Genomic DNA, 230,686 nt, shown 5'->3' with positions numbered 1-230,686 from the left:
GCCCGCCCCACACCGCGGCAGGCCAGCAGTTCTTCCTCGCCGGCCCGCAAAAACCCTACCAGGCCGCCGAATTCATGCAGGATATCCCGGGCCAGCTCCAGTGCATTGTGGTTGCGATATCCGGTCGCCAGTAATACCGCCAGTAGCTCGGCGTCCGACAGGCTCGCCTCGCCCCTCCCCAACAACTTGTCTCTGGGGCCTTCGCCCGATGGCCAGCATAGGTTTGTCACGTCGCTCCTCCCTGAGCTGCAGTGTCAAATAGGGCCCCGCAGTGGTATCTTTCGGTTCCTTTTCAGTGCAGGGACAATTGTCGCAATTCGGGCCAGGCAATGGGACATCTTTTCAATCGCAATATTCTGCTCGGCGTCAGCGGTGGTATCGCCGCCTACAAATCCGCCGAACTGGTGCGCCAACTCCAGGAAATGGGGGCGAATGTCCGGGTCGTCATGACCCGTGGCGCCCAAGAATTCATCACGCCACTGACGCTGCAGGCACTGTCCGGCAATCCGGTGCACACCGAACTGCTGGATACAGAAGCGGAACAGGGCATGGGCCATATTGAGCTGGCCCGCTGGGCAGACCTGCTGCTCGTTGCGCCTGCCACCGCAGACTTGATCGCGCGTCTGGCCGCCGGTCGAGCCGATGACCTGCTGACCACCGCCGCCCTCGCCACGCCGGCGCCGCTGTTAATGGCACCAGCCATGAACCAGCAGATGTGGAAGGATGCGGCTACCCAGGAAAATATTGCCCAGCTGCAATCGCGCGGCATCCAGATGGTGGGCCCGGCCTCCGGCGAACAGGCCTGCGGCGATGTGGGCCCGGGGCGCATGGAACAACCCGAGGTCATCGCCCGGGCTGCGGCCGACATGTTTGAAACAGGCGCACTGCAGGGCAAACGCGTGGTGATTACCGCCGGCCCCACCCGCGAGGCACTGGATCCCGTGCGCTATATCTCCAACCACAGCTCCGGCAAGATGGGCTACGCGCTGGCCGAGGCTGCCGCGGCCGCAGGCGCTCAGACCACCGTTATCAGCGGGCCCGTGAATCTGCCCGCACCTGAACGGGTCAGCGTGGTGCCTGTGACCAGCGCCCGGGACATGCTCGAGGCCTGCGAGCAAGCGCTGCCTGAATGCGACATATTCATTGCCTGTGCCGCCGTGGCAGACTACCGCCCGGCCGACGTCCAGACACAGAAGATCAAGAAGGGCCCGGATGAGGTGCACCTGGCCCTGGTCAAAAATCCGGATATCGTCGCCGCTGTGGCCGCCAGCGATCACCCGGTATTCACCGTGGGTTTCGCCGCAGAAACCCAACAGGTGATCGAATACGCCCGGGGCAAACTGGAACGCAAGGGCCTGGATATGATTGTGGCCAACGACGTGTCCGACCAGGGCATTGGCTTCAACAGCGAAGAGAATGAAGTCACTGTGCTGTGGGCCGATGGCGAAATTGCCCTGCCAAGGGCCGGAAAATCCACCGTGGCGGCCGGCATCATCGCCCAGATCGCCCTGCGCCTGAGCCCGTAAATAGTACAGATGCCCGTTCACGGCGCCGCGCCGCCGTACTATGATTGTCAGTTCAGCAAGGGACTGTTCAGGCAATGCTTAAACTGATCAAGAAAAATAAAGATAAAGGCGGGAAGGAAGCGCGCTCCAGGACAACCGGGAAGTCTCAGGGCATTTCGTCTCCTGGTAACGCCTTGTACAAGACAATCGCAGCGGCGCTGGGAGGCCTGGCGCTGGTGCTGTTAATCGTGTTTGCCTATTTAATGCTGCTGCGTGAACCCGGCCTGACCAGCAAGCAGACCGAGCTCATCGCCAATGCCTACGCCCACCAACAGGCAACCAACGTCCATCGCACCATCGATTTACTGCGCTCACGCATGGTCAAGGCCGCCAGCACGCCCCTGGCCCAGACAGCGATTACCAACCAGAACCCGGAACAGCTGAAAGCAGCCGAGGATGCGCTGATGGCGTACTTCCCCGACGTGCTCAGCCTGCGCCTGCTGCCCGTTGGAGAAATGGGCACGGCTGCCTTCGAAGGGGGCAACCAGGGCCTGCGCAACCATATTGAAGTCGATCTGGTGGGGCGCACCAGCAATCGCGAAGCGACCCTGCCGGAGGCTTACCAGAGCGACGGCGCGTGGTTGACCTCGCTGGCGCAACTGGTCGAGAAGCCTGGCGTAGACAGTCACAACGCGGTCATTTTGGCCACCCTGCCAAACACCAGCATCAACACCCTGCTGGAAAGCCTCGACAGAAATGCCGGCGAGTTCGCCGTGGAGCAGGCCTACATCAGCCCCTCTGGAGTCGAGAAGACCAACGTTATCGCCAGTACCGGCAGTGCCGGCGACAAAAAGTACACCCGCCGCGCCGATATCCCGGGCACCGCCTGGCGTATAGCTTTCACCCCGTCAGACAAGATGATTAGTGAGTTGTCCGGTTCCAGCGGCGGAATTCTGGTGTTGTTTGCTCTGTGTCTTGTCGCCGCGATCGGCGCATTCGCGCTAATCGCCATTCGCGTACCGCGCACTATTGGCAACGACGTGAATCGCATGATTGCCGCCGCTGACCGTAAATCGGAGCTGATATTGGACACACCCGAACTGGTACCGGCAGCCCGCCAGCTCAGGCGCGCCACATTGCGCGCCATCCGCACAGGTAACGGCGTTGCAGACCCGCAGACAGATCAGCCGGAGGCTGAACTCGATCTGGATGCCGATTCCCTTGAGCTGGACCTCAGCCTGGATACACCGGACATTCCCGACAGCTTCCCGGCGCATATTTTCCGCGCCTACGATATCCGTGGCGACGCCCGCTCCGAGCTCACCGAAGAGCTGGTCAGCCAGATAGGCCGGGCGATAGGCACCATGGCCGGTGAACTGGGCGAGCAGTCGCTGCTGGTGGGTTGCGATGGCCGCAACTCATCTCCGGCCCTGAAGGCCGCCCTGATTCGGGCGCTGATGGAATCGGGTCGCGATGTAATCGATATCGGGCTGGTACCCACGCCGGTACTCTATTTCGCCACCCATCACCTCGATTGCCGCTCCGGCATCATGGTAACCGGTAGCCACAACCCCAAGACAGACAATGGCCTGAAAGTCGTTCTCAACCGCCAGACCATTGCTGCCGGCGGCATCGAGGAAATTCGCGACCGCACCCTCGAGGGTGACTTCAGCCACGGCAGCGGCCGCATGATTAAAGAGGATGTGATACCCGCTTACGTTGAGGAAATTGCCAACGATGTGGCTGTTTCGGTACCCCTTAAGATTGTGGTCGACGCCGGCAATGGCGCCACCAGTGATATCGCCCCGGAACTGATGGCCGAACTGGGCTGCGAGGTCGTACCGCTGTACTGTGAAGTCGACGGCAACTTCCCGCACCACGCCCCCGACACCAGTAACGAAGACAATCTCACCGACCTGATCGCCGCCGTACAGCGCGAAGAAGCCGATTTCGGCGTCGCCTTTGACGGCGACGGCGATCGCCTCGCCGTGGTCACCAGCAGCGGTCGCATCGTGCGTTCCGATGTACTGCTGATGATCTTCGCCGAGGATGTGGTATCGCGGAATCCAGGCGCTGACGTGGTGTTCGACGTCAAATGCAGCCGCAACCTGACCAAACTGATTACCCAGCACGGCGGCCGGCCAGTGCTGTGGAAAACCGGTCACGCCTTCATGAAAGAGAAGATGGCTGAGACCGGCGCGCTGCTCGGCGGCGAATTTTCCGGCCATATGTTCTTTGGCGAACGCTGGTTCGGCTTCGATGACGGCATGTATGCCGCCAGCCGCCTGGCGGAGATTCTGGGTACCCACGGCGAGACCCTGGATCAGGTCATCGACCGATTCCCCGCCACGGTGAACACACCCGAAATTCTCATTCCGGTAGACGACCGCGGCAAGCACGCTCTGGTGGAGCGGATTGTAGCCGGCGCCGACTTTAATGAAGGCCGGGTGAACACCATGGACGGCCTGCGTGTGGATTTTGCAGAAGGCTGGGGCCTGGTGCGCGCATCCAACACCACCGCCGCCCTGACCGCGCGTTTTGAAGCCGACTCGACCGAGTCCCTGGAAAACATCAAAAACGAATTCCGCGAGCAAATCTCACTGGCGGCGCCGTCGCTGGAAGTTAATTTCTGAGCCCGTTACGGGCTCACTCTCTGTACAAGGTTCAAGCATGTCTCTCAATCGCGATGCAGCACTTAATATCGCTCAGGTACTCACCGAGGCCCTGCCCTACATCCAGCGCTTTACCGGCAAGACCATCGTGGTCAAATTCGGTGGCAATGCCATGGTCGATCCCGCCCTCCACGAGAGCTTTGCCAGAGACATCGTATTGATGAAGCTGGTGGGCATGAACCCGGTGGTGGTCCACGGCGGCGGGCCCCAGATAGGCTCATTGCTGGACAAGCTCAATATCAAAAGCGAGTTTGTCGAGGGCATGCGGGTCACCGACAGCCAGACCATGGACGTGGTGGAAATGGTGCTCGGCGGCAGCGTGAACAAGGAAATTGTGTCGTCGCTGAACCGCAATGGCGGCAAGGCGATTGGCGTCACCGGCAAAGACGGCCAGTTGATTCGGGCCCGCAAGCTGCAGGTCACCCGTCACAGCCCGGAGCTTGACGCCTCGGAGATCATAGATATCGGCCACGTGGGCGAGGTCGAACAAATCGATACCGGCGTGCTCAAGGTGATTCTGGACAGTGACTTTATTCCGGTAATTGCCCCGATCGGTGTTGATCGCGATGGCAACAGCTACAACATCAATGCCGACCTGGTGGCGGGCAAGCTGGCGGAAGTCATGCAGGCTGAGAAACTGATGCTGCTCACCAATGTCGCCGGACTACTCGACAAGAATGGCGACACCCTCACCGGCCTGAGCACCAGTGAAGTCGACGCCCTGATTGCCGATGGCACCATATCCGGTGGCATGCTCCCCAAGATTGGCTGCGCACTCGATGCCGTGAAGTCCGGCGTGGCCAGCTCGCACATTATCGATGGCCGGGTGCCACACGCTGTGCTGCTTGAGATTTTCACCAATGAAGGAATCGGCACCCTCATTACCAATCGCCGCGACTGAGCAGAGGTCATTTCAGCCTTAAAAAAACGCTATTTGCGCCGAATTCGCCCTGCGCTTATTGCAGGGCGGTCAGGTAGCGGCTAGCATTGCACTGTACCTGACAAATAGTAGTGCCCATGCCCCCTAAGAAATCCCAACGGCGTCAGCAAATCCTGGAAGCACTGGCCCAAATGCTGGAAGCTAATCCGGGCAACCGCATTACCACAGCCGGGCTGGCAAAAGAGGTGGGCGTGTCTGAAGCGGCGCTCTATCGTCACTTCCCGAGCAAATCAAAAATGTTCGAGGGACTCATCGAGTTTATTGAAGAGACCCTGTTCAGCCGTATCAACCTTATTCTCAATGAAGAATCCAGCGCCGCGGTTCGCTGCGAGAAGATGATTGTCTTACTGCTCGCGTTCACCGAACGCAACCCGGGCATTACTCGGATACTCACCGGTGACGCACTGGCGGGTGAAACTGAGCGCCTGCATGTGCGCGTAGCTCAACTGTTCGATCGGTTTGAAACGCAGCTACGCCAGGTGATTCGCGAGGCTGAAATGCGCGAGGGCCTGCGCCCGCAAATTCCGCTGCCCGCCGCAGCCAACCTGCTGATGGCCGCCGCCGAAGGGCGTATCTCGCAATACGTTCGCTCCGGCTTCAAGCGCACCCCCACCGAAGGCTGGAAGGCCCAGTGGGATCTGTTGATCGATGGTTTCTTCCGCGAGGCTGTCAGCCAGCCAGCACCCGGACCGAGCAGCAGCTACGCCCACTCCTGAGTTCAGCCAGCCGCCAATGGGGCTAGTAGGGATCGTCTTTCTTGAGGGATTGCTGGCGGCGGAATTCCACCATATCCAGCAGCATGGTGAAGCGTTCAATATCGGCCGCGTAGCCGGCGTTCACTGACTGAATCTCCCGCTCACGCTCGGCAATAGCCTTGTCTGTGGCCGCGACTTCACGCTGCAGATCGTCAATCGCCTGGAGGCGCTTGTCATCGACCTTCTGGCCCAGACGTTCCATCTCTGCGGCCTGGGTCTGGTAGTTCTCAATTTGCTGTTTGAGTGAGCGCTTATTGCCTTTCAGAATCGATACGCGGATGCGCAGGTCCATCAGAGCGCGCTCCTGGGCGGCCTCGATGTCCTCAATCGTGGAGTATCGCAGCAACAGGGACTCATCCCATTCCCGCAGGCGCTGCTCTTCCGCCTTGGCCCGGGCCGCGCGGCGCTCTTCGGCATCCGCCATTTTCTGCTCTTCGGGGGTCAATTCACGCGGTACGACGCCAACCACCACACCCTTGGAGTTGAGAATCTCATAGCCTTTCTTGACGTGCTCCGGTGGGACGTGATCGTCCACAACGGTGTTGCCCTGGTCGTTCTTGTAGCGATAGAGGTTCGCTGCCTGGGCTGTAGAGCCAAACAGTAGCGCAGCCACAAAGGCCCCAAGTGTGAGATATTCCGTTATCTTCATGGGGCCAATATAAGGCTTAAGGAACGCAGCCGACAAGCTCAAACGCCATATTGGCTGCGGTATTCCTTCATAGCGGCCAGGGCTAGCGCCCGATCGCCACGCGCCTCGAGGTAATCGATGATGTGGCCCATCTGAATAATGCCCATCACCGGGATGCCGTAAGCCTGCTCCAGTTCCTGGATGGCAGACTGCTCGCCCTTGCCGCGCTCCTGTCGATCCAGCCCGATGGCCACACCCGCGAGGGTGGCACCGGCGGACTCAATCATGGTGATGACTTCGCGCACTGCGGTGCCGGCTGTAATCACATCATCAATCACCAGCACCCGCCCTTCCAGGGGCGCCCCAACGAGCACGCCACCTTCACCATGATCCTTGGCCTCCTTGCGGTTATAGGCAAAGGGCACATCCATGCCGTGTTCATCGGCAAGCGCCACAGCCGTCACAGCCGCCAGGGGAATCCCCTTGTAAGCGGGGCCCAGCAAAACATCAAACTCGATACCGGATTCAACAATGCGCCGAGCATAACAGCGGCCCAACGCAGCCAGAGCGCGGCCGCTGGCAAAAGCACCAGCATTGAAAAAGTAGGGGCTGATGCGGCCCGACTTCAGGGTGAACTCGCCGAATTTCAGTACTTCGTAGTCCTGCGCGAGCTCGATAAATTCTTTCTGGTAGGCCTCCATGGGTCTACAAACTCCTCTGATTAGCTTGGGTCCGACCCCGGTCCGGGCATCATCCCACTTTGTATTCGTCTGATTCCCAGCTAAAATGCTGATTTAGGTCATGACCACGAGCCGGCCCTGTGAGCCAGAATAGTAATAATTAATGGTGGTCATAACGATAGTCTGTTGCAATCGAAAATTGCATAATGAATAGTTCGCGCTCATCACAGCATGCTGTGACGGCACCGGCTGGGTATCATACACCCTCATATATAAAGGGACCACGTAAGCAATGAGGATCATCAGTTTCAGCGCTGACGGCGTTAAAAACGCCGCCGACAAAGGTTTTTACGACTGGCTGAAAGAGCAGGACGCAGATTTTATCTGCATCCAGGATTTGCGGTGCTCGGAATACGACCTGCAGGACAACCTCTACTTCCCTGAAGAGTACAACCCCTATTTCTTTGACGACGTCGACGGCAAGGCCAATGGCGTGGCCATTTACTGCCGCCAGCTGCCCAAGGCCATCATGACGGGCCTGGGCTTCGCCGACTTCGACATGGAAGGCCGCTATATCCAGGCGGACTATGAAAACATCAGCGTGGGCTGCCTGCTGGCACCCTATGCCGAACCGGGCAATGCGGACCAGCTGGCCCGCAAGAACGAGTTCTTCGAGCTGCTGGGCAATCACCTGCAGAAAGTGCGCAACAAGCGCCGAGAATTCATCATCTGCGGCAACTGGAACATCGTCCACACGCCGGGCGACCTCCAGGACACCGAGCGCAACAGCACGGTGCCGGGTTTCCTCGCCGAGGAGCGCCAGTGGATTAACTCTCTGCTGGAAGAAGGCTATGTCGACGCCTTCCGCGAAATCAACTCAGACCAGGACGAGTTCAGCTGGTGGCCGGAAGGTGACCGCAGCTCCAACGGCTGGCGCACAGACTTCCACGTGATTTCCAAAGGTCTGCAGTACGCGGTGGACTACGGCGCGATCTATAAGAGCCGTGAGTTCTCTAATCACGCGCCGATCATCATGGATTACGATATCGAGCTGTAAGGCTCGGGAGTTCATAGGTCATAGAATTAACAGTGCGGAAGCTGTTAAGGGCTTCCGAGACCGCTGCAAGGCCATCCGTGGCGCGCTTCGGCGTCCGCCATCCATGGCTCCCGACGATCTCGAAAGCCCTTAACAACTTCCACACCCCGATCGTTCTCCCCGCGATTTCGTTGGAGGGTCAGTTCCAAGCATTCCATGGCGCGCTTCGACGCCCAGGATCGCCGGCCGCGCCCTCCCTGGCTCTCGACGGTCTCAGAAGAAGTCTTCAGCCTCTACACCTCTCAGCTATCGCCTTCGTAGACCCCGGAACTGAGGTTCGGGGTCGCCGTGTCATCCTGCGGAATCGTCGGGAGGCATGGATGCCGGACACCGAAGCGACCCCATCGATGGGCTCGTAGCGGTTCCGCAGGGTGGCATGGCGATTCCGAACTGGCTTCACCCCACGAAGCCCATGAGTATCAGCCAGCGAGAGCCGCCTTCTGCTTGGCCACCAACCCATCAATACCAGACGCGGCCAAATCCAACATGGCATTAAGCTCTTCACGGGCAAACGGCGCACCTTCGGCAGTACCCTGGACTTCGATAAAACCGCCGTCCTCGCCCATGATGACATTCATGTCGGTATCGGCTGCTGAATCTTCCGGATAGTCGAGGTCGAGGACCGGGACACCCTGATATACACCGACAGACACCGAGGCAATCATCTGCAGCAGAGGATCGGTAGTAATGATTTTCTCGCGCTGGAGGTAGTTGATGGCGTCCACCAGAGCCACACAGGCGCCAGTAATGGAAGCTGTACGGGTACCGCCATCGGCCTGAATCACATCGCAGTCGATGGTAATCGTGTTCTCACCGAGCTTTTTCAGGTCTACGGCGGCGCGCAGGGAGCGGCCAATCAGGCGCTGGATTTCGACGGTGCGGCCGCCCTGCTTGCCACGGGCCGCTTCGCGTCCCATGCGTGAGCCAGTGGATCTCGGCAGCATGCCGTACTCGGCCGTAATCCAGCCCTGGCCTTCGCCGCGCAGGAAGCGGGGCACACCCTGCTCGACCGAGGCGGTACAGATGACACGGGTGTTGCCGAAGCTCACCAGGACCGAGCCTTCGGCGTGGCAGGTGAAGTTGCGGGTGATTTCGATATCGCGAAGCTGGTTGGGCTGACGGCCGCTGGGTCGCTGCATGGGAGTACTCCTAAAAATTGAGGCGCCAAGTATACGCCTGCAAGCGCCTCCAGAGCACTCTTTGATAAACAGGCCCGGGCAATGCTGCTACACTTTCCGCTTACCGCCCAATGAACAGGAAACTCCTTTTGGCCAAGATCCACAGCATGACGGCCTTTGCCCGTGAGAGCAGTGATTTCGGACACGGCATTGTCACTGTAGAGCTGCGCACGGTGAATCACCGCTACCTGGATTGCAGTTTCAAACTGCCCGATACACTCCGCGCCCTGGAACCCAAACTGCGAGAGCTTGCGGGCAAAAAACTGTCCCGCGGCAAACTGGATGTGCTGATGCGCGTACAAGCAGGGGCAGAGCAAAGCGCCACTCTGGAAATTAATCAGGAGCGTCTGGAGACCCTGGTCGCGGCAGCCGGCTCAGTGGCCAGCGCGCTCGATACCGCCGCACCCACGGCGCTGGAAATACTGCAGTTCCCGGGTGTGTGCACCGCACCGGAACAATCCGAGGAAGCACTGCACAAGTCGGCTCTCGATGGGTTTAAAGCGGCACTGGGTACGCTGGCCGACAATCGCCAGCGCGAAGGCGAGAAACTGTCGGCGATGATTGAGGAGCGAATTGCCGCCGTGTCCAGCGAAGTCACTGCCACCCGCAAGCTCGTACCCGAGCTGCAGCAGGCGCAGCGCGACAAGGTATTAGCGAAAATTGAGGACCTCGGTGTTGAGGTAGATCAGGGGCGCCTGGAACAGGAGCTCGTATATCTGGCCCAGAAATCCGATGTGGACGAAGAGCTCGATCGCCTCGACGCCCATGTGGACGAGGTGCGTCGCACCCTGAAGAAGGCCGGTCCCTGTGGCCGCCGCCTCGATTTCCTCATGCAGGAACTCAACCGCGAGGCCAACACCCTGTCGTCAAAATCGACCTCAAGCTCCACTACCCAGAATGCCGTGGAGCTTAAAGTGCTCATCGAGCAGATGCGCGAACAAATCCAGAACATCGAATAAACACCGTGACGAGCACGCAATCCATGAGCCACAAAGGCACTCTTTACACCGTTTCAGCCCCCTCCGGGGCGGGGAAAACCAGCCTGGTCGCGGCCCTGATCGAGGCGACCGTCGGCATTTGCGTCTCGGTGTCGCACACCACGCGTGAACAGCGCCCGGGCGAGACCGATGGAGTCAACTATCACTTCGTCACCGAAGAACACTTTCTGGGCATGCTGGAGCGCGCGGAATTCCTGGAACATGCGCGCGTGTTCGGCAACCTGTATGGCACCTCCCAGATCTGGGTGGAAGAGCAGTTGAACCAGGGCATTGACGTTATCCTGGAGATCGACTGGCAGGGGCCCAACAGGTGAAGCGCCTGCTCCCGGACACCCTATCGGTCTTTATCCTGCCACCCTCGCGCCTGGCCCTGTTGCAGCGTCTCACCGCCAGGGGTCAGGATGAGGCCGAGGTCATCGATGGACGCATGGCGGAGGCCGTGGAGGAGATGTCGCACTACGTTTCCAGCGATTTCATGGTGATCAATGACGATTTTCAGGTAGCACTGGAGGAATTGCGCGCCATCGTGACCTGCCAGCGCCTGACGACGGACCGCCAGCGCAGGATTCACGGGGCATTGCTCGACGAACTGCTGTCCTGAGATGGCAAAATTCCCGCTTGGGGGATTGGCCCTGGCAAGGTATAATTTCTGGTTCTTTTTTTAATCAACCTTTTATACAGGACACACTAATGGCACGCGTTACCGTTGAAGATTGCCTGAACAATGTCGCCAACCGCTTTGAACTGGTTATGGTTGCGAGCAAGCGGGCTCGCCAGATGGCCACCGGCGGCAAAGACCCCATGGTGGAAGAAGAGTCTGACAAGCCCACCGTTATCGCCCTGCGCGAAATCGCTGAAGGCCTGGTGACTCCCGACATCCTCACTCGTGAAGACGAGCTGGAAGCCGAGGAAGAGCTGGCTGAAGTGATGATGGAAGCCTCCGTAGAGCCTCAGTAACCCCACCTCTGATCGAGGGCATTCCTGCATAATCCCATGGCTACGCAGACACTGGATGCCCTCGAGAACACGCTCCACACCTACCTGACCCCGGAGCAGACCAACAACGTCATACGTTCTTACTACTTCGCCGAACAGGCCCACTTCGGGCAGATGCGGCGCAGTGGCGACCCCTATGTCACCCATCCGCTGGCGGTAGCCGGCATACTCGCCGACATGCACATGGATCATCAAAGCCTGATGGCCGCCATGCTGCACGACGTGATCGAAGACACCGGCATTCCCAAATCGGCCATTGGCGACCAGTTCGGCAACGACGTCGCTGAGCTAGTCGATGGCGTGAGCAAGCTCACCCAGATGGAGTTCGAGTCGCTGGAAGAGAAGCAGGCGGAGAATTTCCAGAAAATGGCCCTGGCCATGGCACGCGATATCCGCGTCATCCTGGTTAAGCTGGCGGACCGCCTGCACAACATGCGCACTCTCGGTGTGCTCCAGCCCGCCAAGGCCCGGCGGATTTCCCGCGAGACTCTGGAAATCTACGCCCCCATCGCCATGCGCCTGGGGATGAACAACGTGCGTATGGAGTTCGAGGACCTGGGCTTCTCCGCCATGTACCCCATGCGGGCCAGCCGTATCGATGCAGCCCTGCGCAATGCGCGCGGCAACCGCAAAGAACTGGTCGACAAGATTCGCAGCCAGATCGAGACCACCCTGACCCATGAGGGCCATGAGGCGGAAGTGATCGGCCGCGAGAAGCACTTGTACAGCATCTACAAAAAGATGAAGTCCAAGCGCAAGTCGTTCGCCGAGATCATGGACGTGTACGCCTTCCGTATCATCGTCGACTCCGTGGACACCTGCTATCGCGTGCTCGGCTGTGTGCACAGTCTGTACAAGCCTGTACCCGGTGAATTCAAGGATTACATTGCCATCCCCAAGGCCAATGGCTACCAGTCGCTGCACACGGTATTGATCGGTATGCACGGTGTGCCGATCGAGATCCAGATCCGCACCCGCGAAATGGAAGATATGGCCAACAACGGGATTGCCGCCCACTGGCTCTACAAGAGTGACACCCAGTCCGCCAATGGCAGCCACGCCCGGGCCCGCGAGTGGGTACAGGGCCTGCTTGAAATGCAGCAGCGCGCCGGCAACTCACTGGAATTTATCGAGAGCGTCAAAATCGATTTGTTCCCGGACGAGATCTACGTATTCACCCCCAAAGGCAGAATTCTCGAATTGCCCCGCGGCGCCACCGCGGTCGACTTTGCCTATGCCGTGCACACCGACGTGGGCAACAACTGCGTGGCCTGCCGTATTAACCGCCGCCTCGCCCCCCTGTCCGAACCGCTGGCCAGCGGCCAGACGGTGGAGATTCTGACGGCACCAGGGGCCAGCCCCAATCCGTCCTGGTTCAACTACGCGGTAACGGCCAAAGCGCGCACCAATATCCGCCACTACCTCAAGAACCAGACCCGGGAAGACTCCGTGTCACTGGGAAGACGCCTGCTGGAACGCGCCATGGCCGCCCTGGACAGCAGCCTGGATTCGGTTCCCGAAGATGAGTTGCAGGAGTTTTTGGGCAGCAACAACTACGCGGTGCTCGAAGACCTGCTCGAGGATATTGCCCGCGGACATCGACTGCCGGCGATTACCGCCCAGCAGATTCTCGGGGTGACCGCGCCCGAACAGGAGGCCAGCAGCGACAACGCCCAACCGGTGGCGATTCGCGGTACCGAAGGCTTCATGCTGTCCTATGCCAAGTGCTGCCACCCGATTCCGGGCGACCCGATCGAGGGTTATCTGAGCTCGGAGAAAGGCGTGGTCGTGCACCGTGAGCGGTGCAACAATCTCGCCGACATGCGCGAGAATACCGATCGCCTGGTGGCGCTGCGCTGGGACGAAAAAGTCGAGGGTGAGTACGCCGTCGAGCTGCGGATCGAAGTGGAAAACCGGCGCGGTATGATTGCCGTGATCGCCACCCGCATTAATGCCATGGGCGTGAACATCGAGAAGATCTCCACCGAAGACAAAGACCACCAGTTCACCTTCGTAGATCTGGAAGTCCTGGTCGAGAATCGCGTCCACCTCGCCAGAATCATGAAACGCCTGCGCAGCGTAAACTCCGTGCGCAAGGTAACCCGACTGAAGAACTGATCGCACAGCGACACCCACAGGAGCACACCATTGACTAATCGCGCCGTTATTTCCACGCCCGACGCCCCCGAAGCTATTGGCCCCTACTCGCAGGCGGTCAAAGTGGGCAACACTGTCTGGATCTCTGGCCAGATTCCGCTGGTTCCCGGCTCCATGGAATTGATCACCGGCGATATAGCCGCCCAGGCACGACAGGTATTCGATAACCTGGCAGCCATAGCCGAGGCCGCCGGTGGCAACCTCAACAGCGCCGTGAAAATCAATATCTCGCTCACCGACCTGGGCGACTTCGCCGCGGTCAACGAGGTCATGGCCAGCTACTTCGACGAGCCCTATCCGGCCCGAGCCTGTGTGCAGGTGGCGGCCCTGCCCAAAGCCGTTGATATCGAAGTCGAGGCCATTCTGTCGGTTTAGGTCATGACCCTCACCGAACTGCGCTACCTGGTTGCACTCGCTGAGTGCGGGCATTTTCGCAAGGCTGCCGACACGTGCAATGTCAGCCAGCCGACGCTCAGCATCGCCATCAAAAAGCTGGAAGAAGAACTGGGTATCGACCTGTTCGAGCGGGCCCGGCACAAGGTCAGCCCCACGCCCATTGGCGAGCAAGTGGTCAACCAGGCGCGCACGGTATTGCAGGAAGCCAGCAACCTGGTCCAATTGGCGGAGCAGGGCAAAGACCCCTTGGGCACGGTCTTGTCGGTCGGTGCCATTTATACCGTCGGCCCTTACCTGTTCCCGCGATTGGTCTCCAGCCTGCGCAAGCAGGTGCCGGAGATGCCACTGTATATCGAGGAAAACTTTACCGCGTCGCTGCGCGGCAAATTGAGCCGCGGCGCCCTGGATGCAATTTTCGTTGCCCTGCCCTTTACCGAACCGGACGTGGTGACCCGCTCACTCTACGACGAGCCCTTTGTGGTGCTGATGCCGGAAGATCACCCCCTGGCGAAAGAAAAAGCCATCGACCCCGCGGCCCTCGCCGCGCACAAAGTCCTGATGATGGGCGAGGGACACTGCTTTCGCGACCAGGTGCTGGAGGCCTGCCCGGGGCTGCAGGAATCGATCGTCGAACACAACGCCCGGGACCAAGCGACCGTAGAGGGCAGCTCCCTGGAAACCCTGAAGCACATGGTTGCCGGCGGCATGGGTATTACCGTGTTGCCTGACTCCGCCGCCAGCCTGGCCCTGTACGGCGACACGCCGCTGACAGTGCGGCCCTTTACTGATCCGGCACCCGCGCGGACCATCGCCCTGGCCTGGCGGGTCAGCTACCCTCGCCACCAGGCCATCGACGCACTAACGGACGCCCTGCGGGAAGCATGAGCGGCATTGCCGGCGCACCGGTACAGGAACTGCGCGGCGTGGGCCCCGCCCTCGCCAACAAGCTCGCAGACTACGGTGTTCACCGGGTAGAAGACCTCCTCTTCCACCTGCCACTGCGCTACCAGGACCGCACCCGGGTAACCCCCATAGGCGCACTCCAGGCCGGGAACGATGTCGTTGTCGAGGGCGACGTTCGCGTCGCCGATATCGCCTTTGGCAAACGCCGTTCGCTGGTGGTGCGGATTCAGGACGGCAGCGGCACGCTTACCCTGAGGTTCTTTCACTTTTCAGCGGCGCAGAAGAACAATCTCAAACCGGGCACGCGCCTGCGCTGCTTCGGCCAGGCCCGCCGCGGCGCCAGTGGCCTGGAAATGTATCACCCGGAGTATCGCCAGGTGGCCGACGATGAGGTCACCGACGAGGAAGCGCTGACACCGGTTTATCCCACTACCAATGGCATTGGCCAGAACCAGTGGCGCAAGCTCTGCGAGCAAGCGCTGTTGCGCCTGCGCCGCGATCCTCCCGCTGACCTACTGCCCCCGGGCCATCAACTGAACTACGATCTGGCGGCCGCACTGGCGTTTTTGCACACGCCGCCGCCAGAAGCCCCCCAGGCACAACTGGTCGCAGGTGAACACCCGGCACAACTGCGTCTGGCACTCGAAGAACTGGTCGCCCACAACCTCACCCTGCAAGGCCTGCGCCAGCAGCAACAGGCCGAAGGTTCACCCGCCCTCACCGGCGGCGACGCATTGCTGGAACGCTTTTTCGCGGCACTGCCCTTTACACCCACCGGTGCGCAGCGGCGCGTTATCGCCGAGATCGACGCCGATATTGCCCGTACCCACCCGATGATGCGACTGGTCCAGGGCGATGTCGGCTCCGGTAAAACCCTGGTAGCAGCCGCGGCCGCCCTGCGGGCCATTGCCAGCGGCTATCAGGTCGCCATCATGGCCCCTACCGAAATTCTCGCCGAGCAGCACCGCAATAATTTTGCGACCTGGTTCGCCGATCTCGATATCGAAATCGCCTGGTTGAGCGGTCGCAGCAAGGGTAAAACACGCAAGGCCGCCCTCGAGCAAATCGCCAGCGGCAGTGCCGGCCTGGTCGTGGGCACCCACGCCCTGTTCCAGGACGACGTCATGTTCCTCCGCCTGGGCCTGGTGGTTGTCGACGAACAACACCGCTTTGGGGTTCACCAGCGTCTGTCGCTGACCGAGAAATCCGGGCCCGATGTCGGCCGGCCGCACCAGCTGGTGATGACTGCCACACCCATTCCGCGCACGCTGTCCATGGTCGCCTACGCTGACCTGGACTGCTCAATCATCGACGAACTGCCCCCGGGCAGAAAGCCGGTGGAGACGGTACTCATTGACAACACCCGCCGCGAGCGTATCGTCGAACGCGTCGCCGCTGCCTGCGAGAGCGGACGCCAGACCTACTGGGTGTGCACGCTGGTTGAAGAAAGTGATGTTCTCCAGGCCCAGGCCGCCGAAGCCACCGCGACCGAATTGCAGGCCGCGCTGCCACAACTGCGCATCGGCCTGGTGCACGGGCGCCTGAAACCGGCGGAGAAAGACACGGTAATGGCCGCCTTCAAAGCCGGCGACCTCGACCTGCTGGTCGCCACCACTGTCATCGAAGTGGGCGTCGACGTACCCAATGCCAGCCTGATGATTATCGAGAATCCGGAGCGACTGGGCCTGGCACAGCTACACCAGTTGCGCGGCCGGGTCGGCCGCGGCGAGGCAGCCAGCCACTGCGTGCTGCTCTACCAGTCACCGTTGTCCGCCAACGGCAAACAGCGCCTCACCGCCATGCGCGAGAGCAGCGACGGGTTTTATATTGCCGAGAAAGATCTGGAATTGCGCGGGCCGGGCGAAGTGCTGGGCACCCGACAGACGGGGCTGATGGAGTTTCGCGTGGCGCAGCTTCCAGCCCACAATCACCTGCTAAACAAGGTACAGGAGATTGCGGCGGATATTCAGGCGCATCATCCGGCACTGGTGGAACCGCTGGTTCAGCGGTGGACGGGTAGTACTCGGCAGTTTGCCAAAGTTTAACCGCTCTCTTCCAGCTAGATCAGTAGAACCACAGGTCCCACATCACTGACGCAACCGAGCGCCTCCGTGGAATGATTGCTTGCTGAACCATCAGGCCACGCTTATACGCAGCCAGAGGCAGCGAAGGGCTTTCCGCGGGGAGTGTTTGAGGATTACGCAGCAATCCCACTCCGAGTTGCCCCGCGGCCGTAGCTGCCGAAGCTGCCGAAGCGGAGCATGTGGCCGTTCAGCAAGCAATCATTCCACGGAGGTGCGGCTAGCCAGCACCGTCCAAAAATCAAGATCCCTCGCGAAGCTCCCGGGTTTTCGACTTGAGTGCGGGCAACCCAATTGACGCCAGAGTCTGCATATTGCGCTGGGGAATCGGCTCGGGATCAGGGTAGTCGCCGAGCACCCGGGACAGCATGTCTTCGCGCAGGAAATGGATCGTCGGCCAGGGTGCGCGATTGCTGAAATGGCTGGTGGCAGCAGGGTCTTCGCCATCGAACAGATAGTCCGGATGAAAACTCGCCAGTTGGACCACGCCTTCCAGGCCGGACTCATGCAGGAGATCCTGGGCGTCGGCAAGAAGATCGAGATAGTCATCGAAGGACTGCAGGGCATTGGCAAACACCAGCAGCGTGGTGGCCACATCTTCTTCCGGGGTGGACTGCAGTAGATCCAGCTCCAACAAAAAAGCCCGGAGCAAGTCCGGGCCTTCTGTTTTGTCACAGACCGCGACCCGCAGGGCCGGGCTGTCGAGGACCGGGCGGGCGAAGGGGCAGAGGTTGAGGCCGACAACGAACTCTGTCAGCCATGCGCGCGTCTGCCGCTCTACCGCATCCCGGTCAGGCATTGCCTCAGGGCATGATGGGCGGCAGTTCTTTCTGCAGCGCCATCTTCTGCTTGGTAGCATCGCCAGTCAGGGCAAACCCGAGCAGGTCGCCCGCGGCATTGCGGAATTCACCCTTGACGTTATTGCCGTCGATCTCGAAGGACCATTCACCCTCAGCGCCCTGTGCCGGTGGCGCAACGGTAACCGGGCAGGCGGGCACCTTGATGGTGACGGGCATGGCCGGATAGCTCACCTCGGTCGGCTCGCCAGTGAGGGTCTTGGCTAGGGCGCGAGCCTGGGCCATCAGCGGCGCAACGTACACCAGTACGTGGCCGTTCACCTCGGCGCAATCGCCCATGGCGTACACGTTGGGAGCACTGGTTTCCAGCAGGCGGTTGGTGACGACACCGCGATTGGTATTGATACCAGAGGCCTGGGCCAGATCGACACGGGGGCGAACGCCCACGGCCGAAACCACCAGATCGGCGTCAATGGTCTCGCCGTTGTTCAGGCTGACCTTCACACCGCTATCGGCATTATTAACCGCGGTCACGAGCGGGCCGAAGTGGAACTTGGCGCCTTTTTCTTCAAGCGCGGCCTGAACAGCCTTGCCGGCAGGTTCTGGCAACAACGTCGGCAGACAGTAACCCAGGGGGTCGACAGTCTCAGTAGCAAAGCCACCGTTAATCAGGTCGTTGGTGTACTCGCAACCGATCAGGCCGCCACCAATCAGGCAGACCTTCTTGGCATCGTTCTTCTTCATGGCCGTGCGGAAATCGTCGAAGTCCAGCAGGTCGTTAATGGAGTACACCTTGTCCAGGCCATCGCCTTCAATGGGCGGGCGGATAACATCGGCGCCCAGCGCCAGTACCAGCTTGCTGTAGTGCACGGCGGTTTCGTTGTCGCCGACCTTGATCAACTGGTTGGCGGTGTCGATTTCGCCCACCTTGGTCATGGTCCATACACTGGCCTTGAGCATACGGCCCATGGAGCCGGCATCCATTTGTGCCAGATCGTCGGTGCTCATGTCCTTGGTGTAGCCTGTGGACAACATCGGCTTGGAGTAAGAGCGGCCATCGTCTGAAGTGATCAGAATCAGCGGGGTCTCGGCGTCGTGCTTGCGGAACTCCTTAGCGAGACCGTAGCCGGCGAGGCCCGTGCCCAGAATGACGACCGGGGCGTGGACCTTGTCCACCACCGGTTCCTCGTGATGCGGGGTGTCCTCAATCGGCGACTCCTCGAGCAGCTCAAAGTCTTCTTTGCCGACGCCACAGTCGGGGCAAAGCCAGTCTTCAGGCACATCTTCCCACTTGGTGCCGGGGGCGATGCCATCGTCAGGCCAGCCTTCCTTCTCGTCGTACACCAGGCCACAGACAATACATTCCCATCTACTCATTTCGAACTCGCTCAAGGGTTAATTGGGGACGGACCACTATAGGGTCGTGTGAAAAATGTGCAAGGGCAATTCGCAACCCGCGAGCTGACAATTTGAGCCACCGGCAACTTGCAAGGGAAGGCGCTATCAAGCATTCTCCCCGGGCCATGCAAGACAGCCCTGAAACCCGCAATCGAGTCCAGCACGAACCCCTGTGGCGCCCTCATCAGCGCTTCACGTCCGGGGAGTTGTCGGCGCATGTCCGCCGCTGGTTGCTGGACGACGGTTCCCTCACGGGCAGGCTGATAGAACAGCGCCGTGGGACGTTCTCGGTGCAGCGCCTGTTCCAGGGCTGGGAAGTGCCACTGCCAACCGAGCAGCGCTTGTTGGAGCTGGGACAGCGCCAACTGGCCATCATCCGCGAGGTGCTGCTCAAGCAAGGCGACCAGCGGGTGGTATTCGCCCGCAGCGTCATGCCACTTTCGAGCCTCACCGGTGATCTCACCCACCTGCGCAGATTACAGACCAAACCCCTCGGGGCCATTCTGTTCAGCGACCCCAATATGCGCCGCAGCCCATTCGAGCTCGCCAGGATTACCGGCGATAGCGAATACTTGCCGCCCCAGGTTCAGCAGCCGGACGAGGCCTGGGCGCGTCGGTCGCGCTTTGATATGGGCGGCCGCAGCGTCATGGTCAGCGAGGTCTTTCTCGAGGCGTTCGAACCCTGGCGCGCTGTGTTGCCAGTGCACCGCACCCAGCGCGGCAAAGTCAGCGCTGCAATTGTCCGCCCGAAGCATTAAGCTGGGGGCTTTCCGGCCCAGTATTCATTGATGTCACGCTCCAAAGCCCAGGCGCTGCTTGCCCTCATTCGCTTCGACAAACCCATAGGCACAACGCTGCTGCTGTGGCCGACGCTGTGGGCCCTGTGGCTGGCCGCAGGCGGGCTCCCCGACCTCAAACTGCTCATAATATTTACGCTCGGCACGTTTTTAATGCGCTCGGCGGGCTGTGTGGTCAACGACCTCGCAGACCGGCACTGGGACGGCGAAGTGACGCGCACTGAGGCACGCCCACTAGTCACCGGCGCGGTCACGGTAAAGGAAGCGCGTATCCTGTTTGTCGCGCTGCTGCTGGCGGCCTTTGTACTGGTGCTGTTTACCAATCCGCTCACCATTAAGCTTTCTTTTGCGGCCGTCGCATTGGCGTCGACCTACCCCTTTATGAAGCGCTATACCCACTTGCCCCAGGTGGTGCTCGGGGCGGCGTTTTCCTGGGGCATACCCATGGCATTCGCAGCACAGAACAATGCGCTGCCCACACCCTTGTGGCTGGTGTATTTCGCCAATCTCGCCTGGACGGTGGCTTACGACACCAAGTACGCCATGGTAGATCGAGACGATGATCTGGTGGTGGGGATTAAATCTACCGCCATATTGTTCGGTCGCTACGACAGAATTATCGTCGGCCTGTTACAGCTGCTGTTCCTGGGCCTGATGGTAGCCACGGGGCAGGCCTTTGAGCTGGGTACGTTCTATTACCTGGGCCTGGCATCCGCTGCGGGGCTGTGCGCGTACCATCAATATCTCATTCGCGAGCGCGATCCCGCAGCCTGTTTCCAGGCTTTTCTGCACAACAACTGGGTAGGCGCCGTGATATTTATCGGCCTCGCCCTGGACTATGCCCTGTAAACACGACTGACATGGAAGCAGAATTTATCACCAGCCTGGAACAGGTTGACGCGTCAGACTGGGATGGCCTGTTCGGCACCGATTATCCGTTCACCCGCCATAAGTTTCTGCTGGGGCTGGAACAGACCGACTGCACCACGGCCGAATCCGGCTGGCAGCCCTGCCACCTTGTGCTTCGCGACGCCGGGGTAGTTGTGGCGGCCCTGCCGCTATACCTGAAGTCACACTCCTACGGTGAATACGTGTTCGACTGGTCCTGGGCGCGAGCCTGGGAACGCAGCGGCCTGCAGTACTACCCCAAACTGGTGTCAGCGATTCCCTTTACCCCCGCCACCGGCCCACGCCTGGCACACACACCGGCGCTGAACGCCGCAGCCGCCATGGACGCCGCGCTCAGCGCTATCCAGCAATTCGCCGCCGGCCAGGACATTTCCAGCTGGCATTTGCTGTTTCCAGAAAAGGACGTATCGGACGGGTTTCTGGCGCGCCAATGCCACCAGCGCGCGGCGGTACAGTTCCACTGGTTTAACAACGGCTACGACAACTTCGATGCCTTTCTTGCGGAGTTTTCCAGCCGCAAACGCAAAAACCTGAGGCGGGAGCGTCGCCGCATTGACGAACAGGGACTGGAACTAAGCACCCTGGAGGGTGAACAGATCAGCGCCGAGGACTGGGAGCGCTTTCACCATTTTTACCAAATTACCTACGCCAAGCGCAGTGGCCACGGCGGCTATCTGAGCCGCGAATTCTTCACGGAGCTCCTGCCAACCCTGGGTCAGCAGGTGGTGATGGTTATCGCGCGGCGCGAACAGCGAGCGGTGGCGGCCGCGCTCTACTTCCGCTCATCCGACACCCTGTTCGGGCGCTATTGGGGCTGCCTGGAAGAATACGACTGCCTGCACTTTGAGGCCTGTTATTACCGTGGCATCGAATACTGCATAGAAAACGGTGTTGCACGGTTCGATCCCGGCGCCCAGGGTGAGCACAAAATTCAACGCGGTTTCCGGCCTACAGACACCTGGTCCAACCACTGGATTGCCGATCCGAACCTGAGCGCCGCCGTAGCTGACTTTACCCGCTCCGAATTACCACACACCGCCGAATACAAACGGGAAGCTCAAACCTTATTGCCGTTCAAGAACACCAACAGCCCGGATTAATCGGGGGCAATTGGCAGGCGAATCTAACTGGACCAGACAATCAGCCGGTTATTGGCAGGCATAGGATTGTCTTCGAGTAATTCAAAGCCGGCCTCGCTGGCAAGTTCGTTCACCCGCTCAAAGTCGCGAATCGCACTGTACTCCGACTGCTGTGCCAGCCACTGATCGAACCGGGCGTTACTGGGCGACGTGTACTCGCCGCCATAGTTAAACGGCCCGTATATCGCCAGCCGTGTATCTGCCTCAGCGCGCTCACCCAGTTCAGCAAACAAATCACACACCGATGACCACGGCATGATGTGCAGGCTATTGGCGGTAAACAAGGCACTGGGAATCCGCTCCACGGACCAGGGGCGTGTACTCACATCCAGCGCCACCGGCGCCGCAAGATTGTCACCCGCATAGGCCTGGCAGCGTGGTCTTACCGCGTCCAGATGCGAGGGCTGGTCGGTGGGCAACCAGTGCAGGTGCGGCATGTGCTCGGCAAACCAGGTCGCATGTTGGCCTGTACCTGAAGCTATCTCCAGCACCTCGCTGCGATCGGCAAAGACCCGGCGCAACACCGCCAGAATCGGGTCCTTATTATTTTCGCAGGCCTGAGAGTAAGGCAGATCGCTCAAGGCTAGGCCCCGGGCGGCACATCGCGAGTGAACACCAGGTCGCGGGCACTGGATTCGGCGCGGTTATACTTGTAGCCATCTACTTTGTACTTCTTCAGCGCTTCGGGATCATTCAGTTCATTGTCAATGATATAGCGCGCCATCTGGCCACGGGCCTTCTTGGCGTAGAAGCTGATGACCTTGTATTTGCCGCCTTTGAGGTCCTTGAAGACCGGCGTAACAATATCGGCCTCCAGTTCTCGCGACTTCACGGACTTGAAGTACTCATTGGACGCCAGGTTAACCAGCACCGCTGAGCCGGACTTCTTCAAATGCTTCTGCAACAGACCGGTAATGTCTGTTCCCCAGAATTCGTAAAGGTTTTTGCCGCCGGAATTTGCGAACTTCAGACCCATCTCCAGCCGGTAAGGCTGCATCAGGTCCAGGGGACGGAGCAGGCCATACAAGCCTGACAGTATGCACAGGTGCTTCTGGGCAAATGTCAGCTGTGACGCGGTCAACGTCTCTGCCTCGAGACCGGTATACACGTCGCCCTTAAACGCCAGCACCGCCTGCTTGGCATTGTCGAGCGTGAAGGGTGTGCCCCAATTCATGAAACGGGCGTGGTTCAGCTCGGCAATGTTTTCGCTCACCCCCATCAGGCTGCGAATATCGTCAGGGCTCAACTGCCGTGCGTCTTCAACCAGCTGCTCGGCCTGCGCCAGGAACTGGGGCTGAGTGGACTTGCGAGTGGTCGGTGGGGTGTCGTAATCCAGTGTTTTGGCCGGGGAAATTACTGTGAGCATAATGCCTGCCTTGTGATGAATTGAGCGGGCGGCGCCGAGGCGCGCCCATTGCTGCGGTTGCTATGATACTCTGCGCCCCAATAATCAAAAACCCCCGGGATAAGTTCTGTTCATGCCCAGCCCTCACGCTGTCGTTCACGTCATTGATCGGATTACCGAGCTCAGCGGCCGCCTGCTGGCATGGCTGGCACTGGCCATGGGCCTGGTCACTGCCGTCATTGTCGTCATGCGCTACGGTTTTAACACCAACTCGATTTTCGCCCAGGAAATGGTCACCTATATGCACGGCTGCCTGTTCATGCTCGGTGCGGCCTATGCCCTGAAAGCCGGCGCTCATGTGCGCGTCGATATTTTTTATCGGGATTTCAGCGAGCGCGGCAAAGCATGGGTGAACGCCCTGGGAGGTATCGTGTTTCTGCTGCCGTTTTGCGTCTTTGTCATCGTCGTGAGCTGGCAATTTGTGACCGAATCCTGGGCGATCCGCGAGATATCCTCAGAACCAGGGGGCATTCCCGCCGTCTTCCTGCTCAAGAGCCTGATTCCCGCCATGGCGATCAATCTGCTGCTTCAGGGCATTGCAGAGACCCTGCGCAGCGCCCTGGTGCTGGTGGAGGACTGACATGGAGTACTTGTCCCTCTACCTGTTTGCCGCCGTATGTCTGCTGCTTATGCTCGGCTACCCTGTGGCCCTCACCCTCGCCGGCACCGCCCTGGCCTTTGCCGCCGGCGGTGTACTGACGGGTGTATTTGACGTAGGTTTTCTCAACGCTCTGCCCGGCCGCATTTTCGGCACCATTAACAACATCACGCTGATCGCGGTGCCGCTGTTCATTCTTATGGGCAACATCCTCGAGAAATCCAAAATAGCCGAGGAGTTACTGGACAGCATGGCCAAGGCCTTCGGCGGCCTGCGCGGCGGCCTGGGTATCTCAGTGGTGGTGGTCGGCATGCTGCTGGCCGCCAGCACCGGTATTGTCGGCGCCACCGTGGTCACCATGGGGCTGCTGTCACTGCCTACCATGCTGCGCAATAACTACAGTCCCTCCCTGGCTGCGGGCACGATTTGCGCGACCGGCACCCTGGGCCAGATTATTCCGCCTTCGATTGCGCTGGTACTGCTGGGCGACGTGCTGGCCAATGCCTATCAACAGGCACAACTGTCCATGAACGTATACCAACCCAAAACCGTGTCAGTGGGCGACTTGTTTGTCGGCGCCCTGATACCGGGGCTGGTACTGGTGGGCCTCTATATTCTCTACATTCTGGTGTACTCGTTCCTCAAGCCTGAGGCAGCGCCCGCGGCCAAAAGTACCCGCATCGGCCCGGCGCAGTTGCTGAAAGGACTATTGCCACCGCTGGCGCTTATCGTGGTGGTACTTGGCTCGATTCTCGCGGGCGCCGCCACACCCACCGAAGCTGCCGGCATCGGTGCCGTAGGCGCACTTATCCTCGCCTACGCAAAAGGCCAGATGGACTGCCAGCGCCTGCGCGAAGTCGTGGTGAGCACCATGGAAGTCACCTGCATGGTCTTCCTCATCCTGCTCGGCGCAGCCCTGTTCTCGCTGGTGTTCCGCGGCTTTGGCGGCGAGGAATTGATCCACGGCTTCTTCCAGGACATCCCCGGCGGTGTCATGGGCGCCACCATGGTAGTGATGGTCGCCATCTTCCTGCTCGGCTTTATTCTCGATTTTATCGAGATTACCTACGTGGTTGTGCCCATTGTCGGCCCGATCCTGCTGGCCATGGGGCTGGACCCGATCTGGCTGGGTGTGGTGATAGCGCTGAACCTGCAAACCTCCTTCCTGACGCCGCCCTTTGGCTTTGCGCTGTTCTACCTGCGCGGGGTCGCCCCGGCCAGCCTACCCACAAGTGCTATTTACCGTGGCGTGGTTCCCTTTATAATTATCCAGCTGCTACTGATTTCAGCCCTTTGGGTCTGGCCGGAAATGGCCACCTGGCTACCGGGCCAGCTCAAGCAGTGACCAAGATAACTATTCGAGACTGATCATGAATGATATCGATTCCACCCCGGTTCCTCACGGGGAACTGGCTCTGCAGACCGTGGCCATGCCCGCCGACACCAACCCCTCCGGGGATATTTTCGGTGGCTGGTTAATGTCGCAAATGGATATTGCCGGCATGGTCACCGCCGGTGACGTGGCCGGCGGCCGCGTAGCTACCGTTGCCATTAACGGCATGGTTTTCCTGACTCCGGTACATGTGGGAGCGGTGGTGTCCTGCTACTGCGACGTGCTCGAGATTGGCCGTAGCTCAATCCGCATCGTGGTAGAAGTGTGGATCAACTCCAAACACGACGGCGAACCCATTAAAGTGACCGAAGGTGAATTCGTGTTCGTGGCCATCGACGAGAATGGCCGCACCCGGGCTATCGAGAACCCTTAATAATCCCCATCACCCATCACTTCATCGCGCAGATTGTAGTACGCCTGCTCTGAAATGTGGTGGTAGTTGCGCACCCCTTTGTAAAATTCGCTGTACGAGGCATACACCTTGGCCGCCATGGGGTCGCGCGCAACGAGCTCATCCATCGCCTGACGCGTACCCTGCCACAGCGCCCGCAGCACGTCGTCCGGCAGGCGACGCAGCTGTACATCATGTTCATCTACCAGAGACTGTAGCGCCTGGTTGTTGCGGCCGGTGTATTCATCGAGCATATCCTGACTGGCCGCGCGCGCGGCGTGCTCAACAATTGCGCGCAAATCCTCCGGCAGCGCATTCAGTGAATCTTCATTGACGATGAATTCCAGTACTGAACCGGGTTCGTGCCAGCCCGGGTAGTAGTAGTATCTGGCCACCTCGTGGAAACCCAGAATACGATCGTTATAGGGCCCCACCCATTCGAGTGCATCGATAACGCCGGTTTGCAGTGAGGTGTAAAGCTCACCCCCCGGTATAGTGACTGCGGTCCCGCCGGCGGCGGCAAATACCTCGCCGGCCAGGCCGGGAATACGCATTTTCAGGCCGCGCAGGTCATCCGCGGTGTTCAGCTCTTTGTTAAACCAGCCGGCCATCTGCACACCTGTGCTACCCCCGGCAAACGGGACCAGGTTAAAAGGCGCATAGGCTTCGCGCCACAATTCGAGGCCGCCGCCGTAGTGCAGCCAGCCATAGGTTTCCTGGGCGTTAAGGCCAAACGGCACGGCGGTAAAGAATACCGATGAGGGCACCTTGCCCTTCCAGTAGTATGCGGCGCCGTGGCCGGCATCGGCCACCCCCTGGCTCACGGCATCAAACACCCCCAGGGCCGGCACAATCTCTCCTGCGCCATAAACGTGAATCTTGAGGCGCCCACCGCTCATCGCTTCGACGTTGCGGCTGAGGTTAACGGCGGCAGAACCAAGGCCGGGAAAGTTCTTCGGCCAGGTGGTGACCAGTTTCCACTCGATCACCTCGGCATTGCTGACACCACCTCCGGCGTAAACCGGGCCGCTATTGCGTGACGTATCCGTTGCCCATAGGGCAATAACAGCCACCAACGCGGCGACCAGTACCAGAATAATCAGGGGGCTTAAGCGCTTTTCCATATCGCCAGTGGCCATGCCTTGGTTTCCTCAATATTGTTGTTATTCAATCGAACGATGGGGCGCCTGGGTCAGACCAGCTGCAGGTTCGCGTACTGCAATACCAGCCACTTGCTGCCCTCGGTGTCGAAGTTGACTTCAACCCGGGCGGTGTTGCCTCGGCCTTCAAAGTTTAACACGGTGCCCTCACCAAAAATCTGGTGGTAAACACGCTGGCCGAGGCTCAGGCCCGTGTCTGGCACCTCTGCCTGGGAAAGCGTACTCACTGGCCGAGCCACGGTGGTATTGAGCCGCACTTCCTGCAGCAACTCCGCGGGGATCTCACGCACAAAGCGCGATGGTGCGTTAAAAGTTTCGCTGCCGTGCAGGCGTCGCGACTCGGCATAAGTCAGCACCAGCTTTTCCATGGCGCGGGTAATACCCACATAGCAGAGACGACGCTCTTCCTCCATGCGCCCGGGCTCCTCGGCAGACATACGGTGGGGAAACAGGTTTTCCTCCATGCCGGCGAGAAACACCAGGGGGAATTCAAGCCCCTTGGCGGAGTGCAGGGTCATCAATTGCACACTGTCCTCGTGCTCATCCGCCTGGGCATCGCCGGCATCCAGCGCGGCGTTATCCAGAAACTGCTGCAATGGCGACGCATCGTCGCCCTCTTCTGCCACGAACTGCTTGGCAGCGCTGACCAGTTCCTCGAGGTTTTCGATACGCGCCTGCCCCTTCTCACCTTTTTCTTTCTGGTGAAATTCAATGAGTCCAGAGGCGTGAATCACATGCTCGACCAGCTCTTCGAGGGATAGCTCATCCGTGCCCGTGTCGAGTTCATTGATCAACACCGCAAAGCCCTCGAGAGCACCCAGCGCCCGGGCGGGCAGCAGTTTCTCCTCAATCGCTGCGGCAATGGCCTGCCACAGGGAAACGGTACGGCTGCGAGCGACCTCGCGAACCACCTCGAGCGTTTTCGAACCAATGCCACGCGGCGGTGTATTGATGACACGCTCGATAGCAGCGTCGTCGCCGCGACTCTGGATCAGGCGCAGGTATGCCAGTGCGTTGCGAATCTCGAGCCGCTCATAGAACCGCTGGCCGCCGTAAATGCGATAGGGCAAGCCAGCCCTGATCAATCCCTCTTCCAACACCCGGGACTGGGCATTGGAGCGATACAGCACGGCCACTGACGACCGGTTCTGGCCACCGTCAATCCAGTCCTGGGCCTGTTCGACGATGAAGCGGGCTTCGTCGTGTTCATTGAAACCAGCGTAGAGCGTAATGGGATCACCGGACTCACCCGCAGTCCATAGCTCTTTACCCAGCCTGCCAAAGTTAAAGCCAATCACCCCATTGGCAGCCTGCAATATGGTCTGAGTGGAACGGTAGTTCTGCTCCAGGCGCACCGTGCGCGTGCCTTCGAAGTCATCCGCAAAGCGCTGGATATTCTCGATCTTGGCGCCGCGCCAACCGTAGATAGACTGGTCGTCATCGCCGACGGCTATGACCGGAATATGCTTCCCCGCCAGCACCCGCAGCCATGCGTACTGAATCGTATTGGTGTCCTGAAACTCGTCCACCAGAATTTGCTTGAAGCGTCCCTGGTAGTGCGCCAGGACTTCCGGCGCTTTGAGCCAGAGCTCATGAGCGCGCAATAGCAGCTCGGCAAAGTCCACCATGCCGCCGCGCTCACAGGCTTCCTCATAGGCGCGGTATACCTGCAACATAGTCTGGCCAAACAGGTCGCTATGGGGCACATCGATATGCCGCGACCGCAGCCCCTCATCCTTTTGCGAGTTGATGTACCACATGGCCTGCTTGGGCGGCCAGCGGCCCTCGTCCAGTTCGAGTTCGCGGCAAACGCGCTTCACCAGGCGCAGCTGGTCATCGCTGTCGAGAATCTGAAAATTCTGCGGAAGCCCCGCCTCTTTCCAATGCGCTTTCAACAGGCGGTGGGCGAGACCGTGGAAAGTACCCACCCACATGCCATGGGACGGCACCTGGAGCATTTCCTCGATACGCGAGCGCATTTCACGCGCCGCTTTATTGGTAAAGGTCACGGCGAGAATCGACCAGGGCGACAGCCCTTCGGCGCGAATCAGCCACGCAATGCGGTGCACGAGCACCCGGGTTTTGCCACTGCCGGCACCGGCCAGCACCAACAGGTTACCGCTGTCGGCAGCGACGGCTTCTCGCTGGGCTTCGTTAAGGGGGGAGAGAATATCTGATACATCCATGCCCGCATTCTACCCGACAGCCAAGGTCTGCGGTTCACATTTTTTCCATCCGCCACGGGCGCTATACTCACGCGGCACTGCACAGGAATTTCTCGCCATGGCGGCCACCGACAGACCCATACTTCCCGAGATTGAATCTCGCCTGCACAGCCTGCGCCGCTCGGAACGAAAGGTGGCGGAGCTGGTACTCGCCCAGCCTGACCAGGTCATGCACATGCGCGTTGTGGACCTGGCTGCAGCCGCCGGTGTCAGTGAGCCCACCGTTGTGCGCTTCTGCCGCGCCATTGGCTGCGAGGGCTTTGGCAACTTCAAATTGGCACTGGCCCGCAATGCAATGCCAACCTCTTCCGAACCGTTCTCGCTCAACGAGCGGGATACCGCGCGCGACTATACCTACAAGGTGTTTGACGCCACACTGGAAACCCTTACCCAGGTGCGCGACTCACTCGACCTGGATGCGATTGAAGCCGCTGTCGAGGCACTTGCCAACGCCAATAGGGCAGAGTTTTACGGCTTTGGCGCATCCGCTCCGGTTGCCATTGATGCCCAGCACAAGTTTTTTCGTCTGCAGATACCCAGCGCCGCCCATTCAGACCCGCACATTCAGGCCATGGTGGCCATGTCCCTGACCCCGCGCGATGTCGTGGTGGCAATATCCCAGTCAGGTCGCAGCACCGCGCTGCTGGAGGCGCTCGATCGCGTCAGCGAATCAGGCGCTGTCACCATCGGCCTCGCGCCCGGCGGTACGCCGGTGATAGAACGCTGCAGTATCGCCATCCCCATCGACGTCCAGGACCAGGCCGGCGCCCGCTATACACCACTGCCATCGCGTATCGCGCATCTCACGGTCATCGATATTCTCGCGGCGGGCGTGTCCAAGTCCAAGGGCGCCGTCGTCAGTCGCCATCTCGGTCGATTAAGTCGGGGCCTGCAGGACTTGCGCAGCTGAGTTTTGGCAGCATTGGCGGTAGAGGTCTGGTACTATCCCGACAAAGGGGATGGGGTGAGCTGAACATGAATAACGATAAGGATCGCCAGGAAGAACAACTGGATCTCGACGTCGGCAATGAGCAGGGCTGGACGCCCGGCGAACGACTGTTTGACGACTTCGACGATAGCGACGCACCCGACGATGATCGCGACACCGACCACACCGCCATGTTTGACAGCGCGGCCGCCGAAGACGACCTCGAAGAAGACGAACCCGACTACTTCGATGACCTGCCCGAGGATCAGCATGATGCACCCCAGGTAGAAGATAGCTGGGAGAACGCTGCCTCCGAGGAGGAGACCTGGGACGCCGAGTCCACTGAAGAGGATGACCCCTGGGATGAAGAAGATCGCCTGCAGACTGTCGAGCAAACAACAGCAGAAGCCCCCGTCGCCGAGCCCGTGACCAAACCACTGCCCCCTGTAACCAGGTTGGAATCTGAGCAACCCGAATGGGATCCCCGCGATGACGAGCTGGATGAGGGCACCGAATATTACGAAGAGGAAGAACGCGAAATCACCCTGCCGCTAGGCCTGATCCTGGTGGGCCTGGTGGCACTCGTACTGCTAGGTGCCGGCGGCTATGGCGTTATGCAGCAACGCGCCGAAATGCAGGAAGAGATTCGCCGCCTGCAGTCCAACCTGGCCACTGCTGCCAATCCCAACGAAGTTGCCGAAACGCGCGCCAACAACGAGGCGCTGGTGGCACTTAACGCGGACCTCGAAGCCGAGCTGGATCTTGTGAACGCTGAAAACCGCAGCCTGCAGGCGATTGTCACCGGCCTGGAAAAGCAATTGGCAGCGCAACAGGACGCGATGACCAAACCGGAGCCTGCCCCGCCCGCCAAGCCCGTTGCGGCCACCAAGCCTGCACCCAAGCCCGTGGCCCGCAATACGTCACCAAGCCCGAAACCTGCGGCACCAACACCGACCCTCGCCGTGGAAAGCGGCACCTGGTTCGTGAACTTTGGCTCCTATAGCCAGGAGCAAACCGCTCAGGGTTGGGCGCGGCGCCTGCAGCCCGGCGCAGGCAAGGTCGTCGTGGTCACCGGCGAAAAGTCCGGCCGCACCTTCTACCGCGTCCGGGTAATTAACCTGTCTGACAAGGCTCAGGCAGATGCGACTGCACGCACACTGGAAGCCCGCTACGACCTGCCCAAACTCTGGGTGGGGCAATCGAGCTGACTTGGCAGGCTCGATAAGGCCTGCTAAGGTTTTCCTCCCCAAAAGGAGACTACAACAATGAAACTGATCAAGTATTCCGCCCTGGCACTGGCACTGGGCAGCACCTCTACTATCGCAGCCGATTGTACTGCGCCAGACGCCCCCGAACTGCCCGATGGAGCCACCGCTTCCATGGAGCAAATGCTCGCTGGCCAGAAAGCGGTGAAGGCATTTCAGGCCGCCAACCTGGATTACATGAAGTGCCTCGAACCCGCCCTGAATGCTGCACAGGCACAGGTTACCGAAGGTGCTGAGGGTGCCGCAGACGCACTGAAAGCCGCCGAGGAAACCTACAACGCCGCGGTGTCTGCCGAAGAAGCGGTTGCCGGCCAGTTCAATACTGAGGTTCGCGAATACAAAGCGGCCAACCCCCAGTAAACCTCACAGGTCGTCGGCCCGCGCGCCGCTCTGGGACGCGGGCCACCACGGCCTGGACACAACACCTACAAAGCTTCCGCATTCGTCATATTTTCGCATGCAGCAAGGTGCCGTTCGGCACTGGCGCTGATAGACTCACGGCATCGAGTAACAGCACATGCCCTCGCTTACAGCGCAGGGGATTAAGTCCGGAGATACTTACATGCACACTGTGGCAACCCTGCTGTCTAGCCTCAATAAAACCAGTTTACGCCTGTTAGGCCTGTCGTTTCTGGTACTCCTGTCGGCCTGCCGTATGCCGGTCGCCATCCAGGGCCAGGGCTTTGTGTTTGGGGAACAGGCCAACACGGTGTATCGCGACGGGTACGTGTTCGAGATTAACGAGGATTTCCAGGAAACGTTCTGGCCAGTACCTGCACCGGGGCACTCATTCAGCGCCTGGAATGAAATCTGTAGTGTTGGCCAGGTCCTCGAGTGCTCCCTGACTCTCACAGAAGACGCCTGGGGCAGGGATGACGAGATCCCGCTGGACGCGACATTTACCGCCGGCTACCAGGGCCCGATGGTGTTGAACGACTACCAGTTCTTCTGGGATGCAGGCACGCGCACGCTGACTATTCCCGCCGCCTCTATCGTTCTGGAAGGCAGTGACCCCGCCGCCCCTATGCGCACCTTCGTCGCCCCTCCCGGCATGCCCATGATCATCCCGGGGACGCGAGTAGGACCGAACTATGAATTCACTCTGCCCACCGCGGATTACATTCCCGATGATTATTGGCTAATGATCTCGACCCTCGATGAAGCGGGTACGCTGGCAACCGTGAGCTACGATTTCGGCATTGCAGAGTCCCTCAACCCGATCGCTGAGTTGAAGCCATACAGCCAATCCTCTCCCTGGAAAGATGTCCTGGTGAACTGTGCTGCCGCCAGCAACCCGCACAGCGTGTGCTCCATGCAGACCCTGCCATACATTGGCGCAGTGACCAGCAACCCATCGGTCAGCGACATTATGCAACGCGTCGTGGTCAGCCATGGCTGGATGGGTAACCGTTATTCCCAGGTGCTCCAGAACCTGCCACCGGAAATGCTCAAAATGTTCCGCGGTGTTACCGCCATCGTCATTGGCTCAGACATTCGCCCCGCGTTCTTCACTGCGTTAACCGGCGCCATTTATATCGACCCGCAGGATTTGTGGCTGACCCCGAGAGAACGTGAAAGCATCGACTGGACCCCAGATTTCCGTTCCGACTTTGGCAACGCGCTGCAATTTATTCCCGCAGGGACTTACCTGTCCGGGCGCAACCTCGCCTGGGGTTTCAGCGGTGACTATCCCGAAGGCGTCACGCGAAGTCTTGTGGAGATCATTCTGCCGCTGGGCTATGTCATTGCCCACGAACTGGCCCACGCCAACGATTTCATTCACCCCGCCATCATGCCACCCGCGAACAGCACGCTGACGCCGCTGGACTTTTACTTCCGACTGTGGGGGCTTGAGGCCAGCGCCGGCTTGGGCAACACCTATCCACTCTCTTCACAATTGCTGTACCAGGTCGCCGACGTGCTGTACCGGGGAGTGGAGGCCAATAACACCATACTCAACCTGACCGCAGCCGATGTCGGCCAGGCCTTTGCCTCCGACACAGCCAACAGCATGTACTCCTACTCCACCATTTACGAAGACACCGCTACCCTGGTCGAGGAAGTGTTGATGTCGTACTTCTTCGGCGTCGACAAGCTTCAGTCATTCCTGGATGAGCCCGCACAGGAACCCCAGGACTGTACCGATTACATCTTGCAGTGGGGCAGCCTCAACCGTGCGTCGGTCCCTCAGATCAAGGAACGCGCGCGACTGGTACTGAGCACCATTCTAGATGAAGCCGATGTCTCTAAATACCTCAACGCCGTACCCGCGCAGCGAACACTGCAGCCAGGGCTAAGCCTGTGTGAAAACCTCGATGCGCTGTTCTCAGTCGCGCCTCAAAGTGTCAATGGTCAAGCCAAGGCCACTCGCACTCTGCCGCGATTGCACGCGCTGCAGCCCGCGCATGAACATAAACACCCGGTCATGCGCAAAGTCGACGAGCGCCGTGAGAAACAGACTACCAGGGGCCTTCGCTGAGACATGTATGCCCCAGCGCTCGCGCATCAGCACGGCGCCAGAGCCAGCGGTTACTCCACCGTAACCGACTTGGCGAGGTTACGCGGCTTATCGACATCAGTGCCTTTCTGTACCGCCACATGATAGGACAGCAGCTGTAACGCCACTGTATAGATGATGGGCTTGGCCACTTCCGGGCAGTGCGGCATGGCCAACACCCTGACCCGGGGCTCGCTGGTAAAGCCCGCCTGGCGATCGGCAAACACAAACAGTTCACCCCCGCGCGAGCGCACTTCCTCGAGGTTGGACTTCAGCTTCTCCAGCAATTCATCACCGGGAGCAACTGCCACCACCGGCATGTCGTCATCGACCAGCGCCAGTGGGCCGTGCTTGAGCTCTCCCGCGGGATAAGCCTCGGCATGGATATAGGAAATCTCCTTGAGCTTGAGTGAACCCTCCATCGCCACCGGATAGTGAATTCCACGGCCGAGGAACAATGCATGGTGCTTGGGAATAAAGGCTTCGGACAATGCCTTGATGGCGGTATCGAGTGCCAGGGTCTGCTGCACATAATCAGGCAGTGCATGCAGAGCATTGACCAATTCCTGCTCACGCCCTTGCGGCAATCCGTTGCGACGCCCCAGTGCGATGGTGAGCATTAGCAGGCCTACCAACTGGGTGGTGAAAGCCTTGGTAGAGGCCACACCAATTTCAGCACCGGCACGGGTCAGGAATACCAGATCGCTTTCGCGCACCAATGAGCTGTTGTCGACATTGGCAATCACCAGGCTACCGACAAAATCATCGGTGCCCGCATCGCGCAAGGCTGCCAGTGTGTCAGCAGTTTCACCTGACTGGGATATGGTCAGCAACAAAGTGCCGGGAATCTGCACCCGCTTGCGGTAGCGAAACTCAGACGCTACCTCTACCTCACAGGGAATACCCGCCAGCTCCTCCAGCCAGTAACGCGCCACCATACCGGCGTGGAAACTGGTGCCGCAGGCGACAATCTGCACCGCTTTTACCCGATCGAAAATCTCGGCAGCGCACTCGCCAAATGCGCTGTCGGCAACTTCATGGCCGCCGGCTGCACTAAACGTCGCTGCCAGAGCGCGGGGTTGTTCGTAGATTTCCTTGAGCATGTAGTGATCGTAGTCACCCAGCTCTACGGTCTCTTCGGCCTCAGCGATACGGGTGGTTTCGCGCTCTACCGCATCACCCTGGGCATCGAATACCGCGATGCTGGCGGGTGTGATGCGTACCATGTCACCCTCCTCGAGGTAGATGAAACGGTCCGTGACCTGGCGCAAAGCCATCTGGTCGGAGGCCATAAAGTTCTCGCCAATGCCCACACCGATCACCAGCGGGCTACCCTGGCGGGCTCCGACAATCTGGCCGGGGTTCTCCCGATCAATCGCTGCCAGGGCATAGGCGCCCTCAAGCTGATCAACCACGGTAGCCATTGCTTTGAGTATATCGTCGCAGCCGTTCATGGCCCGATGGAGCAAATGAACAATGACCTCGGTATCAGTCGCGGAGGTAAACACATAACCTTCCGCTTCCAACTGCTGACGCAGTACGCTGTGGTTTTCGATAATGCCGTTGTGGACCAACGCAATGCGATCGCCTGAGGTGTGCGGGTGTGCGTTGGCTGCGGAAGGTTCGCCATGGGTCGCCCAGCGAGTATGCGCAATACCCGTGGGCCCGTAATAGGGCTGCGCGTGCTGGGCTTTCTCCAGCTCCGCGACTTTGCCCAGGCGTTTGTGCACCAGCAGTCTGGCGTCGTCATCCAGAACAGCCAGGCCGGCAGAATCGTAGCCGCGATACTCAAGACGGCGCAGCCCCTCAAGCAGAATCTCACTGACTTCACGCCGCGCGGCGGCGGCTACAATGCCACACATATTACTGCTCCCCGTCGGGTTTGCCGGGGCGATTCCAGCCCTGGATATTACGTTGCTTGGCGCGGCTGACCGCTAGCTCATCCTCGCCCACCGCCTTGGTCACGGTGGAGCCCGCGCCGACAAAGCCGCCGTCGGCAATCTCAATAGGCGCCACCAATGTGCTGTTGGACCCCACGAAGACGCCGTCGCCCATGGTGGTCTTGTGTTTGTTCACACCGTCGTAGTTACAGGTGATGGTGCCGGCACCGATATTTACACCTGCGCCCATCTCGCAATCGCCCACATAGGAGAGGTGGTTAATCTTGCTGCCGACACCAATCCGCGCCTTTTTGGTCTCCACGAAATTACCGACGCGGGCACCGGCCGCCAGCTCGGTACCGGGACGCAAGCGCGCATAGGGCCCGACGTTCGCATCGGGGCCTATCGTCGCTTCTTCAATGTGGCTCATTGCGTGTATCTGGGCTCCGGCACCGACAACAGCGTTTTTGAGCACGCAGTTGGGGCCGATCCTGGCGCCATCTTCGAGCTGCACGACACCCTCGATCACGACGTTCACGTCGATAAATACATCGCTGCCACAGGTCAGCTCGCCGCGAATATCCAAACGGCTCACGTCAGCCACGGCCACACCCTGCAGCAACAGATCTTCGGCGCGGCGCCGCTGGAACTCACGCTCCACCCGATTGAGCTGCACCCGGTCGTTAACCCCGAGTACTTCAACCTCGGAGGTGGCCATGCAACTGGCGACCGCCCTGCCGTCAGCAACCGCCAGCGACAGAACGTCCGGCAGGTAGTATTCACCCTGGGCATTTTCATTCCCGACCCGGGGCAGGTAGGAGCACAGATCGGCGGCAGGCACCGCCATCACGCCGGTATTGATTTCGTCGATGGCCAGCTCAGCCTGGCTGGCATCCTTGTGCTCAACAACGCCCAGCAACTTACCGGTGTTGTCGCGCAAAATACGTCCCAGCCCGGCCGGGTTGGAGACACGCGCCGTCAGCACCGCCGGTGCGGACGCCGCTGCGGCAACAAGTTCAGTCAGGGTTTCGGTGCGAATCAGGGGCACATCGCCGTAGAGCACCAACACCACGCTGTCTTCGCCAATCACAGGCAGCGCCTGAAGCACGGCGTGACCTGTGCCTTTCTGCTCGGCCTGTGTGACCCAGTTCACCGCAGCATCGCCCATGGCCTGTTTGACGTCATCTGCCCCATGACCCACCACCACATGGATGGCACGGGGTGCCAGGGTTTGCGCCGTGTCGACCACGCGCTGCAGCATCGGGCTACCGGCCACAGGGTGCAGTACTTTTGGCAACGGGGATTTCATGCGCGAGCCCTTGCCCGCGGCGAGAATAATAATTTCAAGATTCATTTAAATGTGTCCAGCAAGCCCTGATCAGGCATCACCTGTCAGATATTTTTTGACATAAATTGCTTTATAAGCGCATATTAGTCTTAGCTTTATTCATTACAACGCTTTTTGTCACAAATAAAATGACAACAAATGAAAAACGATAGCCTGTACCAGATCGGTCTCGACGATCGCGAAATCAATATCTATAAAGCCCTGCTGCGCCTGGGCCCTGCCTCTATTCGCGATGTTGCTGCCGAGGCCGGCGTCAATCGCGGCACCACCTACGAAACCCTCAAACAATTGGCCACCAAAGGCGTGGTGAACTACCTGCCCCGCGGCAAGCGGCGGGTATTCCAGGCGGAAGAACCGGAGCAACTACTGCAACTGGCCGAACGCCGCCAACAGGCACTGACGGTTGCGATGGAACAGCTGCGCGCCGAGGTCATTCCCGAGCTCAAACAGTCCCAGGGGCAATTCAGCCCTGGCAATGTGCGCTTCTACGAGGGCGACGACGGCGTCGAGCTTGTCCTGCGCGATATTCTCGACAGTACCGCCAGTGACCCGGAGCGCGGATACTCGGTCATCTCCACTAAGACCCTGCGCGAACACCTGTACCGGCCTTTCCCCAATTTCACCCGCCAGCGCGAGGCCCGCGGTATTCGCGTGCGCGCCCTGGCTGTAGGCGAAGGGGGTGACGAAGCCGAGTACGCGGAGCGCAAATGGCTGCCTGCATCGCAAACCACCGACGCGTCCTATATTGCTATTTACCCACCCAAGGTGGCCATGATTACCCTGGCGGACAAAAATTACCCCGTGGTGGTCATCATCGATTCAGCCGCCATCGCCTCTACCCAGCAAATTCTGTTCGATACTTTATGGGAGCTGCTGTAACCCACCGAGTGGTTAACCCCTTGGTGGTAATCCAGCCAAGTCCATTTTCTTCTATGCTTGTAGGGATATTTTCGTTCACTGGAAGACCTTATGAGCCGCACTGTTACCTTCGCCGCCACACAACTGACCATTGGCTGGGATATCGACGCCAATATGGCCAAGGCCGAGCAGGCCATTCGCGACGCCCATGCCGGCGGCGCTCAGGTTATTCTGCTGCAGGAGCTGTTCGAGGCGCCCTACTTCTGTAAGACCCAGCAGTATCGCTATCTTGACCTGGCGAAACCCCTGGCTGGCAATCCGCTGATCGAGCGTTTCTCCCACCTGGCTGCTGAGCTCGAGGTGGTGTTGCCCATCAGCTACTACGAGCGAGACACCAACACGTTTTTCAATTCCCTGGTGATGATCGACGCCGACGGCACAGTCATGGAGAACTATCGCAAGAGCCACATTCCCGACGGCCCAGGGTATTGCGAGAAGTTTTATTTCACGCCCGGCGATACTGGCTTCAAAGTGTGGAAAACACGCTACGGCACGTTCGGCGCCGGCATTTGCTGGGATCAGTGGTTCCCGGAAACCGCCCGCTGCTGCGCGTTAATGGGCGCCGAAGCCATGTTTTACCCAACCGCTATCGGTTCCGAACCCCAGGACCCCACCCTCGATTCCAGCGCTCACTGGCAGCGGGTGATGCAGGGCCATGCCGCCGCCAATGTTCTGCCTGTTATCGCTTCCAATCGCACCGGCGTGGAAGAAGACGATGGCATTACCACCACATTCTATGGCTCGTCATTCATCACCGACCACACCGGCGAGAAGATCGCCGAAGCCGGCAGAGACGAAGAGAAAATCCTGATCGCAGAAATCGATCTGGAGGCAGCGGCTGAATACCGCCGTGCCTGGGGCTTATTCCGGGATCGTCGCCCTGAACTCTACAGCCCGATCGCCAACCTGGCCTGCGGCGACAACACATGAGCGATACCCTGGCCTCTACACCGAGGGCCGACGGCTTTCAGATGCCCGGCGAACATGAACCGCAACAGGCAGTAGTGATGGCCTGGCCGGAGCGCGGTGATAACTGGCGCAACAATGCCGGACCCGCCCAGGCGGCTTTTGCTGCAATCGCCAGTGCCATCGCCGCTGAAACACCCGTCATCATGTGTACCTCTGCAGAGGGGGCCGCAGGCGCTCGGGCCATGTTGCCCACGGACGTTTCCGTACTCGAAATACCCTGCAACGATAGCTGGATGCGCGACATCGGCCCCACCTATGTGCGCGACGATACGGGTCAGGTACGCGGTGTAGACTGGCAGTTCAATGCCTGGGGCGGCGAGGTCAACGGCTTGTACGAAGACTGGTCACTGGACGCTGCGCTGGCAGCTGAGCTCCTCAGCGTCAGGGGCGAGGCACGCTACAGTGCACCGCTGGTTTTGGAAGGTGGCTCCATTCACGTCGACGGTGATGGTACCTGTATCACCACGGCCGAGTGCCTGCTCCATCCGGGGCGCAACCCGCACCTCGATCAAGCCGACATAGAAAACCTGTTGCGTGAATACCTGAACGTAGAGACTTTCTTCTGGCTACCACGGGGGGTTGTTAATGACGAAACCGACGGTCATGTAGACAATATTCTGCACATCGCGCGCCCCGGCGAAGTCCTGTTGAGCTGGTGCGACGATCCTCAGGATCCGGTGTACGACATCTGCCGCGAAGCACTGGCTGTGCTCGAGGCCAAGCCCGATGCGCGCGGCCGCAAAATCAAGGTGCACAAGCTGCCATTACCTGGCCCGCTGTACATGACCGACGAAGAGGCCGCAGGCATTCAGCCCTCGTCCAATATGGTGCGCGAACCAGGCGAACGACTGGCCGGCTCCTATGCCAATTTTCTCATCACCAACCAGCGGGTCGTCTTCCCCTTGCTGGATTCCGCCACCGACGAAGCCGCGAGGCAGCTACTGCAACGCGTGTTCCCAGCACATACGCTAATTGGTGTGCCGGGCCGGGAAATTCTGCTCGGCGGCGGCAACATCCACTGCATTACCCAGCAGATTCCTGCGAGCTGAGGCACACTAAACCGCGGTGTCTAGCGCCCTCCGGTAGCGCACTAACCCCTGAATTTACGCTGCTTTTTCCTGATCAGGAATAAATCAGAAATTGATCGACTGATTCAAGGGCGCTCCAATACCCAGCAACTATAGTCTGCGGAACCCGCAGGCGAGTTCTCGCCCGGGTGACATTGAGGAAAGTCAAAATGGATCTACTAAAAACGCTTTTTATCACCCTTTTAATTTCCCTGCCTGGCAATAGCCGATGAACGAACGCGTGACGAGCACGTGTGTACGCTTGCTGTCACCAACTATGATTTCTACCCAGACCCTGCAGTGGGTAGCGAATGGGCGGCGCCCTCTCTGCATGCAGAGCCCGGTGAACCCATAGGCGGGTTGACCAGCTCCTATCTGCAAATGTCGTTGTCTGCCGCCACACTCTGGAGCTATCCCCAACGCAGGCGACTTTGTCGAGCAACTGCGTGACGCACTCGATGATGCGCAAGACACGCTGGTGTTCTTTGAGCTACCCGATGTACTACGTGTTCTTCGTGAAGGCGCTTTCTGGGGCATTTACTACGAGCACTGTTCCTATTTCAGCGAAACATCGCTGCGGCGAATTTTTGAACGTTGTGATTTCGAGGTACTCGATAGCCGGCTTGAGTACGATGACCAGTACATCATGTTGGTAGCCAAGCCTTGTGCACGAACGTCTTCGACAATAAGTGACCCACATGAGGAACTGGCAGCGGCTGCGCATTATCTCCAGCACTAGCAGCAACAAAGCACACGCTGGCAAAACCTGTTGGACAGCAGGGAAAACGCGTGGTGCTGTGGGGCGGAGGCTCAAAAGCGGTATCGTTTCTCACCCGGATCGAAGGTAGCGATAGCATCGAGCAGATGGTCGACATCAATCCTCACAAGCAAGGTGCATTTATGCCGGGTACAGGTCAGATGGTTATTGCGACAGCTGATTTGCGTGCAGCGCCGCCTGACACCGTAATCGTCGTTAACCCTGTCTATGAAGCTGAGATCGGTTCCAGGCTGGGTTCGTTAGGCCTGAGCCCGGAGCTGCTCTGCCTGGATGGCTGAAGCTAGGCGATAAACGCTCTATCACAACAACCGCCCATAACTGACAGACAAAAAAAACCCCGGTAATACCGGGGTTTCTTCAAACCGGAACAAGAGCTGCGTTTAACCGCGGCCAGCCCGATTCTTCATCTTACGCAGGGTAGCGAGCTGGGCGGCTGCCTCGGCCAACTGTGCGGAAGCGCGACCGTAGTCGAACTCACCGGACTGGTTGGTCAGGGCCTGCTCTGCTTCGCGACGCGCCTCTTCAGCGGCTGCTTCGTCGACATCGTCGGCACGCAGGGCAGTATCGGCCAGGATAGAAACCACGCCAGGCTGAACTTCCAGGAAGCCGCCAGAAACGTAGTACACCTCTTCGTCACCGCTCTGGGTAACGACGCGAACCGGGCCGGGCACCAGCGAGGTCAGCAACGGCGCGTGACCGTAGCTGACGCCGAGCTCACCTTCGCTGCCGGTGGCTACCAGCAGCTCCACCAGGCCGGAGAAAATTTCTTCTTCGGCGCTGGCGATATCGCAGTGAATGGTCATTGCCATGGTATGGCCTCTCTAAATGACAGCTGGATTACATGTTGTTGGCTTTTTCGACGGCTTCGTCGATGCTGCCAACCATGTAGAAAGCTTGTTCGGGCAGGTGGTCATACTCACCGGCCAGAATGCCTTTAAAGCCTGAAATGGTGTCCTTCAGGGAAACGTACTTACCAGGAGAGCCGGTGAATACTTCCGCCACGTGGAAGGGCTGAGACAGGAAACGCTCGATCTTACGCGCGCGGTCAACAGTCTGCTTGTCTTCCTCGGACAGTTCGTCCATACCCAGGATCGCAATAATGTCCTTCAGCTCTTTGTAGCGCTGCAGTACGTTCTGTACACCGCGGGCAGTGTCGTAGTGCTCGCTACCGATGAGCAGCGGATCCAGCTGACGAGAGCTTGAATCCAGCGGGTCGATCGCAGGATAAATACCTTTCGCCGCAATGTCGCGAGACAGTACAACGGTCGCGTCCAGGTGAGCAAAGGTGGTTGCAGGTGAGGGGTCGGTCAAGTCATCCGCCGGTACGTATACCGCCTGGATAGAAGTAATAGAGCCAACCTTGGTTGAGGTAATACGCTCCTGCAGTACACCCATCTCTTCCGCCAGGGTGGGCTGGTAGCCTACCGCGGAGGGCATACGACCCAGCAGTGCCGATACTTCGGTTCCCGCCAGTGTGTAACGGTAGATGTTGTCGACGAACAGCAGAACGTCACGGCCTTCGTCACGGAACTTCTCGGCCATGGTCAGGCCGGTCAGTGCTACGCGCAGACGGTTGCCGGGGGGCTCATTCATCTGGCCGTATACCATGGCTACCTTGGATTCGGTGAAGTTCTCAACGTTAACAACGCCGGACTCCTGCATCTCGTAGTAGAAGTCGTTACCTTCACGAGTACGCTCACCTACACCGGCAAATACTGACAGACCGGAGTGCTGCAGTGCGATGTTGTTGATGAGCTCCATCATGTTTACGGTCTTACCAACACCGGCGCCACCGAACAGGCCGATCTTGCCACCCTTGGCGAAGGGGCAGACCAGGTCGATAACTTTAATACCGGTTTCGAGCAGCTCTTCAGCAGCAGCCAGCTCGTCGTAAGCGGGGGCTTCACGGTGAATGGGAGCACGCTCCTGTTCGCCGATGGGGCCACACTCATCGATGGGGTTACCCAGTACGTCCATAATGCGACCGAGAGTCTCAGGGCCAACAGGCACAGAGATGGGTGCATTGGTGTTTTCTACGGTCAGGCCACGAGACAGACCTTCGGAAGAACCCAGCGCAATCGCGCGAACCACACCGTCGCCCAGCTGCTGCTGAACTTCCAGGGTAGTGTCCTTCTCGGTGATCTTCAGTGCATCGTATACCTGCGGCACAGCATCGCGTGGGAATTCCACGTCGATTACCGCGCCGATGATTTGTACGACTCGTCCGCTACTCATGTTCGGATCCTCTCTAATAAAATTCTTTCAAACCGGGAACAGAGCCTATTTTCTGGTCGCGAAAATAGTGGTCTGCCGCCTATTGTTTCTAATCGCTTAGCCGATCGCCGCAGCGCCGCTGACAATCTCAGACAGCTCCTGGGTAATCGCCGCCTGGCGCGCCTTGTTGTAAACCAACTGCAGATCTTCGATCAGCTCACCAGCGTTGTCGGTGGCGTTCTTCATCGCCAACATACGCGCGGCCTGCTCACAGGCACCGTTTTCAACAACCGCCTGGTATACCTGAGACTCGATGTAACGAGTCAGCAGTGCTTCCAGCAGTTCTTTTGCGTCGGGCTCGTAGATGTAGTCCCAGTGGTGCTTCATCTCGTCAGACTCTTTGGGCTCCAGGGGCAGCAACTGCTCCACCTGTGGGTCCTGAGTCATGGTGTTGACGAACTCGTTGCTCACCAGGAACAGGCGATCAATCTTGCCTTCTGCATAAGCATCCAGCATGGCTTTTACGCCACCGATAAGGTCGGCAACCGAGGGCTCTTCGCCCAGGTCGCGAACGGCTGCAGTGACATTGCCGCCATAGCTGTTAAAGAAGGCGATGGCCTTGGCACCTACCAGGGACAAATCGATATCGATGCCCTGGTCGTTCCAGGTTTTCATGTCCTTGACGGTCTTCTTGAACAGGTTGACGTTCAAGCCACCGCAAAGGCCGCGATCGGTAGAGACAACAATGTAGCCCACACGCTTAACTTCACGCTGCTCCATGTACATGTGCTTGTACTCGGGGGCGGCGTTAGCGATGTGACTGACCACAGCGCGCATGCGGCGGGCATAAGGCTTGCCCAGCTGCATGCGGTCCTGAGCTTTACGCATTTTGGAAGCAGCAACCATTTCCATGGCGCTGGTGATCTTCTGCGTGCTCTGGATGCTCGAGATCTTGGTCCGGATTTCTTTTCCGACTGCCATTTACTGGTCCTCGGGGTTTACCAGGTCTGGGTAGACTTGAAGTTTTCGAGCAGGGCCTTAAAGGCACCTTCAATCTCGTCGTTCCAGTCACCGGTTGCGACGATGTTGTTCATCAGCTCACCCTGTTCGGCGTGGGCGTAGGACAACAGTGCATCTTCAAAGTCCAGGATCTTGGCAACTTCAACGTCGTTCAGGAAACCGTTGTCCGCAGCGTAAATCACCAGGCCCATCTCAGCGATGGAACGGGGTGAGTACTGCTTCTGCTTCATCAGCTCGGTTACGCGCTCACCGTGATCCAGCTGGGCCTTGGTAGCATCGTCGAGGTCAGAAGCAAACTGCGAGAACGCCGCCAGTTCGCGATACTGTGCCAGTGCGGTACGAATGCCACCGGACAGCTTCTTCATGATCTTGGTCTGGGCCGAACCACCTACACGGGATACGGAGATACCGGCGTTCATCGCAGGACGGATGCCCGCGTTAAACATGTCAGCTTCCAGGAAGATCTGACCGTCGGTAATAGAAATCACGTTGGTCGGTACGAACGCAGAAACGTCACCTGCCTGAGTCTCAATGACAGGCAGTGCTGTCAGAGAACCGGTCTGGCCTTTCACTTCGCCGTTGGTGAACTTCTCAACGTAGTCGGCGTTAACGCGCGCGGCGCGTTCGAGCAGACGCGAGTGGAGGTAGAACACGTCACCAGGGTAGGCTTCACGGCCCGGAGGACGACGCAGCAGCAGGGAGATCTGGCGGTAAGCCCAGGCCTGCTTGGTCAGGTCATCGTAAATAATCAGGGCGTCTTCACCGCGGTCGCGGTAGTACTCACCCATGGTGCAACCGGCGAAAGGTGCCAGGTACTGCATAGCAGCAGGGTCAGAAGCAGTCGCAGCAACCACAATAGTGTGGTCCATGGCGCCGTGCTCTTCCAGCTTGCGCACTACAGCAGCAACAGAGGAGGCCTTCTGACCAACCGCTACGTAGATACACTTAATGCCGGAGCCTTTCTGGTTGATGATGGCGTCAACCGCAATCGCAGTCTTACCAATCTGGCGGTCGCCAATAATCAGCTCACGCTGGCCACGGCCGATGGGTACCATCGCGTCAACCGCTTTCAGACCAATCTGAACGGGCTCATCAACTGACTGACGGGCGATTACGCCGGGAGCAACTTTTTCAAGTGCGTCAGTCATGGCCGCGTTCACGGGCCTTTACCGTCAATCGGGTTACCCAGCGCGTCTACTACGCGGCCCTGCAGTTCAGGACCAACGGGCACTTCCAGAATACGGCCTGTGCAACGACAGCTCTGGCCTTCTTTCAGGCCTTTGTAGTCGCCCAGTACTACCGCACCAACGGAGTCGCGCTCAAGGTTCAGCGCCATACCGTAGATGCCGCCTTCAAATTCAATCATCTCACCGTACATAACTTCGGCGAGACCGTGGATACGAATAATACCGTCGGTTACGGAAACCACGGTACCTTCGTTGCGAGCTTCAGACGACACATCGAGTGAATCGATGCGCGACTTGATAATCTCGCTAATCTCAGATGGATTCAGTTGCTGCATGCTGTTTGTTCCTCAATCCTATTGCTATCTATAAAAGCTCAGGAATTCATTGCTTCGGCGAGCTTGTTCAGCCTGCCGCGCACGGAGCCATCGATCACCAGATCACCGGCCCGAATTAATACGCCACCCAGAAGGCCAGCATCGGTAGATGTGCTGACCTTCACTTCGCGCTCGAGTTTCTTGCCCAATACACCCGCCAGTTTTTCGGCGGTGGCGTCATCCAGGTCAAAGGCAGAGACAACTTCTACGTCTACTGACTTCTCCAGATTTGCCTTGAACAGTTCGAACTGGGCAGAAATTTCCGGCAGCAGCGACAGCCGCTTGTTGTCGGAAAGAATGTTGACGAAGTTCTTAACTTCAGCGCCGGTAGCATCACCGCAAACCTCGTTGAGGGTTGCTGCCTGCTGCGCGTCAGTCATGGACGGATTGTCCAGAACCTTATCCATGCCCTCAGCCGCGGAAACCGCTGCGGCGGTGGCCAGCTGCTCTGACCACTGCGCAAGTGCGTCTTTCTCGCGTGCGTATTCAAACGCTGCCTTGGCGTAGGGGCGTGCCAGTGTGCTTAGTTCAGCCATAGCTCCCTCGCGATTACAGCTCTGTGGCCAGCTTGTCGACCAGCTCCTTATGAGCTTCCTGGTCGATGGCTGCACCCAGAACCTTTTCAGCGCCGGCCAGAGACAGAGCTGCAACCTCGCCACGCAGTGTTTCACGTGCGCGGTTGGATTCCTGCTCGATCTCAGCCTGGGCAGAAGCTTTAACGCGGTCTGCCTCTACGACAGCGGCGTCCTTGGCTTCTTCAACCAGCTGATTGGCGCGCTTGTTGGCGGCGTCGACAATACCTGCGGCCTCTTCCTTGGCTTCTTTCAGGCGTTCTACCGCCTTCTCTTGAGCCAGTTCGAGGTCATGGCTGGCGCGGTCTGCGGCTGCCAGGCCGTCGGCGATCTTCTGCTCGCGCTCCTGCATGGCGGCCAGGATAGGCGGCCATACGAACTTCATGCAGAACCACACGAAGCACACGAAGGCGATCATTTGTCCGATAAGCGTAAGATTAATGTTCACGCTGTTTTCCTCACCGGTTGTCAGGACCCGAAAGGTCCCTAGTTAGACTATGCCTTATGCAACAACGCCGGGGGCTACTACGAAGATCAGGTACATAGCGATACCAACACCGATAATGGGGATCGCGTCTACCAGGCCAGCGCCCAGGAAGAAGGTAGTCTGCAGCTTGGGAGCCAGTTCAGGCTGACGAGCAGAGCCTTCAATCAGCTTTCCGCCCAGCAGGCCTACACCGATAGCGGCACCAAGACCACCCAGACCCATCATGATGGCGGCAGCAATAATTACGAGTTCCATGCGTTTCTCCTAGAGTGTGTAAATAACCAAAAGGTTAAAGTTAAAGTTAATCAGTGATCTTCATGAGCCATGCTGAGATACACGATCGTCAGCACCATGAAGATGAATGCTTGCAGGGTGATTACCAGGATGTGGAAAATCGCCCAACCCATTTGCATCAAGCCCGCCGGAACCATCCAGAACAGTCCAGCACTGAACAGGGCGGCAATCAGGATAAAGATCATCTCGCCGGCGTACATGTTTCCGAACAGACGCAGGCCGAGAGAGAAGGGCTTGGCCAGGAAACCAACCACTTCCATAAAGAGGTTTACCGGAATAAAGATCGGGTGGTTGAAGGGGTTCAGCGTCAGCTCTTTCACAAAGCCGAAGCCCTTCACCTTAATCGAGTAGTAGAGCATCAGGATGAAGATGCCCAACGCCATACCCATGGTGATGTTGGGATCGGTGGATGGCACGATTTTTTGGTATTCAACTCCCAGCAGCATCAGGGTGTGCGGGATCAGGTCAACCGGAATAAGGTCCATCAGGTTCATCAGGAACACCCAGACAAAAATGGTCAGCGCAAGGGGCGCAACCAAGGCGTTCCTACCATGGAAGGTATCTTTTACGGTGTTGTCGACGAACTCGACAACCATCTCGGCGAAGTTCACAAAACCGGAGGGCACGCCGGCTTCGGCTTTCTTGGCGACCGAGCGGAACAACAGACAGAACACGATGCCGAGGCCGATAGACCAGAGCATGGAGTCAATGTGGATTGCCATAAAGCCCATTGCGGAGGCTTCCGCGCCGCCGTGAGCCATGGTCCAGACACCGCCGTCGGGGACGATGGAACCATCGTAGCGTTCGAAACCGCCAGGCAATTTGCCGTAGGTGAGGTTGGTCAGGTGGTGGACAATATATTCGGAAACTGTCTGTGTTTCGCCTGAAGCTGCCATCTATAAGAACTCTTGCGTCTGTTCTCTGTTCACTGGCTGCGCGTGAGCAGCAGCCAGCTACCAATAATCTGTATCGTAAGCATCGCCAGATATCCGGCGAACACTGCCAGGCCGTCAATCGGCCGTATTGCGGCAAAAACTACCGCAAAGCCCGCCACGCTGAGCATGAACTTGCCGATTTCACCGGCATAGCTGGCGCGAGCCATGTCCCTGGCGGATTTTGCCCCCCGCCAACGAAAGGCGAGATGGGCAAAATATGCCTGAGGAATAACAGCCACCAGGCCTCCCGCGGCCAATGACCAGGCGACCACCTCGTTGTACACCAGCAGAGCCAGGCACAGTAATGTGAGTACCGCCAGTTGAGTCAGAGTGATGCGATGGACAGGAGGGCGTGCAATTTTAGCACCGGGCATGAAGCCTCACCTTACTCCCCAAACCAATAGCCACACGGGTTTCATCCTCTATAAGGGCGCGCGCATTATAGGTGCTATAGAAGACCGGAGCAACCGGCCAATAGTCGGTATTTGAACATGAAATAGCCGCTTTTAGCTGCACGATCCCTACAATATATAGGGGTTTTCACAGCGGATATGCAACAAATCCCCTATCTAGTGCCTGATTATTTTTTATTCACTATATACGGTAGATTTAAGCATCTATATCAGTTCCCAGTAAGCCGTTGCTAAGTGGCCATTGGACCTGCCATGGTTCAAAAATATCAGTGCGAATGCTCATGCAAGGCATGGCGCGGTGGTGGCAACTCGAATGGTGCAGACGCACCCATGCCAATCATCGATTAATATACCCAGATCCCGAAGGCGACGGGCTCAATGCCAGGGCGTTTCAGTGATGAGAAATCGCTACTTGATATGGGCGAGGATACCGTCCAGTTCATCCAGAGAGCTGTAGTTTAGTACCAGCTTGCCCTTGCCTTTGGCTGAGTGCTGTATTTGGACTTTTGTACCCAGGCGCTGGGACAGGTCGTCCTGCAAATGGCGAATGTTGGGGTCCAGGGCCTTGGGCTCGGCAGCGGGTTTGTCCTTGGCGGCCAGCAGGCTGCGCACCAGTGCTTCGGTCTGACGCACGCTCATGCCATTGCCAACCACTTGTGCCGCGGCGTGGGACTGGTCCCCGCCATTCAGCGCCAGCAGCGTACGGGCATGGCCCATCTCCAGGTCGCCGTGCTCCACCAGGCGGCGCACATCTTCCTGCAGACTCATCAGGCGCAATAGATTGGTGACCGTGGAGCGGGACTTACCCACTGCATCGGCCACCTCCTGCTGGGTCAGCTCAAATTCCTGCTGCAGGCGCTGCAGGGCAACCGCTTCTTCTATAGGGTTGAGATCTTCCCGCTGAATGTTCTCAATCAGCGCCATGGCGATGGCCGCTTCGTCGGGCACTTCGCGGATAACCGCGGGAATGACATCCAGACCCGCCAACTGAGTGGCGCGCCAGCGGCGCTCACCGGCAATAATTTCGTATTTCTTATCGGAGATCGGCCGCACCACAATAGGCTGCATCACACCCTGGGCCTTGATACTGTCGGCCAGTTCCTGCAGCGATTCAGGCTCCATGTCACGACGGGGCTGGTATTTACCGCGCTGCACCAGATCGACGGGCAGCTCTTTAAGGGTTTTGTCAGCAACAGAACCAGCGCCGGGCGAGGCATCACCGGTGGCTGCGGGCTGCTGCTGGGCAGCAGCGCCGAGCAGGGCATCCAAACCACGCCCGAGGTGTCGTTTCTTGCCTGACATTATGGTCTCCTCAGGTCAGCAGGTTGGGGCTAATTGCAGATGCGGCGGCAGCGACGGATTTTTCCTCGCGACGAATCATTTCGCCGGCCAGCGCCATGTAGGCCTTGGAGCCGCGGGAATACTTGTCATAGTACATGGTCGGCACGCCGTGGCTAGGTGCCTCGGCGAGGCGAATATTGCGCGGTACAACAGTTCGGTACACCTTGTCGCCAAAGTACTCGTGCAGCTGGCTGGAGACCTCTGTGGTCAGGCTGTTGCGAGGGTCGTACATGGTGCGCAGAATGCCTTCGATCATCAGGTCCGGATTCACCGAACCGGCGATGCCGTTAATGGTTTCCACCAGGGAAGAGAGCCCCTCGAGCGCAAAATACTCACACTGCATGGTAATGACGACACCGTCGGCGGCGATCAACGCATTGAGCGTCAGCATATTCAGTGAGGGTGGACAGTCGATCAGTACGTAATCGTAGTGGGCGTCAACTTCCATCAGCGCCGCTCGCAGCCGCGCCTCTTTGTTTTCCACTTCAAGCAGCTCAACTTCAGCTGCGGTCAGATCGCCATTGGCCGGCAGCACATCATAGCCAGCGGCAGCAGCCGTCTGGCGCACCTGCATAACCGGTGCCCGCTGTACGAGCACATCGTAGATCGTTTTTTCGGCGGAATATTTGTCGATGCCGCTGCCCATGGTGGCATTGCCCTGGGGGTCGAGATCAACGAGGAGAACCTGCTTTTTCATGGCAGCCAGGGAAGCAGCGAGATTGACACAGGTGGTGGTCTTGCCCACGCCGCCTTTCTGGTTCGCTATTGCGAGAACTCTTGCCACTATTAACCCCTGTTACCCCTGGTCTGTTATTGCTTTGCGCTGCTAACGCGGTGTCATATCCACCAGGTGACGTTGTTCGTCCAAACCGGGAACATGCAGTTCGTGCACGGCTTCCAGCCTGCAACTTTCGGCAACGACGGCGATTTCCTCCTCCGGGTAGACACCCTTCATGGCGAGAAAGTGGCCATCCGGGCCAAGCAGGTGGCGGCAACCGCCCACCATGTCCCCTATCGTGGCGAACGCCCGTGACAGCACAGTGTCGTAAGGGGCTTCTGGCGCAAATGATTCCACGCGCGCCTGGTGAACTGTCATATTATCCAAGCGCAGCGCAGTTTTCACCTGAAACAGGAAGCGGGTCTTCTTGCCATTGCTATCAAGCAGGTGAAATTCGCGTTCAGGGAATAGAATCGCCATGGGCACGCCGGGCAATCCGCCACCGGTGCCCACATCGATCAGCCGCTGGCCGCGCAGGTGCGGCGCGATGGCCAGGCTGTCGAGCAAATGCTTGGTAACCATCTGCGCTGGGTCGCGAACCGCCGTTAGGTTATAGGCCTTGTTCCACTTGATCAGCAGTTCAAGGTAAGCCAGTAATTGCGGCTGGTCCTGGGGTTGCTGGGCGACGTTGAGTATCCGGCAGCCCTCTTCGAGCTGTGAAGTAAGTGCGCTGTCCAAACTGGATCAGGCCAACTGGCGGGTGTCATCCGCCGCCGCAGCCAGGGCCCCGCGCTTCTTGAGGTAAATCAGCAGCAGCGATACCGCCGCCGGAGTGACTCCTGGAATACGGCTGGCACGGGCCAGGGTCGCGGGCCGCGCTTCACCCAACTTCTGCTTCATCTCGTTGGACAAACCATCAATCTGCTCATAATCGAGATCTTCAGGCAGCGCAGTGTTCTCATAGCGACGCAGTCGCTCGATCTCATCTTTCTGACGGTCGATGTAACCGGCGTACTTGGCCTGGATTGCCACTTGTTCGGCAGCCTGGGTATCTGGGGTGGGTTCACCCTTAACCGCAGCGATGTCGGCGTACTCAAGTTCCGGGCGTTTGAGCAGGTCGGCCAGGGAATACTCCCTGGTCAGTGGGCTGGAAAGCTTGTCGGCCAACTGGTCGGCCTCGGCGGTTCCCGGCTGGATCCAGGTACTAGCCAGGCGCTGGCTCTCGCGCTCCATGGCTTCCTGTTTTGCCTCAAATCGCTGCCAGCGCGCGTCATCCACCAGACCAAACTTACGGCCCGCTGGAGTCAGGCGCAGATCTGCGTTGTCCTCGCGCAACAACAACCGATGCTCGGCGCGGGAGGTAAACATGCGATAGGGCTCGATTGTGCCCATGGTGATCAAGTCATCTACCAGCACACCGAGATAGGCTTCATCGCGACGCGGGCACCATGGCGCTTCGCTACGCGCGGCGAGGGCCGCGTTCATGCCGGCCAACAATCCCTGGGCAGCTGCCTCTTCGTAACCGGTAGTGCCATTGATCTGGCCAGCGAAGTACAGTCCTGGCAGCGCTTTGGTTTCCAGCGAATACTGCAGATCACGTGGATCGAAAAAATCGTACTCGATCGCATACCCGGGCCGGGTGATGTGGGCGTTTTCAAAGCCCTTGATCGAATGCACCAGTTCAATCTGCACATCAAAGGGCAGGCTGGTGGAAATGCCATTAGGGTACAGCTCAGGCGTCGACAAACCCTCGGGCTCGATAAACACCTGGTGAGAATTTTTGTCAGCGAAGCGGTGAATTTTGTCTTCGACACTGGGGCAATAACGCGGGCCCACCCCTTCAATCACACCGGAAAACATCGGCGAGCGATCGAGGCTCGCGCGGATAATGTCATGGGTGCGTTCATTGGTATGGGTAATCCAGCAACAGCGCTGCTCGGGATGTTCATCGACAGAACCCATAAAAGACATTACCGGCAGGGGTTCTTCACCCCACTGCTCTTCGAGCCCGGAGAAGTCCACGCTGCGAGCATCGATACGTGGCGGTGTGCCGGTCTTCAGTCGCTCCACCCGGAACGGCAGTTCGCGCAGCCGGTTGGCAAGGGCAATCGACGGTGGATCTCCCGCCCGGCCGCCGGCGGAATTTTCCAAACCAATATGCAGCTTGCCACCGAGAAAAGTACCGGTGGTGAGCACCACGCGAGGCGCCCGGAAGATCACGCCCATCTGGGTAATGGCACCGGCCACCACACCGTTCTCGATCAGCAGGTCATCCACCGGTTGCTGGAAGATCGACAGGTTTTCCTGGGCTTCGAGAATTTCGCGAATAGCGTTGCGGTAAAGCACCCGGTCGGCCTGGGCGCGGGTAGCCCGCACCGCGGGTCCCTTGCGGGAATTGAGAATCCGGAATTGAATACCGGCACGATCGGTAGCCCGGCCCATCGCGCCGCCCAGCGCGTCCACTTCTTTCACCAGATGGCTCTTGCCAATACCGCCAATCGCGGGGTTGCAGGACATCTGGCCCAGCGTGTCGACACTGTGGGTCAACAACAGGGTGCGACAGCCCATACGGGCGGCCGCCAGGCACGCCTCGGTCCCGGCATGTCCGCCGCCAACCACTATCACATCGTAGGTCTGTTTGAATTCCACCGCTGGCCTCGTCCGCCACCTGAATCAGGGGGCGAGATTATACGCAGAGGACCGGCATTGTTCAAAAAGCGAGCAAGGTGAATATTGCTGCGAAACCACCCATCCCGCCTGCTACAACCGGGCTTGCATCCAGCTGACGAGGTCTTCGAGAACCTCGCCCTGCTCAGGCTCGTTCAGAATCTCGTGATACAGCTCGGGATAGAGCTTCACCGTCTTGTCCTCAGAGCGAATCCGGCCATTGAGCATCCGGGTTCCCTCGGGTGAGGTTAGCGTGTCAGCCTCACCGTGCATCATTAACAACGGCAGCGTGATTTTATTGGCCTCAGCCTGAATCCGGGTCATGGCCCCGAACAACTCAGCCACATAGCGGGCAGACATTTTGCCGTGGAAAACCAGGGGGTCCTCATTGTACGCCTTGACCACGGCCGGATCGCGGCTGACACCTGCGGCATCCAGCTGCAACACACCCAGGGACGGCGTAGTTTTCGAGAGCAGCTTAATGGATAACAACTGCCCCTTACTCGGCTCAAGATCGGGCTTGATCGCCGGCCCTGACAGAGCCGCACCGGCAAATTCATCCTGAAAGTCCAACAGATAGAGCGCGGAAATCAAGCCGCCCATACTATGGCCAAACAGGAACATGGGGACTTTGTCGAAATCCCAGCTGACCTGGCGATGGAAAATTTCCAAGGTGTCCAGATAGTGCTGAAATTTCTCCATATGGCCATACTGGCCATCGGATTTGCCATGCCCAATGTGGTCAATTGCCGCTACCGCAAAGCCCCTGGCAGTCAGAAACTCGGCCACATGGACGTAGCGATTACTGTGTTCACCGGAACCATGCACCAGCAGAACCACCGCGCGGGGCGGTTCTTCTGGTGTCCAGTACTGGTAGTAAATGGTATGACCTGCGGCGCCCTGGAAGCGGCCATCACGCTGTTGCATGGGTAAACCCCCTAGCCCAGTTCGGCTATAAATTTGCGGATTTCTTCCCAGGCCTCCCTGGCCTCAGTTAGATCGGGATAAAACATGTGCCACACGTGTACCACGGCAGGCCAGGTTTGCAGCCTGGCCGGTGAGCCCTGTGATACAGTGCGGTTCACATAACGCCTGCCGTCATCGCGCAACATCTCCGATTCACTGGCATGCACCAGTGTTGGCGGCAAGTTGCTCAGATCACCAAATACCGGTGATATCACCGGATTGGCGGGCGTAGTCCGGCCCTGGAACCAGCTCATCCAGAGCAGGAGCGGGCGCGGTATTTTCGCCAGCCCGGCAAACATGGGGCCGAGCATAGCGTCAGTTTCGATATTATCTTTCATGCTCGGTGAACCCAGCGTGAGGTCGGTCACCGGCGACAGTGCAACAACCCCATCAACCTTGCGCGAAGCATGATCGCGACTCCAGGCGCTAATCATTAACGACAAATTACCGCCGGCAGAATCACCTGCGACCAGTATCAGCGAGGGCGCGCAACTGCCCTCGGGCCCATTTTCCAGGAGCCACTGGTACGCCAGCTGACAGTCTTCTACCCCCGCCAGCCGCGGATGCTCGGGCATTAGCCGGTAATCAACCGACAACACCGACACGCCGCACAGCTTGGCAAAATGGGCTGTGATATTGCGGTGACTGCGGGGGCTGCCCATGACAAATCCACCGCCATGGATATACAGCAAGCGTCGATCTGGGTCTGACTCTGGCGCAATCACCCATTCTGCGGGCACACCGCCGGCGTCTACCGGGGTAAATGTGGCAGGCAGGTCGAGTCCCGTCGACATGTTGTCGAGGTATTCCCGCAGCAGCTTCAATTGCTCGCGTCTGGGCTGTTCGCGGATCGCACCGCTACCGACTTTGAGGGACGCTTCCACGTGATCGCGCTCGTCACTGAAGTCCGTACCGGGAAATTGCTCACCTGCAGGGGCATCGTACTGGCGCAAATCGGCACCGCTGAGATGCAAGCGGCCTATCAACCAGACCACAGCTATCACAACGGCCAGAAACCACAACCAGGTCATGTGTTCACCTATTCTTTTAACTTATGCCTGCATTCTCGCGGCCCCAACGCCGTGATACAAGCCCGGATGTCTGATCTTGTCACCCCCGTCACACATTAGGTAGCATGCAGGTGCAAGATCAAATAATAGTCAACATGGAGTCAGCTTATGTCTGAATATCATGTGGTACCCCCCTTGCTCGGTCTGGCCGGTCTGGCCATCGCCTTCATTATTTATCACATCATGGTTCGCCATAATCACGGCGAAGGTCAGGTTAAGAAAATCGGTGACCAGATCCACCTGGGCGCCATGGTCTTTATGCAGCGCGAATACAAAATGCTGGGGCTGTTCGGCCTGGTATTGCTGGTCGCGATATTTGTCTCACCTCTGGGCGCCAATACCGCGATTTCATTCCTGGTCGGCGCACTTTCATCCGCAATCGCCGGTTTCCTCGGCATGTTTGCCGCGACCAAGGCCAATGTTCGTACCGCCGTCGCAGCACACACCCACGGCCAGGATGCCGCGCTCTCGATCTCTTTTTACGGGGGCTCGATTATGGGCCTGTGTGTCGCTTCACTGGGCTTGATTGGCCTGGGCAGCCTCTACTGGTACTTCGGTGGCGATCCGGAGACGGCCCACGCTATTCACGGTTTTGGTATGGGCGCCTCGGTCGTTGCACTGTTTTCACGGGTCGGCGGCGGTATTTTCACCAAAAGTGCCGATGTCGGGGCCGACCTGGTCGGTAAGGTTGAAGCCGGGATTCCAGAGGACGACCCCCGCAATCCGGGTGTCATCGCGGACAACGTGGGTGACAACGTCGGCGATATCGCCGGTATGGGCTCGGATATTTTTGAATCCTACTGCGGTTCCATGATCGCCTGTATCGCCATTGCCTCCACCATGGCGATCTCCTCGGAACAAATGGCGGCGATGATGTTTTTACCGCTCTCGCTGGCAACCATTGGCCTGATCGCCTCATTGTGCGGCATCCTGATTGTGCGGGCGCGCAGTAAAGCAGCCCCGGAAGTGGCCTTGCGCACCGGCACCCTGGCCGCGCCGGTCATTTTTGCGGCCATGGCCTGGTTTCTCATTGCCGCACTGGGGCTGAAAACTGACATCTTCTGGTCCGTAGTGGCAGGCGCAGTCGGTGGTGTCGCCATTGGCCTTATCACCGAGTACTACACCGGCTCTTCGCCGGTCGAGAAAATTGCCAAATCCGGCGAGACCGGGCCAGCCACCGTCATGATTACGGGACTGGCTGTCGGTATGCAGTCGGTTGTGCTGCCGATTCTCTTTCTGGCCGCGATTATCTGGGTATCGACCTCACTGTCAGGTCTCTACGGGGTAGGGATTTCGGCGGTCGGCATGCTGGCCACGGTGGGTATTACCATGGCTATTGATGCCTATGGACCTGTCGCCGATAACGCCGGTGGTATCGCTGAAATGGCTGGCATGGGCGAAGAAACCCGCAAAATCACCGATGGTCTCGATGAAGTCGGCAATACCACCGCAGCGATTGGCAAGGGCTTCGCCATTGGCGCGGCGGCGCTCGCGGCACTGGCGATTATTGCCGCGTTCGTGGAAACCGTCGAAGCCAATAACCCCGGGTTCTCGCTGGAACTGTCTGACCCCACCGTTCTGGTGGGTATGTTTATCGGCGGAGCAGTACCGTTCCTGATTGCCTCGATCACCATGACAGCCGTGGGCGAAGCCGCTTTCGATATGATTACCGAGATCCGTCGCCAGTTTCGCGAGATTCCCGGGCTGCTGGAGGGCAAGGCTGAACCGGATACCGCGCGCTGTGTCGACATTGCCACATCCGCGGCCCTGCGCAGAATGATTGGCCCTGGCGCTATCGCTGTCGCAACACCGGTGTTGGTTGGGTTTGCCCTGGGCGCCCAGGCACTGGGCGGCATGCTCGGCGGGGCTCTTCTGGGCTGCGTGCTGATGGCGCTGATGATGGCGAATGCCGGTGGCGCCTGGGACAACGCCAAGAAGTTTGTCGAGAAGGGCAACCTCGGCGGCAAAGGGTCAGAGACTCACTCAGCGACCGTGGTCGGCGACACTGTGGGCGACCCCTTCAAGGATACATCTGGCCCATCGATGAATATTCTTATCAATGTGATGGCTATCGTCAGCCTGGTCATCGCCCCCTTGCTGTAATTTCGGCGCAGAATCACGGGGCTAAAGGAGGCCCCGTGAATTGTCTCTACCGAACATCAGTACACCACGTTGCGCCGGATATGCGAATTTGTGGTGCATTCCCAACTCAAGGGCATCGACGTTGTCAGTATTGATAACAGCGAAATCACCCTCCGTTTGCCCTACGACCCCTCCATGGTGGGCAATCCGGATACCGGCGCTCTGCACGGCGGAGTGATCACCATGCTGCTTGACCAGACGCTAGGGCTTTCCGGGATCGCCCACGACCAAGTCGGAACGCACATTACGCCCACTCTGGATTTGCGTATCGATCACATAGGGTTGCCAAAGGGGGACATGACCTAGTTGCCGCAGGCCGGGCCTGTCGGGCTGCGGAACGGGTCGCCTTTATGGAAGGTATCGCCTGGACAACATCGCGCCACCGGCTCCTTTGTCATCATGCGCGATGTCGATCTCACTGAGGAAATGGCCCAATGATCCTCGACGAGTTGCTCAACAAGTCACCCAGTGCCGCAACGTTATCTGCATGGCTGGTGAAAATCCCATGGTGCCCGCAATGCATGGCGGTGTCATAGGCGGATTTATGGAGTAATGTGCGTCCCAGTTCCTCATCGCGCGTATAGACCAACCCGTGGTGCCCAAAATCATCAACTTCTCGCTGGATTACCTGCGTGTCTGCCGGCTCCGTGACACCTACGCGCGCTGCGTGGTGACGCAAAAGGGGCTCCAGGTAGCCAAAGTGGCCATCTCGGCCTGGCAGGAAAACGAGAACACGCCCTGCACACTCGGCAGAGCACTTTCCGATTCCAGGGTAGAAATAATCCCCGCCTTCAGCTAGCCGCTCAGGTTAAGGGGTGTGGATGGATGTCGATAGAGGAAAAGAGTGCAGGAAGAGTGAACGTCCGTGTTCGCATGTTGGTGCTCCCCTGCACCTGATCTACTCTCGCGAAAAATGATTATCCGCTCAATTACACCCCATTACACGACTGAGGTCGCAGGCTGTTATTTCGTTCTACTGGGGTATTCATCCATAACCTGGAGTTGCCAAACACTATGAACCTATTCCGACTGGCGCTGCCCGCCATCGCCACAGCCACGCTGGCTTCAGCCACGCTGGCTAACCCCAACAAGACCGCGGAAGCATTCTTCGAACAAGCCGGGGCCACCGCCTCTGAAATTGCCCTGCGCGATGCCCGCGCGCAGTGGATATTCAATACGCATATCACTTACGACACCCAGCAGCTGGTTATCGAAACCGGCCGGGAACGCAGCCTGATCTTTCTCGAGCTCGCCCGCCAGGCGAATGAACTTCTGGCCCAGGATGGTTTGAGTAACGTTAATCGCCGCAACCTGAATCGGGTGCGCCAAGGGGTCAATCTGCCCGCACCCGCCAGCGAGGCCGCCACCGCCGAGCTGGTAGAGATCGGGGCCCACCTGAAGAACCTGTATTCAACGGGCAAATATTGCCCTGAAGAAGGAAACTGCCTGTCACTGCGCGACATGGAGCTGACCCTGAGTACATCGCGGGACGCCAGCGAGCAAGCTGAGTTGTGGGAGGGCTGGCGCACGATCGCACCACCCATGCGCGCGCCCTTTAGCCGTCAGGTAGAGCTGTCCAACCAGGGAGCAAGAGACCTTGGGTTTGCTGATATGGGCGACTATTGGCGGAGCCGTTACGACATGTCGGGCGACGAATTCTCCGCCAGCATGGAGCGCTACTGGGATGAAGCCAAGCCGCTGTACGAATCTCTGCAGTGCCATGTCCAAGCCAAGTTAACCGAGTTCTATGGTGCCGATGTCATGCCTGGCAACGGCATGATTCCCGCACACCTCACGGGCAACATGTGGGCCCAGGCCTGGTCTGGCATAGAAAATGTGGTCATGGGCAGTAATGCCAAAGCACCCTACAACCTCACCCAGATCCTCGAAGACAAGGAAATGGACGAGATCGCCATGGTCGAAATGGCAGAGATGTTCTTTGTCTCCCTGGGGCTGGATCCGCTGCCAGACACGTTCTGGGCCCGCTCCCAGTTCACCAAGCCTCGCGATCGCGAGGTGGTCTGCCACGCCAGTGCCTGGGATGTGGATTCCCAGGATGACCTGCGCATCAAGATGTGCATCCAGCGCACCGAAGACGAAGTGAAAGTCATCCATCACGAGTTGGGTCACAACTACTACCAGCGCGCCTACAAATCGCAGAACTATTTTCATCAGGGCAGTGCCAATCCCGGCTTCCACGAGGCGCTGGGCGACGTGATTGCGCTGTCGGTCAATGGCAACTACCTGCATCAGATCGGTTTGCTGGACGCTGCACCCAAGGCAGACCCGGAGACAGAAATTGCGGGGCTGATGAAACTGGCACTCGACAAAGTGGCATTCCTGCCCTTTGCGCTGGTCATGGACAAGTGGCGCTGGCAGGTATTTGCCGGTGAAGTCGGTCCAGAAGACTACAACGCCGCCTGGTGGAAGCTCCGTGAGCAGTACCAGGGCGTAACGCCACCGGTAGCGCGCGACGAATCCAACTTTGATCCGGGCGCCAAGTACCACATCCCGGGCAATGTGTCCTACACACGCTACTTCCTGGCCCACCTACTGCAATTCCAACTGCACGAGCGGATGTGTGAGCTTGCCGGACACAAAGGACCACTGCACCGCTGTACGATTTACAACAGCAAGGAAGCGGGAGCAGCCCTGAACGAGTTGATGGTGGCGGGTGCCTCACAGCCCTGGCAAGACACTCTGGAAGCGTTCAGCGGCGAGCGCGATGTAAATCCCAGCGCTATGTTGAATTACTTTGCCCCGCTGCAGACCTGGCTGGACGAGCAGAATAAAAATCGCCAGTGCGGCTGGTAACGCACTTCACTCAGGTAGGCCACATCCTGTGGCTTACCTGCGACCCCCAGCGCTAGTACGAGCGCTGCATGCCCAAACCGTGCTGGGCAATATAGTTCAGCACCATTTCATTGTTAATCGGCGCAATGCGCATAGCTCGCGTGGTGCGCCACAGGCTTAACATGCCGGTGTCTTCATCGAGGCCGCCTACCACACCGCCATATTTATCATCGACCTCCAGGCCCATCAGCCCTGCGTCGTACACCGATTGCGCAACAGTTGGCCGTAGTGATGTGTCTCAGCAATATGGAGTCCTTGGACTGGCATGATGTTGGACTCGCCTGGTTCGACACTCACCTCGTTCGAGTGCCCATCGATCAGCAACCGTTACTTGAAAGTTTTCAGGCGCTGGCAGAACGGCGCCGGGAAATCGTCAGGCTATACGGGCACTTACCTGTTAGAAACCAGGCTCTGGGAAGAGCAAGCACGCCTGCAGAGGCATACATGATGGTCGGGAACGGTTATGAATTTGAGTAAAACGTGCCCTGTCTGAATATAAGAATATAAAGATATATATGTATTGATATGTATATATAGGATTGTTGTTGTTGTAATTATTAGGGGCGTCCAGACCTGTGATTAACTCCTTTATATTTATATAAATCAATAATTTACAGAGATGATAAGCCTAACGATAAACGCTGTGTTAACTGGTGAGCAGGCGTTGAAAGCCCGGTGATGAGTTCTGGGTAAAAATCGACGCGACAGCGTCAACAGAAAAAGCCGCGTTGTTATTCACCTTTCCTCCCACAGTCATCAAAGTTTTATTCACTGCCGTTGTTCATGCTCGTCGAGCACCTTAAGAACGCGTTGCAGATATGTGCGTAGTTTGTGGGTAAAACGCTGTTCATTCATAGCTTGTGGGCAGGGAGGGGAAGATGTGTGGATAAACGCTGGATCATTTGCCAATACAGAAGCTGGAAAAAATCTCACCGAGTAACTGGTCGGAGGTGACTTTGCCGGTAATTTCGCCCAGGGCGTCCTGACATAGGCGCAGGTCTTCAGCCAATAACTCTCCGGCGCCAGCGTTTTCCAGTTGATAGCGGCCTGTGGCCAGTGCGTCTGCCGCTTGGTCCAGGGCCGCCAGGTGACGTCTGCGTGCGCTGAAGCTGCCTTCGTTGACGGCGCTGTAGCCCATACAGTCTTTGAGGTGTTCTCTCAGCAGAGACATCCCATCGCCGGTGCGGGCGGAGAGCTCGATGACAGTGCGACCCTGGCTTTCGCTAATGCCTATCGGCCGATTGCTGAGATCACACTTATTGTGAATCACCGTCACCGGGATAGTGCGGGTCAAGTGCTCGCTGATCTCAGGCCATATGACTCCCGGGTCATCGTTGTTGTGGCCAGAGTCGGCGCCGTCAACCACCAGCAGGATCCGGTCGGCGCTTTCCATTTCTGACCAGGCCCTGCGTATGCCTTCCTGCTCAACGGCGTCGCCACTGTCGCGCAGCCCTGCGGTGTCGACGATGTGTAGCGGCAGTCCATCTACCTGAATCCGTTCGCGTAGCACGTCGCGGGTAGTTCCCTCGATAGGCGTTACAATCGCAGTGTCCTGCCCTGACAACGCATTCAGCAGGCTGGATTTGCCGGCATTGGGTTTGCCCGCAATAACCAGCTTCATGCCTTCCTGGATCAAGGTGCCCTGACGGGCAGCAGCGCGGACTTTGTCCAATTGTTTAATAATGCCAAGCAATTGTTCGCGGACCTGGCCGTCGCCGATGAAATCGATCTCCTCTTCGGGAAAGTCGATAGCCGCTTCCACGTACACTCTCAGGGCAGTGACTTTCTGCACCAGGGCGTCGATCTGTGCGGAGAACTCGCCCTGCAGTGAGCGTGTCGCATTGAGCGCTGCGTGTTCGGTGGTGCTATTGATGAGGTCGGCGATGGCTTCAGCCTGGGCGAGGTCCATCTTGTCATTGAGGAAGGCGCGCTCAGAGAATTCCCCAGGCCTTGCCTGTCTCGCCCCGTGGGCGATGCAAGTGCCGACGAGTAAATCGAGGATAACCGGACCACCGTGTCCCTGTAGTTCCACAACGGTCTCACCGGTAAAGGAGTTCGGCCCGGGAAAATACAGGGCAACGCCGGTATCGAGCACTTGGCCTTCGCGGCTGCGAAACTGACAGAAATGGGCGTGACGAGGGGAGAGTTTAAGCTGCGTTATCGCCTGGGCAATGTCGAGTGCCTTGCCGCCGGATAGCCGAATAATGCCTACGCCTCCGCGTCCGGGGCGGTGGCAATAGCAACAATGGTGTCTCCGTCGAGCTGTGAGCTGGCGTTCATTCGGCAGAGTATAGCGCCCCGGCGAGGACCGGGGCGAAAGGAATCAGGCGATGTCGCCTTTTTCGATCTGGCGTGTAATCACGTACTGCTGTGCCATAGACAGAAGGTTGTTCACTACCCAGTACAGTACCAGGCCTGCGGGGAACCACAGGAAGAAGAATGTGAAAACAATCGGCAGCCACTGCATGATCTTGGCTTGCATGGGATCCGTGGGCGGTGGGTTCAGCTTCTGCATAAACCACATGCTGGCGCCCATGAGAATGGGCAGCACAAAGTACGGGTCCATCACTGACAGGTCGTTAATCCAGAGGGCAAATGGCGCATGGCGCAATTCAACGCTCTCCATTAACACCCAATACAAGGCGATAAACACCGGCATCTGAACCAGAATGGGCAGACAGCCGCCCATGGGATTGACCTTTTCCTTGCGGTACAGGTCCATCATGGCCTGGGATTGCTTTTGTTTGTCGTCGGCATACATCTCGCGGATTTCGAGCATCTTGGGCTGTACTTTGCGCATGCGTGCCATGGACTTGTAACTGGTAGCAGACAGCTTGAAGAAGGCGGCTTTCACCAACAGGGTCAGAAGAATAATGGCGCCGCCCCAGTTGCCCACCAGTGCGTACATCTTGGTCAGTAGCCAGAACAGCGGCTGGGCAATCCACCACAGCCAGCCATAGTCGACCACCAGATCAAGGTAGGGAGAGATCTCCTTGAGTCGGTACTGATCTTTCGGACCGGCCCAGAAACCCGCACCTACCTGACCGTTCTGGCCGGGGTCCAGGGTGATAGCCGGGCTGGTAAAGCCGGCGATATTGAAACCGGAACGGGTCACACGCGTGCTGTAGGTATGTGACTGCTCCTGGTTGGGCACCCAGGCGCTGAGGAAATAATGCTGCAGCATGGCAATCCAACCCGCGGGAAGCTGAGCCTTGAAGGGCTCTTCTGCCATGTCCTCAAAGGTGAACTTGGTAAAGCGTTCTTCGGGTTGGGTCAGCGCTGCACCTAGGAACGGTTGCATGCCCATACCTGAAGCGCTGGCTGAGGGAGCGACAGTGCTGTCGCGCTTGATCTGGCCGAACAGGTTAGCCTGCCAGCGCGTGTCGGAACCGTTTTCAATCAGGTAGTCCACGTTAACGAGGTAGTCACCGCGGGTGAATGTGAAGCGTTTGGTGACTTTTACACCATTATCGCCTTGCCACACCAGGTCGACAGCGAGCTTGTCATCGCTGTCGGTCATTTCGAAGCGTTCAGCACTGGCGGTAAACAGTGCGCGGCCGTTGCTGTCGATACCATCCTGCCCAATCAGACCACTTTGGGCGACGTAAATGCGGCGCTCGTTTTGTTCGAGCAGGACGAAAGCGCTGTTGGGATCGTCGATATCGGCCAGGTGGCGTGGCAGCGCCAGCTCGATGATGTCGCCACCGTTGAGATCAATGGCTACCTGCAGGCTGTCGGTGTGAACCTGGATGATATTACCGGAGTCAGTAGTCGTAGCCGGGACGTCTTTCGAAGCCTGATCGAGTGCCGGCGCAGTGGGAATATCGTCTTCACCCGCGGCCTCGCTCAGTGCGGGCGCTGTAGGCATTTCCTGGTCAGATGAGGCATCGCTGTTGAGAATGCGTGTGGTATCTGGGAGTCGGCTGCTTTCTCTCTCGTCTTTGAAAGCCACCCACTCAGTGAGAAGCATGAAAGAAAGTACGGCGATAGCGCCTATAAGTAGTGAGCGTTGCAGATCCATGTTGATCTCTGGGTTAGTGACTGTGGTGACAGCAGGGTTGTTTGGAATCCCGCGGCGGGACCGGGTCAATACCGCCTTCGTGCCAGGGGTGGCATTTACCGAGTCGGCGAAGCGCCAGGTAGCAGCCCTTCAGAACCCCGTATTCAGCGATTGCCTCCTGGGCATAGCTGGAACAGGTCGGGTAAAAACGACAGTGATGGCCAAGAAACGGGCTCAGCAGCAGCTTGTAACAGGAGATGAGCTGTATAAAGAGGCGGCGCATTAGGAATCTCGGCGGTCGGAAGTACGGCGAATGAGTTTCTGCCATTGCTGCTGCAATATAGAGGATAGCTCTGCGTTATCCAACTGATCCAGGCCTCGCCTGGCGAGTAGCACTACATCGAGGTGCTGTTCAGCGTCGGGGAGTTGGCGGAACACTTCTCTGGCAATGCGCTTGATTCTATTGCGCTGTACAGCAAGACGTACATTTTTTTTAGCTATAACTAAACCCAGGCGATGCCCGGGTTCGTTATTGCTTTTTGCCAGGAGCAGTAAATGCTTGTGTGAGGCTCTGGCCTCAGCGCCGTCAAATACTCGGCTATAGTCCCTGGCATTGAGTAGGCGCTTGGCTTTGCCGAAACTGGCGCTGGCCGTTTGACTGCCCACTCAGGGCCAAATCCTTAAGCGGACAGGACCTTGCGGCCCTTGGCACGGCGACGGTTCAAAACCGCGCGACCACCTTTGGTCGCCATGCGGGAGCGGAAACCGTGAGTACGCTTGCGCTTGAGTACGCTGGGCTGGAATGTTCTTTTCATGACTGCAATCCAATATCTATATATATGAAAGAAGATTAGGCCGGACCGACTTGCTTTGGTCTGGCCGAAAAAAGGTGGGGTATTCTATTGAAATGGCGTGGTTAATTCAATCTATTGCTTGGTAATTTTCCGGGTGTCGCGAGCGCGCTAAAAAGCTTGCAGAGCGCCGAAACCTGGATTGATTGGCAATCCCGCGCCAGTACTGGGGTAGCGCCATCAGCTCACACTTTTTGCATAATAAATAGACAGGTTATCCACAGAAAAACTTATAAAAACTATTTCCAACCACCTTGGTTAAAAAATAATCTAACCATTAATAAGTGATTGAAATATATACATTTTTAAAAAATTTATCCTCTAAAAATTGTTGTGGATAAGTGGCGCACGTGGCGCTATTATTCTTTGACCGCCAGGCGGCTCTGATGCTTGGCTAAAATAACGTTTTTATATACTTCTGATGATAGAAAGGCGCGGCATTGGGCCTCGCTTTAAGGGGATAGCTTTGCCTGGAGTAGTTTGGCAACAGTGTATCGACCGGCTGCAAGACGAATTGCCTTCGCAGCAGTTTAATACCTGGATTCGGCCTTTAGAGGCCTCAACGGACGGACAGAGTCTCACCCTGTTTGCGCCCAATCGTTTTATTAAAGATTTCGTATCCGATAAATTCGCAACTCGGATCGCCGAGTTGGTAAGTGAGTTAGAGCCGAGCAACCAGCTGGACGTGGTGCTTGAGATCGGCGCGGGTCGGCCAGTGCCTGAACGGGTAGCAGTGGAACAGCCTCGTGTGGCGCGGGCGTCTATGAGCATGTCTGCAGACCCAGTTGTGCCGGCAAGTCGACCACAACCGATTCAAGAGACGCCAGCGCCAGCCACACCTGCAGCATTTACGCCCCCGCCCAGTAGCGACATGGCCCCCGCTGTGTCTGGCTTTGCGGTTTCGCGTAACCCTGACGGCGTCAAAGCGGCTGTAAGCGAACCGGCTCAGAATCCGGCACGGCAATCCGAAATAGCCGGATCACTGCAGCATCAAAATGGTCTGGTGGAAAATTACACTTTCACCAACTTTGTGGAGGGTAAATCAAACCAGCTGGCATTGGCTGCGGCGCGTCAGGTGGCGGAAAATCCCGGCGATTCTTACAACCCGCTGTTTCTTTATGGCGGTGTCGGTCTCGGCAAGACGCACCTGATGCACGCGGTAGGCAATGCGCTGCGTCAGCAAAAGCCGGATGCCAAAATTGTCTATCTGCACTCCGAGCGTTTTGTCGCCGATATGGTCAAGGCACTGCAGTTGAATGCAATCAGTGATTTCAAGCGCTATTACCGGTCGGTGGATGCCTTGCTCATCGATGACATTCAGTTTTTCGCCAAGAAAGATCGTTCTCAGGAAGAATTTTTCCACACCTTTAATGCCTTGTTGGAAGGCGGCCAGCAGATGATTCTCACCTGCGATCGTTATCCCAAGGAGATCGATGGACTTGAGGAGCGTTTGAAGTCGCGCTTTGGTTGGGGGCTTACGGTAGCCGTTGAACCACCGGAGCTGGAAACGCGGGTGGCGATTCTGATGAAAAAGGCCAATCAGGCGCGGGTTGATCTGTCGCCTGATGCCGCATTCTTCATTGCCCAGCGTGTCAGATCCAATGTACGGGAGCTCGAAGGTGCGCTGAAAAGGGTGATAGCAAGTGCTCACTTCACAGGTCGGGACATCGATATTGACCTGATCAAGGACAGTCTCAAGGATTTGCTCGCACTGCAGGACAAGCAAGTGAGCCTGGATAATATTCAGCGCACCGTCGCTGAGTATTACAAGATTAAAGTGGCCGATCTGATGTCGCGTCGCCGCAGTCGTTCCGTTGCCCGGCCGCGTCAGGTCGCCATGGCGCTGGCCAAGGAGCTGACAAATCACAGCCTTCCTGAGATTGGTGACAGCTTTGGTGGCAGAGATCACACGACAGTTCTTCACGCATGTCGTAAAATCAAAGAACTTCGTGAAACTAACTCTGATATTCGCGAAGATTATAAGAACCTGCTGAGATCTCTCACCACCTGAGGGTGAGAGAGATGGGAAGTTTTGTTTTTTAATAGCGCGAATGCATTGTTCGCCGATTGGGCCAAGGAATAACGAATCATATGAAATTCACGATTTCACGGGATGCATTGATCAAGCCGTTGAATCTTGTGGCGGGCGTGGTAGAACGCCGTCAAACTCTCCCTATTCTCGCCAATGTGTTATTGGAGCTCGAAGGTGACCGGCTGTCTCTGACAGGTACTGACCTAGAGGTAGAGCTTGTTGGTCGTGTGCAGCTGCCGGCGGCAGGCGAACCCGGTGAAGTTACCGTGCCTGCCCGTAAACTGGTGGATATCTGCAAATCACTTCCGGAAGGCAGTGACATCAGTTTCACCGCTGAAGATTGCAAGGTCACTGTTAAATCGGGCCGCAGCCGATTTACTCTGTCTACCCTGCCGGCCCGGGAGTTTCCTAACGTCGAAGACAGTATGGGAACTCACCAGTTCACGATTAAGCAGGGCCAGCTCAAGCGCCTGATCGACCGCACCGGTTTTGCCATGGCGCAGCAGGACGTTCGCTACTACCTGAACGGGATGTTGTGGGAGCTCAAGGAGCAGAGCCTGCGTGTTGTGGCCACCGATGGACACCGCCTGGCACTGTGCACCCTACCAGAGCCGGTGCAGGTCAATGACGACACCCAGGTGATTCTGCCACGCAAGGGTGTGTTGGAAATGGCGCGCCTGTTAATGGAAGACGATGAAGATATCGCTATCGTGATTGGCAGCAATCATATTCGCGCTACTACCAATGAGTTTACCTTTACCTCCAAGCTGGTAGACGGCAAATTTCCGGATTATCAGCGGGTATTGCCCCGCAACCCGAACAAGATAGTGCTCGGATCTCGTCTGGAACTGCGCCAGGCCTTTACCCGTACAGCGATTCTGTCCAACGAAAAGTATCGTGGCGTCAGGCTGAAACTGACTGACAATAGCCTGGATATTGTGGCTAACAACCCCGAGCAGGAAGAAGCAGAAGAGGCCGTGCCCGTGGATTACCAGGGTGAATCCCTGGAGATTGGCTTTAACGTCAGTTATTTGCTGGACGTGTTGTCTGTATTGAGCGGCGAGCAGATCAAAATGTCACTGTCTGATGCCAACAGCAGCGCATTGCTGGAGGAATCGGACGAAGGTGACTCAGTTTACGTGGTAATGCCTATGAGGCTGTAGCGGGCGCAAGTCTATCCAGCCCCATCGCGGGTCTAGAATTGATATTCAAGGCCCGTGGCCCTCAGGGTCCGAAAGATGCGTCGCTGATTTCGCACCGCAGTGCCTTTCATACCACCCGCTTCTATAACCTGTCGCCGCATTTCCAGCCATTCGGGTGAACCCCACAGGTAGGATTCGTTCTTCAAGCGCTCAAACTCGTCGATCAGGTCCTGGCGAAGGCCTTCGCTCTCGAACAAGAAACCCATTTCGTTGTTGAATAATCGAGACCGGTGATCGAAGTTGGCTGTTCCGATAAAACCGTATTTGTCGCCTATCAGGTACTTGGCGTGCAGTTTTCCGTAATGTTTGTCACCACCGAGCGCTACATCATCAAGCTTGCCGGTTTCATAGATCTGTAGCTGGGGGTGATTGACGAGCTTCAGCCAGGTGTCACTGCCCACTAGCTCGTGACTTGTTTCATCTGCGCCCACTTCGCGCTGCCAGACGTGTTTGTAGTCTTTTCCCAAAAGCATGCGCGGTGCCATGTCCATATCCACAATGGCTTGCGCGGCCGCGTTGTCTGAGGTGAGCACAGAATTGGTAATCATTTCGTATCGGTGTTCTGGAGCCTCTGCAAGCCAGTCAAGTATCCGCTGGGCTTCGTCTAGGAATAGATTGCCTTGCTTGTCGTAGTATTTAGCGAGAAACAGATAGGGTGAGACAACTCGAATGTGGGTGCGGTCATCAAGCTCACGCACCTGTTCGAGCTGGTAGATGATGGAGTTCGGGTTATTGGCGAGATTGTTGGCGGCATCGGTAATCACTTTCCGATTGGTCAGATTGGCGAACTCGTGGGCTATCTGTACGTCCGCGTCTCGCCAGTCTTCGGATAGGTAGACTTCCATGTCTGCGAAGTATGGTTGGATGCGCGATAGTGACTTCAGCTGATTGAGTGATTCTTTAAATCGCTCGCGTCGTTTGGTATAGAGGTCTAATCCTGTAATGAACTGTCGGGAGCGGATCCTCCGATTGGTTTCATGGAGTGACAGTAGGCTGAAGTAGATTTCAGAGATCGCCCCAACGGTTTCGCGGTGCTCTGTCATATCCCTGGCGCGTAGTAAAATCTCAGCGTCGTTGTACGTGTCAGGGTTGGGCGACCCATCTTCTTTAATACCGTAGTAAGACAGCGACACATTGCGTCCGCCAGTAATGACTTTGGCGATCTCTGGTACGAAACCATCGACAACCATCAATTTGTCGTGGGAGCGACGGTTGACTGTAAATGGTGACTTTGAAGGCGCATTGAATAGGAAGACCTGTATGCGCGCGCGCCGGGTCGTCATTTCTCCCGCCTTGTTGCGAATAAAGCCGGCTTCCCGTTCACAACTGTGTAGCGCCCGCAGCCAGCGCTTGCTCAGAGTCATTGAGCCGATCGCGTCGACCATCAGGCGGATATCGACGCCGCGCTTGACCGCGTCGCACATGGCGCCCATGATCGCCAACCCGGCTAGGTCAGCTTTGAAGATGTAGTACACCGCATCTACGCTGTACAGCGCCTCTTCAATCAGGTGCACTTTGGTGACTAGCGAGCGGATGGCATCCTGTTCGCGACTGCCGAGCAGTTTTACCTGGCTGCCCTTGACTGGGATACTCGCATCGATACCGATTTGGAGTGGATCCTTGCCCAACTCCTCATTGGTGAGGCTGCTGCGGATCCTGTACCACTCGTTGATATTGGGGTCATCGATAGCGCCGGTTGGCGGGCAGTTCTCCAGTGCTTGTCGGTCCGCAGGGCACTGGTCAGCGGGAATGTTGGTCGTGGCGCAGGCGGAAACCAGTAATAGCAATAATGCCGTGGCCAGGCAGCGAGTCATCTGGAGTCCTCTTCAGTGCGGCGCCATCGCAGTGCGGCCATCACCATCTGGTGGTCAGATATGAGTTCGGGCGATACCTTGTACTCCACAAACTCTAGCTCAGGTGAGATGAGAATCCAGTCCAATCGTTTTGTTTTGTAGGTCGCTAAATTGGCAGCGTCAGGTTTAAAGGCCACCAGCCCTGCCTCGTCGACCAGGCGACGGATAACGGAATCTTTGCTGTTCCAGGTTTCGTTGAAGTCTCCCATGATAATCATCGGGAGTGGCGTCGCGTGGACCGCGGCGATAATTTTCTCTATTTGCCGCTGACGGGCATTCTTGCGCGAAAAGTCCAGGTGGACCGATGCGATTCGTACTGCGCGCTCCGAATGACCATCGTCCCATCGCAGGGTAGCTGCAATGAGTCCTTTCGTTGTGGTCGGTGGAGTCGGTTCAAATACGGTGGCTACCGGCTCGGAGAGGCGCATGGTTGTCAGCAATCCTGTACCGAACTGGTGCAGCCAATTCTGGGCGTGCAGCCCCAGCGTGCTGCACGCCACGTTGGAGGACTCGAGCAGATAAGTTGCATGATCAAAGTTGCCAGCCCAGCGAGAATTGACGTCCAGCTCCTGGAGTGCCACCACGGCCGCACGGCTTCGGTTAACGGTTGCAGCGACCCTATCCAGGTTTTCCTTGATCGAGGCTTGTCGGAGCAACAGCTGGTTCAATTTGGTGCCGCGTCCATGGGCGATGTTGAGTGTCGCCACATCAAGGGTCGAACCGCGGAAAACGTTAGCCGGGTCGGTGCCGAGCTCGCAGTAGGACTCTGCTGAGTAAGCGCTTGTTGAAGCCAGAAGCAGTAAGCAGCAGAGGTGGATGCGGCGGATCATATCATCATTACAGCAGTGTATCGGTAACCCGTCAAAACGAGCGCCAAGTCGTTTGCAGCATCCAGATGGTAGGTCTCGGGGGCAGTGACAAAGTACGGTAAACTAGAGCACGGTCGTTTGTGTGCCGAAGCGGTGAAAATCAAGCAAAAAACCCAAGACGCATAAAACCTAAAATATTGATATTAAAGGATAAATTCAAACTTTCAGGTGATTTTTTCGATCACTTGCCGGAGAATCTATTGCTGTGATGAACATTGCTTCGCTGTCGCGAATACACATTGATAATGTGCGAAATCTTCAGCAGGTGAAGATCGATACTTTGCGCAAGGTGAATGTATTTTATGGGCCAAATGGCAGCGGAAAAACCAGCATCCTGGAGGCGATACATTTACTGGGTATGGCGCGTTCCTTTCGCGGAAGCATCAAGTCCCTGATTACACACGGCCAGAGTCAGACGACGGTGTTTGGTGAACTGCAGCCCGGCAGTCTGCCTCTGGGCATACAGCGCGAGCTGACCGGAGATGTAACTCTTAAGCTCGGTGGTCGGCCGGTGCGAACTGTTGCCGCTATGGCAGAGCAGTTGCCCATACAAGTCATTAATGCCGACAGCTTTGACCTTTTAACTGGGTCACCTTCAGCTCGTCGGCAGTATCTCGACTGGGGTGTGTTCCACGTGGAACATCGTTTCTTTGACCAGTGGCAGCGCTTTCAGCGGGGTATAAAACAGCGCAATATGCTGCTCCGCCGTGGTAAACTATCCCCTGAGGAACTCGCCGTATGGACCCGTGAACTGGCGGCCTGCGGCGAGATAATAACGACCTATCGCAGAGCCTATTTCGAACTGCTTGAGCCGCGGTTTCAGGCCATTATTGCGCAGTTGGCCCCTTCCTTGGCAGGGCTGGAATTGCGCTTTCGACAGGGTTGGGACAAGCAGCTGTCATATATCCGGGCGCTGGAAAACAGTGAACCCTCTGACCGTGAGCAGTGCTACACCCACGTGGGCCCTCAGCGTGCGGATATCAGAGTATTGATCGGTGGACACTTGGCTGCAGATACCTTGTCCAGGGGCCAGCAAAAGCTGGTGGTTTGTGGTCTGAAGCTTGCCCAGGGGCAGTTGTTAACTGAGAAAGGACGAGGGCGTTGTACTTACCTCGTGGACGACCTGCCCTCAGAGCTGGATCAACAACATTGTCGCCTCGTGTGTGAGCAGTTGGCGGGAATGAAAGCCCAGGTATTTATCACCTGTGTGGACAGCGAAGATGTCGCCGCGGTTTGGCCCGTGGCAGACGGGGACGAATTTACCATGTTCCACGTGGAACATGGTGGAGTATCAGCCGTTGAAGCGCGGTGATCTCGTTATAAATAGAAGCAATCTTGAGAGTGATTCATGAGCGAAGAACAAAATTACGATTCCTCCAGTATTAAGGTACTGAAAGGCCTTGATGCGGTGCGCAAGCGCCCCGGAATGTACATCGGTGATACTGATGACGGTACCGGCCTGCACCACATGGTGTTTGAGATCGTGGATAACTCCATTGATGAGGCCCTTGCTGGCCACTGCAGCAAGATTGAAATCGTTATTCACCCGGATGAATCGGTGACCGTTAGCGATGATGGACGCGGTATTCCCACCGAGATGCACGATGAAGGCGTCTCTGCGGCGGAAGTTATCATGACCGTACTGCATGCCGGGGGTAAGTTCGACGACAATACCTATAAGGTATCCGGTGGTCTGCACGGTGTTGGTGTGTCTGTGGTTAACGCCCTCTCCTCCAAATTGACCCTGACAATTCGTCGCGAAGGCAAGCTCTACGAGCAGGTATACCGCCATGGTGTGCCCGATGAGCCTCTGGCCGTGATTGGCGACACCGATACATCCGGTACCGCCATTCGTTTCCACCCCTCTTCTGAGACGTTCACCAACATCGAGTTCCACTTTGACCAGCTCGCCAAGCGTTTGCGGGAACTGGCTTTCCTGAACTCCGGTGTTTGCATTGTGCTGAAAGACGAGCGCAGTGGTAATGAAGAAACATATAACTACGAAGGCGGCCTGAACGCCTTTGTCGATTACCTGAATCAGAACAAAACCCCCATCAACAAGGCCTTTTACTTCCAGGTCGATATGGATGAAGGCATTGGTGTTGAGGTGGCGTTGCAGTGGAACGATTCGTTCCAGGAAAGCATTCTCTGCTACACCAACAATATTCCCCAGCGTGATGGCGGTACCCATTTGGCGGGCTTCCGTGCAGCACTGACCCGAAACCTCAATGCTTATATCGAGAAAGAAGGCCTGGCCAAAAAAGCCACGGTATCCACAACCGGTGACGATGCCCGGGAAGGCCTGACCGCTGTGATCTCGGTGAAAGTTCCGGATCCCAAGTTTTCCAGCCAGACTAAGGACAAACTGGTTTCTTCCGAGGTTAAAACGGCGGTTGAGCAGGCGATGAACGCCCGCTTTGCCGAGTATCTGCTGGAAAACCCCCAGGAAGCTAAAGCGGTTGTCGGTAAGATGCTGGATGCGGCCCGTGCCCGTGAAGCGGCGCGTAAAGCGCGCGAGATGACCCGGCGTAAGGGTGCGCTGGATATTGCGGGGCTGCCGGGCAAGCTGGCTGACTGTCAGGAGAAGGACCCTGCCCTGTCGGAACTCTACCTGGTAGAGGGTGACTCGGCGGGTGGTTCAGCCAAACAGGGCCGGAACCGTAAGTACCAGGCGATTCTGCCCTTGAAAGGTAAGATTCTGAACGTCGAGAAGGCCCGTTTTGACAAGATGCTGGGCTCGGCAGAAGTTGGCACGATTGTCACCGCTCTGGGTTGCGGTATTGGCAAGGAAGAATTTGATCCTGACAAGCTGCGTTACCACAGTATCATCATCATGACCGACGCTGATGTTGACGGATCTCACATCCGTACGCTGCTCCTGACCTTCTTCTTCCGTCAGATGCGTGAATTGATTGAGCGCGGCCACGTGTATATTGCCCAGCCACCGCTGTACAAAATCGCTCGTGGCAAGCAGCACCAGTATCTCAAGGACGACGAAGCACTTAATCAGTACCTGACCCAGTCAGCCCTGGAGAGCGCATCGATCTTTGTTAATCCCGATGCCCCGGCCATTTCCGGTGAAGGCCTGCAGGCGCTGGTAGACCAATACCGTGACGTCGCTGCGACCATTGATCGTTTGAGCCGTCTGTATGCCCCGGATGTTCTGTGGCAAACGGTTTACGGTGATTCTCTCACCCAGGAAGAGATGCGCGAAGAAGCCAAGGTCACTGCTTTCGCAGAGACTTTGAGTGAGCGCTTACTCACCGTTGCACCCAAGGGTAGCAGCTACTCTGTAGTAGTGCGCAAGGACACCGAGCGCAGCCTGTTCTTCCCCGTTGTGAAGCTGTTGGCTCACGGCGTGGAATCTGAAACCGAGTATCACCACGAGTTTTTTGGTTCCGGCGAGTATCGCAGCATGGTGGAACTGGGTAACACCCTGAATAACTTGATCGAAGAAGAGGGTTACTTCCAGCGCGGTGAAAAAGTGTTTAACACCCAGAGCTTTGCCGAAGGCCTGGACTGGCTGATGAACGAGGCGCGTCGCGGCTACAGCATTCAGCGCTATAAGGGCCTGGGTGAGATGAACCCGGAGCAGCTGTGGGAAACCACAATGGATCCAGAGGTGCGCCGGATGCTGCAGGTGTCCATTGAGGACGCGATTGCCGCCGACCAGATCTTCACCACCCTAATGGGTGATCAGGTAGAGCCGCGACGCGATTTCATCGAAGAGAATGCCCTGTCGGTAGCTAACCTGGACGTATAATGTTGCGCTCTATTATCAAGCCGAAACGCGGCTCACTATTGTTGCGTTGTCAGTTAAACTCCGGGTGGAAACAGACATAGCAGCACTGCTATATCAACTGCATGGAAGGCAGCGCCTTGTCTCAAAGAACAGAATAGCAAACAGGGGCAATACCATGAGCATCAAGCACGCATGGGCGGCGATTTCATCGCTGACCCTCTCTTCAGTCGCATTCGCGCAAACAAGCGGTACCCTGACATATGGGCCTGCGTCAGTGACCGCTGCGCCGACTCCCGTTGATTCGGTTGCACCGGCAGTGCCCGTGCCGATTCCTTCGCTGCTGTTGATACCGCTTGGCGTCTTGATGGCGGTGATAGGTTATCGCGTATTGCGCGGCCCGCAGGGGCGTAAATTATTGAGTGTAATGTTACTGGGGGCGGGTCTAACCCTGAGTGCACTGGGCAGCCTGAACATTCCCCAGGCATTGGCGAGTATGCTTGAACTGGACAACCCTGAAGGCGGAGTCATTGAGCTACCCGACGATCCGGTGGAAATCAGTAATACCTCAGGTGTGGCACTGAAGCTAGATGCCATTAGCATTGAATCCAGTTGTATTTCTCAGGACCCAGTTAATGAGTGTTCGTCGGGCCAGATACTTGAAGCTGGTGATAGCTGCATGATCGAAAACGCCTGTGTCTCGGAGTTTCAAAAAGTGGTATTTGTGACGAGCGAGACTTACACGGGCGACTTGCGGGAAAATGGTCAGGGAACAGGTCTCGAAGGAGCGGACGCGAAGTGCAACGCCCTTGCCGTTGAGGCCAATCTCCCAGGCGAGTTCAAAGCGTGGTTATCTGATAGCACCGTTGACGTCAGGGATCGTTTTATACAGAGCTCGGTCCCTTACGTCGACATTCCCGGTAGTATCTTCGCTGATGACTTCCAAAGTTTAGTATCTGGTTCGTTTCGTGTCCCAATCCGATACACGGAGATAAGTACTAGAGTCTCTACCGTGCCCCTTGTCTGGACTGGCTCTACAACCATCGGCACCGTCACTGTCGGCGCCACTTGCGACGGTTGGGAGACGCCGTTAGATGTTTCTTCCGGTATGCTAGGTGGCACAGGCCTACTCACAGCCGAATGGACAGTTGCCCGCGAGAACCCATGTTCAGGTAGCGCCCGCTTATACTGTTTCGAGCAATGAAGGATAGCGCCACACGGCACGTCACGTCACGGTGCGGGTGACGGTCTGCTCGTGGCCCCGGTGAGGGCTTTCTGTTCGACCAGCACCTGCGTCCCGGGTAAACCCGCACACACCCAACGCCACCAGCGTGTTGCGTAGGCCCCAATGCGGGCTTGGCCCGCACCTTGCTCATAAAGCTGGGTGATTCGCTCACGAAAGCGCGCGATGGTGTCCTTGGCTGGCGTCACGCCAGCACGGGTGTGGTGGTAGCCCAGAAACGTAAAGCCCCGGTCTATCTTGCCCACCCAGGTTTTGTCTGGATGGGTGCTGAGTTTGAGCTGCTGCAAGGTCTGCTGGATTAGGCGAATACCCCGCCTGAGTTGGTGACGGCGAGGCGTCATGATGACCCAGTCATCCATGTAACGCACATAGGCAATGCCAGCGCGGTCCATCACATCATCCAATGGCTTGAGATAGATGGCCGCTAACAGCGGACTCAGTTGGTTACAGTCGGTCCCCGCAAAGCCGCTGCGCTTGGTAAGCGGTCACTAAACGAACCCAGTCAAAGCGCAAACCGCTTGTAAGTAATGCGTTGAAATCTTTGGGAAGTTAAGTCGGGGCTCAGAACTGAGCCCAACTTGAAAGATGGTGCCCGGAGACAGAATCGAACTGCCGACACGGGGATTTTCAATTTGGCTGACAATTTTAAATACTATTTAGAATCAGCCAGTTACGCCGCTTGCCCATTTCTAACTGTGACTTGGTAGCACTGAATAATTGATTGTGTGACATGATGTAGTCACAATTTGGGAACGTCCGCTTTCGTCCACAAAGCGGACGTGAAGTGTGTATCAGACAAACATCCTCTCCGCTCAAAAATGAGCGCCCCGTGCTTCTAAAATCCGCGTGTAACGGCCATAATTTAAAAGAAAGCTTTGGTTGGTTAATATTATTGGGCAGAATCGCGGCTCAGTATTAATGCGTTGTCAGTTAAACTCAGGGTTCAAACAGATATAGAAGCACTACAACATTAGGCGCATTGAAGGCAGAGCTTTCTCCAAAGAAAAAGACTGTAAACAGGGGCAATAGCATGAGCATCAAACATGCATGGGCGGCGATTTCATCGCTGACACTTTCTTCAGTCGCATTCGCGCAAACAAGCGGTACCCTGACATATGGACCTGCGCCAGTGAGCTCTGCACCGGCAGTGCCCGTGCCGATTCCATCGTTGCTGTTGATACCGCTTGCCGTCTTGATGGCGGTGATAGGTTATCGCACATTGCGCGGCCCGCAGGGGCGTAAATTATTGAGTGTGATGTTATTGGGGGCGGGTCTAACCCTGAGCGCACTTGGCAGTCTGAACATTCCCCAGGCATTGGCGAGTATGCTTGAGCTGGACAACCCTGAAGGCGGAGTCATTAATCTACCTATCGTCCCGGCGGAAATCAGTAATACCTCAGGTGTAGCGCTGAAGCTGGGTACTTTGAGCATTGATCGCAGCTGTACTTCTAAGGCCCCATCCACCACACAATGCGAGAGTGACCTCATCCTTGAATCGGGTGAGAGTTGCGCCGTCGATTACGACTGTAAGAAGGTTGTTTTCCTTACGAGTACCCTTCAAGACGGTAATTTGGGAGGCTTAGCCGGTGCAGACGCGATTTGCCAAAATCGTGCGGCAGACGCCGGTTTACAAAACCCCGACAATTACAAAGCATGGTTGTCTGATAGCGCCGTTTCCGTTGCGGATCGATTTGCTCAGAGTGAGTACCCGTACGTCCGTACAGACGGAACGGTCCATGCCAACGACTGGGACGACCTCTTAAATTGCGAGGTTGATCTATCCCAAATTGTCCTCGCCCCTAATTGTCCTGAGATCGAGTATGATGAATATGGAGAATTCGTGCCCGCTCTTGGCACTTTCCTTAATCAAGATTCAGCGGGCAACAGCTTCACTGTGAAGGTTGGCTACTGGGACTATACAGCGCCTAACGGTGAGAGCGAGTTCAATACACTAAATTGCAACGACTGGACACGCCCACAAGATTTCACCGACGCACAGTGGGATGCCCAAGATGGATCCATCGGTGATTTCGGCAGAGCCCGCGCTTTGTCTGTGATCAGGGCGTCTTGTAGCGCTGAAGCCCCACTTTTGTGTTTCGAACAATAATGCTGTCCCAAACCCGATCGTCATAGTGCGGGTGATAGTCTGTCCGTAGCCCCGGTGAGGGCTTTCTGTTCGACCAGCACCTGCGTCCCGGGTAAACCTGCGCACACCCAACGCCACCAGCGTGTTGCGTAGGCCCCAATGCGGGCTTGGCCCGCACCTTGCTCATAAAGCTGGGTGATTCGCTCACGAAAACGCGCGATGGTGTCTTTGGCTGGCGTCACGCCAGCACGGGTGTGGTGGTGGCTCAAAAACGCGAACCCCCGGTTTTATAACGCTGAGCCGGAGCGATATGATCTATGAGACTATAAAGCCGTCGAGAAAACAATTTGGTCAACGTCCGGTTTTGGCCCCAAAGCTGACACTGGATTCCCGCCTTCGCGGGAATGACGGGAAGTGGCCCCTTAGCTGCCCCTGGGGAATGTGGTAAGTTTGAGGGCAAATAACGTCCACAAAGCTGCCATTCACGTTGAAAAGGATTTTCGATGCACGTAACACAGTTTTCTTTCCTCACCCGGATGGCAGGCTTAGATGAACCCTGCCATTGAGAAGCTAGAAGACTATCTGGCCGAGCTTCAATCCACTGAAGCATCTGGCTCGATAGCCGACAGGGCTGACCACATAGGGTTAATCAATAGAATTGACACCGCAATTCAGCAATTAGAACTATGCGAGAGTTACGGCATAACGGGTGGTTCCAAGTTCTTTTCGCTGCCAGGTACTGGTGATCCAAACTATGACAATTATGTCGTTGCACATGATTGTGAGTCACATAGGCCTGAGAATTGGGAGGAAGTTCTCTTTGATGGAAGATCAATCAGACTTCAACAGGGCGACCTGGTCATCCAGAAATGACAGCTTTTGGCCCCAAAGCTGCCTTTCAATGGGAGATATTCTTGTAGTGCAAGAGAGTATGTGTCAGCTCCCGTTGGCCTCATATAGATCATGAGTCCAATGTTGCTTATTCTGGGGGTCGTGTATTTTGCCAGTTACTTCCCTGGTTCCATTGGCATACTCGCTATTGCGGGTGTTGAAGAAAGGCGTGTCACCCGTGCCGCCAACTTCGGGTGCATGATTGCAGCTCTACAGATTGCGCCTCCAGCACTCCTGGCGATGATGATGGGAGATATTGGGTTCGTTCTGGGCACTACTGTTAGCTTGGTGGGATCGTATTTCTATGTTGCGAGTGTGCTCAACATAACCTGGTACAAGAACATTGGAATCGTCATATTATTGCCAATGCTGTCCACGATTATTGCGGGGGCCGTGTACTTGATGATTTTTCGACTAGTGGGTTGACCAGTTGTGCTGTTGTCCAAAGATGTAGCGGAACCAACATCGACGAATGTCTGCTTCTGGCCCCAAAGCTGCCCTCGGCAATAGACTAACCTTCTGGAATTCATGATTTCAGCTGTCGTTGACGTTCTCTTGTTTTGCATCATCGCCTATGGTCTTTTTCAATGGTGCCTGGTCTTCTATCACATGGTTGCTCTCACTAAGCACTACAAAGACGATATTGATCCATGGAGCTGGCGTACAGGCTTCAATCCATTCAATGGGTTAGTCTCATTCGGTTGGCTGAAGCCAGAAGGGAGGATACATGCGAAGAAGTGCTGGTTTGCGATTGGAAAATTCGTTCTTATAGTTAGTGTTCCTTGGCTGTTAGCCATACTCTTGAGAGCATTGACCGGTGTTGATCTGTTGGAAATGGCGTAATTCTAATGCCTGCTCTTGGCCCCAAAGCAGACACTGGATTCCCGCATTCGCGGGAATGACGGGAACTGGCCCCAAAGCGGACGTTCGACTATCAGCGATCAATGTCCCCTTTGAGGTGAAAGCGGGCATTCATCGCTACTAGTAACACTAATTTTTTGGCAAATATCGTGCGAAACTTGGATGCACTCCTTCTCGCTAATATTTGGAAAAGAAGCAATAAAAACACCGCCTTGGCGATTTCACCGTGTCCACTTAGATGGCGATCCAACATCTTGTAGTAAAATTTACTTTTTGGATGGATGCAGACTCGTCTCTTCAGATGATGACGGAGTCTTTAGGTGTCGAACTTAAGCCAGGGTTCGCCGGCTAACTAATACCCCTCAGTGTCATGCTGTTTCTAAGAATTCTCAGCCGGCGTGATTGACGCCACGGACTCCATTTGATGAACGCGCACTTGGCCAGATTGACTATCGTATACGATGACGTACAGGCTGGTAGTGCCAAGCAATATCACACTACGACTATCGGCTTTCTCAGACAGCGTCAAAAAAACTTCGTAACCGTTGCCTTCGAGCACGTCCTCCGCTTCTGCATAAGCGAAAAAAGCGATATAGAAACACAGAAAACCAAAGAAGGAGGCTACGGTCAGTCTGTAGTGTCCTTGTGCAGTAGCTGGGAAGAAAAAGAATACGCGTTCATAAAACCTTATGTACCAGGGTTTCTTTTTCCCCACATAGCCTTGGCTAAGTCGCGCGTTGTATCGCGCTAACGCATCATTTATCGAGACAGCTATGGTGATGGCGACGATGGCAACGATGATATCCGGCCTTCTGATCGGCGTTACCAGTATGTCTTCCAGCGACACAAGCTTTAGGATATCAACATTGAATCGCCCGTAGAAAATGCCGAGGTACGCCATGCTGGAGATGATCAAAATCAGATAGGCAAACGTAATGGCCAGCCCCGTCGATTCTTTCACAAACTTGATGACGTGACCCAGGGTATTTCTTTCCTGCAACTTATTGCCCTCAGTTTTTGCTCAGCAGGATAGATCGCCAGCATAAGTAACCTTTCTGTTCTTCCACCGCTATCTCACCAATCCTATGACACTACCGCGCACCAAATTAATAAACTGATATCGCCGCCAGCAATGGGGCGCGCTTTGTAGGTAACAGCCTGAAATGCGGCTGCGCGCACTATTATAGAGCACAATTAGGCGCATGGGGCTTTCTGCATGTCAGCTGCTAATACTGACTCCAGCTAACAGCCGCTTTCCCAAAGAACAGAACCTGGGGGCAGCATATGGAAGACATTGTTAGCGATTTGCGTCATCGGCAATTGCACAACTTCTTGCTGCGCTCGGCTGCGTTGAAACCTGAGGCGCTCTATTTGCTGTCCCCTACAGAGCTGGCAGGTAGAAGGCACAAAGTACTGCCATTACAAGACTGAGTGGCTGTAGGTACACAAGAGGTATCTAAAACTCGCCGCAAAAAAACTCGGATGGCAACAGGATTAGTCTATGTTAGAGGACACTAAATTCCGCAGCCTGCATGGCGATCCTAATTTGCTTCAGCTGCTATTTGATACGATCCCTACGCTAGTGTTCGTCAAGGACAGACAAGGGCGCTTCGTTTTTGCCAATATTGAATCGCCTCGGGTAGCTGTTGCCGCTTGGCAGGCTGAATAACTTTTTAAGCCCGCGGCGATTCCTTTTACTCAATCCGCTCCTTCTCGATAGCAAGTGCGGCCTGACAGGCTACCCACGTCGAAAGTCAGGTCTCCCCCTGAACAATTGTGTAGCGTGAGACCACGAGTTTACAGGCGAGCTCCGCTGGCTGACAGTCGCTTCTGAAGATCTCCCTACGTTTTGTGCCGGCCGATATGGTGTGTGCCCAACAGGCCGCAGAATACTAACAATGCAAAAAGTGACCCAATGGAGTTGACGGGAACCGGTACGGCGGCCTCGCTAATGGCCACTTCTATGTGCTCGAAGTTCGCCCAACGGTAGGTCTGACCATCAATGTCAACACTGCCGGCGGCCGGGTTAGCTGCGCTCAAAGCCTGGCGCGCGAGATCGGCCTGCAGACGGGGCAGCCTGAGGGAAAAACGCAGTATATCGGTTCCGCCATCGTCCCCGCTTTCTTCGTCACCATTAATGATACTGTTTAATGCTATAGGTCCGGCGATGTCCACTCGGTCGCTGCCATTGCCGCCACTAACAGCAGCGCCGCTGGTGGCTGGTACGGTAATAGAACCGCCGCTAAGGATGATGCTGTCGTTACCGCCTTCCGCCGCAATGCCGTAGTCGCGGAATCGAGTCCCCGTTACCGTAATAGAGCCTGCGCTCATGATGATGGTGTCATCGCCTCCGTTGGCGTCGATACCATCGCCGCCGCTTACGATAGTAACGCCACGAAGTTCGATCTGGTTGCCGCCGGCCACTGTGCTGGCGTCACCGGCGTCGACGCCATCATCACCGCATTGTAACGTGCCTTCTTGTAGCACTGCCGTATCTGCGTCATCGCCCAGACCTATGCAGTCATCATCAAGACTGGAAACCTCTCCGCCTGCCATGGTCAGGCTGTCATTTCCTGCACCCAGGACAATCGTATCTTCCGCAATGGCGCGGTTGATGGACGCGCCAGGCAAAATGGTAAGCGTGTCACGAAACAGTGTACCGTCAAAGCCGTTGGGTTCCGCGCCGTCGCAGGCGACGACTTGACCGCCTTCCGGGGTCGCACCAGTCACATCGCAGGTGGCTGCGGCGCTAATTGGGCAGAGCGTGAGAGCCAGAACGGCGACGTGTTTAAGTGTAATCTGCATGGATTGATCTTCTTGGTATTTGTCCCTTGGTGAGTGAATTATTACCTGGGAGTTCAGCTCTGGCAAATCGCTCAATGCAACATCCCTTAGCTCCGTTAACAGCGCTGGGGAATCTTATTTCTAGATGGCGTAGACGTCTATTGCGGTCGCAGGCCCCTCGATTCCATCGCGTCAAAGCACAGGATAAAAACGAGCTGGAGGACTTGGTTCAGCTGATCAGTCAGCGCGTAGGTCTCTGCCTAGAGCGACAGGCCTTGCTGGAACAGAACACCGAAGGTGGTGGGCGTAGGCGGGAAGAAAGCGTATGGCCAAGCCTCGCTATTACTATCCGGGTTAGAAGCCCTATCGCGTGATCTACATGGAAGATCCCTTTGGGAGTATTCTGGAGATCTAAAACCACAGCTACGAGCTTATCTACAGCGCCGAGTCTTATTGAATCGCCCCGAGTAGCTATTGCCACTTGGCGGGCTGAATAACTTTTTAAGCCAGCGGCGATTCCTTTTACTCAATCCGCTACATCTCGATAGCAAACGCGGCCTGAACGGCTACGCTGTTTGCTGTGCGTTGCAAAAACCACCCAGCAGCAATCTGCCGGGAGCATTTGCTGCGTACTCGCTTCAATACCCACAAGGAACGCAACATAATGAAAACACGCGTTGTTGTCTGGGGCACCGGTAATGTCGGCCGCCCCGCTATTCGTGCAGTACACAGTCATGCCAATCTCGACCTGGTGGGCGTAGTTGTCGCCAGTGAAAGCAAGGTCGGGCAAGATGCGGGCACCATTGCCGGTATCGAAACTGTCGGCGTGCTGGCGACCAATGACTGGCCGGCCCTTCGCGACGCTGGTGTAGACGCGGTCGTCTATACCGCTACCGCTGATATTCGCCCTGAGGCTGCGCTTGCGGACTTACTTGACTGCCTTGGCAACGGCATTGATGTAGTAAGTACTTCGTTCCATCCCCTGCTCTATCCGCCGGCGGCCCCGGCTGAATTGGTGGACATGATTGAGCAGGCCTGTCAGGCGGGTAATAGCTCGCTGTTTGTGTCGGGCATTGATCCGGGTTGGGTGATGGACGCCCTGCCCTTGTTTGCCAGTGCCATGTCGTCAGATATTGAAGAGATTCGCACCCGGGAAATCTTCAATTACGCGCTCTACGACCAGCCTGAAGTGGTCCGGGATGTGATTGGTTTTGGTACCTCCATGGATGAGACACCGCCCATGCTGCTGGATTTCTCGCTGCGGCTGGTTTGGGAGGGCATGGTCCGTGTGGTTGCCGAGGGTCTTGGCCAGACGGTCGATGAAGTTGTTACCCACGTGGAACGGCGTCCGCTGGAAAAAGATGTTCATGTTGAACAAATGGGTCTGTTTGAAGCCGGCACTCAGGGGGCGTTCCGTTTTGAAGTGGCAGCGCTGTGCGGGGGGCAACAACGGTTTGTGGTGGAGCATGTTACCCGTATAGATGAAGACTGCGCGCCAGACTGGCCCTACCCGCCCGAGGGCCAGGGTGTGCACCAGGTCATTATCAAGGGCTCGCCCTGCGTGACCCTGTCGGTGCATGGTGAGGATCCGGTAGAGCCCGGCGCTGCGGGTGGCGGCAATGCCACGGCGGCATGCCGGGTCGTTAACGCCATCGAGGCGGTGCGAGCGGCGCGCACAGGTGTGCTGTCCACCCTGGACCTGCCGTCCATGGACGGCGCGGCCCAGATGCGCGCCTGATCAGAACGAGTAAGCGAACTCCAGCCCGTACATGCGCGGCGGGCTGTATACCACCCCGGCGGTCTGGGTGACATCTACCAACGGTACACCACCGACGATATAGCGCTCATCCGTGAGGTTGGTACCGAAGGCGGTGAGGCGCATGTTCTCATCGTTGGAGAGCCAGGTGAGGCGTGCGGAAAAGTCTTCCTGGTCGTTGAGGTAAAGCCCTGACAGGCAGCTGCTGCGGTCGAAGCAGTTATCCACATCCTGCCGATAAGACCAGGCGCCCATAGCGACAATGTCGCCGATGCTGGTATCCCAGGTGTACTGGGCAGCGAGATAGTAGATCGCCTCTGGCAGGCGCGGCAGGTTTTCGTCGGAGCGGTCGACCGGGCAGGTCATTACATCACCGGTACCCACGGTGACCACATCGCATTCAGCCGGTGCCCCGCCCTCCGGGATCGAGAGAATCCGGTCATCGTTGTACTCCTTGATTTCGCCGTCATTGAAAGTAATGTTGGCCATGATCTGCAGATTTTCGGTGGGCAGGTACATGGTTTCGAATTCAACGCCCGCGATGCGAGACGACTCAGCGTTAATCAGGGACCCGGCAATGCGTCCATCAACAGGGTTAATCTTTACCGTGGTGAGCTGGCGGTCCTCATAGTCGGTGTAGAACAGCGCCATATTGATGCGCAGCTGACGGTCCAGTGTGTCGATCTTCAGGCCCAGCTCATAGTTCCATACTTCCTCGGGGTCGTATCGTTCCATCAGTCCGGTCTCAATATCCAGGGTGTCGCTGATGCCGCCTGACAGGAAGCCATTGGTTGCCGACAGGTACGCCGACCCCCCGGAGATGAAGCCAGATTCACCAAAGCTATATTGCAGGCTGGCCATTGGGGTAACGGCCGAGTCGTCGACCTTATCCTCCTGATCTGCCAGCGGGTCGTCCGGAACAACGTAACCGTGATTGGGGTTAAAGGTTTCGGGGCCGCTGGGGAACAGCACAAACTGCTCGGACACAATGTTGCTGGCGTCTCCGGTCGTAGCGATCTGAGAGATATCCGCTACCCGGAAAGAACGGGTAAGCTCCCTCTCCTCTTCGGTATATCGCAGGCCCAGCGTGAGGCGCCAGTCATCGTGAAAACTCCAGTCCGCCTGGCCAAAGGCCGACCACGCCGTGTTCTTGGAGGTCAGGCTGGTGTGCGATGCCGTGTAGTAGGCCACATTGGGAATAAACAGTGCACCGAAGAACGGGCCCGAGGGCTCTACCCGCGGACCCGAGTCGGAATCTTCCCAGAACCCGTACAAACCCACCACGTACTCAAGCGAGTCGTCAAAGACTGAGCCGGAGAATTGGAACTCCTGGCTGTAGGCGTCGGTGATGTAGTCGTCGGCAAACGGCTCGTCGTAGTTGGTGCGCACCAGCACCGGTATGCCAATGGCATCGATCTCCTGGGAGAACCCGGATTCGGTTTTCCGCCAGGCGGTGATGCTCTTGAAACTGTGATCTTCGAACTCCCAGTCGACGGTCAGGCCCAGAGTATTGGTCTCCGCGCGATAACCGGGACGGTCCAGGTCGGCCTGGACGTTATCAATGCCCAGGCTGTTGTTCTCTGCACACCACTCCTGAATGGTCTGGCCGGTGGAGGGGACGATGATGAAGGAGTTTTGCAGGTCCGCCTGCCAGCCCGACCCGGGAACAGAATCCACCACCTCGCAGTCCATGCCGCGGGCAGACTGGTCAGTTTCCGAGTACATGTAGTTGAGGTCAAAGACGAGGTTGTCGCTGGCGTTGTAGCGCAGCTGGGCCTGGGCACCTTTGCGATCAATATCGTTGAATTCCTGGCCGTCGGTAATGTCGGGGTTGCCGTTGGCGCGATTGGTGACGTAGCCGTCCCGGCTATTGCTGTAAATCGAGAATCGCGATAGCAGGGTGTCGCCGATTAACGGCAGGTTGCCGGTAAGCTTGGCAGTGAACTGATCATAGTTGCCTGCCATCAGTTCTGCGTGGCCAGACAACTCCTCCGTGGGCTTATTGGTGGTATAGAGCACAGCGCCACCCGTCGTGTTTTTTCCAAATAGAGTTCCTTGTGGTCCGCGTAATACTTGCACCGATTGCAGGTCAACATTGTCCAGCACCGCGCCGGAGGTCCGCGAGACATAGATTCCATCCAGGTAAATTCCCACCCCGGAATCAAAATTCACCCCTTCATTGCGCGCGCCAATGCCGCGGATGTAGATGCTGCCGGTGCCCGTTGATCCATTGCCGTCATAGACATCGACATTTGGCGCGACCTTACGCAGATCGGAAATATCGCGCACACCGAGTTCTTCCATGGCCCTGGCGGACAAGGCAGTGACGGCGATTGGTGTTTCCTGCAGCGATTCTTCCCGTTTTCGGGCGGTGACAATCACTTCTTCGAGGACCATTTGCGCCTGGGCGCTAAGGGGAATGACGGCGGCGGTGCTAGCAGCCACGGCCAGTGAGACGGTTGTAGCAGTTGAGCGAACCTTATGCATTACAGAACCCTTTATTCGTATTTTTGGGGTGCGTGTATATGACTATCTTAACTAAGACATGCCTGTTTTATACATTACACTTTTATTAAGTAGATCCCCCGTCGCTTTCGTCGCTGCAATTCATCTCAGCCAGCCTGCAACTCGTCCTGTAACCCCCGCGGTTCGGCGAAACACGGTTTTTCTCTCCGGCTTTTCCTCCTAACTTAGTTCCCAACACCAACGCAGAACGGGTCTGGGTTGGTTCAAGAAGAAAGGCCATTGGGCCTGTAGGGAGAAACGCCATGAACCGTATCGTTACTAAAAACATTCTGTCCGCTGCCGCCATTGCCGTGACTGCGGGCCTGTCATTCAACGTCGCCGCCGAGAACATCGACGAGACTCTGGTCGAGGCATCCCAGGTGCCCAGCAAGAGCGTATCCTTCACCCGCGCCGAACTCGCTACTGAAGAAGGTCGCCTGGCGGTTGAGAACCGTATTCGCGAAGCGGCCGAAGATGTGTGTGGCCCCATGGATTACCACCGCGCCGGCGGCCTGGCTGGCGTCGCGGACAGCCGTGAGTGTCTCGACAATGCCGTCGATGCAGCGATGAGCCAGATCGGTGCTGACCAGGTTGCTGCTATCGACTAATACCAGTCCTGACCCCTGCTACCCCTGGTGGGGGTCACCAGGGGCGCTGTTGCGGAGCGGCGCCCCTTTTCTAGTTACAGGAAGTAGGTGGTGCGGCGGCTGTGTCTGCCACAGGAGTGCGACAGTTTGCCGAGGCCAGGGATGGTCATCTATTGACAAGCTGATATCCCGACTCCGGTCTAATCCGACCTTCAGCGCATAATCTCTATAACGTCCCTGGTGAACTTTTTACGCTGTTTTGGTCGCAAATGGTCTCAAAATGGGCGCGATGCTTGGGCAAGTAGTAGAGCCAGACGGCGTAGGAGAGCAGTCAGGAGGGAATCGGTGACGCCTATAGGTGTTCATCAGCCGATTCTATCAATTGTAGGTAGTTAACTTGGCAATATCGTCAAAGGTAATTGGTAGAAGGATGGAGCGATCAGCGTTGATCTGCGGCCATCTGCTTTCGAAATGTCGCTAACATGCGGTTCCGAGCGGTGTCTTCGTGTCGGCAGTTCTGCGCGTAGCCTGGCGAGGTGGATCAAGTAGCGGAAAGTCGTACCGGACTAAGCACTGAGTAGTCGCGATCATCCCTGCACATCGGCCTCGGCAATAGTTTTTCCTATCGTGCACGCTGGATTGAGCGGATGCCTGTCAACGTTCTAAAAATGGCATATCAGTGATTCCTGCGACGCGGTGTCGGGACATGGTGCGCGTCGATAGGGAAGTGCTGGCGTATAAAAAGTTGACGTCTGATCGGCGCTGTCGGTGCCGATTGCAATCTCTGGGGGAGGTAATGCCGATGTCTGGGAAAAACTGCTTTTACACTTCAGTACTGATGCCGCTGGCAGTGATGCTTTCGCTGACCACGCAGGTCGTCTCTGCTGCGGATGGTCAATGGACCGTGCCTATTTGTGGCGCGCCCAATAGTATCAAACCAGGTTGGGTGCCCCATGGTGATCCGCTGGCGAATGGCACGGCGACCATCACGAGTCAGAACAGCCTGATTACTGTAGATATTGATCTGGGTGAGCAGCGCTACTATGCGCACCATGCACACCTATACTCCACGAGCAACGGCTATCTTGAGGGTAGCGTTGATGTCGGTCACTCAACTGTATGCTGGGCTTATGATAACGAAACGCCCAATAACCCACTGACCGCGCCCTATAACGAAAAGTCACTATCGATAGCCAATTGGCCGGGCCGGGCAGCTACGCTGCGGACTGGTACAAAGGCTACATCGACATGATTCCTGAGGATGGTGGCGACTGGTACATCATGGTGCATATGCTTGGTGGCCATTTTGCTGTTGACGAAGATGGCCACCTCATCCCATGGGACGCCTCAGTACACGAGGTCATGGGACGTGATTCGGTCGCCGGCAACTGGGATGGCGAAAATGATGTGAGCGTGGGTTGCAATGCACGTATGGGCCGTCGCCTTGGCGACACCAGCGTGGAGACCGGATCCTGCCTTGCTGGAACCAATGGAAGTTATACGCATGTAGACGCTCCATTTCTCGACCAGAACGGGGTGGCCTGGCTAGATGAGAACGGCGAACTGACTCAGGCAGCCATTGATCATGGTTACGATTTGGACACTGAGTATCTTTACTTCGCATTTGCAGACGAAGGTATATCCGCACAGTACGGCGGCCCTGAGGGCGGTGCTGGCGGATTCTTGAACCCAGAAAATCAGGATCCAAATCGCTGCTTACAGTGGCCGCCGGCCGGGTGGGGAGCCCCGCATGGTCATGGTCCCGATGAAGTGCCACCAACGCTTGTGCTCAACGGGCCTGCAAGTATCGGGGTCATGCAGTTCTCGATCTACGACGATCCTGGCGCTGCGGCTTTTGACGATCGGGACGGTGATATTTCCGATTCGATACAAGTGATGAGTGGCGTAGATACGTCAGTGCTTGGCACGTACACGGTGTCTTACCTGGTCAGCGACGAGGCAGGCAATTCCGCCACTGCTTCCCGCACAGTTACCGTGAGTGAATACGTCGATCTAGTGCCGCCCTCGATCAACCTGATCGGAGCGGCGGATCTGGAAATTGACTTTGGTGCTACTTTTGAAGATCCCGGCGCCACCGCTTTTGATAACGATGATGGCGATCTGACGGGCCAGATTCAGGTAGAGGGCGTTGTTGATAGCGACGTATCTGGGAATTATTTCCTGGTGTACTCTGTCAACGATGCTGCGGGTAACACTGCAACAGTCAGTCGTCTGGTGACCGTGCTACCTGAGCCGGGACTGACATTGATCCCGGCTTCGCCTGTTTTTGCTCCGGGCGAGGAAATCGTCATTGCCTACACAGAAGGTACTGGCAGCAACCGCGACTGGATCGGCATTTACGAGGCAGGTGAGGAGCCTGAAAGCGGCAGTTCACATAACAACTATCTCGCTTGGGCCTACACAAACGGCAGTGAAGGTAGTGAGTCCTTTGATTCGTTGCCCGAAGGCGACTATACGGCGATTTTGTTTTCAGATGATAGCTGGGATTTCTACGGCGATTCTGCCAGCTTCTCCGTAGGGCAGGCGCCTGATGTGACGCCGCCGGTTATTGTTCTTAACGGCCCTAGTGCCATGACACTGGATTATGGAGCCGCTTACAGCGAGCCAGGAGCATCAGCAACTGATGACGTAGACGGTAATCTAACCGACGCGATCACGATAGCTGGTGCAGTGGACACCAGTCTCGCGGGTGAATACGTTTTGACCTACAGTGTGGTTGATAGCGCCGGTAATTCATCCAGCACGGCACGTGTTGTTACAGTCAGTGCAGCACCTGAGGTGGATACTGTAACAGGTAACTGGGTGAAATATATCGTCAACAAAGACAAGCTGACGATTATTGCGTCGAGTTCCGCTGGTAATCCCGCAGATGGCATTACGCTGAGCGTCGATGGTTACGGTGATATGGGTCCGCACGGCAACAAGGAGAACCGCTGGAAGTTGGTGATTAGAAATATAGGTGCAAGTAATGTACCGGAGACAGTGACGATCAGATCATCTCTGGGCGGCGTGGCAACCGTAGAAGTAACAGAGAAACTCTGAGCGAAGCATTGAAGGTGTTGGCGGGCCTGTTCGTAGGCAGTAGCAGGCCCGCTCTCCTCTCAGTGAATTCCTTAACAGCATAGGGTCCGGGGTGATTCTTAGGAACAGGTGGCACCTCGTCACACCGCCAGCACCAGGCGTGGTTGGTCTTGCCAAGTATTTACAGAGGAAAAGTCGCAGCTATCTATCGGTCCTTGTTGCGAGAGACCTTCTTGCAACGTTGCTTGTCCTGGCGCTGCTATCGACGATGGGTGGCGCGAACGCGTTGCCAGAGGTGATTGGGCAGGGCGTTGATGGTCCGGGCCTTGATGACTCTCCCGCTGAATATGCGATTCTGAATGGGCCGGCCGGAATGGCGTTCGATGGGCGTGGAAACCTTTTCTTTGCCGACCACTTTAACCACAGGGTTTGTCGAGTTGATGCGATAACCGGGACTGTGTCGACAGTCGCTGGTGATGGGCAGCAGGGATTTTCCGGGGATGGTGGCAGCGCGCTCGAGGCTAGATTGAATGGGCCTTTCGATGTGGCCATTGGCGGAAATTACCTATTCATCTCGGATAGCTATAATCATCGCGTCAGGGCCGTTAATTTACTCGATGGCACTATCAGCACGGTGGCTGGGTCTGGCGAAACAGCTTCAGATCGGCGTGCGGGAGCAGGTCTGGAGGTTAGCCTTAAGCATCCCAAGTCAATCGCATATATGCCTGGCGGCAGACTGATTATCGGCGACTCAATCCGTGGTTCCCTGCTAGCTTTGCAGATCAATGCTGGTATGGTGCGCCCGGTGTTACTGCCTTCTCCCGCGGCGTCCTTATCGCCCATGACAAGAGCCAGGCGCCTCAGCCACTATTCATCGTATGAGCTAGCGGCAGCGCCAGGTGGAGCGCTGTATGTAAGTGATTACGACGCCTCCGTGGTTTATCGATTGGGGGTTTCCGAAAGTGACAGTGTTATTTGGCTGGATGCCAGCCGACGCTTTGAAGGCCGGCCGATACGAGGGCCCATGGGGGTTGCTGTTGGGCCAGATGGTGAAGTGCATGTTGTAGATTCAGGTAACTCTAGGCTTCTAACTTTTGACCAGAGCAGTCGCGAACCGCTCGCCGTCATGGCCTATGCTGACGCTGCAACCAATAGCCTGGAAACGAAATCCAGTCCGTCTCATTTAGCCGTCTCTGGTGACGGTGATCTCTGGCAGGCTCACTTCCTGAATGGGCGTCTTGATAGGATGGGCACGACCAGGCACATGCCATCGCCAGCAAAACGACAATCTGACGTTCAAGCGCTCGCCAGTTTGATCTTCTCTCCACTGGAATTGCCAGTATCACAAGATGCGGGTAAAAAAAGCCGAATAAGGCTCGGGCAAAGGCTTTTCCATGATCCAAGGCTATCTGCGTCTAATCAGGTGTCCTGCGCTACCTGCCATGATGTGACAGGGCGTTATGGTGTGGACAACAAGACGCTGCCGGTTGGTAATAATGGTGAGATTGGTGTCTTCAATACTCCTACGGTGTTTAATGCTGCACTTAGTGATCATTTGATGTTTGACGGCAGCGCAGTATCCCTGAAGTCGCAGGCAAAAAGGGTGTTGGTCAATTTTCGCGAGATGGGAAATTCAGATGGTGATGCAATTGCGGCTGAATTGAGGCAGATCGCAGGCTACTTGGAGTTGTTCGCGAAAGCTTTTTCTGAAGGTGAAGAAGAGACTTTAACGTTCGACAACATAGCGGTAGCACTAGCTGAGTATCAGGAAACGCTGATAACCCCTTCGCCTTTCGATAGATTCCTTAAGGGTGACTCTTCGGCGCTGTCTGCCGAAGCGACTGCTGGGCTGCTACTGTTCATGGAGCAAGGATGTGCAGGGTGCCACTCCGGAGCTGTGCTGGGCGGCAGACTGTTGAGTACCAAAAATCCGATGCTTCGGCTTCGACGAAATCTGGCAAACAACCTTGGTAGAACAGCGCGGGTGAGGGTGCCGCAGCTGCGAAATGTAACGCGTACGCAGCCATACTTGCACCGGGGTTCAGCAGAGACTATCGAGGCGGCCATACAGCAGCAACATCGTCTCTACACTATCGACTACTATGCATACGCCAGATCACCTAGTATGGGTGACGAGAACATGAGGCAGCTGATTGCCTTTCTTCAGAGTTTGCAGGGGCGTCCCTCGGATTCGCGCACCACAGTGCCGCCTCTGATTCATGCGGCTGCGAATTGAATGATGGAAAGTGAGCGCATGGAGCGCCGGTCCGCTGAACCTCTCGCGCCCCCCACCTTCTCGGTTTAACCAAGGGCCCATAGGTAGGTAGTATATACGATGGCCACAGAAAACGAACTCAGAAGTATCGTGCACCGATATTTCGATTGCTGGAATCGCCACGCGGCAACAGACGCTGCTGAATTCTTCTGCGAGGATGGCATCCTATATGACGGCTATCTCAAGGAGTCCTTCCGGGGCGCAGTCATTAAAGAATATATTGAGAGCACACTGGATGAAGTGCCTAACCTCAAGTTTGAAATTGTCGATGAACTCTACAGCCCGGCAGAGAATCGCTGTGTGCTTCAGGTGCTGTCAACTTGGATCAACGCCGGTGACAGCGCTACATGTGCTGTCGAAAGCGCAGAGTTTTTTGAGATAGAGAATGGTCGAATAAAGTCTGAGAAGTCTTTCTACCAGTGGCGGTCAGCTGACTCACTGACTGATCAAGACCGAGCGCTGATTACGAGATATATACAATCCTGGAATGACTATGACGCAGCGGAGGTTAGTGACTGCTTTACTGAGAATGGAATCTATGAAGATGCCGTTACAAAGCAGCGTTATTTTGGCAAGGAACTACCGGTCTATATTCAATCCTGTTTAAGGGAAGGCACCGATTTGCGCTATGAGCTACTCGATGATGCCTCCAGGATCTCAGACAGGCGCGTGCTAATTCAAACGCTCACCAGCGGCTTTGATAAGCCAGATGGACGATACTTCGAGCAAGAGAGTATTGAGATCCTTGACATCGAAGACGGGAGAATATTATCCACCAAGGTCTTTTACGAAGACATTGTGCTGGACGCATACACTGCCGATCAGGTCGATCTTGCGGCTAGTTATATCCAGTGTTGGAGCCAGCGTGACACGAGCGCTTTGCTTGCCAAGCTTACAGACAATGCAGTGTTTGAAGACGCCGTCTCGGGCGAAAAGATGGGTTTTGATGCCCTGGCTGGGTACTGCGATAAGGTGTATGCGCGTGTGCCCGATTTAGTGGTCGAACATGTTAGCGATATTTCGCTTACGGCAGCCGACAGCATCGTGTTTAGAGTTGTAAGTCGAGGTCACTGTGGGATAGAAAGACCTTTTTCAGTCGACTGCATGATTGTCCTCAAGATCACCGGCGAGAAAATAAATGCCGTGCAGGTTTTTTATGAGAACGTTGATGAGCAGGAGGTCAGAGAAAAGCAGGCGCCTGCGGTAAGAGTTGGCGTCGATGTCTCGTCGGCGATGAGACGTAAGTACCAGAGGTCGGGCTTGTCTGATGCTGACAAAAATCTTTACAAAGTTCGACTTTCTTCAGTAATGCACGACCAGAAGATTTTTAAGGATAATGATCTGTCTCTGCCTAAGCTGGCCTCATTTATCGGCATCTCGAGTAATCATTTGTCTCAGTTGATAAATAGTGAATTCGGCGTCAACTTCTTTGACTTTGTTAATCGTATGAGAATCGAAGAGTCAAAAGTTTTGCTTAGAGACGAACAATGCAAAGACACCATACTCAAGATCGCGATAGAAGTGGGTTTCAATTCCACATCAACTTTCTACTCTGCGTTCAAGAAGTTTACGGGGGAAAGCCCGATCAAATATCGAAAGCACGCGTCGCAGGGCCTCAAGGCGGTGTTACCTATTGATCGGCAAAAGCCAATTAGAGAATCTGGAACGCGCTGACGGTAAATGCCTCGCCAGGTAGCGCTCAGTTATCGCCACATAGAAGGAGAATGATTTTTGCTAATGCGCTCATCGGCGTAGACGCAGACCCGGGTAAGCAGTGAATTTTCCCGAAGCGCGGGAAGTCTGAGCCGATTGGGAAGGCGTATACATCGTATATTTTCTAGCCCGATCAGTAGCCAGGGGAACAGCATGTCCAGAAACGTTATCTCTGCCGCCGTTATCGCGGGCCTTGTAGGTCTGTGGATGGCCGCTGGCACTTTTACGGTGGAAGAGACAGCGACTGCGCAGGCGTCCAACCCCACATTGGCGGGTAGCACAGTGCCGGCGGGCGGACTCAGCCGCGTTCGAGTCAATGTCATTGCCGCCGAGTTCCGCGCGCGCAATGTGATATTGCGCGGCAAAACCGAGGCCAAGCGCATGGTTGATGTGAAGGCAGAAGTTGCCGGTGGTGTCGTGGCGCGGCCGGTGGAACGGGGTATGAAGGTGGCGGCGGGTGATCTGCTTTGCGAACTGGCCCTCGATGATCGAGGCGTCGCCGTTCAGGAGGCACAAGCCGCTCTGGAGACGGCGCGTATCGAGCTCCAGGGCAGTCGCAAGCTGCGCGATGATGGGCTGTTGTCAGAGGTCGCGACAGCGGATGCCCAGGCGCGCAAGGAGAGTGCCCTCGCGCACCTCCATCGACAGAAGCTCAATCTGGCGAGGACTCGGATCACGGCGCCCTTTGACGGATTGGTCGAAGATCTGCACCTGAACGTGGGCGACTATGCCGTGCCCGGGGAAACCTGTGTGCGGCTTATCGAGCTTGACCCGATGCTGGTCCGCGCCGATGTCACAGAGAGTGAGGTCGAGAATCTGGCCGTGGGACAGGATGTGACAGGGATAAGCCTGGCCGGTCGGCGCATCGCTGGCCAATTATCGTTCGTTGGCACGCAGAGCGACTCTGTGACCCGGACGTATCCGGTGGAAGTTACCGTCGACAACAGGGACTACAGCATCCGCTCTGGCCTGACAGTGACGATGAGCATCGGCGTCGAGAAAGTACCGGCCCACCTGGTGGCTTCTTCGCTCCTCAGTCTGGACGACACGGGAGCGCTGGGGTTGCGTACCATTGACGATTCCAACCGAGTTGTCTTCAGCCCGGTGGATATTCTGGAGGACGGCTTTGGCGGCGTCTGGGTCACTGGCCTGCCGGACAAGGTGAACTTGATTACCGTGGGCCAGGAGTACGTGGCGCCGGGAGATATTGTAGACCCCGTCTTCGTCAGCAAGTCCGGTGACCAGGTCGCGCTTCGATGAGAGGCTTCATCGCAACTGCTTTCAGCAGGACGCGAACCACACTGTCCCTGTTGGCAGTTCTGATAGTTGCCGGAGTTCTGGCACGGGCAGCGTTGCCGATTGCTAATGACCCGCATGTGGAGTTGCCATTTTTCTACGTCGGCGTAATCCACGAGGGGATTTCTCCCGAGGATGCCGAACGCTTGCTGGTTCAGCCGATGGAGGCGGAGTTGCGCAAACTCGAAGGTGTTGTGGAGCTGCAATCCACCGCCGCCGAGGGAATGGCCTCTTTCTTTGTTGAGTTCGATGTATCCTACGACCTCGATATCGCTGTGGCGGACGTCCGGGAAGCCGTAGATCGGGCAAAAGCCGAGCTGCCTACAACCGCAGAAGAACCCTTTGTGGAGGAGCTCACTGCGGACGATTTCCCGATGCTGACGATCAACCTGTTGGGAGACAGGTCGGCAGAGCGCGTCGTTTACGCTGCGGCCCTGACGCTGCAGGATGATATCGAGTCAATTCCTTCGGTGCTGAGTGCAGACATGCTGGGCCACCGCGAGGAAGTGCTCGAGGTGGTGATCAATCCCGACGCGCTTCATGCCTACCAAATATCCGCCGAAAGCCTGCTGGCCACGCTGCAGCGCAACAACCGATTGATCCCCGCGGGCAATGTTGACATGGATGCTGGTCGCTTTGCTGTGAAGGTGCCGGCCGTCGTGGAGCGCGCGGAGGACCTGCGCGACCTGCCGGTGCTGGCAGCGGACGACACCGTGGTCACCCTACGGGACGTGGCCACGATCAGCCGAACGTTCAAGGACCGTGAGGGTTATGCCCGGTACAACGGACAGGACACGATATCGATTGCGGTAACCAAGCGCGCCAACGCCAATGTTATCGACAGCGTCGATCAGGTCCTGCAGGTGGTGAAGGCTGCGCGGTCAAGACTGCCCGCCGGGATCGAGTTGGTGGTATCACAGAACCAGGCAGAGTTCGCCTCGCTGCAAGTGCGCGAGCTCGAGGGCAACATCCTTACAGCACTGGTCCTTGTCATGGTGTTGGTGGTGGCCGTCATGGGCCTGCGCGGCGGGCTCGTCGTGGGCCTTGGCATCCCGTTTTCACTGCTCTTCTCGGTGACAGTTATCTACCTTTTGGGCTACACGTTCAACTTCATGGTCATGTTCGGCATGTTGTTAGGGCTGGGGATGCTAATCGATGGCGGTATCGTGGTCACTGAATACGCCAATCGGAAAATGCATGAGGGCATGGAACACAAGGCTGCCTACGCAGAATCTGTGAAACGCATGTTCTGGCCGGTCACGGCGTCAACCGCTACGACTCTGGCTGCATTTCTTCCTATGCTGTTCTGGCCCGGGGTGTCCGGTCAGTTTATGGGTTACCTGCCGACGACTGTATTCTCTGTCCTGGTCGGGTCCCTGCTTTATGCGCTGTTGTTCGGCCCGGTCCTGGGCTCGCTACTTGGCGGTTCGAAGTCAACCTATAACAGTGGGGCGGCGACCCAGGCGTTGCTGGAGAACGGCGACCCGGCGACCTTGGATGGCCTGACCGGTAAATTCGCGCGGTTGCTGAAGTTCGTTTGCAATCGTCCCATCGCAACACTGGCGGTATCGTTCAGCCTGCTGGGTAGCGTTTTCTGGGCGTATGGCAAATTCGGTGTCGGCACGATCTTTTTCTCCGACTCTGATCCACAGTTTATCAACGTGGCAGTTCTCGGCCGTGGCAACTTGTCTGCCAGCGAGGTGAACCAACTGGTGTTGGAGGCGGAGCAGGAGATCCTCCAGGTGCCGGGTATCCGCTTTGTAAATACGCAGACAATGCTGCCCGGCTCTGGCGTCCGCGAGTACGGCGCCACGTCGGACAGGATCGGATCGATATTTCTCGAGCTGTTCCCCGAATCCCAGCGCGCGATCAAGGGCAACGAGGTGATGCGCCAGATCCGGGAGAGGACATCGCACCTCGCCGGTATCCATATCGAGATCAGGCCGTTGGAGAAAGGACCACCCGTCGGCAAACCTATCCAGATTGAGTTCACTTCAAGAGAACGAGAATTACTCGAGCCCGCCATGGCGCGTGTGCGTGCCCACCTCGACACTATGCCTGGACTGGTCGATATCGATGATAGTGCGGCATTGCCTTCCATCGAGTGGCGGGTCGAGGTCGATCGAACCCGCGCCGCCTTGTACGGTGCTGACGTCTCCTCCGCAGGTCTTGCGGTGCAACTGGTCACGAATGGCGTCAAGATCGGTGAATATCGGCCGGACGATGCGGATGACGCGGTCGATATTAGGGTGCGCTATCCCGGCGCCGAGCGCGGAATCAGTGCGATGGAGACCCTCCGAGTCAGTACCGACAGTGGGATGGTGCCGTTGAGCAACTTCGTGTCTGTGCAGCCGGGTCCGGGAGTGGATTCCCTGAAACGCATCGACGGCGTTCCGATGGAGCTTATCCGGGCTGACGTCAATGATGGCGTGATGGCGGATGCGATGGTGCGTGAGATTGATCAGTGGTTGCAGCAGCAGGATTTCGATGCCGGGCTGGTAATTCGATTCCGCGGCGCCAACGAGGAACAGGCGGATTCCATGGCGTTCGTGGCCACCGCGTTCAGTCTGGCGCTGGCACTGATGTTTATCCTGCTTGTTACCCAGTTCAACAGCTTCTATCAGAGCACGTTGATACTGCTCGCGGTTGTCATGTCGACCGCTGGTGTTCTGCTTGGGTTACTTGTTCTTGCCAAGCCTTTCAGTGCGCTGCTGACCGGCGTTGGCATCCTCGCTCTCGCGGGTATTGTGGTGAACAACAACATTATCCTGATTGATACCTTTAACCACCTGCGTCACCAAAACCCGGAGTTGGACCCTCGCAGTGTCATCGTTAGAGCGACGGCACAGCGCATGCGCCCCGTGCTCCTGACCACAGTGACAACGGTGTGTGGACTCCTGCCCCTGGCCTTTGGTCTTTCTATCGATCTGGTATCGCAGACCGTGACCCACAATGGCGAGCTGGCAATGTTCTGGTCGCCGCTGTCGCAGGCGATCGTGTTTGGATTGTCATTTGCTACAGCCCTGACCCTGGTTGCTACACCTGCCATGCTCGCACTTCCTTACGCGCTGAGGGAAAGCTGGGGCAGTGTGCGCAGGCGGTGGTCGCGGGGCGACGTGTTGGTAGAAAGCTTGGTACGAAAGCGCGCACAAACGTGACCCTTTGACCGGGAGAGAGTGGCAGCGGATTTCGCCAGTCCTGGCTTTATACCCTATAGTTATTAATGCTGGGTCATCCGGGGGTGCATCGAATGAATCGAATATTATGCGGGCTGGCGATGTTGCTGACTGTGGCGGCCTGCAGTGTGAGCAGTATCAATGTGCCCGCTATCAGTAGCGGCAGTGAACGCCTTGCGGGGAAGGTGATCTGGCACGAGTTGTTAACCGATACGCCAGTGGATACCGAGCGCTTCTATGCGGAACTACTCGGGTGGGAATTTCGTTCATTGCCGCACGCCAACCTCAACTACCGCATGATTTACAATGAAGGGCGGCCTGTAGGCGGCCTTATCGATCAAACACAATTGCCCACCTCGGCAGATATTTCCCAGTGGGTGTCCCTGCTCTCCGTCTATGACATTGCAGCCGCCACGGACGCTGTGACCAGCGGCGGAGGCACCGTCTACACGCCACCTACTTCGTTGGGCGACCGCGGTGAGATTGCAGTTGTCGCCGACAACCAGGGTGTGCTGTTTGCGTTATTGCAAACGCAATCCGGTGATCCGGCCGATGGTGAAGATATACGCCCCGGTGATTTCCTGTGGGATGAGCTATGGGCCGAAGATGCCAGTGCGGCTGCAGCATTCTACAAGCGGCTCGCTACCCTGAGCGTAAGCTCGACCGAGCTGGACCCCGAGGGTGCCCGCGTCGACTATAAGGTACTTTCCAGCCAGGGCCAGCGCCGTTTCGGCATCCGTACCAACCCCGTGGCTGAACTGCCCTCGCTATGGCTGCAGTATCTTCGAATTACCGACAAGGCGAAGCTAGAGGAGGTAGTCGCGAGAGTGGATTCACTGGGGGGCAAGGTGCTGTTGCCAGTCACCGAGCGCCCTTCACAGGGACATATGGCTATTATTGCCGGGCCGTCGGGGGCGGGGATTGGACTGCAGACCTGGGATGACAAGAATACATCGGGGGGAGGCGACGCATGAAAAAGGTACTAAACAGGTTCGGTGCTGCGGCGCTGACTAAAGCGCTGGTCGCCAGCGCACTCTTTCTCTCCATGGGGTCGTTGAGTGGGTGCTCAGATCCTCAGGTTTATGGCAGTGTAGGTATCTCCAGTGGCTATAGCTCCTGGGGAGGCCGAGGCTACGGAAGCGGTATTCACACCAGTATTTCCGTGGGCGGGCGCATTCGATAGGCGTTCCATGTGCCGTTAATCATGTAGGAGCCCCATGATCAAGAACTGGTTGCGGATACAGGACAAAGTACTGAGTGAAACACGCATCTTCACGCTGATGGAGGTGCTCGAGCGTTCTCCCTACAACTCGAGAGAGCACACGTTCTGTGTAATCGACAGTCCCGATTGGGTCAACCTGGTTCCTATAACAGATCAGGGAGAGCTCGTGATGATCAGGCAATATCGGCATGGGAGCCAGCAAGTCACCCTTGAAATCCCCGGGGGGATGATTGACGTGGGTGAAGAGCCTGTCGCTGCTGCCATACGCGAGTGTCGAGAGGAGACCGGGCACATTGTCGATCAAGTCACCTCGCTTGGCGTCCTCAATCCCAACCCAGCGCTGTTTGGCAACAAGCTCCATACGTTTTATGGTCATGTCACTGATGTCGACGACAAAGTCCATGTCAGTGAGACCGAGAGAACAGAAGTGGAATTGGTTCGCATCTCCGACGTGCGCAGATATCTGTTGGACGGAACCATTGATCACGCACTGGTCTGCGCCACCCTCTGGCGGTTTCTAGACCAGGGGAGCGGGGAATAGCGAGTCACTCGCTGTGATTCGATCAAGAGACCCATTGGCCCCATGATCCGGGCATTGATCAACGGGATGTATGGGTTGCTTGTCCTCAGAGGTCGCGCTCATCCAGCATTCATCAAAGATCGAGCAGTAGCAATAGTAAAAAGCAGCGGCGCGACTGTAGATAACTTCCTGCAATTTCAGGGCAAGCTCCTTTTCGTCTGTCTGAAGTACCGTTATCGATTCACCCGGCGCCAGGACCCGACGGCTCACGTTGAACTTGCCGTACTCAATTCCCACCCGGGGCTCGCGGCCCAATACTGTTTCGGTCAATGATTACCAGTCGGTCATGGCTTTGTCGTCGAGCGTGATGAGCATGGACTGCATGCGCGCAGGGCCGACACCGACGTTATCCATGGTCAGGGCGAATTCTGCCGCGTCTTCATTGCTGGAGTAATTAATCGTGTACTGCACTTACGGCCAGACGGAGGCGGCTGTTTGCTGGCGAACTGCCTGTGATTCGTTTAGTGCGGCGTGAAGTGCGGCGGCACCGGTAAAGAAGCCGGCCAGCGACAGGGTCGTCTGCCAGAAGGTGAGTCGTAAGAACGTCCTTTCAATCTGGGCGATCGTGCTGGTGCAGGTTTCTGGCCGTCCCGCCGAGCGCCATGCCGCCATGACCTGGGCCCAGCGCCTAAAACGCGTGTTCAGTACCGACATCGAGGTCTGTGGCCGCTGCGGTGGTTCTGTCAGGGTCATCGCCAGCATTGAGGACCAGGATGTCATCGGTCGAATACTGACTCACCTGCGCCAGTAAAGAACAGGAAACACCGACTCGGCTATTGCTGGTGCCATCGACCAGAGCGCCACCTGGGACGCTGCCTATTTCCGCTGGGAAGGATTCCAGCATCAATATCGATTCCCACTGCCGTAATTTCATCCATCGTCATGCTGTCTTCCCGGGCGTTCACCAGCACGAGGTCACCCACACTTTCACGGATCGCAACCAGCCATAGGCGCTACAAGCCGGTCACTCACCGTCGTAGACCAGCAGGATTTGTTCAGCCGCCGAGCTAGGCCTTGCACGCTTGTTGGCGGAGCTCCCTGTAGGCGAGCGCCGCGGAAAGAACTTCGCCCGGGTCCTGGGGCGGTGCCCAGGAGAGGACTTGAACCTCCACGCCCTTGCGAGCACTAGCACCTGAAGCTAGTCGTTATCTGAGCGGACAACTTCTAGCGGCATACGCTGTTCCGAGTTTTCCTCGCCGGTTTCTTCCGCGGGAGGCAGTTCAATCGCTTCCAGCTTTTCCAGTTCAATATCGGCGTGAATGGGCTCCAGGTCCACCAGCTGCTTGCTGGCTTTGCTGGACAGTTGCCGGAACCGTTCAATCTTACCGTGCAAACCCTGTTGGCCGGCCAGACCCTTAATCGTCTGGTTGTAGTGGTTGTTGGCCGACTGCAGCGTTTTGCCCAGCTTTTGCATACGTTCGGCGACCAGGCAGACCTGGTTATAGATTTCTCCTGCCTTGGTACTGATCTCTCGGGCTTCGCGGTTGCTCTGGTCGATCATCCACAGGTTGGCCACGGTGCGCAAAATCGGCATTAGCGTGGTGTGGGAGACCATGATGACCTGCTGTTGATAGCCGTAGTTGAAGAGATCGCGGTTATGTTTCATGGCCTCGATGTAGGCTGGCTCCACCGGCATGAACATCAATACAAAGTCAGGGCTGTCCAGCCCCGGAAGATTGGCGTAATCCTTCGAAGACAAATCATCGATGTGGTTGCGTACCGCCCGTGCGTGCGCTTCCAGTGCCTGGGCCCGCTCCTCCTCACTCTCGGCGGCGATGGCCCGGTCGTAATCTACCAGCGAAACCTTGCTGTCGATGACCAGGCTTTTACTGTCTGGCAGTTTGATTACAAAGTCAGGCAGGCGCCGCTTGCCCTCGCCATCGGTAAAGCTGGACTGGGTCTCGAAGTGATCGCCCTGGATGAGGCCTGCCAGTTCCAGAGTGCGTTGCAGCTGCGCCTCGCCCCAGTTGCCGGCGGTTTTCTTGTCGCCTTTTAGGGCGGTGGCCAGGTTGGTGGCCTGGGAATTCATCTCCAGACCGATTTCCAGCACCTTTTTGATCTCGGCTTCCAGAGCAGTCTGCCCTTTTACCGATTCGGTATGCACCTCGTTTACCCGGGTTTCAAACTTATTGATCTGATCGCGGAACGGTTTGAGCAACGACTCCAGGGATTCGCGATTGGTGGCGGTGAAGTTCTTGCCTTTGTCTTCGAAAATCTTCTGCGCAAGGCTTTGGAATTCCAGCTTCAGATTGTCGCGGGCGTCGTTGAGCAATTTGATCTGCTCGTCGTGTTGGCTGTCGCGCTCTTCTTGTTGGGTTTTCACTCGGGTGTAGTCGTGTTGCAGGGATTGGTAGCGCTGGTTAAGCGTTTCGAGTTCGCCCTGAGCAGACTCCCAGCGCGCGACGCGCTCGGCCAATTGGCCGCGTACCTGCTCCAGCTCGACACTTTGGCCGGTGGCGCGCTGGGTAGTTTGGCTCAGCTCTGCCTGCAGCTCATCCAGTTGCTCGCGATGGCTGTTGCGCAATCGTTCCGCGGCGCTCTGGCCCCGCAATAGTCCGATGACAAGGCCGATGGCGATGCCACCGACCGCGGAAGCCGCGGCAATAATCAGCAGCTGTTGATCAATCTGTTCCATTGTTCCCCTTCTTTATAAGTGAAGAGTGTAAAGCAAAGAAGGGTTGGGGGTTAGCGGGGCGCGGCAGTCCTGTCGCCAATTCAGGCGGACAGGATGGCGTCGATAGCGCTGGCGAGGTCGTCGTAAATCGGAATGTCGGCCGGGGCGTCAATAGCGACGTCGGGGCTGGCGAGCTGTTGGCGGGTCTTCTCGCCCTTGCCGGTGGTCACCAGTGCCGGGCGGCAACCGTGAGCGCGGCCTGCCTGCAGGTCCTTGAGGCTGTCGCCAATAAACCAGGCGCCACTGGCGCTCTGCCCAAGCTCTGCTTCCATGGCCTTGAGCAGCCCGGTACCCGGCTTGCGACAATCACAGCCTTCGTTGGGCAGGTGGGGGCAGTAGAAGATACCGGCGATGGAGCCGCCCTGTTCTTCGACAAGCTGGCACAGGTGCTGGTGAATTTCTTCCAGGGTGTCGAGGGTAAAGTAGCCACGGCTCAGTCCGGACTGGTTGGTGGCAATGGCCACCTGCAGGCCCGCCTGGCAGGCCCTGGCAATGGCCTCGATGCTGCCGGGGATGGGCTGCCAGTCCTGCAGCGACCGGATGTAGTCATCACTGTCGTGATTAACAACGCCATCGCGGTCGAGTACAAGCAGAGACATAGCGCTTACTTTGCGACAACCAGTTGCGAAATGTCGGCTACATCCAGGAACAGGTCGCGCAGCGACTTGAGCAGGTTGAGGCGGTTATTGCGCAGGGCCTCATCCTCGGCGTTCACCATGACACCGTCAAAGAAGGCGTCTACAGGTTCACGCAGTACGGCCAGGCTGGCCAGTGCTTCACTGTACTTGTCATCGCTGATCAGCTCGCGCGCAGTGCCTTCCAGCCTGCCAAGCTCGGCGGCCAGGGCCTGTTCCGGTGGCTCCGTGAGCAGGTCTTCGTCGATTGCGCCGAAGCTGTGGTCGGCATCCAGCTTACCCAGGATATTCGACACCCGTTTGTTCGCCGCCGCGAGGGCAGCAGCTTCGGGCAGCTGGCTGAACGCGTGTACGGCGTGTACCCGGCGCTGAATATCCAGTGGCTTGCTGAGGTTGCGCGCGCTAACGGCCTTGAACACTTCAACCGGAATGCTCTCTTCCTCATACCAGGCGCGGAAGCGTTCAATCATGTAATCCAGCACCTGTTCCGTGGTGCCTTCGGCAATCACACTGTCGGGATAACCGGCAGCTGCCAGGGTCAGGCATTCGCGCAGGTCCAGATCGAAATTCTTCTCGACGATAATCCGCAGCACAGCTAATGACGCGCGGCGTAGTGCAAAGGGATCCTTCGAGCCTGTGGGCGGCTGGCCGATACCAAAGATACCCACCAGGGTGTCGAGGCGGTCAGCCAGTCCGAGTGCGCAGGCCGTGGCCGTTTCGGGCAGGCGGTCGCCGGCAAACTTTGGCCAGTACTGTTGTGCCAGCGCCGAGGCTACATCGGCGGCCTCGCCATCGTGGGCCGCATAGTAGGAACCGGCGATGCCCTGCATGTCCGAGAATTCCAGAACCATTTCGGTCACCAGGTCGGTCTTGCTCAGCAGGGCCGCGCGTTCGGCCTGATCGCGGGGAGCGCCAATCTGCTCGGCGAGGGCGCCGGCCAGGGCCTGCACGCGTCGCGATTTGTCTGCCACCGTGCCCAGCTTGTTCTGGAAGACAATATTCTCGAGCTTCTCGAGGCGGCTTTCCAGTGTGTTCTTCTTATCCGTTTCGAAGAAGAAGGCAGCGTCGGCCAGGCGCGGACGAATGACTCGTTCGTTGCCTGCGATCACCTGTACCGGGTCGTTGCTCTCGATATTGGACAGGGTAATGAAGTTGGGTTTGAGCGCCCCGTCGGCGTCGACCAGATGGAAGTACTTCTGGTGCTCTTTCATGGAGGACACGAGCGCTTCGGCGGGCACTTCCAGGAAGCGTTCTTCGAAGGAGCCGGTGAGCGCCACCGGCCATTCCACCAGTCCTGTTACTTCATCCAGCAGGTCGGGGTCGATCACCGCAGTGGCGTTGAGCGCACTGGCTTCAACTTCTACCTGATCGCGAATCATTTGCTGGCGCTCGTCGAAGTTGGCGACCACGTAGGCAGCCTTCAGTGTGTCCACGTAGTCTTCCGGCCGCGCCAGGGTGATGTCGCCGCTGGAATGGAAGCGGTGGCCGCGGGTGACATTGCCTGTTGGCAAGCCCAGCACCTCGCCGTGATCGGCGTTGTCGCCCAGCATGGCGACGATCCAGTGCACAGGGCGCACGAATTCGACCCGGCTGGCGCCCCAGCGCATGCGCTTGGGAATCGGCAGGGCGGCGATGGACTCATTGATAATGTCGTTCAGACAGGATGAGGTCTCAATACCGGGCTCGGTTTTACGCAGGCCCAGGCGCACGCCTTTGGGCGTGTCGATTTCCGCCAGTGCCTCGGGTTCAACGCCCTGCTTGCGCGCAAAGCCAGCGGCCGCTGGCGTCCAGTTGCCGTCGGCGTCTTTGGCGCGGTCGGCTGGCGGTCCCAGCAGTTCGATGTCTTTGTCAGCACCCTTTGTCTGCACCCTGTCGATCAGTACCGCGAGGCGGCGGGGTGATGCAAACCACTGTACTTCGCCGTGTTCCAACTCGCGCTGGGCCAGCCCCATCACGATGCCGTCGCGAAATGCCAGCCCCAGGGATTTCAGTGCTTTAGGCGGCAGCTCTTCGGTGCCGAGCTCTATCAGCAGCGTCTCGGTAGTCATGCGCTTGCCTCCGCTTCAATACGATCGAGCACTTCCTTGCGAATGCCCTCCTCCGCCATGGGAAAGCCCAGGGCTGCACGGGCATCGAAATAGGCCTGGGCCACTTCCCGGGCGAGGGTCCGCACCCGCAGAATGAAGCGCTGGCGCTCGGTCACCGAAATGGCGTGGCGCGCATCCAGCAGGTTGAAGGTGTGGGATGCTTTCATGACCATTTCATAGGCAGGCAGCGGCAGGCTTTTCTCAACCAGCCGCAGCGCTTCTTTCTCACAGTGGTCGAAAAAGCCGAACAGTTGCTCGACGTCTGCTTCTTCGAAGTTATAGCGCGACATTTCCACTTCGTTCTGGTGGAACACATCGCCGTAAGTGACTTTGCCCGCAGGCCCGTCGGCCCACACCAGATCGTAAATGCTGTTAACGCCCTGCAGGTACATGGCGATGCGCTCAATACCGTAGGTAATTTCGCCGGTGACCGGGTAGCACTCAATACCGCCGGCCTGCTGGAAATAGGTGAACTGGGTCACTTCCATGCCGTTGAGCCAGACTTCCCAGCCAAGCCCCCAGGCGCCGAGGGTGGGCGATTCCCAGTTGTCTTCCACAAAGCGGATGTCGTGGATCGCGGTGTCGACGCCCAGGGCCGCCAGCGATTCCAGATACAGTTGCTGGAATTCGGCGGGCGATGGCTTCATGACGACCTGAAACTGGTAGTAGTGCTGCAGGCGGTTGGGGTTTTCACCGTAGCGGCCGTCGGTGGGGCGGCGGCTGGGCTGCACATAGGCGGCGTTCCAGCTTTCGGGGCCCACGGCGCGCAGGAAGGTTGCGGGGTGGAATGTACCTGCGCCAACTTCCATGTCCAGCGGCTGCAGGACGACGCAGCCCTGGTCGGCCCAGAACTGCTGCAGGTTCAAGATAATCTCTTGAAATGTAGGGATTTTTTCAGGCTGATTTGCCACGGGAATACCTGTGAGCGGGTGTCAAAAAGCCGGCTATTATACAGCCTCTTTTGTCGGCATAATACGCGCTTTGCCCGAAAGTGAAATTCTCCCATGAATGGCATTAAAGTGGCCCTGGTGAAACTGCTGCTGCACTTCTGTGCGCTGTTGCCCCTTGCCTGGGCGCGAGCTCTTGGCCGGTTGGCAGTATCGCTGTACTGGCCCTTTGGCGGCCGCAGCCGCAAAGTGACCGAGCGCAATATCGAACTCGCCTTCCCCGATCTCACCGCATCTGAACAGCAGGCGATGGCGCTGGCCAGCCTGCGCGAAACCGGTGCCCTGGCAGCGGAAATGGGCCATGTCTGGTTGCGCCCCTGGAACTATGTGCAGGGCTTGATGGTCAGTGTGGAGGGCGATGCGTTGATAACCGATGCCCAGGCACAGGGCCGCGGGGTAATTGTACTGGCCCCGCACCTGGGCAACTGGGAGATGATAGGCCTGCATGCGGGGACCCTGGGTAGCATGGTGTCGCTGTATGAACCGCCCAAATTGGAAGCGATTGGGCCGATGATTGAGAACGCCCGCCAGCGGGCCGGCGCCACGCTGGTGCCCACCGACAGTCGCGGCCTCGTGAAACTGTTGCGCAGCGTAAAGGGCGGCAAAATCTCCGGCATTCTTCCCGATCAGGCCCCGCGAGATCTGGCCTCCGGGGAGAATATTTCTTTTATGGGAATTGAGTGCTTCACGCCGACGCTCGCCAACAACATGATTCGGCGCACGGGGGCGCTGGCGGTATTTGGATTTGCCGAGCGAGTGCCAGGCGGATTTGCGCTGCGCTACTTCGCCGCAGAAGACGCCATCTACGATGAGGACAATGCCATTTCTCTGGCCGCGCTTAATCGGGGTGTCGAGAAATGCCTGCGCCACTGCGACACGCAGTACCAGTGGGAATACAAACGATTCCGGGTGCGGCCGAAGAACGGCCCCGGGGTATACGACGATTTATAGCAGCCTTCCAGGCAGCTGACAGGAACAACCATGTTTTACGGAAAACTGATTGGCGGTGTACTCGGCCTTCTGGTGCTGGGACCGCTAGGGCTGTTGATCGGCCTGTTCGTGGGCCACTTGTTCGACAAGGGCCTGTGGCAAACCCTGCGCTTTGCATCGCCTGAAAATATTGCCCGCATCAAGCAGAGCTTTTTCGAGTCCACTTTCCTGTTGTCCGGATACATGGCCAAAGCGGACGGCCATATCTCCCAGCAGGAAATCGATCACACGGAAATGGTGATCTCGCAAATGGGCCTGTCTGCGGAGCAGCGCAAGCGGGCGATTGAACTGTTTCGCGAGGGATCGGCTGCCAACTTTCAGCCCGAGCCCGTGATATCACGCTTTCTTGAAGCCACCGGTGGTCAGCAGCAGCTCAAGCAGACGCTGCTTTTCTTCCAGATTTCACTGGCCATGGCAGACCAGGCACTGGACGATGCCGAGCGCGATGCACTCAACCGCATTGCCACGCTGCTGGGGTTCACCCGCGCCCAGTTGGAGCAGATGTTGCGCATGGCCCAGGCGCAGGGTCACTTCCATGGGCACGGCGGTGCTGCGGGCCCCGAGCCCGGTACTACCCTGGAAGACGCCTACGAGGCGCTGGGTGTTAGCAAGGACGTGGACGACAAGAGCCTCAAGCGTGCCTATCGCAAACTGATGAGCGAAAACCACCCTGACAAACTGATCGCCCAGGGCGTGCCGGAAGACATGGTGAAAATGGCCACCGAAAAGTCGCAGGATATTCAGGCGGCCTACGAAATGATCAAGAAATCGCGCGGCATGAAATAAGCGCGCCAGCGCAGACTTAGACCCGCCAGAACATCGGGGTGAATAACACCAGCAGGGTAAAGACCTCAAGGCGGCCCAGCAGCATGGTAAAACACAGAATGGCTTTGGCGGTATCGGAAATCGACGAGTAGTTGGCCGCCACCTCACCCAGGCCCGGCCCCAGATTGTTTATGGCCGCTGCCACCGCTGAAAACGCGGTGGTAAAGTCCAGCCCGGTCGCCATTAACAGCAGCATGATGATAATAAAGCTCGTTGTGTATACCGCGAAGAAGCTCCATACCGCACTGACCACAGACGCTTCTACCCGACGCCTGCCGACCTTGAGCGGAATAATCGCATTGGGGTGAATCAGCTGTTTCATCTCGCGCACGCCCTGCTTGTAGATCAGCATGATGCGCATGGCCTTCATGCCACCGCCGGTTGAGCCTACACAGCCCCCCATAAACGAGAACATCAGCAGCATGACCGGCAAGAAGGAAGGCCAGTGGGCGAAGTCCTGGGTGGCGAAGCCGGTGGTGGTGGTAATGGAGATCGCCTGGAAAATGCCGTGGACAACGGCATCCGATGCAACCAGGACTTCACTGATAATCAGATAGGCGCAGGTGATTGCGACACAGATCAACAGTACGGCGGAGAAAAACCGGGTCTCGGAGTCCTTGCGGTAGGGGGCGATATTGCGGCGCCGCCAGAAGATAAAGTGCAGTCCGAAATTAATCGCTGAGATATACATAAACAGGCTGCATATCATCAGAATGGTATTACTCTCGAAGTAGCCCATGCTGGCGTCGTGGGTCGAAAAGCCACCAATGGCCACGGTGGACAGGGCGTGCGCGATGGCGTCGAACGCGGTCATACCGGCAGCCCAGTAACACACCGCGCAAACAATGGTCAGCGACACGTAAACAATGGCCAGCGCTTTGGCGGTTTCGGTAATGCGCGGCGTCAGCTTGCTGTCTTTGGAAGGCCCGGGTGTCTCAGCCTTGTAAAGCTGCATGCCACCAATGCCGAGCATCGGCAGTACTGCCACCGCCACCACGATAATCCCGATGCCGCCCATCCACTGCAGGAGCTGACGATAAATCAGAATTGACTGCGGCAGTGTATCCAGGCCGACGATAACCGTTGCACCGGTGGTGGTCAGGCCGGAAATAGATTCGAAAATCGCTTCGGTGGTACTCAGATGCAGGCTGTCGGTCAGTGCAAAGGGCAGCGCACCGAACAGGCCCAGTACGCTCCAGAACAGGGAGGTGATGAGAAAGCCATCGCGAATACGCAGCTCGTGTCGGGCGTTCATTACCGGGACCCAGATGGCGAGCCCGGCAAAAAAGGTGATCGACAGTGCCATCAGGAACCCGGTGGCAGTGTTGTCGTCGCTCAGTAGTGCCAGTAGCAATGGCACCAGCATGGTGCTCGAAAACAGCATGAGCAAAATGCCGAGAATGCGCATTGAGACCGAGAGGTGCATTCAGAAGAACCCGAAACCCACGGCAAACAATTTCTCTATCGCACTGATTTTGCGCCGGTCTACGAGGAATAGAATCACGTGGTCGTCCGTCTCGACTACCATGTGGCCATGGGCGATGAGCACTTCTTCGCCACGAACAATGGCGCCAATGGTTACGCCTTCCGGGAGCGGGATCTCGTCGAGGCGTCGACCTACCACTTTGCTCGAGTAGGCGTCGCCGTGGGCGGTGACTTCGATCGCTTCTGCGGCGCCGCGGCGCAGCGAATGCACGTTGCTGATGTCGCCGCGCCGCACATGTGTCAGCAGGCTGCCAATGGTGATCTGCTGGGGTGAAATCGCGATGTCGATTTCATCGCCCACCAGTTCGGCATAGGCGGCATTGGTAATCAGGGTGATGACTTTTTTGGCGCCCATACGCTTGGCCAGCATTGACATCATGATATTGGATTCGTCGTTGTTGGTGAGTGCGCAGAACACGTCGGTGGCTTCGATATTTTCCTGGTACAACAGCTGTGGCTCGGATGCGCTGCCGTTGAGCACAATGGTGTGCTTGAGTCGTTCCGATAACACCTTACAGCGGTCGTAGGATTGCTCGATGACCTTGACCTGATACTGGTCCTCGATGGACAGGGCCAGGGTGGCACCGATGTTGCCGCCGCCAGCAATCATCACCCGTTTGTAGGGTTTGTCGACTTTGCGCATCTCGGCCATGACTGCCCGAATATTTTCCCGGGCGGCAATGAAGAAGACTTCGTCGTCCGCCTCTACGACCGTCGTCCCCTCGGGCATGATGGCGCGGTCCTGGCGGAAGATCGCCGCCACCCGGGTGTCCACCTTGGGCATGTGGTTGCGAATTTCCTGCAACTCCTGACCGACGATTGGGCCACCGTGGTAAGCGCGCACCGCGACCAACTGCACTTTGCCCTCGGCAAAATCCAGCACCTGCAGCGCGCCGGGGTTGGCGATAAGCTGGCGAATATTCTTGGTGACCAGCTGTTCGGGGCCGATGATGACATCTACAGGGACGTGATCGCGGTTGAACAACTGGTCCTGGTGCGCGAGGTAATTGGGAGAGCGTACCCGGGAAATCTTGGTGGGCGTGTTGAACAGGGAGTGGGCGACCTGGCAGGCCATCATATTGATTTCGTCGGAGTTGGTGACGGCAATCAGCATGTCGGCATCTTCGGCGCCGGCTTTATACAGGGTGTTGGGGTGTGATGCGCCGCCGGTGACGGTGCCGATGTCAAGCCGGTCCTGCAGCGCGCGCAGTTTTCCGCTGTCAGTGTCGACGACAGTAATGTCGTTCTGTTCGTTGGCGAGGTGCTCGGCAAGCGTACCGCCAACCTGGCCTGCACCGAGAATAATAATTTTCATGTCGCGGACGGGGCCCCCCTGAATACGGGGAACAATAAAGAAAAGGGTCGCACAATGTAAGAGCCGCAAATGGCAATTTGCACATCAGGGCAGTGCGCGCCTGGTCAGCTTTTTTGCAGCAGCGTGTAGTAAAGCCCGTCGGGGCCGCCGGGGCTGGGTAGCAACTGGCGACCGTGCTGGGTGGGTTGCCCCCAGTCAACCGCAGGCGCTGCGGCGCTGGCGTCGCTGTGTCTCGCGAGAAACCGCGACACTGTGGCATCGTTTTCGCCACTCATAATGGAACAGGTGGCGTATACCAGCGTGCCCCCCTGACGCAGCAGTGGCCACAGCCCGTCCAGAATGTCTGATTGCTGTTCGCTGAAGCCGTCGATGTCCGTGGTGCGGCGCAGCGACTTCACGTCTGGGTGGCGGCGGATAACACCGGTGGCGGAACAGGGCGCGTCAACCAGAATGCGGTCAAAGGCCTGCTCGCCCAGGTTGGACGGTGGCTGGCGGCCGTCGCCCTCCAGCAGTTCGGCGCCCAGCTCTAATCGTTCGAGGTTTTCCTGAATACGCTGCAGGCGCAACGGGTCAACGTCCATGGCGGTGACGTCAGCGGCGGGCTCGAGCTCCAGCAAGTGCCCGGTTTTACCGCCCGGGCGGCACAGGCATCGAGGATGCGCTCGCCGGCGCGCGGCGCCACCAGCACTGCGGCCATTTGCGCTGCCTCGTCCTGGACACTGACATCCCCGAGTCCGAAGCCCGGCAGTTCGGCCACGTCCATGGGCTTGTCGAGGTAGACAGCGGCAGGGCTGTGTGCGCCCGCTCGGGCTGCGATGCCGGCTTTAACCAGCAAGGCGAGATAGTCCTCACGGCTGCCCCGGCTGAGGTTGATGCGCAGGGTCATGGGCGGTTGTTCGTTGTTGGCTGCGATGATGTCACCAGCCTGTTCGGGCCACTCCTGCATGAGCGCGTCGTAAAGCCACTCGGGGTGTGCGTTGGCGGCCGCGGCAGGCAGGGCTGCTACCAGGGTTTCCCGCTCGCGTTGAAAGCGGCGCAAAATAGCGTTGGTCATACCCTTGGCCCAGTTTTTCTTCAGGCCCCGTGTGGCGGCGACCGTTGCGGATACTGCCGCGTGGTCGGGGATACGGGTTTCCTCGAGCTGGTAAAGTCCGCACATCAGCAGTGCGTGCACGTCGCGATCTTTGTCGCGCAGCGGCTTGTCCAGCATCTGCGCCAGCAGGGCTTCGAGGCGGGGGCACTGCGCAGGGTGCCGTAGCAAAGCTGCTGTAACAGGCCGCGATCGCGGGCGCTGATTTTGTCGAGCATGGCGGGGAGCGCCTGGTTCAGAGAGCGCCCTTCCAGTACGTCGGCGAGCACGCGTGCTGCTCCAACCCGGGTATCCATAGCCATTAGTCGTCTGCCTTGGGCAGCTGGAACTGCTTACCCACACTGAGTATGTCGGCGCTGCCGTTCAGAGCCTGCTCTGCATCAAGCGGTTTGCCGCCGGGCAGTTGCAGGCGTTGGATGGCCAGTTGCCCGGCCCCGCAGTTCACCAGTATGCCGTCGCGGCCGGTGCGTAGAATAGTACCTGGAGGCTCAGACAGCGGTGCATTGCCGGCGGGCGTGGCGGACCAGATCTTTATCCGCTGTCCCTCGAGCATACTGAAGCACACCGGGAAGGGGTTGAAGGCGCGAATGGCGAGGTCGAGCTCCGCGGCACTGCGGGTCCAATCGATTTCGGCCTCGAGTTTGAGAATCTTGTGCGCATAATTGGCCAGGGCGTCGTCCTGTCGCTGGGCGCGCGCCTGGTGGCCGGCCAGGTCGGCCAGTACATCAATCAGCAGGGGTGCGCCGCACTCGGCCAGGGCATCGTGCAGACTGGCAGCGGTAGTCTGCGGGCCGATGTCGACGCTGGCGGTAGCCAGCATGGCCCCTGTGTCGAGGCCGGCATCCATTTGCATAATGGTGGTGCCCGTTTTTGTGTCGCCCGCCTCGATCGCCCGCTGAATCGGTGCGGCACCGCGCCAGCGCGGCAGCAGTGAGGCGTGGACGTTAATGCAGCCGAGCCGCGGCGCCTGCAATACCGCCTCGGGCAGGATCAGCCCATAGGCCACCACAACCATTGCATCGGCGCCAAGGTCGGCCAATTGTTGCTGCGCGTCGGCGTCTCTCAAACTGGCTGGCTGGTAGACGGGAATACCCGCTTCTAGCGCCAGCTTCTTGACCGGGCTGGGCTGTAGCTTCTTGCCCCGCCCTGCCGGTCGGTCAGGTTGGGTATACACCGCAATAAGTTGGTGCTCACTGTCAATAAGTGCCCTTAAATGAGCGGCAGAGAAGTCCGGCGTGCCGGCGAAAATCAGTTTCATGGTGGTGTGCTCAAGCCCGGCGGCGCTGGCTTTTCTCCAGTTTGCTGCGAATACGCTTGCGCTTCAGGGGAGACAGGTAGTCGACGAACAGCTTGCCGTCGAGATGATCAATTTCATGCTGCAGGCAGATGGCCAGCAGGCCGTCGAGCTTTTCTTCAAAGCTGTTGCCGTCGCGGTCCAGGGCGCTCACGCGGATTCGCTGTGGTCGATTGACGGTCTCGTAAAAGCCGGGCACGGAGAGGCAGCCCTCGTCGTACTGGCCTAGCTCGGGGTCGAGGACTTCTACTTCTGGGTTGATGAACACCAGCGGCTCGCTCTGGTCCTCGGACAAGTCCATGACCAGAATGCGCTCGTGCACGTTCACCTGGGTCGCGGCCAGGCCGATGCCGGGCGCGTCGTACATGGTGTCCAACATGTTGTCGATCAGCTGCCGGTGGGTATCGGTTACCTCGGCCACCGGTTCAGCGACAGTGCGCAGGCGGGGGTCGGGAAATTCCAGTATGTCGAGTACTGCCATCAAATCTGCTCTTTTCGGGAATTTTCGGATGCAGGCGGGCTGCGGGAATAATAACATTTACACTTGCCACCAACACATAGCGGCAGCACACTTGATGTAGTGATTATACTGCCTCGGGATATGGGGAGCCTAATGTCGGCTGGAAAATTGCCAATATTGGGTGACTGAGGCTCTGCAGGGATGAAAAAATGAAAACAAGGTCATTCTCGATATTGGTACTGCTGGGGACACTGTTATTCGGTGCCTGGGCGAACGCAGCGGTAGAGCTCAATGAAGATGTGCCCGAGGTTTACATCGTCAAGAAGGGCGACACACTCTGGGGTATTTCCGGCATGTATCTGCGCGAACCCTGGCTGTGGCCAGAGCTGTGGGACGTTAACCCGCAGATCGATAATCCCCACCTGATTTATCCCGGCGATGAACTGTACCTGGTCTGGGTAGACGGCAACCCACGCCTGCGCATGCGCCGGGGCCGTGACGTCAAACTGGATCCCACCATGCGGGTTTCGCCACTGGACCTGGCAATTCCCGTGATTCCGCTGGATGAAATTGGCGCTTTCCTCGCCCGCCATCGGGTTGTCAGTGCTGATGAGCTGAATCAATCTGCCTATGTCGTCTCCGGTGACCAGGGGCATTTGCTGAGCACGCCCGGCGACATCATTTATGGCCGCGGCTACTTCCCTGAAGGCGAACGCGCCTACGGAATTTATCGTGCCGGTGACACCTATCGCGACCCCTTTACCGAAGAATTGCTCGGCTATCAGGCCATGGATATTGGCGGCGCCAAGCTGCTGTCCAGCAACGACGTGCGGGTCACCGAGTTGCGCATCAATCGCGTGACCGAAGAAGTGCGCAATGGCGACCGGCTGCTGCCGCTGGAAGAAAAGGTGCTGGACGCTACGTTCCAGCCGCGCGCACCGGAAGTCGAGATCAAAGATGGTTACATGGTCGCTGTGGACGGTGGCGTCACCCAGATTGGCACTACCGACATCGTGGTGTTGAACAAGGGTGAGCGCGACGGCCTTGAAGTCGGCCACGTACTGGCGATTTACCAGACCGGCGAACTGGTATTCGATAAAGTCGCCCAGGAAAATGTCCGTCTGCCCGATTCCCGGGCGGGATTGGCGATGGTGTTTGAGGTATTTGACAAGGCCAGCTATGCCATTGTCCTCAAATCCAATCGCGTGCTGAAGGTTCTGGACAAGGTCAAGAACCCCTGAGGCAATGATTCGGGCGGCAGGAGGCCGCTCCCGGGGAGCAGCCCTCCCCCGCCATAAACCAACCGACATTACGTCAAGGACGATGTTGTGAACGTTGAAGATCCTCTGCGTGCCGCACTTCATGCGGTTCACGCTCACGTGTTGTCCATTGCCGACGACAACTATCCGCCCCTGTTGCGCGAAATTCCTGACCCGCCGCCGCTCCTCTATGTGCGCGGTGATCCGGCCGTGCTGCGGGTGCCGTTCCTGGCGGTAGTGGGTGCCCGCAATGCCACGGTCACCGGCCTCAAGCTGGCGGCGAGCATTGCCAGCGCTGCGGTGGGCGCAGGCATGCATATTTGCAGTGGCCTGGCCTGCGGCATCGACGGGGCTGCCCATCAGGGCGCGCTGGATGGCGGGGGAAAAACCGTGGCGGTAATGGGGTCGGGCATTGACCGAATCTACCCTGCCCGGCATCGCGCCCTGGCCGATGAGATCCTCGCAGCGGGCTGTCTGGTCAGCGAATATCCGCCCGGGGTCGCCCCACGACGGGAGAACTTTCCGCGCCGCAATCGCATCATTAGTGGCATGAGCCTGGGGACACTGGTGGTGGAAGCCGCCCTGCCCAGCGGCTCGCTGATTACCGCCCAAACGGCGGTTGAACAGGGGCGCGAGGTTTTTGCACTGCCCTGGTCGCCCGCCCATAGTGGTGGCGCTGGCTGCCTGAAGCTATTGCGTGACGGGGCCAAAATGGTCACCCGGGTAGACGACATACTGGAGGAGTTGGGCGCCATGCATGGGCTGCAGCTGGATTTGCTCGCAGACCGGGCTCCACCCGCCGCTGCTCAGTCCTGGTTGTTGCGCTACCTTGGCTGTGAGTCGGTGAATCTGGATGACCTGGTGACGGCCAGCGGCTATCCGGTGGCGGAGGTGGTGGCAGAACTGTCCCGGCTGGAGCTTTGCGGCGCCATTAGCCGTGCTGGTGGCGGATTTGTCCGCGGAGCGCCCGACTGACCCCTTGCCAAGCGACGGCGTGTTGGTTAGTTTCGCGGGGTTCCCACCAGATGCAAAGGCCCACCCGTGAGCAAGCCCCTATCCAAGCCTGAGCTGGCATCTGCCCTGAATGCGCTGCAGTCCGGGGCCGTCATTGCCTGTCCGACCGAAGCGGTCTGGGGGCTTTCAGCGGACCCTGGATCAGAGCCTGCGGTGCAGCAGATTCTCGACCTCAAGCAACGTCCCGTGGAAAAGGGCCTGATACTGGTGGCCGCCGCGGAGGCTCAGCTGGAGTTCCTGCTGAGTGATCTGGCCCCCGAGCAGCGCGCTCTGCTACACGCTTCATGGCCGGGGCCCAATACCTGGCTGGTGCCCCATGGGGCCGGGTGCCGAGCTGGGTCTGCGGTAGCCACGCAACCGTGGCAGTCCGGGTGAGTGATCACCCGGGCGTAGCCCAGCTCTGCGATGCCTTTAGCGGGCCGCTGGTGTCCACATCTGCCAATCCCGCGGGGGCTGATCCAGCCATGAACGCTGGACAGGTCCGCGCCTACTTTGGCGACAGCGCAGTGCACATTGTGCCGGGTGAGCTGGGCGGCAGCGGCCGGCCCAGCCAGATCCGCGACCTGGCGGGCAATATTATCCGCGCCTGATTGCCTATTGTTCGCCGGTCGCCCTGCGTATAATGCAGCACCGCAACACCGGGCAAGGAAAGCACCCCATGCAAGTAGAACAGGTCAAGGCCTACCTTCTCTCCCTTCAGGCATCCATTTGCTCCGCGCTCGCTGAGGAAGACGGCGCTGCGGACTTCATTGTCGATGAATGGGAGCGGCCCGAAGGCGGCGGTGGTCGCAGCAGGGTCCTCAGCGATGGGGCCGTGTTTGAAAAAGCGGGGGTGAACTTTTCGCATGTTATGGGAGCCGAGCTACCGGCGTCTGCCAGTGCCTCCAGGCCTGAGCTGGCTGGTCGCAGTTACCAGGCGATGGGCGTGTCGCTGGTCATACATCCGCGCAATCCCTACGTACCCACATCCCATGCCAATGTGCGCATGTTTGTGGCCGAGAAGGATGGCGAGGAGCCCGTATGGTGGTTTGGCGGCGGCTATGATCTCACACCTTACTACGGCAATGTCGACGACTGCATAGCCTGGCACCAGGTGGCCGCCGATGCCTGCGCACCCTTTGGTGAGGATGTGTATCCACGCTTTAAAAAATGGTGTGACGAGTATTTTTACCTCAAGCACCGGCGCGAACCGCGGGGCGTTGGCGGGCTGTTTTACGACGACCTCAACGAGTGGGACTTCGACACCAGCTTTGCGTTTATGCGCGCCATCGGCGATTCCTTTGTGCCAGCCTACCGGCCTATCGTAGGCCGACGCAAAGATACCCCTTATGGTGAGCGCGAGCGCGAGTTCCAGCTGTACCGCCGCGGCCGCTATGTCGAGTTTAATCTGGTCTTTGATCGCGGGACCTTATTCGGCCTGCAGTCAGACGGGCGTACGGAAGCTATCCTGATGTCACTGCCACCGCTGGTTCGCTGGGAGTACGATTACCGGCCCGAACCGGGTAGCCCTGAAGCAGAGCTCACGGAGTTTTATCTGCAGGATCGCGACTGGTTGGGGGATGTTGCCCATGGCTGATATGGATAAATACGCCGTATTCGGCAACCCCATCAAACAGAGTAAGTCACCGGCGATCCATACGGCCTTTGCTGGCCAGTGTGATCACCGCCTTCAGTACCGCGCCGTGCGAGTAGAAGAGGACGATTTCGAGCGCGCAACCCGGGCCTTCTTCAGCGAAGGTGGCCGGGCCTGAACGTCACCGTGCCCTTCAAGCAGGAAGCCTTTGCGCTCGCTGACCGGCTCAGCGACCGTGCGCGCCGTGCCGGTGCCGTCAACACCCTGTCGGTCGCTGAGGATGGCGCGATCGAGGGCGACAATACCGATGGTGTCGGTATTGTGCGCGACATGGTCGCCAATCTCGGGTGGATGGTTCAGGGCATGCGTGTCCTCATTATCGGTGCCGGCGGTGCGGTGCGTGGTGTGTTGGCGCCGCTGATGCGAGAGCGCCCCAAGTCATTGCTGGTGGTCAATCGAACGGCTGCCAGGGCGACCCAGCTTGCAGAGGAATTCAGTGATCTGGGCGCGATTGAAGGGGGTGGATACGATCTGATTGATGAGCGTCAGTTTGATCTGGTCATTAACGCCAGCAGTGCCGGCCTGTCCGGCGAGGCGCCCGATCTCCCCGCTGGCCTGCTCACAGAACACAGCTGCTGTTACGACATGGTGTACGGCAATGAACCTACCCCGTTTATGCGCTGGGCGGCGCACCACGCGGCCTGGGCAGTGGCGGATGGTTTGGGAATGTTGGTTGAGCAGGCGGCTGAGTCGTTTTACATCTGGCGCCGCGTGCGGCCTGAGACCCAGTCGGTGATTTCCGAATTGCGTCTGGCGATGGAGGCTGCCTAGCCTCGCTCCAACTCGTCAATGTGCTCGTCTTTAAGCTTGACGTAGTTATTGGCGCTGTAACTGAAATAGGTCATTTCTTTCTCGCTCAGGGCGCGCATTTCCCGGGCCGGGCTGCCTGCATACAGATAGCCTGACCTGAGGGTCTTGCCGGGAGTCACCAGCGCGCCAGCGGCGATCACTACGTCGTCCTCAACGATTGCACCATCCATGACGGTGGCACCCATGCCGACCAGCACCCGGTTGCCAATTGTGCAGCCGTGCAGTGTTGCATTGTGCCCAATGGTGACTTCTTCACCGATTAATAGCGGCCAGCCGTCCGGGTTATAGGGGCCGGCGTGGGTAATGTGTAGCACGCAGCCATCCTGAACACTTGTGCGGGCACCAATGCGAATGCGATGCATGTCGCCGCGTATCGCCACCTGGGGCCAGACTGATACATCGTCGCCCAGTACCACGTCGCCGAGGACGACCGCCGATGGGTCGATCAGTACGCGCTCGCCCACCGTAGGTGTCATGTCCTTGAAAGTACGCAGGCTTGTCGCGGTGTAATGTTGCATGGAGGGTCTCGCTGGGTCGGTGGGCTGCTACAATAGCCAGCCCCGGCCTCATTGGCCAGCATCAGAGAGCACGCATTATGTCATCCGATCATACCCGTCGACGTTTTATTGCCGGAGCGGTCTGCCCCCGCTGTGGAGCGATGGACAAAATCGTGGTCGACATGGACAGTAACCAGCGTGAATGTGTGGCCTGCGATTTCAGCGAGGCCCGCCCCGAGGCACCGCCCTCCCCGTCGGAACTGCCCACGCGCGTCAGCCGGGCTGCGGCGCGACGCGTGGAGACTCCCGCGCAGGTGGTAACCCTGGTAGATCCCGCCAAAACAGACGATTAACCGGCCAGGCGCAGGCGTATTTGCTGGGGTGAACCGGTCAGCGTCTCGCTGCTGGCTATCGGCGGTGTTGGTGCGTCCGTGCCGGGTAGCGCCTTGACCTTTTCCCAGACATGCTCCCGCTCCAGCAGTTGCGCGGCGGCGTATTGCACCAGCTGCTCCAGGCGCGTGGCGAACTCGTCTCCGAGCAGGTGGTGGACGATGAGGTTGGCTTCGGTCATGTCCAGGGGCAGCAGCGGCCGCTGTACGTGGCGGAAATGGTGATCATTCACCTCTTCCAGCAGTCGGTGCGCCAGGAAGGCTTCGTCGAGCAGCGCCTCCAGCCCGCCAGCCTGCGGTAGTTCCTCTGGCGGGCTCAGGAAGTAGTCCTCGGCAATGTGCAGAAAGGGCGCCGCGTAATCGAAAAAGCCAAATTGCTTACTCACCGCGGTCACCAGGCTCAGGCAGCCTGGCACACTCTCCACGTAATCGATAACAAAGGCGAGCAACGCCTCGGCCGGTTCTTCGGTCGGGAGCTCTAGTTTGGCGTGCAAGTCCGGAAGGCGCCGTTCCAGTGTGTGGCGCAAGTCATGAGTGCGCGATTCATGGTCCAGCGCACGGTTGATGCTCTCCCGGATATCGGTTGTGCTCATGTCGCCGTCCGATAAGGATCATCTGCCTGCGGTAACAGCAAAGGCTAGTACAAGCTGGGGGATTTGCTAATGTACGGCGGCCTGCCAGGCCTGTCGCTGTGACACCTGGCGATAGCAGGCATACAGCGTAATGCCCCGCGCCAGGTTGAAGGCGGCGAAGGACAGCCACAGGCCGTGGTTGCCCCAGCCGGTGGTCAGGTACCACAGCGGCAGGTAGACACCCAGGGTCGAGATCAGCATGGTGGTCATCATGTGGCGGGTCTGGGCGCTGCCAATAAATACCCCGTCCAACAGATAGCTGGGCGCCGCCAGCAGCGGCAGGACCACCAGCCAGGGGTAATATTGGCCTATGAGTTCTTTTACGGAATCAAGGCTGGTCAGCGCATTCAGCAGGGGAGCCTCAAACAGCACCAGGGCGACACTGACAGTGCCCGCCGACACCGCGGTCCAGAGCGTGCAGCGCGCCACAACCCGGTAGAAACCGGGCAGGTCGCCCGCCCCCAGGCGATTGCCGGTGAGCCCCTCGGCAGCATAGGCGAAGCCGTCCATCCCGTAGGCGCCAATCAGCAGCAGTTGGATCATCAGGGTGTTGGCGGCCAGGGTATCGGTGCCAAAGTTTTCGCCGGCGGCAGTGAAGAACGCGAAACTGAACAGCAGGCAAATGGTTCGGACGAACAGGTAGCGGTTACTGCTCAAAATTAGGCTGTAAGCGCTCACAATCTTCATATCTCTCATAACAGCTTGAGTATTCAGCTGGTGCCGATGTCGCCACACCGTATACAGGGCAAGGGTACAACCCAGGTATTCGGCGATTACGGTCGCCATTGCGGCCCCATCGCTGTTGAGCCCAAGCCCCATAACGAACAGGAAATCCAGGGCGATATTGGTAAGGTTGGTGGCGACCACAATAAGTAGCGGCCAGCGGGTATCCTGACGGCCAATGCACCAGCCCACCACGGTATAGGTCAGAAGTACCGCTGGTGCGCTGAGGATACGAATGTTCATGTAGCTATCGGTCAGAGGCGCCAGCTCAGGCGCGGGCGCCATCATGCCCATGCCCAGTGCAAGTAACGGGGCATGGAACAGCAGTACCCCTGCTGCTATCACCAGTGCGATGGCGCTGGAACGAAAAAGTACCAAAAAGGAATCATGATGGTTGCCGGCGCCCTCTGCCAGAGCCACGGGGCCGGTGGTGCCCATGCGCAGAAACGAGAAGCCCCAGTACAGGAAGGACAGGATCGCCGCGCCAACCGCAACGGCCCCCAGATATTGGCTGTTGTCCAGGTGACCTAGAATCGCTGAATCCACCAATCCCAACAGCGGAATGGAAATATTCGAAAGAATGGCCGGCCAGGCGATATCCCAGATTTTGCGATCCAGCGTCCGGTGTGACGTCATATCTGGTTAAACCTGCCTCAAGTTTTGGCCGCTATGCCTTTGATTTGTGGAAGTTTGCCGCTCTGGGCGGCCAGGAAAGCCTTGGGATTTGGCGACCAATATGGTTATACTCTGAGCGTTTCTGTCCTGCGTCTAATTGTCGCACCATGGGCAGAACGAAGTCAGCTGGTAATTCCGTACCCTGTCTTTGCATCGGGCAACCTCCCCAAGGTTTGCCTGGAGGCGACGTCGTTTGTGCTTAAAACGGCCCGCGAGGTGGTAGGCAATGCGAGGGGCTATTAACAAAAGCCAGTTGATGGGAAGTACTTATAAATAGATAAACTACAATGGAGACACGGGAAATGTGTTGTATCGCGAAGCGGCTGTTCAGGCTCGCGCTTGGTCCTGTGCTTGTGTTGTTTAGCTCCGCTGTCCTTGCGGCTCACGGCGACATGAATGAAGTCAACATGTCACCGGGTGTCACTGATGTGGGCGCGCAGATCTACAACCTGCATATGATCATCCTCGGTATCTGTACAATCATCGGTATCGGGGTGTTCGGGGTAATGTTTTATTCCATCTACGCCCACCGCAAATCCAGGGGCCACGAACCGGCCACCTTCCACGAGAGCACCAAGGTAGAGATCGCGTGGACCGTGATTCCGTTCTTTATCCTCATTGGTATGGCGTTCCCGGCAACGTCAACGCTGCTCGAAATCTATGACAACGATGAAGCTGAAATGGACGTCATCGTCACGGGCTACCAGTGGAAGTGGAAATACGAATACCTGAATGAAGAGGGCGAGAACGTCAGCTTCTTCTCCAACCTTCGCACCAGCCAGGGCGAGATCTACAACAGCGAAGACAAAGGCCAGCACTACCTCCTGGAAGTGGATGAGCCGCTGGTGTTGCCCACCGATACCAAGGTGCGTTTCCTGGTAACTGCCAACGACGTGATCCACTCCTGGTGGGTTCCTGAGCTTGCAGTGAAGCGCGATGCGATCCCCGGCTTTATCAACGAAGCATGGACCAAGACCTCTGTTGAAGGTGTTTACCGCGGCCAGTGTGCTGAGCTGTGTGGTAAAGACCACGGCTTTATGCCGATTGTGGTCAATGTGGTGAGCAAAGAAGAATACGCCGAGTGGCTCGGTGGCAAGCAGACCGAAGCGGCCCAGATCAAAGAGCTGATGGCCAAGACCTTTACGCTCGATGAGCTGATGGAGCAAGGCAAAGCGGTTTATGATCGCAACTGTCTGGCGTGCCACGGTGCTGCCGGTGAAGGCGGCGTGGGTACGGCGATTGCCGGCAGCCCCATTGCCACCGGTGAACTGGGTGGCCACCTCGATGTGGGCATTAACGGCGTGCCCGGCACCGCGATGCAGGCCTTTGGCCCGCAGCTGAACGATGTCGATATGGCCGCTGTTATCACTTACCAGCGCAACGCATTCGGCAACAATATGGGCGACATGGTTCAGCCCATTGATGTCTTTAACCACAAGAAAGGCTAAGCGGAGGATTTAGCGATGGGAGATCATCATCACGGCCCCGCCAAGGGCATTTCTCGGTGGCTCTTTACCACCAACCATAAAGACATTGGAACCATGTACCTGTGGTTCTCGTTCGCCATGTTCCTGCTTGGCGGCTTTTTTGCCATGGTTATTCGTGCCGAGCTGTTCCAGCCCGGCATGCAGCTGGTAGATCCGGCATTTTTTAACCAGATGACCACCATGCACGGTCTGGTCATGGTATTCGGGGCGATTATGCCCTCCTTCGTTGGCCTGGCTAACTGGATGATCCCGATGATGATCGGGGCGCCGGACATGGCTCTGCCACGGATGAATAACTGGAGTTTCTGGATCCTGCCACCCGCATTCCTGCTGCTGGCATCGACTCTGTTCATGGAAGGCGGCGCGCCCGCTTTCGGTTGGACGTTCTACGCTCCGCTGTCGACCACTTACGCGCCGCCGTCAGTGACTATCTTCATTTTCTCAGTCCACGTACTGGGTCTGTCGTCCATTATGGGCTCGATCAACATCATCGCCACGGTGATGAACATGCGCGCGCCCGGTATGACCTACATGAAGATGCCGCTATTCGTCTGGACCTGGTTGATCACCGCCTTCCTGCTGGTGGCGGTAATGCCGGTACTGGCCGGTGCGGTCACCATGATGTTGATGGATATCCACTTTGGCACCAGCTTCTTCTCGGCTGCCGGCGGCGGTGACCCGGTACTGTTCCAGCACGTGTTCTGGTTCTTCGGTCACCCTGAGGTATACATCATTATCCTGCCGGCATTCGGTGTGGTTTCGCAGATTATCCCTGCGTTCTCCCGCAAGCCGCTGTTCGGTTATGACTCCATGGTGTACGCCACAGCGTCGATTGCGTTCCTGTCCTTCATCGTATGGGCGCACCACATGTATACCGTGGGTATGCCAATCGCAGGCGAGCTGTTCTTCATGTACGCCACCATGCTGATTGCGGTACCGACGGGTGTGAAGGTCTTTAACTGGATCTCCACCATGTGGCGCGGTGCACTGACCTTTGAAACCCCGATGCTGTTCTCCATCGGCTTCCTGGTACTGTTCACCATTGGTGGCTTTACCGGACTGATGTTGTCTATTGCACCGGCGGACTTCCAGTACCACGATTCCTACTTCGTGGTCGCCCACTTCCATTATGTAATGGTTGCGGGTGCGGTATTCTCCATGACCGCTGCGGTGTACTACTGGCTGCCCAAGTGGTGCGGCAAGATGTACAACGAAACCATGGGTAAGACCCACTTCTGGATTTCCTTCATCGGCTTTAACCTGACCTTCTTCCCGCAGCACTTTGTGGGTCTGGCAGGTATGCCGCGTCGTATTCCGGACTACGCTCTGCAGTTTGCTGACTTCAACATGATGTCTTCCATTGGTGCCTTTATTTACGGTGCCTCGCAGATCCTGTTCCTGTACAACGTGATCGCTACTATTGTCTCCGGCAAGCCCACCTCTGAAGAGAAGGTATGGGACGGTGCGGAAGGCCTGGAGTGGACTGTGCCCACACCTGCGCCCTACCACACGTTCGAGACACCTCCCAAGATCGAAGCGTCTGCGCACTGATTGGTGGGAGTTAAGTGATCAAGGTAAGCGCCAATCCTGCCATCGATACCGTCATCAAGCTGGTGGCGGTAGCGGTGGCCATGTTTGCGTTTGTCTTTGTGGTGATGGTGCCGCTCTACGACGCGCTGTGTGATGCCCTAGGCATTAACGGCAAGACGTCCGCCCAGGCGTACACTTCGGTGGTTGCCGAGGTTGACGAGAGCCGCACCGTGACAATCCAGTTCATGGCGACCAATAACGAGGGCATGCCCTGGGAATTTGGTCCTGACGTGAACGCGATGAAGGTGCATCCTGGTGCTGTGAACGACACGGTGTTTCACGCCCGCAACCCGCTCTCTGAAGCCATGGTTGCCCAAGCGGTTCCCAGTGTCTCGCCGGCCCGTGCGGCCGAGTACTTTCACAAAACAGAGTGTTTCTGCTTTAACCAGCAGCCTCTGAACGGTGATACCGCGACTGAAATGCCACTGCAGTTCATTGTCGATCAGGATTTGCCGCGGGATATCCGCACTATCACCCTGTCGTACACAATATTTGATGTAACTGATATGGCGGGCGGCGTAGCCGCCCGTTGAGGCGCAGGTTGGGGAACCTGCGAGCTAACGGAGATATATAACGATGAGTAATCCGACCTCGACAGAGTACGAAAAGTACTACGTCCCAGAGCAGAGCAAGATGGCGGTACTCGCCACCATTGGCCTCATGCTCTCGATTTTTGGCGCCGCCAGCGTCATGAACGACAAGACCTTTGGTGACGGTATCACCAGTGGGTCCTGGTCTACACTGATCTTTGGCCTGTTCTGGTTTATGGCGGTACTGTTTGTGTGGTTCCGCACGGCAATTCGCGAAAACATCGCCGGCATGAACAGCGCCCAGCTCAAGAAATCCTATGTGATGGGGATGTTCTGGTTCATCTTTTCTGAGGTGATGTTCTTCTTCGCCTTCTTTGGTGCACTGTTTTACGTGCGCACCCTGGCGGGCCCCTGGCTGGCTGGTGAAGGTGAAGGCGGCCGTATGAACGGCCTGCTGTGGGAAGGCTTCCAGTATGCCTGGCCGATGATGGAAACACCTCAGGAAGCTGTGGGCGGTGCCGCGGTTCAGCCTTTGGCCAACAACGGCTCTTTCACCTCCGCTGAGACGTCCATGGCCTTTAGCGAAGTATCGGCCTGGTACAAGTGGCTACCACTGTGGAACACCATTATCTTGCTGACTTCCAGCTTCACTGTGCACATGGCGCACATGGGCATTCTTGCAGGCAACAAGCGCAAGTTTAACGCCTGGCTAGGTATTACCGTTGGCCTGGCGATTATCTTCCTGTTCGTGCAGTACTACGAATACTATGAAGCCTACGCGCACTTTGGCCTGACCCTGAATTCGGGTATCTACGGATCCACGTTCTTCATGTTGACCGGTTTCCACGGCTTCCACGTGCTCATGGGTGCGACCATGCTGGCAATCCAGCTGATTCGAAGCCTGCGTGGCCACTTTACCGCGGATGACCACTTCGGTTTCGAGGCGTCCAGCTGGTACTGGCACTTTGTTGATGTGGTCTGGGTGTTCCTGTTCCTGTTTGTTTACATTCTGTAAACGACGGCGAGCAGGTTTAGCCCAGGCAACGAGACCCCCGCCCTGATGCGGGGGTCATCGTATCCGGGGCCTGATTATTGCGATGCGGGTTCTTCGGTCAAAGGCTGAGGTCCGGCATCCCAGGGATTGCGATTACCGAGTTGGCCGGTGGCAATACCGTAGATGATGACCAATAACAGCGCGACGCCCAGAGTGAGGCGCACGCCGAGCGAATGAAAGGTGCGCTTTTTGTTTTTGTCCCCCTGATCAACCATCAGGTAGTAGAATCCACTTCCCAGGCTGGCGACCAGGGCCAGCATCAGAATGATTATTAACGCTTTTAACAATGGGGTACCTCCTAGCGTGAGCCTGCAGTATAAACCACTCCGGGAAACGGGCGCTGGCTAATGTCGGGCCCGCTGGAATTTGATTTTGAGTGGCGTATTACGCTGTTCACCCTGTTGCTGTTGCCGCTGCTGATCTCGCTGGGTTTCTGGCAAATGGACCGGGCCCAGGAAAAAGCGGCGCTGGCCCAGGCGTTTACAGCCAAACAGGCCAGCCCCCCTGCCCCACTGACCGCAATCGATGGGCAGTCAGCCCAGGCGCTGGCCTATTTGCCGGTCAGTCTTGAAGGCAAATACCGCAACGAGTATTTCCTGCTGGATAACCGCATGCAGGCAGGCAAGTACGGCAATGAGGTACTGGCGTTGTTTGAGTTGGAAAACGGTGAGCTGGCGCTGGTTAATCGCGGCTGGGTGGCGGCCGACCCGAGCCGCCAGCGATTGCCGGAAGTTCCGCCAGCCCCAGCGGCTGTGCGCCTTACCGGCCATGTTTATGTGGCGCCGGGAACGCCGTACCTGCTGGCGGATGAGGCGCTGGCAGAGGGCTGGCCCAAGCGGATACAGGCGGTGGAGATGAACAAGATTAGCGCGGCACTGGACGGGAATGTGTTCCCCTACCCGGTGCGCATCGACGCCGGCCAGCCCGGTGCGCTGAGCGTGGACTGGCAGGTGATTAATGTCAGTCCGGAGAAACACACAGGATACGCCGTACAGTGGTTCACCATGGCCGCGGTACTGGCATTGATTTACCTGCTGCGCAGTACCAATATCTGGCAGCTGTTGCGAGGCCGCAGGAGGGCCGGCGACGACCATGAGTGAAGCACAAGACGATATCCAGCTGCGCAATAACCGGCTGGTCCTACTCACTATCATCGGCATACCGGTGACGATGATTTTGACGGGCACCTGGCTCTGGTACTTTGTGATCAACGGCAAGCTCGACCTTGTCGACGCCCTTGGCACGGCCAATATGGGTACGCTGGTCCAGCCGCCGCGGCAGTTGGACGACTACCCGCTGCTGGCCCAGAACGGTGAAGCAGGGCCCTACGCGGACCTGCCGCTGAAATGGACGTTGCTGGTGGTAAATAATGATCCTGTTTGTGACGCCACCTGTGAAAACAGCTTGTATATGACCCGCCAGATTCACATCGCCATGGGTAAAGAGCTGAATCGTATCGATCGCATGTACATTTCCGAGGTGCCGGTCGCCGAGACACAGCTGGGTGTCGCCCAGCTCAGTGACGAGCGCCCTGCCCCGGCAAGCTTTGCCGAATACCTCGAGGCGGAGCAGAAGGGGCTGACGCCGCTGGTATTGGGTGATCGCGCCTTTGATCAGCTGTTCCCCGAGCTCGCAGCCGACCAGACCACCTGGTACCTGGTGGATCCCGCCGGTTGGGTGATGATGTCTTACACTGGGGACATTTCCTATAAGGATGTCATCTCCGATCTCAAATTTCTGCTGAAGAATTCCAATGGGTAGCAGCGCCATGGCAGACGTACAGACCACACAAGCGGCCAGTTGGCGCGACTACAAAGAGCTGACCAAGCCCAATGTCGTGCTGCTGATGATCCTCTGCTCAGCCATCGGCATGTTCATGGCGGTACCTGGCATGGTGCCCCTGGATGTGTTGATTCTGGGTAATCTGGGCATTGCCTTGTGCGCCGGCGCGGCGGCGGCAGTGAATCACCTGGTAGACCAGCGCATTGACCAGCAAATGGCGCGCACCCTGAACCGCCCGGTGGCCACCGGCAAGGTGGGCAACACCCAGGCGGCGATCTTCGCCCTGGTGATTGGCGGGCTCGGTATGGGCATCCTGTTTGTGTATATCAACGCCCTCACGGCCTGGCTGACCATCGCGTCGCTGCTCGGCTATGCGGTGGTATACACCATGTTCCTCAAACGGGCGACGCCCCAGAATATTGTCATCGGTGGCCTGGCGGGCGCGGCCCCTCCCCTGCTTGGCTGGACAGCCGTTACGGGTGAGATCCACGGCCACGCCCTCCTCCTGGTGCTGATTATCTTCGCCTGGACCCCGCCGCATTTCTGGGCCCTGGCGATTCACCGGCGCGAGGAATACGCCAAGGTGGAAATTCCGATGTTGCCGGTCACCCATGGCGTGGCGTTCACCAAGCTGCATATCCTCCTGTACACCATTATCATGTGTCTGATCACCCTGCTGCCCTACGCCACGCGGCTGAGCGGGCCGCTTTACCTGCTGGGCGCCGTGGTGCTCGGGGGTGGTTTTCTGTACTGGGCGATTGAACTTATCAGGGACAAGAACCCCAAAGCACCTATGGAGACCTTCAAGTACTCCATCATTTACCTGATGGCGCTATTTATCATCATGCTCATCGACCATTATCTCTTTCCGGTAAGCAGCTTATGACCGACCAGACCCAACGCCGCAACATCCGCTTCACCGTGGTTGTGGTGCTCCTGTTTATTACTGTGATTGTGGCGGGCTTTGTGTACCGCATTCAGCAACCAAGGGTGATGTCCGTCACCGAAATGAAGGTAAATGGCCTTTATTTGCATGAAAATCCGCGCAACTTCGGGGAAATATCCCTAATTGACCACCATGGCGAGGTTTTTGATCGCAGCCGTTTCGAGGGTAAATGGAGCCTGGTGTTCTTCGGCTTCACCTATTGCCCGGATGTTTGCCCGACCACCATGGCGTTCCTCGATCAGTTCATGGCCCAGCTTGAGGGCACCGAAGCCGAGGATACCCAGGTGGTTATGGTGTCCGTCGATCCGGCCCGCGATACGGTGGAACAGCTGAGCCAGTATGTGCCCTACTTCAATCCCGATTTCATCGGCGTGACTGGCGAGTTTCTCGACGTACACCGCTTTGCTACCGCGCTGAACACGCCGTTCCGCAAGGTGCCCGGGCAGGACGAGAACTATCTCGTCGACCATAGTTCCAATGTGGTACTTGTAAATCCGAAAGGCGATTACCACGGCTTCTTCAAAGCACCGCTGGATCAGGCCAAGATGAAAGTCACCTACCGCTCGGCACGAGTGCACTGGGATTACTAATAGAGAGTTCCATTATGGCTAACAAGCCCCCTATTGTTCTTGTCGACGGCTCGTCCTATGTATTCCGGGCGTTTCACGCCCTGCCCATGCTTACTACCTCTGCCGGGCTTAACACCGGCGCGGTGCGCGGCGTCATCAGCATGATGCGGCGCCTGCTGGTGGATTACCCTGACTCGCCGGTGGTCGCGATTTTTGATGCCAAGGGCAAAACTTTCCGCAGCGACATGTACCCTGAGTACAAGGCCAACCGGCCGCCCATGCCGGATGAACTGCGCGAACAGATCGAGCCTATTCACGCCGTGGTTAAAGCCATGGGCTTGCCATTCCTGTGCGTGGAGGGCGTTGAAGCCGATGATGTCATCGGCACACTGGCGCGCCAGGCCAGCGAGCAGGGCCGCGATGTGGTCATCTCTACCGGTGACAAGGACATGGCCCAGCTGGTGGACAAGCACGTCACCCTGGTCAACACCATGACCGAAACGGTAATGGACGAGTCGGGCGTAGAGAAAAAATTCGGTATTCCGCCCGAGCTGATCATCGATTTTCTGGCCCTGATGGGCGACAAGGTCGACAACATCCCCGGCGTGCCAGGTGTGGGCGAGAAAACCGCGCTGGGTTTGTTACAGGGCCTGGGCAGCCTGGAGTCGATATACGCCTCTCTGGATAAGGTCGCTGAATTGTCTTTCCGCGGGGCCAAAACCATGGGCGCCAAACTCGAGGCGGAGCGCGACAACGCTTTTATGTCCTATGAACTGGCCACCATCAAGACTGATGTTGCTATGGAGCAGGGCCCTGAAGAGCTAACCAATGGCGAGCCTGACAAGGAAGCGCTGGTGGAGTGGTTTACCAAGCTGGAATTCCGGGGCTGGCTCGATGAATTACTGGGGGAGGGCGAAGCCCCGGCGCCGGTTGTTGAGCAGATTGAGGTGGACTACGACGTCGTCACCGACCAGGCCGTGCTGGATGAGTGGCTGTCGCAATTGCGCAGCGCCGAGCTGTTTGCCTTTGATACCGAGACTACGAGCCTTGACTACATGGAGGCGCGCATCGTCGGTGTATCATTTGCGGTCGAGGCGGGCAGAGCGGCCTACGTGCCCCTGGCGCACGATTACCTCGGGGCGCCCGAGCAGTTGGATCGCGACGATGTACTCGCGCAGCTGAAGCCCCTGCTGGAAGACCCCGCGGTGGCCAAGGTCGGCCAGAACCTCAAATACGACGCCAATGTGCTCGCCAACCACGATATCGAACTGCGCGGTATTGCCTACGACACCATGCTCGAATCCTATGTGCTGGATTCCACGGCAACCCGCCACGATATGGACAGCCTGGCGCTCAAATACCTGGGCCAGAAAACCATCAAATTTGAGGACATTGCAGGGAAGGGCGCCAAGCAGCTGACCTTTAACCAGATCAAGGTGGAAGAGGCCGGTCCCTACGCCGCCGAAGACGCCGATATCACCCTGCGCCTGCACCAGGCCCTGTGGCCCAAGCTCGAAGAGCAGGCCAGCCTGTTGCCGGTATTCAAGGACATAGAACTGCCGCTGGTGCCGGTGTTGTCGCGTATTGAGCGCCAGGGAGCGCTGTTGTCATCAGACATGTTGCACCGGCAAAGCAGTGAACTTGGCGCGCGTCTGGAAGAGCTGAAAACTGAGGCCTACGGCCTGGCAGGGCAGGAATTCAATCTCGGTTCGCCCAAGCAGCTGGGTGAGATCCTGTTTGAAAAGCTCGAGTTGCCGGTCATAAAGAAAACGCCCAAGGGCGCGCCGTCTACAGCGGAGGAAGTGCTGGTCGAGCTGGCCCTGGATTACCCGCTGCCCAAGTTGCTGCTGGAATACCGTAGTCTCAGCAAGCTGAAATCCACCTACACCGACAAACTGCCGGAGATGGTCGACCCGGCCACGGGCAGGGTGCATACCTCTTACCACCAGGCAGTGGCCGCCACCGGCCGGCTGTCGTCTTCAGACCCCAACCTGCAGAACATTCCGATTCGCACGGAGGAGGGCAGGCGTATCCGCCAGGCGTTCATTGCCCCTGAAGGCTACAAGGTGGTGGCGGCGGATTACTCCCAGATTGAACTGCGCATCATGGCCCACTTGTCTGACGATCCGGGGCTGCTGAAGGCCTTCCAGGAAGGGCAGGACGTGCACCGGGCAACGGCCTCGGAGGTGTTTGAAGTTGAGCTGGACGCGGTGTCGGGCGAGCAGCGCCGCAAGGCCAAAGCGATTAACTTTGGACTGATCTACGGTATGTCCGCTTTTGGACTGGCCAAGCAACTGCACTTGGGTCGCAACGAGGCCCAGCAGTATATCGACCGCTATTTCGAGCGTTATCCGGGCGTCGCCGATTACATGGACCGCACCCGGGAAGTGGCCCGCGAGCAGGGCTACGTGGAAACCTTGTTTGGCCGCCGTCTGTACCTGCCAGAGATCAACGCCCGCAACAAAATGCGCGCCCAGGCGGCTGAACGCACCGCGATTAACGCGCCTATGCAGGGCACCGCAGCAGATATCATCAAAAAAGCGATGCTATCGGTCGACCAATGGTTGGCGCAGGGCGCCGCCGATGCGCGCATGATCATGCAGGTGCACGATGAACTGGTGCTGGAAGTAGCAGAGAGTCAGGTCGAAAGTGTCTGCACAGAGCTGTGCAGCCTCATGTCTGGCGCCGCGGAGCTCTCCGTACCGCTGCTGGTAGAGGCGGGCGTCGGCGATAACTGGGACGAAGCCCACTAATCGCATTTGTTGGGCCACGGCGTTGCGGGAGCCTGACGCGGCGGTGGCTCATACTCCCGCTCCCACCGTTTGGGATCGATCCGGTAGTAGCGCTGCAACTCGGTATAGAGATCGGGCCTGACCCGTTCCAGCGCCGACGGGCGCTCGTAGAAAGCCTCGGTGGCCACCGCAAAAAACTCAGCGGGGTTGGTAGTGCCATAGCGGTCTAGCACGGTCGGCAGCCCCTGCGCCGCCCTGGCCTGCAAATCCTCGTAGTTATCGCTGAACACCTGAGCCCAGGTCTCGTGGCCGCTGCCCCCGAGGGGCGGTGCGCCATTGGTGGCGCCGGAAAGACCGTCCAGCTGGTGGGCAAATTCGTGCAGTACCACGTTGTGGCCATCGTGAAAGTCCCGTCCGCCGGACGTCACATCATCCCAGGACAGAATCACCTTGCCGTTGGACCAGGACTCGCCCAGCAGATGGTGGTCGCCGTGGCTGACGGTGCCGTCTTCCTGTCGCTGCTCGCGCTGTGCCATAAACGCGCTGGGATACACGAGCACGGACATTAAACCGGGGTAAACCTGCCAGCCGCGGCCCACCAACAGCAGGCAGGCCTGACCGGCTATCGTCAGGCGGATCTCGTCGGTCATCTCCAGACCGCCGCAGCCGTAGAAATCCTTCTTGGCCAGAAAGAGCTGGATAAGTTCTTCCAGGCGGGTTTGCTCGCGGGGCTCAAGCGCTTGATAAACGGGCACATTCTTCACAAGAATAGCGCGCCATTCGGGCGCGAAAGGCCGTCTGCGAATGAGCTTGTCGCGCCAGAAGGTCTGGTACAGAAACAGGCCGAAACCGGCGGCGACGATGAGCAGAAAAATGGTTGTGGCCATAAAGCGAAAAATTTTCTTCCGGTGACTGAACTCCTGCCAATCTGCCCGGTCTTAGTTTCCGTAGCAAGTTCTACATCCCTACGAAGAGTTTCCCCAAGACTCTTCGCGAGCAAAGTCTCTTTCCCCAGAGACGCTAGGTGTCCCGGTCGCCTCTTCCCCTGGAGGCAACCGGGTTTTTTTTGTCCTTCAGTTTTTAGGTTGGCTATACCCGTCGGTGTGACACTCGCTTATGCCCATTGGAGACCGCTGCAAGGCCATCCGTGGCGCGCTTCGGCGTCCGCCATCCATGGCTCCCGACGATCTCCAATGGGCATAACCGAGCGCCCCCCCCTGTTTGTGTTGCAAGATATTTAAGCGGCTTGGCTCTCGTGGACCAATTGTCTGTATGCTGGGTGGGAATGTGAGCCACCAAAGCTGCTTGATCTGGGTGCCGGGACGGATTGTGGGGAAATAACTTTCGCCTGAAAATCGTCGGGAGGCATGGATGCCGGACGCCGAAGCGACCACATGGATGTGCTTGTAGCGCTTTTCAGGTGGAAGTTATTTCCCCGCAATCCTTGCTAGCCGAAACCACTACCGAAACCCAGCCTCAAACAGACTCGATCTCGTCGTTCTCAAAGATCCCCATATCGGTAAGCCAGTGATCGAGCACCGCCCGCAACTCCTCATGGCCCGTATGCTTCAGCGCCGAGAACAATTGCACGCTGACCAGCTCCTCGTGTTCCTTGAGCTGCTTACGCACCGAGAGCAGGCTGTTGTTGGCCGGACCCTTTTTGAGTTTGTCGGCTTTGGTGAGCAGAATGTGTACCGGCATCTGGGCGGCGAGGGCCCAGTCGAGCATTTGCTGGTCGAAAGGCTGCAGCGGGTGGCGGACGTCCATGAGCAAAATCATGCCGCGCAGGGACTGGCGCTTGGCCAGGTAGTTCTCCAGTTGCTTGGTCCATTCCTTCTTAACCGCGACAGGAACCTTGGCAAAACCGTAACCAGGCAGGTCGACCAGGCGCTGGTCGGGGGTGAGCTCGAAGAAATTGATTAGCTGGGTGCGGCCCGGGGTCTTGGAGGTTTTGGCGAGCTTCTTGTTGTTCGTTAAGCTATTGATTGCACTCGATTTTCCCGCATTTGAACGGCCCGCGAACGCCACTTCCCAGCCCTCGTCTTCCGGGCACTGGTGCAGTTTGGCCGCACTGGTCAGGAACTGAGCCTGGCGGTAGTCCGGGGCCTTCGGAGCGTCGATTGGGTCCGGGTCAGTCATTGTGCGGTATTGCCTTTGTCGGTGTGGGTATCTCGTATATAATGCCACAGCTTTTTTCGCTTGTTATCAAAAGCTTGCGGTGCCAGCTCAGCACCGGAACCAAATGCGAGGTATCTCATGAAGAAGTTTTTTGCCGCTGCCCTTATGGTCTGTGCCACTGGTGCTTACGCCGATGTCGATATGGACAAGTACAATAAGAGTTGTGCCGTATGCCACGCGACGGGCGCCGCGAACGCGCCCAAGACGGGTGATGCGGCGGCCTGGGAGCCCCGTTTGGCCAAGGGTATGGATGTACTGGTGGCCTCGGTTGGCACTGGCCTGAACGCAATGCCCCCCAAAGGTATGTGCTTCGACTGCTCCGATGAAGATTACAAGGCGCTGATCGAGTACATGGCCAAGCCCGCACAATAAGCAGGCACAAATAGACTCACACTGGAATGAACATGAAGAAAGTAGTAATCCTGGCCAGCCTGATCCTGGGCTGGACTCAAGTAGCCTCCGCCCAGACTGGCGATGCCGCCGCGGGTAAGGACATGACCACCATGTGCGCCGCCTGTCACGGTGCCGACGGTAACAGTGCTGCAGCGACATTCCCCAAGCTTGCGGGCTTGGGTGAGAAGTACCTGCTGAAGCAGTTGAAAGATATTCGCGATGGCGCTCGTCCGATTCCCACCATGGTGGGCCAGGTCGACGACAAGTCTGATCAGGAGCTGGCCGACATCGCCGCGTTCTACGCCAGCCAGCCCCGTTCCGGCGGCCAGGCTGATCCTGAGCTGATTGCACTGGGCGCAAAGGTTTACCGTTCCGGTGTTGCCGAACGGAATGTTGCCGCCTGTACCGCATGCCACTCGCCCAACGGCAATGGTAATGCGCCCGCGGGCTTCCCCGCGCTGGCAGGCCAGCACGCTGACTACATTGCCGCACAGCTGAAGGCGTATCGTCTTGGTTACGAAGATGATTCCGGTCGTACTAACGACGGCGAAACCAAGATCATGCGCACCACAGCCTTCGGTTTGTCCGACAAGGAAATCGAAGCGGTATCCAGCTACATTTCCGGCCTCAAGTAAGCGCCGTGAATTGAGAAAAGGTGGCAATTTGCCACCTTTTTTTGTTTTCCGGCGAACGCCCCGTCGGGATGCCTGTCATAACAGGTCAACGAATAAGGAGATCACTATGTTTAAACGCGCTGCACTGCTGCTCACACTGATGATGGCGCCGCTGCTGGCCTGTGCCCAGGAAAACTGGGAAGAGGGCAAGCACTACACCCTGATTGAGCCCGCGATTCGCACCGCCACGCCCGGCAAAATCGAAGTCGCTGAATTCTTCTGGTACGGCTGCGGTCACTGCTACACGTTCGAGCCGATGATTGGTCAGTGGAAGAAAACCATGGCCGACGACGTGGGCTTCCGCGGAATCCCCGCCCAGTGGGGTGGTTCCATGGAACTGCACGCGAAAGCTTACTACACAGCCGAAGCACTTGGCGTCGGTGAGACCATGCACCCGATGATCTTCCAGGCCATGAATGTCGATCGCAAGCGCTTGGCCAGCGAAGCTGAAATTGCCGACCTGTTTGTGGCCAACGGTGTTTCCGCCGACGACTTCAACAAGGCCTTCAGCTCCTTCGGTATTAACAGCCAGGTGCGCCAGGCTGCGTCCACTGCCCGCGGTGCCAAGGTCTCTGGCACGCCGTCAATGATGGTGGCCGGCAAATACCTGATCTCCGCTCGCACAGCCGGCAGCAATGCCAACATGCTGAAAGTGGTTGATTACCTGGTCGAGAAAGAGCGCGCCGTCAGCGGCTCCTGATCGCACTGACAGTGGTAATAAAAAACCCGGCAAGTGCCTAGGCATTAAATATCTCTGGATATGGCGTGCCTAAGCTTAGTCGGACAAAAAAGGCCCAGCATCGGAAATGATGCTGGGCCTTTTTTATATCATGAAATAATTTATAGGCAAAGAATCTAGCTGTATCACCGGCAGCTTTGGGACCAAAAGCGGACACTGATTTTCGCGCCCAACGGATTCTCAATTACACTGCTCAATAGTTTTCTGATTAACAGCTAGGTTGTTGGACAGCGTCTGGTAATGGTTGGAAATGTCTCGCTCGATTCGATCTGAATCTACCAATATATTCTTCTTTAACTGGGTAAAGCCAATTCTGAAATTCTCGAGTTCGTGGGTCTGCACTCTCATAAAGAGTTCGAAGTCATCAGTCTCGCAAGATCCCGCAAACTCAGCAAGCAAGAGATTCTGAGCACCTAGAAAATCGAGCTGATGATGGAGCAATTGGATCCGATACTGCACGTCCCTCTCTAATGATGAGTAATACGTTACCGCGCCACCGATCAATAAACCAACAACTAGTGCGACAGAAGACTTGGCCATCCTGATTTCACCGTCTAAATTCTACTCTGGGGCCAAAAGCGGACATTGGGCTAATCGCAATCAATTTCCCCTCTGAGGTGATAGCGGACCTTTCTGCTTTCCTGGGCCGATTCAGCCCCTCAACGTCCGCTTTCGCCTAGCAAGAGACAATTTGATATCGTAAATCGCGAACTGAAATGGATTTGGAGTCTTAATGACCATAGCCAAGAATTTCCGGTCAACAGATCACTATAAAGCGGCACTTAAGGAAATCATGGGCCAGGTGCGCAGCGGGAAGGACCCACATCGCATTGACTTTAAGACCGGTGATAAATACTGGGCCGCCGCGCTCCATGAGGCACGCAGGCGCTGGGATAAGCGGGAGCATGGATAACGCCCAGGCCATATAACGGTCCGGTTTCGAGTGCCAGCGGAATTAGTTGGAGACTGCCACTCAAAGATGAATCATCAGCCTCGCCATACGTCAATGCAGCCATCGTTCTTGTCATCTCTAAAAGCTTCCGCTAGTCGGGCTTTGCGCTTCCTAAATTCCCAAAGTTTAGTTTTTCTTCCTCAAGAGGAAACCTTTGCGCCTCAAAAGGTCCGTTAATCTAAAGTAATCTTGGATCGATCAAACCTTTTCGTATGTTTTTTGATCAAACATGGCCTGACACACACCAATTCAGGTCATTATTTGTACAGTTTCGCTTGATAAGCATACTGTGCAATGCCGATAAGCATACTGCGCTTTCACAAAAGCAAACTGAGCTTTCGGTGAAAGGGTTAGATTTCGATCACAAGGTTTTTCCTGAAACCCGGTACTTCTCGCCCATGATATCCCCTCGGATTTGAGATAACCCGCGTTTTTCCCATCTGCGCATCTTCATCGTTATGGGTGTGACCGAAGACCCATAGGTCTGGTTGATACGCTTCTATCAGCTCCTCGCCCTCGAAGATGTAGTATGGCCGGGCAGGCTCTCTCTCGCCGAGATTGTGTCTTGTGGTGGGACAGAAGTGGCTCACGACGACGACGGGACCTGAGGCTTCATAGAGGGCCCTGTCGAGCCATTCCCAGGATTCGGTATGTAGGTCGATCATGTCTTGCGGCGTGATGGGCTTGTCGCTTCCTAGGCGGACCTTGTAGAAATCACTTATCAGTGGCGCGACGGCCGTGCCGTCCGGTCCATCGCTTTCGAAGTCAGTCCACATCGTCGCACCCACGAAGGTAACACCATCGATGATCACAGAATCTTGCTCCAGGAAGTGCATGCCATCTGCCGTTATCTCAGATCTGAGATACGGATAGAGCTCGAGCAAGTCTTGATAGTACGCTTCGTGATTGCCAGCTATCGCCACCACCTGGGCTCCTGCGAGCTCTCTCACGCGCTTTACAAGTGCAGGCAGCTCATTGCCAGTCGTGCAGTCGCCGGCCAGCACGATCACGTCTGCCCCACTTGGGAGCATCTCCAGAAGGTTGCTATCAGTCACAATATCTTCGTGAGTCTCTAGATGTAGATCTGAGACGAGTCCTACCTTCATATCTCGATTACCAGGCGTGAATTAAAGCCACAGCCACCACCCTCGCTCGGATATCCTATTTGATTAGACACGAGCCTAGTGCTGCCAATCATCAGGACGTCACTGTAGTGGTTGTGGCCGTACAGCCATAGCGGAGGATGGTACTTTGTTATCAGATCGTCGCATGATCCAACAAAGTACGGAGTCAAGAGATCACGCTGGATGCGCCTGTGAATCGCATGCACTGAGGGAGGCCAGTGTGTAATGACCACTGTACGATCTCCTGCCGAGGCAAGCTCTCGATCAAGCCATCTATGAGCATCTTCAAAAAGCCCTCTCATTGCCATGGGCGTAAGCTCTGACCCTCGAATCCGATTAAGCCAGAAATCGTTTAGCTGAGCCGCTAACTGCCCTGAGAGAAAGGTACTCTGCGCTGCCTTGAGCGTCAAAATTGGTCCATAGTGTTGTGCCAAGGAATGTCACTCCCGCGATATCAACCCGATCTTTCTCGGTATAGTGTAGGCGAGGATGGCCTTGAAAGAGCTCTCTATAGCGCTTGTTCTGAGCATATATATCGGGATGATAAAACTCGTGATTGCCAGCCACCACAACCACCTCGCTATCAGTAAGAGTGGTAACCCGCCCACTGATATCGTACAGGGAATCTCCCTTTGCGCAGTCGCCAGCCAGAACGACCACATCGACATCAGGAAACCAAGAACGAAGCTCCTCATCTGTCAGGTCGTCGAAAAACTCTGTGTGCAGGTCAGGGGCTAGCCCAATCTTAATATCCAAATCTCCATTTAGTAATTTACGATGACTATCTAAGCCCATAAATATAGGGGTTTACATACTGTATACTAAAACCATGAAATCAATGCATGGTTATCTAGGCGAATAGTTGCACATAGAGAATCGTCAGTAATAGCCAGGAGGTCACCGATATATAACTTGCTCTTAAGACTGTAGAACCGTATGCCTGAGCGTTGAACGGTATGACAAAAGAAATACTGCCTAGCAAAATAGCTATGTATCCGATCATGAGCCACTTTGGCGCGTAAAAATGGAGTGAGGCCCCCTCACCAATGCCCGCGCTTTCTCCGACAGCTTCGCGCCAATACTTAGTTTATATCTCATACATCCACACGAAACTGGTCATATGAAGAATCAATGCAGCTAGTATCATTGGTAGTAGGCGAGATCACTTGGCTGCGTGTGCAGGGATATAGAATCCATTGAAGCCCTGTTCAATTAGAATGTCAGCTTAGGGGCCAAAACCGGACTCTCATCAACGCCACCAGCACAGGCAGGAGCACTCAGTGCAGAGGTCCAGTCCATGAAGTGAGCGATTGTGCCTGGCCTTGTCACAAGTGACTCGGACGACTATTTGAATTGACGTAACCCCAAACCCTAAATACTCCACCTTCATCGCTATATGGGACACCTACACTATCAAGCACTGCCACAACTTGAGTTGATATATTTTCTCTGCTTTTGACTTTTGAGAAATCTAGCCACTCTATAGCTTGGCACTCACCATATAGTTCATGCCACCAAACCTCACTTAATCCAAACTCTTTATCAGAAGTGATGAGCTTATATTTTACCAATGGAGAAACGGTGCTTTCCTTCTCGAACTCAGAACAAAGCTCCCTCCATTTAGTTTTATTCATCATGGAAACCAGCTGATTCTGATCAATGATCTTGCTCAAATGCTCACTCATTTTGACGTATAACAGCTAGGTCTATGGAAAAGTCAGTGTGCATCGAAAATCCTTTTCAATGTGAAGGGCAGCTTTGTGGACGTTGTCTGGCCTCAAAGTTACCACAATCCCCAATGGCAGCTAAGGGGCCAAAAGCGGACGTTCATTTTGGCGAAAAATAGTTGGATACGTTCGTTTTCCGGTAGAAGTACCAGTAAAGCAATCCTGTCCAGAGAGCCATACCTGGTATTACGTTCAAGCTCGATGATTTGACAGCAATGATTACCAGTAACACGACAAAAATTGTTACGAACCCATGTCTGGCAATTGGTACTCCCTTCCAGAAGCCTACAGCAAATGCCACCACGAACAGCCAACCAACAAATAAGCTGAGAACAATTTCCAACCTCACCTCACCGATACTTGTTTCGACCCCATTTAGTGTGACACCAGTATCCCCACTCGCAAAAGCAAAGTAGCCGATAATTAGCGGTAGCAAAACTGCCTCCCCCATTAGCAATAGGCTGAAGAAGGCGAGGAACATTGGCCTAGTCATTGGTAATACTACTCAACTAAGTATCGGAGTTGCATATGTGATCTGACGGCAGGTTTGGGGCCAGTAGCGGACATTTGTACCAACCGATTCTACCAATCGTGTAGTGCGTCACGAGATTCCAGTTCGCTGAAATTGTTGGCATAGAAAAATAGGGTTGCCTCAGTCATCGATAGCGTTGTATTTCCATTTATCCAGCTATATTTGGTATAGGTCTTCTTGGCCTCGGACTCGTGCGGCGGCCCAAGCTTTGACTCATACGCGGCTCTTATAGTGGCCATTGAAAGTAATCTATCAATTTTATCCGAACCGGAATCTACAGTCAGGATGATCTTCTCAATCCGCTTCTTGAGGATAATGAGGCTGAAAGAGCTCGCCGCATAGCCTTCGACTTCCCATTGGTGTGGGTTCTTCGCTACACACAAGAGACGTGTTTCATACGCGTGGTCGTCGCGGCATGAAAACTGGTCATTGAAATTAGGTATCTCCGATATCTTGCGGCCAATCGTGAACTCGTCGAACCCGCTAGCCTTCTGGCTAAACGCCGGAGAGGCTGCAAGTAACAGAACTAAGAACAATTTGGGTGAGAACAACGGCAACAGGAAAAACCTCATAAGGTGTAAAGTGAGAAGGTCCGCTTTCTGGACGTTATATGCCCTCAAACTTACCACATTAGCTAACGGCAGCTAAGGGGCCATAAGCGGACATCAGTCAACTCTGCCTATTAGTTGGTCTAGTGCTGCGTTCAAATCGCGCTTAGTAAAGCCGTCATTCCAGTGTTCTTCATCTGCTAGGTGAATAATGCTGAAAACCGCTGACCAATATGGCTCGCTATTCTTGTCGGGCTCGGCGGGTACACTATCAGTTAGCTCCCATGCGTATGAGCGAATAGCTTCGTGACCTACGCGCCCACTCAAGTAAGCCTCAAGGATCGCGGCCAGTTCCTCTTTCATCGGTTGTGATACGGACATGACAATCAACACTTAGTTACACGTATGGAGCCACTAGCGGATACTGACTAGCACACTCAGCCACCTACGTCGCACAAGTTCGCTTGGCAGTGATTCTTACAAACTCTCCGGCACCGGGGTGGATTCATGCGGATAAGCCACTTGAACTACAACATTGAACTCCCGATCGATAAATCCACATTGCCCGCCTTTAAGCTGATAATGTTCGCCATAACGATCATACTCTTTTGTTAACTCTCCGATACAAACCTTGGAATAACCCTTATAGAAATTGCTTGCCCAGGTATATTCCGTTGTCTTGACGACATCCATAACTTGATTGAAATAGACAACATAGCCATTTACTAAGCCTATAGCCACGCCAGCTTGATACGGAGTGCAGTCGTTATCATGACTGAAAGGTGAGCCACGACCAAGGCCATTTTGATTGATATAGAACCAGCCCTTATCTTTTGGGTAATTGATATAGATACACTGCATTCCGTACTTTGACCACATCATTTTTGTCATAAGTGATGGATCAACGGTTAATAGTCCATTGTTTATAGGGCCACAGCTATTTACCTGTTCAAGCTCGCGAGTATCGTTATCAGGATACATACAGAACATTTCATCAGCTGATGCGGGTGAGATCATAAATGCGACCAACAGGACGTAGATGAATTTCATCTATTGCTCTTTCTCATAACAGTGGGGCTTGTGAATCATGTCTGTGTGCATAGATAATCCTCTTCAGAATATGGGGCAGCTATGGGGCCAAAAGCAGACCTTTAGTCTGTTCCGCCGTCACCATCAGAGGCTCCTGAGTAATCACTTTCTGAGCCAGAACCATCACTCCCTCCAGACATTCCGGTAATAACCCCACCATCTAGGTTTGCCTGGGCATACTGCTCTTCATCTAAGAGCATCGGGTCGGGTTCGCGATTCCACTCGAAGAACGGAAAAATGACTAATGGTAGGCCGACCCCTGCGCCTATTAGGATTATTGGTACGCGCCATTGAATGATGTCGCCCTGAGTCGACTGTAAATACACGTCAGCGATCCCACCAAGCAGGCACAGTAAGCCTATCAATAGTCCCGCAAACTGAAGCTGATGTTTCAATCTACTACTCCGTATATGTAGTGGCAGCTAAGGGGCCAAAAGCTGCCCCTCAAGAGTCCGAGTCGTGGACATATCGAAGCCAGATGGGATGGTATGTGTAAAAGACCAAGCAGACCACAAATCCAACAAACAGCCCCATGACTACGCTAAAGAACTTAACAGCCCAAACCAAGAATTCCGGATCCATCTGTGGCGCGTCGGTTAGTGAAAATACTATCAATCCTGGCAGGCCATTTGCTGCTGCGAGAATTAAAGACTCCCTAGTTTTAAGCAAGCGACCACTAGATCTGACGAAGACATAGCCCGATAGCCAAGCTGCGACTATGAACGCTAACAGGGCAAGTGCATCAGAGTATATGACAAACTTCACTAGGAGCAGTAAGGCAAGCAACGAGCCGTAGTATATGAGAGCGCTAAGAGTAAGATTTTTCATATTCAGCTAAGGGGCCATTAGCTGCCATTAGAGTTCTGTCCGTCTAGCAGACTTCTCTTAATCAAGACAACCGCTCCCGATCCCACCAACAAAAGCACACCAAAAAACAGGCATTCCCGAATGTACTCATCCGGAACTGGCTGATTAAAGAACCCATCAAGGGTTTCTTTAGATAACAGCCCAGCTCCACCAACGACCAGAAGAATCAACCCACTCAAGAACCATATTGGTAAGACTAATCTATACATGCTCAGTTACCGACTTGGGGCAAAGAGCGGACGCTCACGAAGGCATTCTTAGTCATTCAACAACCTTGACGTACGCTCTACATCAATCTTATAAATTGCTTTGCCCGACAGTTGGCCTTTCTGTAATTCAAGGATCACCGGTCCTCGATAGGTAGCGGGAATTTCTCCCCAGTCACGAACAAAAACGCCCACACCGCTTGGCAGTTCAGCATAAAAAGCTGGGTCCGGTGAACTTTTTCCTGTGGACTGCCGTGAGTACGAAATTATTTCCGCTTTGACATAGCTGGCAGAACCCTCCCCAGATTCAAACTTAAGGAATCCCAGCATAGCAATAACGACCAAGATTAGTAGCAGCGCCAAAATCGGCTTTGCATACTCATCTAAACTATACATACGAAACGGCACTCAGTTCTAAATGGACGACAGCTTTGGGGCCAGAAGCGGACATCAGCTTGAATACAGAACACGCTCAATAAACTCCGCTTTTGCATCCCTGTAATCTTTGTGTGGAAGGTGTATGTGTCCGAGCTTTACCTCATTGTAAGCCTCCACAAGGGAAGGATCCGCGATTAGCCGATCCCTAAACTCTCGGAAGAAATCGTATCGGCTGCCTAGCACCACAACCTGGCAAGCCAAATCCATGTTCTTATCATCCGATTCAAGCATTCTGAGTTCATCAGTCTGAAGGGTATCCACTTTCGGGGCGAACCCATTAGAGCACAGCACATTAACAGACAGCTCGAAACTTGCCTCACTTACACCGACGAAAATATCTACGTCGCCCTTCGTTAACGCCCCGGGAATGGACGTCGCCCCAATTTCCTCAACGACTGCATCAGGCAGTAAGACAGCGATACGCTGCTGTGCCACATCGGCGGCGTCAGTAAAATCTGAGGACTGATAGAGTTGCATGTCAGTCATGGGGCCAGGAGCGGACGTTCAAGAAGCTGTCATCATGATGTAGACCGCACTAACAGAGCAACCTGTCCCACACATGAGCCACAACCTCCCAGCTGGTTTCAGCACGCCCGGAATCAAAAGGGCAAACGGCCCGCCATATTTTAGTAAGTGGACTTCCTCTAGATTAACATTCTTGACCAGTGCGATAAAAAAACCCATCGCCCCGACAATCGACGCAATAAGAATACTGAAGACAAAACTACTCATAGTCTCCTATGGGGCCAAGAGCGGACTTGGATGGTCATGAGTTCTACATAAATCTCAAATACTTTTTCCAGACCCAATAGCGAATAATCTTGCCTAGCAAAATGCCCACGACGTAAGAGGGTGCTGAATATGACATCAAGTAGTTTGACGGGTACCCAAGCCATTTGGGCGACATGGCAGCTACAACAGTAAGACCAACCATAATACTCAGTCCCAAGATGCCACCGGTCAGCATGTTTATGTATATAGGTCTCTTCTTGTAGATAGCCGTGAGGAAAGAGGAGTTAAATTGCCTGTCTGTCCCTTCAGATATTTCGTTGCTAGAGATCCCAAGGACAAAACCGATCAGCAAACCGCAAACTAGGCCAATGGTTATCGTTATTGCGGCAGCAATCAAAATTTAGACTCACAATTGTTGGCTACTATTCTCACGGGACTGAATTCGGCTGTTTCTTCAGCGACAGTTTTGGGGCCAAAAGCGGACGCTCATAAATCCCAAAGCAGCGGCACGCTTTGGCGTGTCTAGCCACGAAGTGGCGATGCTGCCTTTGCTTGTTAGCTTTTTAGGTGATTCGTAAAGGTTCATATACTATCTTTGAAAAATCTACCTCAAGCTCGTTAGTGAAAGGGGCTTCATAGGCTTTGGCATCAAAACCTAAGAACTCAACGCCTTTCTCTTTAAGTGCCGTAAAGACTCTGCACGTGGCAGATATAAATATTGGCATGACATTTATATAGACTTGCTTTGGTGGATAGCGCTCGAGTTCTGCTCTATGTTTTATATCAGAGAAATGTAACTCAGAGTTTATCTGACCAAGCAGCCGTTTTCGCTTATTGGAGCCCATTTTTGACTCTAGATACGGTGACTTAAGGCTCTCATCTATCCTTAAATAGAAATCTTCAAGTTTGTAGAAATACTTCATTTTAGCTGGTTCATATAAGACGTCGTAACCTGCTAAAAGAAACTCTGCTCCAAGATGCCTTTTATAGCCTTCATCTAGAGCCATGCTGTGATTCCAGCTTTGGAAAAGCAGGTGGTCTCGATGGTGAATAGCGTTTCGTAGCAAGATTAACGAAGCTGTATCAGCATGTGAAAAATAATCTAAGTCCTGTTTCGCAACATCATAGAGGCTATGAAAAGCTTCTAGTTTAGCCTCGAACGCACGATCGAGGTTATCCACTGCTTCTTCAATATCAATGCTCTTTAGTCTTTGAAAGTCTATGTGTGTTTCAACATAAATTCTCATTGAGTTTGCAAGTTTCTTAATTGCTTGTTGTTGGATATTCACATGATTCTCTTTGAAAGCTAACGCCTTGCGCTGGGGCAGCTCGCGAAGCCTGGCGTCCAGCGAACGGATTGAACGAGTAGCACCAACTGGTTATGTTTCAATTTTGATAACACCCTCATGTTGACAGACCGATCCGCCGTAGTATCCGACGACTAAAACACTGTGCATATCTATTCCTAGCGCGAAGTGAACCAATCTCTGATCGGCTTCCTCCTCCCAAGCTAGATTGAAGTAGCCCTCTTCGTCTGCGCTGTCTTGGAACAGAATACCAATGCGAGCGAGTGATTCACCTCTATATTGGTGCGGCACGGAAACGGAGTACTGCTGGGGCCAATCTGGTGAGTTCTCGACGTCTACAAAGGCAAGAAAATCTTGGCTTGGGGCGAACTCTGGCCCGCAGACAACATCGGCTTCTTCTGCGACCGCCATGTTCAGCATTGTTAACGATAGGGTGACGGCAATGGCCCAACCAAAAAACATAAAGCTAGGTATACGGAAAGAGTCAGTGTGCATCGAAAATCCTTTCCAATGTGAAGGGCAGCTTCGTGGACGAAAGCGGACATTGACATGATACTCCCATTCTTGTTGGTCATGGCAATAAAATCTTGCGCAGATCAACCGGCCCATCAGCCAATCCAATTTTCATCGCTGGTGTTTCCCTCTTCTTATTATTGTTGATCGGGGAGTAGTTGAAGTAGGTTCGCAGAATTTCCAGCAACTGTACTGGTCGATAGGGATTATATGGAGACTTCCCATACCACTTTCTACCTGCACCTGCTGGGGATGAAATTGGTCGTTCCAGCATTGATGATCGTCTTCTTGCAAACTGCATGAAGTTGTCCACCTTGAGCATCGAACAATGCGCGGCGACTCTAGCTTTCTCGTGTATGTCTTCATCCTCCATTGACGTCATGTGAGAAAACCTTTTCTGCACCTCTCCCCGGGTAGGCACTGGATAAAGCGCCCATCGATCCTTCCACTTTCCTTCTCCTCGAAGGTGGGCGTTCATCGTCTGTTCCACAAGATACCAAGTGGCCTCGAGCTCAGTTACTCGGCCAAGCTGCCTCTGAGCTGATTCTATTGCACGACGGCCAATTCGTGTCGCTTCTTCCCTCTCATCTCTAGTGGCGCCATCTTTAATTGCCACATAGAAGAGATCACTGTCCCCATTTCGTACCATATCGCCAAAGGAAGACATGTAGGCGGCTCGTATCCCAGACTCCTGTTCAGTAAAGAAGTGGACCTTTTCAGACTCACTCAGCAGAGAGCGAATGATCTGAAAGTGTGCGTACAGGACATAGTCTTCCCTGAACTGCATGCCTTTGCGGGGCAGCATGCTCTCAAGTGACAACTGATCACTTGGGAGTTCGACATCGTCCCTCTGGTCAGCATCTTCATATCTTGCCCGTAACCTTTGCAGGGCGTCCGGAGAATATGCCTCAAGAGGTGACCGAGCGTTTGTATCATGTGATTGATAGTCATCATCCAGCCAATATTGAGAATATCTACGCAATGCCATTGTGTAGTCTTGATCACCCCGCTTCCATGACTCGATATGAATAAAGTCTCGATCAGCGCGGGGGTCATAGGATAGATGGATTGGGAAGACGTAACCGCTACTACAGTCGGCACTAATCGTTGAACGAAATGCTATGTTACGTTTGTCTTTTCGCTTGTCCCAGTTGATCAAATAGGCTTGTCGATCAGTACAAAGAAATAGTTCCTCATGGCGACCAGATCGTTGCTTGAAATTGGCTTCCCGTTCTCTGTTAAAGCGAAGGCAGGCTTTGTACGCCCGCTCCATATTGTGATAAATGACGGGAGGGGATAATTCTGTAGTCTCTTGAATGCGATTAATCTCAAGACCATTCAATAGGTGGAGAATTGATTCCACATATTTGTGGGATTTCCGCCCATGAGTTGCAGGGTAGCGGGCTCGCTGCACAACGAAAGTTTTGCCACAGCCTTTGCACTTCCATCGCTGAGAGCCTGTTTCTGTACGGCCCCGCTTTACATACGCACCAGTGCTGCCATTCAAGCCGACCTTAGAGATATTGTTGCTGCACTCAATATTTGGGCAGTAGTGATTGTCAGGCGACCATGATAGTGAATGTATAGTTTCGACAATTGCCTGATTGTTTTTTAGGGGAATAGATTCATTGCAGGATTTGCAGATAATGACTCTTGCCGACTTTGCTGAACCCGCTCCGGTTAGCTCGAAATTCTCACGAACCGGGCGTTTGCTCCCACTTACGCGATAGTTAGGATCAGATCTTGAGTTTTCTGCTGGTACACCAAAGTTCTTGCACCTGGGATTCTTGCAGGAGTTTACCTGTATGCCATCGTATTCAGGCGGGATTCTGTCCCTTTTCTGATCAGATTTGTGGTCGGGCATTAAAAAACTCACTCCTGATAGGATTGCTTCCCTATAGGAGTGAGTTTAGGTACACATTTCTGTTATATCCAGAAATATTTAATGCCTAGGGCAAGTGCCGGGTTTTTTATGGGTGGCGGTTACTGCCGGGGGCCGCACCCGGCGTCATGGGTTATATCTGCAACCACTCTGGTACGGGCAGGCCTTTGTTTTCCAGGTACACGGGATTAAACAGCTTGCTCTGATAGCGCGTGCCGTAGTCGCACAGGATGGTGACAATAGTGTGGCCGGGGCCGAGCTCTTCGGCCAGCTTCACAGCGCCGGCAATGTTAATTGCCGACGAGCCCCCCAGGCACAATCCCTCGTGCTGCAACAGGTTGTACGCGTAGGGCAGGGCGTCCTCATCTCTGATGTGGTAGGCGTGGTCGACCTGGGCGGCGGCTAGGTTATCGGTGATGTGGTTGATACCAATCCCTTCGATAATCGAGTTGCCTTCGGATTTCTCCAGCCGGCCTTTGGCAAAGTGGTTGTACAGGGACGCACCGCAGGGGTCGACGATGCCGATAGCCACCCCTGGGTTGTGTGATTTCAAAGCGCTGGAGACGCCTGCCAGGGTGCCGCCGGTGCCCACGCTGCACACGAAGCCGTCGACTCTGCCCTCGGTTTGGGCCCAGATCTCCTGGCCGGTGGTTGCTTCGTGGATAGCCATATTGGCGGGGTTGTCGAACTGGCGCGCCCAGATGGCGCCGTGCTCTTCCTTGCCGGCCAGCTTGTCAGCCAGGCGAGCGGCGGTGTGCACGTAGTGTTTATCGTCGTCATAGGAGGCGGCGGGCACGAGGTGGAGGTCGGCCCCGAGCAATTCCAGGGAGTCGATCTTTTCCTTGGATTGGGTAATGGGCATGACCACCGTGCTCTTATAGCCCAGCGCATTGGCCACCAGGGTCAGGCCGATACCGGTGTTGCCGGCGGTTCCTTCCACAATCCGTCCGCCGGGCTGGAGATCGCCAGCTTTCTCAGCGGCGCGAATAATCCCCAGGGCCGTGCGGTCCTTGACCGAACCTCCCGGATTCAGGAATTCGGCTTTGCCCAGGATGGTGCAGCCGGTTTGTTCGGAAACCTGGCGCAGATGCAGCAGTGGTGTATTGCCAATCAGTTGGGTGACGTCGGGGGCGGTGAGCACGGTTTACCTCCAGAAAGCAGAGCGCAAAGTATGCCACAGCCCATTGGGAGGGTCAGGCGTCGCGCGCGACCACCCGGCTCAGTACCAGGCAGGCAAAAGTGCAGCCGAACATGGCCATGAGCATTGGCTGGGCACTGTCGGTCAGGACCTGGCCGACCAGTGCCGCTGACAGGCCCGACAACCCCATCTGGATAAAGCCCAGGAGTGACGACGCGGTGCCGGCCATGTGCGGGTAGGGCGCGAGGGCAATAGCGAGGGCATGGGGATACACCAGGCCCATGCCCACCGCATAAATGGCCATGGGTAGCATCAGTACCGCCACGCTGTCGGGACGCAGGCTTCCACCCAGCCACATCAGGCCGGCGGCTGCGGTGCACAAGGTGGCGCCACGCATTAGCATCTGGTGTGAGTCCAGGCGGCTGGCGAGGCGGGCGCTGAGGCCACTGCCGCCCATATAGCCGACCACTGTGGTGAGGAAGATAAATCCGAAATACTGGACCGGCACGCCGAGCAGTTCCATGTACACATAGCTGGACGACGACAAATAGGCCATCAAGCCGGCGTACACCAGGCCACTGGCCAGCACCACAGACATGAAGCGAACATCCATGCAAAGCTGGCCGTAGTTACCCAGAATATTCAGCGGATGCAGGCTTTGCTGCTCTGGCAGTGATTCAGGCAGGAAGGTCTGCAGCAATACAATCATGGCCAGCGCATAAGCTGCGAGAACGATAAAAATGATGGGCCAGGGCAGCACCAGCAACAGAAAGCCACCCAGTAGCGGTGCGATGGCCGGGCCCAGCGCCATGAGCATGGCGATCAGTGACAGCGCCCGGGCGGCGCGGCGTGGTCCGAATAGGTCCCGGGTCACCGTGCGCGCGAGCGTTGGGCCAACACAGGCGCCCACGCCCTGTAAAAAGCGGTAGATCAGCAGTTCGCCGACGGTGTCTGACTGAGCACAACCGAGGCAGGCGACAACGAACAGAGCAGTACCGGCGGTGAGAATCGGCTTGCGGCCAAAGCGGTCTGCCAGAGGGCCACAGGCCAGGTGGAAAATGGCATAGCCCGCCAGATAGGTGCTGATGCTCAGGTGCATGGCGCTGATGTCTGTACCGAGAGCGCGCATCATGCTGGGCATGGCGGGCAGGTACATATCCACGCTGAGTGGGCCCAGCGCCACGATGGCTGCGAGCAGGCCCAGCAGCCAGGGGGAGTCGGTACTTAGGTGTCGGGCGCTCATGGGCGAGGGAGGTTAGCCCAGCACTCCCCCGTTGGCAAAACTACTTTTCGAAGTTCATCACCGTCTTCCACCACAGTTTGGGCGCCAGGGCGCGCCAGTAGTAGAGGAACTTGGCCTCGCTGGGATAGATGATGTCCTTGTCCTTGGCCACACCCTTGAAGATCGCGTCGACAATCTTCTCCGGATCAGCAAGGCGGCCTTTTTCCTTGGATTCGATAATGCTCCCGGGGGAGTCGGTATCGATGGTCTGATCTACCAGCGGAGTATTTACCGCGGGAGGGCAGATGAGGTGAGCGCGCACCCCAGTGTTGCGAATCTCGTTCTGCAGCACTTCGGTATAGGCGTTCACGGCGGCCTTGGTGGCGCAGTAGGCGCCCATTTTCGGTACCAGGGCAATGCCGGCGATGGAGCCAAAGTTCAGAATGCGACCGGTACCGCGTTCGGTCATTGAGGGCAGTACTGCCCGGTTCATATAGGTGGTGCCAAAATAGTTGATACGGAACAGGCGCTCCATGTCCGGGTGGGTGTGCTCAGACAGCAGGTGGGCCGGCATCAACGCTGCCGCATGAACCAGAATATCGACAGGTCCCAGTTGTTCGGCGACCTGGCCGACCTTGGTCTCCACATCTTCCAGACTGGAGATATCGCAGTGGAACGCGGTCAGATTATCCGATTCAGCGGCGGTGGCATCGAGCCCGGCCTGGTTGACGTCGAAGATCGCGACCTTGGCGCCACCTGCAGCCAGGCGGCGGGCGAAAATCTGGCCCATGCCACTGGCACCACCGGTGACAATGGCGACTTTACCTTGTGTTTCCATGCCCTGGGGTTCCTCATTGAGCAATTATTCAGGCGAACATGTTGCGCGGCGCGCAAGGGCGCCACAAGGCCCGGTGGGGCCAGCTTCACTGCCCTGTTTTAACGCTTGAACTCGGTCTCGTCGTCGATGTGCTCCAGCGGCAACTCGGTGCGCCTGACGACTTTGCGCAACTCGAAGCTGGAGTGTACCCCGGTGACACCGGGTATGCGGGTGAGCCGGCCGAGGAGGAATTTCTCGTAATACTCCATGTCGGGCACGACGGCCCGGAGTAGGTAGTCCGAGGACTGCCCTGTAACCACGGAGCATTCCATGACCTCCGGGTATTCGGCCACCTGCGCTTCAAATGCTTCGAACCGGTCCGGGGTGTGGCGGTCCATGCTGATGCCGATATAGGCGGTGAGTTTCAGCCCGAGCATGGATTGGTTGAGCAGGCTGACGTGCCGCTCGATCAGGCCTGACTCCTCGAGCCGCTTTACCCGGCGCGAACAGGGGGTGGGGGAGAGATTCACGAGGTCTGCGAGCTCGAGGTTGGTGATGCGGCCATTGCGCTGCATGGCATCGAGAATCTTGCGGTCGGTGCGGTCGAGTTTCACAGCGTGGGCTCCGTGATGGTAATAAGTCACAATGTCACGTTAACGTGGCATTTGTCTCTACTTATGGGGTAAATAGTAGAGAATAATTGCGTTATATGACCATAACAGCGCGTTATTGGCAATCAATCACCCCTCGCGAACTACTATACTTTGCGCCTGGCTGACACATCACCTGTGTCAGCGGCGCGCCCCTTACCCTGGGGCGGGCCGTGCGCAACGCTTCACGAGAGCCCGCGCCGCAGGTGCAGCCACTTTATTGATAACAGGTGAACCCCATGAGCAGTTTCGATCACAGCAAGTACAAGCCGTTTCAACCGATTGCCAAGCCCGATCGGCGTTGGCCAGACCAGGTGATTGAGGCGGCTCCGCTATGGTGTAGCGTGGACTTGCGCGACGGTAACCAGGCGTTGATCGAGCCCATGACGGCGCGCCAGAAATCCCGGCTCTGGGATCAACTGGTAAAGGTGGGCTTCAAGGAAATTGAAGTGGGATTCCCCTCGGCCTCCAGTCACGATTATGACTTTGTGCGCGAGCTCATCGACAACAATCGTATTCCCGAGGATGTGACCATCCAGGTATTGGTACAGGCCCGCCAGGAGCTGATCGAGAAAACCTTTGAAGCGCTTAAGGGCGCGCGTCGCGCCGTAGTGCATGTGTATAACTCCACCTCTACGGTACAGCGCGAACAGGTGTTTGGCCTCGATCGCCAGGGCATTATCGACATTGCCGTTAATGGCGCGAAACTGGTGCAGGCCTGTGCGGACAAGCACCCTGAAACAGAGTGGGTGTTTGAGTACTCGCCGGAGAGCTTCACCGGCACAGAGATTGATTTTGCGGTAGAGGTCTGCAACGCCGTTACCGAGGTGTGGCAGCCCACGCCGGAGAAGCCGATCATTATTAATCTCCCGGCCACCGTGGAGATGAGTACACCCAATGTCTATGCCGACCAGATCGAGTGGTTCTGTGACAATGTTGCGCGCCGCGACAGCCTGCTGATTTCGCTGCATACCCACAACGATCGCGGCTGTGGCGTCGCTGCTGCCGAGCTCGGTGTAATGGCGGGTGCCGACCGTGTCGAGGGCACCCTCATGGGTAATGGCGAGCGCACCGGCAATATGGACGTGGTCACCATGGCCATGAACCTGTACAGCCAGGGCGTCGATCCGAAACTGAATCTGGCCAACATGGATGAAATTATTCAGACCGTGAAAGAGTGCACCCAGTTGCCGGTACACCCACGCCACCCGTGGGCAGGCGAGCTCGTGTTCACTGCGTTCTCTGGAAGCCACCAGGATGCGATCAAGAAATGTCTCGCCCAGCAGGACGGTCGCGATCACTGGGAGGTGGCTTATTTGCCAATTGATCCGGCGGACATTGGCCGCTCCTACCAGGAAGTCATTCGTATCAACAGCCAGTCGGGTAAAGGCGGTATCGCCTATGTGCTGCAGCGGGACTACGGTTACGAGTTACCGCGTTGGTTGTCCGTGGACTTCTCCGGTACTGTCCAGGCCCATGCCGAGGCGTCAGAGTCCGAAGTGGGTTCCGAGGCGATCTTCGATCTGTTCCAGAAGACTTATCTCAATGGCGAAGGCCGTTGGCAGTTGGGCAACTACAATGTGAGCCGCGAAGACCAGGTCGACAAACTGCAGGCCGAACTCAGCCGCGGTGGTGCCCAGGAAACCATTACCGGTACAGGCAACGGTGTGGTGGCGTCATTTGTCGACGCCATGGAAACATTTACCGGCAAGCAGATAGTGCTGGTGGAGTATTCCGAGCACGCTCTCAGCCAGAGTGCAGATGCCGAGGCGGTGTGCTACATCCAGCTCAACATCGAAGGTGAGCGCTACTGCGGTGTGGGCCGCAGCCACGATATTGTGCAGGCCTCTCTGGACGGCATTCTGCGCGCCATCAACAAGTCCGCCGAGCGCGACGCCGAAGCAGCTGCCTGAGGTGTTTAATAGGGGTGGCGATGGAAGTAATCTGCCGCCGCCGCTTTCACTTTCGGGGCCAGGTAAAGGGTCGATACCATGGTGGGTATGGCCATAATCGCGTAGGACCCTGAAATCAGGTTGAACACCACATCAATGCTGACGGCGGCGCCGAACACAATGGTCGCCAGAAAGAACCAGCGGTAGTGATGCTGGACGTGAGCCCCCGCCAGAAACCCAAAGCATTTCGCACCGTAATACCAGCAGGCAAACATGGTGGTGCTGCTGAGTATCAGTGTCACCAGAGTCAAGGCCAGCATACCCGGCGTGCCCAGCTGTGTGGCAAAGGCATTGGCCGTAAGGGTGACGCCTGACAAGTCCCCGGGGTTCTGCCAGTTGCCTGCCAGCAGAATCACGATGGCCGTGCACGTGCAGACAATCAACGTGTCTGCCACCGGCCCCAGCATGGCAACCAGGCCTTCGCGAACGGGTTCATTGGTGCGCGCAGCACCGTGGGCCATGACCTCCGTGCCAAGGCCCGCCTCATTGGAAAACACGCCGCGGCTCACGCCGATTAACACCACCCCGAGAAAACCTCCGCCAACCGCCTGAGGGTTAAAGGCTTCGGTCACAATTAGGCCGAGTATGGCTGGGACCTCGGGCAGGTTGGTCAGAATCATGTAGGCGGTCATGCTCAGGTAGGTCAACACCATGAGCGGCAGTAACGCCACTGCCACCTTTGCGACACGTTGCAGCCCGCCAAAAACCACGATGCCGACAATCACCGCCATGGTGATGCCAATACCCAGATTAACCGCCATCGGGTCGCCGCTAATCTCGATATTCTGCTTGATCAGGGCTGTCAGCTGGTTGGCCTGGAACATGGGCAGAGTGCCGATCAGGCCCATGACCGAAAACAGAATGGCCAGCGGAAAAAACGCCTTTGGCATGGCTTCGCGAATGACATATTGCGGACCGCCCTGCAGATTACCCAGGCTGTCCTCGCCCCGGTACATCACGCCCAGAGTGCAGGTGAAGAATTTGGTGGCCACGCCCACCAGGGCTGACATCCACATCCAGAATACGGCGCCGGGGCCGCCGGCTACGATCGCCAGGGCCACGCCCGAGATGTTGCCCAGGCCCATGGTGGCGGCCAGGGCGGCCGCGAGGGCCTGGCGGTGGCTGAGCTCGCCAGGGCTGTCCGGCGTTTCGTGCTTGCCCAGCATGATACCGATGGCATGGCCGAAGTGGCGGTAGGGTCTGAAGCCCGAATAAATAGCGAAAAACAGACCGCCGCCCAGCAGCAGGATGACCGTGGGCGTACCCCACACTGCGTTGGCGAAATTGGCCGACCAGGTATTGAGCGTCTCTAGCAAGGTGGAGGTCTCTGGGTGAAAGGGCAGACAGTACCATAGCGATGCCCCGTTTCGCTCGCTAAACTCACACCATGAATGTCCGCATTGTCGCCCTGCTGGCGGCCCTGGTGCCGTTCTTTGCCGTCCAGCTCACTTATGTCGTGGCCGCCAGCCACGGCCTGGTGGAATGGTGTAACCCCTATCTGGACAGCTGTACTTCCATTAGCGCTACCGGGCGCAAGCCGCCGGCCAGTTACCTGTTTCGAGCAACAATGCTACCTGCCGCGGTGATCCTGATGGCGTACTGGTGGCTCAATCACGCCTGGCTGGCAAGCCTGCACCGCCATCGCGGAACCCCCGGCCTGATCAATCTCTGGATGCTGGCGCTAGGGCTGCTGGCCTGCATGGGCCTGGTGCTTTATGTCACCGTACTCGGCGAGCGTGGCGATGCCTGGCGCACACAGCGCCGGGTTGGCACGGTATTGTTTTTCTCGTTTACCTACCTCGCGCAGCTGCTGATGCTGGCTCAGTTGCGTATATTGCAACCGGCTGGCCTCAAACCGGGTTTGCTGTCCCTCATGTGGGCAGTCTGTGGCACACTGCTGCTTCTGGGTGTGCTGACCGTCGGGTTGGATGCCTGGGACGAGGCCTATTATGAGTCTGTAGAGGACGCCTTCGAGTGGAGTCTTTCACTGTTACTGCAGGCCAATTTTTTGTTGGGCTATTTTGTCTGGCGCCAGACCGGCTGGCAGCTTGAAGTTAGAGGTACATGAATTGACAGGTCAGATCGCACCGCAATATCAGGACATCGAGGCTGCGCTAGCGCGTATCGCCGGGGGGTACACCAGACTCCTGTGATGCAGAGCCATTTGCTCAATGAGCATGCCGGTGCCGAGGTGTTTTTCAAATGTGAACACCTGCAGCGCGTGGGCGCATTCAAAGCGCGCGGTGCGCTCAATGCGGTGTTGTCGCTCAGCGATGAAGAGGCTGCGCGAGGTGTCGCCACGCACTCTTCCGGTAATCACGGCGCGGCCCTGGCCATGGCCGCTTCCCAGCGCGGCATTCCCGCCCATATTGTCATGCCGTCGAATGCGCCGCAGGTGAAGAAAGATGCGGTGGCTGCCTATGGCGGTCTGATTATTGAGTGCGAGCCAACCCAGCAGGCTCGCGCCGCTGGTCTCGAGTTGGTGTTGGAGCACACTGGCGCGAACGCGGTGCATCCCTTTATGGACAGCCGTGTTATCGCCGGCCAGGGTACAGTGGCGATGGAGTTACTCCAGCAGGTGGCTGAACTGGATGTCATCGCCGTGCCGGTGGGCGGCGGCGGTCTGCTCGCAGGGACCGCTATCGCCGCGAAACATATCAACCCAAAAATTGAAGTGATTGCTGTGGAGCCTGAGGGCGCTGACGATGCGTTTCGGTCCTTTGGGCTGGGCGAGCTGCAGGGCAATGCTTCGGTGAACACCATAGCCGATGGTCTGCGCACCAGTCTCGGTGAGCTGAACTTCGATATTATCCGTAAGCATGTAGACACCATTGTGACAGTGCCGGATGCCCTGATTATCGAGGCGATGAAACTCATGTGGACACGAACCAAGCAGGTTGTAGAGCCCTCGGGCGTGGTGAGCTTTGCCGGCGTGTTGGAGCACCCCGAGCGATTTCGGGGCCGGCGAGCGGGCGTCGTCATTACCGGCGGCAACGTCGATCTCGATGCGCTGCCCTGGTAGTCCGATGAGTATCTCCCGGCGCCTGTGGTTGCTTGCCTGCCTGCTGCTGTTCCTGCAGGGCTGCAGCAGCACCACTTTTGTCTATAACCGCCTGGACTTTTTCATTCCCTGGTACATCGGTAAATACGTCGACCTAGACCGCCCTCAAAAAGCCCTCTTGAAGGAGGAGTTGGGGCCCTTCCTGCAGTGGCACCGGCGCGATGAGTTGCCCACTTATCTCGATATCATTGACGGAATTACCCGCGATCTCGATGGCGAAGTAGCGCCGGCGCAGATCAGTGCAACGGCAGATGCCTTCGAGTCAGCCTGGCTGCGCATTGAGGCACGGGGGTTGGAGTGGATGCTGGCGCTGGGCGAGGCCCTCAGCGATGACCAGATGAGGGAGTTCATTACCTCGCTGCGCGAGAAGCAGGTGGAGTACGAGGAGGAATACCTGACGCGCACTGACGCTGAGTTCCACGAGGAGGTCTACGAGAATCTGCTGGATTCAGCCCAGGATTATATGGGCCGGCTGGACAGGGAGCAGCGTGCAATTCTGCAGCAGGCTGCCAACCGTATGCAGCGTTCCGATAGCTATTGGTTACAGGAGCGTGCCCTCTGGCTGGATCGCCTGGAAAACATGCTGCAGCGCGACGAAGGCTGGCAACAGGCCGTTCGCGATTCCCTGACAGAGCGTGAAGACAACGCTTCACCGGAGTACCTGGCGGTTTACGAGCACAACAGTGACGTTATTTATACGGCGCTGGCAGCGCTGGCCAATACGCGTACGGACAAGCAGGACCAGCGCTTGCGGCGCAAGCTCGCTGATTTTCGAGACGACATTCAGGCACTGATTGCCCAGGGCAAATAGCCGGCGGCGCAAGCCACCGGCGTGTTTGATTAATCCAGCTGGGACAAATCCCTGACCGCGCCCTTGTCGGCACTGGTGGCCATTTTGGCGTACACCTTGAGCGCCGCACTGACGGCTCGCGGGCGCACTTCGACGGGTTGCCAGGCCTTGGCTCCGCGAGCTTCCATGGCGGTGCGGCGTGCGTCGAGTTCCTCGTCGGTGAGTTTCACATTGATCGTGCGCTCGGGAATGTTGATCTCGATGATGTCACCATTCTCCACCAGACCGATGGCGCCGCCTGCGGCCGCTTCCGGCGAAGCGTGACCAATCGACAGGCCAGAGGTGCCGCCGGAGAAGCGACCGTCCGTGAGCAGTGCGCAGGCTTTGCCCAGACCTTTGGATTTGATGTAGCTGGTGGGGTAGAGCATTTCCTGCATACCCGGGCCGCCGCGAGGTCCCTCGTAGCGAACTACTACCACATCACCGGCTTTGACCTTGTCGTTGAGAATGTCGTCGACGGCGGCTTCCTGACTTTCGCACACGTGTGCGGGGCCGGAGAAAACCAGAATTGATTCGTCCACGCCGGAGGTCTTCACGACGCAGCCGTCCTCGGCGATATTGCCGAACAGCACTGCCAGGCCGCCCTCCAGCGAGAATGCATTCTCGATAGAGCGGATACAACCGCCGGTGCGGTCGTTATCCAGGCTCGGCCAGCGAGTGCTCTGACTGAAGGCTGTCTGGGTCGGGATGCCCGCAGGGCCCGCCTTGAAGAACTGGCGCACGTCTTCGTTCTCGGTGCGCATGATGTCCCAGTTGTCGAGCGCTGCGCCCATGGTGGGGCTGTGCACGGTGGGGCAGTCGGTGTGCAGCAGTCCGGCGCGATCGAGTTCGCCGAGAATGCCCATAACGCCGCCGGCGCGGTGCACATCTTCCATGTGATAAAGCGGCGTGTTGGGCGCCACTTTGCACAGCTGCGGAATCTTACGTGACAGGCGGTCGATGTCCGCCATGGTGAAGTCCAGCTCGGCCTCTTGTGCCGCAGCCAGCAGGTGCAGGATCGTGTTGGTTGAACCGCCCATGGCAATGTCCAGCATCATGGCATTTTCAAAGGCCTTGAAGCTGCCGATGTTGCGCGGCAGTACCGACGCATCATCCTGTTCGTAGTAGCGTTTGCACAAATCGACGATGAGGCGGCCTGCGCGCAGAAACAACTGCTCGCGATCGGCGTGGGTGGCCAGGGTTGAGCCATTGCCCGGCTGTGACAGGCCCAGCGCCTCGGTGAGGCAGTTCATGGAGTTGGCGGTGAACATGCCCGAGCAGGAGCCGCAGGTCGGGCAGGCGGAGCGCTCGTATTCGGCGACGGTTTCATCGTCGGCGCTGTCGTCAACGGCGATCACCATAGCGTCGACCAGATCCAGCTTGTGCTCTGACAATTTGGTCTTGCCCGCCTCCATGGGGCCGCCAGAGACGAAGACCACGGGAATGTTGAGACGCATGGCGGCGTTCAGCATTCCGGGGGTGATCTTGTCGCAGTTGGAGATGCATACCATGGCGTCGGCACAGTGCGCGTTGACCATGTATTCCACGGAGTCAGAGATGATGTCGCGGGAGGGCAGGCTGTACAGCATGCCGTCATGGCCCATCGCGATACCGTCATCGACCGCAATAGTATTGAATTCTTTGGCCACGCCGCCGGCGGCTTCGATTTCCCGGGCCACCAGCTGTCCCAGATCTTTCAGGTGTACGTGTCCCGGCACAAACTGGGTGAAGGAGTTGACCACGGCGATGATGGGCTTTTCGAAGTCACCGTCTTTCATCCCGGTGGCGCGCCACAGGGCGCGGGCGCCGGCCATATTGCGGCCGCCGGTGGAAGTCTTGGAGCGAAGTTCTGGCATGGTGCTATCCGTTTGTCCGGCGGTAGCCGGTTTGGGTAAAAAAATCAGCCAGCGAGGATAGCAAAAACGCGCAGGCTTGTATCGGGGTGGGGTGGAAGCCGGGGCTGTTATGTTATGTGCCCCGCAGGTGGCGCTGTCAGCGTCCTGCCACGGTGTCGCGACCGCGAAATTCCTGGAGTTCCGCGTTGTAGGTCTCGGCGGCGGTAAACGCCTGGTGAACGTAGTAGTTGTGCTCCAAATCGTGCAGTCGATGTGCGTTGCACTCGAGGAATAGCCGGATCTCTTCCACGTATTGGTTGGCGGCATCCTGGGAGGCCTGCATTTCGACTTGTGTGGCTGTCATGCCGTCTACGGGTACGGGGGCGTCTTCAGGGCGCAGGGTTGGGCATGCGGCGGCGGTGTAGGTCGCAGCCAGGAGTAAGGGAATAGATAACAGGTATTTCATGGTGGTTCTCCTTGGTTGGTCGGTCGATGGTGATAGTGCGTTACCGCACTGTTACTAATATTCACATATCGTTACGTAAAAGCAACCTCTGGAGTATAAAATATTTACTGTAACTTATTGATATTTATTAATAAAAAACGGTTTCAGCGCACCGAATAAGGGCACTGCGCCAGAATGGTTACTATTTTGCACGTTATGAGGGCCGCTGCCCGCGAATGGTGCGGGCTGCGGGGACGTCGCTACCAGGAGATACGCAGGCCGGTGGTAATGCCCCAGCCATCGTAAGCGCCGCCGTCGTCGGCGTTGTCGTCAAGTTCAGCGTATTGCACGCCAGTCTGCCACTTGAGTTTGTGGCCGTAGAAGAACAGGTTCAGGCCCGCATAGTATTCGCTGTACCTGTCGCCCCGGCCATCCACCACCGCGTTTTCATAGCGGCCCAGGCGCAGGCCGTTGTCGCCATCGCTATCCAGCCAGGTGTAGCGGAAGATCAGCTGGGTGAGGTCGCTGATGTTGTAAAAAGGCATCAGGCTCAGGCCTGTCACGTCAGGTTGTCCGTAATAGCCACTGCCTCCTGCCAGATCGGTCCACAGCCCCCAGTCGCCATCTTCGAATTTCCCTGACAGGGAGTACACATTGCCAAAATCGCGGGTATTGGCCTGGGGATCGCGCTGGTTGTACACATAGTCGAAGCGTACGGTAGCGTTTTCAAGGCCCAGTGGTTCGCTGAAGTTATAGCCTGCGGATGTCAGGGTGAAATAGCCGGCATCGAATTTGCTCCACTCGTCATTGCCATCACTGGAAAAAATGCCGACCCGGTAATCCCAGTTGTTGTCGAGCGTACCCTTCATGCTGACCCCGGTGAAATACTCGGCGGTAAACCACAGGTTATTGGTCAGGTTGCTGCGTTGCAGTGTCAGCAGCTTTTTGGAGGAGATGGCGCCGTCCAGCGTGAACCCGGCGGAGTGCTTGAGAATACGCAGGTCGCGAGCCTTGTCGGGTTGCCAGCCGATATAAGCGTCGGTGAGGCGGCTGTACCAATCGCCGGAAGATTCGTTGAGGTCGAAGTCGCCCTCCAGTTGCGCCATCCAGTCACCAGCGAATCGGGCGGTGAAGCCAAACCGGAAGCGCCGCCACTGCAGATCGTCTTCGTCTATTCCGTCGGCGTCGAAATGATAGGCATCGGCCTGCAGCCGCCCGCTGAGGTCCAATTCGCGAACAGCGCCGCTCTCGGAGGCATACAGCGTTTCATAGGCCCAGATACGGTCATAGGTATCGGTGTCTGCCAGTATGGGTTGAGCGGCGAGGGCGATAGGTGTCACTACTGAGGCGGCGACCTGTCTTTTCATACTTTCCCCCGTGCCCTCGCCAGGAATGCCTACAAATCCTTGAAGAAAACCTTGGAGTTACGCTGCAGGTTGTACAGCGCCTGCTTCTGGTCTGGCAGCTCATCCCTTGAGTGCTCGGCGAAGCCCTGTTCCAGAAACCAGTGGGCGGTCTGGGTACTGAGCACAAAGACTCGCTTAAGTCCCTGGTTGCATGCCTCCTGCTCCAATTCGCGCAGCAATCGCTGGCCGCGCTGGCCGCCGCGATAATCGGGGTGGGTGACCACACAGGCGATCTCACCGCAGCTTTCGTCCGGGAACGGGTACAGTGCTGCACAGGCAATGATGCGGCTGTCCCTCTCAAGCAGCTGGAAGCAGTGGATCTCCTGTTCCAGTAGCTCGCGGGAGCGCTTTAACAGTATCCCCTGCTGCTCCAGCGGCTCGATCAGTTCGAGAATGCCGCCCACATCCTCAATGTCCGCCTGGCGCGACTGTTCATAGTCCAGGTTGGCGACCAGAGTGCCGCTGCCGTCGTGCGTAAACAGTTCTTCGAGCAGGGCGCAGTCGTCCTGGTAGCTAATGATCTGACAGCGCGGTACACCTTGCTTGCAGGCCAGTTGTGCCGTCTGCAACAGCGTGCGTTGCGCGGTGTCCTGGATCGTCAGGTTTTCCAGTTCGCTGACCGCCAGCTGGCGGATGAGCTCACCGTCGCGATTGGTTACGCCTGCCTCCGCCCCGAACAGAATCAGCTTGTCCGCGCCGATGGCCGCCGCGCAGTTCACTGCAATATCCTCCAGTGCCAGGCTGAAAATCTCGCCGGTGGGCGAGTAGCCCAGCGGCGATAACAACACGATGGAGCCATCGTTCAATTGGTCATGAATGCCGCTGACGTCGATCCTCCGGACTTTGCCCGTGTGCTGGAAATCTACGCCGTCGACAACGCCCATGGGGCGGGCGGTGACGAAATTGCCAGAGCACACCCGGATGCGCGCGCCCTGCATGGGCGAGTTCGGCAGCCCCATGGACAGCAACGCTTCGAACTGGGCCCGCAGTGAGCCGGCGGCGTCTTTGACATGTTCCAGCGCAGCGGTGTCAGTGATCCGGATATTCTTGTGCATAACGCTCTCGACATCTGCAGCGGCGAGGCGAGCGGCAATTTGCGGGCGGGCACCATGGATGAGTACGAGGTTGATGCCCAGGCTCTTGAGCAGGGCGATGTCGTGAATAATGTTGGAAAAATTGTCGTGTTGCGCGACCTCGCCCCCCAACATCAGCACAAAGGTCTTGCCCCGGTGCATATTGATATAGGGTGCGGTATTCCTGAACCAGCGGATATGGGCCCGGCCCGGCGTGGTCACGATGCTCTCCAACACATTGATAAATGGCGAATAATCAAGACTACCGAAGTCTGCGCTAATTACCCAATGGCAATTTTGCACAGTTCAGGGCCAAGCCTGCTGTGGCTTTCGGAGTGGGAGATTGGATGAGACCCCGGTCGCCTGTGCGCGCAGGCAACCGGGAATAGCGATCTTCGATCAGGCGCCGAACATGGCCTTGAAGATGAAGAAGAACAGAATGGCCAAGCCGGCACCGGCTGGCAGGGTAATAATCCAGGACATAAAGATGGTGCCCACCACGCGCAGGTTGAGCGCGGCAATGCCTCTGGCGAAACCTACACCGAGTACCGCGCCCACAAGTGTGTGTGTGGTCGAGATGGGCAGGCCTGTTGCCGAAGCAAGCACCACGGTGGCGGCGGCGCCAAGCTCTGCGGCAAAACCGCGGCTGGGGGTGAGCTCGGTGATCTTGCGACCCACGGTGGTGATAACGCGCCAGCCATAGGTGGCGAGGCCAACAACAATACCCGCGGCGCCGACCAGCAGAATCCACCAGGGCATGGCGGATTTTGCAGCGATCTCGCCGCCTGACTGTACGGTGCTGGCAATAGCGGCGAGGGGACCCACCGCGTTGGCCACGTCGTTTGACCCGTGGGCGAAGGCCATGGCACAGGCGGTGAATACCATCAGCACGGCAAAGACTCTTTCAACGCTGCCAAAGCGATTCTCGTGGTCCTCGTCGTCGCTGATGTTGCGCAGCAGCAGGGCGCCGAGACCCGCAACCAGCAGGCCGATCACGGCCGATACGGGCAGCGCATTGGCGAACTTACTGCCCAGTCCCAGATCCAGATCAAGGCCAACATGTTTCAGGCCCTTGAGCAGGGTGACCATGGAGATCATGAAGCCGACCATCCACATGTAGATGGGGATGTACTTCTTGGCGCGGTTAAAGGGGTCGTCGGTATCCAGAATGAGCCACTTCACACTCATGAACAGGCCGAAGGAAATCGTGCCTGCGAGCACAGGTGATACCACCCAGGAAGCCACAATGCTGCCGACCTTGTCCCAGTGAACAGATTCGGCCGAAATACCCACCGCTGCAAAGCCCACGATGGCGCCGACGATGGAGTGGGTGGTGGACACTGGCCAGCCCTTCATACTCGCGACCAGCAGCCAGGTACCTGCAGCTAATAGCGCGGACATCATCCCGTAGACCATTAGCTGCGGGTCATCCGCCATTACGTCGGCATCAATAATGCCCTTACGTATCGTCGAGGTGACCTCGCCACCCGCCAAATAGGCCCCGAGGAACTCGAAAATCATGGCGATAAAGATCGCCTGCTTAATCGTGAGGGCGCGTGAGCCGACAGAGGTGCCCATGGCATTGGCCACGTCATTGGCACCGATTCCCCAGGCCATGAAGAAGCCAAACATGCAGGCCATGATCAGAAAGACCGTGCCGTACTCTGCGATAATTTCCATTGCGTATTACCTGAATTATTGTTTGCTGTAGATTATTTGGCGAGCAGGATCTGCAGTCGGTCGCCGACCTTTTCGGAGGCGTCGGCGAGCTCTCCCAACAGGGCCATGGCGCGATAGTAAAACATCACGTCTACCGGCGGCAGATCGGGTTCCATTTTGAATAGCTTGCGGCGCAGGGAGAACTGCTGCTTGTCGGTGCGGCGTTCCAGCTTGTCGAGCTCCTTGAGCATGGCTTCCACGCGCTTCACCTCGCGACCGGTGAAACCCACCTCCAGCAACTCGTCCAGTTCCTGGATGGCCTTGAGCGCCTGCTGACAGCAGGCCACACTGGTGTTGGTGAGCTCCAGTACCGCCGGGAACAATTTCTCCGGAAAGCGCAGGTCGCGGCCCATCACGGTGCTGGCGAAGTCTTTGGCGGTATTGGCCACTTGATCCTGAATGCTGACCAGCTGTAGCAAATCTGAGCGTGGCACCGGCAGAAACAGGCTCTTGGGCAAGTGACGGCGCACGTCGCTTTTGAGCTTGTCAGCGGTCTTCTCGTCGTCGGCAATGGCCTTGTGAATTTCCTTGGCCCGGTCCCAGTCCTGATCGGCGGTCGCTGCGAGCAGCTCGGGCAGATGTTCGGCCGCTTCAGTAGCCACCTGCATGTGTTGTTGAATGGGACCGATCGGGGAACGCCCGAACAGATTGCCAAGAGGGCTGCCGTTGGCCATAGAGAGACTCCAAAGTATGGGGTGTCTAACTTTCGCGCAGTATATGCACAACAGTGCCGAATGTCATAAAAAGTTCTTATCGCTGTAACATTTCATTTCTCCCGGTGCGAGATACCTCTCGAAAGCCGGCCCCTGTGCTAGCATAGCCGGCAACGCGACAACGCATCCCGGCGCGCTGGATTTCCCGCCGGGCGCTGCGCAGAGAAAAGGACATAATGCCCATGGACAACGGTGGCCTCTTCGCCGAACAGCGCTTGAATCTTACCTCGCTGGCTCAGGATTTACACCGCGAGGGGCGCCTTGGCGACGCCGAGCTTAAGCGGGTTGCGGGCAATGCCCTGGTCAAGGTGCACCCCCTGATCTACCTGGCCGATCAGAAGCTGCAGGATGCGACAAATCCGGGGCGGGTAATGGATATGGATGCGCTGCTTGGCTGGCTGTCACAGCGTACCGATCAGGCGGTGTACGATATCGACCCGCTCAAGATTAACGTCTCCGCCATCGCCGAGGTGATGTCGCAGGCGTTTGCTGAGCGTCATCGGATTTTGGCGGTGGAAGTCAATGACAATGAAGTGGTCATTGCCTCTGCCGAGCCCTGGATACGCGCCTGGGAAAGTAACCTCGAGCATGTTCTGCGCAAGCCCATTCGCCGGGTGCTGGCTGACCCCCGGGCGATTGCCCGCCACACGGTCGAGTTTTACAACATGGCCGGTTCTGTGCGCAGTGCCAAGGCCAGCGACCGCTCCGACAATCGCACCAATACCACCAATCTGGAGCAAATGCTCGAACTGGGTTCCATGAAGGAGCCCGACGCCAACGACCAGCACATTGTCAATGTGGTCGACTGGTTGCTTCAATACGCCTTTGAGCAACGCGCCAGCGACATTCATATCGAGCCCCGGCGCGAGCAGGGCGATGTCAGGTTTCGCATCGACGGCGTGCTACACAGTGTGTATGAGCTTCCGCACCAGGTGTGCGCTGCGGTTACCAGTCGCATCAAAATCCTGGGCCGTATGGATGTGGCCGAAAAACGCCGGCCACAGGATGGGCGCCTGAAAACCCGCTCACCTGAAGGCAGTGAAGTCGAGCTGCGTCTGGCGACATTGCCAACCGCCTTCGGTGAAAAGCTGGTGATGCGGATTTTCGATCCCGAGGTGCTGCAAAAAAGCTTCGAGCAATTGGGCCTGGCTGAAGACGACCTGGCGCGCTGGCACCAGATGACTGACGGCGGCAATGGCATAGTGTTGGTTACGGGGCCGACGGGTTCAGGGAAGACCACCACGCTCTACTCCACGTTGCGGCAGCTGGCGACCAGCGAAGTGAATGTCTGCACCATCGAGGATCCCATCGAAATGGTGGAGGACGCGTTTAACCAGATGCAGGTTAATCACGGTATCGACCTGGATTTCTCCTCCGGCGTGCGCGCGCTGATGCGCCAGGACCCTGACATTATCATGGTGGGCGAGATCCGCGATCTGGAAACGGCCAATATGGCCGTGCAGGCAGCGCTCACCGGCCATCTCGTACTTTCGACCCTGCATACCAATGATTCGCCCAGCTCTGTCTCCCGACTGCTTGAGCTCGGTGTCCCCGCCTATCTGGTTAAGGCTACCGTGCGGGGCATCATGTCGCAGCGGCTGGTGCGTATTCTGTGCTCCGCCTGTAAGACCATGGAATCGGTGGATCTGGATGCCTGGCAACAGCTGACCACTCCCTGGAAGATTACCCCGCCACGCCAGGTGGCCCGGCCGGTGGGTTGCAAGGCCTGCCGCAACACTGGTTACACCGGCCGCAAGGGCATTTACGAGGTGTTGGTCAACAGCCCCCGGGTGCAGGAACAGATTCACTCCCAGCTGGAGACCAGCGCCATTCGTGAAGCGGCTATGCGCGAGGGCATGCGTACTCTGCGTTTGTCGGGTGCGACCCGGGTGGCTCGCGGCGAAACTACGATCGAAGAAGTGATGCGGGTTGCGCCGGTGCTGGATGCCTGACCCGAGTCTGCCGCCGGTGCTTGCCGAGTCCGCCAAGCGGGCATGGCAGGCCATACTGGAACGCGCCGACACGAGTACCGCTCAGGCCCTGGGCGACTACGCCAGGCAAGGTGAACTCGCTCAGCAGCTATTCCATGTACTGGCGTGCAGCCCGTTCTTTGCGGAGCTTGTGCGACGCAAGCCGGCGTTGCTGGCAGAGCTGTTGCGCAACAGCGCATTTGAACAGCCACTGAACGAAGCAGCGCTGCGCGGCTTGTTGGATGCTGAACTGCTGGCCTCTGACGATCTTGGATTGACGTTGCGCCTGGTCCGGCAGCGCCACATGTTGCGTATTGTCTGGCGTGACTTCACGCGCGCGGCAGACACCTTCGAAACAATGCGCAGTACCTCGCTACTGGCGGAGGTGTGTGTAGCGGCGGCCGTCAAGCATTGTTATCGGGCATTAGAACAACGATTTGGCAGCCCTATTGGGCGCGACAGCGGCGACGCTCAATCGCTGATTGTGTTGGCCATGGGTAAGCTCGGTGCACGCGAACTCAACCTGTCTTCCGATATCGATTTGATATTCGCCTATCCCGAGTCGGGGAATACCGACGGCGCAAAGCGCAATCTCAGCAATGAGGAATTTTTTATTCGTTTGGGGCAGGCGGTCATCGCCGCGCTGGACCAGACTACGCCCGAGGGCTTCGTATTTCGGGTCGACATGCGTTTGCGTCCCTATGGCGAGAGTGGCGCACTGGTCCACAACTTCAATGCTCTCGAGGCCTACTATCAGGAGCAGGGCCGCGATTGGGAGCGCTACGCCCTGATCAAGGCTCGGCCGATAGTCGGCGATCCCGGGCGAGCGCAGGCGTTGATGGCATCGTTGCGGCCCTTTATTTACCGCCGCTATGTCGACTTTGGCGTCATTGAGAGTCTGCGCAGTATGAAGCAGATGATCAGTGCAGAAGTGCGCCGTCGCGGCCTGCATGACAACGTTAAACTCGGTCATGGCGGCATTCGCGAGATCGAATTTATCGTCCAGTGTTTTCAATTGATTCGCGGAGGGCGCGACCTGGGCTTACAGCAGCGCTTGCTGTTGGCTGCGCTCGAGGAGTGTGTGCACCTGGGTTGTCTACCCGAGCAAGCGGCGACTGAGTTACGCCAGGCCTATCTGTTTCTGCGTGATAGCGAACACGCTATTCAAGGTTATCAGGACAAGCAGACCCAGGAGTTGCCCACGGACGCATTGGCTCGTGGGGCGATGGCCAGCGTGATGGGGTTTGCAGATTGGTCGTTGTACCGCCAGGCGCTCGATGCGCATAGAGCGCGGGTTTCGCAGCACTTTCACCAGCTGATTGCCGACCCGGATGAAGGTCAGGACAACCCTGGCGAGGCCAGTCAGCTGTGGGGAGAAGACATTAGCGGTGAGGCTCTGACAGCGCTGGGTTTCCAGCAGCTCGATGCCACAGTCGCTTTGCTGAAGGAGTTTTGGGCTTCCCGGCGTGTTGCCGCTGCGCAGGCCGAGGGGCGCCAGCGACTCGAGAAATTCATGCCCCAAATGGTGCATGCCTGCGCTGACACCGATGACCCCGATCTGGCCCTGGCCAGGGTGCTGCCCCTGGTGACGGCCGTGGTGCGCCGCTCTGCTTATCTGGTGCTGTTGCTGGAAAACCCGCCGGCACTGCGGGAGCTGGCGCTGCTGTGTGGTGCCAGTCCGTGGATTGCTGAACAGATGGCCCAGCACCCGGTCTTGCTCGATGAATTTCTCGATCGCACCAGCCTGTACAGTGCCCCCTGCAAGGCTGAGCTGCAAAGTCAGTTGCAGCAGCAAGTCGCCCGTTTGAAACCGGACGATCTGGAAGCACAGATGAATGCCTTGCGCTACTTCAAGGCGGCGCAGGTGTTGCGTGTTGCTGCCAGCGAGTTGGGGGAGCGGCTACCGGTGATGAAGGTCAGCGACAATCTCACCTGGATCGCCGAGGTTATCCTCGAGCAGGTTATCGCTGTTGCCTGGGCAGATCTGACGCGCAAGTACGGAGAACCCGCGCGGGACAGCACGGGCTATGGCTTTGCGATCTACGGTTACGGTAAGTTGGGTGGGCTGGAGCTGGGTTATGGCTCAGATCTCGACCTGGTATTCGTGTTTGATGCCGCCCCCCAGGGCACCACTGACGGGGCTCGCAGTATCGATAATGCGGTTTTCTATATGCGCCTGGTACAACGAATTATCCATATCATGGAAACGCGTATGTCTCTGGGCAAGCTCTATGAGATTGATATGCGCCTGCGTCCCGACGGCAACTCCGGCTCTCTGGTACCCAGCGTCGAGGGTTTTGCCAGGTACCAGCAGGCGAATGCCTGGACGTGGGAGCACCAGGCTCTGGTGCGGGCCCGTTATGTGGCCGGTGACGCGATGGTCGCTGAACGAATCGACGTAATCCGTCGTGAAACCTTGTGCCAGCCCAGGGATGCGGCAGCGGTGGCGCAGGAAGTGGTCAATATGCGAGCCAAGATGCGCGACCATCTGTTACCGGTGGAGCGCGATGATGCATTCGATTTAAAGCAGGGCAGTGGCGGCATTGTCGATATAGAATTCATGGCCCAATATGCGGTGCTGGCATGGGCTGCAAAACATCCGCAGCTCGCGACCTGGCCCGACAACGTGCGTATCCTCGAAGAGTTGCAGCGCGCAGGGCTGTTTGCAACCGACCACTGCCGGGCACTGACCGAGGCCTATTTGCAATACCGCGGCTGCGCCCACGAGTTGGCCCTGCAGCAGCGCCCCGGCGTAGCCAGCCCCGCGCGGTTTGCCGCGCAGCGAGCGCAGGTCATGGGCTGTTGGCAGGAATTATTTGGTGAGTTGCCCAAAGGAGTAAGCATGGCATGAGCAGCGGCGAAAAAATTCTCATCGTAGGGCCGTCCTGGGTTGGTGACATGGTGATGTCGCAGGTGCTGTACCGGCTGCTCGAGCAAACCCGCCCCGGAGTGATCATCGATGTGATGGCGCCTGGCTGGAGCGAGCCGATTCTTGAGCGCATGCCCCAGGTGCGTCGTGCGATCAATCTGCCCGTGGGACACGGCGAAATTGGCCTGCGCCGGCGCTGGCACCTGGGCAGGACGCTGCGTGAGGAGCAGTACGATCAGGCTATCATTTTGCCTAACTCACTGAAGTCGGCCCTGGTACCCGCATTTGCCGGGATTCCCCGGCGCACTGGCTGGCGCGGAGAAATGCGCTATGGGCTACTCAACGATATGCGCTTACTGGATGAGGCGGTGCTGCCGCTGATGGTGCAGCAGTTTGCCGCACTGGGTATCGACGCCGCGGCAACCTTGCCTGACGCGTTGCCCGCGCCGCAGCTCACCGTGGACAGCGCTCAAGCAGAGGCGTCGCGCCAGAAGTTCAGCTTGCGCAACGACAAACCCCTATTGGCCCTGTGTCCCGGTGCCGAATTTGGCGGGGCCAAGCGCTGGCCGGCACAATACTATGCTGAACTCGCCCGTCAGTATCTGCAGCGTGACTGGCAAATCGTGTTATTTGGATCCGCCAAGGACCAGGTGGTGACCGCAGAGATAGCCGAGGCCTGTGGCCAGAGTGAGGCAATATTCGACCTCGCCGGGCGCACGGCGCTGGCCGAAGCGGTGGATATGTTATCCCTGGCCGATGCTGTGGTCAGTAATGACTCCGGGCTCATGCACATTGCCGCTGCCCTCGGGCGCCCTCTGGTGGTGATTTACGGGGCCACCTCGCCGGGGTTTACACCGCCACTTAATCCCAGCAGTGCAACGCTGGTCAGCGACATTGATTGCGCCCCCTGTTTTGAGCGTGAGTGTCCGCTGGGCCATCATCGCTGCATGCGTGAGACGCCGGCCAGCCTGGTTGCTGGTAAACTTGACGTTTTGTTGGCGGAGCCTGCCTAGGCCTGATGCGAGTTCTCATAGTCAAGATGTCGTCGCTGGGGGATGTGATTCATACATTGCCCGCAGTGACGGATGCTGCCCGAGCGGTTCCCGGCATTCAGTTTGACTGGGTGGTGGAAGAAGCCTTTGCGGAAATTCCCGCGTGGCATCCGGCAGTGAATCGAACCTTGCCCATTGCCTTCCGACGCTTGCGCAAACGTCCGCTGCGCAATTTTACGGGCCCCGAGTGGCGCAATTTCCGCCAGCAGTTGCGCAGCCGTCATTACGATCTGGTCATCGATGCACAGGGCTTACTCAAAAGCGCCTTTGTCGCGCGGCTGGCGCAAACGCCCATTGCCGGGTTCGACAAGCATAGCGCCCGTGAAGGTTTGGCGGCGACCGCCTATCACCACAAGTACAGCGTGCCGGTGCAAATGCATGCGGTGGAGCGCACCCGGCGCTTGTTTGCCAGCGTCCTTGGGTACTCAATTGATAGCGAGCGGGGCGACTATGGCGTTCGGGCCAACCTCGCCCGCACACGTGAAAAGCGCTGTCGTGGCCTGATGTTTTTTCACGGCACGGCCCGCGCAGAAAAGCTGTGGCCGGTGGCGCACTGGGCCGAGCTGCTGACGTTGGCCGATGCCGCGGGCTATCCTGTGTGGTTGCCCTGGGGCAGCGAAGAAGAGAAAGTCCGGGCGGCCCAGATCGTCGCTGTCGCCGGCACCGGTCGGGTGTTGCCGCGCCTGGACTTGCGGGGGCTGGCGAGTATGCTGCTGGAGGTGGATGGGGCGGTTGCTGTGGATACTGGCCTCGGCCATCTCGCTGCCGCGCTGGATGTCCCGACGGTGTCATTGTACGGGCCAACGGATACCGCGTTGATCGGGGCTTACGGTCAGCACCAGGTGCATATCCAGTCGCCGGTAGGGCCTGAAGATACCGACGATCCGCTGGCGATGATGACTGCTATTTCCGCAGCAGACGTATGGTCAAAGCTCACCGCGGTGCTGCCGCAGGAGGAGTCGGCGTGAAGCTGGCGTTCCTGCTCTACAAGTACTTCCCCTACGGTGGGATGCAGCGTGATTTCCGCCGCTTTGTCGAAGAGTGCCAGGCGCGAGGACATCATTGCCGCATTTACTACATCAGCTGGCAGGGAGATGCCATTGCCGACGCCGAGCTGCGTCACGTTCCTGTCAAAGCCAATACCCATCACCGGCGCAATGAGAAATTTCTCGCCTGGGTGAGTAGTGATCTCGCTGCGGACCCCGTCGATGGCGTGGTGGGCTTTAACAAAATGCCCGGTCTGGATGTTTATTACGCGGCTGACTCCTGCTATCTCGACAAGGCCTTGAATGAGCGCGGCGTGTTGTATAGGCGCGGCGGCCGTTTCCGTCATTTTTCAGCCTATGAAGCGGCGGTATTCGGGCCGCAAAGCGACACAGAAATTCTGCTGATCTCCGAGACGGAGAAAGCGAAATTTGTGCAGCACTACCACACGGACGAAGCGCGTATGCATATGCTGCCGCCGGGTATCTCGCCTGATCGTCGAGCCGGGCCGGATGCGGCCGAGCGGCGCCGCGCTGCCAGGGAACAGCTGGGAGCTGAGACGGGCGAAATGCTGCTGTTGTTCGTGGGTTCTGGATTCATCAAGAAAGGGCTGGATCGGGCCCTTCATGCGCTGGCGCATGTGCGTGAAGAGCAGCCACACCAGAAAATACGCCTGTTGGTGGTAGGCCAGGACAAGACCCGGCGGTTTCGCTGGTTGGCGCGCAAGCTCAAGGTCGATGAATATGTGGAATTCCTCGGCGGCCGGGATGATATTCCGGAGTTGCTGCTCGCTGCAGATACCTTGATTCACCCGGCCCTGGATGAGGCTGCCGGTATTGTATTGCTGGAAGCGCTGGTGGCGGGTTTGCCGGTTATCTGCACGGAGGTTTGTGGTTATGCACATCACATCGTTCGGGCCAAAGCGGGGCTGGTATTGCGTTCACCCTTCCAGCAGGAAGACCTGAATCTGGCGGTGTTGCGCTGTCTCGATGGAGTTTATCGACAGCAGTGTCGAGACACCGGGCTGGTGTACGCTGAGGTGACCGATCTGTATTCCATGCACAGCACCGGAGCGGAAATCATTGAGCGCAGCGTCATGCACAAACTGGATAAGGCTCGTGGCTGAGAGCTATGTGCGCGAAGATATCGCTGCCGTTGAGGGCCTGACATCCTCTGCGCAAGCGCTGTTGCACTGGGCCGACGAGGTGGCCGGCAGCGCGCCGGCAGAACACGTTTACCGCAACAAGGAAGGGCGCAAAACACTGCGCTTTGGTCGCGGCGGCCATTCCTATTTTCTCAAGTTGCACAGCGGTATTGGCTGGGGCGAAATTTGTAAGAATCTGCTGCAGCTGCGACTGCCCGTGCTGGGCGCGAGCAATGAGTATCGCGCAGTGCTCGCATTGACCGAACTGGGGGTGGATACCATGAGCGTGGCTGCCTATGCCCGCTTCGGTGCCAACCCGGCGCGCCAGCACTCCATGATTGTCACTGACGATCTGGTTGGCACCGTCAGTCTTGAAGACTACTGCGCCTCATGGGCAAGTCACCCGCCGATGTTTTCAACGCGTCTGAAAATTTTGCGCAAGCTGGCAGATAGCGCAGGGCGCATGCACCGTGCAGGTATTAACCATCGCGACTTTTATCTGTGCCACTTTCACCTGGACGAGCAAACCCTGGCCAGCGCCAGTCCCACCTGTCACCTGATTGATTTACATCGGGCCCAGTTGCGGGCGAGCACCCCGCGGCGCTGGCTGGTAAAAGATCTGGGAGGGCTGTACTTCTCGGCCATGGACTGTGGCGTCAGTCGCCGCGACCTGCTGCGGTTTATGCGTTGGTATACCCCCGGAGGCCTGCGGCCAGCACTGACAGAGCATGTCTCGCTATGGCGTGCGGTTGAGCGCGCTGCCATTAAACTGTATCGCAAAGATCACGGGCGTGAGCCGCCCGCACTGGCGGCCTCGTGACGGCGCTGCGCCTACTGCGCGGCGACGCACCCCGGGCTCTGAGCGACAGCGAGGGCACTGCTGCGTGGTTGCAGCGCGAGGGTAGGGTGCTCAAGCAAGACCCGTACTCGTTGGTTGCATTGGTAGAGCTCGGCGGTGAACTGCATTACGCCAAGTACTACCGCCCCAAAAATATGATTCAACGTCTGCAATTTCGTTTCGGGGGTGGCCGCGGGGTAGCTGCCTTTGACAACGCCGTTGCGTTAGCTGCGTTGGGCATTGAAGTACCTGCGCCGCAGGCCTGTGCGCTTATGCCTGATGGTGTGCTGCTGCTTACTGAGGCCATAATCGATGGGCAGGACTTGAAGCATCTCTGGGTGGAAGGACTGAAACCTGCGAGGCTGCAACAACTGATGGCGCACGCCGGCGCGGTGCTGGCAACGCTGCACGAGGCCGGCTACAGCCATGGCGATGCCAAGTGGAGTAACTTTTTGGTGCGTCAGTCCTCGATGTACCTCGTGGATCTTGAGGCTGTCTGCCCTGCCGGCCCCTCCAGCGGACACTGTGTTCGGGATGTGGCTCGTTTTACCCTTAATGCCGAAGACATGGGATTGGCACCAGAGTACTACGCGGCATTTTTGGAAGCGTACGCCGAAGATCGCTGTGTTCCCGCGCGGGACATCGAGGTGCGCATGCAGCCGCTGCTGGACAAGCTCCGCGCCAGGCACTTGCGCAAGTACGGTGAGCGCGGTCACCGTCTGGTCTAGTCGAAACTGTACCCGAACGCCTCGATATCCTGCCGATACACCTCGGCCACCCGCTGCCGTGACGCCTCAGAGTAAAACGTCTGGTAGGGCTGTGAACGGCTCTGGTTCAGGTGGGGCAGCTCGCGTTCCACACCAAGCTTCTGGGCGATAGCACTGAAGTCCGAGTGTAAATTCTCAAAGCGGCCGACATAGTCCATATCCATCTGACCGAACCGGTTGGTTAAGAACACAATCTGCGGCGTGAACAAGGCATTGCGCATCACGTTTTCAGGCGTCATCCACTGCGTGACAAATTCGTCAAACGAGGCAAAGTTGCCGACGAACTCACTCCATAAACTGTCGTCGCTGCTCGCCGCGGAGCCGCCTTGTTGCAGATACGTGTAGGCCGACACCGCCCGGTCCCAGGGATTGCGAACAAAGGTGAATTTAAAGTAGCGGCGATACTTGTCGGGGTCGAGTAGCTGGTACCAGTCTGCGGGTGCGTGCTCCACGGATTTGATGTCAAACATACCGCGCACCACGCTGCGCCCCGCCGATTTGGGGACGTGGATAAACAAAGCCTGGTGTTCGTCAAAACAGGGCTGGTAAGTTGCTCGACCCTTGAGGATGCGCTCGATGTGACGCTGCTGATACTGAGGTGCGTAGGCCAGCAGCATTTCGCGCTCTTTGGCGGGCATGAGCCGCCACAGCAGATTGGTCAGTAGGTTCATTGCACTTTCCCCTTGGCCCGCAGCCGCTCCATGGCCCACTGGTAGGCACGCAGGCCCAGTACCCGGGCCTCGGTGTCGCTGAGTTCAACCATCTGGGTGCGCCACGCGCAAAAGCACCGCATGCGATCGCGGTGGCTGACGTCGCTTGGCAACAGCATGTTCAGCTGCATTAGATTACGCAGCATAGCGCGGCCAGCAGCGGGCGTCCTGAAAACATTGCGTTCGTTGTCGATCAGCGCGAACTGAAAGTGGCTGTTCTGAAACTCGGCCAGTACATTGCTGGTCCGCAAATCGCCGTGGACGAATCCTGCGGCGTGCATGCGGCCAATAAACGTGCCCAGTTCCCGCAATAGCTGGCGGCGCTGCGCGAGATCGGCGCCATGGCGTTCAATCAGCGTGTCGCGCAGCCAGGTGGTGACCCCGTCGCCGGGAACCGTGGAACTGAACAGGTACTCCCGGCCGGCAGGCAGTTTGCCCCAGGCCAGATTGTCGGGCGCCCTGAACCCGGCCTGCTGCAAGAGTGCATTGTGGGTGCGAGCACGGGAGGCACGAGAGCCGCGCACCAATGCCTTGAGGCGTTCCAGTGGCCCCCTGGGCAGAAACTCCTTGTAGTACACGCTGCCGTCGCCATTCACTGCCACCCGGGCGTGAACGGAACTGCCTACCATGCGCCAGCCCTCAGGCAGTCGTTCGTCTGCCAGGGTTTCCGCCAGCGCCTGGTAGTTCACGGCTCGCCAACCTGCACAACGGCGACCCGGCCTTTCTTGGGATTGTTGCTGGCGAAGGATCGGCTCTCGGTCAGATGGTTGTTGGCCAGAAACTCGGCCCAGGGCGCTTCGTCGCGGCGGCGAACGTAGATCACCAGGTAATCCTTGTTGCGCCAGTGGCGGCTCTTGGCTATCAGATTCTGGAGCTTGAACTCCTGGCCCAGGGCTGCGGTCCAGTCGAAGTCGCGACGGCTGAAATAGGCGATATATTTTTCGTTGGTAGCAATACTGGCCTGGGCGTCGGTGTTTTGTTCCACCCATTGTGTGGCCTCGCGGATGAAGCGTTTATCGCCATCGCCCGTGAGCACGGTATCGAGGCTCATTCCCACCAGTAGCAAAATAACCAGTCCCTTGCGCCAGCCGCCGGCGTTCCAAAGCGTGCCGAGCAGGAAGGGCAGGTATAGCAGCAGGAACAACACCAGCTGTATGCTGTAGCGCTCCAGCATGAAGCGATTGATCAGCATAAACAGGGCGAGATAGAGCAGCGCGATAAGCGCATGCGCCCGCAACAGCACCACATCGTCATTACGCAGTCGCCCAAGCAGGCCTGTCAGCCGGCCCCACACCAGCACGGCAACCCACGGCCAGGTAATGGCTCGGCAAATATTAATTGCCAGCACTGCGAGCAGGCCGGCGGTCACTGCAATTGAAGCATCTTCCAGCGCCGTAAATTCAAGCATGGCCTGGCCGGTGGCTTGCGACATTGCCGCGAATTGGCCGGGGAAAGCCCAGAGTCGCTCCAGATACTGGTTAATGGCCGGAAATAAATTTGTATCGCTACCCAGTCCCTGCCGATAGAGAACTATGCCTGCGGCCGCGATACCAATGGCGATGAGCTGGGGAATGAGTAAATGCAGGCAGTGGCGCAGGCGCTGATCGACGTTTCGGGTAAACAGCACGGCCAGCGGTGCCAGGGCCGCGAAAAACAGGCCTTCGAAGCGAAACAGGCTGGCGAGCACGATATAGCTGAACCAGCGCACCTGGTATTTGAGGGTGGGGCTGCGCAGATATAGCAGTAATTCCCGAAACGCCAGTATCAGCAGGGCCCAGTAGATGGGGTCGCGCATGATGGAGCTGCGCAGATGATTGAGCAGTGGGTGCGATAACACCACGATGGCGCCGAGCAACTGGATACGGCGATCGCCGCCGAGCACGTGGATGACGGCGACAAAGCCCGTGCACAGCACCGCATAGGCCAGGGTCGTAATTAATTGCCCCGCCCACAGGGTGGACAGCCCGGTCCAATTATGGATAAGCGCAATACAAATTGATAGCAGGGGACGTCCGAACTCCTGCTGACTGGCCGCAAAGCCATGTTGTAAGTAGGCATCGGCGGCACGCAGGTATATGATAGCGTCCCGATTAATCAGCGGGTCGATCGCGATTAACCAGGCCGACAGCAGCAAGCTGGCGGCAAATACCCAGCGATAATCGAGATGGGACAGGGAAGTTGAAGTTGGGTTCGGGTACACGTTTTTACTTGGTTTCGTTTGTGGCTAGTCTAACGCCGGCAACCAGCGGAAACCAGCATCGCCCCCACCAGGAGTTGTTTTGCCAGAGAAAGTTTTAGTCACCGGCGCAGGCGGCCAACTCGGCCAGGAGTTACTGCGTACAGCACCCGTTGCCACGCAATGCGTTGGCCTGACCCGCAGCGAGCTGGATATAGGCGACGCTGAAGCTGTCGAAGCTCTGATAGCGCATGAACAACCCTCGCTGGTGATCAATGCCGCCGCTTATACTGCAGTGGACAAGGCTGAGGAAGAGGTCGAGCAAGCCATGCGCATTAATGGCGACGGAGCGGGTAATCTCGCCCGGGCCTGCGCAGGAGCAGGCGCACGTCTGCTGCATGTATCCACCGATTTCGTATTTGACGGCCTGGCCAGTTCACCCTATCTTCCCGACTCTCAGACGGCCCCTATTGGTGCCTATGGTCGGACCAAGCTCGCCGGTGAAGAACGGGTACTGGCTGCCGCGCCAGATGCGCTTATCATGCGCACCGGGTGGGTATATTCCGCGTTCGGCGCGAACTTTGTGAAAACCATGCTGCGGCTGATGGCTGAGCGCGACCAACTGGCGGTAGTTGCCGACCAGGTGGGCTCACCCACCTGGGCGCGCGGTCTTGCCGAGGCCCTGTGGCAGGCAGCGAGCCGGCCCGAGGTCGGCGGGATTTACCACTGGTCGGACGCCGGTGTGTGCAGCTGGTACGATTTTGCCGTGGCCATTGCCGAAGAGGGTGTGGCCAGTGAACTACTGGCCACAGCGCCCGTGATCGCGCCGATTCCCGCCAGTGACTACCCCACGCCGGCGGCGCGCCCGGCGTTCAGTGTGCTGGACAAGCGCAGCAGCTGGCGCGATTTGGAAATGAATGGCCGCCACTGGCGTGAGCAATTGCGCGCCATGCTGCAGGAATTAAAGGAGTTGTAAATGGCCAGGTCACTCTTGGTTACCGGTGCCGCTGGTTTTATAGGCGCAAATTTCGTTCACTATTGGCGGGCACAGCACCCGGGCGATCGCATTGTTGCCTATGATGCCCTGACCTACGCCGGCAACCGCGCAAACCTAGAAGGGCTTGAAGGCACAGAGGGCTTTACGTTTGTTCACGCCGATATCTGCGACAAGGCCGCTGTAATTGCCTGCCTGCGCGAACACCAGGTGGATACGCTGGTGCACTTCGCCGCCGAGAGTCACGTCGACCGCTCGATTACCGGCCCCGACGCCTTTATTGAAACCAACGTGGTGGGCACGCACAGCTTGTTACAGGCGGCGCGGGAATACTGGCTCGGTGGCGCGGAACCGCTGCCGCACCGGTTTCACCATGTGTCCACCGATGAGGTTTACGGCTCCCTCGCTCCTGATGCGCCCGGGTTCTACGAGGAGCAGAAATATGAGCCCAACTCGCCTTACTCGGCGAGCAAGGCAGCGTCGGACCATCTCGTGCGCGCCTATCTGCACACCTACGGCCTGCAGGTCAGCACCAGTAATTGCTCCAACAACTACGGGCCCTATCACTTCCCCGAGAAGCTGATTCCCCTGTGCCTGACCAACATCCTGCGCGGCCTGCCACTGCCCGTGTATGGCGACGGCAGCAATATTCGAGATTGGCTCTACGTGGAGGACCACTGCCGCGGTATTGAAAAAGTGATTCTGGATGGCGTGGTCGGCGAAACCTACAACATTGGCGGCAACAACGAGTGGAACAATCTCGATATCGTCAATTTGCTGTGCGAACAGTTGGATGCGCGCTTTGCAGCGGATGCGTCATTGGCGGCGCGCTTCCCCGATGCTCCCCAGGCCGCGGGAAAAAGCGCCCGCGATCTGATTACCTTTGTGGAAGATCGCGCCGGCCACGACTGGCGTTATGCGATCGACGCCAGCAAGATCAGTGGCGAGCTTGGCTATTCGCCGGCAGAAAACTTTGAGACAGGCCTGGCCAAAACCCTCGACTGGTATCTCGACAATGAGGACTGGTGGCGGCCGCTGCTCAATCGTTAAAGCAGCGGGGCTTCGCCCAGGGCGAGGCCCTCGGCGTCTTTGGCCGATAGCTGGGGCGATTCTCCCTGCGGAATCGGCCACTTTATACCTACCTGCGGATCGTCCCAGGCCAGCGACACCTCACTGGCAGGGTGGTAGATGTCAGTGCACTTGTACTGGAAGTCAGCGAACTCAGACATGACGTAGAAGCCGTGCGCAAACCCCGGCGGCACCCACAGCATCTGGTGATTGGCAGCACTTAATTCAACGCCATACCACTGGCCCAGGGTCGGTGAGTCGTTGCGCATGTCGACCACGGCGTCAAAGACCGCCCCGGAGGTGACCCGCACCAGCTTGCCCTGGGTGTGCTCCCGCTGGTAGTGCATGCCGCGCAAAATCCCCCGTGCCGAACGCGAGTGGTTGTCCTGCACAAACTTGAGATCAAAGCCAAAATCGCGAAAGGTCGCTGCGTTCCAGCTCTCCATGAAAAAGCCCCGCTCGTCGCCGAAGACCTTGGGCGTTAGCAGGTACACCCCTTCCAGCGGTGTCGCTTCAAACTTCATGGAATACTACCCCTCGTTCGTTTAACAGGCTTTTCAGATAAACGCCGTAGCCGCTTTTTTCCAGCGGGGCCGCCAGCGCCAGCAGCTGTTCTTCGTTGATAAAGCCCATGCGATAGGCCACTTCTTCGGGGCAGGCGATCTTTAATCCCTGACGCTCTTCTACAACGCGCACAAAGTTGGCGGCGTCGAGCAGTGAATTGTGGGTGCCGGTATCGAGCCAGGCGCTGCCGCGGCTCATCACCTCAACATTGAGATCGCCGCGCTCCATGTACACCTTGTTAACGTCGGTGATTTCCAGTTCACCGCGATGTGACGGCCGGATACTCTTGGCGATGTCGATGACATCGTTATCGTAAAAGTACAGGCCGGTGACGGCGTAGTGTGACTTGGGTTGCTCGGGCTTTTCCTCGATGTCCTGGGCGACGCCCTCGGCGTCGAAGCTGACCACGCCATAGCGTTCTGGATCCTGCACATAATAGGCGAACACAGACGCGCCAGCCTCTCGCTGGGCCGCGCTCTTGAGTTTGAGGGTAAAACCGCCGCCGTAAAAAATGTTGTCGCCCAGCACCAGGGCGGCACGATCCGCGCCAATAAAGTCTTCCCCGAGAATAAAGGCCTGGGCCAGACCATCCGGGCTGGGCTGAACGGTGTAGCTGATATTGATTCCCCACTGGGAGCCGTTGCCGAGCAGGTCGGCAAAGGCCGCCTGGTCGCGGGGCGTGGTAATCACCAGGATATCGCGTATGCCCGCCAACATGAGCGTCGCCAGCGGGTAGTAAATCATGGGTTTGTCGTAAACCGGCATGAGCTGCTTGGAGACCGTACTGGTCAATGGATGGAGGCGGGTACCGGAGCCGCCGGCGAGAATGATGCCCTTATAGGGGGTTTGACTCATGAGAACAGATCTTGGCCTGACAAAAGGGGTCAATTATAGCGGCTTTTTACGATGGCTGACGAACCCGCGGCACTGACTGTACGGCCGTACAGGGGCTGGATTTTTAACCGCCCGCTGCTTAAAATCTAGCCTCTTTGCCGGAAAGTTCAGGCGCTGGAACTCCCGGTGGATGCGTACAACGATAAAGCGCCGTCCCCCGCCCGCCTGCGTCTACCCCATAAATATTGAGAGGATGCCCCCATCAGGCAAGTCGAGACACTATCTACAGAGGCTCAACCGCATGTTCCCGCGGCGCCTGTTGCTGCGCCAGCAAAACCGCTGCGCATCGCTCTGCTCGGCTATCGCAGTCAGCCCCACGGCGGTGGACAGGGTGTTTATCTCCGCTACCTCAGCAAAGCGCTGGTGGATGCAGGCCACAAAGTGGACGTTATTTCCGGTCCTCCCTATCCGCACCTCGATTCGCGGGTTCGCCTGATTGAACTACCCAGCCTCGATTTGTTCGAAAATGGCCTGGGTTCACTGCGCCCCCATCACCTCAAGTCGATGACTAACATCATCGAGTGGACCAGCAAGCTGACGGGCGGTTTCGCCGAGCCCTATACCTTTGGCCGGCGCGCGGTGAAATACCTGAAAGAGCACGGTCGTGAGTACGATCTCATCCACGACAATCAGAGCCTCAGCTGGGGCATGTTGCAGCTGCAGGACATGGGCCTGCCGCTGGTGACGACCGTTCACCATCCGATTACCAGTGATTTGCGCATTGCGCTAAGCGCCGCTCGCGGCGCGTGGGAGCGTTTGCTGATCCGTCGCTGGCACTCGTTCCTCAACATGCAGAAGAAGGTGGTCAAGCAGTTGCACAATGTTGTGACTGTCTCGGACTGCTCGCGCCAGGATATTGCCCGCGACTTCGGCCTGCAGCCGGCGGGAATCAGCCTGGTATACAACGGCATCGACACGGAAATGTTCCGCCCCATGCCGGATATTGAGCGCCGCCCGCTGCGGCTGATGGCCACGTGTAGCGCTGATGCGCCACTCAAAGGCACGCGCTACCTCATTCGCTCCTACCACAGGCTGCTGGAAAAGTACCCCGGGTTGGAGTTGCTGCTGGTCAGCAAGCCGCTGCCGGGAGGCAAGACTGAAAAACTGGTGAAGAAGCTGGGTCTGGAAAACAAGATCCAGTTTGTGAGTGGTATCAGCACCGAACAAATGGTGCGCTACTACGCCCAGGCCAGTGTTGCGGTGGTGCCCTCCGTATACGAAGGCTTCGGCCTACCCGCTGGCGAAGCTATGGCCTGCGGTGTGCCGGTGGTGTCCACCGACGGTGGCGCCCTGCCTGAAGTGGTTGGCGATGCCGGTGTGATAGTGCCGGCGAAGAATGTCGACGCCATGGTGACGGCGATCGATGAGTTATTGCAGGACCCGGCCCGTCGGGCGCAGTTGGGCGAGGCCGGCAAGGCCCGCATTGAAGAGAAATTCTGCTGGCAGGTTTGCGCGCGCGAAATGACAGCATATTACCGAGAAGTACTGGCGCATGCAGACAGTTGATTTTGACCACTTTCCCCTCAAAGACGGCGACCTGGTCCTCGACCTCGGCTGCGGCGAGGGACGTCATGTGATTTCCGCCTACGTTGAAGCCAATGTGCATTCCGTAGGCGTTGATCTGTCGCTGAACGATCTGAAAACTACCCAGGAAAAGTTCGAGCACTTCGACGAGCCCGACAACGATGCCAAGACCTTCGGCCTGTCGTCTGCCAACGCGCTGGAACTGCCCTTTGCCGATAACACGTTCGATAAAGTGATTTGCAGCGAGGTCCTGGAGCACATTCCGGACTACCGCGGTGCGCTCGCTGAGATAGAACGCGTTATGAAGCCTGGCGGCCTGTTCTGCGCCAGTGTGCCGCGCCGCTGGCCCGAGAAAATCTGCTGGGCCCTGAGCGAGGGTTACTACAACACCCCCGGCGGTCACATCCGTATTTTCCGCGCCAACGAGTTGCGCGAAGACATCGAGCAGCTCGGCTTTGCCCGTTACCACCGCCACTGGGCCCACGCCCTGCATGTGCCGTTCTGGTGGCTGAAGTGCATGTTCTGGAACAATCAGGACGACAACTGGCTGGTGAAACAGTACCACCGCCTGTTGGTCTGGGACCTGATGGAGCAACCGGCACTGACCCGGGTGTCAGAGAAGCTGATGAACCCGGTCATGGGTAAAAGTGTGGTGATGTACTTCCGCAAGGAAGCCACCTCATGAGCGGCCTGTATCTCAGCCGCGGCCTGTTCCCGTCGGAATTCCTGCGCCCCACGGTAGAATTCATTCTCGAAACCCAGCGTCCCAGCGGTGAAATTCCCTGGTTCGATGGCGGTTACGCAGACCCCTGGGACCACGTTGAAGCGGCCATGGGTTTATCGATTGGCGGTGAATACGATGCCGCGCGCCGCGCCTACGAGTGGCTGTACAGCATGCAGCTGGTCGATGGCAGCTGGTGGGCCGCCTACCGCGGCGAGGACGTCGACAACGCCGAGCGCCGCGAAACCAACTTTGTGGCCTACGTGGCCACAGGTATCTGGCATCACTACCTGGTTACCGAAGACCGGGATTTCCTGCGCGCCATGTGGCCCATGGTCGACAAGGCCATCGGCTTTGTCCTTGCCCTGCAAACCGAGCACGGCGAAATTCACTGGGCGGTAGACGCTGACGGCAATCCCAAGGGCGACGCCCTGATCACGGGGTGCAGCTCTATCTACAAGAGCCTCGAATGCGCCCACAATATTGCCTACACCCTTGGCGAGGACCGCCCCCAGTGGCTCGAATCCCGCGAGCGTCTTGGCCATGCCCTGCGTCATAAGCCGGAGCGCTTTGATCGCACCTGGGAAAGCAAAGCACGCTACTCCATGGACTGGTTTTACCCGGTACTCACCGGAGTTCTGCCCCATAAAGAGGCGCTGGCGCGTCTGAACAAGCGCTGGAATGAATTTGTCGAAAAAGACCTGGGTTGTCGCTGTGTGTCTGACGAGCCCTGGGTGACTGTCGCTGAATCCTGCGAGCTGGTGATGGCACTGCTGGCGGCGGGCGATCATGCTCGCGCGGTTGAGGTCTACAGCTGGCTGCATCAGTGGCGTCTGGACGACGGTTCTTACTGGACGGGTTACCAGATGGTTGAAGACCTGCTCTGGCCCGACGAAAAACCCACTTGGACGGCGGGCGCTATCCTGATGGCTGCCGATGCGCTGACCGAGCACACTGCGGCGTCACAGTTGTTCTGCTCGACTCAGTTGTTGGGCGTTGAATCTTCCGCTGAAGAGCGTATCTCTAAAGCGGATTGATCGTTCTTGGCTAGCCGCGCCATCCCAGCGGTGTCAGGCCTTCGCCACGGCCGCAGGTTTTGCTCCAGAGACTACGGCCGCGGCGTAACTCGGAGTGGGATTGCTGCGCAATCCTCAAGCACTCCTCAAACACCCACCGCGGAAAGCCCTTCGTCTCTTCCACAAAACCTGAGCGCGGCCTGATGGTGGCGAAAACCTGATACCGCTGTGATGATGCTTGATTTCAGTTTGGCTCACGGGACGAGTTATTGGTGTGTTCAGGGTGATGAACGATCGGAGGGGCGGGTAAGTCTTCTCGCTTCCCGAAATCGTCGGGAGGCAGGATGCCGGACGCCGAAACGTCCCATGGATGGGCTCGCAGTGGTTTCGGGAAGCGAGAAGGCTTACACGTCCCGCTTAGCAAAAAAAGAACCAGCGTAATTACAGCCTCCGCAAAAGCCCCAACGTATTCACCTGCCCCAGATCCTCAAACAACCCAGAAGCCTTGGCCATCCGATACACCGCATAAGGTGCCTGGCCACCCGCATGAGCGTCGTCGAACAAATCGTGAATGGCCAGTATCCCGCCGCGCATCAGGTGAGCGGTCCAGCAACGGTAGTCGAGCAGGGCTGCCTCGAGACTGTGGCCGCCGTCGATGAATACCATGGCCAGGGGAGTCTGCCAGTGACGGGCGGCGGCTTCGGAGCCGGCGACGACCGGGACGACGGTGTCATCCAGATCTGCCTTGCGCATGTTGCGGCGAAATTCCCGGAACGTATCCACAAGGCCTTCTGAGCCGTCGTAGAGGTCCGGGTCGTGGAAGAACTCGCCCAGTTGATGCTCTTCTGAACCGCGGTGATGGTCCAAGGCGAACACCGTACTGCTATGTTGTCGACAGGCCAGACCCAGGTAAATAGTGGATTTCCCGCAGTAGCTGCCAATCTCCAGCACCGGGCCCTTGCTGCTCTCGGCGAGCGCGTGTTCGTACAGGGCGGCGGCCTCGTCGTCGGCGAGAAAGCCTTTGATCTGGTCGATGTCGGCGGGCAGGTCTGGAATCATGAGTCGTGGTCCTTTTGGGGCAGGGAAAAGTAGCCCGTTTGACCCGACAAGGCAAGGCTGTGGGCGTGGTATGATGCCGCCATTGCCAAGCCAAGGAATTGCCAATGAAACTTGAGATGCCCCGATTCGACCAGGCCCGTGTGCTGGTACTGGGGGATATCATGCTCGACCGCTACTGGGAGGGCGGTACGTCGCGTATCTCGCCCGAGGCCCCCGTACCGGTGGTCAAGGTAGAGCAGATCAAGGACCGCCCGGGCGGTGCCGGGAACGTGGCCCTGAATATTGCAGCGCTGGGCGCGGCGGCGAGCCTGGAGGGGTATACCGGCGCAGACGAGATGGCGGATTCGCTGCAGGATATGCTGATGGGCGCTGGTGTCGACTGCGCATTCACGCGGGTAGAAGGCCAGCCCACGATTACCAAGCTGCGGGTGATCAGCCGTCACCAGCAGTTGATTCGGCTCGATTTTGAGGAGGACGCGCTTGCGGCCAGCGGCGATTCCCTGGCCGACGGCCTCGAGGCGCGGCTGCAGCAATGCGGTGCGCTGATATTGTCAGATTACGCCAAGGGCGCGCTGGCTGATCCCGCGCCGCTGATATCGGCAGCCCGGGCTGCCGGTGTGCCGGTATTGGTAGACCCCAAGGGCACCGACTTCAGCCGCTATCGCGGTGCCACCCTGTTAACCCCCAACCTGCACGAATTCGAGGCCGTGGTCGGCCATTGCCCCAGCGAGGCTGAACTGGTGAGTCGCGGCGAACAGTTGATGACGGAGCTGGATTTATCTGCGCTGCTGGTAACTCGTGGCGAACACGGCATGACGCTGCTGCGTCCGGGTGAAGAGGAATTGCACCTGCCGGCGCGCGCTCGCGAAGTGTTTGATGTGACCGGTGCTGGCGATACCGTCATTGCCACCCTGGCGACGGCGGTTGCCGCGGGTGCCGATCTGCCGCTGGCGGTAGGGCTGGCCAACGTTGCTGCCAGTATTGTGGTGGGCAAGCTCGGCACTGCCGCTGTCAGTGCGCCGGAGTTGCGCCGTGCGGTGCAGCAGGAGCATGGCTCTGAACGCGGGGCAATGACTCTGGAGCAGTTGCAGATTGCGATAGCCGATGCCCGTGTCCAGGGCGAACGTGTGGTCTTTACCAACGGTTGCTTTGACATTATCCACGCCGGCCACGTCAGCTACCTGGAGCAGGCCCGGCAACAGGGTGACCGGTTAATTGTGGCCGTGAACAGCGACGCGTCCGTGAAACGTCTCAAGGGACCGGGGCGGCCGATTAATCCCGAGGATCGTCGTATGGCGGTGCTGGCCGGGCTCGAGTCGGTGGACTGGGTCGTCTGTTTCGAAGACGACACGCCGCGCTTCATGCTGGAAGCGCTGCGCCCGGATGTGCTTGTTAAGGGCGGCGACTATGCCGGCAAGGAAGAGGTGGTCGGCTGGGAAATTGTCGAGGGCTACGGCGGCGAGGTGCGGGTGCTGGGGGTGATTGAAAACCTCTCCACCACGGCCATTGTCAACCAGATCCAGCAAGACAGCTGACGCGGTGAATTCGGGTTAGCCGTCGCCGAGCGCCTGTCTTGCGGCAGCCACATTGGCCTGCAGGTGGGCGGGTGTAATGGTGCCGACGATGGCGGCTGTGCTGCCCGCATGGCCTAATATCAAATCCATGGACGCCTGAACCGGGTTGTCGATATCAGCCAGATGGCCACTGGCCAGCGCCTTTTTGATCAGGCCGGCCTTTCCTTGCGCGGCACAGGCGTCGAGTACCTCGGCTTCTTCTTGTTGGGCCAGATTGTAAGTCACCATGACAGCATCGCTCTGCGCTGCGGCGGCCAGGCCTCCCGCAACGGTTTTGGTCGATATGCCGAAGGCTCTGATCAGACCGCGTTGTTTCAGTTCCGCTAATGCCTGCAAGGTACCGAGTGTCTCGATGATGTGCATATCGTTGCCGTCTGAGTGCACCAGCACAATATCAATGGCATCCACACCCAGACGGCTAAGGCTGCGCTCTATCGAGAAGCGCGTGTGCTCCGGGGTGAAATCAAAATGCGACTGCCCGTCAGAAAATTCCTCGCCGACCTTGGAACAGATCACCCATTCGCGCTGGTTCCCGGCCAGCAACGTGCCCAGGCGTTCTTCGCTGACGCCATAGGCCGGCGCCGTATCGATCAGGTTAATGCCCAGGTCGCGGGCCTGGGCCAACAGCTCTAGCGCCTGCCTGTCATCGGGAATGGTAAACCCGTTGGGATACTTCACGCCCTGATCGCGGCCCAGCTTCACGGTGCCAAGGCCAATGGCGCTCACGTCAATGCCGGTGGATCCCAGCGGGCGCATCCAACTCATGAGAACAGGGTATCCCAGGGCGCGCTGGCAATCGGTGGCTGACCCAGTCCCGCAAGGGGCGCGAGGTCTGCGCTGGGTCCGGGGCGCATATCGCGTCTGGCCAGGGTGTGCTCCAGTTCGTTGCCGAGATCGGGGCTCAGGGTCAGCTTTGTGGGCCAGGTCACGAGGGCGTTGTCGACGCTGTCGACAGCGCCGACGTAAGCGGTGTCCGGGCGCTTAAGCGCTGACTGGCGCGGCTCGCCGCGATCGAGGCGCAGGGTGCGCCATTCGCAGTGGCCGAAATCAATCCAGGGGAATAACTCATCCAGTTCTGCCTTGGCGCGCTCAATGACCCGCTGTGGTTCCCAGTCGGCGCCTTCGGTGGAGAGATCGCCGCCCAGATACCACACCGGCTCGCCCGCGCTGGTTCGGTGGCTGGACACCGTCAGGCGAGGGCTGGGGCTGCCGCCGGTACAGTGGCCGAAAAAGGGCTCGGGATACTCGTGTTTGACGATGACTTGCTGCAGTGGACGCCGCTGCATGGCCGGTGAGCTGCCTCCCAGAGCCTGTACCAGGCCCTCATTGCCTGCGCCGGCGGCGAGAATCAGTTGGCGCGGGCGAACCTGGGCAAAGGGGGTATCGATAATGGCCTGGCGGCTGTCGACGGCGAGGCTGCTGGTGTTCCAGTCGATGCTGAAGATAGCGCCGTCGCTTTGATCTGCCAGGGTTTTGACCAAGGAGGGTGCATCCAGTACCAGGTCAATCAGGCGGTAGACCTGACCCTTGAACGCGGGATTGGCCAACACCGCCGGATAGTCAGCGGGTGCCAGGCGATCGACGCGGCCGCGCAGCAGTTTGCTGGCAAAGAACGAACCCACGCGTGAGGTGAGGCCGGTGTCAGACCAGAGATAGAAATCCTCGCTGAGCACCTCGCAGTTGCGCAGGTCGACTTTGCCGTTGCCTGCCAGGCACTCGCGCCATACGCCGGGCATGCTGGAAATCGTTTCCGAGCTGTTGCTCAGGGCACCAGAGAGTGCGTATTTGATACCGCCGTGAATCATGCCCTGGGAGCCCACCGTCTGATAGCTGCCCAGCGCCTCCTGCTCGAACAAGACGGCCTGGTAGCCGGCATTGCGCAGCTGGCACAGCGCCCAAAGGCCTGCAATGCCGCCGCCAATGATGGCAATGTCGGGTTGGATTACCGGTGCGGTCATGCCCGCTCCCTGGAAACAAAAACGCGATTATAACTCGAATCACTTTTCCAGGTGGGCGATTCTCGCAGTGGTCAGTGAAGGGCCACAGGCGGTATGCTTGCCCCACTAACGCCGTTGGAGTTGTTCATGCGCTACCTGTATAGCGCCTTATTCTACCTGTTGCTGCCCTTTATCCTGCTGCGCATGCTGCTGCGCTCGCGGCGTGCGCCTGCCTATCGTCAGCGTCTGGCCGAGCGTTTTGGCTGGTTCGCGCCGCGGCCCGATCTGCCTCGCACCGCAGTGTGGGTGCATGCCGTGTCGGTGGGGGAAACCCTGGCGGCCGCGCCCCTGATTGAGCATTTACTCCAGCGCTACCCCGAAGCTGATATTGTGGTCACAACCACAACACCCACTGGGTCGGACCGGGTCCGCTCGCTGTTTGGTGAGCGCGTATTTCATGTCTATTCGCCCTGGGACATGCACGGGGCTGTGGCCCGTTTCTTTGCCCGGGTAAAGCCCGGACTACTGGTGGTCATGGAGACCGAGCTGTGGCCCAACCTGTTACACCACGCCCAGCGCAATCAGTGCCCGGTGATTCTTGCCAACGCTCGCCTCTCGGCGCGCTCTGCCCGGGGTTACCAGCGGGTGGCCGGACTCACAGCGCAGATGATGCAGCAGTTGACGTTGGTCGCCTGTCAGTCCCGGGCGGACGGTGAGCGCTTTGTCCAGCTGGGGCTTGCCGCGGACCGGCTCCAGGTGACCGGCAGCATTAAGTTCGATATCGATCTGGATAACAGTTTGCGGGCCGAAGCAACGGCCCTGAAATCCTCCTGGCCGAACGCGCCTGTGCTGCTGGGATCGAGCACCCATCCGGGCGAAGACGAGTTGCTATTGCAGGCCCTGGGTGAGGTGCGTGAACACCACCCCAACACCCTGTTGTTGCTGGTGCCGCGCCACCCGGAACGGTTCGACGGCGTGGCTGCACTGTGTGCCCGAGAGGGGTTCAATGTGGTTCGCCGCTCTTCGGGCCGTCCCCCTGAGGCCGGTAGCGACGTTTATCTGGGTGACACCATGGGCGAGCTGCGGCTCTTGTCAGGTGTCGCTGATATTGCCGTCATAGGCGGCAGCTTCATCCAACACGGCGGGCAGAACGTCCTCGAGGCTGCGGCCTGGGGTGTGCCTGTAGTCAGTGGCCCGCATATGTTCAACTTCAACGAGATTACTGAACTGCTCACCACTGCTGGCGCTATGCGCCAGGTTGCCGATGGCGATGAATTGGGTCGTTGTCTGATGGAGATACTGGCGGCACCCAATGTAATGCAGGCCATGGGTGAGGCCGGTGAACAGGTGGTCGCCGAGAATCGCGGAGCGTTGGCGCGCCTGACGGCGCTGGTGGACGAACGAGTGCCCGGCGCTTGAGCAGCGCCGGGCGATAGGGATTATTCGCTTTCGCTGGCTGTCGGCGGCGCAGGTGTGATCAGGAAGGAATCCAGATTGTAAATGTCCTCCGGGCTCAGCAGGCCAGCCTGCTCCTTGAGCAGCAGTATGCTGTAAATGTAGTCGTAGCGGCTATTGGAGTAGTCGCGCACCGCGGCAAACAGGGTTTGCTGGGCGTTGAGCACGTCTACTACGTTACGTGTACCCACTTCGTAGCCCGCCTGGGTGGCATCCAGCGCACTGCGCGAAGAGACAATACTCTGTTTGCGCGCTTTTACGCGGCTGATATTGCTGTTCACTGTCATGTGCAGCGAACGCGTGTTGGTCACCGTATTGCGGCTAAGGTTAATCCGCTGTTCGCGGGCGGCATTGAATTGCTGTGCTGACTGGCGGCGGTTGGCGCTGATGGCGCCGCCAGAGTACAGCGGCAGGCTCAGGTTAACCGACCACTGGTCGCCATCGGTGGCGTTATAGGGTGGGCTCAGGAAGTCGTTGGCCGGATCAATGGTGCGGGAGCCGTCGGTCTCAGTATCGGAGTAGCTGTAGCTACCGGAAATCTTGAAGGCGTGGCCGGTCGCCGCTGACTTGGAGTTCTGGCGTGCTGCTTCCTCGGCGTATTCCGCGGCTTTTAGCGCGTAGTTGTTCTGCAGGGCAAAGTCTACCCAGGCCGCGCGATCATTGGGCTCCGGAGGATTGGGCTCAAATGTATCGGTCAGCACATTCAGGCTGCTGTGTTTCTGGCCGGTCAGTACCGACAATTGCTCCAGTGCAACCGCAACGTCGTTTTCGTTCACAATGCGGTTTACCTGCGACAAATCGTAAGCCGCCTGGGCTTCGTAAACGTCGGTAATGGCGATCAGACCTACTTCAAAGCGCTGCTGGGTCTGTTCCAACTGGCGCTCAAAGGCTTTCTCCTCGGCGATCGAGGCGGTCAGGTTGTCCTGTGCGCGCAGCACTGCCAGATAGGCGTCAACGGTGCGCACTATCAGATTCTGCTGGTTGCCGGCAAAGGTGGCCTCAGCCTGCTTGCTCTGTTCCTTGCCCGCTTTGAAGCTGAACCAGGCCGGCAGGTCAAACAGCGGCTGGTTGAGCGACACTGAGAAGGCGTCGGTATACGTATCTGATGTGGTGGTGGACGAAATCGTGGCAATACCGTCTTCGGTCAGGGTGAAGTTTTCCGAGTCAGTGTCTGTGTCAGAGCCCGAGCGCGAGTAGCTGGCGCCGATCTGCGGTAACAGGCCGGAGAGTCCCAGTGATTCACTTTCCTTGTTGGCCAGGTAGATTGCTTCTTCCGCTTTGAGCTGGGCGTCATTTTCAAGTGCGAGTTCATAGATATCGCGCAGGGATTCTGCGCTTGCGCCCATCGAGAGTGTCAGTGCGAATAACGCCACTCCGGTCCGTTTCATATTGGTTCCCCTGTAAAGGTAGTGCGGCGAAAAGCAAAAAGAGAGTTTAGCAGCCGCAAGTGTTCCTTGCATTGTGTGAACTGCCGCCCAAAATGGGCGTAGTCACGGCCATCATAAGTGGTACACTGCCAGCAGGTCCATGACATAGATCGTGCCCTGCATGGGTTTCGTCGCAAATAGGAACTGCTTTTCGTGCACGCTGCCAGAAGCCGACAATTCAACCTCAACCTCGCAGAGCTTCACGCTGTTTGCGAGGCGAACTATGCCCGGTTGTTGCGCCTGTTTCCCGATTACGAGAGCACCAACACCCGCGAGTTCGCCGTCGGTCCCGCCACGGTGTGCCTGGAGGTGGTCGAGCGCTGTCGATATACGACCATTTTCCGTCTCCACCAGCAGCATGCCCAGGCGCGTTGGCTGGGGAGCCTGAAGGTGGAAGTGCGCGCCTATCACGACGCGGGCATGCTCGAGGTCGGCAGCTTCCAATCGCACCGTCGTATTCAGGGGCGATACGCCTATCCCAACAAGCAGATGTTCCAGCAGGACGAGAAGTCCCAGCAAAACCGCTTCCTGGCGGACTGGCTCGAACATTGTCTTGGCAACGGTCACAGCACCACACCTGTTTCGGTCGGTAGTAGCGGCCCCTAGCCACCGGTATGACGGAACCAGCACCCATCGCGCGCGTAACACCGGCGACAGACGTCGTCCGTCTGGTTCAGCTCACTGATATCCACTTGTGCCAGCAGGCCGGTGGCACCCTGCTGGGAATGGATACTGATGCATCCCTGCAGCAGGTGTTAGCGCAGGTGCAGCGGGAGCGTGCGCAGTACGACCTGGTGCTGGCCACCGGTGACCTATCCGACAAGGGCGCACTGCACGCCTATGAACGCCTCGAATCCTATCTGGAGACCCTCGCAGCGCACCATTACTGGCTGCCTGGTAACCACGACGATCGCGACCAGATGCTGGCGGCAGCCCGTGATCCCGAGCGTCTGACGGGGAAATCAGAGTTGGGCCGTGGCAGATTCTCATGCTCAATTCGCAGATTCCCCGCGAGGTTGGCGGGCGCCTGGGACCTGCGGAGTTGGCGCGCATCGAGACGGCTCTCATCCAGGCTGAAGCCGAGGGTCTGCACAGTCTGCTGTGCATGCACCATCAACCGGTGGCCGTAGGCAGCGCCTGGATCGACGAGCAAATGGTCGCTGATGCGGACGCGTTCTGGGCACTGACGGAGCGTTTTGCCGGGGTACGCGCGGTGCTGTGGGGGCATGTGCACCAGCAGATTGATCGTCAGCGCGGGTCGGTTGAGCTGATGGCCTCCCCCTCTACCTGCGTGCAGTTTGCGCCGGGCAGCGACAACTTCAAGGCCGACGCCCAGGCGCCGGGATATCGCTGGCTCGACCTGCATCCGGATGGGCGGATTGAATCCGCGGTTTCAAGGCTGACCACATCGCTGTATGTCGACCTGGAATCCGGCGGTTATCTGGACTGAAGCAGTCCCGCAAAATTTTTCTCAGAGCTTCCGTCCGCTGGCCGCCCCCTCATGTACAATGCGATGAACCCGGCCAATTCTCCAAGTAGTATCAAGTAACACCATAATGAGCACATATAACGCCGAAGATATCGAAGTCCTGACGGGGCTTGAGCCCGTGCGCAAGCGCCCGGGCATGTATACCGAAACCTCCAGACCCAATCACCTGGCCCAGGAAGTCATCGACAACAGTGTCGACGAAGCCCTCGCCGGTCACGCTGACCAGATCGAAGTTGTGCTGTACAAGGACGGCTCGGTGTCGGTCTCCGATAATGGTCGCGGCATGCCTGTGGATATTCATCCCGAGCAGGGCAAGCCTGGCGTAGAGGTGATTCTGTCCACGCTGCATGCCGGTGGTAAGTTTTCCAACAAGAACTACCAGTTCTCCGGTGGCCTGCACGGCGTCGGGGTCTCGGTGGTCAACGCCCTGTCGAACGAATTGATTGTCACCATTAAGCGCGATGGCCAGGTGCACCAGATTACTTTCTCGGGCGGGGAAAAAACCTCTGACCTCAAGGTGATCGATACCTGCGGTAAGCGCAATACCGGTACCACGGTGAAGTTCACGCCGGATCCTGCGTACTTCGATTCGGTTAATTTCTCCGTATCGCGCATGGTGCATGTGCTGCGCGCCAAGGCCGTTTTGTGCCCTGGCCTGCGAGTGAAATTCAAGGATGAAAAGAAAGGCGAAACGCAGGAGTGGTACTACGAGGACGGCCTCACCGATTACCTGGCTGACTCCACCATTGATTATCCGGCCATTCCGGAACAGCCCTTCACCGGCAGCTTTGCCGGTTCTACCGAGGGCGTGGACTGGGCGGTGCAGTGGCTGCCGGAAGGCGGCGAAGTCATCGCCGAATCCTACGTTAACCTGATTCCTACCGCCCAGGGCGGTACCCACGTTAACGGCCTGCGCACCGGCCTGCTCGACGCCATGCGTGAGTTCTGTGAGTTGCGCAGCCTGCTGCCCCGCGGCGTGAAACTCACGCCCGATGATATCTGGGATCGCTGCTGCTACGTACTGTCTTCCAAGCTGGAAGACCCGCAGTTCTCCGGTCAGACTAAAGAACGACTGTCTTCCCGGGAGGCGGCTGCTTTCGTGTCTGGCGTTGCTAAAGACGCTTTCAGCCTGTGGTTGAACCAGCACACCGAAGAGGCTGAAAAGCTCGCGGAGATGTGCATTAGCAATGCCCAGAGCCGTATGCGCAGCGCCAAGAAGGTCGTGCGCAAAAAAGTCACCGCAGGACCGGCCCTGCCTGGCAAACTGGCGGACTGTTCCGGTGATGACCCCACTCGCGGCGAGCTGTTTCTGGTAGAGGGTGACTCTGCCGGCGGTTCCGCCAAGCAGGCCCGCGACCGCGAGTTTCAGGCCATCCTGCCCCTGCGCGGAAAAATTCTTAACACCTGGGAAGTGGATTCCCAGGAGATTCTGGCCTCCCAGGAGGTGCACAATATTTCAGTGGCACTGGGTATTGATCCGGCCTCTGACGATTTGTCGGGTCTGCGCTACCACAAGGTCTGTATCCTCGCCGATGCTGACTCCGACGGCCTGCACATTGCGACATTGATCTGCGCGTTGTTCGTGCGCCACTTCCGCAGCCTGGTGGCCGCGGGCCATGTTTACGTGGCCATGCCGCCGCTGTACCGCATCGATGTGGGCAAGGAAGTGTTCTACGCCCTGGACGAGGCGGAAAAGCAGGGCGTGCTGGACCGTATCGAGGCCGAGAAAAAGCGCGGTAAGGTGAACGTGCAGCGCTTTAAGGGCCTGGGCGAAATGAACCCTATGCAGTTGCGCGAAACCACCATGGACCCGGACACCCGGCGCCTGGTGCGGCTGGTGCTGGATGCCGGTGACGGCACCAATAACATGATGGATATGTTACTGGCTAAGAAGCGCGCGTCAGATCGCAAGGCCTGGCTCGAGAAGAAGGGCGACCTGGCTGAGGTTATCTAGGCCGCCCCGGTTGTGTCACCGCTCGCGGTGAATCTTGAAAAAGATCGCGTAGAGCGTTGGCGCCACCACCAGTGTCAGCAGTGAGGCAAAGCCCAGTCCCGCCATAGTGGTCACCGACATGTTCACGAAGAACACGTCACTTAACAGCGGTATCAAACCCAGAATGATTGTTGCCGCTGCGAGCATTACCGGCCGCATCCGGCTGACAGCCGAATTCAGAATGGCGTCGTGACCAGGGGTAGTTTCATTGGTGCCATGGTCCAGATTTCTTTGGGTCTTATCTGGACCAGCATAGCACCCGCTCGGTGTGGACGTTGGTTCTCGGGCCTCTTAATAGCTGGTGTCATTTCGCTACAGCGAGCGTTGGTTAACTCGGTTCATGAGATCCTCTGCGGTCTCCTTGCGCTCGGAGTAGCGATCGACGAGATGGTCGGCGATGTCGCGAGTGAGCAGGGTGAACTTCACCAGTTCTTCACAGACATCGACAATGCGATCGTAGAAGCCGGAGGGCTTCATGCGATTGTTGTCATCAAACTCCGCCCAGGCTTTGGCTACAGACGACTGGTTGGGGATGGTGAGCATGCGCATCCAGCGCCCCAGTACCCGCAGCTGGTTGACCACGTTAAAGGACTGCGAACCGCCTTCAACTTGCATCACCGCCAGGGTCTTGCCCTGCGTGGGACGAACAGCGCCAATGCTAAGGGGCACCCAGTCGATCTGCGCTTTCATGATTGCAGTCATCGAACCGTGCCGCTCCGGCGAGCACCACACCTGACCCTCTGACCAGGTCATCAGCTCGCGCAACTCCTGCACCTTGGGGTGGTTTTCATCGCCGTCGTCGGGCAGTGGCAGGCCACTGGGGTTAAAGATGCGTGTCTCACAGCCCATGGCCTGCAGCAGCCGTTCGCTCTCCTCGACGACCAGGCGGCTGAAGGAGCGCTCGCGCAGCGATCCGTACAGCAGCAGAATACGCGGCGGATGGGTGGATCGCTCAGCGGGTACCAGGTCTTCTGCCGTGGGGACCTGCAGGGAGTCAGGGGCGATATTGGGTAAGTCGTTCATAGTCGATCTCAAGCGTTGGTAGCGGGCTGTGACTCAGGCGCGGGGAACCAGTCCCGGGTATTGTTGGCGAACTTTACCAGTGACAGCATCACAGGCACCTCCACCAGTACGCCTACCACCGTGGCCAGTGCTGCGCCAGAGTGTAGCCCGAACAGTGAAATGGCCACAGCGACCGCCAGTTCGAAAAAATTGCTGGTGCCAATCATGGCGGCCGGGGCGGCCACGTTGTGCGGCAGGGCCATCCTTTTGGCGGCCAGATAGGCGATAAAGAAAATGCCATAGGTCTGGATGAGCAGGGGGATGGCGATGAGCACAATTTGTTCTGGCTTGGCCAGAATAGTTTCCGCCTGAAAGCCGAACAATAACACCACAGTTGCCAGTAATCCGACCACAGACAGGGGTTTCAGTTTGTGGACAAAGTCCGAGACCTTGTCGTGCAGGAAGCGGCGGGTGAGATAGCCAGCGACCAGCGGCAACACCACATAGAGCACCACCGACAGCAACAGCGTTTCCCAGGGTACCGTGATATCGCTAACCCCGAGTAGAAAAGCGGTAATCGGGGCGAAGGCGAAGATCATGATGATATCGTTCACCGACACCTGCACCAGCGTATAATTCGGGTCGCCTTTTGTCAGCTGGCTCCAGACGAAGACCATGGCGGTACAGGGCGCGACACCCAGCAAAATCATGCCCGCGATATATTCACTGGCGGTTTGCGGGTCTACCCAGCTGGCGAAAAATACCTTGAAAAACAGCCAGCCAATGGCGGCCATGGTAAAGGGTTTGATCAGCCAGTTAATCACCAGCGTCAGTGCCAGGCCTTTAGGCTTTTTACCGACATCCTTGATGGCGGAGAAATCGACCTGAATCATCATCGGATAAATCATCAGCCAGATCAGCACGGCTACCAGCAGATTGACGTGGGCATACTCCCAGCTGGCCACGGTGGCGAAGGCTGCGGGAAACAGATTGCCCAGCAGTACGCCCGCGATAATGCAGAGCCCGACCCAGACACTCAGATAGCGTTCGAAAATTCCCATTAGTTCTCTCCCAGTGCAGTGAGCAAGGCGCGCAGTGGTTCGGTGTCCAGCGTATCCGGTTGGGCCGCCGCCAACGCTTTGATACGTGAGCGCAGTGTAGCGATGGTCGCCTTGAATGCGGCGCCAATTTCTTCGTCAGTTCCCGCCAGGCGCGAGGGGTCACTGAGGCCCCAGTGCACCTTGAGGGCCTGGCCAAACCACACCGGACAAGATTCCCCGGCTGCCTGATCACACACAGTGATGACCACATCCGGTGCCCAGGCTTCGTGTACATCCCAGGATTGGCTGGTAAGGCCGTCGATGTTTGCGCCCGCCTCGGCCAGGTATTTCAGCGACAGGGGGTGAACCACCCCCGAGGGCTGACTGCCCGCGGAACGTGCTTCCAGGGTGGGTGCTCCCCACTGGCGGGTCACAGCCTCTGCAATAATGCTCCGGCAGCGGTTGTGTGTGCAGATAAACAACAGTTTCATGCGCTGGCTCCGCAGTAGTTTCGATTGCGTTCCGGGCGGTCGCCCATGTTGTGCAGCCGCTCACAGCTGCTCGCCGCGACCTCCTGATTGCCACGGGCGGTGGTAGCGACAATATCTTTTGCCCAGTCAGGCAGCTCAGGGTTAATAGAATAGTAAATCCACTGCCCGGCGCGGCGTGTTGCCAGCAAACCGGCATCGCGCAATTGCGCCAGGTGGCGGGAGACCTTGGGCTGGCTTACTTCCAGAGCTGTGGTCAACTCACAGACACACAGCTCCTGCTCGGCTGCGATCAGCAGCACGGTCTTAAGGCGGGTGTCATCTGCCAGGCATTTAAACAGGGCTTGTGGGTTCATGGTGTCCTCCAGCTTGGCGCATATCATATACGCATAATCATATATATGTAAATGCATATATATAGTAGTGCTGCCATGGCCTTGGCGAGGGTGTGACTCGCCGGTTAGGATGGTGCGCTATTCACAGTTGAAAGGAGGTGACGACCATGCGAGAAACGGCAAAACGAGTGGGTATCTGGGGTCTGACCATGGGCATGATGGCGACCGCACTGCCGACGCTGGCGCAGTGGGAGCTGGACGATGCCAAGTCCAGTGTTGATTTCATCACCGTCAAGAATCTCGCGGTTGCGGAGAGTCACAGCTTTGACAGTCTGATGGGTTTTATCGGCCAGGACGGCAATGCCACGGTGACGATTAACCTGGACAGTGTGAACACGCTGATCGAAATTCGCGATGAACGTATGCGCGAACTGCTCTTTGAAACTGCCGAGTTTCCAACAACGACGATTTCTGCGCTGATAGAGCCCGATATTCTCACCGCGGCTGCCGATGGTCGTGCGATGAGCAGGGACGTTACCTTTGCCGTCAGCATGCACGGTCTGGAGAAGAAATATACGGCGCCGGTGGTGGTATTTGGTGATGAGGCGTCGCTGCGGGTGGTCACTGCAAAGCCTATTGTGGTCAGTGCGGCGGACTTTGGCCTTGCCGGTGGCGTGGAGGCACTGCGAGCAGTGGCCGGCCTGACGAACATCAGCACGGCCGTGCCGGTGAGCTTCAATCTATTGTTCGAATACGCCCGCTAGAAATAGCGGCAAGGTTGGGGGCAGTCATCTGATGCCCCCGGAGTTCAGGTCGCCGCGGTACTAGCCCCGCAGGTGCAGGAATCCTTCTACACCCTCGAAGAACATCTGCACGGCGATCATTACCAGCACCATTCCCATCAGCCGTTCTACCGCGACCAGGCCGCGATTGCCCAGTACACGAAGCAAAAGCGGCGCGCTCATCAAACACACGGCAGATGCGGCCCAGGCGCCGATCAGGGCCAGGGTCCAGTCCATCATCCGGTCCGGATTGGTGGTCACCAGCAGCATCGCAATCGCCAGGGCAGAGGGGCCGGCGACCATGGGAATGGCCAGCGGAACGATAAATGGCTCGCCTTCCGGGGTATCTCCCATCAGGCCGTAGGGTGACGGGAAAATCATGCGAATAGCGATCAGGAACAGGATGATCGCACCCGCAATACTGACTGACTCTTGGCGCAGGCCGAGCAGGTCGAGCAGGGCAGCACCGCCCCACAGGAACAGCAGCAGGACCACCAATGCGATGACCAGCTCCCGCGCAAGTACCCGTTGGCGGCGAGCGGGGTCCACATTCTTCAGCACCGACAGGAAGATGGGCACGTTGCCCAACGGGTCCATGACGAAGAGCAGGGTGATAAAAGCGGTCATTAAGTCCACGGTGAAATCCTGTGTCAGTCGTTAGTTCAGCAGCCGCAAAGACCACCCCGCCAGGGCCCCATCCTCATCGAGAAAGGGTTCGGCCGTGGCATCACTGTAGCCGATATCGCGGGCGCGCGATCTTATGTGTTCGATACGGTCGCTGTCCAGTGCCGCGCCAAAAAGATCCTGCAGGCGCGCCTGTGCGCCGAGGAAGCCGGCCTCCTGCTTTTTCAGTGCCGCCGTGCGGGCCGCGGGCGACATGCGAGATGCGTCGCCGCGCAGATCGTCAATCGCGCAGAACAGTCTTGCTGCAGTCTCGTCATTGGGGAACGCACCGACAAACTGGCGCAATGCGTTCTCCAGCGCATTGTGGCTCTTCTGGAATTTGGGCTTGGTGGTCAGCTTCTCAACCGCCTGCGGATTGCGGGCCTTGCCCCAGCTGTCAAAGTGTCTCTGTAACAGCGTGAATAACTTCAATTGCTGTAGCGCGGCCTGATAAACGCGCGCGCTAAGCACCTGCCGCTTGATCACCCCGGAACTCGCGTGGTGGGCGATGGCCTGGAAGCGGCCACCGGGGCGCAGTAAGCGGTGTACCTCCGCCAGAGTGGCGTCTATATCGCTGTATTCGAATCCGTACTGGGACACGATGAGATCGAAGCTCGCATCCGGGAATGGCTGTTGTTCGCAGGGCACCTCTGCACGAAAACTGATCTGCCCGCGCCATCGGGGGATATTAGAGTCGGTGCTGCTGGTATGCTCGCCGATGGCGGCGATGTCTGTTGCCGTCACCTGAAAGTGCTTGCCATGCGTTTCGGCGCACTCTACCGCGAGCGTGGCCAGAGCGCCGTTACCTGTGGCGATATCGAGGATATCGGCTTCGGATAGTTCCGCGAATATCTGCAACCAGTGCGCTCGCGTCGCGCCTTCATAGTTATTGATGAGCGCGGGGCCGAAGCTGGTGATGTGCCCCTCGGACCACCACTGGCTCCAGTGCTCGGCTGATGAATTTTTACTGGCAGGCACCTGTGCCCCTCCGCTGGCGAAGTGCCTATAATACTCTCCTTCGAAGCGCAGGTAATCCCATGGCCAAACCCAGCAAGAAAAACAAACAGGCAGCGCCGCCGCCCGCTGAGATCATGCGCCTTGCCAATATCATTTACTTTCGCAGTCAGGTGTACGAACACACCGAGTGGATGGGTTACAAGGCGGCAAAATGTCCCATGGACATGTGGGTCTACCAGGAGCTGATGCACAAGTTGCAGACCGACCTGTTGGTAGAAACCGGGACCTTGCAGGGGGCTCCGCCCTTTTCTTTGCCCAGATGTTTGACCTGATGGGACGCGGCAAAGTGCTCTCGATCGACATCGATTTACCCGACGGGCTGCCCGAGCACCCACGCATCGAGTACGTTAAGGGCTCGTCGATCGCAGCTGATGTTCTGGCAAAAGTGGAATCAGAGGCTGCGCAAGCCGCGTCAGTCATGGTGCTCCTGGACGCCGATCATAAGGCACCCTATAAGCATGAGGAAATGCGCTGTTACAGCCGATTTGTGACACCGGGCTCCTATATGATCGCTGAAGATACCTGCTTTGATGCGTTCCCCACCTTCCCCGAATACGGTCCTGGGCCCGCAGCGGCGGTGAAGAAATTCATGCAGGGCAATGAGGAATTTGAAGTCGACCACAGCCTTGAGCGGCACCTGGTCACCTTTGTGCCCGGTGGTTTCCTGAAGAAAAAGTAGGCCGTTAGGCCTCAGCCGAGAGGGATTTCCCCGACCATGGCAGCGTTCCACTTCTTGACGTGTTCGCGCCGGTTCTTGATGTAGTAGCGCCGGGTGGGAATTTTCTTGGCATTGAAGGTGTTGGCGATCTGCTTGTCGTTCATGCCACGCCGGCGCAGTTGAATCAGCGCGTTACGCATGAATTCGTCGCCCGGGTAGGACGCCTTGTCTTTTTTGCCCGCTTCAATTTTGCGCACCAGGTCTTCCCTCGCCTCACCCTGGATGAACTCGGCGTCGTCGATCTGTTGCTTTAGCGTGTCGTTGAACTTCACATCCATAATGAAATGCACACGTTCGGTCGAGCCGTTGACGACGCCGTGCCGGCTGCCGTTGTCAAAACTCCAGGCGTGACCCGGCGCAAAGTGCTGGGCATAGCCGTCCGATATCAGGCGCGCCCGGCTGTTACTTTGGATCGGGAAATGAATGCGGTACATATCAGCCCACTTGGCCATCATGTCACGGTGTGCCTGGGTCAATCCGTTGGGCTCCATGCGGAACAGGAATCCATAGTGGGCGCCGCCGAAGGGTCCGTCGGCGGCCATCAGGCTTTTGATATACGGCAGGCTGTCCAGCAGTGGGCTGTCCGCCACGTCGTCCGCGAAAAAGTCGTGCTCGGTGCCATTCTGCCCGCCGCGCAGCAACAACATACCGACCGAACAGTGGATCGTGCCCCAGTAGGATGCCATCCAGGCGTGCTCGGGAATGGACGCATATTCCTGTTGCAAGCGCGGCAGATCCACAGGGACGGCAAATCGCAGGAATGAGCGTTTGCCGTATCCCTCGGGTAGCTGCGGTGAACTGCCCGCCTGTGAGCCGTCTGCGTTGTACATGCTCGAGATAATAGGCCCAGCGTGATTGCTATGCAATCAATCGGGGCGCTGTGCCACCAGCGAAAAGCCGGCTAATTGACCTGGCGCATGAAAAACCTGGCCCAGTTCAACCCCGGCAAAGCCGGCGTCGCGGCACAAGGTCACTAATGCCTGCATGTCGGCAGTAGATTTTGCAGCTTTTGAGAGATCCAGCAGGCGTTGGTGGGCGTTGCTGAACTCCTCATTCATAGCCTTCAGTTCCGCAATCGTCTCCGCCGGTGACCGCTGGGACGCGGCGCGGATGGCGTGACTGACGGCACCGACCATTTGCTCGCAGCAGGGGTGACCGGCATTGCCCTCGCGCAGGCGATTCACTGCATAGTTGACGCCTTTCTGCTTCTCAGCCTTATCGCCGGCGCCCTGGGCGTCGGCGTTGAAAAAGGCAATGGCGGCGCGAAAAATGTTGTTCTTCTCCAGGCCCTGTTCGTAGATCGCCATTTCCTTGCGGCTTTCCTTCAGGGTGTAGGAGTCGCGGTGATGGCAGATGGCGGCGAAACGCCCGCCCGGTGCCAGTACGCGGTAGATCTCGTGAATGCAGCGCTCAAGATCGCTGTATTCGACGCCGTACTGGGAGCTCACCAGATCGAATCGACCATCGCCAAAAGGCAGCGACTCGCAGGCCACGCCGGCGTGGTATTCGACCGCCGGATGCTGCCCTGCGGCTTCGTTTATGTCGGCCAGGTCAGAGGCGATCACCCGCCAGTTGTGCCCCTGTTGCCGGGCAAATTCTGCCGCCAACAGAGCTAGTGCGCCATTGCCGGTGGCCACGTCCAGCAATTGGGCATCGGCCGGCAGGATCTTGTACTGATCGAGCCAGAAATTCCTGATCGGGCCCTCGTAGTTGTCTTTGAGCGCTGCGCCGAAGGTGGTGATGTGGCCCTGTTGCCAGAAGCGGGACCAGTGTTGCGTCGATGGTTCATTCATAGCTGCATTATACGTTTTGTGAGGCAAAAAAAAGCCAGCCCTAAGGCTGGCTCTTTCATTCGAGTTCCCCGGCCGAGGCCGGGGAGGTCAGATCAACTTAGAAGCTGATCTTGTACTCGGCGTAGTATACGCGACCTGTGTTGTCGTAGAGGTCGTAGTGATCGCGAGGGAACTTGCCTTCGCTGTCAAATACGGGATCTTCGTCAGTCAGGTTACGTACACCCAGCTTGATACGACCCCAGCTCTGGGCGTCGTAGGAGTAGGCTGCATCCCAGGTATCCCAGGAATCCAGGTCCTTGCTGCTGGTGGTCAGCTTGGCAGAGCCGTTGTCGCTGATTTCAACAGAGTCACCTTCGGAGTGCCCGCCGATGTAGTTCCAAACCACGTCAACCTGGTGGTTGCCGAGGGTCCAGATCATCATCGCTTGTGCACGGTCTTCCGGTGTCAGGTTGAAGCCTGCGGTGTCCTGCTCGGGGCCCAGGTAGTAAGCAGTCGAGGAGTACTCGAGCTGGTGCGACCACAGGGCGGCCAGATCGAACATACCGAAGCCAGTTTCAATAATACCGTTCAGCTTCAGGTCAACGCCGTTCACGTTCAGGGTACCTGCGTTGGTGTACGAGGAGTACACAACCGGGCGGCCCAGGCTACGATCAACGTAAGTGTCGGCGCTCACTGCAGAAGTATCAATGCCTGCAGCTTCAGCGTACATGATGGACTGAGTAGACTCCTGACGGATAGTGTCTTCTACTTCAACGTCCCAGTAACCTAGGTCCAGCGCCCAGTTGTCGAAGAACTGCCAGTTGACGCCCGCAGACAGGGACTCGGAAGTCTCTGCGTCGAGGCCGTCATTAGCTGAGAAGTAAGTGTCGTACTGAGTCTCGGGGCAGTCGTCGTTGGAGATACCCTGCTGCTGACAGCTCAGGTAGTCGGTGGCGTCTGACGCTGAGAACGTTGTCGCTCCGTACAGCTGGTCCAGGCCGGGTGCGCGGAAGCCTTGGCCCCAGCGAGCACGCAGGGTCAGGGAGTCCAGAGCGCCCCAGGTCCAGGCGATGGTCGGAGAGGTCTCAGAACCGAAGTCAGAGTAGTCATCGTAACGAACCGCTACGTTGAACTCCATCTCGTCGAATACGGGGATGATGGCTTCTGCGAAGAATGCAGTGACGTCGCGCTCACCGAATGCGGAGTTACCGGCGGAGCCGCCAACGTAGCCACCTTCGGAGTGTGCGTCGTACTTATTCTTGTAGTCCATCTCGAAGTACTCGGCGCCTGCCAGCACGATGAGAGGGCCACTGCCGAAGACATCGCCGAAGTCATACTGACCGTGGCCGTAGATCTTCTGCAGTACGGTTTCGTTGTCCTGCGTGGGTACAGAGCGCAGTGCGGTCAGACCTTCGGGAGATGTGGGGTTGATGCCGTTCTCAAATACGTAGTCACGGCCCAGGTTAGACAGGTAGTAGTAACCGAATTCCTTGGACTCGTAACGGTCGTACTGAGCGTACGCGTCGTAGCTGAAGCGATCGTTGATATCGCCACGCAGACCCGCGGTGAAGTCGTACTGGTAGTCAGTCACTTCGTTGGCACGGAAGCCGACGTCAGTCCAGCGGTAGTAGCCGTACAGGATCGCATCTTCAGTGATGGTGCCATCAGCCAGCAGGCCTTCCATGTCGAACGGTACGTCGGGGTTGTCCTTGGGCATGTCGATCCAGGGAGCAGCTGGAGGCGCGTAACGACCGAAAGACTTAACGCGAGAGAACAGGCCACGAGAGTAGAATTCAACCTTGTCGTTGATCTCGTAGTTGGCGCTCATGTAAGTGTTATAACGGTTCAATTCTGCCTTATTTGCAGACACATCTGCGTAGGCATAGCTACAGAAGCTATTGGGCGGTCCATAGCCGAATACTTCTGCGCCCATCTCGCCAACGAATCCAGGCACTGTCGCGGTCAATTCGTCACAGTTAGTGGCAGCAGAGATCACGTTGTAGCCAGTATTGGGATCGAACAGTTCGATAGTACGGCCATAGTAGGAGATGCCGTCGGTCTCGAGATATGCACTGATACGGCCGTCGCCGTCCAGATCATCTGCGCGCGCTGCAGTGTAGTCGCGGTCGCCATCGAAGATGGGGTCACGACGGTTGTACTCAGCAGCGATCATGATGTTACCGCGGTCATTGGACAGACCGGCAACCATGCTCAGGCCTTCTTCGATGCCGTCATCGCGATCGCGGTCGCCATAGACTGCCTGGAACTCGATGCCTTCGAAGTTTTCCTTCATCACCAGGTTCACAACACCAGCAACGGCGTCAGAACCGTATACCGCAGATGCGCCGTCAGCCAGGATGTCGATACGCTCTACAGCGGCCATGGGCAGCATGTTGATGTTGATCGCGGATGCGCCCAGGTTGGGAGAGCCAGCCAGACGACGGCCGTCGATCATTACCAGAGTACGGTCAGAACCCAGGCCGCGCAGGTTAACGGTAGCGTTGGACTGAGCAGAAGAGCCGGAACGTTCGTTAAATGAACCGAGAGAGTTCAGCGGAGAAGAACGCAGAACGTCGGCTATAGTCAGAGTACCCATCGCTTCGATCTGGACTTCGTCCATAGAAACGACCTGGGAGCCCTCGGCGAAGGAGGAGCGCTTGATGCGGGAACCGGTTACAACAACCTCTTCCACCATCTGCTCTTCCTGGGCATTGGCGAGCTGCGGCATAGCGACACCAGCGCTGATGCCCGCGGCGGCGGATACCGCCAGTGCGAGACGATTTTTTCTCAACATAGGATTACCCCTGTTTTTTTTCAGTTAAAGCATGCTTGTTATTCAACGTGACTGCGGAGTAGCCACTGAACACGGTGATAAAACGAATGAACACAGGTTTTCCTCAAAGCAGATGGGAAATTTGTGACATATTCACAATATTGAGGGGGAACTTGTGGGGTCTGAGGGGGTTTCAGTCGCTTGCCTCAGGGCTAAGCGACTGAAATATATGAATAAATGTTTTATTTGATGCGTTTGACGCCAACGGTCTTGCCGGTGGCCACCAGCTCCAGCTCGTAAAAGCCCAGCCCATTCTTGGTGATGCTGACGCTGGTGTCGTCGCCGGTGTAGTAATAGCGGCCAGAAGTGCGCTGCTGCCAGACCTGGCCATTTTCCAGGTAGAAGTAAGTTTTGGTGGACCATCCCTTGAAGGGCTGCTTGACGCTGGAAGTGATGGCGAATTCTTTTTCTACGGCCTTCACCTCTTCCACGGTCTTGCGGATTTCGGGGGCTTCCCAGGCGGTGTAGCGCAGCAGCCAAGCGTCCAGGGCCTCGCGTTCCTCTGGGGTGAGCTTTTGCAGGCCGGCATCTTCATATTCCTGTGCGCTCATCAGCCCCTTCACGCCGGGGAAATCGTCTGCCTCCTGAGCGACAACCGGCAAAGTAAAGACGAGAGCGGCGGTGGCCGCGAGAAGTAGTCTGGGCATGTGTGTTTCCTTTAAAAGCGTTGACTGAGGCGGGTATACCAGAACCTGCCCTTCAGCTCGTGAGTTCGGCCGTCGATATTATCGTTAAAGGCGGAGGCTGCCAAAGGGGGGGCTTCGTCCAGTAGATTGTCGATGCCCAGGGTCAGGCGCAGCCCGTCGAGTACGTCGAAGGTGTAGTTCAGTTGCAGGTCGTGGACCAGCCAGCTGTCGATGGTGCGAGTCTGGCTGGTGCCTGGCAGCAATTCTTCCATGCTGCCTACATAATGTAATTGCCAGCTGCCTTGCCAGCGTTCTCGCTTCCAGCGCAGCCCTAGCTGGGCCTTCCACTCAGGAATCCCGCCCAGGCCTTCAGAGGCCTCGTCGCGGAAGGTGCCCGCCAGGTCCAGGCTGGGTGCAGTGGAGTCTAGCCGGGCCAGATATTCCTGAATCCAGCTGGCGCTGCCGACGACGCTGAACTGGCCATAGGCCTGCTGCGGATAATGATAGGTGAGGGCAAAATCCGCTCCGGTGACCCGGCGTTCACCAATATTCAGGTTGGTGGCCTCGACCATGGTCAGATTGCCCATATCGTCGCGGGTGACCAAGTCATTCAAGCGGCCGTAAAAGGCATTCTGGTTGACGATGAATTGGGCGCTGGAAGACACCACATCTTCCTGGTCGATACGGAAATAATCGGCGGACAGGGCAAGGCCTGGAATGGCGCGAGGGGTCCAGACCGCCCCGGCGCTATAGCTGTAGGACGTCTCGGGGTTGAGTTCGTCGTTGCCGCCCTTGACCGTCAGGAACTGATTGCGGGTGGGGTCGGCTTGCTGGGAGCAGCCGGGAAGCAACCCGACGTTCGCGGACTGGGTGCAGGGATCCTCGAGAAAGTCCTGGCTCTCGGTGGCGCCTTCATAGAGCTCGTTGAGGCTGGGTGCGCGAAAGCCTTCCGCATAGTTGGCGCGCAGCAGCAGGTCCGGGCCTGCCTGCCAGCGTAAGGCCAGTTTGGGGTTTGTGGTATCGCCAAAGTCGTCGTAATCGGAAAAACGCACTGCCGCTTCCAGGGCGATATGCGATAGACCGCTGGCATTGCGCCACAGCGGCACCACCGACTCGGCATACAGTTCGGTAGCCCGGCGGTCACCGCGGGTGGCCTCGAAGTTGCTCGCGCCAATGGTGCCCGCACCAGCCAGCAGCGGTGAAGGCCGCTTGCTCGTGGCCTCGTCGCGGATCTCCACACCGGCGGCGATGTCGGTGCGTCCGGCGGGCAGCCCGGGCAGGCCGCCGCTGATATTCAGGCTTGCGGACGACATCATGAAGTAACCACTTACTTCACCTGTGGCAGAAATGTAGTCGAGCTGTTCTTCGTCAATAGAGCTTGCCGGCCCGGTTAGGTTAACGGGCACGCAGCCGTCGATGAGCAGGCCCAGGCAGCCGTCGGCGGGGCCGATAGCACGGCGTAAATGATCAGCATTGATGATATTGTAAGTGGTCTCTTGGGCCTCGCTGCGGCTCCAGTTATAGCCGACATCCCAGTTCCAGTCGGCGAACAGGCCTTCCAGTACGGCGCTGAAGCGCTGCACTTCGGACTGGTTGCGCTGGCGCCTGGCGGGCAGTTCCACCAGCCTGCGGCGCACGTCATCGAGCTCGACCCCAAAGGAGTTGTAGGTGTTGTCGGCAGCCACCGGTAGTGGAGACTGTTCGAAGGCGGTGAACACCGGGGTGGGCGCCAGGGTAGACTTGGCATCGGTATCCATGTAGCTGGCTTCTGCGTAACCGGTGACCCGTTCGCTGAAGTCGTAGCTGATGTTGGTGTAGATGCTGCTGCGCGTCATGGGCACGACGGCGCTGGTTTCCTCGCGAAAGTTGTACAGGTCTTCGTCGGTGGCCGTGCGATAGCCGGTCCCGCTGGCAATCACGGTGCTGCCGTCGGGCAGTATGACCCGTGCATTGGGAGTGGCGCTGGAGCGTTCGTCGGTGCCGCCGATGAGGCGGGTGTCGGCATTGGCGGAAATATCGCGATCGCGGCTGTAAAGGGGGCCCTGATCATAGTAAGAGGCTGTTATAAAGAATGAGCCTTCCGGTAGGCCTGTGCCGTATTGCAGCGTGTGGGTCACCGTGTCCAGGTCGCCCTCGGAGGCTTCACCGTAAAAGGTCTCTGCCAGGAAACCGTGAAAATCCCGCTTGGTGATGACGTTGACCACGCCGGCGATGGCATCGGAGCCATATATCGCTGAGGCGCCATCCTTGAGAATTTCGATGCGCTCTACCGCGGCTGGCGCAATACTGTTCAGATCCACTGAATCGCCTGCCAGGCCGTCGTTAGCGACTCTGCGGCCATTGACGAGAACCAGGGTATTACTGGCGGGCAGGCCACGCAGGGTTACCGTGGCGGTACCATCGCCGCCATTGGAAATGGCCGTACTGGTAGCGTTACCAGACACCGCCGGAACGAACTTGAGGAGCTCTCCCAAGGATTGTGCGCCGCTAAGCTCGATGTCAGGTGATGACAGAATATCCACTGGCGCGCCACCGGTATAGCCGGTGCGCCGAATCCGCGAGCCGGTGACGGTCGCGCCGTACACCCAGGTCTCTTCGAGACCGGGGGCGTAAATGGGGTAGTCCGCGACCAGCTCGGCTGCGCCAGCGCAGCCTTCCTCGGCCGCACTACAGTCCAGCGGATAGACCGCAATGACCCGTTCATCGACGATTTCCCAGGTCATTTCAGACCCAGCCAATATGGTGTCCAGAGCTTCGGCAGTGGAACGTGTACCCACCACTGGCACGGCGGGCAGGTCGCGAATCTGGCGATCGGAGAACACCATCGCGAGGCCGCTTTGCTGGCTGAGCTGGATGAGTGCTGAGGATAATCGAGGGGCGTCGAGGGTGAATTGTACCGGCTCGTCGATGCCGGCCAGTGCTGCACTTGTCAGGACAGTGCCCAGACAGGCAGCGAGCAACCTGCGGCGCCACGCAAAGCGTACGCCTGGTCGGGATATTGCTCCTCGTCCATTGGTTGTGGTCACGGCTGCCCCGGCCGCAGCGTCAGATCTGCAAGCCTCTGAAAAATAATAAATTTATTGGAACAGCGCCTGGGTCTAGCTATTAGGCGGGAGTCCCACGCAGGGGACTTTATAGCTTACTGATCTGCTTTGAGCAACCGCACGGTGCCGCTCTCTAGGGTATCGGCCTGGACACCCAGACTGACCTCGAGGGCTTTGAGAATGGCTTCGGGTTCGTCGAGCTGCAACACGCCCGAGATGGTCAGGCGTGCGATGCTGGGGTCGGCGATCAGGTAGTTGGTGTCATGATAGCGCTCGAGTTCGGCCACGAGTTCGATCAGCGGCATTTCCTCGGCGACCAATTCGCCCTGGCGCCAGGCCAGGCGGGTGCTGAAATCAGAGGGCGGGCTGAGCAGCCAGCCATCGCTGCGGGTACGCAGCTGCTGATTCACCTGCAGCATCTGGGTGGCGGGTTTGTGGGCACCCGTTTCGACAATCTCACTGACTCTGACCACGCCTTCAGTCACTGTAATATCAGTGCCGTCCTGCAGGCGATAAACGTTGAACGCAGTGCCGACGGCAGTGACGCGAGTCTCGCCTGAGTCGACGTGGAAAGGCCGATCTTTATCGGAGGTCACCTGGAACCAGGCTTCACCGCGGCGCAGATCGATGTGACGCTGATCTTCGCTGTAGGTGACGCTGATGGAGGAATCTGTGTTGAGCACCACCTGGGAGTCGTCCGGCAGGTCGACGATCAGGCGCTCGCCTACTGCAGTGCGGTACTCGTTGCTGACCGGGTCGCTGCCCAGTTGCGGATACAGGAACACGGCCAGCATGACAGTGGCAGCGACCGCCACGGCGCCGGCATACCAGCGATTCTGGTTGGCCGCTTCACGGGGCAGTTCCGCGGGCGTCGCGTCGGGCAGCATCTGGAGTACACCGAGGTCGTCCCAGAGTTCGAGCATCTGGTCCATGGCAGAACGGTGGCTGGTGTGTTCGCCCAGCCAGAGCGCAAACGACTCGCGATCGGCAGCGGATGCCTGATCGGAGCGCAGCCGCGCAATCCAGCCCAGGGCTGCGTCGCACGCTTGCTCGTATTGTCCGTTGCCTTCTACTTCCACGTTCGTTTCCAGCGGTGCCTTGCCGCGTTGATTGCTAAAGCAGTGCGGATGCAGCTGCTATCGATAGATTCCTTGTCTTGGTGTGACGAATTAGAATCAAGTTCCCTCAATATATTTATGTGAAATATAAAATACTGGCCTTCATGCCTGATCTTCAGGCGGATAATGGCTCGCCAACCGACTGCGGCAGTGCTTCAACGCCTGCAGTATGTACTTTTCTACGCTAGAAACTGAAACTTGGAGCTGTTCTGCGATCGCGCTGTAGGGCATTCCGTTCTGACGATGCAACAAAAAGGCCTGTTTGACCTTGAAAGGAAGCTCTTCAACGGCGCCCTGGATGGCGGACAGCTTCTCCCGGGCGCCAATAATTTGCTCCGGCGATGCGCCGGCGGCATTCGGGTCCTGGAGCTCGCCGTCTTCGACCATGCCCTTTTCGCTATTGAGGTATTTGTAATGCAGCTGCCGGCGCCGCAACTGGTCGACAGCCAGGTTGGTGGCTACCTGGTAGAGAAACGCACGGGCGTTATCGAGATTCTGTGGCTGCTCCAGGCGATGGATGCGAATGAAGGCTTCCTGGGCCAGCTCCGCTGCATCTTCCGGGCTGCCGAGCTTGCGCGCCAGGTACTTTTCGAGAGGCACGCCGTGCTCATTGACCAGTTCAGCGATGAACTCGTCTTTGGATGAGTTTGTGTATTTTTCGGTTGCCATGGCACGATGATGCCACCGGGATGCTGGCTGTGACCAGCCCCCGGCACAGAAGAATCAGAACAGAACGCGTGAACGAATGGTGCCGTCAATCGCGGCCAGGCGCTCAAGTGCCACATCGCTGTACTCGGCGTCCACGTCGATGACCACGTAGCCCACCTCTTCAGTCGTCTGCAGGTACTGGGCGGATACGTTGACGCCGGTCTCGGAGAACACGTTGTTAATCGCGCTCATGATGCCGGGTACGTTGCGGTGAATGTGCAACAAACGGTGGCTGCCGGCGTGCTCGGGCAATGCCACCTCGGGAAAGTTGACCGAGGAGGTGGTAGTGCCGTTGTCGGAATACTTGGCCAGCTTCTCGGCGACTTCCATGCCGATGTTCTCTTGAGCCTCAACGGTACTGCCGCCAATGTGAGGGGTCAGGAAGGTATTGTCGAACTGACGCAGCGGGGAGATGAACTCGTCGTCGTTGGAGCGCGGCTCCACGGGGAAGACATCGATGCCCGCGCCGCCCAGGCGTCCCTCGGCGAGTGCTTCGGACAGCGCGTCGATATCGACAACGGTGCCACGCGAGGCATTGATCAAAATTGCGCCCTGCTGCATTTGCGCAAGTTCGGCTGCGCCAATCATATCCTGAGTGGCGCCGGTCTCCGGCACATGCAGGCTGACCACGTCGGAATTCCCGAGCAGGTTGTTGAGGCTCGGCACCTGGCGCGCATTCCCGAGCGGCAATTTATTAACCACATCGTAGAACTGCACCTGCATGCCCATGCTCTCGGCAATCACGCCCAACTGCATGCCGATATTGCCGTAGCCGACAATGCCCAGCTTCTTGCCGCGAATCTCGTAAGAGTTCACGGCAGTCTTCATCCATTCACCGCGGTGTGCCGCGGCGTTTTTCTCCGCCACACCGCGCAGCAGCAGAATCGCTTCGGCGATGACCAGCTCGGCCACGCTGCGGGTATTGGAAAAAGGTGCGTTGAATACCGCGACGCCGCGCCGGGTGGCCGCGTTCAGATCCACCTGGTTGGTGCCAATACAGAAGCACCCCACCGCTACCAGCTTTTTGGCGGCTTCGAAAATCTCTTCGGTCAGCTGGGTGCGGGAGCGGATGCCCACAAAGTGCGCGCCGGCGATGGCCTTCTTCAGCTCCTCGGGAGGCAGTGCCTTCTTGTGAAACTCAATGTTGGTGTAACCGTCGCGCTCTAGCGTTTCGACAGCGGACGGGTGAACGCCCTCCAGGAGTAAAAACTTGATCTTGTCTTTGGGCAGAGACTGCTGTGCCATGACCGCTCAATCCTGTGTTGTGGAGGCCCGTAAAGGGAGTGGACCAGAAAAAAGGGCGCGTATGGTACCATACGCGCCCCCTGATTCAGCGCCCTGTGAAAAATACCGGAGGTACCCCCTTGGCCCAGCTCGATCCAGCGATTTTGGAGGCTCTCGCAGCCATAGTCGGCGAGACGCGTGTGCTCACTGACGAAAGCAGCTGTGAGCAGTATGGCCTGGACTGGACCCGCTTCTACACGCCGGCGCCCTCGGCGGTACTGCTGCCCGGTTCCATTGAGGAAGTACAGGCCATTGTGCGCCTGGCCGCTGACCAAAACCTCGCGATTGTGCCCTCCGGCGGCCGCACCGGCCTGAGTGCCGGTGCCGTGGCCGCCAATGGTGAGCTGGTGCTGGCCCTGGACCGTCTTAATACCCTTTCTGATTTCAATCTCGTAGACCGCACCGTGCGCTGTGGCGCTGGGGTTATTACCGAGCAACTGCAGCAGTTCGCCGAGGAGCAGGGTCTTTACTATCCGGTGGATTTTGCCTCCGCGGGTTCCAGCCAGATCGGCGGCAATATCTCCACCAATGCCGGTGGCATCAAGGTTATCAAGCACGGCATGACCCGCGACTGGGTGGCCGGCCTCAAGCTCGTCACCGGCACCGGTGAGCTGCTGGACCTCAATCGCGGCCTGATGAAAAACAACGCCGGCTACGACCTGCGCCAGCTGGCTATTGGTGCCGAGGGCACGTTGGGGGTGGTCGTGGAAGCCACCATGTCACTGACGCGGACGCCGGAGAACCTGGCGGTACTGGTCCTCGGTGCGCCTGACATGCAGGCAATTATGCATGTGCTCACCGCCTTCCAGGCCGAGATCGAATTGTCGGCTTTTGAGTTTTTCTCCGAGATCGCCCTGGAAAAAGTGGTCGCTCATCAGGATTTACAGCGCCCCTTCGAAACCGTGTGCGACTACTACGCCCTGATCGAGTTCGAGCAGCCGAACGATGCGGCCATGGAAAAAGCCATGGCGCTCTTCGAGCACTGCGTGGAGCAGGGCTGGGTTTACGATGGCACCGTGAGCCAGAGCCTGTCCCAGGCCCAGAACCTGTGGCGCCTGCGCGAAGACATTTCCGAAACCATTACGCCCTGGACGCCCTACAAGAACGACATCTCCACAGTGATCTCACGCGTGCCGGAGTTCCTGGCGGAAGTGGAGGCCGTGGTTAACCAGAACTATCCCGATTTTGAGATCGTCTGGTTTGGCCATATTGGCGACGGCAATGTGCACCTGAATATTCTCAAGCCCGAGGGGCTGCCCATTGATGAGTTCAAGGCGCAGTGCGGCGAAGTGTCGACCTGGGTGTTTGAGATTGTGCAGCGCTACGGTGGTTCGGTCTCGGCCGAGCATGGCGTGGGCCTGCTCAAGAAGGAGTATCTCGAGTATTCGCGCTCGGCACTGGAGATCGAGATTATGAAGGGCATTAAGCAGGTGTTTGATCCCAAGGGGATTATGAATCCTGGGAAGATTTTTGACGCCTGAGGTTGTGTCTGGCTCTGGCTAGACGCGAATTCGCAGCGGCGTGGGTTTTTCTGCGCAGCCGTATGTTTTGCTCCAGCGGCTGCGGTCGCGGGGCAACTCGGGGTGGGATTGCTGACGCAATCCTCAAACACTCCCCGCGAAAGCCCTGCGCCGCTTCCACAAAACATAAGCGCGATGCCGCACCGGTTAGCCAGCAACAACACCCAAGACCTACAGCAACCGCAAAGGCTCCTCCTGTAAAGCCGCCATCTGCTCCCGCAACTCTAATATATGCTCAGCCCAATACCGCTCGGTGTTGAACCAAGTAAACGCCCGCGGAAACGCAGGATCATCCCAGCGCCTGGCCAACCAGGCCGCATAATTCACTAGCCGCAGCGTGCGCAGCGGTTCGACCCAGCGCAGTTGTCTGGCATCAAAATCGCAAAATTCCTCGTAGCCTTCGATCAGCTCACACAATTGCAGTTCACGCTCGTGGCGCTCGCCGTTGAGGAACATCCACAAATCCTGCATGGCCGGCGCCGTGCTGCAGTCGTCCAGGTCAACAAAGTGCGCCACATCATCGCGCCACAAAATATTGCCGACATGGCAGTCGCCGTGCACACGGGTCTCATCTTCCGGGGCAGGTTGGTATTGCTCGGTGACCGCCTGCAGTAGATCTGCCGTGAGCGAGCTGTAAGCCGGTTCAAGCTCCTTTGGAATGAAGTTTTCCAGCAGGTACTCGCGGTTCGCGGCGAGCATGCGGTCGATATCAATACGCTGGCGATGCTCGAAAGAATTGGCTTTGCCCACGGCGTGGATACGTCCAAGGGTACGTCCGAGGATGAGCATGTTGTCGAGGTTGTCCAGCTCCGGGGGGTAGCCGCCACGGCGTGGGAACAGGGCGATCTGGAAGCCCTCATAGGTATGCAGGGTGGTGCCCTGCTCGTCGGCCATCGGTGCCACTACCGAGATGTCGGCAGCCTGCAGTTCCAGACTGAAGGCGTGCTCCTCTTCGATTTGTGCCATGGTCCAGCGATCCGGCCGATAGAATTTCGCGATCAGCGGTTCGCCGTCTTCAATGCCCACCTGATAGACGCGGTTCTCGTAACTGTTGAGCGCCAGCAGGCGCGCGTCGGACAGCCGGCCCGTGGATTCCACCGCGTCGATGACCATGTCCGGGGTGAGTCTGTCGTAGGGATGTTCGCTCACAGGCTCGCCTCGCTGAGTAGTGCGGCGCTTTTGATCTGGGCGAAGATGTCATCGCCCGCGTTGAGCTTCAGGGTCTCGGCCGATTTGCGGGTGATGCGCGCCAGTAAATATTGGTCGCCCAGAGCCAGGCGCAGCAGCAGCCGCGCGTCTGTGCACTGTTCTATCTCTGCCACGGTCACCGGGAGGATGTTCAGGATACTGCTGTCGGTTGGCTTGCTGGCGCACACGCTCACGTCCCGTGCCGGAATGCGTACCCTGCGGCGGCTGCCGATGGGTTGGTCGAGGTGATTGACCAGTAGTGACTGGCCCGCAATGTGAATCTCGCTGAGGCCATAAGCCTCGTCGTGTGCTGCGATTTCACCGATGAGAATAGCCGCAGCCTGTTCTTCATGAGAGAGCCGGTTGTCCAGGCGTGACGCCAGTTCCAGGAACGGGCCCTGGGCAGTTACCCGACCATTTTCCAAGAGCAGGATGTGATCGGCCAGGGCGCCGACCTCTTCGATATCATGACTGACATACAACACCGGTAGTTCGAGCCGGCTCGCCAGGTCCTGCAGTAGTTGTAGGCACTCGCGGCTGGCGGCGTGATCGAGATTCGCCAGTGGCTCGTCCAGGAGCAGCAGATCCGGGGCGCCAAGGAGGGCGCGGCCAATGGCGACGCGCTGGCGCTGGCCCGCCGACAGCGTATCGGGTAATCGCTCGAGCAGCGGTGTCAGCCCCAGCCATTGCTCAAGTGCATCGCGCGCCAGCGGTGCAGGCCCGCTGGCGCGATTTGCCGCATAGTCGAGATTGCCCGCCACCGTGAGGTGCGGGAACAGCCGGGCATCCTGGAACACATAGCCAATATTGCGCTGCCAGGGCGGCAGGCATTTCTCGCGATTCTGCCAGGTGGCTGCGCCGAAGCGAATCTCGCTACCCGGCGCCGCGTTGCGTAAGCCGGCAATACAGTCCAGCAGGGTGCTCTTGCCGCTGCCGCTGGGTCCGTAAATAGCGGTGACGCCCTCCGCGGGCAAAGCGCATTGCAGTGCCAGTTCAAAACCCTGTTCGCCGGCGCATTGAATATCCAGCAGTAACATCAGTGATTCACCCGCCAGCCCGCGCCCTTGCGGTAAACAAAGAACAGCAACGCCAGGGAGAAGACCAGCAGCCCGGCTGCGAGGCGGTGGGCCTCGGCAAATTTCAGGGTTTCCACCTGGTCGTAGAGGGCGATCGAGAGTACCTGGGTCTCCCCCGGAATATTGCCGCCAATCATCAGTACCACGCCGAATTCACCGACCGTATGGGCAAAGCCAAGCACGGCTGCGGCGATAAAACTGCGCCGGGTCAGCGGCAGGATGATGGAGCGAAACTGGTCGAAGGGTGTGGCCCCCAGCGTGGCAGCCGCTTGAAGCATGCCGCCGGGTACCCGCTGGAAGGCGGCCTGCAGTGGCTGGACCACAAATGGCAGCGAGTAAATGACCGAGCCGATGACCAGCGCGGAGAAGCTGAAGGCCAGCTGCTGGTCGGTCAGTGCCTGCCAGGTTTTGCCCAGCGGCGCGTCCGGTGCCAGCGCCAGCAGCAGGTAAAACCCCAGCACGGTCGGTGGCAGTACCAGCGGCAGCGCGACGATGGCTTCGATAAAAGCGGCGAAACTGCCCCGGTGTCGTGCCAGCCACCAGGCCAGTGGCGTGCCGAGCAGGAGAAGAATCACAGTGGTGGTGCTGGCCAATGCCATGGTCAGGGCAATGGCATCCAGTTCGGCGGGGTTCAGGGGCAAGGCAGGTAACCCGAGTCCAGAATCAGTTGGCGCACGGTATCACTTCTCAGCCACTCGAGATAGGCATTGAGGTTTGGGTGATCCTTGATTACCAGCGCGTGTTGCTGCAGATCGCGATGCCATTTGGCGGGAATGGCGATGCCCGCCTCACCGGCTAATGACTTGGACACCAGGGCCATTTGCACGGTACGGGTGCGCCAGTACTGGTAGGCCTGCAGTACGTTATTGCCCCGCACCAGTCTCTGCGGCTGAGTACCCTTCAGGTTCAGTACATCCATGGCGGCCTGGCCGTAGGGGGCGGTATCGGGATTGGCAATGGCCAGATCCAGCCCCAGGCCCGGCGCCTCAAGCTGACTGAGGGGGCCGCCTAGCAGTGCCAGCTGGCCGGTGGCATAGCAAAAGGGCCGCAGGCCCAGGCCTTCATCGTGCAGCAGTGCCGGTGCGGCGGCGTCGGCCGCCAGGAATAGATGATAAGGGGCGCCGCGCATGACCTGATGGGTGAGCACACCGGTGGAGGCACTACTCAGTCTGACCGGGTGACCGGTTTGGGCGCTGAAGCGGGCGTTAATGTCTTCCAGGGTGGGGCGGAAGTTGGCGGCGACGGCGACGGTGAGTGGTGTCTCAGCAAGCCCCGCCGGCGCTACTGTTATTAGCAGAGCGAGTATTAGGCAGCGCATGGAATATTCCTCGTTCCTCTTACAGGGGGGTGCGGGCCAGGCACCAGATGTCGACCTGCCGGGCACCTGCGTCGAGCAGGGCTGTGGCCGCCGCTTCCGCGGTGGCACCGGTGGTCATCACGTCGTCGATCAATGCGATTCGCAGGCTGTCACAGCGCCGCCGCACTGTAAAGGCACCCCTGAGATTGCGCGTCCTGGCCTGGGCATCCATGGCCGACTGTGCTGCCGTCGCCCGGTGCCTGTACAACAGGTGTGTATCGATCCGGGTGCGCTGCAGCGAGCTGGATTGTGCTGTGATAGCCCGGGCCAATAGCTCGGCCTGGTTGTAACCGCGGGTGAGCTGGCGCCGCCAGTGCAGGGGTATGGGCACCAGCAGGTCTGGCGGTGTCACCTGGGCATGCTCTAGCCACAAGGTGGCCAGCAGGCGAGTGAATCCTGATTGGCGCTGGAACTTCCAGCGCTGGATAAGATATGCCAGATACTCCCCGTAGATGAGCGGCACGACCGCAGCGCTATAGGCCGGTGGGTGGCGCAGGCAGCGGCCGCAGCCTGGCGCGGCGATGTGGGCCGGCAATGGCAGTGCACAACAGGGGCAGGCGGCCTGGTTGATAGGCAGTTCCTCCCGGCAGTGTTGGCAGAGGGGCAGATCGCTGTGGCTGAACATTCCGCAGAGGGCGCAGTACTGGGGTAGCAGCCCATCCAGCAGGTATCTGGCGAGGCGGTTTATGTTGTTAACCATGGCCGCTCTTCCAGGTTGACAGCGCCCGGTCCCGCGGTATCATTTCCCACCACCGAAACAGCATGAACAGAATCAGGTTAACTATGAGCACCGCTGCTACCCCCATTGTTGAGCCCACCGCCTCGGAATTGCGCCACGACTGGACGCGCCAGGAAGTGGAAGCGCTGTTTGCCCTGCCGTTTAACGATCTGCTGTTTGAAGCCCAGAGCCTGCATCGCAAGTATTTTGACCCCAACAAGGTGCAGGTGAGCACATTGCTTTCCATCAAAACCGGCGCTTGCCCGGAAGACTGCGCCTACTGCCCCCAGAGCACCCGCTATGACACCGGTCTCGAGGTGGAGAAGCTCATGGAAGTGCAGAAAGTGCTGGAGCAGGCCAAGGCGGCCAAGGCCGCAGGCTCAACCCGTTTCTGTATGGGTGCTGCCTGGCGTAGCCCGAAAAACCGCGATATGCCCCACGTGGTAGCGATGGTTAAAGGCGTGCGGGATCTGGGTTTGGAAACCTGTATGACCCTGGGCATGCTCACCGAAGATCAGGCCCGGGAGTTGGCCGAAGCCGGCCTGGACTATTACAACCACAACCTGGATACCTCCCCGGAGTACTACGGCGACATTATCACCACCCGCACCTACCAGGATCGTCTCGATACCCTGGACCATGTGCGCAACTCCGGCATGAAAATCTGCTCCGGCGGTATTGTCGGCATGGGCGAGCAGGAAAGTGATCGCGCCGGTATGCTGCAGCAGTTGGCGAATCTGCCCCAGCATCCGGAGAGTGTGCCTATTAATATGCTGGTGCGTGTTGAAGGCACGCCGCTTGAGAGCCAGGAAGATCTCGACCCCATCGACTTTATTCGCATGATTGCCGTTGCCCGTATCATGATGCCCGCGTCACATGTGCGCCTGTCGGCAGGCCGCGAAGAGATGAACGAAGAGATGCATGCGCTGGCCTATTTTGCCGGTGCCAACTCGATCTTCTACGGCGAGAAGCTACTGACCACGCCCAATCCCCGGGCCAACAAAGATATGGCCCTGTTTGGCAAGCTCGGCATTAACACCGAGGAGCTGGCTCTGGAGCAGGCGCCGGAAACACCGCATCCCCAGTTCTACGACGCGGCCCGCGCCTGATTGGTGCCATGCCCGGTTTCAATGAGCGCCTTGGCGCTGTCCTGGCGCAGCGCCGCAGGGACGATCTCTATCGCCAGCGCCTGACCCTGGAATCGAGCCAGGGCCCGCGGGTGCGGGTCGATGGGCGCGAATATCTCAATTTCTGCAGTAATGACTACCTCGGGCTTGCCGCCCACCCGCAGGTGGTGGCTGCGCTGCGCGCCGGCGCTGAGCGCTATGGTGTGGGCAGCGGTGCTTCGCATCTCGTGTGCGGCCACAGTACGCCCCACCGCGAACTGGAAGAGGCTCTGGCCGAGTTGACTGGCCGCCCGCGGGCGCTGTTGTTCTCATCCGGCTATGCTGCCAACACCGGTACCCTCACCACGCTGCTTCAATCCGGCGACCAGGTGTTTCAGGATCGCCTCAATCACGCCTCGCTACTCGACGGCGGCCTCCACAGTGGCGCGCGATTCCGCCGCTTCGCCCACAACAATGTGACCGACCTTGAGCACAAAATCATCGCAGCGCCGCCTGACAGCGCCAAACTTGTGGTGGTGGACGGGGTGTTCAGCATGGATGGGGATACCGCGCCCCTGGCCGACCTGGCCGCCCTCTGCCAGCAGCACAATGCCTGGTTAATGGTTGACGATGCGCATGGCATCGGGGTGATGGGCGAGGGCGGTGCAGGCAGCGTTACCGCCGCCGGGCTTGATTCTGCCCAGGCGCCGGTACTCATGGCCACCCTGGGTAAGGCGCTGGGTTGCGCCGGGGCATTTGTGGCCGGTGACGAGCTGTTGATCGAAAGCCTCATTCAGGGTGCGCGCAACTACATTTACACCACAGCGATGCCACCGGCGGTCGCCGCGGCTGGTTTGGCGGCGGTGCGCCTGCTCGCGACAGAGGCCTGGCGCCGTGAACATTTACAGCAATTGATAGGGCGCTTTCGCGCAGGCGCTGAGGCGCTTGGCCTGCCATTGATGGATTCCGACAGCGCGATTCAGCCGCTGCAGATAGGTGACGCGGGTCGGGCAATGGCATTCAGTGCGGCCCTGCGCCAGGCGGGCTTTCTGGTGGGGGCGATTCGCCCGCCCACCGTGCCTGCGGGCACCTCGCGCCTGCGCATTACCTTGACCGCAGCACACACTGACGCCGAGGTGGATGCGCTGCTTTCGGTCTTGGCCGATGTGGCCGGGGAGCAGCTGTGATGTTGCAGCGCGAATATTTGCCCGCAAGCGGTGAGCCTCGTCAGAAACTGGTGTTATTGCACGGTTGGGGTGCCAATCGCGAGGTGTGGCGGCCGATGCTGCCCTCCCTGCGTCTTTGGGCCGATGTGACGTTACTGGATTTGCCCGGGCTGGCTCCCGGCTGTGGGGACAAGGCGCCGGAGTTCGATGTGCTGCTCGACGAGATCCTGGCCGCGGCACCTACCGGGGCGGTTTACCTGGGGTGGTCGCTGGGCGGCCAGCTTGCCCTGGCCCTGGCCGAGCGAGCACCGGAGCGCGTACGTGCGGTAGTGACGCTGTGTACGAATCCCTGTTTCGTGGCCCAACTCGACTGGCCGGGAATGCCGGCGGCAGACCTAGCCGTATTCGCCTCCGCATACCGCGATGATGAACAGCGAACCTTGCGCCGCTTTGACAGCCTGCAGGTGGCGGGCGCGGAGAATCCACGTGCACTGCTGCGCGAGCTTCAGGCCCTGCGTCCACCGCAGCCTGGTTTGGCGCTGGAAACCGGTCTGATCTGGCTAGCGCAACTGGATCAACGCCAATTGCTGTCGTCATTGCTGCCGCCGCAACTGCATTTGCTGGCCGACAACGATGGACTGCACCCGCCGGAGTTGCAGGACTCGATGCGAGGACTGCCAGCACGAGTGTGGGTGTTTGCTGGTTGCGCACACACCGCCCCTCTCGAACAGCCAGAAGCAGTCGCCGAAGCGCTGCAGGCATTCCTGGCGGAACAGAATCTATTGGCTGCGGTAGCGGCGCCACTGGCACTGGCCAAGCACGATGTGGCGCAGTCTTTCAGCCGCGCGGCGGCAGAATATGACAGTGTCGCCCAATTGCAGCGAGACGTCGGTGATCGTCTGTTGGCCAGTATTAACGCGCTGCCGGAGGCGCCGGAGAAGGTGCTGGATCTCGGGAGCGGCACCGGCCATTTCAGCGCCGCGCTCAGGCAACGGTTTCCCGACGCCACGTATATCGGCCTGGACCTGGCCGAGGGCATGGTTCGTTATGCACGCGATGTGCATCCCCAGGCGGGCGAGTGGCTGGTGGGCGACGCCGAGGCATTGCCACTGGCCTCCGCCTCGGTTGATCTGGTGTTCAGTAGCCTTGCCATTCAATGGTGCTTGCGCCCGGAGTTGTTGTTCGCCGAAGTTGCGCGGGTACTGCGGCCGGGCGGGCGCTGCGTCTTTACCTCGCTGGGGCCTGCCACGTTGCATGAACTGCGATCTTCCTGGGCAGCCGTGGATGAGTATCAGCACGTTAACGAATTTCTCCCTTTGGAGCGTCTCGATCAGGCGGCGGCGCGCACCCCGGGCATTGCGTTGCAGGTGGATATTGAGCCGTTCTGTATGGAATACCGCCAGGTGCGCGAATTGCTCAATGAGCTGAAAACCCTGGGGGCCCACAACGTCAACCGCGATCGTCCCGTCGGCCTGACCGGCCGCAGGGCCCTGCAGGGGATGTTGCAGGCGTACGAGCAGTGGCGGCGCGATGGACTGCTGCCCGCCAGTTATGAGGTGTACTTCGGTACCCTGACGAAAGTGTGAGAGAGCGAATATGAGCAAGACTTTCTTTGTGACCGGTACCGATACCGAGGTGGGGAAGACCGCGGTGAGCTGTGCCATTCTCGAGGCGGCGGCTGCGGCCGGGCTCAACACCGCGGCCGTGAAACCGGTGGCAGCCGGCTGTGACGATCAGGGCCAGAATGAAGATGCTCTCGCATTGATGGCCAGTATGACCGCGCAGCTGCCCTACGCCCAGGTCAACCCGGTGGCACTGGCACCGGCAATTGCCCCGCACATTGCTGTCGCCCAGGTGGGCCGGACCATGAAGGCCTCGCAACTGGCGGGGTTTTGCCGCGGCGTTATGACCGGGCCGCATGATCTGGTGCTGATCGAAGGTGCCGGTGGCTGGCGTGTCCCGCTCTCCCCTCGGGAGACGCTCGCCGACCTCGCCCGCGAGTTACAGGTGGGTGTGATTCTTGTCGTCGGCATGCGCCTGGGCTGTATTAACCACGCCCTGCTGACGGCCGAGGCCGTGTTAGGTGACGGCCTGCCGCTGGCAGGCTGGGTAGCAAATCAACCCGGTGAGCGAATGACGTGCCACGAGGAAAACCTGGACACACTGATGCACCTGCTGCCTGCACCGTTTCTGGGTGAGGTGGCCCATATTTCCCCCTGGAGCCCTGTTGAAGCAGGTCAATCTCTTGATATTCGGGAGATTATGCAGTAGTAAGCGCTTACTATTATCTGATCGCAAGACGCCCGTTTGATCGCTTTATAACCAGAATATCTGACTCCGCCCGGGGCTAACCCGAAAAAGGTATTTGACTTCGGGGGCGTTTTACGCAAAATGTGTGCACTGCTTACATGGTCCCTATGGGGTGGCTGCTGCCACCGCGGGCCGGTTTAAACAAAGAGAGGTAAAGGACAATGCCAGACTATAAGGCTCCCCTGCGCGACATCGGTTTTGTTGTCAACGAAGTACTGGAAGCGGAAAAAGTTTTCCAGACCCTGCCCGGCTACGAAGAGGCCAGCACCGACCTGATGGACGCGATTGCGGCCGAAGGCGCCAAGTTCTGTGAAGAAGTTTTGCAGCCCCTGAACCGTGTTGGTGACGAAGAGGGATGTACCTGGAGCGAAGAGGGTGTGACCACCCCGGCGGGCTTCAAAGAAGCCTACCAGCAGTATGTCGACAATGGCTGGCCCTCGCTGTCTGCCGATGTTGATTACGGCGGTCAGGGCATGCCCAACCTGGTGGGCATTGTGAACACTGAAATGGTGGGTAGCGCCAACTGGTCCTGGGGTATGTACCCCGGCCTGAGCCACGGTGCTGTTAAGACCATTGAAGAGCACGGTACCGAAGAGCAGAAGCAAAAGTACCTCACCAAGCTGATTTCCGGCGAGTGGACAGGCACCATGTGTCTGACCGAATCTCATTGTGGTTCTGACCTGGGCCTGCTGCGCACCAAGGCCGAGCCCAATGCCGACGGCTCCTACGCGATTACCGGCCAGAAGATCTTCATCTCCGCCGGTGAACACGACATGACGGACAATATTGTCCACATCGTACTGGCTCGCCTCCCGGACGCACCGGAAGGCACCAAGGGTATCTCCCTGTTTATCGTTCCCAAAATGAACGTGAACGATGACGGTTCTGTCGGTGAGCGCAATGGCGTGCACTGTGCATCGATCGAGCACAAGATGGGAATTCACGGCAACGCCACCTGCGTGCTGAACTTCGACGGCGCCAAGGGCTACCTGATTGGCCCCGAGAACCGTGGCCTGAACTGCATGTTCACCTTTATGAATACTGCGCGCATCGGTACTGCTGCCCAGGGCCTGTCCCACATGGAGCAGAGCTTCCAGGGCGCCCTGACCTACGCCAAAGAGCGCCTGGCGATGCGCAGCCTCACCGGCCCCAAGAACGCCGATGGCCCCGCGGATCCGATCATCGTGCACCCCGACGTGCGCAAGATGCTGCTGACCCAGAAGGCCTTTGCCGAAGGCAGCCGCGCGTTCCTGCTGTACCTGGCCATGCTGGGCGACATTGTGGACAAGGGCGCCGAGCAAGAAGCGAAAAACGCTGATGACCTGATGTCACTGCTGACCCCGATCGCCAAGGCATTCATGACCGAAACCGGTTACGAAGCTGCCAACCACGGCGTTCAGATTTTCGGTGGCCACGGCTTTATCAGCGAGTGGGGCATGGAGCAGATCGTCCGCGACTGCCGTATTGCCATGCTGTACGAAGGCACCACCGGTATCCAGGCCATGGACCTGATCGGTCGTAAGGTACTGGGTTCCGGCGGCAAGATGCTGCTCAACTTCACCAACATGATCGACGAGCTGTGCCAGGCCAACACCGCCGAGGAAGATAAGCCCTTCATCGACGCGCTCAACGCCAAGAAAGACGAGTGGCTGGGTGTGTCCATGCAGATTGGCGAAGCTGCCATGAGCAACCCTGACGAAGCGGGCTCCGCTGCGGTGGATTACCTGATGTACTCCGGTTACATCACACTGGCCTACTTCTGGGCCAAGATGGCGATTATCGCCCGCCAGAAGATTGCCGCTGCCGACGGCGACACCTCGTTCTACGAGGCCAAGCTGATGACCGCGCAGTTCTACTTCGAACGCCTGCTGCCGCGTACCGAGTCGCTGAAGACCACCATGCTGGCCGGCGCTGACAACCTCATGCAGATGCCCGAGGAAATGTTCGCGTTCTAAACGTTTGCTGCTGGGAAATCGCGCCGGTTTGGCGTGACATTCCCTTTATTCGGGGGGAGAATACGTACCGTGTTCTCCCCTTTTTTTATCTATGAAACAGCCTGAAGAACAGCAAGACCGCAGCTACCAGAATTCCCTGTATCCCGAGGATCAGGCTAAGGTCGACGAATTCCTTAAGCGCGGCGTCAACTCGGTCGAACGCAAGCCATTTCGTCCGTTCTATATGATCCTGCTGCTGATTGGTTCCGTAACCATTCTCAGCTTTGTCAGCCAGTGGATTGCACGGGCGGCCGGCATATACTGAGGGCATTGGCGGCCCTTAAGCCATTTGGTATAGTGGCGCGCCTTAAATTAACGGTGTGTAGCGCAGCCTGGTAGCGCACTTCCTTCGGGAGGAAGGGGTCGGAGGTTCAAATCCTCTCACACCGACCAAACACCAAAAAGCCCCGACATTCGGGGCTTTTTCGTTTCAGGGCGGTACTCCCTTCACTCAGCTCGAATTACGGCCTTTTTATCGGCGGCCGCTCTTTCTCGCCGCTGGCACTGGCCCGGTATTTAACGGTGATACCGTGTATATGAACTCAGGCTATGGGATTTACTTCCACATGCCGGGCAATGTGTTGCTGGCCTACGAGATCGCGCCGCCAGCGGCGGCGGCAGACTAAGCCTCTTCGGTGTAGGCCGGGCCCTCAAAGCCCGGCTGTCCCTGCTGGTTGAAGGTGAGCACGTTAATCTCCTGCCACGGCGGCGCTTCCATGCGCAGTGCAACCAGGGCCTTTTGCTGGCTCCACTTCATGACATCAAACATGAGTTCAGCAATTTGTGCGGGTGAAAAATGCTCGCGCAGGTTGGCCTTTAAGGTTGCGTCTGCAAGGGACGGAGTCAGTATCATGGCGTCGCAAAGGCGCAGCGCAGCAATCTGGTGAGGAGCCAGGTCGCTCTGCTCATAGCGGCTGATTTTGGCCTGCATGTCTTCGTCAAAACCTTCGGCAAGTGCTTCTGCATTGCGCAGCGATCCGCAAAGTCTGCAGTCGTGAATCTGGGCGCAGCGCAGGCGCACCAGTTCAGTGGTCAACGGGTCGACCCCTTTTTGGCGCACGACAGATGCGGCGAAGCCGGCAATCGCCCGATCGAGTTCACCATCGCCGGACACGCCGGCGGTGAGTGCATCTGCGGGTAATCTGCTCATAGCAATACCTCCCTGCCTACCATGTCAAAACGCAGCGACATGTCCATGAGATACAGGGCGTGTACAAGGGCATAAACCTCGTCGGCCCTGAAAAAAGGCAGGAGTGCCTCGATGCTGGCTGCTTCCAGTGTGCTGACCGACATCACAAACTGCTCAGTGAGCTGAATCACCGCCTGCTCTTTCTCTCCCCAGGCATCCGCGGGGGCCGCCAGTCGCGACAGTGGAGCGCAGCGTCGATATAGCCTCTGCACAAGTCGAGAATGTATGGATCAACCCCGGCTTCGCCAAGAGCTATTGCCTGATTTAGTTGCATCGTAATCTCGGGTTGGAGATCGCTGGCTACCGATGAAAGCGGATCCGTCTGCATGTTCACAGCCTCGTGGGAAGAAGAGACCATTTTGCCTGTACTGGCGCGCAACACAAGCGCCAGGTCGGCCGCCGAAATCGACGGCGTGACACGTTGTTACTGCGGGCTGATGCCGGCCATTGTGGAGAGCTGCTCAAAGGTACTTTGGGCCTGGATACACTGGGTATCGAGTTGCTGCATTGTCTTGCCCAGGCGCTTGGCCTCGGCATTGAGAAACTTCACCACAAACTCGTCGCCGCCTTCCAGCTGGGCGGCATCCTGAAAAACCTTCACCTGCCGGATGCCTTCGCAAAGCCCGGCAATCCGCGACACAATCATCGCTTTGCCCATGATGTCATTGCCCTGTGGTGGCTGAGGTGCCTGCGGGGGTTGGGGGGCGAGCTGGGCATGCGCTTGCATGCTCAGTGCCGCCAGAATACCAAGTAGCCAATAACGCATCGGCGTGTCCTCCTTCTAAAACGCGCATCCTATCACGAGGCGCGGGTCAGCGCGGTATCGGCTGAGAAGAATAATGCCCATCACTGTCGGCATATCCAGGGGGCAGTGCCTCGGCTCTTAAGCTATAGTCAATTGCTTATTATCAGACCCGTTACTCAGGAAGTACATCATGTCCGCAGCACTCGTCACCCCTCTGGAAATGTTCTATCGCTGGGAGCAGGAAACTCCCGACAAGGTATACCTGCGCCAGCCGAAAAACCTCGAATGGTCGGAGCATACTTGGCGCGATGTGGGGAACCGGGTGCGCCGTATCGCCGCATTTCTGCGCGACAAGAACTACCCGGCAGGCAGCCGCATTGGTATCTGGTCGTCTAATAGTATGGATTGGCCTATTTGTGATCTGGCGATCATGCTCGCTGGCCACATTAGCGTGCCGATCTACCCGGGCCAGGACATCGGTTCAGCGAACTATATTTTCAACCACTCGGCCGTGAAACTGGTGTTCTGCGGCGATTTTGATCAGCACGCGCGCGTAACCGAGGCCCTGCCCGAGGGTGTAGAGACGGTCGCGATGCTGGGTTGTAAGTTCGCGGCGGATACTAGCCTCGACGAAGTCATTGCTAGCTATGAGCCTTACCTGGAATCGCCGGTGCCCAATGGCGAAGACGTGTTCACCATCATCTATACCTCCGGTACCACCGGCAATCCCAAGGGGGTCATGCATATGCACCAGACGCCCGGCCATGTCGTGCCGGGGCTGGTTATAAGCTTCCGCATGAATGAGACGCCCAACGAATTTTTCTCCTTTTTGCCCATGTCACACGCGGCGGAGCGCATCATCGTTGAGATGACCAGCCTGTACAGCAATGCCTCGATTTCATTCTCTGAGTCTCTGGACACCTTTGGTGACGAGGTTCGCTCGGTGCAGCCGACGTTCTTCTTTGCCGTGCCGCGCCTGTGGGTGAAATTCAAAGCGGGGATCGACGCCAAGATTCCGCCCGAGGCGCAGGCCGGCCTCAACGATGAGCAGAAAGCGGGCATCGCCCAGGCGCTGGGCCTGTCGCGTGCGCGCTGCATTATCACCGGCTCTGCGCCTTGCCCGGTAGACGTGCAGGACTGGTTCCTGTCCATGGGAATTGCGTTGCGGGACGGCTACGGCATGACGGAAAACTTTGTCCATGGCATCGCCTGGACAAAGGATGATCAACCCATTTCCGGCTGTGTTGGTCAGCCCATGGACCCGAGCGTCCAGGTACGGGTATCGGACGCGGGCGAGATTCAGTTCAAAAGCCTCGGTCTGATGAAAGGTTATTACCTCAACGAGGAGAAAACCGCGGAAGTATTCGACGATGGCTGGTACTGCACCGGTGACTCAGGGCGCTTCGATGACGATGGCAACCTGTGGGTGACAGGGCGGGTGTCCGAGGTCTTCAAAACCTCAAAGGGTAAGTTCATCGTGCCGATGAAGCTCGAATCGCTGTTTGGTCGCAATCCGAATCTGGCTCAGTTCTGCTGTATGGGCCATGGCCTCGACCAGCCGATTGTTCTGGTGACGCTGTCAGAGGTTGGTCTGGCCAAGGACCGGGCAGCGGTGCAGGCCGAGCTGGAATCACTGCTCGAGGAGATTAACAGTGAAGTGCCGTCATATGAGCGCATTTCCAATATCTTTGTCTGCGATGAGTGGACGATCGAAAATGCCCTGCTCACCCCGACCATGAAGTTGAAGCGCAAGCAGATTGAGGACGAGTACAAGGCGCTGGTTCAGTCCCACATGGGTGCCGGGCCGGTCAGTTTCCTCGATTAGTATCTGGATCAGGCAATCCGTGTTTTACCGGGCTGACCCGCTTCCTCGTGCACTAATCGTGGCACCAGATAGCCGGGTAGCTCGGTCGCCATGGCATCTATGAGCGCAATACCCTCTGCTTGAGGGACATCGAAGTGAGCCGCCCCGCGGACTTTGTCGAGTAAGTGCAGGTAGTAGGGGCGCACGCCGATCTCGAACAAACGCTCACTGAGATTGACAAGTGTTGCCGCGTGGTTGTTTACGCCGGCCAGCAGTACTGACTGGTTAAGTAATTCCACATCAGCCTCCCGCAGCCGCTGCATGGCCTGCGCCACGGACGCATCCAGTTCGCGGGCGTGATTGCTGTGAATCACCATGACACAGCGCAGTCGCGAACCGGTGAGTGCCTGGAGCAGCCCGTCGGTAACCCGTTGTGGAATGACCACCGGAAGCCGGGTGTGCACGCGTAGGCGCCTGACGTGTGGAATGGCCGCGATGGTCGCGACAAGTTCCGCGAGTGCAGCGTCGGCGACCAGCAGCGGGTCACCGCCGGACAGGATGACCTCGGTAATACTGGTGTCCGCGGCCACATGTTCGAGCGCCTGCAGCCACTCCTGGCGGCTGTTGCGGTTTTCCTGGTAGGGAAAGTGGCGGCGGAAGCAGTAGCGACAATTAATCGCGCAGCCACCGGCAAGAATAAGTAATACCCGGCCGCGGTACTTCTGGATAACGCCGGGGCGCTGGATGGTCGCGCCGGTCTCTCCGACGGGGTCGTCGCTGTAGCCCGGTTCGACCAGTGTTTCCTGACCTGTAGCGAGGACTTGTCGCAATAGCGGGTCATCGGGGTCGCCAGGTGTGATGCGCTGTAAATAGGGGCGCGGTACCAGGACAGGAAAGTCGCGTGCGGCAAGTGCCGAGTAACCCAACTGCTCGGGGTTCAGCTGGAGGCGGGCAAGCAGTGTCTCGCCGTCGGAGACAGCGTGGCGTAACTCTGACCGCCAGTCACAGATATGTAGTTCGGTTTGCGGGATCACGGGGGTATTTTACCAGCGATCGATCGCGGTTGCGCGGCCTCCCTGCCGCGGCTGAATGCGTGTATCTCAGCCGAGTCGGTCGCGCAGGGAGTAGAACAACATGCCGGCGACCAGGCCTGGCCAGCGCAGCAGGGTGCCGCCTGGGAAGGTTCTGGAAGGAACCGAAGCCATGACATCAAAGCGCTCCGCATCTCCGGCAATCGCCTCGGCCAGCAATTTTCCGGCCAGGGTGGCAATAGGCACGCCGTGGCCCGAGTAGCCGTGGGCGTAAAAAAT

At 57.8% G+C, this 230,686-nt stretch carries 218 protein-coding genes, 1 tRNA gene and 6 pseudogenes (2 of these 225 running past the window's edge); 109 read left to right on the top strand and 116 right to left on the bottom strand.

Annotated elements, in window-relative coordinates; all coding sequences use genetic code 11:
- On the bottom strand, positions 1-230 hold the 5' end (the start) of the coding sequence (gene radC / locus BST95_RS03280) for a RadC family protein (RefSeq protein ID WP_084198150.1). It extends 445 nt beyond the left edge of the window; the window shows 230 of its 675 coding nt (coding positions 1-230); the start codon lies at positions 228-230; the stop codon falls past the left edge of the window.
- A 99-nt stretch (positions 231-329) separates the two neighbouring features.
- On the opposite strand from radC, the gene coaBC reads away from it, so the two are divergent.
- The 4 genes from coaBC to slmA all read left to right on the top strand — a co-directional run bounded on the left by coaBC (position 330) and on the right by slmA (position 5,833).
- Complete coding sequence (gene coaBC / locus BST95_RS03275; RefSeq protein ID WP_084198149.1) at positions 330-1,526, top strand: bifunctional phosphopantothenoylcysteine decarboxylase/phosphopantothenate--cysteine ligase CoaBC; 1,197 nt, start codon at positions 330-332, stop codon at positions 1,524-1,526.
- 173 nt (positions 1,527-1,699) lie between these two features.
- Positions 1,700-4,138: a phosphomannomutase/phosphoglucomutase gene (locus tag BST95_RS03270; RefSeq protein WP_229801911.1), complete on the top strand. Its 2,439-nt coding sequence runs from the start codon at positions 1,700-1,702 to the stop codon at positions 4,136-4,138.
- A 37-nt stretch (positions 4,139-4,175) separates the two neighbouring features.
- A complete protein-coding gene (gene argB, locus BST95_RS03265) occupies positions 4,176-5,078 on the top strand; it encodes an acetylglutamate kinase (RefSeq protein ID WP_066056887.1) in 903 nt (300 codons plus the stop codon).
- A 116-nt stretch (positions 5,079-5,194) separates the two neighbouring features.
- Positions 5,195-5,833, top strand: coding sequence for a nucleoid occlusion factor SlmA (slmA, locus tag BST95_RS03260; protein WP_084198147.1), 639 nt, complete (start codon positions 5,195-5,197; stop codon positions 5,831-5,833).
- Between the two features lie 22 nt (positions 5,834-5,855).
- On the opposite strand, the gene BST95_RS03255 is transcribed toward slmA, so the two are convergent.
- A complete protein-coding gene (locus BST95_RS03255; RefSeq protein WP_084201031.1) occupies positions 5,856-6,521 on the bottom strand; it encodes a hypothetical protein in 666 nt (221 codons plus the stop codon).
- 38 nt (positions 6,522-6,559) lie between these two features.
- Complete coding sequence (gene pyrE / locus BST95_RS03250; RefSeq protein WP_084198146.1) at positions 6,560-7,201, bottom strand: orotate phosphoribosyltransferase; 642 nt, start codon at positions 7,199-7,201, stop codon at positions 6,560-6,562.
- Between the two features lie 271 nt (positions 7,202-7,472).
- On the opposite strand from pyrE, the gene BST95_RS03245 reads away from it, so the two are divergent.
- Positions 7,473-8,237 carry an exodeoxyribonuclease III gene (locus BST95_RS03245; protein ID WP_084198145.1) on the top strand — a complete coding sequence of 255 codons (765 nt, stop codon included), beginning with the start codon at positions 7,473-7,475 and terminating at the stop codon, positions 8,235-8,237.
- 458 nt (positions 8,238-8,695) lie between these two features.
- On the opposite strand, the gene rph is transcribed toward BST95_RS03245, so the two are convergent.
- The gene (gene rph, locus BST95_RS03240) at positions 8,696-9,415 is read right to left on the bottom strand and encodes a ribonuclease PH (RefSeq protein WP_084198144.1); all 720 of its coding nucleotides are present in this window, start codon (positions 9,413-9,415) and stop codon (positions 8,696-8,698) included.
- A gap of 128 nt (positions 9,416-9,543) precedes the next feature.
- Between rph and BST95_RS03235 the strand changes: the two genes are divergently transcribed.
- The 7 genes and pseudogenes from BST95_RS03235 (at position 9,544) to recG (ending at position 16,949) form a co-directional block, all read left to right on the top strand.
- Positions 9,544-10,413 (top strand): YicC/YloC family endoribonuclease, encoded by an 870-nt coding sequence (locus BST95_RS03235; protein ID WP_308428335.1) that lies wholly within the window; start codon positions 9,544-9,546, stop codon positions 10,411-10,413.
- Positions 10,414-10,436: 23 nt separating this feature from the next.
- A pseudogene (gene gmk, locus BST95_RS03230) lies at positions 10,437-11,053 on the top strand (guanylate kinase).
- Between the two features lie 89 nt (positions 11,054-11,142).
- Positions 11,143-11,409: a DNA-directed RNA polymerase subunit omega gene (rpoZ, locus tag BST95_RS03225; protein WP_066056870.1), complete on the top strand. Its 267-nt coding sequence runs from the start codon at positions 11,143-11,145 to the stop codon at positions 11,407-11,409.
- A 36-nt stretch (positions 11,410-11,445) separates the two neighbouring features.
- On the top strand, positions 11,446-13,566 hold the full coding sequence (gene spoT / locus BST95_RS03220) for a bifunctional GTP diphosphokinase/guanosine-3',5'-bis pyrophosphate 3'-pyrophosphohydrolase (protein ID WP_084198143.1): 2,121 nt from the start codon (positions 11,446-11,448) through the stop codon (positions 13,564-13,566).
- Positions 13,567-13,596: 30 nt separating this feature from the next.
- Positions 13,597-13,980, top strand: coding sequence for a RidA family protein (locus BST95_RS03215; RefSeq protein WP_066056863.1), 384 nt, complete (start codon positions 13,597-13,599; stop codon positions 13,978-13,980).
- A gap of 3 nt (positions 13,981-13,983) precedes the next feature.
- Positions 13,984-14,886 carry a hydrogen peroxide-inducible genes activator gene (locus BST95_RS03210; protein WP_084198142.1) on the top strand — a complete coding sequence of 301 codons (903 nt, stop codon included), beginning with the start codon at positions 13,984-13,986 and terminating at the stop codon, positions 14,884-14,886.
- Positions 14,883-16,949 (top strand): ATP-dependent DNA helicase RecG, encoded by a 2,067-nt coding sequence (gene recG, locus BST95_RS03205; RefSeq protein WP_084198141.1) that lies wholly within the window; start codon positions 14,883-14,885, stop codon positions 16,947-16,949. The genes BST95_RS03210 and recG overlap by 4 nt, the downstream gene beginning before the upstream one ends.
- A gap of 277 nt (positions 16,950-17,226) precedes the next feature.
- On the opposite strand, the gene BST95_RS03200 is transcribed toward recG, so the two are convergent.
- Complete coding sequence (locus BST95_RS03200; RefSeq protein ID WP_084198140.1) at positions 17,227-17,784, bottom strand: DUF1415 domain-containing protein; 558 nt, start codon at positions 17,782-17,784, stop codon at positions 17,227-17,229.
- Between the two features lie 4 nt (positions 17,785-17,788).
- On the bottom strand, positions 17,789-19,159 hold the full coding sequence (locus tag BST95_RS03195) for an FAD-dependent oxidoreductase (RefSeq protein WP_084198139.1): 1,371 nt from the start codon (positions 19,157-19,159) through the stop codon (positions 17,789-17,791).
- A 146-nt stretch (positions 19,160-19,305) separates the two neighbouring features.
- Between BST95_RS03195 and BST95_RS03190 the strand changes: the two genes are divergently transcribed.
- Genes BST95_RS03190 through BST95_RS03180 form a run of 3 tightly spaced genes read left to right on the top strand, consistent with a single transcriptional unit; the run spans position 19,306 to position 21,986 of the window.
- Positions 19,306-19,938, top strand: a complete 633-nt coding sequence (locus tag BST95_RS03190; RefSeq protein ID WP_084198138.1) for a chorismate--pyruvate lyase family protein — start codon at positions 19,306-19,308, stop codon at positions 19,936-19,938.
- Positions 19,939-19,968: 30 nt separating this feature from the next.
- Positions 19,969-20,826 carry a 4-hydroxybenzoate octaprenyltransferase gene (gene ubiA / locus BST95_RS03185; protein ID WP_084198137.1) on the top strand — a complete coding sequence of 286 codons (858 nt, stop codon included), beginning with the start codon at positions 19,969-19,971 and terminating at the stop codon, positions 20,824-20,826.
- An 11-nt stretch (positions 20,827-20,837) separates the two neighbouring features.
- Positions 20,838-21,986, top strand: coding sequence for a GNAT family N-acetyltransferase (locus tag BST95_RS03180; protein ID WP_084198136.1), 1,149 nt, complete (start codon positions 20,838-20,840; stop codon positions 21,984-21,986).
- 23 nt (positions 21,987-22,009) lie between these two features.
- On the opposite strand, the gene BST95_RS03175 is transcribed toward BST95_RS03180, so the two are convergent.
- Together BST95_RS03175 and yaaA are read right to left on the bottom strand one after the other, a co-directional pair.
- Entirely contained in the window at positions 22,010-22,606 is a 597-nt protein-coding gene (locus BST95_RS03175) for a DUF938 domain-containing protein (protein WP_084198135.1), read from the bottom strand.
- A 2-nt stretch (positions 22,607-22,608) separates the two neighbouring features.
- Positions 22,609-23,391, bottom strand: a complete 783-nt coding sequence (gene yaaA, locus BST95_RS03170; protein ID WP_084198134.1) for a peroxide stress protein YaaA — start codon at positions 23,389-23,391, stop codon at positions 22,609-22,611.
- A 112-nt stretch (positions 23,392-23,503) separates the two neighbouring features.
- On the opposite strand from yaaA, the gene BST95_RS03165 reads away from it, so the two are divergent.
- Genes BST95_RS03165 through BST95_RS03155 form a run of 3 tightly spaced genes read left to right on the top strand, consistent with a single transcriptional unit; the run spans position 23,504 to position 25,794 of the window.
- Positions 23,504-24,010, top strand: coding sequence for a TRAP transporter small permease subunit (locus tag BST95_RS03165; RefSeq protein WP_066056834.1), 507 nt, complete (start codon positions 23,504-23,506; stop codon positions 24,008-24,010).
- A 1-nt stretch (position 24,011) separates the two neighbouring features.
- Positions 24,012-25,373, top strand: a complete 1,362-nt coding sequence (locus BST95_RS03160) for a TRAP transporter large permease (protein ID WP_084198133.1) — start codon at positions 24,012-24,014, stop codon at positions 25,371-25,373.
- 25 nt (positions 25,374-25,398) lie between these two features.
- Positions 25,399-25,794 carry an acyl-CoA thioesterase gene (locus BST95_RS03155; protein ID WP_084198132.1) on the top strand — a complete coding sequence of 132 codons (396 nt, stop codon included), beginning with the start codon at positions 25,399-25,401 and terminating at the stop codon, positions 25,792-25,794.
- Here BST95_RS03155 and BST95_RS03150 read toward each other — a convergent pair.
- Both BST95_RS03150 and uvrD read right to left on the bottom strand, forming a co-directional pair.
- On the bottom strand, positions 25,791-26,951 hold the full coding sequence (locus BST95_RS03150; RefSeq protein ID WP_084198131.1) for a TRAP transporter substrate-binding protein: 1,161 nt from the start codon (positions 26,949-26,951) through the stop codon (positions 25,791-25,793). The genes BST95_RS03155 and BST95_RS03150 overlap by 4 nt on opposite strands.
- A 53-nt stretch (positions 26,952-27,004) precedes the next feature.
- On the bottom strand, positions 27,005-29,158 hold the full coding sequence (uvrD, locus tag BST95_RS03145; protein WP_084198130.1) for a DNA helicase II: 2,154 nt from the start codon (positions 29,156-29,158) through the stop codon (positions 27,005-27,007).
- Between uvrD and BST95_RS03140 the strand changes: the two genes are divergently transcribed.
- The 4 genes from BST95_RS03140 (at position 29,157) to BST95_RS03125 (ending at position 33,869) form a co-directional block, all read left to right on the top strand.
- Positions 29,157-30,107 carry an SIS domain-containing protein gene (locus BST95_RS03140; protein WP_229801912.1) on the top strand — a complete coding sequence of 317 codons (951 nt, stop codon included), beginning with the start codon at positions 29,157-29,159 and terminating at the stop codon, positions 30,105-30,107. The two genes, uvrD and BST95_RS03140, sit on opposite strands and share 2 nt — an antisense overlap.
- Positions 30,108-30,172: 65 nt before the next feature.
- A complete protein-coding gene (locus tag BST95_RS03135; RefSeq protein ID WP_084198129.1) occupies positions 30,173-31,333 on the top strand; it encodes an SPOR domain-containing protein in 1,161 nt (386 codons plus the stop codon).
- Between the two features lie 57 nt (positions 31,334-31,390).
- Positions 31,391-31,750: a hypothetical protein gene (locus BST95_RS03130; protein WP_084198128.1), complete on the top strand. Its 360-nt coding sequence runs from the start codon at positions 31,391-31,393 to the stop codon at positions 31,748-31,750.
- Between the two features lie 202 nt (positions 31,751-31,952).
- Positions 31,953-33,869 (top strand): hypothetical protein, encoded by a 1,917-nt coding sequence (locus BST95_RS03125; protein ID WP_084198127.1) that lies wholly within the window; start codon positions 31,953-31,955, stop codon positions 33,867-33,869.
- Positions 33,870-33,919: 50 nt separating this feature from the next.
- On the opposite strand, the gene glmS is transcribed toward BST95_RS03125, so the two are convergent.
- Together glmS and glmU are read right to left on the bottom strand one after the other, a co-directional pair.
- The gene (gene glmS / locus BST95_RS03120) at positions 33,920-35,749 is read right to left on the bottom strand and encodes a glutamine--fructose-6-phosphate transaminase (isomerizing) (protein ID WP_084198126.1); all 1,830 of its coding nucleotides are present in this window, start codon (positions 35,747-35,749) and stop codon (positions 33,920-33,922) included.
- Position 35,750: 1 nt separating this feature from the next.
- Positions 35,751-37,121, bottom strand: coding sequence for a bifunctional UDP-N-acetylglucosamine diphosphorylase/glucosamine-1-phosphate N-acetyltransferase GlmU (gene glmU / locus BST95_RS03115; RefSeq protein ID WP_084198125.1), 1,371 nt, complete (start codon positions 37,119-37,121; stop codon positions 35,751-35,753).
- A 132-nt stretch (positions 37,122-37,253) separates the two neighbouring features.
- Here glmU and BST95_RS03110 point away from each other — a divergent pair, with 132 nt between their 5' ends.
- The 5 genes from BST95_RS03110 (at position 37,254) to BST95_RS03095 (ending at position 41,125) form a co-directional block, all read left to right on the top strand.
- Entirely contained in the window at positions 37,254-37,994 is a 741-nt protein-coding gene (locus BST95_RS03110) for a TrmB family transcriptional regulator (RefSeq protein WP_084198124.1), read from the top strand.
- A gap of 90 nt (positions 37,995-38,084) precedes the next feature.
- Positions 38,085-38,963, top strand: a complete 879-nt coding sequence (gene aguB, locus BST95_RS03105) for an N-carbamoylputrescine amidase (RefSeq protein ID WP_084198123.1) — start codon at positions 38,085-38,087, stop codon at positions 38,961-38,963.
- Complete coding sequence (aguA, locus tag BST95_RS03100) at positions 38,960-40,051, top strand: agmatine deiminase (RefSeq protein ID WP_084198122.1); 1,092 nt, start codon at positions 38,960-38,962, stop codon at positions 40,049-40,051. Before aguB ends, aguA begins: the two co-directional genes overlap by 4 nt.
- Before the next feature lie 391 nt (positions 40,052-40,442).
- On the top strand, positions 40,443-40,808 hold the full coding sequence (locus BST95_RS19595) for a methyltransferase domain-containing protein (RefSeq protein ID WP_338073417.1): 366 nt from the start codon (positions 40,443-40,445) through the stop codon (positions 40,806-40,808).
- Positions 40,809-40,825: 17 nt separating this feature from the next.
- Positions 40,826-41,125: a Rossmann-fold NAD(P)-binding domain-containing protein gene (locus BST95_RS03095; RefSeq protein ID WP_084198121.1), complete on the top strand. Its 300-nt coding sequence runs from the start codon at positions 40,826-40,828 to the stop codon at positions 41,123-41,125.
- Between the two features lie 102 nt (positions 41,126-41,227).
- On the opposite strand, the gene BST95_RS03090 is transcribed toward BST95_RS03095, so the two are convergent.
- From BST95_RS03090 to BST95_RS03020, 15 genes and pseudogenes are all read right to left on the bottom strand, one after another.
- A complete protein-coding gene (locus tag BST95_RS03090; RefSeq protein WP_066056733.1) occupies positions 41,228-41,656 on the bottom strand; it encodes a F0F1 ATP synthase subunit epsilon in 429 nt (142 codons plus the stop codon).
- Between the two features lie 28 nt (positions 41,657-41,684).
- Entirely contained in the window at positions 41,685-43,082 is a 1,398-nt protein-coding gene (atpD, locus tag BST95_RS03085) for a F0F1 ATP synthase subunit beta (protein ID WP_066056728.1), read from the bottom strand.
- A gap of 96 nt (positions 43,083-43,178) precedes the next feature.
- Positions 43,179-44,042, bottom strand: a complete 864-nt coding sequence (atpG, locus tag BST95_RS03080; protein WP_066056725.1) for a F0F1 ATP synthase subunit gamma — start codon at positions 44,040-44,042, stop codon at positions 43,179-43,181.
- Between the two features lie 17 nt (positions 44,043-44,059).
- Positions 44,060-45,603, bottom strand: a pseudogene (gene atpA / locus BST95_RS03075) (F0F1 ATP synthase subunit alpha).
- Between the two features lie 38 nt (positions 45,604-45,641).
- Entirely contained in the window at positions 45,642-46,178 is a 537-nt protein-coding gene (locus BST95_RS03070) for a F0F1 ATP synthase subunit delta (protein WP_084198120.1), read from the bottom strand.
- Between the two features lie 13 nt (positions 46,179-46,191).
- Positions 46,192-46,662, bottom strand: coding sequence for a F0F1 ATP synthase subunit B (locus BST95_RS03065; protein ID WP_066056715.1), 471 nt, complete (start codon positions 46,660-46,662; stop codon positions 46,192-46,194).
- Between the two features lie 54 nt (positions 46,663-46,716).
- A complete protein-coding gene (gene atpE / locus BST95_RS03060) occupies positions 46,717-46,956 on the bottom strand; it encodes a F0F1 ATP synthase subunit C (protein ID WP_084198119.1) in 240 nt (79 codons plus the stop codon).
- Between the two features lie 50 nt (positions 46,957-47,006).
- Positions 47,007-47,891: a F0F1 ATP synthase subunit A gene (gene atpB / locus BST95_RS03055; protein WP_066056709.1), complete on the bottom strand. Its 885-nt coding sequence runs from the start codon at positions 47,889-47,891 to the stop codon at positions 47,007-47,009.
- A 29-nt stretch (positions 47,892-47,920) separates the two neighbouring features.
- Positions 47,921-48,304: an ATP synthase subunit I gene (locus BST95_RS03050; protein ID WP_084198118.1), complete on the bottom strand. Its 384-nt coding sequence runs from the start codon at positions 48,302-48,304 to the stop codon at positions 47,921-47,923.
- A gap of 447 nt (positions 48,305-48,751) precedes the next feature.
- Positions 48,752-49,645 (bottom strand): ParB/RepB/Spo0J family partition protein, encoded by an 894-nt coding sequence (locus BST95_RS03045; protein WP_084198117.1) that lies wholly within the window; start codon positions 49,643-49,645, stop codon positions 48,752-48,754.
- Positions 49,646-49,655: 10 nt separating this feature from the next.
- Positions 49,656-50,468, bottom strand: coding sequence for a ParA family protein (locus BST95_RS03040; protein WP_084198116.1), 813 nt, complete (start codon positions 50,466-50,468; stop codon positions 49,656-49,658).
- Between the two features lie 42 nt (positions 50,469-50,510).
- On the bottom strand, positions 50,511-51,140 hold the full coding sequence (gene rsmG, locus BST95_RS03035; protein ID WP_084198115.1) for a 16S rRNA (guanine(527)-N(7))-methyltransferase RsmG: 630 nt from the start codon (positions 51,138-51,140) through the stop codon (positions 50,511-50,513).
- Between the two features lie 6 nt (positions 51,141-51,146).
- Entirely contained in the window at positions 51,147-53,051 is a 1,905-nt protein-coding gene (mnmG, locus tag BST95_RS03030; protein WP_084198114.1) for a tRNA uridine-5-carboxymethylaminomethyl(34) synthesis enzyme MnmG, read from the bottom strand.
- A 111-nt stretch (positions 53,052-53,162) separates the two neighbouring features.
- Entirely contained in the window at positions 53,163-53,996 is an 834-nt protein-coding gene (locus BST95_RS03025) for an alpha/beta hydrolase (protein ID WP_084198113.1), read from the bottom strand.
- Positions 53,997-54,007: 11 nt separating this feature from the next.
- The gene (locus tag BST95_RS03020; protein WP_084198112.1) at positions 54,008-55,066 is read right to left on the bottom strand and encodes an alpha/beta hydrolase; all 1,059 of its coding nucleotides are present in this window, start codon (positions 55,064-55,066) and stop codon (positions 54,008-54,010) included.
- A 147-nt stretch (positions 55,067-55,213) separates the two neighbouring features.
- Here BST95_RS03020 and BST95_RS03015 point away from each other — a divergent pair, with 147 nt between their 5' ends.
- The 4 genes from BST95_RS03015 (at position 55,214) to BST95_RS03000 (ending at position 60,061) form a co-directional block, all read left to right on the top strand.
- On the top strand, positions 55,214-57,208 hold the full coding sequence (locus BST95_RS03015; protein ID WP_084198111.1) for a sodium-translocating pyrophosphatase: 1,995 nt from the start codon (positions 55,214-55,216) through the stop codon (positions 57,206-57,208).
- Positions 57,209-57,298: 90 nt separating this feature from the next.
- The gene (locus BST95_RS03010) at positions 57,299-57,553 is read left to right on the top strand and encodes a PaaI family thioesterase (protein WP_146004216.1); all 255 of its coding nucleotides are present in this window, start codon (positions 57,299-57,301) and stop codon (positions 57,551-57,553) included.
- Positions 57,554-57,842: 289 nt separating this feature from the next.
- Entirely contained in the window at positions 57,843-58,046 is a 204-nt protein-coding gene (locus tag BST95_RS03005) for a hotdog family protein (protein WP_146004215.1), read from the top strand.
- A gap of 215 nt (positions 58,047-58,261) precedes the next feature.
- Positions 58,262-60,061 carry a M2 family metallopeptidase gene (locus tag BST95_RS03000; protein ID WP_102106310.1) on the top strand — a complete coding sequence of 600 codons (1,800 nt, stop codon included), beginning with the start codon at positions 58,262-58,264 and terminating at the stop codon, positions 60,059-60,061.
- Positions 60,062-60,113: 52 nt separating this feature from the next.
- On the opposite strand, the gene BST95_RS02995 is transcribed toward BST95_RS03000, so the two are convergent.
- Entirely contained in the window at positions 60,114-60,305 is a 192-nt protein-coding gene (locus BST95_RS02995; protein ID WP_084198107.1) for an acyl-CoA/acyl-ACP dehydrogenase, read from the bottom strand.
- 26 nt (positions 60,306-60,331) lie between these two features.
- Between BST95_RS02995 and BST95_RS21280 the strand changes: the two genes are divergently transcribed.
- On the top strand, positions 60,332-60,577 hold the full coding sequence (locus tag BST95_RS21280) for a DUF924 family protein (RefSeq protein ID WP_084198106.1): 246 nt from the start codon (positions 60,332-60,334) through the stop codon (positions 60,575-60,577).
- Positions 60,578-60,998: 421 nt separating this feature from the next.
- On the opposite strand, the gene mnmE is transcribed toward BST95_RS21280, so the two are convergent.
- The 5 genes from mnmE to rpmH form a co-directional block, all read right to left on the bottom strand.
- Positions 60,999-62,273 carry a tRNA uridine-5-carboxymethylaminomethyl(34) synthesis GTPase MnmE gene (gene mnmE, locus BST95_RS02985; RefSeq protein WP_477190176.1) on the bottom strand — a complete coding sequence of 425 codons (1,275 nt, stop codon included), beginning with the start codon at positions 62,271-62,273 and terminating at the stop codon, positions 60,999-61,001.
- Between the two features lie 150 nt (positions 62,274-62,423).
- Positions 62,424-64,121: a membrane protein insertase YidC gene (gene yidC, locus BST95_RS02980; RefSeq protein WP_084198105.1), complete on the bottom strand. Its 1,698-nt coding sequence runs from the start codon at positions 64,119-64,121 to the stop codon at positions 62,424-62,426.
- Between the two features lie 13 nt (positions 64,122-64,134).
- The gene (yidD, locus tag BST95_RS02975) at positions 64,135-64,383 is read right to left on the bottom strand and encodes a membrane protein insertion efficiency factor YidD (protein WP_082850158.1); all 249 of its coding nucleotides are present in this window, start codon (positions 64,381-64,383) and stop codon (positions 64,135-64,137) included.
- Entirely contained in the window at positions 64,383-64,766 is a 384-nt protein-coding gene (gene rnpA / locus BST95_RS02970) for a ribonuclease P protein component (RefSeq protein WP_066056659.1), read from the bottom strand. The genes yidD and rnpA overlap by 1 nt, the downstream gene beginning before the upstream one ends.
- A gap of 14 nt (positions 64,767-64,780) precedes the next feature.
- Positions 64,781-64,915 (bottom strand): 50S ribosomal protein L34, encoded by a 135-nt coding sequence (gene rpmH / locus BST95_RS02965; RefSeq protein ID WP_082850157.1) that lies wholly within the window; start codon positions 64,913-64,915, stop codon positions 64,781-64,783.
- A 502-nt stretch (positions 64,916-65,417) separates the two neighbouring features.
- Between rpmH and dnaA the strand changes: the two genes are divergently transcribed.
- Both dnaA and dnaN read left to right on the top strand, forming a co-directional pair.
- Positions 65,418-66,962, top strand: a complete 1,545-nt coding sequence (dnaA, locus tag BST95_RS02960; RefSeq protein ID WP_169843838.1) for a chromosomal replication initiator protein DnaA — start codon at positions 65,418-65,420, stop codon at positions 66,960-66,962.
- Between the two features lie 80 nt (positions 66,963-67,042).
- The gene (gene dnaN / locus BST95_RS02955) at positions 67,043-68,146 is read left to right on the top strand and encodes a DNA polymerase III subunit beta (protein ID WP_084198104.1); all 1,104 of its coding nucleotides are present in this window, start codon (positions 67,043-67,045) and stop codon (positions 68,144-68,146) included.
- 32 nt (positions 68,147-68,178) lie between these two features.
- Here dnaN and BST95_RS02950 read toward each other — a convergent pair whose 3' ends face one another.
- The gene (locus BST95_RS02950; RefSeq protein WP_084198103.1) at positions 68,179-69,999 is read right to left on the bottom strand and encodes a phospholipase D-like domain-containing protein; all 1,821 of its coding nucleotides are present in this window, start codon (positions 69,997-69,999) and stop codon (positions 68,179-68,181) included.
- Entirely contained in the window at positions 69,996-70,868 is an 873-nt protein-coding gene (locus BST95_RS02945) for an endonuclease/exonuclease/phosphatase family protein (RefSeq protein WP_084198102.1), read from the bottom strand. The genes BST95_RS02950 and BST95_RS02945 overlap by 4 nt, the downstream gene beginning before the upstream one ends.
- A 247-nt stretch (positions 70,869-71,115) precedes the next feature.
- Between BST95_RS02945 and recF the strand changes: the two genes are divergently transcribed.
- From recF to BST95_RS02930, 3 genes are all read left to right on the top strand, one after another.
- Positions 71,116-72,219, top strand: coding sequence for a DNA replication/repair protein RecF (recF, locus tag BST95_RS02940; RefSeq protein ID WP_084198101.1), 1,104 nt, complete (start codon positions 71,116-71,118; stop codon positions 72,217-72,219).
- A 36-nt stretch (positions 72,220-72,255) separates the two neighbouring features.
- Positions 72,256-74,670: a DNA topoisomerase (ATP-hydrolyzing) subunit B gene (gene gyrB / locus BST95_RS02935; RefSeq protein ID WP_084198100.1), complete on the top strand. Its 2,415-nt coding sequence runs from the start codon at positions 72,256-72,258 to the stop codon at positions 74,668-74,670.
- Between the two features lie 154 nt (positions 74,671-74,824).
- The gene (locus BST95_RS02930) at positions 74,825-75,850 is read left to right on the top strand and encodes a midcut-by-XrtH protein (RefSeq protein ID WP_084198099.1); all 1,026 of its coding nucleotides are present in this window, start codon (positions 74,825-74,827) and stop codon (positions 75,848-75,850) included.
- 26 nt (positions 75,851-75,876) lie between these two features.
- On the opposite strand, the gene BST95_RS02925 is transcribed toward BST95_RS02930, so the two are convergent.
- The gene (locus tag BST95_RS02925) at positions 75,877-76,320 is read right to left on the bottom strand and encodes a reverse transcriptase domain-containing protein (RefSeq protein ID WP_276205928.1); all 444 of its coding nucleotides are present in this window, start codon (positions 76,318-76,320) and stop codon (positions 75,877-75,879) included.
- A 599-nt stretch (positions 76,321-76,919) separates the two neighbouring features.
- Here BST95_RS02925 and BST95_RS02920 point away from each other — a divergent pair.
- From BST95_RS02920 to BST95_RS02905, 4 genes are all read left to right on the top strand, one after another.
- The gene (locus tag BST95_RS02920; protein WP_102106308.1) at positions 76,920-77,996 is read left to right on the top strand and encodes a midcut-by-XrtH protein; all 1,077 of its coding nucleotides are present in this window, start codon (positions 76,920-76,922) and stop codon (positions 77,994-77,996) included.
- Positions 77,997-78,524: 528 nt separating this feature from the next.
- Complete coding sequence (locus tag BST95_RS02915) at positions 78,525-78,848, top strand: hypothetical protein (protein WP_084198096.1); 324 nt, start codon at positions 78,525-78,527, stop codon at positions 78,846-78,848.
- Positions 78,849-78,947: 99 nt separating this feature from the next.
- Positions 78,948-79,292, top strand: coding sequence for a hypothetical protein (locus tag BST95_RS02910; RefSeq protein ID WP_084198095.1), 345 nt, complete (start codon positions 78,948-78,950; stop codon positions 79,290-79,292).
- 102 nt (positions 79,293-79,394) lie between these two features.
- Entirely contained in the window at positions 79,395-79,709 is a 315-nt protein-coding gene (locus tag BST95_RS02905; RefSeq protein ID WP_084198094.1) for a hypothetical protein, read from the top strand.
- Positions 79,710-80,106: 397 nt separating this feature from the next.
- On the opposite strand, the gene BST95_RS02900 is transcribed toward BST95_RS02905, so the two are convergent.
- Positions 80,107-80,727 (bottom strand): hypothetical protein, encoded by a 621-nt coding sequence (locus tag BST95_RS02900; RefSeq protein WP_084198093.1) that lies wholly within the window; start codon positions 80,725-80,727, stop codon positions 80,107-80,109.
- Positions 80,728-81,228: 501 nt separating this feature from the next.
- Between BST95_RS02900 and BST95_RS19590 the strand changes: the two genes are divergently transcribed.
- Entirely contained in the window at positions 81,229-81,396 is a 168-nt protein-coding gene (locus tag BST95_RS19590) for a hypothetical protein (RefSeq protein WP_157114446.1), read from the top strand.
- 173 nt (positions 81,397-81,569) lie between these two features.
- Here BST95_RS19590 and BST95_RS02895 read toward each other — a convergent pair whose 3' ends face one another.
- On the bottom strand, positions 81,570-82,532 hold the full coding sequence (locus BST95_RS02895) for a hypothetical protein (RefSeq protein WP_084198092.1): 963 nt from the start codon (positions 82,530-82,532) through the stop codon (positions 81,570-81,572).
- Positions 82,533-83,175: 643 nt separating this feature from the next.
- On the opposite strand from BST95_RS02895, the gene BST95_RS02890 reads away from it, so the two are divergent.
- Positions 83,176-84,249 carry an NAD(P)H-dependent amine dehydrogenase family protein gene (locus BST95_RS02890; RefSeq protein WP_084201029.1) on the top strand — a complete coding sequence of 358 codons (1,074 nt, stop codon included), beginning with the start codon at positions 83,176-83,178 and terminating at the stop codon, positions 84,247-84,249.
- Here BST95_RS02890 and BST95_RS02885 read toward each other — a convergent pair whose 3' ends face one another.
- The gene (locus BST95_RS02885) at positions 84,250-86,754 is read right to left on the bottom strand and encodes a TonB-dependent receptor (protein ID WP_084198091.1); all 2,505 of its coding nucleotides are present in this window, start codon (positions 86,752-86,754) and stop codon (positions 84,250-84,252) included. It abuts the gene before it with no gap.
- Positions 86,755-87,035: 281 nt separating this feature from the next.
- Between BST95_RS02885 and BST95_RS02880 the strand changes: the two genes are divergently transcribed.
- From BST95_RS02880 to BST95_RS02840, 10 genes are all read left to right on the top strand, one after another.
- Positions 87,036-87,380 carry a UrcA family protein gene (locus BST95_RS02880; RefSeq protein ID WP_084198090.1) on the top strand — a complete coding sequence of 115 codons (345 nt, stop codon included), beginning with the start codon at positions 87,036-87,038 and terminating at the stop codon, positions 87,378-87,380.
- Positions 87,381-88,065: 685 nt separating this feature from the next.
- Positions 88,066-88,611: a hypothetical protein gene (locus BST95_RS02875; RefSeq protein WP_157114445.1), complete on the top strand. Its 546-nt coding sequence runs from the start codon at positions 88,066-88,068 to the stop codon at positions 88,609-88,611.
- The gene (locus tag BST95_RS02870; RefSeq protein ID WP_084198088.1) at positions 88,608-90,422 is read left to right on the top strand and encodes an immunoglobulin-like domain-containing protein; all 1,815 of its coding nucleotides are present in this window, start codon (positions 88,608-88,610) and stop codon (positions 90,420-90,422) included. Before BST95_RS02875 ends, BST95_RS02870 begins: the two co-directional genes overlap by 4 nt.
- 139 nt (positions 90,423-90,561) lie before the next feature.
- Positions 90,562-92,637: a cytochrome c peroxidase gene (locus tag BST95_RS02865; protein ID WP_084198087.1), complete on the top strand. Its 2,076-nt coding sequence runs from the start codon at positions 90,562-90,564 to the stop codon at positions 92,635-92,637.
- Positions 92,638-92,736: 99 nt separating this feature from the next.
- Positions 92,737-94,350: a nuclear transport factor 2 family protein gene (locus tag BST95_RS02860; RefSeq protein ID WP_084198086.1), complete on the top strand. Its 1,614-nt coding sequence runs from the start codon at positions 92,737-92,739 to the stop codon at positions 94,348-94,350.
- A 192-nt stretch (positions 94,351-94,542) separates the two neighbouring features.
- Positions 94,543-95,649: an efflux RND transporter periplasmic adaptor subunit gene (locus BST95_RS02855; RefSeq protein WP_084198085.1), complete on the top strand. Its 1,107-nt coding sequence runs from the start codon at positions 94,543-94,545 to the stop codon at positions 95,647-95,649.
- Positions 95,646-98,843 (top strand): efflux RND transporter permease subunit, encoded by a 3,198-nt coding sequence (locus BST95_RS02850; RefSeq protein WP_084198084.1) that lies wholly within the window; start codon positions 95,646-95,648, stop codon positions 98,841-98,843. Before BST95_RS02855 ends, BST95_RS02850 begins: the two co-directional genes overlap by 4 nt.
- Before the next feature lie 92 nt (positions 98,844-98,935).
- Positions 98,936-99,835 carry a VOC family protein gene (locus BST95_RS02845; protein WP_229801932.1) on the top strand — a complete coding sequence of 300 codons (900 nt, stop codon included), beginning with the start codon at positions 98,936-98,938 and terminating at the stop codon, positions 99,833-99,835.
- Positions 99,832-100,044 carry a hypothetical protein gene (locus tag BST95_RS19580; protein WP_146004214.1) on the top strand — a complete coding sequence of 71 codons (213 nt, stop codon included), beginning with the start codon at positions 99,832-99,834 and terminating at the stop codon, positions 100,042-100,044. The genes BST95_RS02845 and BST95_RS19580 overlap by 4 nt, the downstream gene beginning before the upstream one ends.
- A gap of 34 nt (positions 100,045-100,078) precedes the next feature.
- Positions 100,079-100,624 (top strand): NUDIX hydrolase, encoded by a 546-nt coding sequence (locus BST95_RS02840; protein WP_084198083.1) that lies wholly within the window; start codon positions 100,079-100,081, stop codon positions 100,622-100,624.
- On the opposite strand, the gene BST95_RS19575 is transcribed toward BST95_RS02840, so the two are convergent.
- Both BST95_RS19575 and BST95_RS19570 read right to left on the bottom strand, forming a co-directional pair.
- Positions 100,601-100,933 (bottom strand): hypothetical protein, encoded by a 333-nt coding sequence (locus BST95_RS19575; protein WP_146004213.1) that lies wholly within the window; start codon positions 100,931-100,933, stop codon positions 100,601-100,603. The genes BST95_RS02840 and BST95_RS19575 overlap by 24 nt on opposite strands.
- A gap of 3 nt (positions 100,934-100,936) precedes the next feature.
- The gene (locus BST95_RS19570) at positions 100,937-101,074 is read right to left on the bottom strand and encodes a hypothetical protein (protein ID WP_157114444.1); all 138 of its coding nucleotides are present in this window, start codon (positions 101,072-101,074) and stop codon (positions 100,937-100,939) included.
- Positions 101,075-101,252: 178 nt separating this feature from the next.
- On the opposite strand from BST95_RS19570, the pseudogene BST95_RS19565 reads away from it, so the two are divergent.
- Positions 101,253-101,411 (top strand): annotated as a pseudogene (locus BST95_RS19565) (IS91 family transposase); the annotation flags it as partial.
- Between the two features lie 390 nt (positions 101,412-101,801).
- Here the strand turns inward: BST95_RS19565 and BST95_RS02820 are convergent.
- From BST95_RS02820 to glyQ, 4 genes are all read right to left on the bottom strand, one after another.
- Positions 101,802-103,298, bottom strand: a complete 1,497-nt coding sequence (locus tag BST95_RS02820) for a DNA recombination protein RmuC (protein ID WP_084198079.1) — start codon at positions 103,296-103,298, stop codon at positions 101,802-101,804.
- An 80-nt stretch (positions 103,299-103,378) separates the two neighbouring features.
- A complete protein-coding gene (gene gmhB / locus BST95_RS02815) occupies positions 103,379-103,936 on the bottom strand; it encodes a D-glycero-beta-D-manno-heptose 1,7-bisphosphate 7-phosphatase (protein ID WP_084198078.1) in 558 nt (185 codons plus the stop codon).
- 5 nt (positions 103,937-103,941) lie between these two features.
- Positions 103,942-106,020, bottom strand: a complete 2,079-nt coding sequence (gene glyS, locus BST95_RS02810) for a glycine--tRNA ligase subunit beta (RefSeq protein WP_084198077.1) — start codon at positions 106,018-106,020, stop codon at positions 103,942-103,944.
- Entirely contained in the window at positions 106,017-106,970 is a 954-nt protein-coding gene (gene glyQ / locus BST95_RS02805) for a glycine--tRNA ligase subunit alpha (RefSeq protein WP_084198076.1), read from the bottom strand. Before glyQ ends, glyS begins: the two co-directional genes overlap by 4 nt.
- Before the next feature lie 93 nt (positions 106,971-107,063).
- Here glyQ and BST95_RS02800 point away from each other — a divergent pair, with 93 nt between their 5' ends.
- Together BST95_RS02800 and djlA are read left to right on the top strand one after the other, a co-directional pair.
- On the top strand, positions 107,064-107,957 hold the full coding sequence (locus BST95_RS02800; protein ID WP_084198075.1) for a lysophospholipid acyltransferase family protein: 894 nt from the start codon (positions 107,064-107,066) through the stop codon (positions 107,955-107,957).
- Between the two features lie 30 nt (positions 107,958-107,987).
- Positions 107,988-108,782 carry a co-chaperone DjlA gene (gene djlA / locus BST95_RS02795; protein WP_084198074.1) on the top strand — a complete coding sequence of 265 codons (795 nt, stop codon included), beginning with the start codon at positions 107,988-107,990 and terminating at the stop codon, positions 108,780-108,782.
- A gap of 16 nt (positions 108,783-108,798) precedes the next feature.
- On the opposite strand, the gene BST95_RS02790 is transcribed toward djlA, so the two are convergent.
- The 6 genes from BST95_RS02790 to def all read right to left on the bottom strand — a co-directional run bounded on the left by BST95_RS02790 (position 108,799) and on the right by def (position 114,486).
- Positions 108,799-110,247 carry a TrkH family potassium uptake protein gene (locus tag BST95_RS02790; RefSeq protein ID WP_066052978.1) on the bottom strand — a complete coding sequence of 483 codons (1,449 nt, stop codon included), beginning with the start codon at positions 110,245-110,247 and terminating at the stop codon, positions 108,799-108,801.
- A complete protein-coding gene (gene trkA / locus BST95_RS02785; protein WP_084198073.1) occupies positions 110,248-111,621 on the bottom strand; it encodes a Trk system potassium transporter TrkA in 1,374 nt (457 codons plus the stop codon).
- A gap of 104 nt (positions 111,622-111,725) precedes the next feature.
- Positions 111,726-112,238 (bottom strand): 16S rRNA (cytosine(967)-C(5))-methyltransferase, encoded by a 513-nt coding sequence (locus tag BST95_RS20280; protein ID WP_240500252.1) that lies wholly within the window; start codon positions 112,236-112,238, stop codon positions 111,726-111,728.
- The gene (locus tag BST95_RS20275) at positions 112,148-112,882 is read right to left on the bottom strand and encodes a transcription antitermination factor NusB (protein WP_240500251.1); all 735 of its coding nucleotides are present in this window, start codon (positions 112,880-112,882) and stop codon (positions 112,148-112,150) included. Before BST95_RS20275 ends, BST95_RS20280 begins: the two co-directional genes overlap by 91 nt.
- 130 nt (positions 112,883-113,012) lie before the next feature.
- Positions 113,013-113,969 carry a methionyl-tRNA formyltransferase gene (gene fmt, locus BST95_RS02775; protein WP_084198072.1) on the bottom strand — a complete coding sequence of 319 codons (957 nt, stop codon included), beginning with the start codon at positions 113,967-113,969 and terminating at the stop codon, positions 113,013-113,015.
- Positions 113,970-113,979: 10 nt separating this feature from the next.
- On the bottom strand, positions 113,980-114,486 hold the full coding sequence (gene def, locus BST95_RS02770) for a peptide deformylase (RefSeq protein WP_084198071.1): 507 nt from the start codon (positions 114,484-114,486) through the stop codon (positions 113,980-113,982).
- A 188-nt stretch (positions 114,487-114,674) separates the two neighbouring features.
- On the opposite strand from def, the gene BST95_RS02765 reads away from it, so the two are divergent.
- The 6 genes and pseudogenes from BST95_RS02765 to aroE (BST95_RS02745) all read left to right on the top strand — a co-directional run bounded on the left by BST95_RS02765 (position 114,675) and on the right by aroE (BST95_RS02745) (position 119,142).
- The gene (locus tag BST95_RS02765; RefSeq protein ID WP_084198070.1) at positions 114,675-115,706 is read left to right on the top strand and encodes a LysM peptidoglycan-binding domain-containing protein; all 1,032 of its coding nucleotides are present in this window, start codon (positions 114,675-114,677) and stop codon (positions 115,704-115,706) included.
- Between the two features lie 87 nt (positions 115,707-115,793).
- Positions 115,794-116,699: a DNA-processing protein DprA gene (gene dprA, locus BST95_RS02760; RefSeq protein WP_084198069.1), complete on the top strand. Its 906-nt coding sequence runs from the start codon at positions 115,794-115,796 to the stop codon at positions 116,697-116,699.
- A 66-nt stretch (positions 116,700-116,765) separates the two neighbouring features.
- Positions 116,766-117,328 (top strand): annotated as a pseudogene (gene tsaC, locus BST95_RS02755) (L-threonylcarbamoyladenylate synthase type 1 TsaC).
- 68 nt (positions 117,329-117,396) lie between these two features.
- On the top strand, positions 117,397-118,314 hold the full coding sequence (gene hemF / locus BST95_RS02750) for an oxygen-dependent coproporphyrinogen oxidase (protein WP_084198068.1): 918 nt from the start codon (positions 117,397-117,399) through the stop codon (positions 118,312-118,314).
- A pseudogene (gene aroE, locus BST95_RS21090) lies at positions 118,298-118,518 on the top strand (shikimate dehydrogenase); the annotation flags it as partial. The gene hemF and the pseudogene aroE (BST95_RS21090), both read left to right, overlap by 17 nt.
- Positions 118,498-119,142, top strand: a complete 645-nt coding sequence (gene aroE, locus BST95_RS02745; protein WP_338073399.1) for a shikimate dehydrogenase — start codon at positions 118,498-118,500, stop codon at positions 119,140-119,142. The pseudogene aroE (BST95_RS21090) and the gene aroE (BST95_RS02745), both read left to right, overlap by 21 nt.
- On the opposite strand, the gene BST95_RS02740 is transcribed toward aroE (BST95_RS02745), so the two are convergent.
- Complete coding sequence (locus BST95_RS02740) at positions 119,139-119,699, bottom strand: gamma carbonic anhydrase family protein (RefSeq protein WP_146004212.1); 561 nt, start codon at positions 119,697-119,699, stop codon at positions 119,139-119,141. The genes aroE (BST95_RS02745) and BST95_RS02740 overlap by 4 nt on opposite strands.
- Positions 119,700-119,776: 77 nt before the next feature.
- Here BST95_RS02740 and BST95_RS02735 point away from each other — a divergent pair, with 77 nt between their 5' ends.
- Complete coding sequence (locus BST95_RS02735) at positions 119,777-120,031, top strand: YheV family putative zinc ribbon protein (RefSeq protein ID WP_082849995.1); 255 nt, start codon at positions 119,777-119,779, stop codon at positions 120,029-120,031.
- Here the strand turns inward: BST95_RS02735 and BST95_RS02730 are convergent.
- Positions 120,028-120,660 carry a hypothetical protein gene (locus BST95_RS02730; RefSeq protein WP_084198066.1) on the bottom strand — a complete coding sequence of 211 codons (633 nt, stop codon included), beginning with the start codon at positions 120,658-120,660 and terminating at the stop codon, positions 120,028-120,030. The two genes, BST95_RS02735 and BST95_RS02730, sit on opposite strands and share 4 nt — an antisense overlap.
- A gap of 66 nt (positions 120,661-120,726) precedes the next feature.
- Positions 120,727-122,058: an MATE family efflux transporter gene (locus BST95_RS02725; protein WP_084198065.1), complete on the bottom strand. Its 1,332-nt coding sequence runs from the start codon at positions 122,056-122,058 to the stop codon at positions 120,727-120,729.
- Positions 122,059-122,399: 341 nt separating this feature from the next.
- On the opposite strand from BST95_RS02725, the gene coxB reads away from it, so the two are divergent.
- From coxB to BST95_RS02705, 4 genes are read left to right on the top strand one after another with little or no spacing between them, the layout of a single operon-like run.
- Positions 122,400-123,545 carry a cytochrome c oxidase subunit II gene (coxB, locus tag BST95_RS02720; protein ID WP_084198064.1) on the top strand — a complete coding sequence of 382 codons (1,146 nt, stop codon included), beginning with the start codon at positions 122,400-122,402 and terminating at the stop codon, positions 123,543-123,545.
- A 15-nt stretch (positions 123,546-123,560) separates the two neighbouring features.
- Positions 123,561-125,135 carry a cytochrome c oxidase subunit I gene (gene ctaD, locus BST95_RS02715; RefSeq protein ID WP_066053021.1) on the top strand — a complete coding sequence of 525 codons (1,575 nt, stop codon included), beginning with the start codon at positions 123,561-123,563 and terminating at the stop codon, positions 125,133-125,135.
- Between the two features lie 14 nt (positions 125,136-125,149).
- The gene (locus tag BST95_RS02710; RefSeq protein WP_066053024.1) at positions 125,150-125,707 is read left to right on the top strand and encodes a cytochrome c oxidase assembly protein; all 558 of its coding nucleotides are present in this window, start codon (positions 125,150-125,152) and stop codon (positions 125,705-125,707) included.
- Positions 125,708-125,750: 43 nt separating this feature from the next.
- The gene (locus BST95_RS02705; protein WP_084198063.1) at positions 125,751-126,719 is read left to right on the top strand and encodes a cytochrome c oxidase subunit 3; all 969 of its coding nucleotides are present in this window, start codon (positions 125,751-125,753) and stop codon (positions 126,717-126,719) included.
- 74 nt (positions 126,720-126,793) lie between these two features.
- Here the strand turns inward: BST95_RS02705 and BST95_RS02700 are convergent, their stop codons facing one another.
- On the bottom strand, positions 126,794-127,045 hold the full coding sequence (locus BST95_RS02700; RefSeq protein WP_082849996.1) for a DUF2909 domain-containing protein: 252 nt from the start codon (positions 127,043-127,045) through the stop codon (positions 126,794-126,796).
- A 60-nt stretch (positions 127,046-127,105) separates the two neighbouring features.
- Here BST95_RS02700 and BST95_RS02695 point away from each other — a divergent pair, with 60 nt between their 5' ends.
- Genes BST95_RS02695 through polA form a run of 5 tightly spaced genes read left to right on the top strand, consistent with a single transcriptional unit; the run spans position 127,106 to position 132,808 of the window.
- Positions 127,106-127,858 (top strand): SURF1 family protein, encoded by a 753-nt coding sequence (locus BST95_RS02695; protein ID WP_084198062.1) that lies wholly within the window; start codon positions 127,106-127,108, stop codon positions 127,856-127,858.
- The gene (locus BST95_RS02690) at positions 127,851-128,519 is read left to right on the top strand and encodes a hypothetical protein (protein WP_084198061.1); all 669 of its coding nucleotides are present in this window, start codon (positions 127,851-127,853) and stop codon (positions 128,517-128,519) included. Before BST95_RS02695 ends, BST95_RS02690 begins: the two co-directional genes overlap by 8 nt.
- Positions 128,520-128,526: 7 nt before the next feature.
- Positions 128,527-129,426 (top strand): heme o synthase, encoded by a 900-nt coding sequence (gene cyoE, locus BST95_RS02685; protein WP_084201027.1) that lies wholly within the window; start codon positions 128,527-128,529, stop codon positions 129,424-129,426.
- Positions 129,423-130,076 carry an SCO family protein gene (locus tag BST95_RS02680; RefSeq protein ID WP_084198060.1) on the top strand — a complete coding sequence of 218 codons (654 nt, stop codon included), beginning with the start codon at positions 129,423-129,425 and terminating at the stop codon, positions 130,074-130,076. The genes cyoE and BST95_RS02680 overlap by 4 nt, the downstream gene beginning before the upstream one ends.
- A gap of 14 nt (positions 130,077-130,090) precedes the next feature.
- Complete coding sequence (gene polA / locus BST95_RS02675) at positions 130,091-132,808, top strand: DNA polymerase I (protein WP_084198059.1); 2,718 nt, start codon at positions 130,091-130,093, stop codon at positions 132,806-132,808.
- On the opposite strand, the gene BST95_RS02670 is transcribed toward polA, so the two are convergent.
- Together BST95_RS02670 and yihA are read right to left on the bottom strand one after the other, a co-directional pair.
- Positions 132,805-133,674, bottom strand: a complete 870-nt coding sequence (locus BST95_RS02670; RefSeq protein ID WP_084198058.1) for a M90 family metallopeptidase — start codon at positions 133,672-133,674, stop codon at positions 132,805-132,807. The genes polA and BST95_RS02670 overlap by 4 nt on opposite strands.
- Positions 133,675-134,263: 589 nt before the next feature.
- Positions 134,264-134,926 carry a ribosome biogenesis GTP-binding protein YihA/YsxC gene (gene yihA, locus BST95_RS02665; RefSeq protein ID WP_084198057.1) on the bottom strand — a complete coding sequence of 221 codons (663 nt, stop codon included), beginning with the start codon at positions 134,924-134,926 and terminating at the stop codon, positions 134,264-134,266.
- A 117-nt stretch (positions 134,927-135,043) separates the two neighbouring features.
- Here yihA and BST95_RS02660 point away from each other — a divergent pair, with 117 nt between their 5' ends.
- From BST95_RS02660 to BST95_RS02650, 3 genes are all read left to right on the top strand, one after another.
- Positions 135,044-135,337 carry a c-type cytochrome gene (locus tag BST95_RS02660; RefSeq protein WP_066053051.1) on the top strand — a complete coding sequence of 98 codons (294 nt, stop codon included), beginning with the start codon at positions 135,044-135,046 and terminating at the stop codon, positions 135,335-135,337.
- 32 nt (positions 135,338-135,369) lie between these two features.
- Entirely contained in the window at positions 135,370-135,993 is a 624-nt protein-coding gene (locus tag BST95_RS02655; RefSeq protein ID WP_084198056.1) for a c-type cytochrome, read from the top strand.
- A 106-nt stretch (positions 135,994-136,099) separates the two neighbouring features.
- On the top strand, positions 136,100-136,732 hold the full coding sequence (locus tag BST95_RS02650; RefSeq protein WP_084198055.1) for a thiol:disulfide interchange protein DsbA/DsbL: 633 nt from the start codon (positions 136,100-136,102) through the stop codon (positions 136,730-136,732).
- 219 nt (positions 136,733-136,951) lie between these two features.
- On the opposite strand, the gene BST95_RS02645 is transcribed toward BST95_RS02650, so the two are convergent.
- The gene (locus BST95_RS02645; protein ID WP_084198054.1) at positions 136,952-137,311 is read right to left on the bottom strand and encodes a hypothetical protein; all 360 of its coding nucleotides are present in this window, start codon (positions 137,309-137,311) and stop codon (positions 136,952-136,954) included.
- 193 nt (positions 137,312-137,504) lie between these two features.
- Between BST95_RS02645 and BST95_RS02640 the strand changes: the two genes are divergently transcribed.
- A complete protein-coding gene (locus tag BST95_RS02640; RefSeq protein ID WP_084198053.1) occupies positions 137,505-137,684 on the top strand; it encodes a hypothetical protein in 180 nt (59 codons plus the stop codon).
- A gap of 389 nt (positions 137,685-138,073) precedes the next feature.
- Here BST95_RS02640 and BST95_RS02635 read toward each other — a convergent pair whose 3' ends face one another.
- The 17 genes from BST95_RS02635 to BST95_RS02545 all read right to left on the bottom strand — a co-directional run bounded on the left by BST95_RS02635 (position 138,074) and on the right by BST95_RS02545 (position 152,479).
- Positions 138,074-138,829, bottom strand: a complete 756-nt coding sequence (locus BST95_RS02635; protein WP_084198052.1) for a metallophosphoesterase — start codon at positions 138,827-138,829, stop codon at positions 138,074-138,076.
- A gap of 354 nt (positions 138,830-139,183) precedes the next feature.
- A complete protein-coding gene (locus tag BST95_RS02630; RefSeq protein WP_169843836.1) occupies positions 139,184-139,603 on the bottom strand; it encodes a metallophosphoesterase in 420 nt (139 codons plus the stop codon).
- Between the two features lie 569 nt (positions 139,604-140,172).
- Entirely contained in the window at positions 140,173-140,520 is a 348-nt protein-coding gene (locus tag BST95_RS19560; RefSeq protein WP_205737318.1) for a DUF6678 family protein, read from the bottom strand.
- 154 nt (positions 140,521-140,674) lie between these two features.
- A complete protein-coding gene (locus tag BST95_RS02625; protein ID WP_084198050.1) occupies positions 140,675-141,055 on the bottom strand; it encodes a hypothetical protein in 381 nt (126 codons plus the stop codon).
- Between the two features lie 101 nt (positions 141,056-141,156).
- Positions 141,157-141,663, bottom strand: coding sequence for a hypothetical protein (locus BST95_RS02620; protein WP_146004274.1), 507 nt, complete (start codon positions 141,661-141,663; stop codon positions 141,157-141,159).
- A 468-nt stretch (positions 141,664-142,131) separates the two neighbouring features.
- A complete protein-coding gene (locus BST95_RS02610) occupies positions 142,132-142,704 on the bottom strand; it encodes a hypothetical protein (RefSeq protein ID WP_084198047.1) in 573 nt (190 codons plus the stop codon).
- Between the two features lie 101 nt (positions 142,705-142,805).
- Positions 142,806-143,138, bottom strand: a complete 333-nt coding sequence (locus tag BST95_RS02605) for a hypothetical protein (RefSeq protein WP_084198046.1) — start codon at positions 143,136-143,138, stop codon at positions 142,806-142,808.
- 729 nt (positions 143,139-143,867) lie between these two features.
- Complete coding sequence (locus BST95_RS02595) at positions 143,868-144,212, bottom strand: hypothetical protein (RefSeq protein ID WP_084198044.1); 345 nt, start codon at positions 144,210-144,212, stop codon at positions 143,868-143,870.
- Positions 144,213-144,266: 54 nt separating this feature from the next.
- Positions 144,267-144,740: a GrpB family protein gene (locus tag BST95_RS02590; protein WP_084198043.1), complete on the bottom strand. Its 474-nt coding sequence runs from the start codon at positions 144,738-144,740 to the stop codon at positions 144,267-144,269.
- Between the two features lie 18 nt (positions 144,741-144,758).
- On the bottom strand, positions 144,759-144,986 hold the full coding sequence (locus tag BST95_RS02585) for a hypothetical protein (protein ID WP_084198042.1): 228 nt from the start codon (positions 144,984-144,986) through the stop codon (positions 144,759-144,761).
- A 563-nt stretch (positions 144,987-145,549) separates the two neighbouring features.
- Positions 145,550-146,275, bottom strand: coding sequence for a hypothetical protein (locus BST95_RS02575; protein ID WP_102106485.1), 726 nt, complete (start codon positions 146,273-146,275; stop codon positions 145,550-145,552).
- A gap of 90 nt (positions 146,276-146,365) precedes the next feature.
- On the bottom strand, positions 146,366-146,788 hold the full coding sequence (locus tag BST95_RS02570; RefSeq protein ID WP_084198039.1) for a hypothetical protein: 423 nt from the start codon (positions 146,786-146,788) through the stop codon (positions 146,366-146,368).
- Positions 146,789-146,864: 76 nt separating this feature from the next.
- Positions 146,865-148,670, bottom strand: coding sequence for an IS1/IS1595 family N-terminal zinc-binding domain-containing protein (locus tag BST95_RS02565; RefSeq protein WP_157114443.1), 1,806 nt, complete (start codon positions 148,668-148,670; stop codon positions 146,865-146,867).
- Positions 148,671-148,821: 151 nt separating this feature from the next.
- Positions 148,822-149,829: a cysteine synthase A gene (locus tag BST95_RS02560; protein WP_084198037.1), complete on the bottom strand. Its 1,008-nt coding sequence runs from the start codon at positions 149,827-149,829 to the stop codon at positions 148,822-148,824.
- 52 nt (positions 149,830-149,881) lie between these two features.
- Complete coding sequence (locus tag BST95_RS02555; protein ID WP_066053065.1) at positions 149,882-151,069, bottom strand: multidrug effflux MFS transporter; 1,188 nt, start codon at positions 151,067-151,069, stop codon at positions 149,882-149,884.
- 40 nt (positions 151,070-151,109) lie between these two features.
- Positions 151,110-151,886: an SDR family NAD(P)-dependent oxidoreductase gene (locus BST95_RS02550; protein ID WP_102106424.1), complete on the bottom strand. Its 777-nt coding sequence runs from the start codon at positions 151,884-151,886 to the stop codon at positions 151,110-151,112.
- A 98-nt stretch (positions 151,887-151,984) separates the two neighbouring features.
- Entirely contained in the window at positions 151,985-152,479 is a 495-nt protein-coding gene (locus tag BST95_RS02545; protein ID WP_066053074.1) for an Lrp/AsnC family transcriptional regulator, read from the bottom strand.
- A 275-nt stretch (positions 152,480-152,754) separates the two neighbouring features.
- On the opposite strand from BST95_RS02545, the gene leuA reads away from it, so the two are divergent.
- Positions 152,755-154,428 carry a 2-isopropylmalate synthase gene (gene leuA / locus BST95_RS02540; RefSeq protein ID WP_084198035.1) on the top strand — a complete coding sequence of 558 codons (1,674 nt, stop codon included), beginning with the start codon at positions 152,755-152,757 and terminating at the stop codon, positions 154,426-154,428.
- Positions 154,429-154,433: 5 nt separating this feature from the next.
- Here leuA and BST95_RS02535 read toward each other — a convergent pair whose 3' ends face one another.
- Positions 154,434-155,783, bottom strand: a complete 1,350-nt coding sequence (locus BST95_RS02535; RefSeq protein ID WP_084198034.1) for an alanine/glycine:cation symporter family protein — start codon at positions 155,781-155,783, stop codon at positions 154,434-154,436.
- 71 nt (positions 155,784-155,854) lie between these two features.
- Here BST95_RS02535 and BST95_RS02530 point away from each other — a divergent pair, with 71 nt between their 5' ends.
- From BST95_RS02530 to BST95_RS02520, 3 genes are all read left to right on the top strand, one after another.
- A complete protein-coding gene (locus BST95_RS02530) occupies positions 155,855-156,535 on the top strand; it encodes a Frag1/DRAM/Sfk1 family protein (RefSeq protein WP_084198033.1) in 681 nt (226 codons plus the stop codon).
- 84 nt (positions 156,536-156,619) lie between these two features.
- A complete protein-coding gene (locus tag BST95_RS02525; RefSeq protein ID WP_240500250.1) occupies positions 156,620-157,489 on the top strand; it encodes a pyridoxal-phosphate dependent enzyme in 870 nt (289 codons plus the stop codon).
- 4 nt (positions 157,490-157,493) lie between these two features.
- Entirely contained in the window at positions 157,494-158,339 is an 846-nt protein-coding gene (locus BST95_RS02520; RefSeq protein WP_084198032.1) for a DUF6279 family lipoprotein, read from the top strand.
- A 29-nt stretch (positions 158,340-158,368) separates the two neighbouring features.
- Here the strand turns inward: BST95_RS02520 and ilvD are convergent, their stop codons facing one another.
- From ilvD to BST95_RS02490, 6 genes are all read right to left on the bottom strand, one after another.
- A complete protein-coding gene (gene ilvD, locus BST95_RS02515; RefSeq protein WP_084198031.1) occupies positions 158,369-160,213 on the bottom strand; it encodes a dihydroxy-acid dehydratase in 1,845 nt (614 codons plus the stop codon).
- A gap of 136 nt (positions 160,214-160,349) precedes the next feature.
- Positions 160,350-160,658 carry a hypothetical protein gene (locus BST95_RS02510; RefSeq protein WP_084198030.1) on the bottom strand — a complete coding sequence of 103 codons (309 nt, stop codon included), beginning with the start codon at positions 160,656-160,658 and terminating at the stop codon, positions 160,350-160,352.
- A 239-nt stretch (positions 160,659-160,897) separates the two neighbouring features.
- On the bottom strand, positions 160,898-162,004 hold the full coding sequence (locus BST95_RS02505; protein ID WP_084198029.1) for a porin: 1,107 nt from the start codon (positions 162,002-162,004) through the stop codon (positions 160,898-160,900).
- Between the two features lie 29 nt (positions 162,005-162,033).
- Positions 162,034-163,338 (bottom strand): amino-acid N-acetyltransferase, encoded by a 1,305-nt coding sequence (gene argA, locus BST95_RS02500; RefSeq protein ID WP_084198028.1) that lies wholly within the window; start codon positions 163,336-163,338, stop codon positions 162,034-162,036.
- A gap of 177 nt (positions 163,339-163,515) precedes the next feature.
- Positions 163,516-164,796, bottom strand: coding sequence for an inorganic phosphate transporter (locus BST95_RS02495; protein ID WP_066053101.1), 1,281 nt, complete (start codon positions 164,794-164,796; stop codon positions 163,516-163,518).
- 32 nt (positions 164,797-164,828) lie between these two features.
- Positions 164,829-165,509, bottom strand: a complete 681-nt coding sequence (locus BST95_RS02490) for a TIGR00153 family protein (RefSeq protein WP_084198027.1) — start codon at positions 165,507-165,509, stop codon at positions 164,829-164,831.
- Between the two features lie 221 nt (positions 165,510-165,730).
- Between BST95_RS02490 and tfpB the strand changes: the two genes are divergently transcribed.
- Genes tfpB through BST95_RS02455 form a run of 7 tightly spaced genes read left to right on the top strand, consistent with a single transcriptional unit; the run spans position 165,731 to position 175,133 of the window.
- Entirely contained in the window at positions 165,731-167,500 is a 1,770-nt protein-coding gene (tfpB, locus tag BST95_RS02485) for a type IV pilus assembly ATPase TfpB (protein ID WP_084201026.1), read from the top strand.
- Positions 167,493-170,369, top strand: a complete 2,877-nt coding sequence (gene glnE, locus BST95_RS02480; RefSeq protein ID WP_084198026.1) for a bifunctional [glutamate--ammonia ligase]-adenylyl-L-tyrosine phosphorylase/[glutamate--ammonia-ligase] adenylyltransferase — start codon at positions 167,493-167,495, stop codon at positions 170,367-170,369. The genes tfpB and glnE overlap by 8 nt, the downstream gene beginning before the upstream one ends.
- Positions 170,366-171,400, top strand: coding sequence for a lipopolysaccharide heptosyltransferase II (waaF, locus tag BST95_RS02475; protein ID WP_084198025.1), 1,035 nt, complete (start codon positions 170,366-170,368; stop codon positions 171,398-171,400). Before glnE ends, waaF begins: the two co-directional genes overlap by 4 nt.
- Before the next feature lie 5 nt (positions 171,401-171,405).
- Positions 171,406-172,407 carry a lipopolysaccharide heptosyltransferase I gene (gene waaC, locus BST95_RS02470; RefSeq protein ID WP_084198024.1) on the top strand — a complete coding sequence of 334 codons (1,002 nt, stop codon included), beginning with the start codon at positions 171,406-171,408 and terminating at the stop codon, positions 172,405-172,407.
- A complete protein-coding gene (locus tag BST95_RS02465) occupies positions 172,404-173,549 on the top strand; it encodes a glycosyltransferase family 4 protein (protein WP_084198023.1) in 1,146 nt (381 codons plus the stop codon). Before waaC ends, BST95_RS02465 begins: the two co-directional genes overlap by 4 nt.
- On the top strand, positions 173,542-174,387 hold the full coding sequence (gene rfaP, locus BST95_RS02460; RefSeq protein ID WP_084198022.1) for a lipopolysaccharide core heptose(I) kinase RfaP: 846 nt from the start codon (positions 173,542-173,544) through the stop codon (positions 174,385-174,387). The genes BST95_RS02465 and rfaP overlap by 8 nt, the downstream gene beginning before the upstream one ends.
- Positions 174,384-175,133, top strand: coding sequence for a lipopolysaccharide kinase InaA family protein (locus BST95_RS02455; RefSeq protein WP_084198021.1), 750 nt, complete (start codon positions 174,384-174,386; stop codon positions 175,131-175,133). Before rfaP ends, BST95_RS02455 begins: the two co-directional genes overlap by 4 nt.
- Here the strand turns inward: BST95_RS02455 and BST95_RS02450 are convergent.
- The 3 genes from BST95_RS02450 to BST95_RS19915 are packed head-to-tail and all read right to left on the bottom strand — an operon-like array spanning position 175,130 to position 178,082.
- Positions 175,130-175,843: a sulfotransferase family protein gene (locus tag BST95_RS02450; protein ID WP_229801849.1), complete on the bottom strand. Its 714-nt coding sequence runs from the start codon at positions 175,841-175,843 to the stop codon at positions 175,130-175,132. The genes BST95_RS02455 and BST95_RS02450 overlap by 4 nt on opposite strands.
- Positions 175,840-176,571 carry a lipopolysaccharide kinase InaA family protein gene (locus BST95_RS02445; protein ID WP_169843835.1) on the bottom strand — a complete coding sequence of 244 codons (732 nt, stop codon included), beginning with the start codon at positions 176,569-176,571 and terminating at the stop codon, positions 175,840-175,842. The genes BST95_RS02450 and BST95_RS02445 overlap by 4 nt, the downstream gene beginning before the upstream one ends.
- A complete protein-coding gene (locus BST95_RS19915) occupies positions 176,568-178,082 on the bottom strand; it encodes a hypothetical protein (protein WP_169843834.1) in 1,515 nt (504 codons plus the stop codon). The genes BST95_RS02445 and BST95_RS19915 overlap by 4 nt, the downstream gene beginning before the upstream one ends.
- A gap of 79 nt (positions 178,083-178,161) precedes the next feature.
- Between BST95_RS19915 and rfbD the strand changes: the two genes are divergently transcribed.
- Together rfbD and rfbB are read left to right on the top strand one after the other, a co-directional pair.
- The gene (gene rfbD / locus BST95_RS02440) at positions 178,162-179,034 is read left to right on the top strand and encodes a dTDP-4-dehydrorhamnose reductase (RefSeq protein ID WP_084198019.1); all 873 of its coding nucleotides are present in this window, start codon (positions 178,162-178,164) and stop codon (positions 179,032-179,034) included.
- Complete coding sequence (rfbB, locus tag BST95_RS02435; RefSeq protein ID WP_084198018.1) at positions 179,035-180,102, top strand: dTDP-glucose 4,6-dehydratase; 1,068 nt, start codon at positions 179,035-179,037, stop codon at positions 180,100-180,102.
- Here the strand turns inward: rfbB and rfbC are convergent.
- Both rfbC and rfbA read right to left on the bottom strand, forming a co-directional pair.
- Entirely contained in the window at positions 180,099-180,644 is a 546-nt protein-coding gene (gene rfbC / locus BST95_RS02430) for a dTDP-4-dehydrorhamnose 3,5-epimerase (RefSeq protein ID WP_084198017.1), read from the bottom strand. The genes rfbB and rfbC overlap by 4 nt on opposite strands.
- Positions 180,634-181,539: a glucose-1-phosphate thymidylyltransferase RfbA gene (gene rfbA, locus BST95_RS02425; protein WP_084198016.1), complete on the bottom strand. Its 906-nt coding sequence runs from the start codon at positions 181,537-181,539 to the stop codon at positions 180,634-180,636. The genes rfbC and rfbA overlap by 11 nt, the downstream gene beginning before the upstream one ends.
- A 240-nt stretch (positions 181,540-181,779) precedes the next feature.
- Here rfbA and BST95_RS02420 point away from each other — a divergent pair, with 240 nt between their 5' ends.
- The 3 genes from BST95_RS02420 to BST95_RS02410 are packed head-to-tail and all read left to right on the top strand — an operon-like array spanning position 181,780 to position 184,860.
- A complete protein-coding gene (locus BST95_RS02420; RefSeq protein WP_084198015.1) occupies positions 181,780-183,084 on the top strand; it encodes a glycosyltransferase family 4 protein in 1,305 nt (434 codons plus the stop codon).
- Positions 183,071-183,787: a class I SAM-dependent methyltransferase gene (locus BST95_RS02415; protein ID WP_066053148.1), complete on the top strand. Its 717-nt coding sequence runs from the start codon at positions 183,071-183,073 to the stop codon at positions 183,785-183,787. The genes BST95_RS02420 and BST95_RS02415 overlap by 14 nt, the downstream gene beginning before the upstream one ends.
- The gene (locus tag BST95_RS02410) at positions 183,784-184,860 is read left to right on the top strand and encodes a prenyltransferase/squalene oxidase repeat-containing protein (RefSeq protein WP_084198014.1); all 1,077 of its coding nucleotides are present in this window, start codon (positions 183,784-183,786) and stop codon (positions 184,858-184,860) included. The genes BST95_RS02415 and BST95_RS02410 overlap by 4 nt, the downstream gene beginning before the upstream one ends.
- Positions 184,861-185,280: 420 nt before the next feature.
- Here BST95_RS02410 and BST95_RS02405 read toward each other — a convergent pair whose 3' ends face one another.
- Positions 185,281-185,898 (bottom strand): class I SAM-dependent methyltransferase, encoded by a 618-nt coding sequence (locus tag BST95_RS02405; protein ID WP_084198013.1) that lies wholly within the window; start codon positions 185,896-185,898, stop codon positions 185,281-185,283.
- 104 nt (positions 185,899-186,002) lie between these two features.
- On the opposite strand from BST95_RS02405, the gene hldE reads away from it, so the two are divergent.
- The gene (gene hldE / locus BST95_RS02400) at positions 186,003-187,433 is read left to right on the top strand and encodes a bifunctional D-glycero-beta-D-manno-heptose-7-phosphate kinase/D-glycero-beta-D-manno-heptose 1-phosphate adenylyltransferase HldE (RefSeq protein WP_084198012.1); all 1,431 of its coding nucleotides are present in this window, start codon (positions 186,003-186,005) and stop codon (positions 187,431-187,433) included.
- 15 nt (positions 187,434-187,448) lie between these two features.
- Here the strand turns inward: hldE and BST95_RS02395 are convergent, their stop codons facing one another.
- Both BST95_RS02395 and BST95_RS02390 read right to left on the bottom strand, forming a co-directional pair.
- Complete coding sequence (locus BST95_RS02395) at positions 187,449-188,237, bottom strand: aldo/keto reductase (protein ID WP_084198011.1); 789 nt, start codon at positions 188,235-188,237, stop codon at positions 187,449-187,451.
- Entirely contained in the window at positions 188,234-189,430 is a 1,197-nt protein-coding gene (locus tag BST95_RS02390; RefSeq protein WP_084198010.1) for an FAD-dependent oxidoreductase, read from the bottom strand. The genes BST95_RS02395 and BST95_RS02390 overlap by 4 nt, the downstream gene beginning before the upstream one ends.
- Positions 189,431-189,556: 126 nt before the next feature.
- On the opposite strand from BST95_RS02390, the gene waaA reads away from it, so the two are divergent.
- Positions 189,557-190,828, top strand: a complete 1,272-nt coding sequence (gene waaA, locus BST95_RS02385) for a lipid IV(A) 3-deoxy-D-manno-octulosonic acid transferase (protein ID WP_084198009.1) — start codon at positions 189,557-189,559, stop codon at positions 190,826-190,828.
- 20 nt (positions 190,829-190,848) lie between these two features.
- Here waaA and BST95_RS02380 read toward each other — a convergent pair whose 3' ends face one another.
- Positions 190,849-192,252, bottom strand: coding sequence for a TolC family outer membrane protein (locus BST95_RS02380; RefSeq protein WP_084198008.1), 1,404 nt, complete (start codon positions 192,250-192,252; stop codon positions 190,849-190,851).
- Positions 192,253-192,444: 192 nt separating this feature from the next.
- Here BST95_RS02380 and BST95_RS02375 point away from each other — a divergent pair, with 192 nt between their 5' ends.
- The 4 genes from BST95_RS02375 to parE all read left to right on the top strand — a co-directional run bounded on the left by BST95_RS02375 (position 192,445) and on the right by parE (position 195,734).
- A complete protein-coding gene (locus BST95_RS02375; protein WP_084198007.1) occupies positions 192,445-192,897 on the top strand; it encodes a DUF1249 domain-containing protein in 453 nt (150 codons plus the stop codon).
- 8 nt (positions 192,898-192,905) lie between these two features.
- Positions 192,906-193,421: a metallophosphoesterase gene (locus tag BST95_RS20270; RefSeq protein WP_240500249.1), complete on the top strand. Its 516-nt coding sequence runs from the start codon at positions 192,906-192,908 to the stop codon at positions 193,419-193,421.
- Entirely contained in the window at positions 193,397-193,741 is a 345-nt protein-coding gene (locus tag BST95_RS20265) for a metallophosphoesterase family protein (protein WP_240500248.1), read from the top strand. The genes BST95_RS20270 and BST95_RS20265 overlap by 25 nt, the downstream gene beginning before the upstream one ends.
- Positions 193,742-193,844: 103 nt before the next feature.
- On the top strand, positions 193,845-195,734 hold the full coding sequence (parE, locus tag BST95_RS02365) for a DNA topoisomerase IV subunit B (RefSeq protein WP_146004248.1): 1,890 nt from the start codon (positions 193,845-193,847) through the stop codon (positions 195,732-195,734).
- 15 nt (positions 195,735-195,749) lie between these two features.
- On the opposite strand, the gene BST95_RS02360 is transcribed toward parE, so the two are convergent.
- The 5 genes from BST95_RS02360 to BST95_RS02340 all read right to left on the bottom strand — a co-directional run bounded on the left by BST95_RS02360 (position 195,750) and on the right by BST95_RS02340 (position 198,659).
- Complete coding sequence (locus BST95_RS02360; RefSeq protein ID WP_276205912.1) at positions 195,750-195,920, bottom strand: hypothetical protein; 171 nt, start codon at positions 195,918-195,920, stop codon at positions 195,750-195,752.
- A 165-nt stretch (positions 195,921-196,085) separates the two neighbouring features.
- The gene (arsH, locus tag BST95_RS02355) at positions 196,086-196,796 is read right to left on the bottom strand and encodes an arsenical resistance protein ArsH (protein ID WP_084198006.1); all 711 of its coding nucleotides are present in this window, start codon (positions 196,794-196,796) and stop codon (positions 196,086-196,088) included.
- A gap of 8 nt (positions 196,797-196,804) precedes the next feature.
- Positions 196,805-197,836, bottom strand: a complete 1,032-nt coding sequence (arsB, locus tag BST95_RS02350; RefSeq protein ID WP_084198005.1) for an ACR3 family arsenite efflux transporter — start codon at positions 197,834-197,836, stop codon at positions 196,805-196,807.
- Complete coding sequence (locus BST95_RS02345; RefSeq protein WP_084198004.1) at positions 197,836-198,306, bottom strand: arsenate reductase ArsC; 471 nt, start codon at positions 198,304-198,306, stop codon at positions 197,836-197,838. The genes arsB and BST95_RS02345 overlap by 1 nt, the downstream gene beginning before the upstream one ends.
- On the bottom strand, positions 198,303-198,659 hold the full coding sequence (locus BST95_RS02340; RefSeq protein ID WP_084198003.1) for a metalloregulator ArsR/SmtB family transcription factor: 357 nt from the start codon (positions 198,657-198,659) through the stop codon (positions 198,303-198,305). The genes BST95_RS02345 and BST95_RS02340 overlap by 4 nt, the downstream gene beginning before the upstream one ends.
- A 146-nt stretch (positions 198,660-198,805) precedes the next feature.
- On the opposite strand from BST95_RS02340, the gene BST95_RS02335 reads away from it, so the two are divergent.
- On the top strand, positions 198,806-199,402 hold the full coding sequence (locus BST95_RS02335; protein ID WP_084198002.1) for a YceI family protein: 597 nt from the start codon (positions 198,806-198,808) through the stop codon (positions 199,400-199,402).
- A gap of 60 nt (positions 199,403-199,462) precedes the next feature.
- On the opposite strand, the gene BST95_RS02330 is transcribed toward BST95_RS02335, so the two are convergent.
- Positions 199,463-200,047: a YhgN family NAAT transporter gene (locus BST95_RS02330; RefSeq protein ID WP_180962052.1), complete on the bottom strand. Its 585-nt coding sequence runs from the start codon at positions 200,045-200,047 to the stop codon at positions 199,463-199,465.
- A 30-nt stretch (positions 200,048-200,077) separates the two neighbouring features.
- Complete coding sequence (locus BST95_RS02325) at positions 200,078-201,061, bottom strand: class I SAM-dependent methyltransferase (protein WP_169843833.1); 984 nt, start codon at positions 201,059-201,061, stop codon at positions 200,078-200,080.
- On the opposite strand from BST95_RS02325, the pseudogene BST95_RS21275 reads away from it, so the two are divergent.
- Positions 201,040-201,779 (top strand): annotated as a pseudogene (locus tag BST95_RS21275) (CmcI family methyltransferase). The gene BST95_RS02325 and the pseudogene BST95_RS21275 overlap by 22 nt on opposite strands.
- An 11-nt stretch (positions 201,780-201,790) precedes the next feature.
- Here BST95_RS21275 and BST95_RS02310 read toward each other — a convergent pair.
- From BST95_RS02310 to serA, 8 genes are all read right to left on the bottom strand, one after another.
- The gene (locus tag BST95_RS02310; protein WP_084197997.1) at positions 201,791-202,648 is read right to left on the bottom strand and encodes an aspartyl/asparaginyl beta-hydroxylase domain-containing protein; all 858 of its coding nucleotides are present in this window, start codon (positions 202,646-202,648) and stop codon (positions 201,791-201,793) included.
- A gap of 36 nt (positions 202,649-202,684) precedes the next feature.
- Positions 202,685-203,611, bottom strand: a complete 927-nt coding sequence (locus BST95_RS02305) for a class I SAM-dependent methyltransferase (RefSeq protein ID WP_084197996.1) — start codon at positions 203,609-203,611, stop codon at positions 202,685-202,687.
- A gap of 97 nt (positions 203,612-203,708) precedes the next feature.
- The gene (locus BST95_RS02300) at positions 203,709-206,384 is read right to left on the bottom strand and encodes a TonB-dependent receptor plug domain-containing protein (RefSeq protein ID WP_084197995.1); all 2,676 of its coding nucleotides are present in this window, start codon (positions 206,382-206,384) and stop codon (positions 203,709-203,711) included.
- Positions 206,385-206,605: 221 nt separating this feature from the next.
- A complete protein-coding gene (locus BST95_RS02295) occupies positions 206,606-207,070 on the bottom strand; it encodes a hypothetical protein (protein ID WP_084197994.1) in 465 nt (154 codons plus the stop codon).
- 11 nt (positions 207,071-207,081) lie between these two features.
- Positions 207,082-210,009, bottom strand: coding sequence for a TonB-dependent receptor (locus tag BST95_RS02290; RefSeq protein ID WP_084197993.1), 2,928 nt, complete (start codon positions 210,007-210,009; stop codon positions 207,082-207,084).
- 179 nt (positions 210,010-210,188) lie between these two features.
- Complete coding sequence (locus BST95_RS02285; RefSeq protein WP_084197992.1) at positions 210,189-211,172, bottom strand: FecR family protein; 984 nt, start codon at positions 211,170-211,172, stop codon at positions 210,189-210,191.
- A 141-nt stretch (positions 211,173-211,313) separates the two neighbouring features.
- Positions 211,314-211,880, bottom strand: coding sequence for an RNA polymerase sigma factor (locus BST95_RS02280; RefSeq protein WP_084197991.1), 567 nt, complete (start codon positions 211,878-211,880; stop codon positions 211,314-211,316).
- Between the two features lie 54 nt (positions 211,881-211,934).
- Positions 211,935-213,164 carry a phosphoglycerate dehydrogenase gene (gene serA, locus BST95_RS02275; protein ID WP_084197990.1) on the bottom strand — a complete coding sequence of 410 codons (1,230 nt, stop codon included), beginning with the start codon at positions 213,162-213,164 and terminating at the stop codon, positions 211,935-211,937.
- Positions 213,165-213,283: 119 nt separating this feature from the next.
- On the opposite strand from serA, the gene BST95_RS02270 reads away from it, so the two are divergent.
- Positions 213,284-214,684 (top strand): FAD-binding oxidoreductase, encoded by a 1,401-nt coding sequence (locus BST95_RS02270; RefSeq protein ID WP_066053917.1) that lies wholly within the window; start codon positions 213,284-213,286, stop codon positions 214,682-214,684.
- A gap of 210 nt (positions 214,685-214,894) precedes the next feature.
- On the opposite strand, the gene BST95_RS02265 is transcribed toward BST95_RS02270, so the two are convergent.
- Genes BST95_RS02265 through BST95_RS02245 form a run of 5 tightly spaced genes read right to left on the bottom strand, consistent with a single transcriptional unit; the run spans position 214,895 to position 219,044 of the window.
- Complete coding sequence (locus tag BST95_RS02265; protein ID WP_084197989.1) at positions 214,895-215,872, bottom strand: serine/threonine protein kinase; 978 nt, start codon at positions 215,870-215,872, stop codon at positions 214,895-214,897.
- A complete protein-coding gene (gene modC, locus BST95_RS02260) occupies positions 215,869-216,948 on the bottom strand; it encodes a molybdenum ABC transporter ATP-binding protein (protein WP_102106419.1) in 1,080 nt (359 codons plus the stop codon). Before modC ends, BST95_RS02265 begins: the two co-directional genes overlap by 4 nt.
- Positions 216,948-217,628, bottom strand: coding sequence for a molybdate ABC transporter permease subunit (gene modB, locus BST95_RS02255; RefSeq protein ID WP_084197987.1), 681 nt, complete (start codon positions 217,626-217,628; stop codon positions 216,948-216,950). Before modB ends, modC begins: the two co-directional genes overlap by 1 nt.
- Positions 217,619-218,305 (bottom strand): molybdate ABC transporter substrate-binding protein, encoded by a 687-nt coding sequence (gene modA, locus BST95_RS02250; RefSeq protein ID WP_084197986.1) that lies wholly within the window; start codon positions 218,303-218,305, stop codon positions 217,619-217,621. The genes modB and modA overlap by 10 nt, the downstream gene beginning before the upstream one ends.
- 19 nt (positions 218,306-218,324) lie before the next feature.
- Positions 218,325-219,044, bottom strand: coding sequence for a ComF family protein (locus BST95_RS02245; protein WP_084197985.1), 720 nt, complete (start codon positions 219,042-219,044; stop codon positions 218,325-218,327).
- 83 nt (positions 219,045-219,127) lie between these two features.
- Between BST95_RS02245 and bioB the strand changes: the two genes are divergently transcribed.
- The 7 genes from bioB (at position 219,128) to BST95_RS02210 (ending at position 226,031) form a co-directional block, all read left to right on the top strand.
- A complete protein-coding gene (gene bioB, locus BST95_RS02240; RefSeq protein WP_084197984.1) occupies positions 219,128-220,171 on the top strand; it encodes a biotin synthase BioB in 1,044 nt (347 codons plus the stop codon).
- Positions 220,172-220,179: 8 nt separating this feature from the next.
- Positions 220,180-221,355, top strand: a complete 1,176-nt coding sequence (gene bioF, locus BST95_RS02235) for an 8-amino-7-oxononanoate synthase (protein ID WP_084197983.1) — start codon at positions 220,180-220,182, stop codon at positions 221,353-221,355.
- Complete coding sequence (bioC, locus tag BST95_RS20030) at positions 221,355-222,920, top strand: malonyl-ACP O-methyltransferase BioC (protein WP_205737316.1); 1,566 nt, start codon at positions 221,355-221,357, stop codon at positions 222,918-222,920. The genes bioF and bioC overlap by 1 nt, the downstream gene beginning before the upstream one ends.
- Positions 222,921-222,930: 10 nt before the next feature.
- A complete protein-coding gene (gene bioD / locus BST95_RS02225) occupies positions 222,931-223,605 on the top strand; it encodes a dethiobiotin synthase (RefSeq protein WP_084197982.1) in 675 nt (224 codons plus the stop codon).
- A gap of 200 nt (positions 223,606-223,805) precedes the next feature.
- Positions 223,806-225,599, top strand: a complete 1,794-nt coding sequence (locus BST95_RS02220; RefSeq protein ID WP_084197981.1) for an acyl-CoA dehydrogenase C-terminal domain-containing protein — start codon at positions 223,806-223,808, stop codon at positions 225,597-225,599.
- A gap of 91 nt (positions 225,600-225,690) precedes the next feature.
- Entirely contained in the window at positions 225,691-225,903 is a 213-nt protein-coding gene (locus BST95_RS02215) for a DUF3094 family protein (RefSeq protein ID WP_066053247.1), read from the top strand.
- Between the two features lie 51 nt (positions 225,904-225,954).
- Positions 225,955-226,031: transfer RNA gene (locus tag BST95_RS02210), tRNA-Pro, on the top strand.
- Between the two features lie 229 nt (positions 226,032-226,260).
- On the opposite strand, the gene BST95_RS02205 is transcribed toward BST95_RS02210, so the two are convergent.
- From BST95_RS02205 to BST95_RS02195, 3 genes are all read right to left on the bottom strand, one after another.
- On the bottom strand, positions 226,261-226,788 hold the full coding sequence (locus BST95_RS02205) for a carboxymuconolactone decarboxylase family protein (protein WP_084197980.1): 528 nt from the start codon (positions 226,786-226,788) through the stop codon (positions 226,261-226,263).
- The gene (locus BST95_RS19555; protein WP_157114442.1) at positions 226,785-226,958 is read right to left on the bottom strand and encodes a hypothetical protein; all 174 of its coding nucleotides are present in this window, start codon (positions 226,956-226,958) and stop codon (positions 226,785-226,787) included. The genes BST95_RS02205 and BST95_RS19555 overlap by 4 nt, the downstream gene beginning before the upstream one ends.
- Before the next feature lie 293 nt (positions 226,959-227,251).
- Positions 227,252-227,593, bottom strand: coding sequence for a hypothetical protein (locus tag BST95_RS02195; protein WP_084197978.1), 342 nt, complete (start codon positions 227,591-227,593; stop codon positions 227,252-227,254).
- Positions 227,594-227,762: 169 nt separating this feature from the next.
- Here BST95_RS02195 and BST95_RS02190 point away from each other — a divergent pair, with 169 nt between their 5' ends.
- Positions 227,763-229,397 carry an AMP-binding protein gene (locus BST95_RS02190; RefSeq protein ID WP_084197977.1) on the top strand — a complete coding sequence of 545 codons (1,635 nt, stop codon included), beginning with the start codon at positions 227,763-227,765 and terminating at the stop codon, positions 229,395-229,397.
- An 8-nt stretch (positions 229,398-229,405) separates the two neighbouring features.
- On the opposite strand, the gene epmB is transcribed toward BST95_RS02190, so the two are convergent.
- On the bottom strand, positions 229,406-230,410 hold the full coding sequence (gene epmB / locus BST95_RS02185) for an EF-P beta-lysylation protein EpmB (protein ID WP_084197976.1): 1,005 nt from the start codon (positions 230,408-230,410) through the stop codon (positions 229,406-229,408).
- A gap of 66 nt (positions 230,411-230,476) precedes the next feature.
- Positions 230,477-230,686, bottom strand: partial view of an FAD-dependent oxidoreductase gene (locus BST95_RS02180; protein WP_146004251.1) — the end only. 1,221 nt of this gene lie beyond the right edge of the window; 210 of the gene's 1,431 nt are visible here — the last part of the coding sequence; the start codon falls outside the window, past its right edge — the gene reads right to left on this strand; its stop codon occupies positions 230,477-230,479.

Source organism: Halioglobus japonicus, assembly GCF_001983995.1.
GTDB lineage: Bacteria > Pseudomonadota > Gammaproteobacteria > Pseudomonadales > Halieaceae > Halioglobus > Halioglobus japonicus.
The sequence above is the reverse complement of the archived record's forward strand: the minus strand, read 5'-3'. Positions and strand labels throughout refer to the sequence as shown.

Coding starts and splice junctions, on each gene's coding strand:
- coaBC (WP_084198149.1), top strand. CDS start 330: ATGGGACATCTTTTCAATCGCAATATTCTGCTCGGCGTCAGCGGTGGT.
- argB (WP_066056887.1), top strand. CDS start 4,176: ATGTCTCTCAATCGCGATGCAGCACTTAATATCGCTCAGGTACTCACC.
- slmA (WP_084198147.1), top strand. CDS start 5,195: ATGCCCCCTAAGAAATCCCAACGGCGTCAGCAAATCCTGGAAGCACTG.
- BST95_RS03255 (WP_084201031.1), bottom strand. CDS start 6,521: ATGAAGATAACGGAATATCTCACACTTGGGGCCTTTGTGGCTGCGCTA.
- pyrE (WP_084198146.1), bottom strand. CDS start 7,201: ATGGAGGCCTACCAGAAAGAATTTATCGAGCTCGCGCAGGACTACGAA.
- BST95_RS03245 (WP_084198145.1), top strand. CDS start 7,473: ATGAGGATCATCAGTTTCAGCGCTGACGGCGTTAAAAACGCCGCCGAC.
- rph (WP_084198144.1), bottom strand. CDS start 9,415: ATGCAGCGACCCAGCGGCCGTCAGCCCAACCAGCTTCGCGATATCGAA.
- rpoZ (WP_066056870.1), top strand. CDS start 11,143: ATGGCACGCGTTACCGTTGAAGATTGCCTGAACAATGTCGCCAACCGC.
- spoT (WP_084198143.1), top strand. CDS start 11,446: ATGGCTACGCAGACACTGGATGCCCTCGAGAACACGCTCCACACCTAC.
- BST95_RS03210 (WP_084198142.1), top strand. CDS start 13,984: ATGACCCTCACCGAACTGCGCTACCTGGTTGCACTCGCTGAGTGCGGG.
- recG (WP_084198141.1), top strand. CDS start 14,883: ATGAGCGGCATTGCCGGCGCACCGGTACAGGAACTGCGCGGCGTGGGC.
- BST95_RS03200 (WP_084198140.1), bottom strand. CDS start 17,784: ATGCCTGACCGGGATGCGGTAGAGCGGCAGACGCGCGCATGGCTGACA.
- BST95_RS03195 (WP_084198139.1), bottom strand. CDS start 19,159: ATGAGTAGATGGGAATGTATTGTCTGTGGCCTGGTGTACGACGAGAAG.
- BST95_RS03190 (WP_084198138.1), top strand. CDS start 19,306: ATGCAAGACAGCCCTGAAACCCGCAATCGAGTCCAGCACGAACCCCTG.
- ubiA (WP_084198137.1), top strand. CDS start 19,969: ATGTCACGCTCCAAAGCCCAGGCGCTGCTTGCCCTCATTCGCTTCGAC.
- BST95_RS03180 (WP_084198136.1), top strand. CDS start 20,838: ATGGAAGCAGAATTTATCACCAGCCTGGAACAGGTTGACGCGTCAGAC.
- yaaA (WP_084198134.1), bottom strand. CDS start 23,391: ATGCTCACAGTAATTTCCCCGGCCAAAACACTGGATTACGACACCCCA.
- BST95_RS03165 (WP_066056834.1), top strand. CDS start 23,504: ATGCCCAGCCCTCACGCTGTCGTTCACGTCATTGATCGGATTACCGAG.
- BST95_RS03160 (WP_084198133.1), top strand. CDS start 24,012: ATGGAGTACTTGTCCCTCTACCTGTTTGCCGCCGTATGTCTGCTGCTT.
- BST95_RS03155 (WP_084198132.1), top strand. CDS start 25,399: ATGAATGATATCGATTCCACCCCGGTTCCTCACGGGGAACTGGCTCTG.
- BST95_RS03150 (WP_084198131.1), bottom strand. CDS start 26,951: ATGGCCACTGGCGATATGGAAAAGCGCTTAAGCCCCCTGATTATTCTG.
- BST95_RS03140 (WP_229801912.1), top strand. CDS start 29,157: ATGCCCGCATTCTACCCGACAGCCAAGGTCTGCGGTTCACATTTTTTC.
- uvrD (WP_084198130.1), bottom strand. CDS start 29,158: ATGGATGTATCAGATATTCTCTCCCCCCTTAACGAAGCCCAGCGAGAA.
- BST95_RS03135 (WP_084198129.1), top strand. CDS start 30,173: ATGAATAACGATAAGGATCGCCAGGAAGAACAACTGGATCTCGACGTC.
- BST95_RS03130 (WP_084198128.1), top strand. CDS start 31,391: ATGAAACTGATCAAGTATTCCGCCCTGGCACTGGCACTGGGCAGCACC.
- BST95_RS03125 (WP_084198127.1), top strand. CDS start 31,953: ATGCACACTGTGGCAACCCTGCTGTCTAGCCTCAATAAAACCAGTTTA.
- glmS (WP_084198126.1), bottom strand. CDS start 35,749: ATGTGTGGCATTGTAGCCGCCGCCGCGCGGCGTGAAGTCAGTGAGATT.
- glmU (WP_084198125.1), bottom strand. CDS start 37,121: ATGAATCTTGAAATTATTATTCTCGCCGCGGGCAAGGGCTCGCGCATG.
- BST95_RS03110 (WP_084198124.1), top strand. CDS start 37,254: ATGAAAAACGATAGCCTGTACCAGATCGGTCTCGACGATCGCGAAATC.
- aguB (WP_084198123.1), top strand. CDS start 38,085: ATGAGCCGCACTGTTACCTTCGCCGCCACACAACTGACCATTGGCTGG.
- aguA (WP_084198122.1), top strand. CDS start 38,960: ATGAGCGATACCCTGGCCTCTACACCGAGGGCCGACGGCTTTCAGATG.
- BST95_RS03090 (WP_066056733.1), bottom strand. CDS start 41,656: ATGGCAATGACCATTCACTGCGATATCGCCAGCGCCGAAGAAGAAATT.
- atpD (WP_066056728.1), bottom strand. CDS start 43,082: ATGAGTAGCGGACGAGTCGTACAAATCATCGGCGCGGTAATCGACGTG.
- atpG (WP_066056725.1), bottom strand. CDS start 44,042: ATGGCAGTCGGAAAAGAAATCCGGACCAAGATCTCGAGCATCCAGAGC.
- BST95_RS03070 (WP_084198120.1), bottom strand. CDS start 46,178: ATGGCTGAACTAAGCACACTGGCACGCCCCTACGCCAAGGCAGCGTTT.
- atpE (WP_084198119.1), bottom strand. CDS start 46,956: ATGGAACTCGTAATTATTGCTGCCGCCATCATGATGGGTCTGGGTGGT.
- atpB (WP_066056709.1), bottom strand. CDS start 47,891: ATGGCAGCTTCAGGCGAAACACAGACAGTTTCCGAATATATTGTCCAC.
- BST95_RS03050 (WP_084198118.1), bottom strand. CDS start 48,304: ATGCCCGGTGCTAAAATTGCACGCCCTCCTGTCCATCGCATCACTCTG.
- BST95_RS03045 (WP_084198117.1), bottom strand. CDS start 49,645: ATGTCAGGCAAGAAACGACACCTCGGGCGTGGTTTGGATGCCCTGCTC.
- BST95_RS03025 (WP_084198113.1), bottom strand. CDS start 53,996: ATGCAACAGCGTGATGGCCGCTTCCAGGGCGCCGCAGGTCATACCATT.
- BST95_RS03020 (WP_084198112.1), bottom strand. CDS start 55,066: ATGACCTGGTTGTGGTTTCTGGCCGTTGTGATAGCTGTGGTCTGGTTG.
- BST95_RS03015 (WP_084198111.1), top strand. CDS start 55,214: ATGTCTGAATATCATGTGGTACCCCCCTTGCTCGGTCTGGCCGGTCTG.
- BST95_RS03000 (WP_102106310.1), top strand. CDS start 58,262: ATGAACCTATTCCGACTGGCGCTGCCCGCCATCGCCACAGCCACGCTG.
- BST95_RS21280 (WP_084198106.1), top strand. CDS start 60,332: ATGTGTCTCAGCAATATGGAGTCCTTGGACTGGCATGATGTTGGACTC.
- yidC (WP_084198105.1), bottom strand. CDS start 64,121: ATGGATCTGCAACGCTCACTACTTATAGGCGCTATCGCCGTACTTTCT.
- yidD (WP_082850158.1), bottom strand. CDS start 64,383: ATGCGCCGCCTCTTTATACAGCTCATCTCCTGTTACAAGCTGCTGCTG.
- rpmH (WP_082850157.1), bottom strand. CDS start 64,915: ATGAAAAGAACATTCCAGCCCAGCGTACTCAAGCGCAAGCGTACTCAC.
- dnaN (WP_084198104.1), top strand. CDS start 67,043: ATGAAATTCACGATTTCACGGGATGCATTGATCAAGCCGTTGAATCTT.
- BST95_RS02950 (WP_084198103.1), bottom strand. CDS start 69,999: ATGACTCGCTGCCTGGCCACGGCATTATTGCTATTACTGGTTTCCGCC.
- BST95_RS02945 (WP_084198102.1), bottom strand. CDS start 70,868: ATGATCCGCCGCATCCACCTCTGCTGCTTACTGCTTCTGGCTTCAACA.
- recF (WP_084198101.1), top strand. CDS start 71,116: ATGAACATTGCTTCGCTGTCGCGAATACACATTGATAATGTGCGAAAT.
- gyrB (WP_084198100.1), top strand. CDS start 72,256: ATGAGCGAAGAACAAAATTACGATTCCTCCAGTATTAAGGTACTGAAA.
- BST95_RS02930 (WP_084198099.1), top strand. CDS start 74,825: ATGAGCATCAAGCACGCATGGGCGGCGATTTCATCGCTGACCCTCTCT.
- BST95_RS02920 (WP_102106308.1), top strand. CDS start 76,920: ATGAGCATCAAACATGCATGGGCGGCGATTTCATCGCTGACACTTTCT.
- BST95_RS02915 (WP_084198096.1), top strand. CDS start 78,525: ATGAACCCTGCCATTGAGAAGCTAGAAGACTATCTGGCCGAGCTTCAA.
- BST95_RS02910 (WP_084198095.1), top strand. CDS start 78,948: ATGTTGCTTATTCTGGGGGTCGTGTATTTTGCCAGTTACTTCCCTGGT.
- BST95_RS02905 (WP_084198094.1), top strand. CDS start 79,395: ATGATTTCAGCTGTCGTTGACGTTCTCTTGTTTTGCATCATCGCCTAT.
- BST95_RS19590 (WP_157114446.1), top strand. CDS start 81,229: ATGTTAGAGGACACTAAATTCCGCAGCCTGCATGGCGATCCTAATTTG.
- BST95_RS02895 (WP_084198092.1), bottom strand. CDS start 82,532: ATGCAGATTACACTTAAACACGTCGCCGTTCTGGCTCTCACGCTCTGC.
- BST95_RS02890 (WP_084201029.1), top strand. CDS start 83,176: ATGAAAACACGCGTTGTTGTCTGGGGCACCGGTAATGTCGGCCGCCCC.
- BST95_RS02885 (WP_084198091.1), bottom strand. CDS start 86,754: ATGCATAAGGTTCGCTCAACTGCTACAACCGTCTCACTGGCCGTGGCT.
- BST95_RS02880 (WP_084198090.1), top strand. CDS start 87,036: ATGAACCGTATCGTTACTAAAAACATTCTGTCCGCTGCCGCCATTGCC.
- BST95_RS02875 (WP_157114445.1), top strand. CDS start 88,066: ATGGTGCGCGTCGATAGGGAAGTGCTGGCGTATAAAAAGTTGACGTCT.
- BST95_RS02870 (WP_084198088.1), top strand. CDS start 88,608: ATGATTCCTGAGGATGGTGGCGACTGGTACATCATGGTGCATATGCTT.
- BST95_RS02860 (WP_084198086.1), top strand. CDS start 92,737: ATGGCCACAGAAAACGAACTCAGAAGTATCGTGCACCGATATTTCGAT.
- BST95_RS02855 (WP_084198085.1), top strand. CDS start 94,543: ATGTCCAGAAACGTTATCTCTGCCGCCGTTATCGCGGGCCTTGTAGGT.
- BST95_RS02850 (WP_084198084.1), top strand. CDS start 95,646: ATGAGAGGCTTCATCGCAACTGCTTTCAGCAGGACGCGAACCACACTG.
- BST95_RS02845 (WP_229801932.1), top strand. CDS start 98,936: ATGAATCGAATATTATGCGGGCTGGCGATGTTGCTGACTGTGGCGGCC.
- BST95_RS19580 (WP_146004214.1), top strand. CDS start 99,832: ATGAAAAAGGTACTAAACAGGTTCGGTGCTGCGGCGCTGACTAAAGCG.
- BST95_RS02840 (WP_084198083.1), top strand. CDS start 100,079: ATGATCAAGAACTGGTTGCGGATACAGGACAAAGTACTGAGTGAAACA.
- BST95_RS02820 (WP_084198079.1), bottom strand. CDS start 103,298: ATGGAACAGATTGATCAACAGCTGCTGATTATTGCCGCGGCTTCCGCG.
- gmhB (WP_084198078.1), bottom strand. CDS start 103,936: ATGTCTCTGCTTGTACTCGACCGCGATGGCGTTGTTAATCACGACAGT.
- glyS (WP_084198077.1), bottom strand. CDS start 106,020: ATGACTACCGAGACGCTGCTGATAGAGCTCGGCACCGAAGAGCTGCCG.
- BST95_RS02800 (WP_084198075.1), top strand. CDS start 107,064: ATGAATGGCATTAAAGTGGCCCTGGTGAAACTGCTGCTGCACTTCTGT.
- djlA (WP_084198074.1), top strand. CDS start 107,988: ATGTTTTACGGAAAACTGATTGGCGGTGTACTCGGCCTTCTGGTGCTG.
- BST95_RS02790 (WP_066052978.1), bottom strand. CDS start 110,247: ATGCACCTCTCGGTCTCAATGCGCATTCTCGGCATTTTGCTCATGCTG.
- trkA (WP_084198073.1), bottom strand. CDS start 111,621: ATGAAAATTATTATTCTCGGTGCAGGCCAGGTTGGCGGTACGCTTGCC.
- fmt (WP_084198072.1), bottom strand. CDS start 113,969: ATGAAACTGATTTTCGCCGGCACGCCGGACTTCTCTGCCGCTCATTTA.
- def (WP_084198071.1), bottom strand. CDS start 114,486: ATGGCAGTACTCGACATACTGGAATTTCCCGACCCCCGCCTGCGCACT.
- BST95_RS02765 (WP_084198070.1), top strand. CDS start 114,675: ATGAAAACAAGGTCATTCTCGATATTGGTACTGCTGGGGACACTGTTA.
- hemF (WP_084198068.1), top strand. CDS start 117,397: ATGCAAGTAGAACAGGTCAAGGCCTACCTTCTCTCCCTTCAGGCATCC.
- BST95_RS02740 (WP_146004212.1), bottom strand. CDS start 119,699: ATGCAACATTACACCGCGACAAGCCTGCGTACTTTCAAGGACATGACA.
- BST95_RS02735 (WP_082849995.1), top strand. CDS start 119,777: ATGTCATCCGATCATACCCGTCGACGTTTTATTGCCGGAGCGGTCTGC.
- BST95_RS02730 (WP_084198066.1), bottom strand. CDS start 120,660: ATGAGCACAACCGATATCCGGGAGAGCATCAACCGTGCGCTGGACCAT.
- BST95_RS02725 (WP_084198065.1), bottom strand. CDS start 122,058: ATGACGTCACACCGGACGCTGGATCGCAAAATCTGGGATATCGCCTGG.
- coxB (WP_084198064.1), top strand. CDS start 122,400: ATGTGTTGTATCGCGAAGCGGCTGTTCAGGCTCGCGCTTGGTCCTGTG.
- ctaD (WP_066053021.1), top strand. CDS start 123,561: ATGGGAGATCATCATCACGGCCCCGCCAAGGGCATTTCTCGGTGGCTC.
- BST95_RS02705 (WP_084198063.1), top strand. CDS start 125,751: ATGAGTAATCCGACCTCGACAGAGTACGAAAAGTACTACGTCCCAGAG.
- BST95_RS02695 (WP_084198062.1), top strand. CDS start 127,106: ATGTCGGGCCCGCTGGAATTTGATTTTGAGTGGCGTATTACGCTGTTC.
- BST95_RS02690 (WP_084198061.1), top strand. CDS start 127,851: ATGAGTGAAGCACAAGACGATATCCAGCTGCGCAATAACCGGCTGGTC.
- cyoE (WP_084201027.1), top strand. CDS start 128,527: ATGGCAGACGTACAGACCACACAAGCGGCCAGTTGGCGCGACTACAAA.
- BST95_RS02680 (WP_084198060.1), top strand. CDS start 129,423: ATGACCGACCAGACCCAACGCCGCAACATCCGCTTCACCGTGGTTGTG.
- polA (WP_084198059.1), top strand. CDS start 130,091: ATGGCTAACAAGCCCCCTATTGTTCTTGTCGACGGCTCGTCCTATGTA.
- BST95_RS02670 (WP_084198058.1), bottom strand. CDS start 133,674: ATGGCCACAACCATTTTTCTGCTCATCGTCGCCGCCGGTTTCGGCCTG.
- yihA (WP_084198057.1), bottom strand. CDS start 134,926: ATGACTGACCCGGACCCAATCGACGCTCCGAAGGCCCCGGACTACCGC.
- BST95_RS02660 (WP_066053051.1), top strand. CDS start 135,044: ATGAAGAAGTTTTTTGCCGCTGCCCTTATGGTCTGTGCCACTGGTGCT.
- BST95_RS02655 (WP_084198056.1), top strand. CDS start 135,370: ATGAAGAAAGTAGTAATCCTGGCCAGCCTGATCCTGGGCTGGACTCAA.
- BST95_RS02650 (WP_084198055.1), top strand. CDS start 136,100: ATGTTTAAACGCGCTGCACTGCTGCTCACACTGATGATGGCGCCGCTG.
- BST95_RS02645 (WP_084198054.1), bottom strand. CDS start 137,311: ATGGCCAAGTCTTCTGTCGCACTAGTTGTTGGTTTATTGATCGGTGGC.
- BST95_RS02640 (WP_084198053.1), top strand. CDS start 137,505: ATGACCATAGCCAAGAATTTCCGGTCAACAGATCACTATAAAGCGGCA.
- BST95_RS02635 (WP_084198052.1), bottom strand. CDS start 138,829: ATGAAGGTAGGACTCGTCTCAGATCTACATCTAGAGACTCACGAAGAT.
- BST95_RS02625 (WP_084198050.1), bottom strand. CDS start 141,055: ATGTTCCTCGCCTTCTTCAGCCTATTGCTAATGGGGGAGGCAGTTTTG.
- BST95_RS02610 (WP_084198047.1), bottom strand. CDS start 142,704: ATGAAATTCATCTACGTCCTGTTGGTCGCATTTATGATCTCACCCGCA.
- BST95_RS02595 (WP_084198044.1), bottom strand. CDS start 144,212: ATGTATAGTTTAGATGAGTATGCAAAGCCGATTTTGGCGCTGCTACTA.
- BST95_RS02590 (WP_084198043.1), bottom strand. CDS start 144,740: ATGACTGACATGCAACTCTATCAGTCCTCAGATTTTACTGACGCCGCC.
- BST95_RS02585 (WP_084198042.1), bottom strand. CDS start 144,986: ATGAGTAGTTTTGTCTTCAGTATTCTTATTGCGTCGATTGTCGGGGCG.
- BST95_RS02570 (WP_084198039.1), bottom strand. CDS start 146,788: ATGCACACTGACTCTTTCCGTATACCTAGCTTTATGTTTTTTGGTTGG.
- BST95_RS02565 (WP_157114443.1), bottom strand. CDS start 148,670: ATGCCCGACCACAAATCTGATCAGAAAAGGGACAGAATCCCGCCTGAA.
- BST95_RS02555 (WP_066053065.1), bottom strand. CDS start 151,069: ATGAGCGCCCGACACCTAAGTACCGACTCCCCCTGGCTGCTGGGCCTG.
- BST95_RS02550 (WP_102106424.1), bottom strand. CDS start 151,886: ATGGAAACACAAGGTAAAGTCGCCATTGTCACCGGTGGTGCCAGTGGC.
- leuA (WP_084198035.1), top strand. CDS start 152,755: ATGAGCAGTTTCGATCACAGCAAGTACAAGCCGTTTCAACCGATTGCC.
- BST95_RS02530 (WP_084198033.1), top strand. CDS start 155,855: ATGAATGTCCGCATTGTCGCCCTGCTGGCGGCCCTGGTGCCGTTCTTT.
- BST95_RS02525 (WP_240500250.1), top strand. CDS start 156,620: ATGCAGAGCCATTTGCTCAATGAGCATGCCGGTGCCGAGGTGTTTTTC.
- BST95_RS02520 (WP_084198032.1), top strand. CDS start 157,494: ATGAGTATCTCCCGGCGCCTGTGGTTGCTTGCCTGCCTGCTGCTGTTC.
- ilvD (WP_084198031.1), bottom strand. CDS start 160,213: ATGCCAGAACTTCGCTCCAAGACTTCCACCGGCGGCCGCAATATGGCC.
- BST95_RS02510 (WP_084198030.1), bottom strand. CDS start 160,658: ATGAAATACCTGTTATCTATTCCCTTACTCCTGGCTGCGACCTACACC.
- BST95_RS02505 (WP_084198029.1), bottom strand. CDS start 162,004: ATGAAAAGACAGGTCGCCGCCTCAGTAGTGACACCTATCGCCCTCGCC.
- BST95_RS02495 (WP_066053101.1), bottom strand. CDS start 164,796: ATGGAAATTATCGCAGAGTACGGCACGGTCTTTCTGATCATGGCCTGC.
- BST95_RS02490 (WP_084198027.1), bottom strand. CDS start 165,509: ATGGCCAACGGCAGCCCTCTTGGCAATCTGTTCGGGCGTTCCCCGATC.
- tfpB (WP_084201026.1), top strand. CDS start 165,731: ATGGACAACGGTGGCCTCTTCGCCGAACAGCGCTTGAATCTTACCTCG.
- glnE (WP_084198026.1), top strand. CDS start 167,493: ATGCCTGACCCGAGTCTGCCGCCGGTGCTTGCCGAGTCCGCCAAGCGG.
- waaF (WP_084198025.1), top strand. CDS start 170,366: ATGAGCAGCGGCGAAAAAATTCTCATCGTAGGGCCGTCCTGGGTTGGT.
- waaC (WP_084198024.1), top strand. CDS start 171,406: ATGCGAGTTCTCATAGTCAAGATGTCGTCGCTGGGGGATGTGATTCAT.
- BST95_RS02450 (WP_229801849.1), bottom strand. CDS start 175,843: ATGAACCTACTGACCAATCTGCTGTGGCGGCTCATGCCCGCCAAAGAG.
- rfbB (WP_084198018.1), top strand. CDS start 179,035: ATGGCCAGGTCACTCTTGGTTACCGGTGCCGCTGGTTTTATAGGCGCA.
- rfbC (WP_084198017.1), bottom strand. CDS start 180,644: ATGAAGTTTGAAGCGACACCGCTGGAAGGGGTGTACCTGCTAACGCCC.
- rfbA (WP_084198016.1), bottom strand. CDS start 181,539: ATGAGTCAAACCCCCTATAAGGGCATCATTCTCGCCGGCGGCTCCGGT.
- BST95_RS02415 (WP_066053148.1), top strand. CDS start 183,071: ATGCAGACAGTTGATTTTGACCACTTTCCCCTCAAAGACGGCGACCTG.
- BST95_RS02410 (WP_084198014.1), top strand. CDS start 183,784: ATGAGCGGCCTGTATCTCAGCCGCGGCCTGTTCCCGTCGGAATTCCTG.
- BST95_RS02405 (WP_084198013.1), bottom strand. CDS start 185,898: ATGATTCCAGACCTGCCCGCCGACATCGACCAGATCAAAGGCTTTCTC.
- hldE (WP_084198012.1), top strand. CDS start 186,003: ATGAAACTTGAGATGCCCCGATTCGACCAGGCCCGTGTGCTGGTACTG.
- BST95_RS02395 (WP_084198011.1), bottom strand. CDS start 188,237: ATGAGTTGGATGCGCCCGCTGGGATCCACCGGCATTGACGTGAGCGCC.
- BST95_RS02390 (WP_084198010.1), bottom strand. CDS start 189,430: ATGACCGCACCGGTAATCCAACCCGACATTGCCATCATTGGCGGCGGC.
- waaA (WP_084198009.1), top strand. CDS start 189,557: ATGCGCTACCTGTATAGCGCCTTATTCTACCTGTTGCTGCCCTTTATC.
- BST95_RS02380 (WP_084198008.1), bottom strand. CDS start 192,252: ATGAAACGGACCGGAGTGGCGTTATTCGCACTGACACTCTCGATGGGC.
- BST95_RS20270 (WP_240500249.1), top strand. CDS start 192,906: ATGACGGAACCAGCACCCATCGCGCGCGTAACACCGGCGACAGACGTC.
- BST95_RS20265 (WP_240500248.1), top strand. CDS start 193,397: ATGCACCATCAACCGGTGGCCGTAGGCAGCGCCTGGATCGACGAGCAA.
- BST95_RS02360 (WP_276205912.1), bottom strand. CDS start 195,920: ATGCTCGCAGCGGCAACAATCATTCTGGGTTTGATACCGCTGTTAAGT.
- arsH (WP_084198006.1), bottom strand. CDS start 196,796: ATGAACGACTTACCCAATATCGCCCCTGACTCCCTGCAGGTCCCCACG.
- arsB (WP_084198005.1), bottom strand. CDS start 197,836: ATGGGAATTTTCGAACGCTATCTGAGTGTCTGGGTCGGGCTCTGCATT.
- BST95_RS02345 (WP_084198004.1), bottom strand. CDS start 198,306: ATGAAACTGTTGTTTATCTGCACACACAACCGCTGCCGGAGCATTATT.
- BST95_RS02340 (WP_084198003.1), bottom strand. CDS start 198,659: ATGAACCCACAAGCCCTGTTTAAATGCCTGGCAGATGACACCCGCCTT.
- BST95_RS02335 (WP_084198002.1), top strand. CDS start 198,806: ATGCGAGAAACGGCAAAACGAGTGGGTATCTGGGGTCTGACCATGGGC.
- BST95_RS02330 (WP_180962052.1), bottom strand. CDS start 200,047: ATGACCGCTTTTATCACCCTGCTCTTCGTCATGGACCCGTTGGGCAAC.
- BST95_RS02310 (WP_084197997.1), bottom strand. CDS start 202,648: ATGTACAACGCAGACGGCTCACAGGCGGGCAGTTCACCGCAGCTACCC.
- BST95_RS02305 (WP_084197996.1), bottom strand. CDS start 203,611: ATGAATGAACCATCGACGCAACACTGGTCCCGCTTCTGGCAACAGGGC.
- BST95_RS02300 (WP_084197995.1), bottom strand. CDS start 206,384: ATGTTGAGAAAAAATCGTCTCGCACTGGCGGTATCCGCCGCCGCGGGC.
- BST95_RS02295 (WP_084197994.1), bottom strand. CDS start 207,070: ATGCCCAGACTACTTCTCGCGGCCACCGCCGCTCTCGTCTTTACTTTG.
- BST95_RS02280 (WP_084197991.1), bottom strand. CDS start 211,880: ATGGCAACCGAAAAATACACAAACTCATCCAAAGACGAGTTCATCGCT.
- serA (WP_084197990.1), bottom strand. CDS start 213,164: ATGGCACAGCAGTCTCTGCCCAAAGACAAGATCAAGTTTTTACTCCTG.
- modC (WP_102106419.1), bottom strand. CDS start 216,948: ATGTTACTGCTGGATATTCAATGCGCCGGCGAACAGGGTTTTGAACTG.
- modA (WP_084197986.1), bottom strand. CDS start 218,305: ATGCGCTGCCTAATACTCGCTCTGCTAATAACAGTAGCGCCGGCGGGG.
- BST95_RS02245 (WP_084197985.1), bottom strand. CDS start 219,044: ATGGTTAACAACATAAACCGCCTCGCCAGATACCTGCTGGATGGGCTG.
- bioB (WP_084197984.1), top strand. CDS start 219,128: ATGAGCACCGCTGCTACCCCCATTGTTGAGCCCACCGCCTCGGAATTG.
- bioF (WP_084197983.1), top strand. CDS start 220,180: ATGCCCGGTTTCAATGAGCGCCTTGGCGCTGTCCTGGCGCAGCGCCGC.
- bioC (WP_205737316.1), top strand. CDS start 221,355: ATGTTGCAGCGCGAATATTTGCCCGCAAGCGGTGAGCCTCGTCAGAAA.
- bioD (WP_084197982.1), top strand. CDS start 222,931: ATGAGCAAGACTTTCTTTGTGACCGGTACCGATACCGAGGTGGGGAAG.
- BST95_RS02220 (WP_084197981.1), top strand. CDS start 223,806: ATGCCAGACTATAAGGCTCCCCTGCGCGACATCGGTTTTGTTGTCAAC.
- BST95_RS02215 (WP_066053247.1), top strand. CDS start 225,691: ATGAAACAGCCTGAAGAACAGCAAGACCGCAGCTACCAGAATTCCCTG.
- BST95_RS02205 (WP_084197980.1), bottom strand. CDS start 226,788: ATGAGCAGATTACCCGCAGATGCACTCACCGCCGGCGTGTCCGGCGAT.
- BST95_RS02195 (WP_084197978.1), bottom strand. CDS start 227,593: ATGCGTTATTGGCTACTTGGTATTCTGGCGGCACTGAGCATGCAAGCG.
- BST95_RS02190 (WP_084197977.1), top strand. CDS start 227,763: ATGTCCGCAGCACTCGTCACCCCTCTGGAAATGTTCTATCGCTGGGAG.